The organism is Rhodovulum bhavnagarense, from assembly GCF_004343505.1.
In the GTDB taxonomy this organism is placed as follows: Bacteria; Pseudomonadota; Alphaproteobacteria; order Rhodobacterales; family Rhodobacteraceae; genus Rhodovulum; species Rhodovulum bhavnagarense.
The window spans coordinates 54,012-284,697 of sequence record NZ_SLXU01000002.1 but is presented as its reverse complement, the minus strand read 5'-3'; the positions used below and the strand labels follow the sequence as shown (position 1 = coordinate 284,697).

Genomic DNA, 230,686 nt, shown 5'->3' with positions numbered 1-230,686 from the left:
GCGGCAGGGCGATGGCGTCGCGCGCCCGATCGAAGGCGCCATGCGCCTCGGTCGCGGCTTCGCCGTATTCCTCGGGATGGACATTGGGCCGTCCGCCGGTGAACAGAAAGCCATCGAAACTGTCCAGCAGTTCCGGCACCGAGACGAAGCGCGGATCGGCCGGGATCAGCAGCGGCATGGCGCCGGCCACCTCGGCCACGGCCTCGGAATTCATCGTGCCGCCCGCATGGGCCGGGTATTCGTCGTTGATCAGGTAGCTGTTGCCGATGATGCCGACCCGGGGGCGCGCCATGGAATCCTCATTGCTTGGGTTCACCTGACGATATAGGTCGATTTCCCCCCGAGGAACAGCCGCGCCCCGCCCGGCGGCACCGGTCTGAACAGAAACGCACGTTTTCCCAGTCCCGCGCCCATTTCTTACGCCATGTGAAAGGCCGGCCGCAGGCGGCACAGGTCTTTGTCGGCAGATCGCCCTTGCGGCGCATCTTCGCCATGGGTCAAAGATCCAGCTGCAATTGCCTTGCGTCGCCCCGGCGCGGGCGCGGGCGCGGCGCACGGTCGTTGACGAAGCGGCCCGCACGGTCCTTGCGCGAGGCATGGCGCGCCACCACCTGCGCGGCCTCCGCGCCAAAGCCCGCCTGCCCCCGCACCGCCCAGACCGCCTGCCGCGCCGCCCGCGCGGCGGCCGTGACATCGACGACGGGCGCAGGATAGCGGCGGCCCAGAAGGCGCGGCGCGCCCTCCCAGCGCCAGGGTTCCTGCAGGAAGGCATCCGGCACCTCGGCCAGTTCGGGCAGCCAGCGCCGCGTGAAGGCGCCGGTGGGGTCCTGGTCATGGCCTTGTTTCACCGGGTTGTAGATCCGGATCGTGTTCATCCCCGTGGTGCCCGACTGCATCTGCACCTGCGGCCAGTGGATGCCCGGTTCGTAATCGGTGAACATCCGCGCCAGATGCGGCCCTGTCGCGCGCCAATCCAGCCACAGGTGATAGGAGGCGACCGCCATCAGCATCGACCGCATGCGGAAATTCAGCCAGCCGGTATGGATCAACGACCGCATGCAGGCATCGACGAAGGGCAGACCGGTTTCGCCCTTCTGCCAGGCGGCCAGCCGGTCCGCGTCGGGTGCGCGCGGGCGCAGCCCCTCATAGGCGGAATGCAGGCAGCGGTGTTCAAGGCTGGGCTCATCCTCCAGCTTCTGCATGAAATGGTCGCGCCAGGCCAGGCGCGAGGTAAAGCTTTTCAGGCTGCCGGCCCAGCCGTCGCGCGCCCCCCCGACCTCGGCCCGGCGCGCGGCGGTGGCCTGCTCCACCTCGCGCAGGGACACCGTGCCCAGGGCGATATGGGGCGAGAGGCGGGAACAGGCCGACGCACCGGCCAGCGGCGAGGACATCGCGCGGCGATAGTCCTGCCCCCGCGCGGTCAGGAAACTGTCGAGACAGTCCAGCGCCGCCGCCCGCCCGCCCCGCTGCCGCCCCGGGCAGGGATCGAAGGCCAGCCCCAGATCGCGCGCCTCGGGGATCGCGCCGGGCGCGATGCCCTCCAGCCCGCGCAGGGCTGGCGGCACGGGGACCGGGTCAGCCCGCATGAACCGGTCACGCCGCCCCGCCCAGCCATCCCGCCCCTTCAGCCGCCGCACCACGCCCGATTGCGGCAGTTCCTGCCAGACGATGCCGCGCCCCCGCGCCCAGGCCGCCACCGCCAGGTCCCGGTCATAGGTCCAGCCATTGCCGGTTTCCTCATGGCTGATCAGGTGGGTGACGGGCCAGCGGTCGGCGAGCCGGTCCAGCACCGCCACGGCCGTGCCGATCTCGACCTGCAGGGGCGCGCCCAGCGCGGCCAGATCCGCCGACAGCGCCTGCAGGCTCTCGGCGGTAAAGCGCCATTGCCGCGCCGAGGTATCGGGCAGCGCCCAATAGTCCGGCTCCACGATGTAAAGCGGCAGCACCGTGCCCGCGCCCTCGGCCGCACGGGCCAGGGCCGGGTGATCGACCACCCGCAGATCGCGCTTGAACCAGAGAATCGTCACATCCATGGCGAGAACATAAATCGAACATCGGACTCCGCCAAGGCGCGTGCTTGCACCTCGCGCCGGACAAGGTAGGTCTAGGGGCGCAGAAAAGGAGTGCCCGATGAAAGACGCCGCACCGCAGCCCGTCCGGTTGAGCGACTACACGCCCCCTGCCTTCCTCGTGGACAAGGTGGAGCTGACATTCCACCTGCACCCCACGGCAACCCGCGTGCTGTCGAAAATCGCCTTCCGCCCCAACCCGGCGGCCGTGGAGAGGCGCTTTTTCCTGCATGGCGAAGGGCTTGACCTGGTTTCCGCGCAGATCGACGGCACCCCCGTGACGCCCGACATCACGCCCGAGGGCCTGACCTGCACCGTGCCCGACGCCCCCTTCACCTGGCAGGCAGAGGTCCGGATCTCGCCCGAAACCAACACCGCGCTGGAAGGACTCTACATGTCGAACGGCATGTACTGCACCCAGTGCGAGGCCGAGGGCTTTCGCAAGATCACCTATTACCCCGACCGCCCCGACGTGATGGCCCCGTTCACCGTCCGCATCGAGGGCGACCTGCCGGTGCTGCTGTCCAACGGCAACCCGGCGGCGCAAGGTGCGGGCTGGGCGGAATGGCACGATCCCTGGCCCAAGCCCGCCTATCTGTTCGCCCTGGTCGCGGGCGAGCTGGTCGCAACCTCGGGGCGGTTCACCACCTGCGAGGGGCGCGCGGTGGATCTGAACATCTGGGTCCGCCCCGCCGATCAGGGCAAGGCGGATTACGCGCTGGACGCGCTGATCCGCTCGATGAAATGGGACGAACGGGTTTACGGGCGCGCCTATGACCTGGACGTGTTCAACATCGTGGCCGTGGACGATTTCAACATGGGCGCGATGGAAAACAAGGGGCTGAACATCTTCAACGCGCGCTACGTTCTGGCCAGCCCGGAAACCGCGACCGACCGCGATTACGAGAATATCGAACGGATCATCGCGCATGAATATTTCCACAACTGGACCGGCAACCGCATCACCTGCCGCGACTGGTTCCAGCTGTGCCTGAAAGAGGGGCTGACGGTGTTCCGCGACCAGCAATTCGCGGGCGACGCGCGGTCCCACGCGGTCAAGCGCATCGAGGACGTGATCGCGCTGCGCGCGCGCCAGTTCCGCGAGGATGGCGGCCCGCTGGCGCACCCGGTGCGGCCCGAAAGCTATACCGAGATCAACAACTTCTACACCGCGACCGTCTACGAGAAGGGCGCCGAGGTGATCGGCATGCTGCGCCGCCTGGTGGGGCCCGAGGGCTATGACAAGGCGCTCGCCCTCTATTTCGACCGGCACGATGGCGAGGCCGCCACGATCGAGGACTGGCTCAAGGTGTTCGAGGACGCCACGGGCCGCGACCTGACCCAGTTCAAGCGCTGGTATTCGCAGGCCGGAACGCCCCGGCTGCACGTGACGGACGACTTCAAGGACGGCACCTATACCCTTCATGTCGAACAGGAAACGCCGCCCACGCCCGGCCAGCCCGAGAAGCACCCGCAGGTGATCCCGCTGGCGGTGGGGCTGTTGTCGCCGAACGGCGACGAGGTGGTGCCGACCACCGTGCTGGAACTGACCGAAGAGGCGCAGAACTTCGCCTTCGAGGGGCTGGGGGCAAGGCCGGTCCCGTCGCTCCTGCGCGGCTTCTCCGCCCCGGTGATCCTGGACCGCGAGACCTCGGCCGAGGAACGCGCCTTCCTGCTCGCGCACGACACCGACCCGTTCAACAAGTGGGAGGCGGGGCGCGCGCTGGCCCGCGACGTGCTGGTGGCGATGCTCGCCGAGAACGCGGCCCCGGCGCCGGCCTACCTGGACGCGCTGGCCGCGATGGCCCGGGACGAGGCGCTGGACCCGGCCTTCCGCGCGCTGGCGCTGCGCCTGCCGGGCGAGGACCAGTTGGCCGAGGACCTCCATTCCCGCGGGCAAACGCCCGACCCGCTGGCGATCCATGCCGCGCGGGAACGCCTGAAAACGGCGGTGGCGGCGCATCTGGGCGCGCTCTGGCCCCAACTCTACGACCAGATGACCTGCCCCGGAGCCTATTCCCCGGGCGCGGCCGATGCCGGGCGCCGCGCGCTGCGGCTGACCGCGCTGGCGTATCTGGCGCGGCTGGATCGGGGCGCCCGCGCCCGCACCCATTTCGCCGCGGCCGACAACATGACCGACGAGATCGGCGCGCTCTCCGCCCTGCTGGAGATCGGCGCAGGCAGGGACGAATTGGACCGTTTCGCCCGCCGCTGGCGCGACGACCGGCTGGTGATGGACAAGTGGTTCGCGCTGCAGGTCAGCCTGGCCCACCCCGAGACGGCCGTGGACACCGCCCGCCGCCTGACCGAACATCCCGATTTCAACTGGAAGAACCCCAACCGGTTCCGCGCGGTGATCGGCGGGCTGACGATGAACGCGGCGGGGTTCCACGATGGATCGGGCGCGGGCTACCGCCTGGTGGCCGACTGGCTGATCCGGCTGGACGCTGTCAACCCGCAGACCGCAGCGCGGATGTCGACAGCTTTCGAGACATGGCCGCGACTGGATCGCGCCCGACAAGCCTTGATCCGGGCCGAACTGAACCGCATCGCCGCGCGCGAAGGACTCAGCCGCGACATGGCCGAAATGGTCGGGCGCTTGCTCTCCGTCGGCGGATCGTTGCCATGACGACGAAGGGCTTTGACGCTGAAGCCCCGAATCGGCTTTGCTGTCACACGAACGTCATTGTGATATGGTGACAGGGCGTATGCAGGACAGGATTGATCCCCTCATCGAAGAGCGTGCGCCCTGGCTCTTCCGGAACCAGCCGGGCACGGCGGTCGTGCGCAAACTCCTCACCGATCTTTTGGGCTATCCGCGCACGCTGGCACTTGGCAACGTGCTACAACATCATCCCGCCCCCGTCATCATGGACGAGATGGCCCGCCTCTTGGCCAGGGACGTGCAAGCCACGGGCCTGGACCACATACCCCGCATGGGTCCCGCCCTGATCGTGGCCAACCATCCCACCGGCATCGCCGACGGCATCATGCTCTGGAGCCTGCTGCGAGACCGGCGGCCCGATCTCTTCTTCTATGCCAATAGCGACATCCTGCGGGTTCTGCCCCAGATGGGCGAAATAATCGCGCCCGTCGAATGGCGCGAAGACAAACGCAGCCATGCCAAGACGCGCGAAACCATGGCTTATACCCGTCAGGCCATCGATGCTGGCCGACTGGGCGTGATATTCCCCTCCGGGCGATTGGCCAAGCGGCGTGGCCTGTCGCTGCATGAACGCCCCTGGATGGCCTCGGCGTCGATGATCGCGCGCAAGTTTGACCTGCCGGTAATCCCGGTGAACCTGCGTGCGCGGAACTCCGTCTTGTTTTATCTCTTTGACCTGCTCCACCCGACGCTGCGCGACATCACCTTGTTTCACGAGACACTCAACAAGGACCGCCAGCCCTACCGCATGACCATCGGCAAACCGATCGCCGCCTCGGCTCTGCCCGCGAAGTCCGAAGACGGAATCGCCATGCTGCGCGCTGCAACGCTGTCCCTGGGCGGGCCGCACGCACCGCGTGTCAGCCTGTTGCAGAATTCCCGTCGCCCGGGCTGGGCACGGTCCGCCGCGTTGGGCTGAATCACGGGCGACGCGCCGTTGGCGCAGACAGGGCCATGGGTATTTTTGCCAAGAAGAACGGCAAGGGCGCGTCCATTGTCTTCTTCTTGGTCAAAATACCCGAATCCCTGCCAAGACACCCCGCGCGCCGGTCGGTGGTTTTTTTTGCGTGGCATGGGCCCGGCCGGCCCGACCCGATCGGACGCAAACCATGCGCGCATGGGGTGCTGCCTCTTGCCCCGCCTTCGCGGCTGGCCTAGAACGCAGCCAACCCCCGCAAAGGAGCCGCGACCGATGCTCGACCTCGCATACGAGTGCCCCAAACCCAAGGTGATCTCCGGCGCCAAGGCCGACTGGGAACTGGTGATCGGGCTGGAGGTGCATGCCCAGGTCGCCAGCAACGCCAAGCTGTTCTCGGGCGCCTCGACCGCCTTCGGCGCCGAGCCTAATTCGAATGTCGCGTTCGTCGACGCCGCCATGCCCGGGATGTTGCCGGTGGTTAACGAGTTCTGCGTGGCGCAGGCGGTGCGCACCGGGCTGGGGCTGAAGGCCGCGATCAACCTGGTCTCCGCCTTCGACCGCAAGAACTATTTCTACCCCGACCTGCCGCAGGGCTATCAGATCAGCCAGCTTTACCACCCCATCGTCGGCGAGGGCGAGGTGATCGTCGACATGGCACCCGGCGTGGCGCGCCGCGTGCGGATCGAGCGCATTCACCTGGAACAGGACGCGGGCAAGTCGATCCATGACATGGACCCGCACATGTCCTTCGTCGATCTCAACCGTACCGGCGTCGCGCTGATGGAAATCGTCAGCCGCCCCGATATCCGCGGCCCCGAAGAGGCCGCCGCCTATGTCGGCAAGCTGCGCCAGATCATGCGGTACTTGGGCACCTGCGATGGCAACATGCAGAACGGCAACCTGCGCGCCGATGTGAACGTGTCGATCTGCGAACCCGGCGCCTATGAGAAATACCGCGAGACCGGCGACCATTCGGTGCTGGGAACCCGCTGTGAAATCAAGAACATGAACTCGATGCGCTTCATCCAGGCCGCGATCGAGTACGAGGCGCGGCGCCAGATCGCCATCGTCGAGGATGGCGGCAAGGTGGTGCAGGAGACGCGGTTGTACGACCCCGACAAGGGCGAGACGCGGTCGATGCGGTCGAAGGAAGAGGCGCATGACTACCTCTATTTCCCCTGCCCCGACCTATTGCCCCTGGAGATCGAGCAAGGGTGGGTGGACGAGATCGCCGCATCGCTGCCCGAATTGCCCGACGAAAAAAAGGCGCGCTTCGTCAAGGATTTCGGCCTGACCGACTATGACGCGGGCGTGCTGACGGCGGATGTGGACTCGGCCGCCTATTTTGAAGCCGTGGCAGAGGGCCGCGACGGCAAGATGGCCGCAAACTGGGTCATCAACGAGTTGTTCGGCCGCCTCAAGAAGGAAGAACATGATATCACTGCAAGCCCGGTCAGCCCCGCGCAGCTGGGCGCCATCATCGACCTGATCGCGGCGGGAGAGATTTCCGGCAAGATCGCCAAGGACCTGTTCGAAATCGTCTACACCGAGGGCGGCGACCCGGCCGAGATCGTCGAAGCGCGTGGCATGAAGCAGGTCACCGATACCGGCGCGATCGAGGCCGCGGTGGACGAGATCATCGCCGCCAACCCCGCGCAGGTGGAAAAGGCCAAGCAGAACCCGAAACTCGCAGGATGGTTCGTCGGCCAGGTGATGAAGGCAACGGGCGGCAAGGCAAACCCCCAGGCGGTAAACGAGATCGTGGCCAGGAAGCTGGGGTGACAGGCGTGGCGCATCACGAGTACCGCGTGCTGCCGGCCCCTACCCGTGGACTGCGCGCGCGTGGGGTGAAGGGGGCCGAGGACCGGTTTGCCCACGCGCTGTCATCGCTTATGAACGACATGGCGCGCGAGGGCTGGGAATACCTGCGCGCGGAAACCCTGCCCTGCGAGGAACGCCAAGGGTTGACCGGCAAAACCACCGTGTTCCGCAACCTGCTGGTTTTCCGACGACTGCGCAATGATCCTGATGATGATGCCACCCTCCTGACAGAAGCCACGACCGCCAGGCGCGGGCCGCGCGATCCCGAGGACATGGCCGAGATCGCCGCACAATCGTTGCACCCCGAACTGGGCACCGATGCGCCAGGGCTCGCCGGCGAGGGGCGCTAGGCCTCGATGTTCAGGGCAAGGGCATGGATCCGGCTCATCAGGTCCTTGCCCAGCGCGGTATGCACGGCGCGGTGACGGGCGAGACGCGACAGGCCCGACAGGGCGGGTGCTGCGATGGTTACACGAAAATGCGTCTCTCCCCCCTCGTGCCAGCCGGCATGGCCGCGGTGACGCTCGCTTTCATCGAGCACGCGGAGCACCGTGGGCGCGAAAGCGGTTTGCAGGCGGCTATGGATTTCGTCTTTCAATGGCATTTTCCCGGACTTCCCCCTTCATTCCCGAACACAAACCACTAAACTCTCTTGTCCGAGTCGCAAAGGTGGCAGGCCATGACGAAAAACGATCCCTTCGGATTCGACATTTCCGTTTCGGCGGACAAGAAACGGCGCACGCGCGGACGGCGGGGCATGTCGGGGGCGTTCGAGACCTCGACCCGCGTCTGCGAACATCCCGGCTGCAAGGAGGCCGGGCAGTACCGCGCCCCGAAATCGCCCGACCACCTGGATGAGTATCTTTGGTTCTGCAAGGACCATGTACGCGAATATAACCTCAAATGGAACTTTTTCAGCGGTGCAACCGATGAAGAGCTCGAGGCCCAGTTCGACAAGGACCGCGTCTGGGGCCGCGAAACCAAGCCATTCGGCAACAAGGACGAACAACGCGCCTGGTCACGGCTTGGCGTGGACGACCCTCACCAAGTGCTCGGCCAGAACGCCACTCGCAATCCCGGCCGCGCGGCGGGCACGCGCCGCCTGCCGCCGACAGAGCGCAAGGCGCTGGAGATTCTCGAGGCGCAGGACAACTGGACCAAGGCCGAGATCCGCAAGCAATACAAATCGCTGGTCAAGGATCTGCACCCGGATATGAACGGCGGGAACCGCGCCGACGAGGACCGGCTACAAGAGGTCGTCTGGGCCTGGGAACAGGTCAAGGATAGCCGCAGCTTCAGGTGACAAGGGACGCGGCCAGCCGGACGAATGGCTGCGTTGCCTGCCTTGGCGTCGAGTCTGCATGATGCCTTGTCAGCAATAACCGTGGCGGTAAGGCGGCCATGTGCACAAACGCAGACAGGCCAGCGCGATGGCGTGAAAGGGAATGCCCCGCCCGCCGACAATATGGCGGACGGAGCACCGCATTCGCGTCCCCGTCACCGGGCGCGCATGCGGATGTCGCCGAACCGGACTCGTTACACCTGACACAGGCTACCCCGGCGACATGTCCCTCATATCCTCATCCCCAGCCGCGAACCGACGCATTTTCGCGTCGGCCACATGCACGGCTGAACCGGTCATAGGCTGACGAGCCCGGCCTGTCACCGCACCAAATGGTTGCTGGGGAAAGATCGCAGGAAAGTGTTGAAAAACGGTTTCACCCTGCCCGGCATCACGCATCACCAACCGGGCATCCTTGCCCGCCTGCCTCTTGCGCGCCCGCGCGATATGTTCCACTACCAAGTCAGATCGCACCGTCCCACCCCAGGACGGCCCGCACCGACCGCCACGGCAGGAAAGAAACGGACGCAGCATGACAAGCGTAGCCAAACCCACCGAAGATATCTCGGTGCGCGAGGTCTTTGGAATCGATACCGACATGGTCGTGAAGGGTTTCGAGGAGCGCACGGACCGGGTGCCCGACCTTGACCCCACCTACAAGTTCGACCCCGACACGACGCTGGCGATCCTGGCGGGTTTTGCCCACAACCGCCGCGTGATGATCCAAGGCTATCACGGCACCGGAAAATCCACCCATATCGAGCAGGTGGCCGCCCGGCTGAACTGGCAATGCGTGCGGGTGAACCTCGACAGCCATATCAGCCGGATCGACCTGATCGGCAAGGATGCCATCAAGCTGCGCGACGGCAAGCAGGTGACCGAGTTCCAGGAAGGAATCCTGCCCTGGGCATTGCGCAACCCGGCTGCAATCGTGTTCGACGAATACGATGCGGGCCGCGCCGACGTGATGTTCGTGATCCAGCGGGTTCTCGAAGTGGATGGCAAGCTGACGCTGCTGGACCAGAACGAGGTGATCACCCCGCACCCGTCCTTCCGGCTGTTCGCCACCGCCAACACGGTGGGCCTGGGCGACACGACGGGCCTCTATCACGGCACGCAGCAGATCAACCAGGGCCAGATGGACCGCTGGTCGCTGGTGGCCACGCTGAACTATCTCAGTCATGACGCGGAAAGCGCAATCGTGTTGGGCAAATGCCCGCATTACAATACCGAGAAGGGGCGCAAGACCATCGGCCACATGGTGACGGTGGCCGACCTGACGCGGACGGCCTTCATGAATGGCGACCTGTCCACGGTGATGAGTCCGCGCACGGTGATCGCCTGGGCGCAGAATGCAGAGATTTTCCGCGACGTGGGCTATGCCTTCCGCGTGACGTTTCTGAACAAGTGCGATGAACTGGAGCGCCAGACAGTCGCTGAATTCTACCAGCGTCTTTTCGACGAGGACCTGCCCGAAAGCGCGGCCCGTGTAAGCCTGGGCTGACAGGGAACCGATTTTTCTACGAAAAATCGGGCCTCCGGCGGGGGTATTTGGACCAAGAAGAAGGACAGGGCGCGAGGGGCGCCGGGCGGCATGAGCAAGACGACCGACAATCCGGCCGATCCGTTCAAGAAGGCGTTGGCCGAGGCCACCAGGGTCATGGCCGACGACCCCGATCTGGGGGTCAGCTACTCGGTCGATCCGCCGGGCCTGGCCGGAGACGCCATGCGGCTGCCGCAGGTCAGCCGCCGGATGAGCCGCGACGAGGTACTGCTGGCCCGCGGCACCGCGGATGCCTTTGCGTTGCGCCGCAAGTATCATGACGCGGAGACCCATGCGCGCTATCGCCCTTCGGGTCAGATGGCGCGCGATCTGTATGAGGCCATGGAAATGGCCCGCTGCGAGGCGGTGGGCGCGCGGGTCATGCCTGGCACAGCCACCAATATCGACGCGATGATCGCGGCGGAGGCCACGCGCAAGGGCTATGCCCAGGCCCGCGAGGCAAGCGAGGTGCCGCTGGCGGTGGCGGCGGGCTACATGGTGCGCCAGATGGCAACGGGACGCCCCCTGCCCGGTGGAGCGTCGAATGTTCTGGGGCTATGGCGCGCGTTCATCGAAACCCAAGCCGCGGGAACGCTGAGCGGTCTTGACGCGGCGCTAGAGGACCAGGCCGCCTTTGCCCGGCTTGCCCGGCGCGTAATTTCCGATCTTGGCTACGCCGATCAGCTGGGCGACGACCCCGATGGCGCAGATGACGACGCCCCGGAGGATAGCGCCGAAACCGATGGCGAACCGCCCGAAAGCCATGGCGAGCAGGAACAGCCCGATAGCGACGAGGCCGATGCCAGCCCCGAACAGTCCCAGCAGGACACCCAGGAGGCGGCCCAGGCCCATGTCAGCCCCGATGACATGGCAGAGAGCGAGATGGGCGAGGAGGCCGAACTGCCCGAGGGCGAAGCCCCGTCCGAGCCCCCGGCCCCGTCCTTTTCCGAGGCTGACCCCGATTACAAGGTGTTCACGCCTGCCTTTGACGAGGAAATTCACGCCGAGGACCTGGCCGAGCCGATCGAGCTGGAACGGTTGCGTGCCTACCTTGACCAGCAGCTTGAGCCGTTGAAGGGCGCCGTGGGACGGCTGGCCAACAAGTTGCAGCGCCGCTTACAGGCCCAGCAGAACCGCAGTTGGGAATTCGACCGCGAGGAGGGGATCCTGGATGCCGGGCGGCTGGCGCGCGTGGTAGCGAACCCCACAACGCCGCTGTCCTTCAAGGTCGAGAAGGATACCGAGTTCCGCGACACGGTGGTCACGCTGCTGCTGGACAATTCGGGGTCGATGCGGGGACGGCCGATCTCGATCGCGGCGATCTGTGCCGACGTTCTGGCCCGCACGCTGGAACGTTGCGACGTAAAGGTCGAGATCCTGGGCTTTACCACGCGGGCCTGGAAGGGGGGACAGAGCCGCGAGAAATGGCTGGCCGAGGGGCGGCCGCAGATGCCGGGACGGCTGAACGATCTGCGCCACATCATCTACAAGGCCGCCGATGCGCCTTGGCGGCGTGCGAGAGAAAATCTCGGGCTGATGATGAAAGAGGGCCTGCTGAAGGAGAATATCGACGGCGAGGCGCTGGAATGGGCGCATCGGCGGATGATGGTGCGCCCCGAGGCACGCAAGATCCTGATGGTGATCTCGGACGGGGCGCCTGTCGACGATTCCACCGTATCGGTGAACCCTGACAAGTTCCTGGAGCAGCATCTGCGCGACGTGATCGAGATGGTCGAGCGCCGCAAACAGGTCGAGTTGCTGGCCATCGGCATTGGCCATGACGTCACGCGCTATTACCAGCGCGCCGTCACGATCAGCGATGTCGAGCAACTGGCGGGTGCCATGACCGAGCAGTTGGCAGCGCTCTTTGACACCGACCCGCGGGCGCGCGCGCGGATGATCGGCATCCGAAAGGCGATCTAGATGTTCCAGGGATTCGACAGCCCCACCCGGCCCGAGGACGGCCAGCCCCGACTGGCCGCGCTGCGCGCGGTGATGGCCCGCGAGGGACTTGCCGGTTTTCTCGTGCCACGTGCCGACGCGCATCAAGGCGAATATGTCGCCCCGCGGGATGCAAGGCTGGCATGGCTGACCGGGTTTACCGGATCGGCCGGCTTTGCCTGCGTGCTGATGGACAAGGCAGGCGTTTTCGTTGACGGGCGTTACCGGGTGCAGGCCAGGGCCCAGATCGACGGCGCCGTCTTTGCCCCGGTCGACTGGCCAGAGGTCAGGCTGGCCGACTGGCTGCGTGAAAACCTGGGGAGTGGGACGGTAGGGCTTGATCCTTGGCTGCATACGCCGCGCGAAATCGAAACGCTGGAGGGCGCACTGGCGGACAGCGGGATTGTCCTGCGCGAGGTGGACAACCTGGTGGACCGCATCTGGTCGGACCAGCCGGCGCCCCCCTTGGGCGAAATCATCCCCTATCCCGAGACATTGGCGGGCGAGACCCACGGCGCCAAGCGCGCCCGGATTGCCAAGATCCTGTGCGCGGCGGGCCAGCAGGCGGCGGTGCTGACTTTACCCGATTCCATCGCGTGGCTGTTGAACATTCGCGGCAGCGACATCCCACGCAACCCGGTGCCGCATGGATTTGCGGTGCTGCACCGTGACGGGCGCGTGACCCTGTTCGTCGACCCCGCCAAGGTGACGGAAACGCTTCGTGCCCACCTGGGCGGCGAGGTCACGCTGCGCCCGGTCGAAGCGTTGGCGCCGGGGTTGAAAAGCCTTGTCGGGCCGGTGCGGGTCGATCCCGGCTCTGCCCCGCTGTGGATTTTGCGGCAATTGCAGGAAGGCGGAATCGAAATCGCGCAGGCAGAAGATCCCTGTATCCTGCCCAAGGCGCGCAAGTCGCAGGCCGAACTTGACGGAACCCGCGCGGCCCATCTGCGCGACGGGGCGGCGATGGTGGAATTCCTCGCCTGGCTGGACCGCGAGGCGCCATCAGGCAGGCTGAGCGAAATCGACGTGGTGCGCGCGCTCGAAGGCTTCCGCCACGCCACCGGCCATTTGCGCGATATTAGTTTCGACACGATCGCCGGGGCAGGCCCGAACGGGGCCATCGTGCATTACCGTGTGACCGAGGCCACGAACCGCCCGGTGCGTCCAGGAGAGCTGTTGCTGGTGGATTCCGGTGGGCAATACCTGGACGGCACCACCGACATCACCCGCACCATGGCCGTGGGCGAGCCCCCGCAAGAGGCGCGCGCGCCCTTTACCAGGGTACTGAAAGGGATGATCGCGATTTCGCGCGCGCGATTTCCCAAGGGGCTTTCCGGCCGCGATCTGGACGCGCTGGCGCGCTATCCGCTGTGGCTGGCAGGGCAGGATTACGACCATGGCACCGGTCATGGGGTCGGGGTTTATCTATGCGTCCACGAGGGGCCACAGCGGCTGTCGCGCCTGTCGGGCGTAGTGCTGGAACCGGGCATGATCGTGTCGAACGAGCCGGGCTATTACCGCGAAGGCGCCTTCGGCATCCGCATCGAGAACCTTGTCGTGGTTCGCGAGGCAGCGCCGCTGGAGGGAGCCGATGATCGCGCGATGCTGGATTTCGAAACGCTGAGCTGGGTGCCCATCGACCGCCGGCTGATCGCGCCTGCTCTATTGTCAAAGGATGAGCGGGACTGGCTGAACGCCTATCATGCCGAGGTCGCGCAACGGATCGGACCGCTGGTCAGCGACGCGGCACGCGACTGGCTGGTCGGAGCGACCGCGCCGATCTGACTGGACCGATCTGACCGCACCGATCTGGCTGGCCCGGCTGGACAATATTATTACGTTCATGTCACACAGCGGCGTCATTTCTGTCGCAAATATCCGTCGAGGGAGACGCCGATGACCGACACGCTCGTCATTAACAAGGCCGAAGGCGCCTGGGTTGTCCGTGCCGGCGGCGCGGTGATCGCCGAAAGCCGCAACGCCTTGGAACTCAGCGAACGGGGCGGGTCGCCCGTGGTCTATTTTCCGCGCGAAGACGTGGGGATGGCGTTCCTAGACCCCTCGGACAGCCGTACCACCTGTCCGTTGAAAGGCGAGGCGCATTATTTCACGCTGCACACCAAGAGTGGCGAAATTCCCGATGCGGCCTGGTCTTATGAACAGCCCCTGCCCGGTGTCGAACGGATCGCGGGGCATGTCGCCTTTCATGGCGACAAGGTGACGGTCGAACTTCTCTGACCGGCTGTCCCATCAGGTGCGACAGGGCGGCGACGGGGCGCTCTCAGGAATGTTCCTCGGCCGCGGTCATGGCCAGTGCGCGCGTATAGGCACGTAGTGCATCGACGTGGAATAGTGCCCCCAGAAGCTGCGGTTCGCCGCCCGGTCCGGCCACCGCGACGGGGATGAATCCATGTCCCCATCTGTCAAAGACCGGCAAAGCCTCTTCCAGCGTTGCCTCGGGGCTCAGCATCACGCCCTGGGCGATCAAGTCGTAACAGGCCTCGCGCGAGGCGGCATTTGGGCTGTCCTTGCCGCGCATCAGGACAGCCGCGGAATAGACCGATAACAGGTAGGCCTGCGGTCCGGCGGCCAGATGACGGCCGCGCCGTTCCAGTTGGGTCAGAAAAAAGGACCGGTCCACGAGCCGGCTGGCCAGGGCTGTCGACATCGACACGGCCACCATCACCGCCAATCCGGTCTGCCAGTCGCCGGTCAGTTCGAACACGATCAGGGTGGTCGAAATCGGCGCGCCCAGAACCGCGGCCGCCACCGCACCCATTCCGGCCAAGGCATAAAGCGTCTCTGCCCCCGAGGCATAAGGAAAAATCGCGGTTGCCACGATCCCGAAGGCCAACCCGGTCAGCGCGCCCACCATCAACGAGGGCGAGAACATGCCCCCCCCCATCCGCCCGGCCATGGTCAGTGCAAGCGCCACGCATTTCAGGACACAAAACACGATCGCCTCGTGCAACAAGAGGCTGCCCGTCAGCGCAGCCGAGGTCGTTTCATAACCGACGCCGATGATATGCGGGAAAAAGACCGCCATCGCCCCAAGCCCAAGACCCGCCACCGCCGGGCGCATCCAGCGCGGCATGGCCGTGCGCCTTTGCACCGCACCCGCCACATCCTCGGCCCAGAAGATGCCCCGCATCAAGATCACCGCGACGATCCCGCATACCAGCCCCAACAACAGGAAAGCGGGCAGTTCTGCGTAGAAATCGAGCCGTCCCTCGGGCAATGAGAATTCCGTCACACCCCCGAATTGCAAACGGTTGATAACCGTGCCCGACACCGCCGCGATGGTGATCGGCGCAAAGGCGTGCACGGCGAAATGGCGCAGCACTACCTCAAGCGCGAACAGCGCCCCGGCAATCGGCGCGTTGAACGAGGCCGCGACCGCGCCCGCAACCGCGCATCCCAAAAGATCGCGCCCGGTGATCCCGTCGGCCTTGATCCGGTCCGACACCCACGAGGACATCACGGCGGCCAAATGCACCACCGGCCCCTCGCGGCCCGACGACCCCCCCGATGACAAGGTGATCAACGAAGCCAGGGCCGAGGCAAGCCCGGCTTTCTGTTCCACCCGCCCCTCGGCCAGCGCCGCGCCCTCGATCACGTCGGCAACGGATCGCACACGCCCGTCATCGGTAAACTTGTGCAAGATCACCCCGACCGCCAGCCCTCCCAACACCGGAAGCAGCACGATCCAGTACCAGTCCAGCGTTTCGGCATAGGAATGCAGGCGATTGGGATCGTCCACACCGTAAAGCGCGCCTTGCAACGCGTCGATCCCCATACGGAATCCCAACGCTGCGAATCCTGCCGCGATCCCGATCGCCAACGCGATGAACCAGAACTGGACCTGGCTGGGCCCGCGCATCTTGAGGATGCCCCATGCCATGCGCAAACGGACATAGAGGCGGTCCATCGCCTCGATCAACTGGCGTTTCGTGCGGGAATTCACACCGGTCGCGCCTCTTTCGGGTGGGCGATGCGCAACGGGCTTTCCCCGGCCGCCCGTCTCGCCTAGGGTGCCCGGCGGTACAAGATATGCCAGGAGGTGCCGGATGTCCGTCCCCGAAGCCCTGACCGCGCTTGAAAAAATCTTAGGGGATCGTCTGAGCCGGTCCAAGTCCGATCTGGATCTGCATGGCCGGAACGAGACTTATTTTCCATACGCTCCCCCCGATGCGGTCGCCTATCCCCTCACCACCCGGGAAGTGGCACAGATGGCGCAGATCTGTTCTGCACATGGGTGCCCGCTGACGGGCTGGGGCGCGGGAACGTCGCTCGAGGGACATGCGCTGGCCATAAGGGGCGGGATCAGCGTGGATTTCAGCCGGATGAACCGGGTTCTTGAGGTCAATCCGCAAGACATGGACTGCGTGGTCCAGCCGGGACTGACCCGCGAGGAGCTGAACCGCGAATTGCGCGCCACGGGGCTGTTCTTTCCGGTTGATCCGGGGGCGAATGCCTCGCTGGGCGGGATGGCCTCGACACGGGCCTCGGGCACGACCGCGGTGCGTTATGGCACGATGCGCGACAACGTACTGGGCCTGGAGGTGGTTCTGGCCGACGGCCGCGTGATCCGCACCGGCACGCGGGCGCGCAAATCGGCCGCGGGCTATGACCTGACGGGGCTGTTCGTGGGCGCCGAAGGCACGCTTGGGCTGATCACGGAGTTGACGCTGAAATTGCGTGGCCAACCCGAGGCGGTCTCGGCTGCCGTCTGCGCCTTTGACGAGATCGGCCCGGCAGTGGAGACCGTGATCGAGACGATCCAGATGGGCATTCCCATGGCACGGATCGAATTCGTCGATGCGGCGACGGCGGCGGCGGTCAATGCCTATGCGGGCGCGTCCTTTCCCGAACTGCCGCACCTGATGGTGGAATTCCACGGTTCCGAGGCCGGCGTGGCCGAGCAAGCCGAAACCTTTGGTGCAATCGTGGCCGATCATGGCGGCAAGGGCTTTGACTGGTCCTCGCGGCCAGAGGAGCGAAGCGCGCTCTGGACCATCCGGCACAACGCCTATTATGCCTGCCTCGCCTCGCGCAAGGGCGCCACCGCCATGGTGACAGACCTGTGCGTGCCGATTTCCCGGCTCGCCGAGGCAGTGGAGGAAACCCGCGCCGATATCGCCGCGGCCACCATTCCGGGCCCGATCCTGGGGCATGTAGGCGATGGCAATTTCCACGCGATCCTACTGGTCGAGCCGGACAATGCCGCCGAGTTGGAAGAAGCCAAGCGGCTGTCGCACCGGATGGTGGAGCGTGCATTGAGGATGGGCGGCACCGCGACCGGCGAGCACGGCATCGGCATGGGCAAGCTGGACTATATGCAAGACGAGCATGGCGACGCCTGGGACGTGATGGGGCAGATCAAGCGGGCGCTGGACCCCGGGGGTGTGATGAATCCGGGCAAGATGGTACGCGGGGCCTGAGAATCGCGCACAAGGATTTCGCGAAATCCTTGTCCGTCGCGTGCCGCGCCGGGTTTGGGTATTTGGACCAAGAAGAAGAGATCAGCCAGCAAGCAGGGTTCGGGCGGCGGCGCGGGCCTCGTCGGTGATGGTGTCGCCAGAGAGCATTCGGGCGATCTCGTCCACCCGCGCGGCCAAGTCCAGGGGGATTACGGTTGACAGCGTGACACCGTCGCTGACCTGTTTTTCCACCCGCCAGTGATGCGCCCCGCGCGCGGCAACCTGCGGGGAATGGGTGACGACCAGGACCTGTGCGCTCGTTGCAAGCTGCGCCAGCCTGCGGCCAACCGCATCCGCCGTGGCCCCGCCCACGCCACGGTCGATTTCATCGAAGATCAGTGTCAGCGGGCTTGCACCCCGCGCGAGGCAGACCTTGAGCGCCAGCAGGAAGCGCGACAATTCGCCCCCCGACGCGATCTTGTCGAGCGGTCCGGCAGGTGCGCCGGGGTTGGTAGCGACCGTGAAGGCGACGGCATCCATTCCATCGGGGCCCGGTTCGGCCGGCAGGATCCGCGTGGCGAAGCTGGCCCTTTCCATCTTGAGGGGGGCGAGTTCCCCGGCCATGGCGGCATCCAGACGCAAAGCGGCATCGCGGCGGGCCGCCGACAGGGCCTGGGCGGCATCAAGATAGGCGGCATCGGCGTCTGCGCGGGCCTTTTGCAAATCGGCCAGGTCATGGGCACCCGCATCCAGCGCATCGAGCCGCGCATGCAGGTCATCTGCCAGCGCGGACAGGTCGTCGGACAGCACCCCGTGCTTGCGCGCCATGGCGCGGATCGCGAACAGGCGTTCTTCGGTCGCCTCCAGCGCGCCGGGATCGACCTCGATCGCCTCAAGGCAAGTCTCTATCGCATCGGTTGCCTCGCCCAGTTCCGCCAGCGCACGTCCCAGTGCGGCAACCGCCTCGTCCAGCCGCCCGGCTGTACCATCCGCCGCGCCTTCAAGCCAGCACAGCGCATCCCCCATTCGTCCCTCGGCCCCTTCGCCATGACCCAGCGCGGCATGGGCGCGCGCGATATCCTCGCGCACCCTGTCGGCGGCCTGCATCTCGCGCCGCCTTGCGTCGAGCACGGCCTCTTCGCCGGCTTCGGGGGCGAGCCGGTCCAGTTCGCCAACCGCGTGGCGCAGGAAATCCTCTTCGGCGCGCAACGCGGCCAGCCGTGTTTCGGCCTCGGCAAGGGCCTTGTCAGCGGCGGCGCGGGCGCGCCAGGCGATGCGCGTGGCCGCCAGCGCGGCATCATGATCCCCGAAGGCATCCAGCAGAGCCCGGTGGGCGCGCGGGTTCAACAGACCGCGGTCATCCTGTTGACCATGCAGCTCGACAAGGCAATCTGACAGCGCACGCAACACCTCGCCCCCGGCGCGGCGGTCATTGACCCAGGCCGTCTTGCGCCCCTCTCGGGTATTGACCCGCCGCAGGATCAATTCGTCGCCCGCCGGCAGGCCTGCCTCTTGCAGCACGGCATGGGCGGGGTGGTGCGGCGGCAGTTCGAACACCGCCACCACCTCGCCTTGGGCGGCACCGACGCGAACCAGTTCGGCCCGGCCTCGCCAGCCCAGCACGAAGCCCAGGGCATCAAGCAGGATCGATTTGCCGGCACCCGTTTCGCCGGTCAGCACGTTCAGTCCCGGTTGGAAGGATAGCTCCAGCCGGTCGATGATCAGCATGTCCCGGATATCGAGACTGCGCAGCATCCGCGTTCGCCCCCCGGTTCAGATCAAAGCCACTCGCCCTTGATCATCTGGCGATACACCGTACTGAGCCAGCCCGTGCCCCCGGCCTCGGGCGCAAGCCCCTGCCCCTTGAGCAGGTTGAACCCATCCTCGTACCATTCGGAGCCTTGGAAATTGTGTCCCAGAATGGCCGCCGCGGTCTGCGCCTCTTGCTCCAGGCCGAGCGACAGGTAGGATTCGATCAGCCGGAACAGCGCCTCGGCGGTATGGGTGGTGGTCTGGAAATCCTCGACAACGACGCGGAAACGGTTGACCGCGGCGGTGTAATGACCGCGCTTGAGATAATAGCGCCCGACCTCCATTTCCTTGGCGGCAAGATGATCGAAGGCGAGATCGAATTTGAGTATCCCCGAGCGGGCATATTCGCTGTCGGGATAGCGCTCGATCAGGGTGCGCAACGCCTGCAATGCCTGGAAGGTCAGGCCCTGGTCGCGCCCCACCAGGTCGATCTGGTCGTAATAACTGAGGGCCAGCAGGTATTGCGCGTAGGCCGCATCCTCGTCGGCGGGGTAGAAATCGATATAGCGCTGCGCGGCGGCGCGCGCGTTCTCATAGTCGCGCGCGGCATGATAGGAATAGGCCTGCATGATCAAGGCACGCTTGGCCCAATCGGAATAGGGATAAAGCCGCTCGACCTCGCCGAAAGTCAGCGCCGCATCGCCGGGTTTTCGTTTGGTTTCAAGCTCGTACTCGGCCTTGTTGTAGATCTGGGCGGCGGTCAGGGATTCCAGCGGCGGCGGACGGCTGGACCCGATCGAGCCGCAGCTCGCGACAAGCACCAGCGCCGAAACCGCCCCGATCAGTCGAATCCGCGTGCTGCCTGTTGCCATATGCCCCAACCCCGTCTTCGCACCGGCCCGCGTGCGGCGAACCTTGCGGTGTCCTAGCACAGAAATTTCGGGTGCAAAACGCCTTAACGCCCGGCCCGGTCAGGCCACGGCACGCAGATCGGCAGGGCTGAGGCCGGTGCCGGGCAGATGCCGGGCCTGCGCAGGGCTGCATGTTTCCATACGGAACGCCCCGGGCGTTGCAAAGAGTGTGCGCAAAAGCCGGTTGGTCAGCGCATGACCCGCGCGGTGGCCCTCGTACCGACCAAGGATCGGGGCGCCGGCCAGCGCCAGGTCGCCCAGCGCATCCAGCATCTTGTGGCGGACGGGTTCATCGTCATGGCGCAGCCCCCCCGGGCTGAGCACCTGCGCGCCCTCCACGACCACGGCATTCTCAAGCGTGCCACCCAGCGCAAGGCCCTTGGCGCGCATTGCCTCGACATCGGCACTGCGGCAGAAGGTGCGGCTGTCGCTGAGTTCACGCACGAAGGCCCCGTTGGCCATGTTCATCCGCTTGTGCTGGCGGCCGATGGCCGCATCGGGAAAGTCGATATGAAAGTCGATCTCGAAAGCGTCAGAGGGACTGAGACGGGCGCGGGCCGCGCCTTGGGACACCTCGACAGGCTTGAGGATACGCAAGGCGCGCAAGGGCGCGTTCTGGGGGCGCAGGCCACGAGACAGGAACGCCTTGACAAAGGGCGCGGCGCTGCCGTCGAGGATCGGGACCTCGGGGCCGTCGATCTCGATCAGGGCGTTGTGAATACCGCAACCGGCCAGCGCGGCCATCACGTGTTCGACCGTCGCCACGCTTGCAGGGCCGTTTTCAAGAAGGGTGCAGAGCGGGGTTTGAACGACGACATCCCAGCGCGCCGGGATCAGGGCCTGGACACCATCAAGATCGGTTCGACGAAACCAGATACCGTATTCGGCCGCGGCGGGATGAACCGACATGCGCACCGGCCGGCCCGAATGAAGGCCCTGACCGGTGAAACGCGCCGTGGATTTCAGCGTGGTCTGCAAAAAGCACCTGCTCGTTTTCTCCGGATGTTCTGCGATCCGGCGCTTTTGATCTAAATGTCGCAGACCCTTTGAACAACTCAAAGATTGCAACGGCCTGAAACATGGGGCCGGATCGCGTCGGCGACAATCCGCCCACGGCACAACTCCCCGTTTCAGAATGAATATTTTTCCTGCCTGGAAATGAAAAGGGGGCGCGCACGCCCCCCCGATCACGTCCTGGAGTTTCACGACGATTCAGTTCGCCTGACGCCGCAGGAAAGCAGGGATCTCGATACGTTCCTGATCGGGATCGAGATCGTCCTCGTGATGCTGCACAACCGGCCCGCGACCAGAAAGCGGTGGTTGCTGACGCAAGGGTTGCGCACCACGATCAGGCGCCTCGGCATGACCCGACATCCGGTTGATGAGCGAGCCGATGCCGAAACGGGCCTTGTCGGCCGACCTGTCATCGGCCATCGCCGCGGGCCGGGCGGCCGTCTTGGGCGATTTCTGAACCGCTGCACGCAGACGTTCAAGCGCCTCGGGCGACGGCGTCCCAGGCGCGCGCGGACGCGGGGCGACAAAGGTATCGGGCTCCGGCATCGGCTCGACTGCCTCGACCGGCTGATAGGCGGGCGGCGGCAGATCGTCGACGGCATCCACATCATCGGCGTCTGGCGCGCCGGCTGCGGCAGGGTCGAAACCTGAAAACAGAGAGGGCTCTTCGACGGTGGGTTCGGCCGCTACGGGCTGGGTTTCGACCGCGGGCTCATCGTACTCTTCGACGGCGGTCGAATGGCGTGTGAGCGGCTCGCGCATCGGACGACGGGCAATCGGCGCCTCTTGCGTGGAAACGCAGGCGTCGATGCCGGTCGCGACGACAGAGACGCGCATCGCGCCCTCCATCTCGGGATCAAGCGTCGAGCCGACGATGATGTTGGCATCGGGATCGACCACGTCGCGGATGCGGTTCGCGGCCTCGTCCAGTTCGAACAGCGTCAGGTCATAGCCACCCGTTACGTTGATCAGAACACCGCGCGCACCGTGCAGGCTGATCTCGTCCAGCAGCGGGTTGGCAATCGCCTTTTCGGCGGCCTGGATCGCACGGTCTTCGCCGCTGGCCTCGCCGGTGCCCATCATCGCCTTGCCCATCTCGTCCATCACCGCGCGGACATCGGCAAAGTCCAGGTTTATCAGACCCGGATGCACCATCAGGTCGGTCACGCCCTTGACGCCCTGATACAACACGTCGTCGGCCATCGCGAAGGCGTCGGTAAAGGTCGTCTTTTCATTGGCGATGCGAAACAGGTTCTGGTTCGGAATGATGATGAGGGTATCGACCACCTTTTGCAGGGCCTCGACGCCCGCCTCGGCCTGGCGCATGCGCTTTGCCCCCTCGAACTGGAAGGGCTTGGTCACCACGCCCACGGTCAGAACCCCCAACTCGCGCGCGGCCTGCGCGATGATCGGCGCGGCGCCCGTGCCAGTGCCCCCGCCCATACCCGCGGTGATGAAACACATGTGAGAGCCGGCCAGGTGATCAACGATTTCCTCGATCGTTTCCTCGGCGGCGGCGGCGCCGACCTGCGGACGGGCGCCCGCGCCCAACCCCTCGGTCACCTTCACGCCGATCTGGATGCGGGCCTGCGCGTTGGATTGCTGCAACGCCTGTGCATCGGTGTTGGCTACGACGAACTCGACGCCCTCAAGCCGCTTGTCGATCATGTTGTTGACGGCATTCCCACCAGCGCCGCCCACGCCGAATACCGTGATCCGGGGCTTGAGTTCGTCATGCTCTGGCATCGTGAGGTTCAATGTCATTGATCTGTCCGCCTGCTGTCCGGTTGAGGCCCGTCGGCCGTTATTCCCCAAATTTTCGGCCATTCTACGCAACGGCCCGGGGATCGTCACGAAAAAAACGTCGTATTACCACATAATATGCCACTCTGGGGCAGCCCGTTCGCGGGATTTTGCCGATGACGCGACATATTGGGGTTACCAGTTCTCCTTGAACCAGCGCACCGCCCTTTTGAGCGACCGCGCCGGATAGCGTTCCGTGGCGATATCGAAGTCCCACCACTCGTCCTGCGGATGCGCCGCAAACAGGCACAGCCCAACCGCCGCGGCAAATCCCGGCCCCGTGGCCGATTGCGGCAACCCTTGGACACGCAGCGGACGGCCGAGCCGCACCTGCTGGCCCAGAATGCGCGCTGCCAGCCCGTCAAGGCCGGGGATCTGGCTGCCCGCCCCGGTCAGCACGATCTGGCGCGAGGGCAGATGCTCGAACCCCGCCGCGTCCAGGCGGGCGCGCACGTCTTCGAAGATCTCCTCCACCCGCGGCCGCATGATGCCGATCAGTTCGGCGCGGCTGACGGTGCGGCTATCACGTTCGAAATCGCCGCTATCACCCCCCAGGCCGATCATCTCGCGATCATCCATGCCGGTGGCGACGACCCCGCCATAAAGCGCCTTGATCCGCTCGGCCGTGGCCAGCGGAACCTGAAGCCCCTTGGAAATGTCCAGGCTGACATGGTCGCCGCCAAGTCGCACGCTATCGGCATAGATCATGTGCTTCTTGATGAAGATCGACAGGCCTGTTGCCCCGCCTCCCATGTCGATGCAGGCCGCGCCCAGTTCCTGCTCGTCCTCCACGAGACTGGAAATGCCCGCGACATAGGCCGAAGAGGCAAGCCCCGCCAGTTCGAGATCGCAGCGCTTGATGCAATGCACCAGGTTCTGAACGGCGCTTTCATCGACTGTCAGCAGATGCATGTCACAGGCCAGCCGGTTGCCGATCTGTCCGCGCGGATCGCTGAGGCCAGAGCGATGATCGAGGGCGAAGTTCACCGGCTGTGCGTGCAAAACCTCGCGCCCCGCCCCAATCGGCGGCATTTCGCACGCGGCCAGCACGCGCGCGACATCGGTCTCGCCGACCTGGCCCTCATCCAGATCGATGGCCCCGTCCAACCCGTAAGAGCGCGGATTGGCCCCCGAGAAACAGGCGATGACGTGATCGACCCGGACCCGCGCCATTTTCTGCGCGGCCTGAACGGCGGTGCGGATCGCCCGCTCGGCCTCGTTCATGGCATGGATGTCACCGAACCTGATCCCGCGCGAGCGCGTGGTCGCCGCCCCGATCACGCGAAAGCGAGACTGGCCGGCCAGCGCCGCCACACCCTCGCCACCGGCGGGTGCCGCACCATCAAAGCGCAGGACAAGACAGGCGATCTTGGAACTGCCCACGTCCAGAATGGCGATCACGCCACGCTCCATCGCCTGCTGCCGCATGCGCCGCATCGCCCGCTGCGATTGGTAGAGATCGGTCATCCCTCGTTTGCTCCTGCCTGAAGTCTTCTTATGCGTTGCAATTCATCCACCGCGCCGGGGGCCAGCCGCAGCGTCGGCCGCGCCGGGTTGCGCATGTCCACCGCCCGCACATCGCGCGCCAGCATGTCGGAAACCTGGTCCAGCGCAATCACCCGTTCCAGTGTTTCCAGCGCGCCCCGTTCAGGCAGAAGGATACGCTGGTCACGGTCCAACACCACGTCCCAGCGCCGCTCGCCCATCCGCACCAGTCCGCGCAGCCGGTCGCGCACAGGCCCGGCCACCGCGATCAGCGCCATCGCCTCGGGCACGGCGCGATCGGCCCCCGCGCCAGCGATCAGCGGCAGGTCAGGGCGCGCAATCCGTCGCGCCAGCGGCGCCACCCGGTTGCCCGACCGATCCAGCAGTTCCAATCCGTTGTCGCTGCGCCAGATCACGGCGGGCACACGCTGAACAACCGTCAATTCGAGGATACCGCCCGGGCGAACATGCAGATCGGCCGAGCGCACAGCATCCAGCCCGATCACTGTCTCGCGCATCGCCTCAAGGTCCAGATCGAACGAGGATACCGGGAAATCAAGCGGCAGAACCTCGCGGATGTCCTCGTCCAATTCGGGCGAGGCGCCGTCGATCGCCATCAGCTTGACCATGAATTCCGGCCGCGTGGCGATCTCGTGGCGCAGTGTGGCAAGCTGTCCGGCAAAGGCCTCGCGACGATCGGCATCTGTCAACCACAAGCCGGGCAAGGCGGCGATCAGCAAAACCGGCCCGCCCCGCAACAACGCCTTGCGGAACAACGGCGTCAACCAAAGCCGCTCGAACCGGTAGGCCAGACGCGAGGGCGCGGGATCACGGGCGGGCGGCGTCAGCGCGCGCATGAGGCATCCTCCACGATCCAGCGACAAAGCGCGCCGAAAGAGATCCCGCAACTTGCCGCTTGCTCGGGCGATAGAGAGGTCGGGGTCATTCCCGGCTGGGTATTGGTTTCCAACAGGATCAGCCCGTCCAGCCCCCGCGCTTCATCCCAACGAAAATCGGTGCGGCTCAGCCCCCGGCAGCCAAGCGCCCGGTGCGCGCGCAGCGCATACGCGAGGCAGGCCTCGAATATCTCGGACGGGATATCGGCGGGCACCACGTGACGCGAACCACCCTCGGCGTATTTTGCGTGATAATCATACCAGCCATCGGTCAGGATATCGGTCACCGTAAGCGCCCGGTCTCCCATCACCGTTGCAGTCAGCTCACGCCCGGGCGCATAGGCCTCGACCATTACTATGTCCGGCATCTGCCCGCCCAGTCGCGGCGGGGTGTCGACCTCGGACCGGACAATATGGATACCCACCGACGAGCCCTCGTTGTTGGGCTTGACCACGTAGGGCGGCGCCATCACATGTGCGGCCTCGACCTCGGTCCTGCGGGCGATGACACTCTCGACCACGGGCAGGCCCGCGGCGCGAAAGGCCTGTTTCGATCGCTGTTTGTCCATCGCCAGCGCCGAGGCCAGAACGCCCGAATGGGTATAGGGCAGGCGCAGCCATTCCAGCATCCCCTGCACACACCCATCTTCGCCCCACCGCCCATGCAGCGCATTGAACACCACGTCGGGCGCACAGGCAGACAGACGCTCGGAAAGATCGCGCCCGGCGTCGATTTCCACGACCTCATAGCCTTCGCCCCTGAGTGCGGCCGCGCAAGCACGCCCCGACACGAGCGAAACTTCGCGCTCTGCCGAAGGACCGCCCATCAGTACCGCAATTCTAGGGGCTGTCCTGCTCGACTCGCCCGCCACTATCTAGCCTCTTGTCGGGGCGTCTCGTGGCCCCTTTTACAAACCGCCTTGCGGGGCCGGTTTACCGACCCTCATGATTTCCCAGTCTAGCCGTATTCCGGTCTCTTGAAAAACTTTTTTTCGGACCTCATCGCCGAGGCCCTCAAGATCGGCGGCGGTGGCCCCCCCGGTATTGATAAGAAAATTCGAGTGCTTCTCCGAAATCTGCGCCCCGCCGCGGCGCGCCCCGCGCATCCCCGCCCGGTCGATCAGGGTCCAGGCTTTCAGATCCTGCGTATCGTCCGCATGGCCGGTCGAACTAACACCTGCCGGGTTGCGAAAGGTCGAGCCGGCCGAGCGTGCGCGCGTGGGCTGTGTCGCGTCACGCCGTTCAATCTGGTCGGCCATTGCAGCCTCAAGCATCTCCGGATCACCCAAACTGCCCTGAAAGCTTGCCTCGACGATCACGGTATCAGGGGCGAGCATGGTCTCGCGATAACCAAAGCCCAGGTCATCGGCGCCCAGCCGCACCACCCGGCCCTCTCGCGTTACAGCGCGCGCCTCTACGAAGACATCCGCGACATAGCGCCCGTAACACCCCGCATTCATGCGCACCGCGCCACCAATCATGCCCGGTATGGTACGCAGAAAGGTCAGGTCCACCCCGGCCGCCGCGGCGCGCCGGGCGACATGGGCATCAAGCGCCGCCGCCCCAGCCGTAACGCGATCGCCGGCGACCACGATCCCGTTGAACCCACGTCCCAACCGGATCACCACGCCGCCCATTCCTCCATCGCGCACGATCAGGTTAGAGCCCGCGCCGATGGGAAAGACCGGCACATCGGGCGACAGTGCCTTTAGGAACGCGGCCAGGTCGTCGAGATCGGCGGGCTGAAAAAGCCACTCCGCCGGCCCGCCGACGCGTAGCCAGGTCAGGTCGCTCAGCGGCTTGTTCCGTGTCAGACTGCCGCGAACTGCAGGCATTTGGGCCATTTCTGGTATCCGTTCCATGCCCCAGCGCATAGAGCAGGATCGGCAGGACCGCAACGCCACTCCTGAAACGGGCCGGACCGACACAAGGGATCAGCGCGACGCATTCTTGGCTGGATACCCGCCCACCTATCCGCGCCTGGCCGGCGGCTACCGACAAGCCGAGGGCGATGGCCCGTTCACACCAGCCCCGCCAAGGACAGCGCCAGCGCCCCGAGCGCGGTCAGTAGACCGAGCCACGGCACCCAGGGACCAACGCGAAAAGCGGCCTCTGGCGCGCGCTGCTTTAGCCGGATCAACGAGAGATTGACCAGCGCGAACACCACCAACAACACCCCCGATGTCATCCCAGCCAGCACCGCCACCGGCAGCGCCAGCGCCGCCGCCAGGACCCCCGCACCGACAAGCACCGTCGCCTTGAACGGGGTGCCGAACCGTGGATGGGCGTGGTGGAAAATCGCCAGCCATCCTGTATGCCGACCAAGGCCGAACAGCACGCGGGCAGCCATCACTATCTGCGCCAGAACACCGTTCAGCGCCGCGAATACCGCGATCATCGACAGAAAGGCCGGGTCGCCCCCCGTTCCGCGTGCCCATACCAGGGCCAGCGGCCGTTCGGTCGAGGCCAGTTCGGCGGCGGGAACCGCGCGCACCGCCGCGACGGCCACACCCACGTAAACCAGCGAAGTAATCACGAGCGACAACAGGATCGCGCGCGGCAGGGTGCGGACGGGATTATCGACCTCTTCGGCCATGTTGACGATGTCCTCGAACCCGATGAAGGCAAAAAACGCCAGCAGCGCAGCCAGCGCGAGGCCCGTAAAGGGCATATCGGGTGGCGCGGACCAGTCCGCCACCGGCACGGCCTGCATTCCCGCGTAGATCACCAGGACAAGCCCCGCCAGTTCGACCACGGTAAAGACGGCAGCAAGCAAGAGACTTTCCAGAACGCCAAGCACTGCAACCAGCACGAGCCCAGCCCCCAACATCAAGAGCGCAGGTGTGAACGGAACCGGCAGCACCGAAACCAGATATCCGGTCCCGCCCCGCAGAACGGCCGCCGCCGATACCAGCCCAGCCAGCACGATGGCCAACCCCACCGCGACCGAAAGCCAGCGCAGTCCGAGCCCCTGTTGAACAAAGGCGGCCTCGCCCGCGGCCTCGGGGATGCGGGTGGACAGTTCGGCATAAGACAATGCCGAGGGCACGGCGATCAGCCCGGCCACAAGGAAACCCAAGGGTGCCCAGACCCCGGCGGCACCGGCCACGGCGCCAACCATCACGTAGATGCCGGCGCCGACCATCACCCCCACGCCATAGGCGGTGAGCAATCCAAGGCCGATCCGCCGCTTCAGCGCCTCGGCCATGACCACCTAGCCCCCCAGCCGCCTTGGCAGGTTGTTGGCCCATGTGCTGATCGTACCCGCGCCGAGGCAAACCACCATGTCCCCCGGCCCTGCCTGTTCGCGCACCAGCCGTTCGAGATCGTCCTCGCATAACAGTGCGCGGGCGTGACGGTGACCATGGCGGATCAGCCCCGCCACCAAATCGTCACGGCTGATGCCGGGGATCGGATCTTCGCCGGCGGCATAGACCTCGGCAATGGCAACGACATCTGCATCGTTGAAACAGGTGCAGAAATCGTCGAACAGCGAATGCAGACGGGAATAGCGGTGCGGCTGATGCACGGCGATGACACGGCCCCGCGTGGCCTGCCGCGCGGCACGCAGGACAGCGGCGATTTCCACGGGGTGATGGCCGTAATCGTCGATGATGGTGATGCCACCCACCTCGCCCACGCGGGTAAAGCGGCGGTTCACCCCCCTGAAGCCGGCAAGTGCAGCACGGATCTGGCCTGTCTTCATGCCCAGATGACGGGCCACGGCAACCGCCGCCAATGCATTGCTGACATTGTGATCGCCCGGCATCGGCAGGATGCACCCCTCGATCACCTTTTCCTCGGCCTGCAAGGCCACGTCGAAATGGGCACTACCGTTTTCGTAACGCAGGTTGATCGCGCGCACATCGGCCTGCGCGTTAAAACCGAAGGTCACCACCTTGCGGTCGGTGACACGGCCCACCAGCGCCTGGACCTCGGGGTGATCGGTGCAACAGACAGCCAGACCATAGAAGGGGATATTCGAGACGAATTCGTAAAACCCCTGGCGCAGCGCATCGAAACTTCCCCAATGTTCCATGTGCTCGGGGTCGATATTGGTGACGATGGCAACCGTTGCGGGCAAACGGTTGAAGGTGCCGTCGGATTCGTCGGCCTCCACCACCATCCATTCGCCCTCGCCCATCCGCGCATTTGAACCGTAGGCGTGGATGATGCCGCCATTGATGACCGTGGGATCGAGCCCCCCCGCATCTAGCAGGGTCGCCACCATGGTGGTCGTGGTGGTCTTGCCATGGGTGCCCGCAACCGCGACATTGGATTTCAGGCGCATCAGCTCTGCCAGCATCTCGGCCCGGCGCACCACGGGCAGCCCGGCCAGACGGGCCGCATCGAGTTCGGGGTTGCCTTGCTTGATCGCTGACGAGATCACCACCACCTCGGCGCCTCGCAGGTTCTCTGCACTCTGGCCGACAAAAATCGTCGCGCCAAGCCCCGCCAGCCGCTCGGTTATCGGGCTGGCCTTGAGGTCGGACCCCTGGACCGTATAGCCCAGATTGAGAAGCACCTCGGCAATTCCCGACATGCCGATACCGCCAATGCCCACGAAATGGATCGGCCCCACATCGGTCGGAAGTTTTGTCGCCGCGTTCATCCCTCGCCCCCTTGCCCCGCCAGCGCCTCGACGATCTGGGCCAATGCCTCGGCGGCATGCGGTTTACCATAGGACAAGGCCGCCCGCGCCATGCGCACCGCCCCCTCGGGCTGCGCCAGGACCGTTGCGATCTGGTCCGAAAGCCGGGCTGCATCAAGGCTGGATTCCGGCAGAAGGATCGCCGCGCCCGCATCGACCAGGCCGCGCGCGTTCGCACTCTGGTGGTCCTGCGTGGCATGGGGGAACGGGATCAGGATCGCGGGACGCCCGATCACCGATATATCGGCGATCGACGAGGCCCCCGCACGCGAAATGACAAGCTGCGCCTCGGCAAGGCGCGCCGGGATATCGTCGAAAAAGGGACGCACGTCAGCCTCCACCCCAGCCTGGGCATAGGCCGCGATGACGCGCGCGACATCCTCGGCGCGGGCCTGGTGCGACAGGCGCAGGCGGCGGCGCATCGCGTCGGGCAGGGCCGCAACAGCGGCAGGAACGCTGTCCGAAAGTGACCGCGCACCCTGGCTGCCGCCGATGGCGACCAGGCTCATCGGGTAGTCGCCCGGCGGGATATAAGGGGCGCCCGCGCGCTCCAGAACCGCGGCACGAACCGGGTTGCCGGTATGGATACCCTCGACCCCTTCGGGCAGGTCCGCGGGCCAGGTGCCACAGGCAACCGCGTGAACCTTGCGGGCCAACAGCCGGTTCACCCGGCCCAGAACCCCGTTTTGTTCATGAATCATCCGCGGCAGGCCCAGCACGATCGCCGCGCTCAGCGCCGGAAAGGACGGATAGCCGCCGAAACCCGCCACCACCGAGGGTCGGTCCGCGCGCATCCGCAAGATCTCGGCCGCCACGCCCACGCCCAGCCGGAACGGGGCAAGGGCACGGCTCAGCCCTCCCCCGCGCGCCGGGCTTTCGGCGGCGACCCGCCGGATGATGACCTCTGGCGGAAAGCCCCCCGCGTAGCGCGCACCGCGCGCATCGGTCGACAAGGTCACCCGCCAGCCCCGCGCCAGCATGGTTTCCGCCAGAGCCTGCGCCGGGAACATGTGTCCACCGGTGCCGCCTGCGGCAATGACCAGGTGCGGCGCGCTCATCGCCGCCCCCTGCGGCGCAGGATATCGCCGATCTCACCTTGTGGCCGGGTCCGGGTAAAGGCCATCAGAGCCCCCACCGCGATGCCGCCCGCGATGATCGACGAGCCGCCATAGCTCACGAAAGGAAGGGTCATACCCTTGGCCGGCAACAGTTTCACCGCCACGCCCATGTTGATCAAGGCCTGCACCCCGAACATGCAGACCAGCCCGGTACCGGCGAGCCGAATAAAGCTGTCGCGTTCACGCATGAGCCGGTAAAGCGAACGCAGAACGATCATCGCGTAAAGCATGATGATGGCCAGTACCAGGATCAGGCCGTATTCCTCTGCCGCAACCGCGATGATGAAATCGGTATGCGCATCGGGCAACGACCATTTTACTTGCCCCTCACCGACGCCGACCCCGAAAAAGCCGCCCTCCTGGATCGCGTTCACCGCATAGCCGAGCTGGGTTCGCGGATCGATCTCGGGGCTGAGAAACCCGTCGATGCGGCGCGCGAAATGTTCAGAGTTCTGATAGGCGACCATGCCTGCGACAATCACCCCGCCCGCCAGTGCCACCAGCAGGATCAGCGAGGCGCCCGCCACGAAATACATCACCCCCCACGCAAAAAGGACCAGCGCAGCCTGCCCGAAATCGGGTTGCATCGCAAGGAATCCAACCACCACCAGCGCCACCGCCAACGACAATGCCCGTCCGGGCGGCCCGTTCACATCCTGCGCCGCAGACATAAGCCAGGCAGCAAGGATCACGAAGGCCGGTTTCAGGAATTCCGAGGGCTGGACACTGGCAAAACCAAGCGAGTACCAACGCACCGCGCCCTTGCCGAAATCGGTACCCAGAAAGGGCAACATCAATAGTGCGACGAACGCCGCAACAAACCCCAGCACACCGAGCCGGCGCACCAGGTCGGGCGACATCATCGAAACCAGCAGCATCACGCCCAGCGCCATCGCGCCAAAGATCGCCTGCCGCTCGACGTAATGAAAGGCATCGAACCCGTTCTTGGCCGCCAGCGGGGGCGAGGCCGCAAGCCCCAGCAACAACCCGATCCCGAACAGCATCAGGACACAGGACATCGTCCACTTGTCGACCGTCCGCCACCAGCGTGGCAGGACAGGATCACCGGCCCGGATGGGCACGGTCCCGTAGACCATTTCCGTCATGCTCTCACCGCTCGACTGTCTCAGTTGCGCCCGTTTTCCGGGTCTGGGCAGCAGTGTAACGCCAAAGCGGTCCCGGCGCCAGCAGGGAAAGGCCGGCGCCGGAACGCGGGTTCAGATCACCACGACATCAAGCGGCGGAAACCCGTTGAATCCTACCGAGGCATAGCTGGCCGTGTAGGCCCCCGCGTTGCGGATGATGATCCGGTCGCCGGCCTTCAGACCCAGCGGCAGGTTTACCGGCCGCTTTTCATACAGCACATCGGCGCTGTCACAGGAGGGCCCAGCCAGGATGCACGGCCCCGAAGGCTCGTGCTCGCGCCCGGTCAGGAACTGGTAGCGGATCGCCTCGTCCATGGTCTCGGCCAACCCCGAGAACTTGCCGATATCGAGATAGACCCAGCGATAGGCATCGCTATCGCATTTGCGCGCCACCAGCATGACCTCGGCCGCAATCGCGCCCGCCTCGGCCACCATGCCGCGACCCGGCTCGGCCATCACCCTGGGAACGCGGCCGAAATAGTCCTTGATCAGCCCCATCACCTGTGCCCCGTAAATGCCGGGTGCCTCGACCGGCTCGCCGTAAAAGGCCGGGAAACCGCCGCCGATGTTCAACAACTCCAACCCATGCCCCGCGGCCCGCGCCGCATGCCAGACCTGCGCCACCTCGTCCAGCACCGGCGCCCACATCGCGGCGCGCCGGGTCTGGCTGCCCACGTGAAAAGACAGCCCCACCGCGCGCAAACCAAGTCGCGCAGCGCGCGCAAGAAGCGGTTCGACCTTGGCGGGCGCACAGCCGAACTTGCGGCTCAGCGGCCAATCGGCCTCTGTCGCGCCGACCAGGACGCGGATATAGACCTCTGTGCCCGGCGCATGCGCGGCCAGCTTGTCCAACTCTTCTTCGGCATCGGCAGCAAACAACGTCAGACCCGCGCCATGGGCAAAGGCGATATCGCGCGCCCGCTTGATCGTGTTGCCGAAGGAAATATCGCTCGGGGCCGCACCCGCGGAAAGGCAAAGCTCGATCTCCGCGCGCGAGGCAGCGTCGAACCTGCATCCCTCGGCGGCAAGTCGGGCGATGATCTCGGGCGCGGGATTTGCCTTGACCGCGTAATGGATGGCCGCGCGTCCCAGACCGTCACGCAGCGCGCGGAACCGCGCGGCGATCGCGTCGGCATCGATCACCAGCGTGGGGCGGTCGAACTGGCGATTGTGGATATGCGCTTCTGCGCGGGTGGTCGCAAAAAAGGGAAAATGGCCGAAATCTTCGGCGGACGTAGCGTACATGGTCATCTCCAATAGACCGTCTGGGCAAGAATGCCCGGCTCCAAGGGAGACGTTACCGTCGCTGCGTAACCCGTCCGGCCAGAGGCGCGTGCGTTGGCGTCTGTGCGCGCGCAGTTAGGGCCATGCCCGAGTCGGCGCAAGACCCAATGCGCGCAGAGAGGGAAAAACCTCTTCGCTTTGCCCGAATGCCGCACCCTTTGCCAGCCCGCGCGCCCTGCTGCCTTCTTCTTGGCCCAAATACCCATGCCCAGACCGGCCAAGGGCGCGCGCGCCGGAACTTGCGGGCGCGGTGGTCACGCCCGGCCCGCCCGCTCCACCTCCGCGATGAAATCGGCTCCGCGGGCCTCGAAATTGTCGTATTGGTCAAAGCTGGCCGCCGCAGGTGCAAGCAGAACCACTTCGCCCGGCTGGGCCTCGGCGCTGGCGCGGGCCACGGCTACCGCCATCGTGGTGCAGACCTCGTGGGGGACATCGCGCAGATGCAGGGCAAAGGATGCCGCCTCGCGACCGATGACATAGGCCTTGGCGACATGGCCGAGATGAGGCCGTATCGGCGCGAGCCCACCTTGTTTTTCCAGCCCGCCGCAAATCCAGCGGACCCGCGGAAAGGCCGCGAGCGCCATCGCGGCGCTGGCCGCGTTGGTGGCCTTGGAATCGTTGACGAACCGCACGCCGTCACGCTCGGCCACCAATTGACTGCGATGGGGCAATCCGCGAAAGCCGTTAAATGCCGCCTCGATCTGTTTCGGCGCGATACCGAGACATCGGGCGGCGGCATAGGCCGCGCAGGCATTCTGGTGGTTATGCGCGCCGGGCAGCGCCGCGATGGGGCGCAGATCGATACTGGCCACCTGTCGGCCCTTGCGCCACTCCGACAAGAACCCCTTTCGGGCAAAGACCGACCAGCCGGGCCCCGCCAGCTTGCCCGCGGCCGAAATGCGGATCAAGCGGTCATCGGCAGGGCTTTCGGCCATCTGGTTCGCCAGGAAACGGCCCTCGTCCTCGTCCACGCCGATGATCGCGCGATCCGGGCCACCCTCGGCGAACAGCCGGCGCTTTGCCGCGAAATATCCCCCCTGCCCTCCATGCCGGTCCAGGTGGTCGGGCGAAAGGTTGGTCAGGACCGCGATATCGGGGGTCAGCGCGCGGGCAAGCTCGGTCTGATAGCTGGAAAGTTCCAGCACCACCACCGCGCCATCGCCCGGCGGGTCGATATCGAGAACGCCGCGCCCGATATTGCCGGCCAGCTGCACCGCCCGCCCCGAGACACCGATCACATGCGCGATCAGCGCGGCGGTGGTGGACTTGCCGTTAGACCCTGTGACCGCGATCACGCGGGGCAGACTGTCGAACCGGTCCCAATCCCGCGTCGCCAGAGAACGGAAGAACAGGCCGATATCGTTGTCCACCGGCACCCCGGCGGCCCAGGCGGCCGCGATGATCGGGTTGGGCGCGGGATAAAGATGGGGAATGCCGGGGCTGACGACCAGCATCGCGACCTGGTCAAGCGCACCCGGGGCGGACAGGTCGCGAACCGTGAAACCCTCGGCCGTGGCACGCTCGCGCGCGTCTGCGTTGTCGTCCCAAGCCCAGACCTCGGCACCGCCTGCACGCAGGCTTCGCGCGGCTGAAAGACCAGACCGCCCCAACCCCAGAACCGCCACGCAGGCCCCGTCAAATCCGCATACCTGAATCATGCCCGCCCCTCTCGATGGATAGCGACGACGATGGACGCGGGGCACGTGCGATGCAAGCCGGCCCGCGCAGGGGCGCGGGCCGGGCGCTTACAGCATGTAGTGCCAGCTCAGCATCATCAGGGGCACGAAGGCCGCAAGAAAGACAAAGACCTGTGCCGTGATACGATTGCCGCCCATACGACGCGCTGCCCCGGTCACGACCGGGTAGAGCAGGACAAGTGAAATCGCGAGCGGGAATATCTTGGTAAAGATCGGCGCGCAATTCTGCGGCTGGGCAAAGTTCGCCTCGCAATAGGGAACGATCTGACCGGAAAACATCACCGCCTCCAGCATGAGGAAGGCGGCAAAGGCCCAGATGGCGTAAGGCGGTATACCGTTCCAGTGGTTCAACCTGACCTGCGGGGTAACCGCGTGAAGATCCGGCGTCCCCCAGGACGATGCCTCGCGGCGCGGCGCCTCTGGCCCGTTTGCACTGTCGCTGACAAGTTTCATCTGCATGTCCTTTGTCTCCGGTTTCCCGTCAACGGACCTTGAGCGTTGCCAGTCCGATCAGGGCGAGGATGAGACTGATGATCCAGAACCGAATCACGATCTGGGCTTCGGCCCATCCTTTCTTCTCGAAATGGTGATGGATCGGAGCCATGAGGAACACGCGTTTTTTTGTCGCTTTGTAATATGCAACCTGGATGATGACCGACAGAGCCTCGACCACGAAAAGGCCGCCGACGATCGCCAGGACGATTTCATGCTTGGTCGCCACCGCGATCGCGCCCAGCGCACCGCCCAGCGCAAGCGACCCCGTGTCGCCCATGAACACAGCCGCAGGCGGGGCGTTATACCACAGGAATCCCAGCCCGCCGCCGATCAGCGCGGCGGTAAAGATCAGGATTTCGCCAGTTCCCGGCACGTAATGCACGTCGAGATACTCGGTGAAATCCACCCGGCCCACCGCGTAGGCAATCACGCCCAGCGCACCCGCGGCGATCATCACCGGCATGATCGCCAGCCCGTCAAGCCCGTCGGTCAGGTTCACCGCGTTGGCCGATCCCACGATCACCAGCATGGCAAAGGGCACGAAGAAGAAACCCAGATTGATCAGCGTGTCCTTGAAAACCGGCAAAGCCAGTTGATAGCTCAGGCCATCTGGGTGGAGCTGCGCCGCCCAGACCCCGGCAATCGCCGCGATCAGCAGGCCAAGGCCGAACCGCAAGCGACCGGGCACGCCCTTTGCATTGTTGCGCGACACCTTGGCATAATCATCGGCAAAGCCGATGGCGCCAAACGAGAGCGTAACGAAAAGCAGCATCCAGATATAGGCGGTATCCAGCCGCGCCCAGAGCAGCGTGGAAAAGATCAGCGCCCCCAAGATCAGCACCCCCCCCATCGTGGGTGTGCCCGTCTTGGTCTCAAGGTGGCTCTGCGGTCCGTCCTCGCGAATGGGCTGACCATTTTTCTGTTTTTTCTTCAGAAGGTTGATCAGAGGTCGACCGAACAAGAAACTAAAGATCAGCGCCGTCAGAAAGGCGCCACCCGCCCGGAAGGTGATATAGCGGAACAGATTGAACGCCCCGCCCCCATCAGAAAGGTCGGCCAGCCAGTACAGCATTATTCGGGCTCCTCCTGCGGTGCGGGGACCGCTTGTCCCAATTTCCGAAGAGCGTCAACCACCATCGAGACCCGGCTGCCCTTTGATCCCTTGACCAGGACCACGTCGCCAGCATCGATCATGTGATGAATCTTGCGCGCCAGCGGCTCGGCCTCGTCGAACCACTGGCCGCGCTTTTTCAACGGCAAGGCAAAATAAAGCGCACGCATCCGGGGCCCGACGCAATGGACGAGATCGACCTTTGTCATCGCGGGCAAGTCGGCCAGCCCGGCATGCAATGCCTGTTCCTGGGGACCGAGTTCCAACATGTCGCCCAGGATGGCAATGCGCCTGCCGCGCGCGATACGCCCGACCCCGTCCTGTGGACGGGCGGCGGCCAGCACCTCCAGCGCACAAGCGATCGAGGCTGGATTGGCGTTGAAGGCATCGTCGATCACCTCGACCGCAAGCTGGTCCTCGACCATGTCCAGCGCGATGCGCAGCCGCTCTCCCCGGCCTGCCGGCGGCACCCAGGCGGCCAGGTCACAGGCGGCCACCGCACCATCCATGCCCAGGCTTTCGGCCACGGCCAGCACGCCCAGGGCGTTCATCGCGAAATGGCGCCCGGCACTCTGGATCTTGAATAACAGCTCCCGCACCGGGCCGCGGGCTTGAACGACCATGGAATTTTCATGAAATTCAACACCTTTCAGCCTGAAGGTGCATTCTTTTGCATGACCAAAGGTCAAGATATCACCGGCCTCTGCCCGGGCCGCCTCGGCCAGGATCGGGCTGACATCCAGATCACCGGGATAGATCGCCGTCCCCCCCGGCACCAACCCGGTAAAAATCGCGCCTTTCTCGCGCGCGATGCCCGCCAAGTCGTCAAAGGCCGCCAGGTGTGCGGGCGCAATCGTGGTAATGAGTGCCACGTCGGGGCGCACCAACCGGGCCAAGGGCGCAATCTCGCCGGGATGGTTCATGCCGATCTCGACCACCGCGAAGGCGGCATCGCGCGGTAGGCGGGCCAGCGTCAGGGGCACGCCCCAATGGTTGTTGAAACTGGCCTCGGCGGCATGCACGCGGCCCTGCCCGGCCAGTACGTGGCGCAGCATTTCCTTGGTCGATGTCTTGCCCGCCGACCCGGTGACCGCCACCACTTTTGCCCGTGAGCGTTCCCGCCCGGCCCGGCCAAGAGCCTGCAAGGCATCCAGAACATCCGCGACGATCAAGAGCGGGGCATCGGGTGCCACCCCGCCGGGAACATGCGAGACAAGCGCCGCCGCCGCGCCCTTGCCAAGCGCCTCGGCGACGAAATCATGTCCGTCGCGGCGATCTGTCAGCGCGACGAACAGATCCCCCGGCGCCAAGGCGCGCGTATCGATGGAAACACCGTCTGCTTGCCAGTCGCAGGTGACGCGCCCCCCGGTGGCGGCGGCAGCCTCTGCCGCGGTCCAGAGCGCGCTCATGTCATTCGCCCGTCCAGCGCGGCCACCGCAACGCTGGCCTGTTCACGGTCATCAAAGGGAAACACGTCATCGCCCACGATCTGGCCGGTCTCGTGCCCCTTGCCCGCAATGAGCAGCGCATCGCCCGCCGACAGGGTGTCGACCGCCCTCAAGATGGCCTCGGCCCGGTCACCGACCTCTATCGCAGAAGGACAACCTTGCAGGATTTCTGCACGGATCATGGCCGGTTTCTCGGATCTTGGGTTATCGTCTGTCACATATACAACATCGGCATGTTGGGCGGCCGCCTGCCCCATCAGCGGGCGCTTGCCCCGATCGCGATCACCACCCGCCCCGAACACAACCACGATCCGCCCCATCACATGGGGCCGCAACGAGGCCAGTGCCGAGGCCAGCGCGCCGGGTTTGTGCGAGTAATCGACAAAAACCGTCGCGCCATTGTCGCGGGTTGCGGCCAGTTCCATCCGGCCGCGTACCGTTTTCAGGCCGCAGAACAAGGGAAAGACCTGATCGGGCGGCTCGCCCGACGCGATCACCAGGCCCGCCGCGGCCAGCACGTTTTCGGCCTGGAAACCGCCGATCAGGTCAAGCCGGGTCAGGTGTACCGCCTCGCCCCAGGCGAAACGCAGCATCTGGCCGGTCGCGTCATAACGTTGATCGAGAATGCGAAGATCGGCGCCGGGGGCCCGACCAACGGTCAGAACCTCTTGACCCCGCGCTTCTGCCAGCGCACGCATCTGCACGCCCCGCGCCTCGTCGATATTGATTACCGCCACCCCGTCAGGCGGCAGAACCCGCTCGAAAAGCGCTGCTTTGGCGGCGAAATATGCCTCGAAATCCGCATGGTAATCCAGGTGATCCTGGCTGAAATTGGTAAAGGCCGCAGCCTTCAGCGTCACCCCGTCCAGCCGCCGCTGGTCCAGCCCGTGACTGGAAGCCTCCATCGCCGCGTGGCTGACGCCTGCCGCTGCCATCTCGGACAGCATGCGGTGCAGCGTCACTGGCTCGGGCGTGGTGTGGGCCAGCGGGGCGGACCACGCCCCCTGAACGCCCATCGTTCCCAGGCTGCACGCCGAAAAGCCCAGCATATCCCATATTTGGCGGGTAAAGCTGGCCACCGATGTCTTTCCCGACGTGCCAGTGACAGCGACCACGGTTTCGGGTTGAGCCCCGAAAAACAGCGCCGCGGCGCCAGCCAGGGCCTGGCGCGGGTCCTCGGTCACCACCAGCGCGGCACCGGACTGCGCCAGCGCGCCGGCGGCCTGACGGGCCCCTTTGCGATCCGTCAGAATGGCGGCGGCCCCCAACCTCAGCGCATGACCGACAAAGTCGGCCCCGTGAACCTGGCTGCCCGGAAGGGCCGCGAAAAGGTGACCCGGTTTAACCATGCGGCTGTCCACCGAAAGGCCGGTAATCACGGGGTCCGCGCCGCCACCGGCCGTCAAACCAAGGGCCGAAAGCGTCTTTGCCTGATCCGTCATTCCACCCTGCCCCGCCTAGTTCGCGGTCAGTGTTACCCCGAAGCCGGGGGCTGGTTCAATCTCGGGCTGCAACCCCAATAGCGGCGCGGCGCGCCTCACGATTTCGGCGGCAACCGGCACCGCGGTCCATCCCGCGGTGCGTCGCGGTTCGGGACCCATCCGATCTTCGGGTTCGTCTAGGGTAACGATCAGGACGTATTTCGGATCCTCGGCGGGAAAGATGCTGGCAAATGTCGCGATCACGCGGTCATTGTAATAGCCGCCTGTGGGCTTTGGCTTGTCCGCTGTTCCGGTCTTGCCGCCCACGGGATACCCATCGACACGGGCGAAACTGGCGGTTCCCTCGGTCACGACCGCGCGCAACATATCGCGCATCCGCTCGGCGGTACGTTCGGAAAGAACCCTTTCACCGGGCGTGCCCGCCCCCGCCAGCAGGGTCGGCGACACCTTGCGCCCGCCATTTGCGATCGCGGCATAGGCCACGGCGAGGTGCAGGGGCGTGGCCGACAGGCCATGACCATAAGAGATCGTCATCGTCGACAATTCGGACCAGTTCGCCGGGATCAGCGGCTTGCCGCCGCTCGCCTCGACCATCTCAAGCGGCGTGTGTTCAAGAAACCCGAGCCGGTCGAGAAAGACGCGCTGACGTTCTGCACCGATCTGCATGGCGATCCGCGCGGTGCCGATATTGGAACTCTTGACAAGAATATCGGTAACGGAAAGCTGTGGGCCGTAATCGTGGAAATCGCGGATGCGGAACTTGCCCCACACCAGGGGCCCCTTGGTGTCGATGATGGTCTCGGGGCTGACCAGCCCCTCTTCCAACGCCTGGGCCAGCGTCAGGGTCTTGAAGGTCGAGCCCAGTTCATAAACGCCCTGCACCGCTCGGTTGAAAAGCGGGCTGTCAGACGCATCGCCCTGAACCAGCGGGGCAGGCCGGTCGTTCGGGTCGAAATCTGGCAAAGATACCAGCGAGACCACCTCGCCCGTCCCGGCCTCCATCAAAATCGCAGCGGCACCCTTGGCGTTCATGATCTTCATACCGCCCGATAGCACCTGTTCGACCACGGCCTGCACGGACAGGTCGAGTGACAGGCGCAGCGGCGCGCCGCCATTGGCCGGGTCGCGCAACCATGCGTCGAATGTCCTTTCGACGCCCGCGACCCCGACCACCTCGGCCGAGCGCACGCCCTCGCGCCCGAAGCTGGCCCCCCCCAGAACATGGGCGGCCAGCGGTCCGTTTGGATAAAGCCGCATCTCGCGGGGGCCAAACATCAGCCCCGGATCGCCGATATCATGCACCTGTTGCATTTGTTCGGGGCTGATCTTCTTTTTGATCCACAGGAATTTGCGGCTGCCGGTAAAATCCTCCAGCAACTCTTCACCGTCCAGATCGGGAAAGATCGCGGCCAGTTCGCGGGCAGCGCGGGCAGGATCGACCATGATCGGCGGCTGCGCATAAAGCGAATGGGTCACCATGTTGGTGGCCAGGATGTTGCCATTGCGATCGGTGATGTCGGCACGCTGGGCCAAGATGGCCGGCCCCTCGGCAAGGGCGACGCGCGGCTCTGCGGGATCGGAGGCGGCGAGACTGCCCATCCTGACCCCGACAGTTGCGAAAGCCGCGATGAAAATGACCCCCAGCACCAGCAGCCGCCCCTCGGCCCGTGCCCGGTCACGGTCGCGCATCTGTTCATGGCGCAGGCGCAGGTTTTCACGTTCGATCGCGTCGGGACTTTCACCCCTTGCGCGGGCATCGAGGATACGGGCAAGCGGGCGCAGCGGGGTACGGATCATTGCGCGCCCTCCGCCGAGGCCGGGACGGCAAGCACGCCACGCAACGCAATCGGTTGCGACAGGACGGGCAGTTCGGGAGCCGGATAAGCGACCTGGTCTATGGCGCCAAAGCGCGCGGCCTCGATCGGAACAAGCCCAAGGCGATCGAAATTCATCGCGGCCAGATCGCTAAGACGGTCGGGCCGATTGAGATAGGCCCATTCCGCGTTCAGCACCGCAAGACGTTCACGCAAATGCCCGATCTCGCGGTTCAGCCCCGCAACCTCGTCGAGCGCCTGCTGGGTCGCGTAGTTTTCACGATAAGCCCAGAATGCGAGCCCCATCACCGCGAGAGAGGTGACGATATAAACCAGGCTGCGCATCTCAGCATGCTCCTTCCATGATCGCGGGCAGGCCCAGCCTCGCGCGGTCGACCGGACCGGCCGGGGCATCGGTTCTTTCCGCCACGCGCAGCTTGGCCGAACGGGCGCGCGGATTGGCGGCCAGTTCGGGCGCGTCGGGGCCCACGGCGCGACGGGTGACAAGGCGGAAACGCGGCGCGTCCTGTTCAATCTCGGGGGCATAACGGCTACCGCCTCCGCCCGCGCCGCTGCGTTCTTGCAGGAATTTCTTGACGATCCGATCTTCCAGGGAATGGAAGGTCACCACCGCCAGGCGGCCACCGGGTTTCAGCGCCCTCTCTGCCGCCTCAAGCCCGGCCACCAACTCGCCCAATTCGTCGTTCACCGCTATACGCAGCGCCTGGAAGCTGCGGGTTGCCGGATGAGATTGGCCAGGCTTTGGACGGGGCAGGCAGCGGGCGACGATTTCCGCCAACTGTCCGGTGGTCACGATGGGGGCGACTTCGCGGGCGGCCACGATGGCGCGTGAGATACGGCGCGCGGCCCGTTCCTCGCCATAGTGATAGAGGATATCCGCGATCCGGGCATCGCTGGCATTGTTCACCAGATCAGCGGCCGAGGGCCCCTCTTGGCCCATGCGCATGTCCAGTGGACCGTCACGCAGAAAGGAAAAGCCGCGTTCGGCCTGGTCAAGCTGCATCGAGGACACGCCAAGATCAAGCACGATCCCGTCGAGCGGCTGATCGGCATAACGATCAAGCTGCGAGAACGTACCCTCGACCAATGTCAGCCGCTCGCCGAACTCTGCCGCCCAATCCTGGGCAAGCCGGAACACGCTAGGATCGCGATCGACCCCGATCACCCGCTGGGCACCAGCCTGCAAAAGGCCACGCGCATACCCACCCGCCCCGAAAGTGCCATCCAGCCAAACCCCAGTAACGGGCGAAACCGCCTCAAGCAGGGGGCGCAGCAGAACCGGAATGTGGGGCGGATCGTCGGGCCCTTGGCGGTCCGCGGCGATCATGGATCAGGCCCCCCTTGGCTGGTCAAGCAGCGAGAGGGGATCGAAATCCTCGGGCTGAGACTCCAACCAGGCCTCGGTCTTGGCCACTTCTTCGGCCTCGTAGGTCTCGGGGCTCCAGATCTGGAACGTGTCGCCCGAGGCGATGAAAAAGGCCCAATCGTCCAACCCGATCTTTTCACGCAATTTTTGCGGCAGGACCAGGCGACCGTCATTATCGACCTCGGTCGGAAAGGACTGGCCATGAAATAGCCGTTCCAGCATCCGCCGCTCGATCGAACCGCGCGGCAAGCCGGCAATCTTGCCATCGACCTCGTCGATGGCCTCGATCGTGTAGCATTCAAGGTATTTCCGACGGTGGTCGCCGTAAACGATCACCAATTGCGGGCGCAAGCCATCGGTCCAGTCTGGATCGCACGCTTCCAGCACGCGGCGGAAGTTGGCCGGGATCGAAACCCGCCCCTTGCCATCCACCTTGTGGCGGCTTTCGCCTCTGAACCTGCGCGCCACCTGCCCCGATGCTCCTTCGTTTCGCCCGCCGCTTGCGAAAACGGCGGATTGAGCTGCTGCCACTGCCCAATCCGCCGCCCTCGTCCCACTCTGGGGTGTCCGGCTGCGCGTGCCACCTGGGGGGATGTCTGCTCGCCCACGCGCCGGATCTCTCTTGTGTCGATGAAAGCGGGTGCCTGTATGAAACCTGACTTTGCCTATCGGGGTCTTGGCGCCCCTGCCGTCTGCCCGTCCTCATCGGATGGATAAGGGATGACATGGGAATTCATGGAAATCAACTGATTTTCAAGGACACGAGCCATAAGGCGCCGTGGAGGATGGATCGCAAAGATCAGATTCCTATCGAATTTACCGCAGCCAAACACTTTAAATTGACGCGTCTAGGGCATCTTCCACAACATGTAGCAACAACAAGAGCGCAAAAGTGAAGTCCCTCGAATTCCCGGACACTACCTGAATCCGACATCAACGGGCATGTATCACGAGGTCAGCAGGGCGATTTTCGCGGTCTTTCCAGCAAAAACCCGCTTGTTCGCAGCAGGGTGATTCGCAGGGCACGAGCCGCCATAACGGCCCGACCCATGAATTCCCGTAAGATCCTCAAGCCATCCCGCCGCCCACCAGGCGCGTGGCAAGCTGGTCATAGGCCACGGCCACCGGCCCCTCGTCCAGGGCAACCGGACGGCCCGCATCCCCCGCCCGCCGCACCTCAAGCGCCAGAGGCAACGCCCCAAGGAAAGGCACCCCCAGCTTTTCGGCCTCGGCGGCAACGCCGCCATGACCAAAAATATGCGCCTCATGACCGCAATTGGGGCAGACATAAGTGGACATGTTCTCGATCAGACCCAATAGCGGCGTCTTGAGCTTGTCGAACATGTCGATCGCCTTGCGCGCATCCAGCAGCGCCACGTCCTGCGGGGTCGACACGACGATGGCCCCGGTCAGGTGGGTGCGCTGGCACAAGGTCAACTGGATATCACCCGTGCCAGGCGGCAGATCGACGATCAGCACATCCAGTTCGCCCCAGTTCACCTGCCCCAGCAATTGTTGAAGTGCGCCCATCAACATCGGTCCGCGCCAAATCACCGCCTGACCCTCGTCCATCATCAGCCCGATCGAGATCATCTTGACCCCGTGGGCAATGACCGGATCAAGCCGCTTGCCATCGGGCGATGCCGCACGGCGTGTCACCCCCATCATCCGCGGCTGCGACGGGCCATAAATATCGGCATCCAGCAGGCCCACCCGGCGCCCCTGCCGTGCCAGGGCAACGGCAAGATTGCTGGCCACCGTTGATTTGCCGACCCCGCCCTTGCCAGAGGCCACGGCAAGGATGCGGTCAATACCGGCGGGATTTTCCGGGCCTTTCTGCGGCGTCGGATGCTGACCTATCTTGAGACCCTTGGCCGGGGCTGTGCGGGGCGCGGGGCCATGGGCTGTCAGGACGACCGACACCGCCACCACCCCCTCAAGAGCCTCGACCGCTGACTGCGCGGCGGCGCGCACCGGTTCCAGAGCGGCGGCTTGCCCGGCATTGGCCGCCTCGATCACGAAACGCACCGTGCCACCCTCGACATTGAGCGCGCGCACCATGTCACGCGAAACCAGGTCGCCTCCATCGGGCAGATTGATTCGGCGGAGAGCGGCAAGAACGGAATCGCGGGTGACGGGCATGGGGACCTCCTGTCGGTCTGTTGCGGCTCTCATTTACTTGGGCGACATGGAAAAAAGGGCAAGCATGATTCACCTTTGCCCGGATGTGCGGCAGTTAATCCGTAAATGCCGAATTTTATGTCAGGATAACTTATGCATTTTCTGCATGGCGGCATTTCACCCCCAAACCATTGTGCATGCGCAGCATCGCGTTATGTTGGGTTCAACAGGCGGGCAACGCATCCGACAGATGAATGGTCCGCTTCGGTTTGAGGTTTGGAAACCCCTCCTCCTCCCTGGGTTTCCTCATCTCGCGGCGGCACCTACCTCCTCCCAGGTGCCGCCGCTTTTTTGTCACGGGGCGACCACCGTCCCTTTTCCGATCGGTGACCGACCTCCTCCCTCAGGTCACCGACAGCAAGAGCGGCGTTGCCTCCTCCCGGGTAACGCCGCTCTTTTCGTTCGGACTGCGTGGATTTTTTCAGAGCGCGACCAGGGCTGCCTCAGACCGCCACCGCCACCTGCCGTGGCGCCAGGAGCATCCGCGCCTCGCAGACCCGCAGGATCGGGCGGGCGGCCTCTGACGGCATGTCGCTGCCCGGCCCGAGGTCAATCTCGGGGAAATGGGCAAGAATCTCGTTCCACGCTTCGGCATTCAGCGCGCGCCGGGCAACATCGCCCAGCAACAGGCTTTCGCACGGCACACCTTCGGCCATGACGATTTCGTGCCGTTCGAACAGGATGTGAACATATCGGACCACCGGCCTTTCGCAAATGCGCGCGCCCGAATGCCCCGCCATGGCATAGGCGCGGGCGGGAATCAGAACCTCCTCCGCGGCAAACATCAACTCGGCCCCGGACGAACGATGCATGACGCGATGTTGCTGAGACAGCACAAGCGGCCGATCATTGCCCAGCGCGCCAGCCGGAAACACCACCGGGGCCATGCGCCCAACACCGCGCATCACGGCCTGCCCCACCCAAAGAACCATCTGAGGCCCATGATCCAGTGTGTCGACCATAGTGCCCGGCGTCAGGCTGGCCGCACGAACCGGGCCACGCGGCGTGTCGATCCTCGTCTCGCCCTCGAAACAGATGATCGGGGCGGCATAGGCCGTCGTCACATCGGTATCATATGTGTAAAAGGCAGAGCTTTTCCCGGAATTGAAATTGTCCCAATACCACTGTTCCAGGTCAAAACCGGGCGTCCAGACGACCTGCACCGCGGTGCCGCTTTCATCCTGCCCCTCGAACACCACCGCATGCCCGCCGTCCGACAACGCATCCGATCGCACCACCACCGCATCCGCCAGCGTGACCCCACCCTCCATACCGCCATAGGACAGGTCATAACGATCACCGACATCGAACAGGAACGGGTCGCTATCCCCCTCGTTGGCGGTGATCAGCAGATCCTTGGTGGCGTCAGGCGGATAATCGACGGTCGACGTGCCAGACCCGCCGATATCGCTGCCAACATTCGCCCCGGTCGAGGCGGCAAATTCATTATCGACAGCCTGGAAGGCAACGGACATTGAGATTCTCCTCTTTGCCCATCTCTTGCAAGCCGTGTGCCAAAGAGGAGGTTAAGCGCGGCCAGCGCCTCGCCCCTCATGTTCAGAAAATTCTTCGCAACCTCATACGGCCCAGGCGTCGTGGCCCGCTCTGCCGGGGCACGTTCAGAACGGCACGTCGTCCGCCCGCTCGGCGGCCACGATGAACCGCGCGACCACCTTTTTTGCACCCGCCTTGTCAAAAGAGATATCCAGCTTGTCCCCCTCGATACCGGTCACCGTGCCATAACCGAATTTCTGGTGAAAAACCCGCGCCCCGGTCTCGAAGGCCGCCACAGCCTCGGCATCGATGACCATGTGCCGGCTCTCGCGTGGCTGCGCCATGGGGCGCGTGGTATTGTGCGCCTGCAACCGCTTCCACCCCGGGGAATTGTAGACATCCGCCCCTGTCGCAGCCTCTTCGATACCGCCCCGCGCGGGCGCCGCCGCCCCGTAACCGCCACCATAAAGCCCCGGCGGCGTCAGCACCTCGACATGGGCCTCGGGCAGTTCGTCGATGAAGCGCGAGGGAAGTTGCGACTGCCATTGCCCGTAGACGCGGCGGTTGGCGGCAAAGGAGATGGTGCAGACCTCCTCGGCCCGGGTCAGGCCGACATAGGCCAGCCTGCGCTCCTCCTCCACCCCCTTGAGCCCGCTTTCATCCATCGCCCGCTGGCTGGGGAACAGCCCGTCCTCCCACCCGGGCAGGAAGACGACGGGAAATTCCAGCCCCTTGGCGGCGTGCAGCGTCATTATGGTGATCTTGGCGCCACACTCCTCGGTCTCGTTGTCCATAATCAGGGCGACATGTTCGAGAAACCCTTGCAGGTTCTCGAATTCTTCCAGTGCCTTGACCAATTCCTTGAGGTTCTCCAGCCGCCCGGGGGCCTCAGGCGTCTTGTCGTTCTGCCAATGGGCGGTATAGCCCGACTCGTCGAGGATGATCTCGGCCAGTTCGACATGGCTCTGGCGCGCCTCCAGAACCGCGCCGTGCCAGCGGCCCAGCCCCTCCAGCAACCGGCGCAGCTCGGTCGCGCCCTTGCCGGTCAATCCCTTGCTCTCCAGCAGCAAACGCGCGCCCTCGACCAGCGGCACGCCGTTCGTGCGCGCCATGGTCTGGATCTTCTGCTGCGCCTTGTCGCCCAGCCCCCGCTTGGGCGTGTTCACGATCCGCTCGAAGGCGAGATCGTCATCGGGGCTGACGGCGAGGCGGAAATAAGCCATCGCGTCGCGAATCTCCATCCGCTCGTAAAACCGCGGCCCGCCGATCACGCGATACGGCAACCCGATGGTCAGGAACCGGTCCTCGAAGGCGCGCATCTGGTGCGACGCACGCACCAGAATCGCCATGTCGTCCAGGCTGTAGGGCCGCAGACCTCGGCTGCCGCGCGCCATCGCCTCGGCCTCCTCGCCGATCCAGCGCGCCTCTTCCTCGCCGTCCCAATGGCCGATCAGGCGAACCTTTTCGCCCTCCTCCGCCTCGGTCCACAGCGTCTTGCCCAGCCGGCCCTTGTTGGCCGCGATCACCCCCGAGGCCGCAGCCAGGATATGTGGGGTTGATCGGTAGTTCTGTTCCAGCCGGATCACCTGCGCGCCCGGGAAATCCTTTTCAAAACGCAGGATGTTGCCCACCTCGGCGCCGCGCCAGCCATAGATCGACTGATCGTCATCGCCCACGCAGCAGATATTGTGATGCCCCCCGGCCAGCAGCCGCAGCCACAGGTACTGGGCCACGTTGGTATCCTGGTACTCGTCGACCAGGATATAGCGGAACCAGCGGCGATACTGGTCCAGCACGTCCCCGTGGGCCTGAAAGATCGTGACCATGTGCAGCAGCAGATCGCCGAAATCGACGGCGTTCAGGGTCTTCAGCCGCTCCTGATAGGCCGCATACAGCTCGACGCCCCGGTTGTTGAACGCGGACGCCTCGGCCGCGGGCACGTTCCCGGGCGTCCAGGCCCGGTTCTTCCAGTGGTCGATGATCCCGGCCAATTGCCGCGCGGGCCAGCGCTTCTCGTCGATCTGCGCCGCCACGATCAACTGTTTCAACAGCCGGATCTGGTCGTCCGTATCCAGGATGGTGAAATTCGACTTCAGCCCGGCCAGTTCCGCATGCCGGCGCAACAACTTCACGCAGATCGCATGGAAGGTGCCCAGCCAGGGCATCCCCTCCACCGCATGGCCCATCGACGCGCCCACGCGGTCTTTCATCTCGCGCGCCGCCTTGTTGGTAAAGGTGACGGCCAGGATCTCGTTCGGCCGGGCGGCGCCGGTGTTCAAAAGATGCGCAATCCGTGCGGTCACGGCGCGGGTCTTGCCGGTGCCCGCACCCGCCAGCATCAGAACGGGCCCCTCCAGCGCCTCTACCGCCTGACGCTGTGCCGGGTTCAACCCATCAAGATAGGGCGCGGGCCGCGCGGCCATGGCGCGGGCAGAGAGCGGCAGCCGGGCGGCAGCCTCGAAGGCATCGGTGTCGTCGATCGGACTCATGACACGCATCCTAGCGCGGCGCGGCGCTGAGTTAAAGAATTGTTCGCAAAATGTTCCAAAAGACTCTACCCTGCCGTCCCCTTCTTCTTGGCCCAAATACCCCGGGGGTCCGGGGGCGGCGCCCCCGGCCTTGTGCGCCTTCTGCCATCGGCCACTTGCACCCCGCGAGGGCGCTCGTATACCTGTGTGAACCTTGAACGACACGAGCGCCGCCCCGCGCAGGCCTCGCCGGACAGACCCCAAGGAGGGCCAGCCCTTGACCGAATTCAAGAAGATCCTCATCGCCAACCGCGGAGAAATCGCCATCCGCATCATGCGTGCGGCCAATGAACTGGGCAAACGCACCGTCGCCGTCTACGCCGAAGAGGACAAGCTGGGCCTGCACCGCTTCAAGGCGGACGAGGCCTACAAGATCGGCGAGGGGCTGGGCCCGGTGCAGGCCTATCTCTCGATCGAGGAGATCATTCGCGTCGCCAAGATGTCCGGCGCGGACGCGGTGCACCCGGGCTATGGCCTGCTGTCGGAAAACCCCGAATTCGTCGAGGCCTGCGAAGCGGCCGGCATCGCCTTTATCGGGCCGAAGGCGGAAACCATGCGCGCCCTTGGCGACAAGGCGTCGGCCCGCAAGGTCGCGATCGCCGCCGGCGTGCCCGTCATCCCCGCCACCGAGGTGCTGGGCGACGACATGGAGGCCATCGCCAGGGAGGCCGCAGAGATCGGCTATCCGCTGATGCTCAAGGCGTCCTGGGGCGGCGGCGGGCGCGGCATGCGCCCGATCAACGGCCCTGACGAGCTGGAAGACAAGGTGCGCGAGGGCCGGCGCGAGGCCGAGGCCGCCTTCGGCAACGGCGAAGGCTATCTCGAAAAGATGATCCTGCGCGCCCGTCACGTCGAGGTGCAGATCCTCGGCGACCAGCAGGGCAACATCTATCACCTGTGGGAACGCGACTGTTCGGTGCAGCGCCGCAACCAGAAGGTCGTGGAACGCGCCCCCGCCCCCTACCTCTCGCCCGCCCAGCGCGAACACCTGTGCAATCTCGGCAAGAAGATCGCCGAAGAGGTGAACTACGAATGCGCGGGCACCGTCGAGTTCCTGATGGATATGGAGACGGGCGAGTTCTACTTCATCGAGGTGAACCCCCGGGTGCAGGTGGAACACACCGTCACCGAAGAGGTGACCGGCATCGACATCGTGCGCGCGCAGATCCTGGTGGCCGAGGGCAAATCGCTGGTCGAGGCCACGGGCGTCGCCAGCCAGTATGACGTGGAATTGCGCGGCCACGCCCTGCAATGCCGGATCACGACCGAGGATCCGCTGAACAACTTCATCCCCGATTACGGCCGGATCACCGCCTATCGGGGCGCGACGGGCATGGGCATCCGGCTGGACGGCGGCACCGCCTATTCCGGCGCGGTCATCACCCGCTACTACGATTCGCTCCTGGAAAAGGTCACCGCCTGGGCGCCCACGCCCGAGGCCGCGATCGCCCGGATGGACCGGGCCTTGCGCGAATTCCGCATCCGGGGCGTCAGCACGAATATCGCCTTCGTCGAGAACCTGCTCAAGCACCCGACCTTCCTGAAGAACGAGTACCACACCAAGTTCATCGACCAGACGCCGGAACTGTTCCAGTTCGCCAAGCGGCGCGACCGGGCGACCCGCCTGCTGACCTATATCGCCGATGTCACCGTCAACGGCCACCCCGAGACCGAGGGCCGCACCCGCCCGCCCGCCGACCTGAAAACGCCCCGCCCGCCCGAAACCCGGCGCGAGTCCTTCGTCCCCGGCACCCGCCAGATCCTGGATGAATTCGGCCCGCAGGCGGTGGCCGACTGGCTGGCGGACCAGAAACAGCTTCTGCTGACCGACACCACGATGCGCGACGGGCACCAGTCGCTCTTGGCCACGCGGATGCGGTCCATCGACATGATCCGGGTGGCACCCGCCTATGCCCATAACCTGCCGCAGCTCTTCTCGGTCGAATGCTGGGGCGGCGCGACCTTCGACGTGGCCTACCGGTTCCTGCAGGAATGCCCCTGGCAACGCCTGCGCGACATCCGCGCGCGGATGCCCAACCTGATGACGCAGATGCTGCTGCGCGGGTCGAACGGGGTGGGCTATACCAACTATCCCGACAACGTGGTGCAGGGCTTCGTGCGTCAGGCCGCCGAAACCGGCGTCGACCTGTTCCGCGTGTTCGACAGCCTGAACTGGGTCGAGAACATGCGCGTGGCGATGGACGCGGTGATCGAGACCGGCAAGGTCTGTGAGGGCGCGATCTGCTATACCGGCGACATCCTGGACCCCGACCGCGCGAAATACGACCTGAAATACTATGTCGAGATGGGCAAGGCGCTGCGGGACGCGGGCGCCCATATCCTGGGGCTCAAGGACATGGCGGGGCTGTTGAAACCCGCCTCGGCCAGCATGCTGTTCAAGGCCCTGAAGGAAGAGGTCGGCTTGCCGATCCACTTCCACACCCATGACACCAGCGGGATTTCGGGCGCCACGATCCTGGCCGCGGCCGAGGCCGGGGTGGACGCCGTCGATGCCGCGATGGACGCCTTCTCGGGCGGCACCTCGCAGCCCTGCCTGGGGTCCATCGTCGAGGCCTTGCGCAACACACCGCGCGATACCGGGCTCGACATCGAGGCGGTGCGCGAGATCTCGGACTACTGGGGACAGGTGCGCACGCAATACGCCGCCTTCGAATCCGGCCTCATGGCGCCCGCCTCCGAGGTCTACCTGCACGAGATGCCGGGCGGCCAGTTCACCAACCTCAAGGCGCAGGCGCGGTCCCTGGGGCTGGAAGACCGCTGGCCCGAGGTCGCCAAGACCTATGCCGATGTGAACCAGATGTTCGGCGACATCGTCAAGGTGACGCCCAGCTCCAAGGTCGTGGGCGACATGGCCCTGATGATGGTCAGCCAAGGCCTGACGCGGGCCGATGTCGAGAACCCGGCGCGCGACGTGGCCTTCCCCGATTCCGTCATCGACATGCTGCGCGGCAATCTCGGCCAGCCGCCCGGCGGCTTCCCCGAGGCCATCGTGCGCAAGGTGCTGAAAGATGAAAAGCCCCTGATCGAGCGGCCCGGCGCCAAGGTGCCGCCCGCCGACCTGGACAAGCTGCGCGCCGAGTTGTCGGCGCAGTTCGAGGACCTGAAATTCGACAACGAGGATCTGAACGGATACCTGATGTATCCAAAGGTCTTTACCGACTACACCGCGCGCCACCAGCAATACGGCCCCGTGCGCACCCTGCCCACGCGCACCTTCTTCTACGGGATGGAACCAGGCGAGGAGATCACGGCGGAAATCGACCCCGGCAAGACGCTGGAAATCCGCCTGCAAGCCTTGGGCGAAACCACCGAGGATGGCGAGGCCAAGGTCTTCTTCGAGCTGAACGGCCAGCCCCGCGTGATCCGCGTGCCCGACCGCAAGGCCAAGGCAACGGTCGCAAGGCGGCCCAAGGCAGAACTGGGCAACCCCTCCCATGTTGGTGCCCCCATGCCCGGCGCCGTGGCCTCGGTTGCGATAACCGCCGGCCAGACCGTCCAGGAGGGCGACCTTCTCTTGACCATCGAGGCCATGAAAATGGAAACGGGCCTGCATGCCGAACGCGCCGGTACCGTCAAGGCCGTGCATGTCACGCCCGGCGCCCAGATCGACGCCAAGGACCTCCTTGTCGAATTCGAGTAACCCCCGCGCGGGCGGCTCTCGCGCCGTCCCGCCCCTTCACCGGGAGCCGCCATGGCCAGCGTCACCGCCCTCTATGCCGGTCTGATCGCCCTGCTCTACCTCTACCTGTCACTGCGCGTGATCCAGCGCCGGGGATCGACAAGGATATTCATTGGCGATGGCGGCGATGTCGAGCTCTCGAGGCGGATACGGGTCCATGCCAACCTTAACGAATACGCGCCTCTCGCGCTCGTGCTGTTGCTGCTGGCCGAATTGCAGGGCGCGCCGGTTTGGGCGCTTCACCTCCTCGGCGCCATGCTGCTGCTGGGGCGGCTGGGTCATGCCTGGGGAATGTCGCGCACGCCCCAGTCCCCCATCGGCCGGGGCGGCGGAACCGCGCTGAGCTGGGCAATGATCGGTCTGACCGCAGCAGGCCTGGTGGGGCATGCGGCGCTCTGAACCGCCCCTCCTTCTTCTTGGTAAAAATACCCCTCTCCTCGCCCGCCGCCCCATGCTGCGGCCGGGCGGGATAGGGGTGTTTTTTTCTGCCCGACGCGCAATTTTCCGCTTGCAGCCCCCGGCCCGAGTTTATACATCACGCCTCACCCAATGGATGCGGGCGTAGCTCAGGGGTAGAGCATTACCTTGCCAAGGTAAGGGTCGTGAGTTCGAATCTCATCGCCCGCTCCAAAAAATCACATAAATCATTCTTTTTCCTCTTGTTTCGGCATGGTGTCGCGCGCCAATCCTCCCCCAGGCGCAACTGTGGGCCCCGCGTGCAATTTTCCGCTTGCAGCCCCCGGCCCGAGTTTATACATCACGCCTCACCCAATGGACGCGGGCGTAGCTCAGGGGTAGAGCATTACCTTGCCAAGGTAAGGGTCGTGAGTTCGAATCTCATCGCCCGCTCCAATTTTCAGAAATGCACACAGGTCTTGTCAGGCCCGGCCCTCGCAAGGCAGCGACGGGCACGACAAAATGCCCCGATTCGCAAAATCGGGGCACCAATGTCCTGACCAAGTCCGGTCCGGGGGCGGTTCGGGCTTGGGCCGTCCTGTTCAGGTGTTGAACAGGAAATGCATCACATCACCGTCCTGCACCACGTATCCCTTGCCCTCGGCGCGCATCTTGCCCGCGTCCTTGGCCCCCTGCTCGCCTCCGCAGGCGATGAAATCATCATAGGCGATGGTTTCGGCCCGGATGAAGCCGCGTTCGAAATCGCCATGGATGACGCCGGCGGCCTTTGGCGCGGATGTGCCCTCGGGAATGGTCCAGGCACGCGCCTCTTTCGGGCCAACGGTAAAATAGGTCTGCAACCCCAACAGCTTGTGCCCCGCCTTGATGAGGCGATCCAGGCCCGCCTCTTCCAGCCCGAGTTCGGACAGGAACATCTCGGCCTCTTCGGCATCGAGCTGGCTGATCTCTTCCTCGATCTTGGCGGAAATCACGACGCTTGCAGCGCCCTGCGCCGCCGCCATCTCGGCAACCGCAGCCGACAGCGCGTTGCCCTGCGCCGCCTCGTCCTCGGCCACGTTGCAGACATAGAGCACGCGCTTGGCCGTCAAGAGTTGCAGCATCGCCCAGGCCTTGGCGTCGTCCTCGTCCACCTCGACGGTGCGGGCAGGCTGACTGTTTTCCAGGGCGGTCAGTGCAGCCTTCAACAGGCGTTCCTGCTGGATGGCCTCCTTGTCGCCGCCGCGCACCTTGCGGACCAACCCTTGCAGGCGCTTCTCGATGCTTTCCATGTCAGCCAGCATCAGCTCGGTCTCGATCACCTCGGCATCCGCGACAGGGTCGACGCGCCCCTCCACATGGGTGACGTCGCCATCTTCGAAACAGCGCAGGACGTGGGCGATGGCGTCGCATTCGCGGATATTGGCCAGGAACTGGTTGCCCAGCCCCTCACCCTTGGACGCGCCCTTCACCAGCCCCGCGATATCGACGAAGGTCATCCGCGTGGGGATGATCGCCTTGGACCCGGCGATCTCGGCCAGCTTGTCCAGCCGCGGGTCGGGAACAGCCACCTCGCCCACGTTGGGCTCGATCGTGCAGAAAGGGAAGTTCGCCGCCTGCGCCGCCGCGGTACGGGTCAGCGCATTGAAAAGCGTCGATTTGCCCACGTTCGGCAGGCCGACGATGCCGGTCTTGAAACCCATGTCCCTCTCCTTGGCTGGTCCGCGCGCATGTAGGGGGCGGGCGGGCGCGGCGTCAAGGCAGGGCAGTGCGCAAACCGCCCATTGATTTTCCCGCCCCGCTGCCGCAAACCGCCATGAACCACAGCCGGGAGGTCGTCATGACGCGCATCGATGCCAAGTTCGCAGAGCTGAAAGCAGCCAATCGCAAGGCCTTCGTGGCTTATGTCATGGCCGGCGATCCCGATTACGAGACCTCGCTTGAGGTGGTGAAGGGCCTGCCCGGCGCAGGCGTGGACATCATCGAACTGGGCATTCCCTTCACCGACCCCATGGCTGACGGCCTGACAATCCAGCTGGCCGGGCAGCGCGCGCTGGAGGCGGGCCAGACCCTGGAAAAGACCCTGGCCATGGCGCGTGCTTTTCGCGAAACCGACGACACCACGCCCATCGTGATGATGGGCTATTACAACCCGATCTATAACCGGGGTGTGGACCGGTTCCTTGCCGACGCGCAAGAGGCCGGCATCGACGGGCTGATCGTGGTGGACCTGCCCCCCGAAGAGGATGACGAATTGTGCATCCCCGCGCAAAAGGCCGGGCTGAACTTTATCCGCCTAGCCACACCCACGACCGACGATGCACGCCTGCCCAAGGTGCTTCAGAATACCAGCGGATTTGTCTACTATGTCTCGATCACCGGCATCACCGGCGCAGCCGAGGCCAGCGCAGCGGATGTCGCCCCCGAGGTCGCGCGGATCAAGGCACAGACCGATCTACCGGTGATCGTGGGCTTTGGCATCAAGACACCCGAGGCGGCCGAGGCCATCGCGGGCGTGGCAGACGGGGCCGTGGTCGGCTCTGCCATCGTCAAGCTGATCGAGGAGGGCCGTCCCGTGCCCGATATCCTCGCACATGTTCGCGGGCTTGCAGAGGGCGCGCACCGCGCCCAGGCGGTCACGCCTTGAGGCGATAGCCGGTTCGCAGCCAGCGCCAGCACAGCGCCAGCACAACCCCGGTGCTGGCCGTGCAGACCGCCAGCCCAAGCCAGGGCGAACTATCGGATCGCCCGATCACGCCATAGCGCATACCGTCGATCAGGTAAAAGACCGGGTTCACATGCGTGACGACCTGCATGGCGATCGGCAGCCGCTCGATGGAATAGAACGTGCCTGACAGAAAGCTCAGGGGCGTGACGATGAAATTGGTGATCGCCGCCATCTGGTCGAACTTGTTGGCCAGGATCGCGGCCAGAATTCCAAGGCCCGACAGGAAGGTCGAGCCGAGCAGCACGAAAAGCAGCGCCCAAAGCGGATGCGCCACGCCCATTCCCAGGATCGCCACCATCAGCACGCCAATGGCCAGCGCCACCAATAGGCCGCGCACCACCCCGCCAATGGTATAACCCACAAGCAGCTCTGCCGCCGAAAGCGGCGGCATCAGCGTATCCACGATATTTCCCTGGATCTTGGAAATCAGGATCGAGGACGATGTATTGGCAAAAGCGTTCTGGATCACCGTCATCATCAGGATACCCGGAGCAAGGAACTGGATGAACGGCACCCCCATCACCTCGCCCCGCGCAGGTCCGATGGCCAGCGCGAACACGCCGAGAAACAGGCCCGCCGTGACCAGCGGCGCGGCCAATGTCTGGGTCCACACCGCCATGAAGCGCTGGATCTCGCGCATGCTCAGCGTGTAAAGACCCAGCCAGTTGACCCGGCCGAAACGGCGTCGGCCCATCACGCTTGCATTCATTGTTAACGCCCCCATCTTCGGCCTTCGGCTTGTAACCCGGAAACACCCCGGATTAGAATAGGCCGACAAAGGAATTCTCCAATCCGGCGGGTCCGGGCGGCCACCGCAGCCGCCCTCACCCGCCCCGCCGACAGCCAAGGAAACATCCATGTCCTGGACCGAAGAACGCGTTGAAACGCTGAAAAAAATGTGGGCAGAAGGCCAGTCGGCCAGCCAGATCGCCAAGGAACTGGGCGGTGTGACCCGAAACGCGGTGATCGGCAAGGTTCACCGGCTGGGCCTGTCTAACCGCGCGGGCAGCGCGGCAGCCAAACCCGCGGCCAAGGAAAAACCCGCCGCCAAGCCCGAACCCGCGGCCCGTCCAGCGCCAGAGGCCGCACAGCATCGTGCCACACCCGCGCCCGAGGCGGCAACCGAACCCTCCGAAATCAGGCGCGAGCCCGCACCTGCCCCCGCGCTGCGCAAACCCGTGGTTCCCGCGGGCCAGCCCCTGCCGCCCCAGCCCTCGGCCAATGAAATCAGCCCCGAGACGCTGGCATCGGCCCGCGAGGTTGAAAAGAACGCCAAGAAACTGACCTTGATGGAACTGACCGAACGGACCTGCAAATGGCCCATCGGCGACCCAGCGACCGAGGATTTCTGGTTCTGCGGCCTGCCGACACAGCAGGGCAAGCCCTATTGCGAAACTCATGTCAGCGTCGCCTTCCAGCCGATGAGCGCGAGGCGAGACCGCAAACGCTAGCCCTGCGGGCGATCGGCCCACGAGCTTGCGAAACGGGTGATCCGATCTTTTCGGTCGGTCGACCCGGCGGTGCCGCGTGACCTGCAATGGCCATGGCGGCTTGTTCTTTCGCCTGCGCGACGCGCGCCCTATATGGAACGGCATGACAACGAACCCGCCCGACCTGCGCCCCGATATCGCCCCACGCCCCCGGATCGAAGGTGCCGCCCGCCCCGGCCAGCCGACCATCGGCATGGTGTCCCTTGGCTGTCCCAAGGCGCTGGTCGACAGCGAACGCATCCTGACGCGGCTGCGCGCCGAGGGTTACGCGATCAGCCCCGATTACGCGGGCGCCGACGCGGTGATCGTGAACACCTGCGGGTTCCTCGATTCCGCCAAGGCCGAAAGCCTGGAGGCGATCGGCGAGGCGCTGGCCGAAAACGGGCGGGTGATCGTGACGGGCTGCCTGGGGGCGGAGCCGGGCTATATCACCGGGGCGCATCCCACGGTTCTGGCCGTCACGGGGCCGCATCAATACGAACAGGTGCTGGACGCGGTGCATGCCGCCGTGCCGCCCGACCCCGACCCGTTCGTGGATTTGCTGCCCGCCTCGGGGGTGAAGCTGACACCGCGCCATTACAGCTACCTCAAGATTTCCGAGGGCTGTAACCACAAGTGCCGGTTCTGCATCATTCCCGACATGCGCGGGCGGCTGGCCTCGCGCCCCGCCCATGCCGTGCTGCGCGAGGCCGAGCGGCTGGTCGAGGCGGGGGTGCGGGAATTGCTGGTGATCAGCCAGGATACCTCGGCCTATGGCGTCGACCTGAAACATGCCGAGGACCGGGGGCACCGGGCGCATATAACGGACCTGGCGCGCGACCTGGGGGGTCTGGGGGCGTGGGTGCGGCTGCATTACGTCTATCCCTACCCGCATGTGCGCGAGCTGATCCCGCTGATGGCCGAGGGGCTGATCCTGCCCTACCTGGACATCCCGTTCCAGCATGCCCACCCCGAGACGTTGAAACGGATGGCGCGGCCCGCGGCGGCGGCGAAAACGCTGGACGAGATCGCGGCGTGGCGGGCGCTGTGCCCCGAGATCGCGCTGCGCTCGACCTTTATCGTGGGCTATCCGGGCGAGACGGAAGCGGAATTCCAGACCCTGCTGGACTGGCTGGACGAGGCGCAATTGGACCGGGTGGGGTGTTTTCAATATGAAAACGTCGCCGGTGCCCGGTCGAACGCTCTGCCCGACCATGTGCCGGACGACGTGAAACAGGACCGCTGGGACCGGTTCATGGAAAAGGCGCAGGCCATTTCCGAGGCGAAGCTGGCAGCCAAGGTGGGCCAGCGGATGCAGGTGATCGTCGACGAGGTGGACGAAGACGGCGTGGCCACCTGCCGGACGAAGGCCGACGCGCCCGAAATCGACGGCTGCCTGTTCATCGACGCGGGCGCGGGGGGACTGGCGCCCGGTGATATCGTGACGGTCGAGGTGGACGAGGCGGGGGAATACGATCTGTGGGGCGCGCTTAAGGCGTGACTTGGCGGCCCCGCCTGCCCCCTGGACGGGTGGCCCTGCCTAGCGAGGCTTTTCCATGATAAAAAGATAGCCTGTCGAAATCGTCCAAAGACCCAGCGTCAACACAAGAATGATCATCCGCAGGATGATTATGGCAAGGTTTGGATTGTCGGGGATGACCTCGGCGACATTCCATCCTTCGCTGTTGTATTTCTGGACCGTCGTTTCGACCTTTCCGCGCGCGCTGCCGAACAATAGCCCGATGAGCCCACCCGAGAAACTGACCCTCACGACCGAATTGATTTTCTGCATCTTTACTGAACCGACATATAACAACCAAAGCGATATATAAAACACAAGCCGCACTTATGACGTGCAAACTTGCGCGGCATTCCGGCACAGCCGCCCATGGTTGTTGCAACCGCCTATTGCAGGCACGCGGAACCGTCATCGCGCGAGGCCATGCCACAGGTTCAGGTTCTCTTGATCCTGTCCTTCTCGGCCTTTGAATAATTGCTGAAATGCCCCTCTGCCGCCGCCTGTTTGCGGGCAGAGGCAAATAGCGTTTCTATCTTGCCGGTGGCGGCCACGCGCGAAAGCTGGCGCAGGGGGTCGGTCGCGCCGCATTCAGGGCAAAGGGGCGCGGCCTCGTTCATCCCGGCGAGAACCTCGAAACCGGCCTCGCAGGAAAGGCATTTATAGGCATAGATCGGCATCCGGTCTCCTTGCGAAAAGGGTATGCTTGTCCTCGATCCGACCTGCGCCGGTTCTGCCATGCGCGCAAGCCTGCGTTCTCGACATCGCCGCCTGCGCCAACTCACCGACCGAAAGCGGCGCGAGATTGGGCGCCGCCGCCTGCGACACAGGCAATCGCATATCGGAGCAGGACACGCTAGGCTGGTGCGATGCGCCCGGATCCGCGGGCGACAAGATCCGATCACAGGAGGCGCCGATGCTTCATCTCACCACTACCTGTCCCGACATCGATGCCGCGCGGCGCTTGGCCCATGCCGCGCTGAACATGCGCCTGGCCGCCTGCGTGAATATCCTGCCGGGCGTGATCAGCCTGTTTCACTGGAAAAGTGGCATAGAGGAAGCGGACGAGGTGCAGATCACCTTCAAGACCACCGAGGCCTGCCGCGCCGATCTGATCGCGTTGATCGAATCGGAACACCCCTACGACCTGCCTGTCATAACCTGGGAAGAGGTCGAAACCACAGAGGATGCTGCCGCCTGGCTGGGCGAGGAAACCGGCTAAGGCACCACAGACACGGGCAACGCCGGGGCCGGATACCCACCCTCCCCCGACGCGGGACCGGGCCGATTACCCGGTCACTTGCCGTGAGCCCACCACCATCGACGACCCGGATCGCCCGCGCGCGGGATTCATGCCGGTTCCTTCAGCCGTTCCAGGCCGGGCTTGATCGCACACCACCCCGGCGCCCTCTCGGCCCCCGCGGTCTGTTTCCCCATCCAGGCCATGCATTGTTCGGATCGGTCGCAATGACAGCATTTCGCCACCATCTCGGCATATTCGCCGCGCCCCATGCGCCCATCGCGCAGGGCGTCGTTGACGTTGACCCCTATGGTGCGCGCCATACCCTGGGTCAGCCAGAAATGGTGTGAGAGTTTGCCGTGATCTTCCATCTGTCTCAGGCAGAGGCCAGGCGCGCGCGCATCGCCTCCAGAAGCTCCTTGTTGCGGCAGTAACCGGGTGTTGTGTCACTTTCACCGGGCCTGTTGCCCTGCAACCAGCCCTTGCAGTGGTCGGGGTCGGTACAGCCCAGGCAGCGGTTCACGGTTGCCTGCATGTCCTCGGGCGTCCAGCGGCCGGCCATCGTCTCTTCGGTCAGGTCGACGCCCAGAACCTCGGCCATCTGTTCGACCAGGCTGGCATGCTCGTCATACCGGTTACGGCCAGACATAGCGTTTCTCCCTATCCTGCGTTATGGACATTTAGCAGCGGCGGCACCGCGCCTGCCTTGATGCGTATCAAATCGCTTCAGACCTCAGCGCGGGCGCTTCACAAGCGCGGCGCAGGCGGTTAGCCTGATCGCATGTTCAGCATCGAGCACGAGTTTGACGCCACCGTGATTACCCTCGTGGACGAGGGCCCGAACCATTTGCAGGAGGACGTGACCGTCACGGCCTTCGAGGATTGCGTGACCGTCGAACAGTTCGACCCACGCACCGAGCAGGTGCAAAAGATTACCCTGTCACTGGCGCAACTGCACGAATTGGCCGCGGCGCTGGACCTGCCCGAGGGTGTGTATCGTATCCGCCCGCCAATCGAGTAACGCGCGGGAGCTTGGCGCAACCCTCGCTCCCCTCGTGTGACCCGCACTAGGGGCAGACGCGAAAAACCTTGTCGCGCGCTGTTTGCCCACGGATCAGCGCCAGGCGCGATTTTGGCACACCAATCGCCTTGGCCAACAGCTTGGCAACCGCGGCATTGGCCTTGCCAGCTTCGGGCACGATCGTGACATAGACGCGAATCCGGCCATCCTCGGCCACCACGCGGTTGCGCGAGGCCTTGGGGGTGACGCGCACCGCGATCTCGGTGCCGGGGGCGGAAAGGTGCGATAGCTCGGTCATGGCACAGGTGCTGTGCGATCCGTGCGCGCGCGTCAAGACTTGACCCCCAAGCGCCCCGCACCAAGATCACACCAAAAGGAGATGCCCCCTTGCCCCTACCCACGAAACGCCCGGCGGTTATCGACTTTCTGCGGACGCGCCGGTCATGCCCGGTGCGCACGCTTGCCGCCCCTGCCCCCGGCCACGACATGCTGCGGGAATTGCTGATCGCCGCCGCGCGCAGCCCCGATCACGGCAAACTGGAACCGTGGCGTTTCGTGGTGTTGGAACGCGCGGCCCTTGATCGGCTGGCGGGGCTGGTGCGGGTCAGGGGGGCGGCCCTTGGCAAGGACGCGGCCGCCATCGACAAGGCCGCACAAGCCTTTGCAGACAGTCCCTTGGCCGTTGTGGTCATCGCGGTGGCAAAACCCAATGACAAGGTCCCACCGGTCGAACAGCTTTATTCCGCTGGCGCGGTCTGCCTTGCACTGGTCAATGCCGCGCTGGCCTCTGGCTGGGGCGCCGTATGGTTGTCGGGCTGGGCCGTCCATGACCGGGATTTCGTCGATCGGGGGCTGGCCCTGGGCGCGCATGAACAGGTTGCGGGCATCATCCATATCGGCACCGCAACCACCGCCCCGCCCGAACGCCCGCGCCCCGATATCGAGGCGATCACGCAATGGAGAACGGAATGATCCTGTCGGCTTTTCGTAAAACGCTGGGTCAGATCGGCGACCGTGCATTCCGGCGTGTTCTTTTCGTCGGGCTGGGGCTGACGGCGCTGTTACTGGCACTGGTCTATGCGCTCGTCTTTTTCCTTGTGGGCTGGCTCTTGCCCGACACGTTGTCATTGCCATGGATCGGGCAGGTCACCTGGGTGGACGAGCTTTTGTCCGGGGCCTCGTTGCTGTTGATGATGGTGCTGTCGGTCTTCCTCATGGTGCCCGTGGCATCTGCGTTTATCGGTATCTTTCTGGATGACGTGGCCGAGGCGGTCGAAAGGCGGCACTATCCCGGCCTGCCTCGCGTGGCGCCGGTTCCGGTTCTCGACCAGCTCCGCGATGCGGCCGGGTTTCTCGCGGTCGTGATCGGCGTGAACCTCGTGACGCTGGTTTTGTATTTCATCGTCGGACCCTTTGCGCCGCTCCTGTTCTGGGCAGTGAACGGGGCCTTGCTGGGACGGGAATACTTCCAGATGGCCGCGATGCGGCGGGTGGGACGCAAGCAGGCCACGGCACTGCGCAGGCGCCACAGGCTGACTGTCTTCGTGGCCGGAGCGCTGATGGCGGTGCCACTCTCTCTACCGCTGGTGAATCTGGTTATCCCGATCCTGGGCGCGGCGGTCTTTACCCATCTCTACCACGCGCTTGCCGCGCGCGAGAGCGCGACAAGCTGACGGCGACTCAGACCTGTTCCAGTTCGATCAGGCAGCCGTTGAAATCCTTGGGGTGCAGGAACAGCACCGGCTTTCCATGCGCGCCGATCTTCGGCTCGCCTGTGCCCAGCACGCGCGCGCCCTGATCTTTCAGCCGGTCGCGGGCTGCAAGGATATCGTCCACCTCGTAGCATAGATGGTGAATGCCACCCGAGGGGTTCTTGTCGAGGAAACCCTTGATCGGGCTATCCTCGCCCAGCGGATAAAGAAGCTCGATCTTGGTATTCGGCAATTCGATGAAAATCACGGTGACGCCGTGATCGGGCTCGTCCTGCGGAGCGCCGACCTTGGCACCCAGGGTGGTGGCATATTGCGCCGCGGCGGCGTCAAGGTCCGGAACGGCGATGGCGACATGGTTCAGGCGGCCGATCATGGCAATCTCCCTTGGCATATGATCCAGCGGTTATCGGGCCTGCCGCGATGCGGCGCAACCCCCGGCGCGGACCGGGGTGGCACGCTCTGACACATGGTGGCGCGGGGGACTGCCCCCCGCACCTCAATCCTCTTGCGGGACCACCCTCAGCCGCAACTCGCGCAGCTGGTCGTTGGTCGGCAGCGTGGGGGCGCCCATCATCAGGTCTTCGGCGCGCTGGTTCATCGGGAACATGATGACCTCGCGGATGTTCACCTGGTCGGCCAGCAGCATCACGATGCGGTCGATGCCCGCCGCGCAACCGCCGTGGGGCGGCGCGCCGAAGCGGAAGGCGTTGACCAGGCTGGGAAAACGGGCGCGCACCTCGTCCTCGGTGTAGCCCGCCAGACTGAATGCCTTGAACATGGTATCCAGCCGGTGGTTGCGGATCGCGCCCGAGATCAGTTCATAGCCGTTGCAGGCCAGGTCATACTGGTAGCCCAGCACCTGAAGGGGATCGCCCTCCAGCGCCTCCATGCCGCCCTGGGGCATCGAGAACGGGTTGTGGCTGAAGTCGATGGCGCCAGTTTCGTCGTCCTTTTCGTACATCGGGAAATCGACGATCCAGCAAAAGGCGAAGCGGTCCTTTTCGGTCAGGCCCAGTTCCTCGCCGATGACGTTGCGGGCACGCCCCGCGACGGATTCGAAGGCGGCAGGCTTGCCGCCGAGGAAGAACGCGGCGTCGCCCTTGCCAAGGCCAAGTTGCTGGCGGATCGCCTCGGTCCGTTCGGGGCCGATGTTTTTCGCGAGCGGGCCGGCGGCCTCCATCCCGTTTTCGCCGTCGCGCCAGAAGATGTAGCCCATGCCCGGCAGCCCCTCTTTCTGGGCGAAGCTGTTCATCCGGTCGCAGAACTTGCGCGAGCCGCCGGTGGGGGCGGGAATGGCGCGGATCTCGGTGCCGTCCTGTTCCAGGAGCTTGGCGAAGATGGCGAAGCCCGAGCCGCGGAAATGGTCGGACACGTCCTGCATCTTGATCGGGTTGCGCAGGTCCGGCTTGTCGGTGCCATACCAGCGCATCGCGTCGGCGTATTTGATCTGCGGCCAGTGCTTGTCGACCTTGTGGCCGCCGCCGAATTCCTCGAACACGCCTTCGATCACCGGCTGGATCGTGTCGAACACGTCCTGCTGGGTGGCAAAGCTCATCTCCATGTCGAGCTGGTAGAAATCGGTGGGCGAGCGGTCGGCGCGGGGGTCTTCGTCGCGGAAGCAGGGCGCGATCTGGAAGTACCGGTCAAAGCCAGAAACCATGATCAGCTGCTTGAAGATCTGGGGGGCCTGGGGCAGCGCGTAGAAGCGGCCCGGATGCAGGCGCGAGGGCACGAGGAAGTCGCGCGCGCCCTCGGGCGACGAGGCGGTGATGATCGGGGTCTGGTATTCGCGGAACCCCTTGTCCCACATCCGGCGGCGGATGCTGGACACCACGTCGGAGCGCAGTTTCATGTTGTCCTGCATCGCCTCGCGGCGCAGGTCGAGATAGCGATAGCGCAGGCGCGTTTCCTCGGGGTATTCCTGGTCGCCGAAGACCATCAGCGGCAGTTCCTCGGCCGCGCCCAGAACCTCGATCTCGCGCACGAACACCTCGATCTCGCCGGTGGGGAGTTTCGGGTTGATCAGGCTTTCATCGCGCGCCTTCACCTCGCCGTCGATGCGGATGCACCATTCGCTTCGCACCTTTTCGACCTCGGCAAAGGCGGGGCTGTCTGGATCGGCCAGAACCTGCGTCATGCCGTAATGGTCGCGCAGGTCGATGAACAGGATGCCGCCGTGATCGCGCACGCGATGCACCCAGCCCGACAGGCGGACGGTTTCGCCAACATGGGATTTGTTCAGCTCGGCGCAGGTATGGCTGCGAAAGGCGTGCATCGGGGCGGTCCTCTGGCGCTTGGGATGGGTCCGCGCCGATACACCCTTGATGCGCCCCGGTGTCAAGGGAGGGGCTCTGGACGAATTCGAGAGAATCCCGATTCCCGGTTATTCTGCCACGGCTCAGGCCACGCCAATACACCAAGGCGCCCGGTTACCGCGTCATGGCACGGCCCGGTGCGCGCGATCCTCTCGGGTTAAACGGCGGGCAACCATGGGTGCGACGCGGCAGATGGATGCGGATGCCAAACCACATCCACAACCATCGAACCAACCGCCCGCCTCGCGACGCGAAACGCTAATCGCGACCGATTTCAAACCGGCAGAGCCCCCCGCCGCTGGCCGTGCAACAGGTTTCGCGCGTGCGCAGCCGCTTGTCGACCAACGTCTGGAACAGTCGATCGAACACCGCCTCATGCCAGCCGCAAATCGGATGGGGGGCGCTTTCGCCCCGAATCAATGGATTATCCGTCAATTCGAAGACAAGAGGGCGCGTCGACACGACGCGAAACGCACCCGATCCGGCAAAGGTCCAACTATTCTTTTCGATGGCCTTGGCCAGGATGGGGGCCGCCATCGCGGACGGCAACAGCTTCAGCACCCGCTGCGCGAGCGCTGGGATACGGTGGGCAAGGATGTAGTCCCCGGTCCGCGCGCCCGCTTCCCGCAGAAGGTCGGGCGCGCGGCCGGGCAGGCGGGCGCGCAGGGCACGGTGCATGGCAGCGGCTGGTCCCTCGTCCATAAGGCCAGCGTCCGACGGGGGTTCGTTCAGCCCCGCCGCCTGCATCAGATCATCGCGCAACGCCGCTCCGCCCGCCGCCTCCAGCACAGGGAGAAGCTGGAGAACGGCATTCGGTCCGATCCGGCCCGCATGGCCGGAAAGGGTGTCTTTCATCAGGCATCTTCCATCTGCTGATCGCCACCGCCGCAAACCTTGGCCGCGGCCGCCTGCTTGGCTGCGTTATTGTCAGCGTCGGCCGGCATCTTGAAGCTGTTATCCTTGGACTGCCGCTTGGCCGCGGCCTGTGCGGCCTTGTCGGCATTCGACACCCAATCGTCGATCTGTGCCTGGGCAGGCTGGCGGGTCATGTCGAAATCGAACTTGACCTTGTCCTTGGATTGCGGCCCCCAGTAATTGTTCTTGCCCAGATCGTAGAACGAGCGCTGCACGCCGGCCTTGAGGAACGCCTTGAGGCAGCCCAGCAGGTAGCGCCGGCGGAACCCGGTACCGCGCCACGGGTAGTGGAACAGCGCCTTGCGCATGTAGAACCGGCGGTAGTTGTTCATCACCCGGTCCAGAAGCTCGGCACGGTCCATCGCCTCGGGCTTCATGATCGGGTTCACGAAGTTGTAGCGGCTGTAGTCGAACACCTCGACCTTGTTGTGCAGCTCCTGGAAGAGCGGCGTGAACGGCCAGGGGGTATACATCGCCCAGTTGGCCAGATCCGGCTGCCAGTCCCAGCAGAGCTGGAAGGTCTCTTCCAGCGTCTCGGGGGTTTCGTTATCGAGCCCCACGATGAACTGCGCCTCGGTCAGGATGTCGGCCTCGCGCAGAAGCTGGATCGCCCGCTTGTTGTCCTCGACGCGGGTTTCCTTGTTGAACTGGTCGAGCTTCAACTGCGCCGCGGCCTCGGTGCCGAGCGAGATGTGGACCAGGCCCGCCTTGCGGTAGAACGAGAGGTATTCCTCGTCGCGCAGGATGTCGGTCACGCGGGTGTTGATGCCCCATTTCACCTTGTCGGGCAGGCCGCGGTCGATCAGTTCCTGGCAGAAGGCGATGAACTTCTTGCGGTTGATGGTCGGTTCCTCGTCGGCGAGGATGAAGAAGCCGACGCCATGGTTGTTCACCAGGTCCTCGATCTCGTCGACGACCAGCTTCGGGTCGCGGATGCGGTAGTCGCGCCAAAATTTCCACTGCGAGCAGAACGAGCAGGTGAACGGGCAGCCGCGGGCCATGTTGGGGATGGCCACCTTGCAGTTCAACGGGATGTAGATGTATTTTTCCCAGTCGAGGATCGTCCAGTCGGGCTTGAGCGCGTCGATGTTCTTGATCGTCGGCGCGGCCGCGGTGGCAACGATTTCCTCGCCATCCAGGAAGGCCAGCCCCTTGATGTCGCGGCGGCATTCCGGCCAGCGCTTGTCACGGATCGCGTTCATCAGCTCGACGACGATCTCTTCGCCTTCGCCGCGCACGATCACGTCAACCCAGGGCGCCTCGGAAAGGACCTGCTTGAACATGAAGGTCGCGTGGATGCCGCCGAGAACCCGCACCGCGTTCGGCACTTCTTCCCTGGCGATTTCCAGCAGGCGTTCGGCGGCATAGATCGACGGCGTGATCGAGGTGGTGGCGACCACGTCGGGCTGAAGCTCTTTCAGCTTCGCGCGCACGTCATCCTCGGTCAGGTTGTGCGTCATCGCGTCGATGAACGTGATGTCGTCATATCCGGCCAGACGCAACGACCCGGTCAGGTAGGCCACCCATGCCGGCGGCCAGTTGCCCGCGATCTCGGCGCCGCCAGACTTGTAGTTGGGATGGATGAAGCAAATTCGCATGGATCGACTCCCCGTGTTTCGTCGCGGACCATGACATATCGCCTGTCAATCTGAATTGACACATGTCAAATCGGTGTCAGGTTCTTGAACGGATCGGCCGGTCAGGCAAACCGCGAAACCGCCCACCGCCTTCGCGCAGGCCCTTGCACCTGAACCGTGCTTGTCTATAACGCCCAACAATTTGCCAATCCGGGGGGCGGACCATGCCGAAGAGAACCGATATCAAGTCCATCATGATCATCGGCGCAGGGCCCATCGTGATCGGGCAGGCCTGCGAGTTCGACTACTCCGGCGCACAGGCCTGCAAGGCGCTGCGCGAAGAGGGCTACCGGGTGATCCTGGTCAACTCGAACCCGGCCACGATCATGACCGATCCGGGTCTGGCTGACGCCACCTATATCGAGCCGATCACCCCAGAGGTGGTCGCCCGCATCATCGAAAAGGAACGCCCCGACGCTCTGTTGCCCACGATGGGCGGGCAGACGGGCCTGAACACCTCGCTGAAGCTGGCCGATATGGGCGTTCTGCACAAATACGGGGTAGAACTGATCGGGGCGAACCGGGCCGCGATCGAGATGGCCGAGGATCGCAAGCTGTTTCGCGAGGCGATGGACCGGATCGGCCTTGAAAATCCGAAGGCCGTGATCGCCAATACCATGGATGAATGCATGGCGGCGCTGGAACATGTGGGCCTGCCCGCGATCATCCGCCCCGCCTTTACGCTGGGCGGCACTGGTGGCGGCGTGGCCTATAACCGCGAAGAGTTCGAGCATTACTGCAAGACCGGGCTGGATGCCTCGCCTGTCAACCAGATCCTGATCGACGAAAGCCTGCTGGGCTGGAAGGAATTCGAGATGGAGGTTGTCCGCGACCGCGCGGATAACGCGATCATCGTCTGCGCCATCGAGAACGTCGACCCGATGGGGGTGCATACGGGCGATTCCATCACCGTGGCCCCTGCCCTGACGCTGACCGACAAGGAATACCAGATCATGCGCAACGGCTCTATCGCCGTGTTGCGCGAGATCGGGGTCGAAACCGGCGGGTCGAACGTGCAATGGGCGGTTAACCCGGCGGATGGACGCATGGTCGTGATCGAGATGAACCCGCGGGTATCGCGATCCTCGGCGCTGGCGTCCAAGGCGACGGGGTTTCCGATTGCCAAGATCGCGGCGAAACTGGCGGTGGGCTATACGCTGGATGAGCTGGACAACGACATCACCAAGGTGACGCCGGCCAGCTTCGAGCCGACGATCGACTACGTCGTGACGAAAATCCCGCGCTTTGCCTTCGAGAAATTCCCCGGCGCCAAGGCCGAACTGACCACCGCGATGAAATCGGTGGGCGAGTCGATGGCCATCGGCCGGACGGTCCACGAGTCGTTGCAAAAGGCGCTGGCCTCTCTGGAAACAGGCCTGACGGGCTTTGACGAGATCGAGATCGAGGGTGCGCCAGATCATGCCCAGATCGTTGCCGCGCTATCGAAACAAACGCCCGACCGGCTTCGTATAATCGCCCAGGCGATGCGCCACGGGCTGACCGATGACGACATCCAGGCCGTCACTCATTTCGATCCGTGGTTCCTGGCGCGCATCCGCGAAATCGTCGAAGCCGAGGACGAGATACGCAAGGCTGGCCTGCCGGTGACCGAAGAGGGGCTCAGGCGGCTCAAGATGATGGGCTTTACAGATGCCCGCCTTGCCCAGCTTACTGGCCGGGACGAGGCACAGGTGCGCCGCGCGCGCCAGAACCTGGGCGTGACGGCGGTGTTCAAACGTATCGATACTTGCGCGGCCGAATTCGAGGCACAGACGCCCTACATGTATTCGACCTACGAAACCCCGGTAATGGGCGAGGTCGAATGCGAGGCCCGCCCCTCGACCCGGAAAAAGGTAGTGATCCTGGGCGGTGGCCCTAACCGGATCGGCCAGGGGATCGAGTTCGACTATTGCTGTTGCCATGCCTGCTATGCCCTGACCGATGCGGGCTACGAAACGGTGATGATCAACTGCAACCCCGAGACAGTGTCGACCGATTACGACACCTCGGACCGGCTGTATTTCGAGCCCCTGACCTTTGAACATGTCATGGAAATCCTGCGGGTCGAGCAATCGCAGGGCAGCCTGCACGGCGTGATCGTCCAGTTCGGCGGGCAAACGCCGTTGAAACTGGCCAACGCGCTGGAGGCCGAGGGCATCCCGATCCTGGGCACCACGCCGGATGCGATCGACCTGGCCGAAGACCGCGAGCGGTTCCAGGCGCTGGTCAACAAGCTGGGACTGAAACAGCCCAGGAACGCGATTGCCGCCTCTGACAAGGCCGCGCTGGCCGCCGCCGAAGAGATCGGCTATCCGCTGGTGATCCGCCCCTCCTACGTGCTGGGCGGGCGCGCGATGGAAATCGTGCGCGATACGGCCCACCTTGAACGTTACATCTCCGAGGCGGTCGTGGTCTCGGGCAAGTCGCCGGTTCTACTGGACAGCTACTTGTCGGGGGCGACGGAAATCGATGTCGACGCGCTGTGCGACGGAACGGACGTCCACGTGGCCGGCATCATGCAGCATATCGAGGAGGCAGGCGTTCATTCCGGCGACAGCGCCTGTTCGCTGCCGCCTTACTCGCTGGGCGCCGAGATCATCGCGGCCCTCAAGGAGCAAACCCGTGCGCTGGCCCTCGAACTGGGCGTCGTGGGCCTGATGAACGTCCAATTCGCGGTCAAGGACGGCGAAATCTACCTGATCGAGGTGAACCCGCGCGCCAGCCGCACCGTGCCCTTCGTGGCCAAGGCGGTGAATTCGCCAATCGCCTCGATTGCCGCACGCGTCATGGCGGGCGAGAAACTGGCCGAATTCGACCTTGTAGATCCCCAGATCGAGGGTTTCGCGGTGAAAGAGGCTGTTCTGCCTTTCGCCCGCTTCCCCGGCGTCGACACGCTTCTCGGCCCCGAGATGCGCTCGACCGGCGAGGTGATGGGCTATGACCGGACCTTCCCCCGTGCCTTCCTCAAGGCACAGATGGGCGCAGGCAGCGACCTGCCGCACGAGGGAACCGTCTTCTTCTCGATCAAGGATAGCGACAAGACCCCCCAGATGGTCGAAACGGCCCAAGTGCTGACCCTGCTGGGCTTTAGAGTGCTGGCCACCCGCGGCACGGCAAGGTTCCTGGCTGAAAACGGGATCGAGGCCGAATTGGTCAACAAGGCCTACGAGGGCGGCCGAACCATCGTGGACGTGATGAAGGACGGCTTGGTGCAACTGGTGATGAACACCACCGAGGGTGCGCAGGCCGTGGCCGACTCGCGCTCGATGCGCAACGTGGCGCTGATGGACAAGATCCCCTATTTCACCACGGCCGCCGCCTGTCATGCCGCGGCGCTGGCGATGAAATCGCGCGAAGAAGGCGAGATCGAGGTCGAAAGCCTGCAAGGCTAACCGCGCTTGCACATGCCGCCGGCAAGCACGCCAGCCGGCGGTCAAGCGCCTTGCAAAGACCACTTGCCAGGATGCCCCCGCGGGATGGGAACGAGACGCGCTTGATCGATTGCGCAGCCTCGCATCCCGTTATCGCGGCACTCATCAACATATTTCGCGCAGGCCTCACGCTCGGTCACCGCCCTACCGCTGGCACCCCATGTCGCGGGCGCTGTTCGCATCGCCCTCGTCGCAGCGCAGGTCAAGTGCGTCGACAAAGACGCGTGCGCCCTTGTGCTGAATGGGTAACCTACCTGGCAGGATCGAGCCGCATATCGGAGCAATGTTCGACCATGCACCAGATGTTCGAAGCGCCCTGCACCTTGGCGGTAGGGGCGAAGGGGCGCCCTCGCACATACAACTCAAACAATTGATAAGATAACATAACTTTAAAAAGCTTGGCGGAAGGGGTGGGATTCGAACCCACGGATGCTTGCACATCGGCGGTTTTCAAGACCGCTGCAATCGACCACTCTGCCACCCTTCCGAGACAGGAATTCCGGGGCGGCGCGGTCGGCCGCCTTGCCCCCTTACCTGCGGGGCTTCAGGCATAGGCGAATGCATTCGATTCTGAAAGCCGGACTACGCCGATTTTTGCCGCGTTGACCGGGGGCAGGCTTTTCTTGGCGATGGCCTGTCGCTATCATGATGCGGCGTGCGGCCTGAGGCACGGCCAGACACGGATAGCGACGCGGGACCAGCCGCGCGGCAAGGGGGCAAGGCATGCACGGAAACCGGTACGGACATCTTGCGATATTGCTTGGGTGCATATCGCTCTTGACGGCCTGCCAGGACAGCGAGGGCTTCGCCTTTCTAAAACGGCCGCAATCCGAGGAAACCGCCCCGCGCCCAAGCACGGCCACGCGGCTGGTGGAACGCGACATCGAGGCTCCCGAGGTCTTTCAGGTGACCGAGTCGGGGCTTTGGGACGGGCGACCCTCGCTGGGCGGCGTCTGGATCGCCTTTCCCGACGTGACCGACCCCGAGCGGGTGATCATCCGTAACAGCAAGAACGGCAAATTCGTGATCGGCGCGCTGTTCCGGCGAGAGCGGGACAATCCCGGTCCCCGGCTTCAGGTCTCGTCCGATGCCGCGGCGGCGCTGGGGATGCTGGCTGGCGCCCCGACAGAGTTGAACGTGACCGCCTTGCGCCGCGAGGAAATTCCCGAGCCCGGCCAGGACATGCCGCCCACCCCGGCCGGGGACATCAAGACCGCCGCCCCCACCAACGAGATCAACAGCGAACCGTTGGCCGCGGCCGCCGCCGCGATCGACAAGGCCGAGGCCCGACAGGCCGCTGCGCCCCCCCCTGCCCCGGTCTCGCCCCCTGCGACGCCGCAGACCCAGTCCAAGACACTTGACAAACCCTATATCCAGATCGGCATTTTCAGCGTCGAGGCGAATGCGAACCGCACCGCCGAGACGCTGCGCAAGGCCGGGATCGTTCCGACGATCTATGATCAGGAAAGCAGTGGAAAACGGTTCTGGCGGGTCGTGGCCGGGCCGGCCTCCGCATCGAGTGACCGGGCCCAGCTTTTGGACAAGCTCAAGGGCCTGGGCTATTCCGACGCCTATTTCGTGACCAACTGAACCGTTCCGCCGCCCACAGACAGGAGGCATAGATGCGTTACCCCATCCGCCTGGCCAGTGCCGCGCTGACCGTGTTCGCGCTGTCACTGCCCGCCTGTGCCGCGTTCGAGACCCGCGCCGGGTCGGCCTATGTGTTCGATCACACGACCGGCACGGTGCTTTTGGAAAAGAACGCCGAACAGCCGATGCCCCCTGCCTCGATGTCCAAGCTGATGACTCTGAACATGCTGTTCGAGGCCTTGCGCGACGGGCGGGTAACACTCGAGACGCGGTTCTCGGTCTCGGCGCGCGCCAAGGCGATGGGCGGCTCGACCATGTTCCTGAACGAGCGCGACCGCCCCACGGTCGAGGAATTGATCCAGGGCATCATCGTGATGTCGGGCAATGACGCCTGCGTGGTTGTGGCCGAGGGGCTGGCGGGCACCGAGGAGGCCTTTGCCCGCCTGATGACCGAACGCGCACAGGCCCTGGGCATGGAAAACTCCACCTTCGCCAATGCCAGCGGCTGGCCGCACCCCAACCAGCGGATGAGCATGCGCGACCTGGCTCTGCTCGCCCAGCGCTTGATCGACGAATTCCCCGAATATTACGGCTATTTCAGTGAAAAGGAATTCGCCTTTGACGGGCGTGCGCCGCAAAACCGGTTCAACCGCAACCCCCTGCTGGGCCTCGGGATCGGTGCGGACGGGCTGAAAACGGGCCACACGGCCGAGGCGGGCTACGGGCTTGTCGGGTCTGCGCGTCAGGGCGGACGCCGCGTGACATTCGTGATCTCCGGGCTAGACAGCGAGGATCAGCGTACCGAAGAGGGCGAAAGGATCATCAATTGGGCCTTCCGCCAGTTCGTACAGCGCGAGGTCTTGCGCAAGGGCGACCGGCTGGCCGAGGCCGATGTCTGGCTGGGCGAGATCGAGCAGGTGGGACTCGTGGTCCCCGAGTCAGTCGAGATGCTGATACCTGCCGTCGTGCAAGAGGACGTCGAGGCCGAGCTTTCCTTTCACTCACCCGTCATTGCCCCGATTTCCGAGGGACAAGAACTGGGCGAACTGATCATCCGGCGCCCCGATCTTGCGCCGATCCGCGTGCCGCTGGTGGCCGAACGCACGGTGGCTCGCGGCGGGTTCGTGCCGCGGCTACGCACGGCTGCACAAGTCCTGATCCGCCGCTTCGGACCCGAGGGCGTCGGCCTCTGACATGGCAAGGCCCGCACGGTTCATCACCTTCGAGGGCATCGACGGCTCGGGCAAATCCACCCAGGCCCGCCGATTGGCGGACAGTTTGCGCCGCGCGGGCCATGACGTCGTCTTGACGCGCGAACCGGGCGGCAGCCCCGGTGCCGAGGATATTCGTCGCCTGGTGCTGGAGGGTGACCCTGACCGCTGGTCGGCGGAGACCGAGCTTTTGTTGTTTACCGCCGCGCGCCGCGATCACCTCGAAAAAACCATCCAGCCGGCGCTTGCCGCGGACAAGATCGTGATCTGTGACCGCTTTGCCGACTCTACCCGCGTCTACCAGGGGATTACCCGCGGCCGGCTGCGCGCCAAGGTCGACCAGTTGCACAGCCTGATGATCGGGTGCGAACCGGACCTTACCGTGATCCTGGACATGGACCCGGCAATCGGGCTTGCCCGCGCCAAGGGCCGAGGCGGCACGGAAGAACGGTTCGAAGATTTCGGCGAGGACATGCAGGTGCGGATGCGCGCGGGCTTTCTGGCGCTGGTCGATGAATTCCCCCAGCGCTGCCGGGTGGTCGATGCCATGCGCCCCCCCGACACCATCGCCGCCGACATCGCCGCCCTGATCGAGGGGTGCTAAGATGATGGATACCGACCTGCCCGAACCCGACCGGGTCGAGGGTGCCCCGCACCCGCGCGAAACGCCCCGGCTGATCGGGCAAGAGGCGGCAGAGGCCGCGTTTCTGGATGCTTTTACAGGCGGGCGGATGCATCACGGATGGCTCTTGACCGGGCCGCGCGGGGTCGGCAAGGCGACATTGGCTTGGGAAATCGCGCGCTTCTTGCTGTCACGGCCCGCCGCGCCAGAGGTGACGGAGCTGTTGCGCGACATTCCCCCGCCCCTCGACCGGCTGGATATCGCCCCCGAACATCCCGTCGCCCGGCGTCTTGCCGCGTTATCAGATCCTGGCCTTTTCCTGCTGCGCAGGGCCTGGGACGACGAGAAAAAGCGGCTAAAGACCGTGATCACCGTGGACGAGGTGCGCAAGCTGCATGTTTTTTTCAACCTGTCCGCGATAGAGGGTGGTCGGCGCGTGGTGATCGTGGATGCCGTCGACGAGATGAACCCGAACGCGGCCAACGCCCTGCTCAAACTGCTGGAGGAACCGCCCGCCCGCGCGACCCTGTTGCTGATCAGCCACCAGCCCGCGCGACTCTTGCCGACCATACGCTCGCGCTGCCGCGAGTTACGGTTGGGCGCGCTGGCCCCCCGGGCCATGGCACAGGCGCTGGAACAGGCCGGTCATGCACCCGGTGCCGGGGCGGCTGCGCTGACGGAACTTTCAGGCGGATCGGTGGGCGAGGCAGTCCGGCTGATCCAGCTTGATGGGCTGGCGCTTTACAGCGAACTCGTGGGGCTGATGGCAGGTTTGCCGCGGATGGACCGACCCCGCGTCATCGCCCTGGCCCAATCGGTCACCGGCAAGGGCGGGGCTGGCAAGGGCGGGGGCGAGGCACGGTTGGACCTCGCGCTGCGGCTGATCGAGCTTTTGCTGGCCCGGCTGGCCCGCACGGGCGCTACCGGCCAGCCCCCGACCGAGGCGGCAGAGGGCGAGGCGGCGATGCTGTCCCGTTTGTCTCCTGGTCCCCATGCCGCGCTAGGCTGGGCGCAGGCCGCACAGGAACTGACAGCGCGTGCCAGGCAGGGCAAGGCAGTCAATCTTGACCCGGCCAGCCTCATCCTTGATACCGTGCTCAGGATTGATGAAATCGCCGGCCGTCTGGCCGCTTGAGCACGCCGCCATGACCGACACCACGCCCCAGATCACCGACAGCCACTGCCACCTCGACTTTCCCGATTTTGCCACCGGGCTGGACCAGGTCGTCGATCGTGCCCTGCGGGCGGGCGTGACGCGAATGGTAACGATCTGCACCCGCTTGGGACAAGCGCAACAGGTGCGCGACATCGCCGAGACTTACGCGCCGGTTTTCTGGGCGGCGGGCACCCATCCGATGAGCGCCGCCGAGGCCCCCCTTACCTCGGCCGCAGAGCTGATCGCCCTGGCCCGCCATCCCAAATTCGTGGGCATCGGCGAAACCGGGCTTGACTATCACTACACCGCAGACACGGCGCAGTTGCAGGCCGAAAGCCTGCGTATCCACATCGCCGCAGCGCGCGAAACCGGCCTACCGCTGATCATCCATTCCCGCGCCGCCGACGAGGACATGGCGCGCATCCTGACCGAGGAATATCGCGCCGGGGCCTATAGCTGTGTCATGCATTGTTTCAGTTCGGGTGCGAAACTGGCCAAGGTCGCGCTCGACCTGGGGTTTTACCTGTCCATGTCGGGTATCGCGGCCTTTCCGAAATCGAAAGAGCTGCGCGCGATCTTCGCCGCGGCCCCCATAGAGCGGATTCTCGTGGAAACCGATGCGCCCTACCTCGCTCCGCCCCCCCATCGCGGCAAGCGGAACGAGCCTGCCTATGCCGTCCATACCGCCCGTGCAGGCGCCGAGATTCATGGCATGGACTATGCCGCCTTTGCTGCGCAGACCCAGGCCAATTTCGACCGGCTATTCTGGAAAGCCGCCCACTGGCAGGAGGCCGCGTGACCAGCGCGATCCGCTTTACCATCTTGGGGTGCGGGTCGTCCGGCGGTGTGCCGCGACTGGGCGGGCACTGGGGCAATTGCGACCCCGACAACCCCAAGAATACCCGCCTGCGCTGTTCGATGCTGGTCGAACGCGAAGGGCCGGAAGGCACGACGCGGCTATTGATCGACACGACCCCGGATTTGCGCGCGCAACTGCTGACGGCCCGCGTCGGAGAGGTCGACGCGGTGATCTACACCCATTCCCACGCGGATCATGTGCATGGCATCGACGACCTGCGCCAGATCGTGTTCAACACCAGAACCCGCTTGCCTGTCTGGGCCGACGGGGCCACGCAGGACGCGCTATATTCCCGTTTTGGCTATGCCTTTACACAACCAGAGGGCTCCCCCTATCCACCGATCCTGGAAATGCACACGATCGACGGGCCTGTTTCGGTCGACGGGCCGGGCGGGCGTATCACCGCGATGCCGTTTCGCGTCAACCACGGCGCGATAGACGCCTTGGGGTTCCGCATCGCGGGCCTGGCCTACATGCCCGATGTCGCCGAGATATACGAAGAAAGCTGGCCCGCTCTTGAGGGGCTTGAGATCCTGGTGATCGACGCGCTGCGCTATAGCCCGCACCCCACCCACCTGCACCTTGAAAAATCGCTGGAGTGGATCGCGCGGCTGGCACCCCGGCGCGCGGTGCTGACCAACATGCATATCGACCTCGACTATGACACCGTCGCGGCCGAAACCCCCGATCACGTCACCCCCGCCCATGACGGGATGGTTCTGAGCCTGCCACTGTGATGCAGGCGCTGATCGAGGTCATCCTGCCGGTCTTTCTGGTCCTCGGCTTTGGCTATGTCGCGGTCTGGCGCGGGTTGTTTTCCGATGCGGGCGTGGATGGGTTGATGAAATTCACCCAGAATTTCGCCATCCCCTGCCTGCTGTTCAGGGCGGTTTCGACACTCGACCTGGGACAAAGCTTTGAATGGCGGATGCTCCTGAGCTTTTATACCGGGGCGCTGGCAGGGTTTGGCATCGGCCTGTTGGGGGCCCGCCTGCTGTTCAAGCGTAGCTGGGAAGACAGCGTCGCCATCGGTTTTGTCGGGCTGTTTTCCAATTCGCTGCTGCTGGGCCTGCCGATCACCGAGCGCGCCTATGGCGCGGATGCACTGCAAGCCAATTACGCCATCATCGCGATGCACTCGCCCTTTTGCTACGGTGTCGGGCTGACGGCGATGGAAATCGCGCGCAACCGCGGCGGCGGTATCAGGCGTACCGCCGCCGCGATTGGGCGGGCGATGTTTCGTAACGCACTGGTGATCGGCATCATGCTGGGGCTGGCCGTGAACCTGTCGGGCCTGATCCTGCCGGGGCCCGTGACAGAGGCGCTTGACCTGATGGTACGCGCCGCCCTGCCTGCGGCGCTGTTCGGGTTGGGGGGCGTCCTGTTCCGCTACCGGCCCGAGGGCGACCTGCGCACGATCGCCTTTGCGGTCACGCTCTCCCTGGTGGTGCATCCCACGGTGGTCTGGCTGATGGGCAAAGGGCTGGCGGTCGAAACCGGCCAGTTCCGTTCGGCCGTCGTGACAGCCGCGATGGCCCCAGGCGTGAACGCCTATATCTTTGCCAACATGTATGGCGCAGCGCGCCGGGTCGCGGCATCTTCGGTGTTGATCGGGACGGCGCTATCGATCCTGACCGCCTGGCTTTGGCTTGCCGTGCTGCCCTGACGGGCACGAAACACCGGGATCGGTCTTTCGCGGCAACCTTGCTCAGCCGGGGCTCATCCCGCGCAGCCGCTCGGAGCGGCGGCGCAGGATCTCGACCGTGGTCAACAGCGCAATCGAAATCACCACCAGGATAGTGGCCACCGCCAGGATCGTCGGGCTGATCTGTTCGCGCAGGCCGGTAAACATCTGCCAGGGCAGCGTCTGCTGGTTGGCCGAGCCCACGAACAGCACCACCACCACCTCGTCAAACGAGGTGATGAAGGCGAAAAGCCCTCCCGAGATCACACCCGGCAGGATCAGCGGCATCTGCACCTTGAAAAAGGTCGTCACCGGATTTGCCCCAAGACTGGCCGAGGCGCGGGTCAGCGACCGGTCAAATCCCACCAATGTCGCCGTCACCGTGATGATGACAAAGGGAATGCCCAGCGCGGCATGGGCCAGCACGACCCCCAGGTAGGTGCCCTGCAACCCGATGCGCGAGTAAAAGAAATACATCCCCGCGGCCGAGATGATCAGCGGCACGATCATCGGCGAAATCAGGATCGCCATGATCGCGCGGCGGAACGGGACGTGATCCTGGCTGAGGCCGATTGCTGCCAGGGTGCCCAGGGACACCGAGATCAGCGTGGCCGCCGGTGCGATCTTGACCGAGTTCGCCAGGGCCTGCTGCCAGGACGGATTGGTAAAGAAGTCGCGGTAATGTTTCAGCGAGTAGGCATCCGCCTCGAAAGCAAGCATTCCCGGCGTGAAGGTAAAGAAGTTCTCTGCGTTGAAGCTGAGCGGGATGATCACAAGGATCGGCGCGATCAGGAAAAAGAAGATCAGCCCGCAGATCACGAAGAAGGCATAATGCCAAACCTTCTGGCCCAGCGTGGCATAGGGAGGGAGGTCCATCTGTGACATGTTTTTACCCCAGGCTCACGTTGTCTATGCCCACGAGCCGATCGTAGAGCCAGTAGAGGATCAGCACCACCGCCAGCAGGATCGTGCCAAGCGCGGCCGCGAGACCCCAGTTGAGCGAGCTGGAGATGTGGTAGGCGATCCGGTTCGAGATGAAGGTGCCCGTCGTCCCCCCCACCAGTTCCGGCGTGATGTAATAGCCGATTGCGAGGATGAAGACGAGGATGCAGCCCGCGCCGATACCCGGCACAGATTGCGGGAAATAGACCCGCCAGAAGGCCGTCCAGTTTGACGCCCCCAGCGATTTCGCCGCGCGCACATAGGAGGGCGGGATTGTCTTCATCACCGAGTAAAGCGGCAAGATCATGAACGGCAAAAGGATATGCGTCATCGCAACGATGGTGCCGAACTGGTTGTTGATCATCACCAGGCGCGCGTCATCGGCCACGATACCCGCCCAGACCAGAACATCGTTGATAACCCCTTGTTGTTGCAGCAACACCTTCCACGCCGAGGTGCGCACCAACAAGGATGTCCAGAACGGCAACAGAACAAGGATCAGCAGCACGTTCGAGGTGCGCATCGGCAAGTTCGACAGCAGGTAGGCAATCGGATAGCCCAGCAGGACACAAGATCCCATGATCACGAGACTCATGAAAAGCGTGCGTTCGAACAGCAGGATATAGAGTTGCTGGTTCTCGGGTTTCGCGCTGATGCCGTCGGGGGTTTTTTGCAGGTCGACCGCGCTGAGGAAATAGCCCGGCGTATATTCGGGCAAGAACGTCTTGACCGTTTTCCAGACCTCGGGATCGGCCCAGTCATCCTCGACATCGGTATAAAGGCTGCGCAGCGGCACCGCTTCGAAACGCGTCACCTCTTTGGCGGTCGTCTCCACGAGGGCACTCTCTGCCAGGCCGAGAGAGGCGACATCGATCCCCCCACCTTGCGCCAGGTCGCGATATAGCGCCAGGTAAACAGGCGCCCAGGGCTCTTCCCCGGAGGGGTCGTCATTGTTTTCGACCTGCGCGATCCGGGCAAATTGGGCGTAGGCATCCGAGGTTTCCGGCAGCACTTGGGCGATGCCGTCTTTCAGTCGGAAAAGCGGCGCCCCGGCCTCATTGTCGCCGCCAGCGGCTTTCCACGCCGCATACTCGTCGATCCATTCGGGATCGCCCAGCAGCGTCACCCAGGTTTCGCCCTTCTCCCAGGCGGGGTCGAGGTCGACAAACTGGTCGCGGTAGATTTCTCCGAAATCGTCGACCCGGCGACCGGTCTTGCGAAACAGCGACGAAATGCCGGTCATCTCGTAATTCAGACGGGTGCCGAGACGGGTATGATCCTTGCGTTCCGCGGCGGCCACAAGGTCGTAGGTAAAGGCCGCGAGAATATCGTCGGGCGGCATGTCGCCCCCCGTGCTGTCCCAATCTTCCAGCGCCTGCGCCGTTCGCGGCAGCGTTTGGGAAACGATCTGGTTCTCAACCGAGCGGAACAGCATGTCCGCAATCGGCGCGATGAAGGTGATCAGGACAAAAAGCAAAAGCGGCGCGATCAGCATAAGCGCGCGCAGTTTCTGTGCCCGCAGCGCCCGCTTGAGGCTTTGTTTCAGCGGCCGGCCGTCGGCGGCCAGCATCGGGCCTGTATCGGTTGCCTCGCTCATCGCGTCCCCGTTTTCCTGCCTTTAAGGGTGATGCCTGCATCCCGACCATCCGGGTCGGGGACATGGCTCCGGGCATCGCACCGAAAGGCCATCAAGACCGTTTCCGTCATGCACGCCGCGATCAGGCCCTTGGGCATCCTGCATCTCCGTGATCGGTCATCGGGGCGGCGGCGCGGTGTGCCGCCGCCGCCCCGGCCCTCAAGCCGCGCGCCGGGTCCGGCGCACGAAAGATGGGCTTACTGCGCGAGCCAGGCCTGGAACTTCGCGTCCAGGTCATCGCGATAATCGGCCCACCATTCGAAGTTCTGCACAAAGGCGTTTTTCGAGTTCTCGGGGTTGGTCGGCATATGCGGCCCCATCTCGATACCCAGTTCGGCATGGGTCGAAACCAGCGGCTGCGACGAGTCGCGTGCAGGACCGTAAGAAATGTATTTCGCCTGATCGGCCAGACGCTGGGTATCGGTGGCAAAATGCAGGAAATGCATCACCCGGTTCAGCTTGTCCTCGGCGAGACCGGCGGGCACGATCCAGCCGTCGATGTCGAAGGACTGGGTGTCCCACATCATCGAGACCGGCTGGTTCTGTTCGACGATCACGCTGAACAGCCGGCCGTTATAGGTCGAGCCGAATGCGACCTCGCCATCGGCCAAAAGCTGGGGCGTGTCCGCACCCGCGGTCCACCAGATCGTCTGATCCTTGATCGTATCGAGCTTGGCCAGCGCGCGGTCTTGGCCCTCGGGGGTTTCGAGGGCGTCGTAGACATCGTCGATCGCTACACCGTCACACAACAGAGCCCATTCCATGTTGTTATGCGGACGGCGTTCCAGGCTGCGCTTGCCGGGGAATGCCTCCAGGTCGAACACGTCGCAAATATCGTCGGGGGTGTTGCCGTTCCACGCCTCCACGTCGTTGCGATAGCCGAAGGTGTAGGAATAGACGATCTGAGGGATGAAACAGTCGCTGACGATCATCTCGCCGAAATCGTCGCTGGCGGGCGTGCCGTCAGGCGCAGCGGCCAGCATTTCGTCATGCTCGACCTCCATCGCGAGGCCCTCGTCACATAGCCGCATGGAGTCGGCCGCAGTCACGTCGACCAAATCCCAGGTCAGGTTGCCCGCCTCGTTCTGAGCCCGCAGCTTGGCCACCGCCTCGCCCGAGCTTTCATCCCAGGTAAAAGTCACACCCGTGACTGCGGCATAGGGCTCGGCATAGGCCTTGATCTGGCTGTTCTGGTAGGCGCCCCCCCAGGATACCACGGTCAGGCTGTCGGCACAGTTCTCGCAAGGCGGCAGATCCTGCGCAAACAGGGTTCCGGCCGGCAGCGCGACAAGCGCGGTCGCGGAAAGCAGTCGTTTCATCATCCTGTCAGTCTCCCAGTTGGTTGGTCCCGGGTTTCTTGGACGAAGGCCCCGCACACCCCGGGCGCGGCAAGGCCCGTTGCATGTCATGGCGCGTCGAGCGCCCGACAATCCTGCGGCATCCAGCCGATCTCGATATGTTCGCCCGGTTTAAGCCGCCGCTGATCCGGGGCATTACGGGTCTTTATGACGAAATCCTCATTTCCCGCCACGCGTAGTCGGGTGCGGTAGATGTCGCCCATATAGATGAACTCCAGAACCTCGGCGTGCACCAGATGCGCATCGGGCGACAGCCTGTCCTTGCTGATCTCAACCCGCTCCGGGCGTATCGAGACAAGCGTGCGGTCACCGGGCTTGGAAACGTTCACCGGCTTCGCGTCGATCAGCTCGCCATCATCAAGTTCGACCAGGGCAACATCATCCTTGATCTCTTTCACGGTGCCCAGCAACGTATTGTTTTCACCGATAAACTGGGCGACGAAGCTGTTCTCGGGCTGTTCGTAAAGGATATCGGGCGCGGCAAGCTGCTGAATACGCCCGTCGTCGAACACCGCGACGCGGTCGGACATGGTCAGCGCCTCGGTCTGGTCATGGGTGACGTAGACCGTGGTGATGCCCAGGTTATGGGCAAGCCTCGTGATCTCGAACTGCATGTGCTCGCGCAACTGCTTGTCCAGCGCGCCCAGCGGTTCGTCCATCAGCACGAGTTCCGGTTCGAAGACCAATGCGCGGGCCAGCGCAATACGCTGTTGCTGGCCACCCGAAAGCTGTGCCGGACGGCGCCCGCCAAATGCCCCCATCTGTACCATTTCAAGCGCGCGTCTGACCTTTTCCTCGCGGGCCGATTTGCCGATATTGCGAACCTCAAGGGGAAAAGCCAGGTTCTCTGCCACCGTCATGTGCGGGAACAGCGCGTAATTCTGGAACACCATCCCGATGCCACGCTTGTGCGGTGGGATGTTGTTGATCGGCTCGCCGTCAAGCAGGATGTCACCGTGGGTGGCTGTCTCGAACCCCGCCAGCATCATCAGGCAGGTCGTCTTGCCCGAGCCTGAGGGGCCGAGCATCGTCAAGAACTCGCCCTTGCCGATCGACAGGTTGAGATCCTTCACGACAAGCGTTTCGCCATCGTAACTTTTCTGAACGCGGTCAAAGACCACGAACGCATCGTTCGCAGCAGAATTCAAGCGATACCCCCTGTTGCATCGCCGCGCCTGTCGGCGCGCCCGGTGTCGTTGTTGTCGACCCTTTGGGCCCTTTCGTTTGACGGTAGCATGTGAAACGAGAGTTGCAACGTAGAAGTTTCTACAGCCTGAAGCCGATTTTTTTGATTACTTTTCAATAGCAAAGCCCAATAAACCCCTACATCTTCGCAGGATGGACGAAAACGCAGGTCATCCCCGCTTGACCAGAAACAAGTCGCCCAACGGGCCGCGCGGCACCGCGTTTGCACAAAATTTCAGCGCGTATTTTCCGGGTGGGACAAGGTTTCATCTGCGCTCGGCCAGCCCCGCGCAGGGTGCCACGCCCTGCCCTAGGAGGGATCGCGCCAGCGGTTCACGATCGGATAGCGGCGGTCCAGCCAGAACGCGCGCCGGGTCAGCCGCGCGCCGGGCGCGGATTGAAAACGCTTGTATTCGCTCAGATAGACCAGATGCTCGACCCGCTGCACGGTCTCGCGATCAAGGCCCTGCGCCACCAGGTCTGCCACCGATTTCTCGTCGTCGATCAGCCCCGTCAGGATCGCGTCAAGCACCGGATAGGGCGGCAGGCTGTCCTCGTCCTTCTGATCCGCACGCAATTCAGCACTTGGGGGCTTGTCGATCACGCGGGGGGGAATGACCTCGCCCGCGGGACCCTTCATCCAGTCGCGGTGGTTTTCGTTGCGCCAGCGGCAGGTCTGGAACACGCGGGTCTTGTAGAGATCCTTGATCGGGTTGTAGCCGCCCGCCATGTCGCCGTAGATCGTGGCGTAGCCAACGGCCACCTCGGACTTGTTGCCGGTCGTCAAGAGCATCTCGCCGAACTTGTTGGACAGCGCCATAAGGATCAGCCCGCGCAGTCGGGACTGGACGTTCTCCTCGGTAAGATCGGGCTGCGTTCCCGCGAAAAGCGGCGCCAGCGCCTGCGTGACGGCGGCGCGCGGCCCGTCGATCGGCACCTCGTCCAGACGGCAGCCCAGCGCGCGGGCCACCGCGGCGGCATCCTCCAGCGAGGCAGGCGAGGTGTATTCCGAGGGCAGCATCACGCAGCGCACGTTCTCCGGCCCGATCGCGTCGGCGGCGATGGCGGCCACCAGCGCGCTGTCGATCCCACCCGACAGCCCCAGCAGAACGCGCGAAAAGCCGCTTTTCGCCAGGTAATCGCCAAGGGCAGTCACCATTACGCGGTAATCCTGCTCCCATTCGTCGGGATGAACGGCGCGCAGGCCGTCTTGCGCGCGCCAGCCTTCGGAGGTGTGGGCAAAATCGACATGCGCCAACCCCTCGTCAAAGCCCGGCATCTGCACCGCCAGAACCCCGCCCGGATTCAGCACGAAAGAGGCCCCGTCGAACACCTGGTCATCCTGTCCGCCAACAAGGTTGAGATAGACCAGCGGCAGGCCCGTCTCGACCACGCGCGAGACCATTTGCGCGATACGCAGATCCTGCTTGCCCCGGTGATAGGGCGACCCGTTGGGCACAAGCAGGATCTCGGCCCCGGTCTCGGCCAGCGCCTCGGGCACGTCCTCGGCCCAAGCATCCTCGCAGATCGGGGCACCAATGCGCAGCGGCCCCACGGAAAACGGACCGCTGATCGGCCCGCCGTCATAAACACGCATCTCGTCAAAGACCTCGGAATTGGGCAGACGATGCTTGAAGATGCGGGCCGTAACCTCGCCGTTCTGGCAGATGTAATAGGCGTTATAAAGCTTTCCATGCGCGGCAAACGGCGCCCCGATCCCCAGCGCCGGCCCCTGCGCGCAGTCGCGCGCAAGCTGTTCCACATGCGCCATCGCATCCGCCAGGAAGGCGGGCTTTCGCACGAGATCCTGCACCTGGTAGCCTGTGAGGAACATCTCGGGAAAGGCGATCATATCGGCCCCCGCGCGCCGCGCCTCTTGCCAGGCGGCTCGGGCCTTGGCGGCGTTCGTGCCCAGCGCCCCGGCGACGGGGTTCAACTGGGCCAGTGTCAGGCGAAAACTCTGTGCCATGCGCGCACCCGTTTGTGTTCCCGCGCCTCTTAGCAGACTGACAGGCAAGTGAAAGCCGATTGGCGGCAAAAAGCGTTGTCAGCGCCCGGAGCCTCAACTAGGGTCTTCACGCTTTCGGACAGACCGCTAGGGCAGAGCCAGGGGGGCAGAATTGCACAAGGCAGGCAAGGCAGCATCACGCGCGGCGCTGGTTGCGCTGCTCGTGCTCGGGGGGGGCGCGCAGGCCCAGGATGCGAACGGGGTGATAACGCGTCAATACGATGATGGCGGCATCTACGAGGGCACCTTCAAGGATGGCAAGCAACACGGCACCGGCACCTACCGGCTGCCCAACGGGTATGAGTATACCGGCCAGTGGGTCGACGGGCGCATCGAGGGCGAGGGCATGGCCCGGCTGGTCAACGGCTCGGTCTACGAGGGCGAATTCCTTGACGGCAAGCCACATGGCCTTGGCAAGATCACCTTTGCCGATGGCGGCACCTACGAGGGCGAGTGGGAGGACGGCAAGATCACCGGCACCGGGGTCGCGGTCTATGCCAACGGGGTGAGATATGAAGGCGAGTTCCGCAACGCCATCCATCACGGCGTCGGCACCATGACCAGCCCCAACGGCTATGTCTATGACGGCACCTGGGTCAGCGGCGTGAAAGAGGGCAAGGGCACCATCACCTATCCCGGCGGCCGCGTCTACGAGGGCACCATGAAGAACGGCCAGCGCGCGGGCACCGGCACGCTGACCACACCCGAGGGGCTGATCTATGTCGGCGACTGGGCCGATGGCGAGATGAACGGCCAAGGGCGCCTGACCCAGCCCAATGGCGATATCTACGAGGGCGATTTCGTGGATGGCGAACGCCAGGGCAAGGGCCGGGTCACCTATGCCAACGGCGATGTCTACGACGGCAGCTACGATGCCGACAAGCGCCACGGCATCGGCACCTTCATCGGCGCGGACGGCTATCGCTACGAGGGCGAGTGGGTCGCTGGCAAGATCGAGGGCGACGGCACCCTGACCTATCCCGACGGCACCGTCTATGTCGGGAGTTTCGTCAACGACCTGCCCGAAGGCGCAGGCAAGGTCGTCTATCCCGACGGCTCGACCTACGAGGGCGGATGGGTCGCCGGCGTGATCGAGGGCGAAGGGCGCGCCACATTCCCCGATGGCCTGGTCTACGAGGGCAGTTTCAGGGATGCCGCCTATGACGGACAGGGGACGATGACCTACCAGAGCGGTTATTCCTACACCGGCGACTGGCAAGGGGGAATGCGCCATGGCGAGGGGACCGCGACCTATGCCGACGGGTCGGTCTACACGGGCGGTTTCGTCAAGGGCCAGCGCGAGGGACAGGGCACCATCACCATGCCAGACGGGTTTTCCTATGCTGGCGGCTGGAAGGCCGGCAAGTTCGATGGCCATGGCCGCGCGACCTATGCCAATGGCGACGTCTACGAAGGCAGCTTTGCCATGGGCACACGCGAAGGCGACGGCGTGATGCGCTATGCCACCGGCGATGAAGAAAGCGGAACCTGGAAGAACGGCGTGCTGACCACCGGCGCCGCCGACGCGGTCGAGGATACCGCCGCCCCGGCGCAGTAGGCCCTGCTCAGACCCCGACCTCGGGGCCGGTGCAGACCAGCGGCTCGCGGCTTTGTTCGACCTCGATCAACTCGGTCGAAACCGGGTCGTTCTCATAGCGCGCCGTCAGGCCAGAGGCGTCCTGGTAAAAGCTCCAGCACTGGGGGTTTTGCGGGTCGTGGTCATAGCGAAAACAGATCAGCCCCGCCGCCTCGTACCATGTGCCCTCGACGCATTCGCCGTCGAGGAAAGTCCAGATCACCCGCCGCCCGTCGAGATATTGCTCGGCCCCATAGGCTTGTCCACCGGTGGCGTAGAGCAGCGTCTTTCCGGTGACATAGGCATCGAACTGGGCCGCGCTCATCGGTTCGGCGGCGGACGCGGGCAGCGCGGCCATCAATGTGAGGACGAAAAGGATCGGGCGCATGGAGACTCCGGGTCGGAAACGCGGCCCCGAGTCTGCCAGACCGGGCGCGTCTTGGCCAGTCGCCTGCGCGGCTGCGGCGCGGGGCGGCATGGCGCGCACCGCCGCGCCCCATCATCATGCTGCCAGCAAGATATGGGTTTAACGGCGCGGCACCGGCCCCTTCCATATCGGCGCGATTGCGCATAGGTCAGGACAGGGTCAGGGCCGTGGCCCGGCAGGAGGCGACATGGCGTTTTTCAGCAAGCTCAGGAACAAATTGCGCAAGTCCTCGTCGAAGATCGAGGAGGGGCTAGAGGCCATCGTGAACGAGGGCGGCACCCAAGAAGATATCGATGGCGCCGCGCCAGAACCCGCAAGTGAACCAACCCCGGACCTCGCGCCGAGCCCCGGCGCCGAAACCCTGGTGCTGGGCGCGGCCGATGCAGTGCCCGACAGGATGCCGGCGCCCCCGGCCCCGCTGGCCGATGACGACAGACCCGCCGGGATCGATCCCGCACCGGTAGTCACGCAAGAGCCCTTGCCAGATCTGCCCGCGCCGAGTGACCCTTGCCCAGCACCGGAACCCACGCCCGTTCCACCCGCGGAACCGGAACCGGTGCCCCACCCCGAGCCCTTGCCCGAACCCGAGCCAACGCCAGAACCCGAGCCAGAGCCCCAGCCTGCGCCAGAGCCAGGCCCGGCCCCGACCCCCGAGCCCCTGCCCGGCCCTGCGCCCACAGAACAGCCACCCGCCCCCGCATGGACCCCGGAAGAGCCACCGACAGAAATCCCGCCTTCTGGCCCGGCGGAACTGCCTACGCCATCCGTCCCGATCGAGACCCTGACCGGTCTAGACAAGAACGAACGCGGCCCCGATATGCCGCGCAAGGGACTTTTAGGCCGAATGCTGGGCCGCACCGACCCCAAGCCGGACACCAGGGCAGAACCGCGTGCGCCGGCCGCGTTCGCACCTGATGACCTGTCCGCGCCGACTTCTGCCGATGCCGGGCCGGCCTCTTTACCCGAACAATCAGCATCCGTGGAACCGGCCAGTCCGGCGCCCCTGTCGATTGAGCGTGCCGAAGGCCCTCTTGATGCGATCAAGGCAAGTGCCGGGATGCAGGAAACCGGCGCAGATCAACGCGGGGGGTTGTTGTCGCGCGTGCTGGGCGGGGGCAAGCGCACCGTCATACGCCGCGAATTGGATGACGACATGCTCGAAAGCCTCGAAGAGCTTTTGATCACTGCCGATATGGGCGTCGATACCGCCATGCGCGTGACCGCCAACATGGCCGAGGGCAGGTTCGGCAAGCGGCTGTCGGTCGACGAGATCAAGGATATCCTGGCCCACGAGATCGCGCAGATCATGGAACCTGTCGCGCGTCCGATGCCGCTTTATCCTCGCAAACCCCAGGTGGTGCTGGTGGTGGGGGTGAACGGTTCGGGCAAGACCACCACGATCGGCAAACTGGCCAGCCAGTTCCGCGATGCCGGGAAATCGGTGATTATCGCTGCTGGCGATACCTTTCGCGCCGCTGCCGTGGAACAATTGCAGGTCTGGGGAGATCGCGCCGGCGTGCCGGTGATGACCGCGCCCGAGGGGTCCGATCCGGCCAGCCTTGCCTTTGATGCGATGGCCCGGGCCGAGGCCGAGGGCACCGACCTGTTGATGATCGACACGGCAGGGCGGTTGCAGAACCGCGCCGACCTCATGGCAGAGCTGGAAAAGATCGTGCGCGTGATCCGCAAGCGCGACGAGAGCGCGCCGCATAACACGCTTTTGGTTCTGGACGCGACAACCGGACAGAACGCGCTGTCTCAGGTCGAGACGTTCCAGAAGATGTCCGACGTGTCCGGCTTGGTGATGACCAAGCTTGACGGTACTGCCAAGGGCGGCGTTCTGGTTGCACTGGCCGACCGCTTCGGCCTGCCGATCCATGCCATCGGCGTGGGTGAAAGGATCGAGGATCTTGCCCCCTTCGACCCCGAAGATTTCGCAAGGGCGCTGGCAGGCATCGATGCATAAACGGATCTGCGCAGATGGTTGAATGGCTGACCGGAATCGAAGGCACCGAGGCAGGCCACCGGTTGGCAATGATGCTGGCCCTGGCGGCCGCCTTTCTGCACGCCGTTTTCGGGGCGCTGCAAAAGGGACGGCACGACCCGTGGTTGAGCCGCGGCGCGATCGACTTTTCCTATGGCGCGATGGCCGCGCCGATCGCCCTTTTCGTGGTTCCCTGGCCCGAACCGCATATGTGGCCGATCTTTGGCGTCGTTTTCGTGATCCATCTCGGATACAAGATCGCGCAAGGCTATACCTATACCAAGGGGGCCTATACGGTCGTCTACCCGGTTGTGCGCGGCACCGGGCCCTTGTTCACGGTGATCGGCGCCTACCTGCTGTTCGGCGAAACCTTCACCCCGGTCCAGTTGCTGGGGGTCGGCGTGTTGTTGGCCGGGATCTTCGGGCTGGCTGCGTACAACCTGGTCCACTGGCAGCTTGACCGCGACACGCTGAAACCGGCCCTGGCACTGGCGGTTCTGACAGGCGGGTTCGTCGCGCTTTATACCACCTACGACGCCTATGGCATTCGCGCCACGGCAAACCCTTTTACCTTCCTTGCCTGGTTCTTCTTCATCGACGGGCTGACGGTCATGCCCTGGATCGCGCTTGCCCGCTGGGCGAACATGGCGCATCGTCCGGCTCCCGGACCATTGATGCTGAGGGGGCTTGCCGGTGGGATCGTGGCCTATTTCAGTTTTGGCGCGGTGATGATGGCCACCCGTCTGGACAAGGTCGGCGAGGCCGCCGTGTTGCGCGAGACATCGACCGTCTTTGCCGCGCTGATCGGCTGGCTGGTGCTGCGTGAAAAAGTTGGGCCTAGGCGGCTTGCGCTGATGGCCTTGATCGCGGCCGGTGCTGTAATCGTTGAAATGGGAGGCCGGTAGGATGGCAGAGCGTCGCAAGATCAATCCTGCGCTCAAATCGGCGCTCGAACTGGGGCCTATCTTGGCCTTTTTCATCGCCTATATCCGGCTGCGCGAGCAGAGTTTCACCATCGCGGGCACGCAATACGATGGATTCGTTCTCGCCACGGCGGGCTTCATTCCCCTGATCCTGCTGACGACCGGTATTCTATGGGCGCTAACGCGGCATGTCTCGAAGATGCAGATCGCAACGGCGGTGCTGGTGGTGGTGTTCGGCGGGCTGACCGTCTGGCTGAACGACGAACGCTTCTTCAAGATGAAGCCCACGGTGATCTACGTTCTTTTTGCTGGCATCCTTGGCGCAGGGCTTTTGCGGGGGCGGTCCTACCTGCAATACGTCATGGAAGAAATGGTACCGCTGGCGCGCGAGGGCTGGATGATCCTGACCCGGCGGCTGGCGATCTTCTTTGCCGGGCTTGCCGTTCTGAACGAGGTGATCTGGCGGACCATGTCTACCGACATGTGGGTCAATTTCAAGACCTTCGGCCTGACCATCGCGATTTTTGGATTCTTCATGGCGCAAGGCGCCCTGTTTCGAACATACGGCGCGGAACAAGAGACCGACGACTGAACCGGCCGTCGGGGGACGGGCATGAACGAGAGGATGACAGACCGGGAAACCGCGCTGAAAGGGCGGATCGCGCTAGGTCTCATGGGGCTTTCGGCGGGAATCGCGGCGTGGCTCGTGATCGAGGTTCTGCCTGACCGGATGGCCGATGCGCCCCGGTTTTATCTCTTTCTTGCCAGCCTGGCGGCCGCCTTTTTCACGGCCGCGCTGGCGCTGACAGGCCCGCTGTCATCGGCGCGCGCGCTAGTCGCCTCTTTCGTGCTGGCATTGCCGCTATCAGGGCTGATGACATGGGCAAGCCTGCGCTTTGGCGAGGTCGGGGAATATCTTGAAAGCGGGCATCCACAGGTTGCGTTTGCCCTGTTATGGTTCGTCCCGCTGCCCTTCGTGATCTCGCGGCTTGGACCATCGCGGCGCTGGAGCGATTACGACATCCTCTTTAACCAGTCATGGATGATCGTGGTCCGCTTTGCCGCCGCGTGGCTGTTCGTGGGTCTGGTCTGGGGGGTGCTCTTCCTGTCAAACGCCCTTCTGGAATTGGTCGGGCTGGACGTCATCGAACGATTGATCGAACGGCAAGAGGCGCCCTTTCTGCTGAGCGGTCTGACGCTGGGAGTTGCCCTGGCCGTGGTGGGCGAGTTGTCGGATTACGTTTCGCCCTACCTCGTGCTGCGGCTTCTTCGGTTGGTGTTGCCGGTGGTTCTGGTGGTGGTGGGCGTGTTCCTGGCCGCGCTGCCGTTCCAGGGGCTGTCGAACCTCTTTGGCGATTTCTCCGCCGCGGCGATCCTGATGTCGATCGCCATCGGCGCGGCAGGCCTGGTCTCAGTCGTGCTGGACTCGGATGAGTCGCGCCGCGTGCAAGGCGGAACGATGTGCTGGGCCTGTCGGGCGATGGCGGTGCTTTTGCCGGCGCTTGCCATACTGGCCGGCATTGCCGTCCGGGAACGGGTAGGACAATACGGGCTGTCGCCGGACAGGGTGATCGCCATGGCGGTCGGGGTGGTCGTGCTGGGCTACGGGCTTGCCTATGCTGGGGCGGTTCTGGCCGGGCAAGGCTGGGCGGAACGCATCCGCCGGGCCAATATCGGTATGGCCGTCTTTGCAATGGCAATCGCGGCGGCCTTTTTCACGCCGGTTTTGAATCCCCAGGCCATGGCCGCGAACAGCCAGGTCGCGCGCTTTGCCAGCGGCCAGGTCGGCCCCGAGGCGATGGATCTATGGTCGCTGGCGCATGAATGGGGCAAGCCCGGACAGGCGGCCATCGCGCGTTTGGCGACGATGCGCTCGCACCCCGAGGCAGAGGCCATGACAAGACGACTGAACGCGCTGGAGAGCGCCGACAGCCGCCATACCTTTGAATTCCAGGGCGCCCCCGACGATGCTGCCATGTTGAAGTCGGATCTCGCCCGGCGGCTGCCGGTGCTGCCAGAGGGCGCCGTGCTGCCGGCGGGATTGCTCGACAGCCTGCGGCTTTGGGAATTGCAACAGATCAGCCGGGCCTGCGATTACAAAACCGCCGCGGGCTATCCCGGCTGCGTGGCGATGCTGGCTGACCTGTCCGGCGCACGGCCGGGCGACGAGGTCTTGATCATGGCCCACGGCGCGACCGGCGGCGCGCTGGTCAGGGCCTATTTTCTCGACGCCGGGGGGCAGGGCTATACCATGCGCAGCCCCGATTACATCGAGGGCGGCGATTTTCACCGCGATGCCGACAATGCAATAGACGCGTTGCGCTCGGGGGCTTTCGCGATCCGACCGATGCAGTTGAACGCACTGGAGGTGGAGGGGCGGCGGCTTTTCTTTGGCCGCTGAGATTTGCGATCTGTTAGGGATCTTGCGCCTAGGGTGATGGTCAACCAGTGGCCAAACACCTTGGAGGGCCCATGCACGGGCTGATCAACCGCGCGCTACAAAATTTCCTGCGCGACACTTACGGGTCCGATAGCTGGGCCACCATTGCCGCCGCCGCACAGGTCGAGGGCGGCGGATTCGAGGCCATGCTGCCCTATCCAGAGGACGTTACCGATCGGGTGATCGCGGCCGCTGCTGCGCATCTGACCACGCCGCCCACGATGATTCTCGAGGACCTGGGAACCTATCTCGTCTCTGACCCGGGGATGGAGGCCTTGCGCCGACTGTTGCGTTTTGGCGGCGCGACCTTTCTGGAATTTCTCTATTCTCTGGACGACCTGCCCGATCGTATCCGGCTGGCCGTGCCGGATCTTGCCCTGCCCCGACTTGAACTGGTCGAGGACGGGCGCAACAGGTTTCTGTTGCGATGCAACGACGGATGGCCAGGATTTTGTTGCATGATGCTGGGTATCCTGCGGGCCATGGCCGACGATTACGGCGCACTGGTGATGCTGGAATCCAGCCCCGGGACCGGCCAGGCGCCCACGCTCAGGGTTCGACTTCTGGATATGCGTTTCGCAGAGGGGCGGCGATTTTCGCTTCGCGGGTCGGCATGATGACCGAGCCCGAAACCATGAGGCTGCGCGACCGCGTGATAGGCCTGTCTGGGTCCGCGCTGGACCGTCTGATGCCGATGCACCTTTGGGTCGGCGCGGGGGGCATGATCGTGCGGGCGGGCCCGACGCTGATGCACATGGCCGGGGGCGACCCCGCCGGAAAGAGGCTTGACCAGGTTATCAACGTGCGCCACCCCAGCCGGGTCAAGACGCTTGACCAGTTGTTACGCCTGCATGGCGTACCTCTCAAGCTGTGCCTCGACGCCGCCCCCGATCTGTCGCTCAAGGGCATGGCGGTGGCCCTGCCCGGCGGCGGCGGAGCCTTCGTCAACCTCTCGGCCGGGGTTTCGCTGGTCGAGGCGGTGAACCGCTTTGACCTGACGCTGGGGGATTTCGCCGCGACCGACCTTGCCGCAGAACAGCTTTACCTGCTTGAGGCCAAGGCGGCGGTGACCGGTGAATTGACGCGCCTTGCCAACCGCTTGAACGGCGCCCGCGCCAGCGCCGAGGCGCGCGCGGCCACCGATACGCTGACAGGTCTGGCAAACCGACGCGGGCTGGATGCAATGCTGGCCCGACAGGTCGATTCTGGCCGACCCTTCGCGCTGATGCATATAGACCTGGACCACTTCAAGGCGGTCAACGACACCCATGGCCATGCTGCCGGCGACGCGGTTCTATGCGAGGCCGCCGCGGTTCTGCGCGGGCAATGCCGGGCACGGGACATGGTGGCGCGCGTCGGCGGGGACGAGTTCGTGATGGTCTTTGACGACTTGCTTGATCCGCGGATGCTGCGCCGCATCGGTCAGCGTCTGATAGAACGGCTGGAAGAACCGATCCGCGTGGGCGCGACCACTTGCCGTATCTCGGCCAGCGTGGGTATCGCACTGTCAAACGCATACACCCAGCCAGATCCTGTCCGGCTTCTGCATGAGGCCGATCTTGCGCTCTATTCGTCGAAGCGCGGCGGGCGGGCGCGGGTCAGCCTGGCACGCTAGCGCGCCAGCCCTCCCCGGCCAATCCGCCGGATCGCCACGTAGAACAGCGGTACGAACAGAACACCCAGGATGGTCGCGGCCAGCGTCCCGCCCAGCACGCCAGAGCCGATCGCGGTACGCCCCCCCGCCCCCGCACCCGAGCTCAGCACCAGCGGCAGAACACCGAGGGAAAACGCCATCGAGGTCATGATGATCGGGCGGAACCGTTGCCGAGCAGCGGTGCGGACCGCATCATAAAGGCTGTCGCCGGCCTCTTGCCGATCACGGGCGAATTCGACGATCAGGATCGCGTTCTTGCCGGTCAGGCCGATCACTGTCAGGATCGCCACCTGGAAGAAAACGCCGTTCTCGAACTGCCCCAGCCACGCGCCCAGCAAGGCCCCGAGCACGCCGATCGGCATCGCGAGCATCACCGCGAAGGGGATTGCCCAGCTTTCGTAAAGAGCGGCCAGACACAGGAACACCGCCGCCAGAGACAGCGCGTAAAGCAAGGGCGCCTGGTTGCCCGAATCGCGTTCTTCCAGTGACAGGCCGGTCCAACTGACGTCGAAACCCGGCGGCAACTGCCCGGCAAGCCGCTCGATCTCGGCCATGGCCTCGCCGGTGGATACACCCGCCGCAGGGCTGCCCTGCAACTGCATTGCCGGCACACCGTTATAGCGGGTCAAGCCCTGCGGACCGAATTGCCAGCTTGCGCTGGCAAAGTTGGAAAACGGCACCATCCCGCCACTGGCATTGCGCACCCGCCACAGCTCGATATCCTCGGGGGTGGCGCGGGCCTCTGCCTCGCCCTGGACATAGACGCGCTTGATCCGGCCGCGGTCCACGAAATCGTTCACGTAACGACCTGCCCAGGCGATGGACAAGAGCTGACCTATATCGGTGGCCGAGAGCCCCATGGCACCCGCCGCCCGCCAATCGAGGTCAAGATTGAACTGCGCGGCATCCTCAAGACCGTTGGGCCGGATCGACGCGATCAGCGGGCTTTGCGCGGCCATACCCAGTAACTGGTTGCGCGCGGCAAGCAGGTCCTCGTGGTTCTGCCCGGCCCTTGCCTGAAGATAGAAATCGAAACCCGACACGTTGCCAAGCGATATCACAGAGGGCGGCACGATGGGGAAAACCATCGCATCCTCGATCTGGCTGAACGCGCCAAAGGCCCTGCCCGCAACCGCCTGCACGTCTTGGCCCGGCTCGGCGCGCTCGTCCCAGTCCTTGAGCTGGACAAAGGCGATGCCCATATTCTGTCCCTGCCCGGCGAAACTGAATCCTACCACGCCCAGCATTGATTTCACGTTGGGTTCGTTCTCGAGGAAATGGTTCTCGACCTGCTGAACTACCCCAAGCGTGCGTTCCGCGGTGGCGCCGGTGGGGGCCTGGATCAGGGTGAACAGGATGCCCTGGTCTTCGTCCGGCAGGAACCCGGTCGGCGTCTTGACGAACAACCAGCCCATCGCCACAGCCATCAGCACATAGATCATGCCGATCCGCAGCGGCCGTTTCACGATCCACCCGACCGAGGCGCCATAGCCCCCCGTCAGCTTGTCAAAGGCGATGTTGAACCAACCAAACGGACCACGTCGCACATGTACCGCATCGCGTGCGCGCAACAGCGTAGCGCACAGCGCGGGCGTCAGCGTCAGCGCCACCAGAACCGATAGCGCCATGGCCGAAACGATAGTGACCGAGAACTGCTGATATATCACGCCGGTCGAACCGGGGAAAAACGCCATCGGCACGAACACCGCCGACAACACCAGCGCGATGCCGATCAGCGCCCCGGTGATCTGGCCCATCGACTTGCGCGTTGCCTCGCGCGGGGAAAGGCCCTCTTCCTCCATGATGCGTTCGACGTTTTCCACCACCACGATGGCGTCATCCACCAGCAGGCCGATGGCCAGCACCATGGCCAGCATGGTCAGCGTGTTGATGGAAAAGCCCAGGGCCGCCATCACCCCGAAGGTGCCCAGCAGCACGATCGGCACCGCCAGGGTCGGGATCAGGGTTGCCCGCAGGTTCTGCAGGAACAGCAGCATCACCAGGAACACCAGAAGGATCGCCTCGAACAGGGTCTTGACCACCTCCTTGATCGAGATTTCCACGAAGGGGGTGGTGTCGTAGGGAATGACGTAATCGACGTTTTCGGGGAAGAAGGCGGAAACTTCCTCCAACCGTTCCTTGACCAGGGTGGCCGTATCCAGCGCATTGGCCCCCGGCGCCAGACGGATCGCCATGCCCGCGGCAGGGTCGCGGTTGAACCGCGCTATGGTGGAATAGTTCTCGGCCCCGATCTCGACGCGGGCGACATCCTTCAAGAGGACAAGCCCGCCATCGGTTTCGGCCCGCAGCACGATCTGTTCGAAATCCTCCGGCGTGGAAAGCAGCGATTGCGCCGTGATCGTAGCATTCAGCATCTGCCCATCGGGGGCAGGCAGCGCCCCGAAGGAGCCCGCGGAAATCTGCGCGTTCTCGGCCGATACCGCGGCCACGACATCCGAGGGCGTCAACTCGAACGCGGCCAGTTTCGCAGGATCAAGCCAGATGCGCATCGCATATTGCGCGCCGAAAACCTGGACCTCGCCGACGCCCTCGATCCGGCTGAACTCGTCCACCAGGTTCGAGACCATGTAGTCGGACAGGTCCACCTGTTCCAGCGCGCCGTCGCGCGAGATCAGCGCGATCACCATCAGGAACCCGGCAGAGGACTTGCGCACGCTCACGCCCTGCCGCTGTACCGTTTCGGGCAAAAGTGGCGTTGCCTGCGCCAGCTTGTTCTGCACCTGGACCTGCGCGATATCGGGATCGGTCCCGGTCTCGAAAGTCAGCGTGATCTGTGCCCGCCCCGACGAGGTGGACGAGGACGAGATATAACGCATCCCGTCCAGGCCAGTCATCTGCTGTTCGATGACCTGGGTCACGGTATTGGCCACTGTCTCGGCCGAGGCACCGGGATAGCTGGCGGTCACGCTGACAGAGGGCGGCGCGATCTCGGGATATTGGGCCACCGGCAGGGTAAAGATGGACAACAATCCCACGCCCATGATCAGGATAGAGATCACCCAAGCGAAAACCGGACGGTCTATGAAGAAACGGGCCATGGCGGGTGCTCCGGGTGGTTAGTTTTGCGGCTCGGCGCCGCGTTCCCGCGGGGCGACCGTGGCGCCGGGGGCGACTTTTTGCAGCCCCTCGACGATCAGCCGGTCGCCATCGGCCAGGCCGGAACGCACGATCCAATCGTTACCGAGATCGCGGATGACATCCAGCACGCGCATCTCGACCGTGTTCTGGGGCGTAACCACCATCGCCGTGGGCCGCCCGCGCCGGTCGCGGCTAACCGCCGATTGCGGGGCCAGGATCACGTTCTCGGCCACGCCCTGAGGCAGTTCGACCTGAACATACATCCCCGGCAAAAGGAACTTGTCGGGATTGGGAAAGGTCATGCGCAGTACCACCACCCCGGTCAGCGGATCGACCTGGGGTTCGGCTGCGGTCAACAGGCCGGTATGGTCGTACCCACCGCGATCAGGCAGGCGCAACGTTACGCTACGGTCGGCATCGCCCAACTGGGCGTCCATATGCCCGCGCCGCCAACTTACCAGTTCCGCCGCCGACATGGTCACGTCCACATAGACCGGGTCCAGCGTGCGTATCACCGCCAATGGCTCGGCCTGGCCCGCGGTCACAAGCGCGCCGCGCGTGGTCAGCGACCGGCCTACGCGGCCCGATAGCGGCGCCCTGACCGTTGTGCGATCAAGGTCGATCTCGGCGGCCAAAAGACCCGCCTGGGCAACCTGCACCCCCGCGGCGGCCGCCTCGCGCGCGGCCAGCGCGTCATCCAGCGCCTGCTGGCTGGTCACGTTGCGATCCATCAGCGTTTGTAACCGATCGGCCTCTTTGCGGGCGGCGTTCAGCGTGGCCTGTGCCTGTGCAACGGCGGCGCGCGCGGCGGCAACCCCGGCTTCGTAGGTGGCCGCGTCTATCCGGTAAAGCGCATCCCCCAGGGCAACCTCAGCCCCTTCCTCGAACAGACGTTCCTTGATGATGCCGGCGACCTGGGGGCGAACCTCTGCGACGCCAGAGGCGACGACGCGACCGGGCAAGGTGGCGGTCAGCGTCACGTCCTGCGCGTCAAGCGTAACCACGGTCACGGACTGTGGCGGACGGTCGGGCCCACCACCCTGCTGGGCCTGCGCAGGCGGAACAAGCAGGGCGAGTGAAAGGCCCAAGAGGGCAGCGAAGACCCAAACGGAACGGGGCATGGCGGGGCTCCTGGTCGGCGCAATATAAAAGGGGTGGATTTGCGCAGGACATAGATTTATGAAACGATACCGTTTCGCTATTCCATACCGCCAAGCCGCGCAAGCTTAATCTCGCAGTCGGCACGCAGGCGTTCATCTGAGAGGTAGCCCTTCGCCATGGGCCGTCCACTTTCCCGCCGAGGCCGTCCGCCGCAAATGACCGCCGCCCAGCGCGAGGCGCTTATTCTGGATGCCGCCGAGCAGGTGCTGTTGGCGCGCGGCCTGCAAGGTCTGACGATGGAGCGTGTGGCTCAATGCGCGGGAATGTCAAAGCGCACACTCTACGAACATTTTCTCGGGCGCGAGCCATTGATGGCCGCCCTGGTCACGCGGCTACGCGGCGCGGTGATCCAGCCGCTTACCCCGGCACAGACCGCGCGCCCGCTGGCCGAGCGGTTGCACCTTTTGCTGGACCCGCAGGCCGAAACAGAGACCTGCGCCACCGCCCTTGAAGTGCTGCGCGCCGTGGTTGCCGAGGCACCCCAGCATCCCGAACTCGCCGCGCGGTTCCTCGAGGACGGGCCGCGCGCGGTGCGCCGCATGATCCGCGACGAGCTGGACCGCGCTGTGGCAAGGGGCGAGATCGGGCTGACCGATACACAGGCCGCCGCCGCGCTGTTGCACGGCATGGCGCTGACCTGCCCGCTCGAAGCATTTCTTGCGACGGACGCGCCCGCTGCCGACGCTGCCGCCCGCTCTGCACATGTCGCCCGCGCGATCGCAGTTTTCCTGCGGGGTGCCGGCGCGCTCTGACCGGGGCGGAATTGCCGGTTTCCTCGGGGCGTGATTTCCTTTAACTAGGCGGCGAATTTTAGCCGGATCAGCGCCGTCCGGTCTAGGGCTAGCGCGCCTGCCCAGCGATACAAACCCACGCCGCACGCCGGACGGCATCTGCGGTCCCTGACGATCGGGGAGACCATGAAAGCACTCTACGCCTATCGCGACCAGTGGACGGGCAATATCCGCGGCGACATCCTTGCGGGCCTTGTCGTGGCGCTGGCGCTGATCCCCGAGGCCATCGCCTTCTCGATCATCGCGGGCGTGGACCCCAAGGTGGGGCTTTACGCCTCGTTTTCCATAGCGGTGATCGTGGCGATCACCGGCGGGCGGCCCGGCATGATCTCTGCGGCCACCGCGGCGACCGCGGTCTTGATGGTGACGCTGGTCAAGGAACACGGGCTTCAATACCTGCTGGCGGCAACGGTGCTGGCGGGGCTGATCCAGATCGGCGCGGGGTTGGCGCGGCTGGGCCACCTGATGCGCTTCGTGTCGCGATCGGTCATCACCGGCTTTGTCAACGCGCTGGCGATCCTGATCTTCCTGGCGCAGGTACCCGAACTGACCGGCGTGACATGGGTAACCTATGCGATGGTCGCGGCGGGGCTGGCGATCATCTACCTGTTCCCGATGATGACGACCGCGATCCCCTCGCCGCTGGTCACCATCGTCGTGCTGACCGCGGTCACGATGGTGCTGGGACTGGATGTGCGCACGGTCAGCGACATGGGGGCGCTGCCCGATACGCTGCCGGTGTTCCTGATCCCCGACATCCCTCTGAACCTCGAAACCTTGCAGATCATCCTGCCTTATTCCATCGGGGTCGCCGCTGTCGGTCTCTTGGAAAGCCTGATGACCCAGACCATCATCGACGACCTGACCGACACGCCCAGCGACCGCAACCAGGAATGCATCGGCCAGGGGATCGCGAATACCTGCACCGGCTTCATCGGGGGCATGGCAGGCTGTGCGATGATCGGACAATCCATCATAAACGTCAAATCCGGCGGGCGCGGGCGGCTGTCGACCTTTACCGCCGGCGCGATGCTGTTGTTCCTGATCGTGGTGCTGGGCGATCTGGTGGGCCAGATCCCGATGCCCGCGCTGGTGGCGATCATGATCATGGTCTCGATCGGCACCTTCTCCTGGTCGTCGATCCGCAACCTGCGCGAACATCCCCGCTCGTCCTCGATCGTGATGCTGGCGACGGTGTTCTTCGTGGTCTACACCCACAACCTGGCCATCGGGGTGCTGGTGGGGGTGCTGCTGTCGGGTATCTTCTTCTCTGCCAAGATTGCACAGCTGTTCCGTGTAACCTCGGAAATCTCGTCCGACGGGCGCGAACGCACCTACGTTGTGGAAGGCCAGTTGTTCTTTGCCTCAACCGAGGATTTCATGAAATCCTTCGACTTCAAGGAGGCGCTTGAGCGCGTCACCATCGATGTCAGCCGTGCCCATATCTGGGACGTTTCGTCCGTTGCGGCGCTGGACATGGCCGTGCTCAAGTTCCGCCGCGAGGGCGCCACCGTCGAGATAACGGGCATGAACCAGGCGTCTGAAACCATCGTCGACAAGCTTGCCATGCATGACAAGCCCGGCGCGATGGATGACCTGATGGGACATTGAGGGGGTGGAGATGTCTGGAATACTGATGGCGCTGGTCGACGGCTCGGCCTATTCCGAAAGCGTCTGTCGCCATGCCGCCTGGATCGCCGGGCGCACCGGCGCGCAGGTCAAGCTCTACCACGTCCTCGACCCGCGCCGGGCACAAGGCAGACGCGACCTGTCGGGCTCTATCCGGCTGGGCGCGCGCACCAAGCTGATGGAACAGCTCAGCGACCTTGACGAACAGCACGCCAAGCTGGCCCAGGCCCAGGGCCGCGCGATCCTTGAGGATGCAAAGACCCTGATCGAGGCAGAGGGCGTGAGCGATGTCATCACCCGGCTGCGCCACGACGACATCGTTGCCACGGTCGAGGCCAAGGAGGCCGTCGCCGACATGATCCTGATCGGCAAGCGGGGCGAGGCGGCGGGCCTGGAAAGTCCGCATCTTGGATCCAATTTCGAGCGGATCGTGCGCGCCAGCCACAAGCCGGTCTTCGTCGCCAACCGCGCCTTTGCCCCGATCCGGCGGGTTCTGATCGCCTATGACGGCGGCGTGTCCTCGATGAAGGCAGTGGATTACGTCGCCCGCGACCCGCTGTTTTCCGGGCTGGAGGTGGTGGTTGCCTCGGTCGGGCAGGAAAACGCCGAATTGCGCAAGGCGCTGGACAATGCCCGCGCAACGCTCAAGGCCGGAGGGCACGAGGCCGAGGCAAGGGTTCTCAAGGGCAGCCCCGACAAGGCACTGGGCGATCTGATCAAGGGCGGCGGCATCGACCTTCTGGTGATGGGCGCCTATGGCCATTCGCGCATCCGCACCATGGTCATCGGCTCGACCACGACCGAGATGATCCGCACCTGCAAGGTGCCTGTCGTGCTGATGCGCTGAGGCCGCGCGCGGATGCTTGGCGGGCGGTCCGAGGCCAGTTATCAAGACGGCCCGAACCGACGCAGGAGCCCCGCCTTGAGCACCGCCGAAACCCGCATCGCCCGCATTATCGCCGCCGAAATCAACGCCACCCCCGCCCAGGTCGCAGCGGCGGCGCGGCTGCTGGACGAGGGCGCGACAGTTCCCTTCGTCGCCCGCTACCGCAAGGAGGTGACGGGCGGGCTGGACGACACGCAACTGCGCCTTCTGTCAGACCGGCTCGCCTATCTGCGCGAGATGGAGGCACGGCGCGACACGATCCTGAAATCCATCAAGGAACAGGGCAAGCTGACCGACGACCTGGCCCGCGCCATAGCCGGCGCCGAAACCAAGGCAACGCTCGAAGACATCTACCTGCCGTTCAAGCCCAAGCGCCGGACCAAGGCGATGATTGCCCGCGAAAACGGGCTGGAACCCCTGTTGCGGGCAATCCTTTCGGACCGGAACGCAAATCCCGAAACGCTGGCGGCGGGCTACTTGTCCGAGGCTGTCGCCGACACAAAGGCCGCACTGGCCGGTGCGCGTGATATCCTGGCCGAAGAATTATCCGAAAATGCCACGCTTCTGGGCCGGTTGCGCGATTTCATGCGCGCCGAGGCGTTCATCGCGGCCCGTGTCCTGCCCGGCAAAGAAGAGCCGGGCGCCAAGTTTTCCGACTATTTCGACCACCGCGAGAAATGGGCCACGATCCCCGCCCACCGGGCACTGGCGATCCTGCGCGCTTCGAAAGAGGAAATCGTCACGATCGAGATCGCCCCCGATCCCGAAACCGGCGCCACCCGCGCGACCGGCATGATCGCTGCCGCGATCGGCATCGCGGGCGAGGGTCCCGGCGACGACTGGCTGCGCGAGGCCGCCGGCTGGACATGGCGGGTCAAGCTCAGCCTTGCGATGTACATGGACCTTTTGGGTGAATTGCGCCGTCGCGCCCATGACGAGGCGATCGGCGTCTTTGCCCGAAACCTGCGCGACCTGTTGCTGGCCGCACCGGCGGGCGCGCGGCCCACACTGGGGCTGGACCCAGGCATCCGCACTGGTGTCAAGGCGGCGGTTGTAGATGCGACCGGCAAGCTGGTCGAGACCTCCACGCTCTATCCCTTTCAGCCCCGCAACGACCTTCAGGGCAGCGAGGCCAAGCTGATCGAGATGATCCGCCGCCACGGAGTTGGGTTGATCGCCATCGGCAACGGTACCGCCAGCCGCGAGACCGAGCGGATGGTGGGCGACATCCTGCGCCTGTTGCCCGCAGATGTGCCCAAACCCACCAAGGTCGTCGTGTCAGAGGCCGGGGCCTCTGTCTATTCGGCCTCGGAACTGGCCGCGCGCGAATTCCCCGATCTCGATGTTTCACTGCGGGGCGCGGTGTCGATTGCACGGCGGCTGCAGGATCCGCTGGCCGAACTGGTCAAGATCGAGCCGAAATCCATCGGCGTCGGCCAGTATCAGCACGATGTCGACCAGCGTCGCCTGGCACAGGCGCTGGAGGCGGTGGTCGAGGACGCGGTGAACGCGGTAGGGGTGGATCTGAACACCGCCTCGGCGCCTCTTTTGTCCCATGTGGCGGGGCTGGGCCCGCGCCTGGCCGAGGCCATCGTCGCCCATCGCGACGCCAACGGCCCCTTTGTCTCGCGCAAGGCGCTGCTCAAGGTGGCCGGGCTGGGCCCCAAGGCGTTCGAACAGGCGGCGGGTTTTTTGCGCATCCGCGACGGGGCCGAACCGCTGGACGCCTCGGCCGTCCACCCCGAGGCCTACGGCCTGGCCCGCCGGATCGTCTCCGCCTGCGGACGCGACCTGCGCCAGATCATGGGCGATGGGGCCGCGTTGAAGGCGCTGCGCGCCGAGGATTTCGTCGACGACACATTCGGCCTGCCCACGGTGCGCGACATCCTGGCGGAGCTGGAAAAACCCGGCCGCGACCCGCGCCCCAGCTTCAAGACCGCGGCCTTTGCCGAGGGGGTGGAGGACATCAAGGATCTGAAACCCGGCATGATGCTTGAGGGCACGGTGACAAATGTCGCTGCCTTTGGCGCCTTCGTCGATATCGGCGTGCATCAGGACGGGCTGGTTCATGTCAGCCAGCTTGCCGACCGGTTCGTGAAAGACCCGCATTCCGTGGTCAAGGCCGGTGACGTGGTCAAGGTGCGGGTAGTCGAAATCGATATCGCGCGCAAACGTATCGGCTTGTCGATGCGTCGGCCGGACACCCCCGCAAAACCGGGCACCGGCCCGGCCAGGCGATCGGGCAAACCTGCCCAGGACAAGGGCGCGCGTACCCAAAAGGGTGACAACGGGGCGCTTGGCGCGGCACTCAGGGCCGCGATGACGCGAAAAGATTGACCCGCGGCAGGCGGCCGTCATTCCCTGCCCCGGCAGGATCGGGATGTCATGGTGATGTCACGAAACGAGACGAGACAGGCACCAAAACAGGCCGCCCCTGCCGCGGGGACGGCGCCCCGCATGGACGGGACGGGACCGCGGGCACGGTCAAGAAAAAGGGCAACACGATAATGACGACGACCTTCGAACAGGCCTTCGCGGCCTACCAGGATGCGCGTGACAGGCTCCCGGTGCCCGGTCCTGCCCCCATCCCTCGCCGAGCCGACACGCTGGTCGATCTCGCCGATCTGTTCGACGTTTTCCTGCTGGACGCCTTTGGCGTCCTGAATATCGGTGAGACAGCCATTCCGAACGCCCCCGAGCGCGTCACGGCCCTGCAAGCCGCGGGCAAACGGGTAATGGTGGTCTCGAACGCGGCGGGCTATCCGCACCACATGCTCATGCAGAAATACGCGCGCCTTGGCTATGACTTTGCCCCTCGCGATGTCATCACGAGCCGCAAGACCCTGCTTTCGGCCCTGCGCGGTGAGGAACGGCGCCATTGGGGGGTGATGGCCACGCCCGGTCTGGGTCGCTCAGACCTCGATGGGATCGGGTTGAGCTTCCTCGCCGATGACCCCGCCGCCTACCAGCGGGCCGAGGGTTTCATGCTGTTGGGGGCCGGAGCATGGACCGAGCAGAGGCAGGCGTTGCTTGAGGATGCGCTGCGCGCCGAACCGCGCGAGGTCTGGGTGGGCAACCCCGATATCGTGGCGCCGCGCGAACAGGGCTTTTCGCTGGAACCCGGCCATTTCGCCCACCGTCTTGCCGAAACCCTGGGAATCGCGCCAAGGTTCTTTGGCAAGCCCTTCGGCAATATCTTCGACATGGCCCTTGCAGCCCTTGGCGACGGGGTGCAGCGCGAACGTATCTTGATGGTGGGCGACAGCCTGCATACCGACATCCTGGGCGCCCGGACCGCCGGCATCGCCTCGGCGCTGGTGTGCGAGTATGGCTTTTTCGCCGGCGCGGATGCGGATGCCGCGATCTCGGCCTCGGGGATCGTTCCAGATTTCATCCTGCGGCGACCATGAAGATGACGGGCGTGGCCGACGGTCAGCCTCGCCAGGGCCCGGATTGATTCCGCGAACCGCGTCGCGCCCCCCTATCCCCGGGCATAGCTGTCCTCGTAGCGCACGATATCGTCCTCACCGAGATAGGCGCCGGTCTGCACCTCGATCAGGACGATCGGCACCTTGCCGGGGTTTTCAAGGCGGTGAACCGTGCCAAGCGGGATGTAGACCGATTCATTCTCGGTCAAAAGTCGAACCTCTCGGTCAACCGTGACCCGTGCCGTCCCCGACACCACCACCCAGTGTTCGGCACGGTGAACATGGCTTTGCAACGACAGCGCCGCACCGGGCTTGACCACGATCCGCTTGACCTGGAACCGCTCCGACAGTGCCAGCGTCTCGAAATGCCCCCAGGGCCGGTGATCGCGACGGAACGCGGTGGCTTGGCGCAGGCCCTCGGATTTCAGATGCTCGACAATCGTGCGCACCTCTTGCGACCGGGCCCGGTCAACCACGACCACCGCATCCTCGGTCGCAACCGCGATCACGTTCCGAAGCCCAAGCCCCACAAGATGCACCGCCCCCGTTTCAGATCGCAGCAGGCTGTCATCGCAATCGATGGCCGTCGCCGCGCCATGCGTCGCAACCCCGCGCGCATCGCGGGCGCTGTCATTCAGAACAGCCTCCCAGCTGCCAAGGTCGGACCAGCCCCCGCGCAGCGGCACAACCGACAGGTTTTCCGCCCGCTCCATCACCGCGTAATCGATCGAGATTTCCGCGCATCCCTCCCAGGGACCGGGCGCCAGGCGCAGAAAACCGAGATCGGGCACCGCGCCCTCGACCGCCGCGCCGACCGGCGCCGTCAGATCGGGCGCATGGCGCGCATAGGCCACCAAAAGATCGCGCGCCCGGAACAGGAAGATACCCGCGTTCCAAAGGTGACGGCCATCGGCGATCATGCGCTCGGCGTCGGCCTCGGCGGGTTTCTCGACAAAAGCCTCAAGCCGCATTGCCTCGACCGCCTCACCCGGCGCGCGGGGCAGTCGCAGGTAGCCATAGCCGGTCTCGGCCCGGTCGGGCACCACCCCGAAGGTGACCAGATCGCCCCGCATCGCGGCCTCGGCTCCCGCCGCGACCGCGGCGTGAAAGGCCTCTGTCTGCCCCATCACGTGATCGGAAGGCACCACCAGGAGGATCGCACCCGGATCTGCCGCCGCAACGTGCAGGGCGGCGGCAAGGACCGCGGGCGCGGTGCTGCGCCCCGACGGCTCGATCAGGATCGCACCGGGATCAATGCCCAGCGCCATCAACTGTTCGGCCACGATGAAACGGAAATCGCTGCCGGTCACTGCGACGGGCGGGCGGAACGCGATCCCCTCGGCCGTGCCGCTGACCCGACGCGCCGACGCCTGAAATAGCGTATCCCCCCCAAAGATCGACTGGAACTGTTTGGGATAGGCCTTGCGCGACAGTGGCCAGAGCCGCGTGCCCGAGCCGCCGCACAGGATGATCGGCGTAATCTGGTGGGTCATCTGGGTCATCGCGGGCTCCTTGCCATCGATGCCGGGATTGCATCCGGCCCGTGTCATGCCTTGTCCATCTCGCACCGCAACAGATCGAGCCCGCGCGCCAACAGCCCGGCGCTGGCCTCTGCACTCTCGGTCTCGACGTAAAGGCGTAATTCCGGCGCATTGCCCGAGGGGCGCACATGCACGATCCGCCCATCGCTGCACAGCATCCGCACCCCGTCGGTCAGATCCAGTTCCGCCTCGGCCAGCCCCAGCCGCGCCAGCACCCCAGCCCGCGCGGCGCCATCGCGGGCCAGCGCCCCGGTATAACGCGCCATCGCCTCCGGCCTCGCATCCTGAAGCCGGTCAGCGGCGGTAAAGCGGGCCGGTTCGCGCGCCACCCGCACCGAGAGCGGGTCCTCGCCCGCGGCCAGCAGAACGCACAGGATGGGCAGGAAGCTGTCGCGTGTCGGCAGGGCCGGGATCACCCCCGCCGGCAGGCGGGCATCAAAGCCCAGCAAGACACCGCCATTGGCCTCGAAACCGATCACGCGCCCGCCCTGCGCCTGCATCGCCGCGATCACGTAAGGCGACCCGATGCGGGTGCGAATGACCCGGCCAAGGCCCTTTTGCTCCAGCCCCGAATTCGACGACACCGGGGTGACCACGGTCTCGGCGCCCAGCATCTGTGCCGTGATCTGGCCAAGCAGGTCGCCGGGGATGACCGCGCCGGTTTCATCGGTGACCAGCGGGCGGTCGCCATCGCCATCGGCCGACACGATCGCATCCAGCCCCAGCCCGCGCGCCCAGCCCCGCAGTCGGGCCCGCATATCGGCATCAACCGCCTCGGTATCCAGCGCGACAAAGCTGTCGGCGCGGCCCAGTTCCACCACCTCGGCGCCCAGCGCCGCCAGCATCCGCACCAGCAGGTCGCGCGCAACGCTGCTATGGGAAAAGACGCCCAGCCTGCGCCGCGCCAGCGCCCCGGGAGGACAGGCCGCGATGAATCGTTTGACAAACCGCGCACCGGCCTGTCGATCCTCGCTGATCCCCCCCGGCGCCGCCGCGGCCAGGCGCCGGCCCAGCCCGGCCACGATCGCGGCCTCGTCGGCCTTGGTGATCTCGCCCCCGAGCGTATAGAATTTCAGGCCGTTGCGATCGGCGGGGATATGGCTGCCGGTGACCATCACCGCCCCCGCCCCTCGCGCCGCGTCAACCAGTGCCGGCGTGGGAACAGCCCCCGCCATCACCACGCCCTGCCCCGCCGCCCGGACCGTGCGCGCCACCACCTCGGCCAGCGCCGGAGAGGACGGGCGCAGGTCATACCCCACGAAAACCCGCCCCCCGGTCTCGCAACAGCCCAGGAAGGCCCGGACATGATCAGCAACGAGATCCTCGGTTAATGCGCTGACAAGGCCGCGCAAACCGCTGGTGCCAAACCGGGGAGACATCGCAGAAAGGACGGACATCGAAAAAACCTCAAGCCTGTTCAAGACGGGGCATTCCATTGCAATATGACCGCCCGAGCCTGTGCCAAACCAGATTGCCCTTGCAACCCTGCGGCGACAATAACCTGTCCACACGCGGCAGATGGCTCCCTTTCATGCCCGGTCTCTGCGTCGCAGCCGCGCATCGCGCCTTGTCGACGGCGTGCGGTTCTGGTTTTGATGATGGGCGCGGGCCGGCCGGGAACGGCCCAATAACAGCCCCGAACGGGCACGCGAAACACCGGAGGAAACCGATGAAAGTTGAAAAGCTGGGCCGAGCCGCCCTTGCCGCGATGGTCGCGGGCGCGATGATGGTCGGGGCGGCCTCGGCCGAGACGCTGCGCCTGTCGCATAATGTGGGCGACACGACGACGTGGCACCAGGGCGCCGAAAAGTTCAACGAGCTTATCGCCGAGGCAACCGGCGGCGAAATCGATGTGCGCGTGTTCCCCAATGCCCAGCTTGCGGGCGGCGACCAGATGAAACAGGCCGAGATGATCGGCCGCGGCGCGCTGGATCTGGTGCTGACCTCGGCGATCAACGTCACGCCGCTGGTGCCCGAAATGGCGGTGTTCTCACTGCCCTATCTCTATGCGTCCTATGACCAGGTCGACGCGACCACCCAGGGCGAACCCGGCCAGATGATGGCCGATATCCTTCTGGACAAGGGCATCGTCGTCTTGGCCTGGGGCGAGAACGGCTTTCGCGAGGTCACCAACAACGTCCGCCCGATCACCTCGCCCGAGGACATGAAGGGCCTGAACATGCGCGTCGCGGGGCCGATGTATATCGACGTGATGAACGCGCTGGGCGCCAACCCGCAGCAGATGCAATGGTCGGAAACCCTGACCGCGCTGCAACAGGGCGTGGTCGACGGGCAGGAAAACCCGATCGGCGCGGTCATCATCCCGCAGCAGGTCTACGAGATGCAGAAATACATCACGACCTGGCACTATTCCTACGACCCGATCTTCCTCGGCATCTCCAAGGCCAAGTGGGACAGCTATGACGCGGAAACGCGGGAAAAACTGCGCACCGCCGCCCAAGAGGCCATGGCCTACCAGCGCCAGATCACGCGCGAGGGCACCGCGAACGGCATCGCCTTCCTGACCGAGAAGGGGATGGAGGTCTACGAACCCACCCCCGAGGAACTTCAGGCCTTCCGCGAAGCGACCAAGCCCGCCTTCGACGAATGGGCGGCCAAGGTCGGCCCCGAGATCGTGGCGGCGTTCCAGTCCGCCATCGCCGCGGCGCAGTAACGCCCGCCATCGAACAGGCCCGCGCATCCCGCGCGGGCCTGTTTCCTGCGCGCCACAGCGAGGCTCTTCCCATGCGTTTCCTTCTGGACGAGGCGGAAAAGATCGTCTGCGCCGTGCTGTTCCTGGGCATGACGGCGATCGGGTTCGCCAACGTGGTGGTGCGCTATGGCACCAACTATTCGCTGGCCGCCACCGAGGAACTCTTGACCAACGGGTTCCTGCTGCTGACCGTCTTCGGCGCCGCCATCGCCGCGCGCCGGGGCGAACATCTGGCGGTGACGCTGGTCCACGACCTGTTGCCGCGCCCCCTGCGCACGCCGCTTTTCGTGCTGGCCACGGCGCTGTCGGTGCTGCTTCTGGCGCTGTCGGCTTGGTTTTCCTGGGTCACGCTGACCAACCAGCTGTCCAGCGGCATCCGGTCCTACGCGCTGGGGCTGCCGGCGTGGTATTATCAGGCGGCGGTGCCCTTCGGCTTTGCGCTGATCCTGGTCCGCTACCTGCAACACGCCTGGGTCACCTTGCGCACCCCCGGCGGCCCGTCCGGCGATTTGCCCCATGTCTGACCTGATCCCCGGCCTTGGCGCGGGCACCGAGATGGTGATCCTGTTCTTCCTCCTGCTGGCCTGCCGGGTGCCGGTGGCGTTCTCGCTGGGCCTGTCTGCGATCTATGCGATGTGGCAGATCGGCTTTGGCCTCGATCTGGCCGGTGACCTGATTTCCGCGGGCGTCACCAGGTTCTCGCTGCTGGCCATCCCGTTCTTCATCCTCGCTGGCACGCTGATGGGCACGCTGGGCATCGCGGAACGGATGATCCGGTTCTTCCGCGTTCTGATCGGGACGCTGCCGGGCGGCATGGGGGTTGTCGGCACGGTGGTCTGCCTGTTCTGGGGCGCGGTCAGCGGGTCGGGCCCGGCCTCGGTCGCGGCCATCGGCCCGATGATCGTCAAGGGCATGGAGGAGGACGGCTATGACCGCGCCTATGCCGCGGGGCTGGTCTGCACGGGTGCGGCGCTGTCCATCGTCATCCCGCCCTCCATCGGTCTAGTGATCTATGGCGTGATCGCCGAAACCTCGATCTCGCAGCTGTTCATCGCGGCGATCCTGCCGGGCCTGTTCATGGGGCTGACCATGCTGGCCACGTTGCCCTTCGCGCGGCGCGGCGGGGCCGAGCATGGCCGGGCCGGGCTCGACGCGCTCAGCCCCGCGCCTCATGCCGGGCTGCCCTATGGCCGCCGCCTCTGGCTGGCCTTCCGCGAGGCGTTCTGGGGCCTGCTCACGCCGATGGTGATCCTCGGCGGGATCTATTCCGGCATCTTCACGCCCACCGAGGCGGCACTGGTCGCCACCGTCTATGCGCTGGGGGTGGGGGCGCTGGCCTATCGCACGCTGACGCTGCGCGGCCTTTACGAGGCGCTGGCCGATGCGGCCGCGTCGTCGGCGGTGGTGATGCTGGTGGTGGCCTATGCCGGCCTGTTCGGCTGGGTGGTCACGGTCGAGGACCTGGTCGGCACCTATTCCCAGGCGCTTCTGGGCCTCAGCGAAAACCAGTGGGTGATCCTGCTGGTCATCATGCTGGTGCTGCTGGTCGCGGGCATGTTCATGGACGCGATCACGGTGATGTTCATCTCGCTGCCGATCTTCCTGCCGGTGATGCGCGAAATGGGCTGGGACCCGGTGTGGTTCGGCGTGGTGGTGATGGTCAACCTCGCCATCGGGCTGTTCACGCCGCCGGTGGGCATCAACCTTTACGTGGCGGCCAACGTCACACGCCTGTCGATCGAGCGCATCGCGCGCGGCGCGTTCCCGTTCCTGGTGGCAAGCGTGCTGGGCCTTGGCGTCATCGCCGCCGTGCCGGCGCTGTCGCTTTTGCTGACGGACCTTCTGCGTTAGGGCGCCTGTGTCGGCTCAGGTCTGTGCGGCGCGCGCGCGCGGGGCGACGAACACCGTCGCGCAGACCAGCATCGTTATCGCCGCCAGCACGAAGGGCGCACCGGGCAGAACGACCCCCGCGCTCTCGCCGGTAAACAGGGCAAAGATCTGCGTCATGACCAGCGGAGAGAGGATCATCGCGACCGAGCGCAGCGAACTGACCGCGCCCTGCAATTCGCCCTGCCGATCGTCGCCCGCGGCCTTTGACATGATGCCAAGCAGACCCGGCGTAACCACCGCGCCCAGCGCGATCAACGGCGTCATCAAAAGCACCGCCAGCGAGTTACCAACGAAACCGATAACGAGGAAGGCCACAAAATTATAGGTCAGCCCGAACCACACCATGTTGCGCTCGCCCAGAACCCGCAGATAGACCCGGATCAGCCCGCCTTGCACCACCGCGACCCCGATCCCGAACAGCGCCAGCGAGACGCCGATCGTGCCAGCGGACCAGCCAAACCGGTATTGCGTGAAATAGGCCCAGATCGCGGGATAGATGAACATCGCGAACTCATATAGGAAGAACAGCAACATCAAGGGGCGAACGCCGGGCAAACGCCCCATCGACCGAAACGCCCCCAACGGATTGGCGCGGCGCCACTCGAAGGGGCGGCGGATACGGTCGGTCACGGTTTCGGGCAGCACGAAATATCCAAGGACGAGGTTCGCCATGGCCAGCGCCGCGGCGGCCCAGAACGGCGCGCGCGGGCCCAGTTCCCCCAGGAACCCGCCGATCAGCGGCCCGATCACAAAGCCGATCCCAAAGGACGCGCCAACCATCCCAAAGCGCGCGGCCTTGTCTTCGGGGCGCGAGATATCTGCGATGAACGCGCTGGCCGTGGCTTGGGTCGAGGCGGTCACTCCACCCACGATCCGAGCCGCCAATAGCAGCCAGATCGACCCCGCCAGCGCCATCACGACGTAATCCAGCGCCATGGTGGCCAGCGACAGCAACAACACCGGGCGCCGCCCATAACGGTCGGACAGGTTCCCCAGCAACGGCCCGCACAGGAATTGCATCACCGCGAAACAAGTCATCAAGATGCCGCCCCAGGCCGCGGCCCGAGAGACATCCACGCCCTCGATATCGTGGATCAGGTCCGGCATGACCGGCAAGATCAGCCCGATACCGATCGCATCCAGCACCAGGGTAACGAGGATAAAGATGATCGGAAGTCGGTTATGCGGTTCTTTCATGGGGTGATCCCGATGCGGTGGTGCCAAAGGCTTAGACCGCCCTTGGCCCGGCATCAAACCCCTTTCACACCTCAGCCGGGACGCAACCCCAGCATATCGCGTGCCTGGGCCCAGGTGGCGACGGGACGTTCGTGTTTCTGGCATATCTCGACCGCGCGCCGGACCAGCGCCGCGTTCGAGGGCGCCAGGGTTTCACGATCCCAGCGCACGTTATCCTCCAGCCCGGTGCGGGTATGACCGCCCGCGGCGATGGCCCATTCGTTCACCTCGACCTGGTGGCGGCCGATCCCGGCGCCGCACCATTCCGCATCCGGCGCGATCCGTTTCAATGTCTCGACATAGAAGTCGAAGCTGGGCTTGTCCGCGGGCATCGCGTTCTTGACCCCCATCACGAACTGAACATAGAGGGGCTTGGTCAAACGCCCGTCCTCGCTCAGCTTGACCGCCTGGAAAATGTGGCTCAGGTCAAACGCCTCGATCTCGGGCTTGATGTCGTATTTCTGCATTTCCGAGGCCAGCCAATCCACCAGTTCGGGCGGGTTCTCGTAGACTCGTGTCGGAAAATTGTTGGACCCTACAGAGAGCGAGGCCATGTCGGGCCGCAACGGCAGCATCCCCCCGCGCGCCGCCCCCGCACCAGACCGGCCCCCGGTGGACAATTGCACGATCATGCCGGGGCAATGTTTGTGAATCCCCTCCATCAGCCGGGCAAAACGGTCGGGATCAGAGGTGGGTGTGCCGTCCTCTTCCCGCACATGGCAATGCGCGATAGAGGCCCCGGCCTCGAAGCTTTCATGCACGCTTTCGACCTGTTCGGCGATGGTGATCGGAACCGCCGGGTTGTCCTGCTTGCGAGGGACGGACCCGGTGATGGCGACACAGATGATGCAGGGTTTGGTCATGGTTTCTCGGCAATCCTTGTCAGCAGCTCTGCCAGCCCAACGGGGTCGGCAAAAAAGGGCGAATGTCCGGTGGCCAGGTCATGGACATGATCGGCAGGCCAGTCTCGTGTCATGTCGGCCTGCGCCTCGGGCGGGATGATCCGGTCGCCGGTACAGCGGATGTAGTGGCGCGGCACGCTGTCCGGTACGGCAAGGGCCGGCGCCATGCCCGGCGCAATGGGCTGCGCGGACAGATGATCGCGGGCATAATCCGCGGTGCCCGGCGGGCAGTCGTGGTAGAAAAGCTCCTCCAGCGTCTCGTCCGCGAAACTGGTGGTCAGGCGATCCGGGCTGCGGCGCATCGCGCCCATCAGCGCCTCACAGCCGTAACGCGCGCGCAGGTCGCGGGCGCTGTCGCCCGGCCGCGGCGCCCAGGCGCACAGATAGACCAGCGCGGCCACCTTTTCGGGGGCCGCAGCCGCGGCGGCGGTGATCGTGACGCCACCCAGGGAATGGCCCACCAGGATCGTCCGTCCATGCAGCGCGCCCAGCACCGCATCGCGGTAGCTGTCCAGCGTCACCGCGTCCAGGGGCGTGCCGTCCAGACCCGCGCCGGGCAGGTCGATGGCGCGCGCGGCATGGCCCGCAGCGGCCAGGGGCGGCAGCACATCGCGCCAGCACCACGCCCCGTGGTTGGACCCGTGGATCAACAGGAATTCGGTGATCGGTCCCTCAGACATGAGCGATATCCTTTAGAAAGCCGTTCAGCACCTCGGCGTATTCACCCGGTTTCTCGACGCAAGGCAGATGCCCCGCCCCCCGGACCAGGTGAAAGCGCGATCCCTTCACCAGCTCGGCGGTTTCGCGCACCAGGTCGGGCGGGGTCGACCCGTCCTCGGACCCCGCGATCGCCAGCGTGGGCAAGGTCAAACCCGCGGTCGGCGTATAGAAATCGGTACCCGAGATCGCAGCACAGCAACCCAGGTAGCCTTCTGCCGGCTGGCGGGTCAGCATGTTGCGCCAGAGCACGCAATCGGGGCTTTCGCGGAAGGGGCGGGAGAACCAGCGCTCCATCGTGGCGTCGGCCAAGGCCTCGATCCCGCCTTCGCGGACGGCGGCCATGCGGGCGGCCCAGACCTCCTTGGCGCCGATCTTGGCGGCGGTATTCGAGATCACCATCGCGCGCACCAGGTCCAGCCGCTTGACCGCCAATCCCTGCGCGATCATGCCGCCGATTGAAAGACCAACGAAAACGCAATCGCGCACGCCCAGGTAATCCAGCAATCGTTCGGCATCGCGAACAAGGGTGCCCATGGAATAGGGACCGGCCGGGCAGGACGACAGCCCATGACCCCGCTTGTCGTAACGGATGATCCTCAGACCGCCGACCAAAAGCGGCACAAGATCATCCCACAGCCGCAGGTCTGTACCCAGTGAATTGGCAAAAACCACCGCCGGGCCATCCGGATCGCCCTCGTCGCGGTAATGCAGCGCAACGTCGCCCAGACCGGCAATTCTCATTGGCGACCCTCCGGCGCTGCACGCATGCGCATATGCGCCATGACCTGCCCGTGATCCGAGGCCAGCTTGTTATAGGGCGCCTCGGGATGCGAGCCATCGGTTATGTGGTCGTTGAAAACGCTGAAATAATCCATCTCGGCGATGCGTCCGGGCCAATCGGGATGGAAGTGACGCGACATCAGGATGGTGTCAAGCGACTCGAACACGCCGCCGAAGGACGCCGTGTAGACCATGTCACGCAAACTTTTGCGGACAAACAGCTTTTCGGCAGAATGCAGGCGCACCCTCTCTATGCTCTCCCTGATCTGTGCGGCCTCGACCGGGCTATAGCGGTCGGCCTCATCGCGGGCGTCATGGCGGCGCATCCACTCGTAGTTCACGAAGGGCATCTCGCCCTCGATGATTTCCAGCGTGACAGAGTGTTCATTGTCGTTCAGATCGCCCAGCACCATCACCGGGCGGCCCTGATCCAACTCGTCCAGCACCAGCTTGCGCAGCACCCAGGCCTCGGCCATCCGGCGCACCGACGCGCGCAAAAAACCCATCGCGCGGCCCGGAGCGTCGTAGTTCAACAGGTCCACCTCGGGTGAGAAACGCGCACCGTGGGGACGGACGAATTCACCCAGCTTGGATTTCAGGTGGGTATTGAACACCGTGACGACATGCTCGCCCAAGGGAATGCGCACCTTCAGGATTGGGCGCGACAGCCGCTTGATCTGATAGCTGCCCGCCTCGCCCCCGCCAAGGTGATGAAAGGGAATGTCGATCGGCGGGTCGAGCAGCTGGATCGCCTGGGGGTCGTCAACGAACCCGAAACGCGACAGGATCGCAACCCCCGGCCGCCGTTCACCCGGCCCGCTATCGGACAGGTTGGGCGCAAAGGCGAGCGCAGCATCGCCATAGGGATCATATTCGAGCTTGCGAAAGATAGCCTTGCGGCCAATGCCCTTCCGTCCCTCCGGGATAGAGGCGGCATTCGAGGCCAGCCCCCGTTCGTCAGCGCCCGCGATCACCTTTTGCAACGGTTCGGCCTCGAAAATCTCCTGGAACCCGACAATGTCGGGATTCATGCGGGTCAGTTGTTCGGCCAACCAGTCTTCTTTCCAAGCATATTCTTCGGAACTATATTGTTCGAAAAGATAATATTCCTGCTTGGCGCCAATCAGGTTCTTCACGTTGAATGTTGCAATCGTGAAAGTTTTCATGCGTCCTCCCCATAGCGATCAAGCGCCATTCGAAACAGGTCGGGGTCAACATTCCCGCCCGAGGCCACGGCGATCACCGCCTCACCGGCCACGGCCGCGGGGTGATAGAGCGCGGCCGCCAAAGCCACCGCGCCGCCCGGTTCCAGAACGATCTTGAGCCGCAGAAAGGCCGCCGCCATCGCCCGCAGGGCCTCCTCTTCTGTCACGACAAGGCCGGGTCCACCTAGCCGATGCATGATTGGAAAGGTGACCTCTCCGGGACTGGGCGTGATGATCGCATCGCAGATCGAGCCTGCCAGCCGCGCATTCCGCTCGATCCGGCCGGAGGCCAGCGAGCGGGCGGTGTCGTCGAACCCCTCCGGTTCCACCGGCCGCGCGATCAGCCCCGGCGCACGGGCCGCAAGCGCCAGCGCGATGCCCGAGGTCAGCCCGCCGCCGCCGCAGGGGATCAGCACATCGGCCTCGCTCACGCCCTCCTGGGCCGCCTGCACGGCGATTTCCAACCCGCATGTCCCCTGCCCCGCGATCACCTGCGGTTCGTCAAAGGGCTTGATCAGGGTCAGGCCGCGTTCCTCGGCCAGCCGGGCGCCAAGCGCATCGCGATCCTCGCTTGCGCGATCATACAGCACCACCTCGGCGCCCAGCGCACGGGTATTTGCGATCTTGAGCCGCGGCGCGTCCGAGGGCATCACGATCACCGAGGGCACTCCGTGCAGGGCCGCGGCACGGGCCACGCCCTGGGCATGGTTTCCCGAGGAAAACGCGATCACGCCGCGGGCGCGGATGTCATCGGGCAGGGCCGAAACCGCCGCCCAGCCGCCGCGGAACTTGAAACTGCCGGTCTGTTGCAGGCATTCGGGTTTGACCAGGACGCGCCGCCCTGCAAGCTCGTCCAGAAAGGGCGAGGACAATAACGGCGTCACCCGCGCATGGCCCGCCAGCCGCGCCGCGGCGGCCTCGATCATCTCGATGTTCATTGCACCAGCTCCAGAAACAGCCCCAGCGCCGTGACCGCCTCGGGCTCGTCCAGAAAGGGCACATGCCCACGACCAGGCACCTCGGCATAGATCATGTCGGGACGACGGCGGCACATCTCCGCGGCGGTCGCGGCCGACAGGATGTCGGAATTTTCTCCCCGGATCAGCGCCACCGGCAAATCCTTCAGCGCCTCGAACAGCGGCCACAGGTCGGGTATGGCATCCGCTGCCGACGCCTCGGCCACCGCGTGCCGTAACCGGGGATCATAGCGCAGCGCCAACCCCTCGGGCGTTTCCATCCACAGCCGCCTTGCATGATCGCGCCACTGGGTCCACGACACACCGACAAAGCGCCCCGCCATGCCAACCGACAGCTTGTCAGCCGCATCGTCGTAATCGGCATAGCCGGGCAGTTTGCCGAGGTAATCCATGATGTAAGCCAGCCCGCGCGGCTCGATCATCGGGCCGATATCGTTCAGGCAGACACCACTCAACCGGTCTCTGTGACCGGCCGCCAGCGTCATGGCAACCAACCCCCCGCGCGAGGTGCCCAGGATCGCCGCCCGCGCGATCCCCAGATGATCCAGAAGCGCCAGCGCATCGCGCCCCTCGCGGATCAGGTTGTAATTCATGAAATCGTGATCGTGGTCGGAACCGCCCCGCCCCCGCATGTCCAGCCGCAGGATGCGCGCAAGACCGGCGAACCGGTCCACCACCGGTTCGAAATCATCCATGTTCCGGGTAAGCCCCGCAAGGCATAACAGCACCGGGCCCTGCCCGCAGTCGTCATAGGCCAGCATTACCCCGTCATCGGCGGCAAAACGCGGCATCAGCCCGCCTCTGCAAGCGCTGGAATGCCGGTCAGATCACCCATGATATGGGCCGGGCGCCATGGCATCCGGTCCACCGGCGCCCCCGCGCGGTTGACCCAGGCGGTCGTGAACCCATAGCCGGTCGCCGCCGCCGCGTCCCAGCCATTTGACGACACGAACAGGACCTGCGATCTTTCTACGAGAAATCTTTTCCCCACGAGATCGTAGACCGAGGAGTGCGGTTTGTAGATTCCGACATCCTCGACCGAGAGAACATCGTCCAACAGATCGCCGATCGCCGCCGAGGCCACCGCTTCGGACAGCATGGCGGGCGATCCGTTCGACAGGATCGCCGTGGCTTTGCCCGATTGCTTCAGCGCCGAAAGAACGTCATGCACTTCGGGAAAGGCAGACAATTCGCGGTAAAGCGCCAGAAGCCGTGCGCGCAATCCCTCCGCACAGGTCAGCCCCGCGGCCTCCATCGCCCAATCCAGCCCGTCCTGGGTTACCTGCCAGAAATCGGCATGGGCCCCGGCAATGGCCCTGAGCCAGGTATATTCAAGTTGCTTGCGCCGCCAATCCTCGGCCAGGCGCGGCCAGACGTCGTTCAGCGCGCCGTTGCCAGGCTCGGCCGCGGCTTGGCGGGCGGCGGCCGTCACATCGAACAACGTCCCATAGGCATCGAAAACGCAAGTCGTGATCGGCATCTTGTCCTCCAGCCTTGAGACTGGCACAGCGGCGCAGGCGGGGAAAGGCCCCATCGCCCGTCGCCCCCGCGATCCCCGCGCGGCGCCAAAGGACTGGCCGGTTCGCCGGTCCGGGGTTTACATCGCGCCCAACCTCTTTAGGCTTGTCCCACACCCAGAGCACCTGCGCGCCGCGCGGCCTCTGCAAATTCATCCCACAAGCAGAAGAGAGACCGATGACCCAGGTCAAACCGGGCGACAAGGTTCGCATACACTATACCGGCACGCTGGCAGACGGCACCACCTTTGACAGTTCGCAGGGGCGCGAGCCGCTGGAATTCACCGTCGGCTCGGGCGAGATCATCCCGGGCCTGGACAAGGCGCTTCCGGGCATGAGCGCGGGCGACAGGAAAACCGTCGAGATCCCCTGCGCCGAGGCTTATGGCGTGCATGACCCCGATGCCTGCCAGGCAATCCCGCGCGCCCAGGTGCCAGACGATATTCCGCTTGATCCGGGCACCCGGCTGCAACTTCAATCCCCCGATGGTCAGGTGATGCCCGTGGTGGTCACCAAGGTAACCGAGGAACAGGTCGTTCTGGATGCCAATCATCCATTGGCGGGCAAGGATCTGACCTTCGCGATCGAACTGGTCTCGATCGGCTGATACTGGCGGCAGGGCGCGCGCCGTGTCGTCGGGCCGACCCGCCCGGACCTGGCATGGCGCGCATCTTTTCCATCGCGTTGATCAAGCCTGCCTGTCCACGGTGACATGCTGGATGCGCACCCGGACAGGTTTGCCCATTTCAGCTATGCAGGTGAGGGGTGCCGCACCAGCCGGTGCGCCGATCCGTGCGATGGGCCTTGAACCCGGCAGACGAGACGACAAGTCTAGGGCCTGACAAGGATGCCGCCCATGCCCTATTCCACCGACCCCCCCGCGCTGAACGCCCCCGCCCCGCCCATCCGCGAGCGAGAAAAACTCGAGGGCGGCAAGCGCTTCGTGATGCAGACCGCGTTTCAGCCCGCGGGCGACCAGCCCACGGCGATAGCAGAGCTGTCCGAAGGGGTCGGCGCGGGCGAACGCGACCAGGTGCTGTTGGGCGCGACCGGCACCGGCAAGACCTTCACCATGGCCAAGGTGATCGAGGAAACCCAGCGCCCCGCCATCATCCTAGCCCCCAACAAGACGCTCGCCGCGCAACTCTACGGCGAGTTCAAGGGCTTCTTCCCGGACAACGCGGTCGAGTACTTCGTCAGCTATTACGACTACTACCAGCCCGAGGCCTATGTGCCGCGCTCGGACACCTACATAGAAAAGGAATCCCAGATCAACGAACAGATCGACCGGATGCGCCACTCGGCCACCCGGGCGCTGTTGGAACGGGACGACGTGATCATCGTGGCCTCGGTGTCGTGCATCTACGGCATCGGCTCGGTCGAAACCTACGGCGCGATGACCCAGGACCTGATCACCGGGCAGGATTACGACCAGCGCAAGGTGATCGCCGATCTGGTGGCCCAGCAATACCGGCGCAACGACCAGGCGTTTCAGCGGGGCAGTTTCCGGGTGCGCGGCGACGGGCTGGAAATCTGGCCCGCCCACCTGGAGGACCGCGCCTGGCGCCTGTCCTTCTTCGGTGAAGAATTGGAGGGCATTACCGAGTTCGACCCGCTGACGGGCCAGAAGACCGACACGTTCGAGCGGATCCGCGTCTACGCCAATTCGCATTACGTGACGCCGAAACCCACCATGCAACAGGCGGTTCAGTCGATCAAGAAGGAGCTGCGCCAGCGGCTGGACCAGCTTGTCGGCGAGGGCAAGCTCTTGGAGGCCCAGCGCCTGGAACAGCGCACCAATTTCGACATCGAGATGCTGGAGGCCACCGGCGTCTGCAACGGGATCGAGAACTATTCGCGCTACCTCACCGGCCGCGCGCCGGGCGAACCGCCCCCCACCCTGTTCGAATTCATCCCCGACAACGCCATCGTCTTTGCCGATGAATCCCACGTCACCGTGCCCCAGATCGGCGGCATGTACCGCGGCGACTACCGGCGGAAATTCACCTTGGCCGAGCACGGGTTCCGCCTGCCGTCATGCATGGACAACCGCCCCCTCAAGTTCGAGGAATGGGACGCCATGCGGCCGCAGTCGATCTTCGTCTCGGCCACCCCCGCCGCGTGGGAGCTGGAACAGACCGGCGGCGTCTTCACCGAACAGGTGATCCGGCCAACGGGCCTCTTGGACCCGCCGGTGGAAATCCGCCCCGTGGAAATGCAGGTAGACGACCTGCTGGACGAGGTGCGCCGGGTGTCTGCCGCGGGCTACCGCACGCTCTGCACCGTGCTGACGAAACGCATGGCCGAGGATCTGACCGAATACCTGCACGAACAGGGCATCCGCGTGCGCTACATGCATTCGGACATCGACACGATCGAACGGATCGAGATCCTGCGCGACCTGCGGCTGGGCGCCTTCGACGTGCTGATCGGCATCAACCTGCTGCGCGAGGGGCTGGATATACCCGAATGCGGGCTGGTCGCGATCCTGGACGCGGACAAAGAGGGCTTCCTGCGGTCCGAAACCTCGCTGATCCAGACCATCGGCCGGGCGGCGCGCAACGCCGAGGGCAAGGTCATCATGTATGCCGACCGGATCACCGGCAGCATGGAACGCGCCATGCGCGAAACCGAACGCCGCCGCGAGAAACAGATCGCCTATAACGAGGAACACGGAATCACGCCCGAAACCGTCCGCAAGAATGTCGACGACATCCTTGCCGGACTCTACCAGGGCGACACGGACATGGCGCGCGTCACGGCGCAGATCGACAAGCCGATGCACGGCGCCAACCTGGAGGCCCATCTGGACGGACTGCGCGCCGAGATGCGCAAGGCCGCCGAGAACCTGGAATTCGAGGAAGCCGCGCGCCTGCGCGACGAGATCAAGCGGCTGGAGGCCGTGGACCTGGCCATAGCCGACGACCCACTGGCAAGGCAATCGGCAGTCGAGGACGCGGTAGAGGCCGCCAAGGGGGCCAAGGGACGGTCGACGGCGGGGCGGGCCGGACAAAGAGGCGGGAAACGGGGAAGGCGGTGAAAGCCGGGCCCGATGCCGGAACGCGCCTCTCCCGGGATCGGCGCCTCATTTCGTCAAGGCAGCTCTGGCCCATATGCCAAAGCCATATCCGAACGGGACGCGGCGGCGCATTGCGTCCTGGAATGAAGTGGCGCGGCAATGCCCCGGACCCGACGGCGCCTGGACAAGGCAGGCATTCAAGGACATTCCCGTCAAGACCTGCCCGATTGCAAAAACCTGTGGTCTAAAATCGTCCGCGTTTTCCACTGCCATGGCCGGTCACAACCCAAGAGTGCATTTCGAAGTTCCGATTCGCACCGATTCGCGCTATGCTGGCCTTGTCCAACAGAGGGATGGGGCCATGAAACGCCCAACACTCAGACCGTCACCCGACGAGGTGTTCGACCATGGGCATCTTGCACTGAACGAGGCCGAATACGAAAAGGCGGTCGAGGCTTACCAAACCTTCCTGCAATGGCTGGAACTGCAAGAGGCAAAACAGGTTGCCCAACGCCCGGCCATCGCACCCGCAAGGCGGGGCTATGACGATCCGCTTTTCGACGCGATCGCCAAGTCCAGCCCCGCGGCCGCAAGCCATGTCGCCGCCATTCGCGCGGCGCGCGACGATGCGGCGGCGGCAGAGTTCGTCGCAGCATTGCAAAAGCGCGCCGGGCGCCCCTGAAACACGGTCGGGCGCCGCCCGCAGGCGCCCCCCCCGAAACGGCGAATGGGGTGGTGTGAGCGCGATATCCGGCTTGTGCCCATCCCGCGCCTGGGCCGCTAGGCGGGGCCATCGCAGGCGCCCGCTGCCATGATCCGCCCGTTGTTGACCCGCCGAGATCGCGGCAGAGCCATCTTCGGCTGTGCGGGACGCGCAGACGCCGCCCTCTTTCGCGCCCCCCTCTTTTCCCCCGCCCCCCTTTGGGCTAGACACGCGCGCAACCCGATACCCCTGCACAGGCGTCCGTTCCGATGAAATTCACCCTTTCCTGGCTGAAGGACCACCTCGATACCGAGGCGAGCCTCGACGAGATCCTCGACGCGCTGACCGATCTGGGCCTTGAGGTCGAAGGCGTGGAAAACCCCGCCGACAAGCTCGGCAGCTTCACCATCGCCAAGGTGAAAAGCGCGCAGCAGCACCCCGATGCCGACCGCCTGCGCGTCTGCATGGTGGACACCGACGAAGGCGAGAAACAGATCGTCTGCGGCGCCCCCAACGCGCGCGAGGGGATCACCGTGGTCCTGGCGAAACCCGGCGATTACGTGCCCGGCATCGACGTGACCCTCTCGGTGGGCAAGATCCGCGGCGTGGAAAGCCATGGCATGATGGCCTCGGAACGCGAGCTGGAGCTGTCGGACGAACATGACGGCATCATCGAACTGCCCTCGGGCGAGGTCGGGCAGAAATTCATCGACTGGCTCGCGGAACACGACCCCGCCAAGGTCGATCCGGTGATCGAGATCGCGATCACCCCCAACCGCCCCGACGCGCTGGGGGTGCATGGCATCGCCCGCGACCTCGCCGCGCGGGGTCTGGGCACGCTGAAACCGGTGCAGGTCACGCCCGTCGCGGGCCAGTTCCCCTGCCCGATCCCCGTCAGCATCGACCCCGAAACGCAAGAGCGCGCCTGCCCGGTGTTTTACGGCCGGGTGATCCGCGGCGTAAAGAACGGCCCCTCGCCCCAGTGGTTGCAAGACCGCCTGCGCGCCATCGGTTTGCGCCCGATCTCGGCGCTGGTCGATATCACCAACTTCTTTACCTTCGACATGAACCGCCCGCTGCACGTCTTCGACGCGGACAAGGTCGCGGGCGGGCTGCGGGTGCATGCAGCACAGGGGCGCGAGCGGTTCCTTGCCCTCGACGAAAAGGAATACGTCCTGCAGCCCGGCATGACCGCGATCTCGGTGGGCGACACGGTCGAAAGCCTTGCCGGCGTGATGGGCGGCGAGGTTTCGGGCTGCTCTGAGCAGACGGTGAACGTGTTCCTGGAGGCCGCCTATTTCGACCCGATCCGCACCGCGATGACCGGCCGCGCGCTCAAGATCAATTCCGATGCGCGCTATCGGTTCGAGCGGGGGATCGACCCTGACTGGACGCCCCAGGGCATCGAGGCCGCGACGCAGATGATCCTGGACCTGTGCGGCGGGGAGCCGTCCGAAGTGGTCGTCGCGGGCGAAATCCCCGACACGTCGCGCGCCTACAAGCTGGACACCGCGCGGGTCGAGAGCCTGGTCGGCATGGAAATCCCCGCCGAGGAACAGCGCGCGACCCTGACCGCGCTGGGCTTCCGGCTGGAGGGCGATGTGGCCCATGTGCCGTCCTGGCGTCCCGACGTTCTGGGCGAGGCCGACCTGGTGGAAGAGGTCGCGCGCGTGGCCTCGCTGACGAAACTGGAGGGCAAGCGCCTGGCCCGCGCCCATGTGGGGGTGCCCGCCGGTATCCTGACGCCGATGCAAAAACGCGAGGCGATGGCGCGGCGCACCTGCGCGGCGCTGGGCTACAACGAATGCGTCACCTATTCCTTCATCGATGCCGACAGCGCCGCGCTGTTCGGGGGCGGGACCGATGCGATGGCGCTGGAGAACCCGATCTCCAGCGAGATGAGCCATATGCGGCCCGACCTGCTGCCGGGCCTGTTGCAGGCAGCGGCCCGCAACCAGGCGCGCGGATTCATGGACCTGTCGCTGTTCGAGGTCGGCCCCGCCTTTCACGGCGCCGAACCGGAAGAACAGCATATCCAGGTCGCGGGCCTGCTGGTGGGCGGCGTGGCGCCGCGCGATCCCTTTGGCTCGCGCCGGGCGGTCGATGTCTATGACGCCAAGGCCGATGTCGAGGCGGTGCTGGCCGCCATCGGCGCGCCCGCCAAGGCGCAGATCCTGCGCGAGGCGCCGGAGTGGTGGCATCCCGGCCGGTCGGGCCGGATCTGCCTTGGGCCGAAAAAGGTGATGGCCGTGTTCGGCGAGCTTCACCCCAAGGTGCTGAAGGCGATGGACGTCAAGGGCCCCGCCATGGCCTTCACCGTCTACCTGGAAGAACCGCCGATGCCGCGCAAGAAGGGCGCGACGCGGGCCGCGCTGGCAGCCTCTGACCTGCAGGCGGTGGAACGCGATTTCGCCTTCGTGCTGGATGCCGGGGTCGAGGCGATCAACGTGGTCAACGCCGCGACAGGCGCCGACAAGGCCCTGATCGAAGAGGTCCGCGTGTTCGACGAGTTCATCGGCGGCAGCCTGGGCGAGGGCAAGAAATCGCTGGCCATCACCGTGCGGATGCAACCCGTGGACAAGACCCTGACCGAGGACGAGATCGAGGCCGTGGGCCGCAAGATCGTCGACAAGGTCGGGAAAGCCACCGGCGGCACCCTGCGCGGCTGACCGGGGAACGGTCCGGGCGGAGAGGCTGGGGGGCGCCGCCCCCCAGACCCCCCGGGGTATTTCCCCCAAGAAGAAGCAGACGCAGCGCGCACGGGGCTTGGAGAGGCACCCCAAGGGCGGCATAATGTGCCAGCGTCGGGAACAGGGAGAGGCGGAATGTTCGATAACCGGGAAGAGGCCGGGCGTCGGCTGGCCGAGAAAGTCGCGGCCCTGGAACCGGAGAATGCCCTGGTACTGGCCTTGCCGCGTGGCGGCGTACCGGTGGCAGTGCCGGTGGCCCGTGCCCTGGGCGCACCGCTGGACCTGGCGCTGGTGCGCAAGATCGCCATGCCGGGCAATCCGGAACTGGCCGCGGGCGCCGTGGTCGATGGCGGAGCGCGCGAGGTGGTTTTCAATGCGGAGTTGTTGGACCATGCCGGGCTGGTCCAGGCCGATTTCACCGATGCCGTGGCAGAGAAGCTGGCCGAGATCGAGACCCGGCGCAGTCTTTACCTGGCAGGGTGCAGGCCGGAGAGAATTGCCGGTCGCACGGTGATCGTGGTCGATGACGGGATGGCCACCGGCGCGACCGCCCGGGCCGTTTTGCAAGCCTTGCGCAAGCGCGGGCCGGTCGAGGTCTGGCTGGCCGTGCCCGTTGGCCCGCAAGACCTGATCTGGCAGATGCGAGGGATGACAGACCGGCTGATCTTCCTTGAGGCGCCGCGAGATTTCCGCGCGGTCGGCATGTATTACCGCGATTTCGACCAGGTCAGCGACGAGGAAGTGGTGCAGTTGCTGCGCCAGTTCCGGAACGGGCAGGATCTCGAGGACGGCAGGCCCGGCTGAGGCGATTTGGGTGCTGGCCGTGGCCGCGACATGGTCTAGGCTGGCGGCCATGGAATTCGATCATGTCATCATCGGTGGCGGGTCGGCCGGCTGTGTTCTGGCCGCGCGTCTGAGCGAGGATCCGCATGTCTCGGTCTGCCTGATCGAGGCAGGCGGGGGCGGCGACGACATCTTCATCCGGGCGCCCGCGCTGATCCCGGCGATGATCTCGGGACGGCCCCGGATCAACAACTACGCCTTCCTTACCACCCCGCAGCCGGGGCTGAACGGGCGGCGCGGGTTTCAGCCACGCGGGCGGGCGCTGGGCGGGTCCAGCGCGATCAATGCCATGCTGTATGTCCGGGGCCACCCGCGCGACTATGACGAATGGGCCGATCTGGGGGCCGAGGGCTGGTCCTGGGCCGACGTGCGCCCGTGGTTCCTGCAGCTGGAGGGCAATGGGCGCGGTGGCGACGACTGGCATGGCGGCGGCGGTCCCGTGCAGATCAGCGACCAAAGCGCGCCGCGCCGGATTTCCCGCGCCTTCGTCGAGGCCTGTGCCGAGGCCCAGATCCCCCGCAACGACGATTTCAACGGGCCGGAACAGGCGGGCGCGGGGCTGTTCCAGGTCAAGCAGTTCCGGCAAGGTCAGCGCAAGGGCGAACGGTGTTCGGCCGCGGCCGCCTATCTGTTCCCGGCGCTGGGACGGGCGAACCTGACGGTGCTGACCCGAACGCGCGCCGAACGGGTGCTGATCGAGGCGGGCCGCGCCGCGGGCGTTCTGGTCCGGCGAAACGGCCGTCGCCGCAAGATCGCGGCGCGGGGCGAGGTGATCCTGTCGGGCGGCGCCTTCAACTCGCCCCAAATGCTGTTGCTTTCGGGCATCGGGCCAGAGGACGAACTGGCCGCCCATGGGATCGCGCCGGTGCATGTGCTGCCCGGTGTGGGGCAGAACCTGCAGGATCACCTGAACTACACGATCCTGCACCGCTCGCGGCGCCGCGACGTGGTGGGGCTGAACCCGCGCGGGCTGGTCCGGCTGGGCCGGGCGGCCGGAAAATGGCGCAAGACCGGCGAGGGGCTGTTCGCCACCCCCTATGCCGAGGCCGGGGCCTTCGTGCATTCGCGGCCGGGGCTGGACCGGCCCGACCTGCAACTGCATTTCGTGATCGGGATCGAGGACGACCACATGCGCCGGCTGCACCTGGCCGACGGCTATAGCTGCCATGTCTGCGCGCTGCGGCCCCAAAGCCGGGGAAGCGTGGGGCTGGTCAGCCGCAACCCCGCCGATCCCCCGCGGATCGACCCGGCGTTCCTGTCCCATCCCGAGGATCTGGCCACGCTGATGCGCGGCGCCAGGATCATGGAGCGGGTTCTGGGCGCGCAGGCGCTGGCGCCCTGGCGGGGCGGACGGCTGTATCCCCATGACGGCAGCGATGCGGCGCTTGCCGCCGATATCCGCGCACGTGCCGATTCGATCTATCACCCGGTGGGCACCTGCAGGATGGGCCGCGACGAGATGGCGGTGGTGGACCCCCAGCTGCGCGTGCGCGGTCTGCAAGGGCTGCGCGTGGTGGACGCCTCGGTCATGCCGCGGGTGATCGGCGGCAATACCGGCGCGCCCGCCATGATGATCGGCGAACGCGCGGCGGCGATGATCGCAGGGGCCGGCGGCGATGGTGGGGCCAAGGCGATCCCTTAGGGGTGGCCCCCCGTCGGCCCATGCGGTTTGCGGGGGGGGCACCCGGTCGGTGCGCGCTCAGTCCCGCGGCGGCTGGACAAGGCCGCGCGCCACCGCATCGCGGGCAAGAAAGCGGTCCAGATAGGCGGGCAGGTTGGCGAAATCGTCCCAGCCCACGATCTCGCGCGCCTGATAGCCCACCAGCACCGCACGCAGCCAGGGCGCAATCGCGATATCGGCGATGGAATAGTCGCCACAGACCCAGTCGCGCCCCTCAAGCCGTTTGTCCAGAACGCCCATCAGCCGTTTTGCCTCGGTCACGTAACGGGTGCGCGGGATCGGATCGGCCACGTCCTTGCCGCCGAATTTCACGAAGAACCCCATCTGCCCGAACATCGGCCCGATGCCGCCCATCTGGAACATCAACCATTGCAGCACCTCGGCCCGTGCGCGCGGATCGGCTGGCAGCAACATTCCCGTCTTCTCGGCCAGGTAGATCAGGATCGCGCCGCTTTCGAACAGGCCGACAGGTGCGCCGTCCGGCCCGTCGGGATCAATGATCGCGGGGATCTTGCCGTTGGGGTTGAGCGAGGTGAAGGCGTCGGAAAACTGGTCGCCCGTGTTGATGTCCACCTTGTGCGCCTCATAGGGCAGGCCGGTTTCCTCCAGCATGATGGATACTTTCACGCCGTTGGGCGTGGGAAAGGAATAAAGCTGGATCGCGGCGGGATTGCGCGGCGGCCAGTGCCGCGTGATCGGAAAATCAGTCAGATCGGTCATCGGGGCCTCCTTTGTCCGGCCCCGTGATAGCGGTTTGAGCGCAAGATGGAAGGGGGGCGCCGAAGGCACCCGCACCGGGTATTTTGACCAAGAAGAAGCAGGCAGCGGCAGCGCGCTGCACCGGCGCGGTACGGTCAATGCCGTGTCAGGTCATCCGCGGCGAGCGCGCCTCGATGCCCTGCGCGCGGCCTACCGCGTCATTCGTCAGCAGGCCGGCATGGGTATTGAGACCGGCCAGAAGGTGCGGGTCATCGGTGCAGGCCTGGCGCCAGCCCTTGTCCGCCAGAGCCAGCATGTAGGGCATCGTCGCATTGCCCAGCGCGATTGTCGCGGTGCGCGGCACGGCCCCGGGCATGTTGGCGACGCAGTAGTGCACGATGCCGTCCACGGCGAAGATCGGATCTTCGTGGGTGGTGGGGTGCGAGGTTTCGAAGCATCCGCCCTGGTCGATGGCGACATCCAGCAGCACCGCGCCGGATTTCATCCTGGCAAGGTCCGCGCGGTGCACCAGCCTGGGTGTTTCGGCGCCGGGGATCAGCACCGCCCCCACCACCAGATCGGCCTGGTCCAGCAGCCGCGCCAGCGCGCCGCCCGAGGAATAGACCGTGCGGATGCGTCCGCCGAACACGTCGTCGAGATAGCGCAGGCGTGGCAGTGACCGGTCCAGCACGGTGACGTCCGCGCCCATGCCCGCCGCAACCCGCGCCGCGTGGGTTCCCACGACCCCGCCGCCGATCACCACCACCTCGGCCGGGCCGACGCCGGGCACGCCGCCCATCAGCGTGCCGCGCCCGCCGTTCGCCTTCTGCAAGGCCCAGGCGCCCATCTGCGGGGCCAGACGCCCGGCGACCTCGGACATCGGCGCCAAGAGCGGCAGGCCGCCCGCCGCATCGGTCACGGTTTCATAGGCAATGGCGGTCACGCCGCAGGCCAGCAGGTCGCGGGTCTGGTCGGGGTCGGGGGCAAGATGCAGGTAGGTGAAAAGAACCTGACCCTCGCGCAGATGCGCGCGCTCTGCGGCCTGCGGTTCCTTGACCTTCACGATCAGATCGGACCGGGCGAAGATTTCCTCGGCCGTATCCACGACCGCCGCCCCCGCGGCGGTGTAATCGGCATCGGTGAATCCCGCACCCAGCCCGGCGTCGGTCTGGATCAGAACCTCGTGGCCATGGTCCACCGCCTCGCGCGCGGCGTTGGGGGTGAGGCCGACGCGATATTCCTGTGGCTTGATTTCTGTCGGGCATCCGATGCGCATGCGGTTCTCCCTTTCCCGTGATGACAGGATGCCGCAGGGCGCGAACAAAAGCTTTGAAAAGCGCCGCTTGCACCGGCGGGCCAGAGGTGAAATCTTGCGTCAAACCCGCATTCGACCGAAAGTTCTTGCGTGCGCTTGCAGCTTGACAATACCGACCGCCGCCTGCTGACTGTTCTACAGAAACAGGGTCGCATTTCCAATGCGGAGCTCAGCGAGCGGGTGAACCTTTCGCCCTCGGCCTGCCACCGGCGCGTGCAGCGGCTGGAGGCCTCGGGCCTGATCCGCGATTACGTCGCGTTGCTGGATGCGCGCAAGCTGGGCCGCCCGACCACCGTCTTTGTCGAAATCACCCTGTCGGGCCAGAGCGACGATATACTCGAAGCCTTTGAAAAGGCCGTTGCGCGCGTGCCCGATGTGCTGGAATGCCACCTGATGGCAGGCAGCGCGGATTACATCCTGAAGGTCGTGGCCGAGGACAGCGAGGATTTCGCCCGCATCCACCGCCAGCACCTCACGCGCCTGCCGGGCGTGGCGCGGATGCAGTCCTCTTTCGCGCTGCGGACGGTGTTCAAGACCACCGCCTTGCCGTTATAGCACGACCACACCGCCAAGGAGCGCAGCATGGACGATCTGGACACCCGCAAGGCCATCATCGCGGCCTGCCTCAAGATGAATACCGTCGGCCTGAACCAGGGCACGTCGGGCAATATCAGCGTGCGGGTGGGCGATGACATCCTGATCACCCCCAGTTCCATCCCCTACGAGGATCTGGTGCCCGAGGACATCGTGCGCCTGGACATGGACGGCACGCCGCACGGGGGGCGCAAACCCTCCAGCGAGTGGCGCTTTCACCTCGACATCCTGCGCGCCCGGCCCGAGTTGGGCGCGGTGGTCCATGCCCACGCCCCCTACTGCACGACCCTGGCGATCATGCACATGGAGATCCCGGCGGTGCATTACATGGTTGCCGCCGCGGGGGGCGAGAACATCCGCTGCGCGCCCTATGCCACCTTCGGCACCCAGGAGCTGTCGGACCGGATCATCGAGGCGCTGGAGGGGCGCAAGGCCTGCCTGATGGCCCATCACGGGATGCTGGCCGCCGAGGCGAGCCTGGACAAGGCGATGTGGCTGGCCGTGGAGGTCGAGGCGCTGGCGCGGCAATATCACGGCGCGCTCTTGATCGGCGATCCGCCGCTTTTGAACGAGAATCAATTGGCCGAAGCAGTTGCGCAGTTCACCCGCGGCTACGGCCAGGCATAGCGCGACTCGCGCCGGGGCCGAGACGCCCCGCAGCACGGCACGAATACGCCCGAGCACACACCGAAGAGATGAGTATATACCCAAAGGCGCCGAGACGCATCCATTTGGGCATATGCCCTGCGCCATAATAGCAACTTTCAGTTGCCCTATTGCCACAGGTAATCGATGCTGGTCTGCAAGGCTCTGGTTTAACGCCCAAAAACACAAAGAATGGTGTGGTTGTTCTCACGCTGGAGACCTTGATGAGTATCGTTTTTCACAGCCGCGACGGCCGGTCCTGCTTGGGGCTGCGTATGCTTTTCGGCCGCAAGCAGGTCATATGCGATACTGGGGGACGTCGATTTCTTTTCGAGATCGAGGATCCCGATGCCTCCGAGGGCCTTGTGGCAGAGGCCCTGCGCGCCGCGGTCGACAGCCGCAATCCCGCCAATCGCGTGCTGGGTGAATTGCTGGCTCGGCGGATTCCCACCCGCCCGCAGGCCGAAGGCTGAACAGCCCTTCTGGAATCGGTATCGACGCACTACCCTGTTGAAAAACGAGCAGAACGGCCCTCCTGCAAGGATGGGTCGGGAAATACTTTCAAGAAACGGGTAGAACGCAGATGATGCAGGTGATCATTCACAGCGTCGCGGTGGTCGGGCTGACCGGCGATCCGGACAGGTTGGGTCTGGGTCCGGGCGATCCGCTGAGATTGCAGACCGAGACGGATGGCAAGATCGCAGTCCTTGCCCGTGCGCGCCCGGTGCCGTTTCGCGCCTTCAGGCGGCCACGCTGGGTGCGGCTGGGTCATCTGGGCCCGACGGCGACCGGGCTGGTCGCACCGATCCTGGGGCGGGGCGACCAGCCGCGGGTACGCATCGTCAACGTCACCTCGACACGTCTGGGCGGGCCCGATATCCGGTTGTCGGTCTGGGCCCATACCGAGCCGCCGCAACCGGCCGCCCCAACCCCACGCATCTTTTCCAAGAGCCGTATCCGCGAGCGCCCCTAGAAAGCGGACGCCTTGCCGCGCCCTGCATGGGCTGTGCCCCGGCGCCTGCCGCGCTAGATAGACGCGGCAGGAAAGGGCCGGGCAATGCTGCTGAATATCGAGAATGTCGAGAAGTCCCATGTCAGCGGTGGCAGCCGTGTCGCCGTGCTGCGCGGGGTCAGCCTGTCGCTTGAGGCGGGCGAGACGGTGGCGCTTACGGGCGAATCCGGTTCGGGCAAGAGCACCTGCCTGCACCTGTGCGCGGGTCTTGACCGGCCAGATGCCGGGAGGATCGTGGTTGTCGGCTGCGATCTTGCGCGGGCAGATGACGCGACCCTGGCCGGGCTGCGCCGTGGAACGGTCGGGTTGATCTTTCAACAGTTCAACCTGATCCCCTCGCTTACGGTTCGCGCCAACCTCGCCTTCCAGGCGCGGCTGTCGGGACGCGATGACCCGGACTGGTGCGGCGAACTGGCCATGCGACTGGGGCTTGAGGGCTTGCATGACCGCTATCCCGAACAGCTATCTGGTGGTCAGCAACAGCGCGTCGCGATCGGACGCGCGCTTGCCGCCCGCCCTGCACTGATCCTGGCCGACGAACCCACCGGCAATCTCGACGAGGCCACGGGCGATGCCGTTCTCGACCTGATGCTGGAGCTTGTCGCGGAAAGCGGGGCGGGGTTGTTGATGGTCACCCATTCGCCGCGCCTGGCCGGGCGACTGGGCCGACGGGTGCGATTGACGGGCGGCCGGCTGGCGTGATGCGGCGCGTCGCCCTTTCCGCGCTGTTGGCGCATTGGCGGCGGCACCCGCTGCAACTGGCGACGCTGTTGCTGGGGCTGGCACTGGCCACGGCCTTGTGGTCGGGGGTGCAGGCCATCAACGCCGAGGCGCGTGCAAGTTACGCGCGCGCGGCGGGCGTTCTGGGACAGGACCGGCTGGAAAGCCTGGTGCCCGCGCGGGGCCTGCCCCATCTCGACCAGGATATCTTTGTCAGCCTGCGCCGCGCCGGCTGGCAGGTATCGCCGCTGCTGGAGGGGCAATGGTCGCGCGCAGGCATCTCGGTACAGATCGTGGGGCTCGATCCCTTTACGGCGCCGCGGAGTGCCCTGCCCGGCATGATACTGGACGAAACCCGCATCACCGACTTTCTCGCCCCGCCCGGCCTTGCCTATGGCGCCCCCGAAACCGTGGCGGCGCTGACGGGCGTGGTGGGCCTGCCACCGCTGGCGGCCGCCGAAGGCATGGCGCCGGGACTTCTGTTCACCGATATCGGCATCGCGCAGTCGCTGTTGCGGGCCGAGGGGCGGCTTTCGCGGCTTCTGATCCTGCCAGACCAGCCGCGTAGCCGCCCGGAACTGGCCGCGATCGCCCCCGGACTGGAACGTCGCGCGCCCATCGAACAGGCCGATTCCGCGCAACTGACCGGCAGTTTCCACCTGAACCTGACCGCCTTCGGCTTGCTGTCCTTCGCCGTGGGGTTGTTCATTGTGCATTCCGCGATCGGCCTCGCGTTCGAGCAGCGTCGGCCGATGTTCCGCACCTTGCGCGCGCTGGGCCTGCCGCTGCGCGACCTCGTGGTGGTGCTGGCGGGCGAGGTAGTGCTGTTGGCGCTGGTTGCCGGGCTTGTGGGCATCGCGCTGGGCTACCTGATCGCCGCGGCCCTGTTACCAGATGTCGCCGCCACCCTGCGTGGGCTTTACGGGGCCACCGTGTCGGGCAGCCTGTCGCTCAGACCAGAATGGTGGCTGGGCGGGCTTGGCATGGCACTGGCTGGCGCAGCCATCGCGGCGGGACAAAGCCTTTGGCGACTCTGGCGCCTTCCGCTCTTGGCACCTGCACAGCCCACCGCCTGGGCACGTGCCTCGACGCGGGCGCTCGCCCGCCAAGGCATCGCGGCGGGTGGCCTGGCCTTGGTCGCGGTTCTGGCGGCGGTTCACGGGCAGGGGATCGCGGGCGGCTTCATCCTGTTGGGCGCGTTACTGATCTCGGCGGCGCTCGCGCTGCCGGGGATTCTGGCGCTGATGCTGGCGGGCGGCGCCAGGTTGGCACGCGGCGCGCTGGCGCAATGGTTCTGGGCCGACACGCGGCAGCAACTGCCGGGGCTGTCGCTGGCCCTGATGGCGCTGTTGCTGGCGCTGTCGGCCAATATCGGCGTGGGCACCATGGTGGCCAGTTTCCGCCTGACCTTTACCGATTGGCTGGACCAGCGCCTGCCCTCGGAACTTTATGTCACCGCGCGCGACCAAGAAGAGGCACGGCGCCTGCGCGACTGGCTGGCGCCACGCATCGACGCGCTGTTGCCGATCTGGAAGGTAGAGGGCACCATCCTGGGCGGGCCGGTAGAAATCTACGGCGTTGCCGATCACCGCACCTATCCAGACAACTGGCCGCTGATCCTGGGCGAGGCCGATACCTGGCAAGTGCTTGCCCGCGGCCAGGGCATGATCGTGAACGAACAGCTCTGGCGACGCGCAGATCTTGCGCTGGGCGATACGGTCCCGCTTCCGGGTGGGGCAGTGCGCGCCCTCGTCGGGGTCTATGCCGATTACGGCAATCCTAAGGGACAGGTCATCCTCGGGCTCGACGACCTGACCGCGCTTTATCCCGATGTCGATCGGCGCCGTTACGCGATCCGCACCGACCCGGCCGCCGTGCCCGAGCTCAAGACCGCGCTGACCGAGGAATTCGGCCTGCCGTCTGACAGCATGATCGACCAGGGACGGGTCAAGGAAATCTCGCTGATGGTCTTCGAACGGACCTTCCTGGTAACTGGTGCGCTGAACGTGCTGACAATGGCTGTCGCAGGGTTCGCGATGTTCACCAGCCTGCTGACGCTGTCCACCATGCGCCTGCCGCAACTTGCCCCGGTCTGGGCGCTGGGTCTTACGCGGAGGCGGCTGGCGCGGCTGGAACTGATCCGGGCGATGTTGCTGGCGGGGCTGACGCTGCTGGTTGCGGTGCCGGTTGGGCTGATCCTGGCCTGGGTTCTTTTGGCGGTGATCAATGTCGCGGCCTTCGGATGGAAATTGCCGATGCATCTCTTTCCCGCCGACTGGCTGTGGCTGGGCTTGCTGGCACTGGCCGCGGCGGGGCTGGCGGCGGCCTGGCCCGCCTGGCGGCTGGCCCGTCTGGCCCCAAGCGACCTGTTGAAGGTGTTTGCCGATGAACGCTAGGGTTGCAGTCCTGTGCGCGGCGCTGGCCTCTGCGCTGCCGTTGTGCGCGCTGGCACAGGGCTTTGCGGGGATGGCGCGCGATGCCGAGGGCTATGGCCTGCCGCAACGCGGCCAACGGCTCGCTTTTCCCATCGATCATGGCGCACATCCAGATTTCCGTATCGAATGGTGGTATCTGACCGCCAATCTTGAGGCCCCCGACGGCACCCCTTATGGCATCCAGTGGACATTGTTCCGCAACGCACTGGCACCGGGCAATCCGGGCACGGGCTGGTCTTCATCGCAGGCATGGATGGGACATGCGGCGCTGACCGATGAAACGGCGCATCGCGGCGCCATGCGGATTGCGCGCGGCGGCATCGGGCAGGCCGGGGTGACGACCGCCCCCTTTGCCGCCTGGATAGACGAATGGCGCATGCAGGGCATCGCGCCCCCCGGTGAGGACCCCCTATCGGCGCTCAGCCTGACCGCGCAGGGGGCAGATTTCGGCTATGATCTGCAACTTGCCGCCGAGGGGCCGCTGGTCTTGCATGGCGAGGAGGGGTTTTCGGTCAAGGCCGAGAGCGGGCAGGCCAGTTACTATTATTCCCAACCCTTCTATCGCGTTACCGGCCGGCTCGACCTGCCCGACGGCGCGGTGGCGGTGACCGGCCAGGCCTGGCTGGATCGCGAATGGTCCAGCCAGCCATTGGCCGAGGACCAGAACGGGTGGGACTGGTTCTCGTTGCATTTCGAGGACGGGTCCAAGCTTATGGCATTCCAGTTGCGCGGCGAGGGCACAGCGTTTCGCTCTGGGACATGGATCGCCGCGGACGGCAGCGCCACGCCGCTTTCAGACGACGCGCTGGCGCTGAGGCCGCTTTCGGAAACGCAAGTGGCGGGCCGCCGCATTCCAACGCGCTGGCGTCTTGCGCTGCCCGCGCATGGCGTGGATATCACCATCACGGCGCTACGCGGCGATGCGTGGATGGACACGATGGTACCCTATTGGGAAGGCCCGGTCCGGGTCAACGGCACCCATGCGGGGACAGGCTATCTGGAGATGACCGGTTATGAATGATTTCAATACCTTGCCTGGCGTTCTGGACCTCGTCTGGCAAAGGCTTTCAGACGGCATCCTCGATCGCCACGCAGCAGCCCGTACGCCCGTTCTGGCCACTCGGGGCGCGGCAGGCGCCGAGGCACGGATGGTCGTGCTGCGCGCCGCCGACCGGACGGCGGGTCATGTCGACATCCATTCCGATCTGCGCGCGGCCAAGGTGGCCGAACTGCGCGCCGAACCGCACGCCGCGCTTTTGGTCTGGGATGGGTTGGCTTTGCTGCAAATCCGTCTGCGCGCCCGGTTCGAGGTGCTCTCGGGCCCGGCGGTCGAGCCCGATTGGCAGGCAAGCGCGCCCTCATCGCGCACGCTTTACGGCGGCTCGCCCGCACCGGGCGCCCCCCTGCCTCACCCCTCGGACCATGCACCCGGCCCCGACCGCGCGGCATTTGCCGTGCTGCGCGGTTGGCTGACCGAGATCGAAACCCTGCACCTGCGTCCCGATCACCACCGCCGAGCGCTGTTTCGCGCTGCCGATGGCTGGGCCGGCAGTTGGCGCGCGCCCTGACCCCTGCGCCCCGCCCCGCGCGGCACCCATGCAACACGGCCCACGCCAGCCGCACAAAACCAAAGGCCACACCATGCACCGCACAGCACCGCCCCTCCGCGACCTCGTCCTGATCGGGGGCGGGCATGCACATGCGCTGGTTTTGCGGATGTGGGGTCGAAAACCGGTGCCGGGCATAAGGCTCAGGGTAATCAACCCCGGCCCGACCGCCCCCTATTCGGGCATGCTGCCGGGGATGGTTGCAGGTCATTACACCCGTGACCAGCTTGAAATCGCGATGGCTCCGCTGGCCCGTCACGCGGGCGCAGAGGTTATCCTGGGCCGGGCCGAGGGGATCGACCGCACGCGCCATGTCATCCACGTCGCAGGGCATGGCGAAGTGTCTTACGACCTGGCATCGCTGGATATCGGCATCACCTCAGATCTGCCGGACATGCCCGGCTTTGCCGACCATGCAGTGCCCGCCAAGCCGCTGGGCGCCTTTGCCGAGGCATGGGAAGGTTTCGTCGCCCGCGCCCTCGGCGCGCAGGGTGTCCCCCGCATCGCGGTGATAGGTGCGGGCGTGGCCGGGGTGGAACTGACCCTTGCCGCGCATCACCGGCTGGCCCAGGCCGGACGGGTGCCGGAAATCACGCTGCTGGATGCAGCCCCCGACATCCTGCGCGACGTAAGGGCCGGCGCGCGAGCGGCACTGATGGACCAGGTCGCGGCGCGGGGCGTGGCGCTGCGCACCGGCGCGCGGATCGTCCGGGTCGCACCAGGCGGCGTGATGCTGGCGGGCGGCGAAGCGATCCACGCGGACCTCGTCATCGGGGCTGCCGGCACGCGTCCACAGGGCTGGCTGACCGAAACCGGGCTCGACCTGGTCAAGGGCTTTGTCAGCGTGGACAGGTTCCTGCGCGCGACAAACGATCCCGCCATCTATGCCGCGGGCGATTGCGCGCACCTGTCCCACGCCCCGCGTCCCAAGGCCGGCGTCTATGCCGTGCGCGAGGCGCCGATCCTATACCATAATCTCAGGGCGGAACTGACCGGCGGTCGGCGCCGCCCCTACCAGCCGCAGCGCGATTACCTCAAGCTGATCTCGATGGGCGGCAAGCGCGCCGCCGCCGACCGTCTGCCCCTGCGGATCGAGGGTGCCTGGGTCTGGCGCTGGAAAGACAGGATCGACCGCGGCTTCATGCGGCAGTTTCACGAACTGCCCTGAGGGGCCCACGCCGCGCGAAGAGCCTCGACCGCCGCAATCACCCGCGGCAGGGCAGCGGCAAGCGCCGCCTCGTCCAGCGCCTGAAGCTCGACATATTCGCAGGACCGATCCTCGAAACGCGCGCGTTGGTTGGCGTAGCGGGGATCGTAGTGGGATTCCATCAACCCGCCTGCCAGGGCCTCGAATGCGCCCTCTTGCGCCATCGCGCGCCAATGCTCGATCCGCTCGCGCGGGTGCTGGCCTGACAGGGCGTCGATGGTGGCCAGCAAGCGCGCAGGATCATCGGTCAGGTCACGATAGCGCCGCGCAAGGTAGCGCGCCCGCGCGGCCAACGGCGCACCGAGCACCACGCGGGGGGCGGTTTTCATAGCCTCCCATAGCGCCGGGGGCAGGTTGACCGCGCCGATCCGGGAAGATTCTGCCTCGACCACCACCGGCCGGGTCGGGTCCAGACCCAGCCGCGCGAGCGCCAGGCGCGTCTCGAAACCCTTCTGCGCTGGCTGCCCCCCGGCCATCGCCCCGAAAAGCGAACCACGATGGTTTGCCAGCCCCTCAAGATCGATCACCTGCAGACCCGCAGTTGCCAGAAGCGCCAGCATGTCAGTCTTGGCCGTGCCTGTATTGCCATCGAGGATCACCACGGGCGCGGGCCATGGCGCACCATACAGCGCATCACTGACCAGCCGCCGATAGCTGCGCCAGCCCCCATCGACCGTCTCGGCCTGCCAGCCAATCTGGCGCAGCATCAGCGCGACCGAACCCGAACGTTGTCCCCCACGCCAGCAGTAAAGCAGCGGCTTCCAGCTTTTCGGGCGGTCGGACAGCACGGTTTCCAAGTGGCTGGCCACGTTGCGCGCGACCAGCGCGGCACCGATGCGGCGGGCGCGAAACGGGCTTTCGCGGGTATAGATCGTGCCAACGCGGGCACGTTCCTCGTTCGACAGCGCGGGCAGGGACATCGCACCGGGAATATGATCCTCGGCATATTCGGCCGGGGAACGCACATCGATGATGTCGTCGAAATCGAGCGAGGCAAGATCGGAAAGCGAGGTCAACGTCACGGGCATGGCGCCTGTCTACGCCCAAGTTCGGGCAGGCGGAAGGGGCTATCGCCCCCTCTGCCCGCGCACCGACACGCGGCTTGGCCCGGCGACAGACGACAGCCGCCTGCCCGCTCAGGCGTCCGGGCCGAAGCCCTGGCGCCCGATGCAGACATAGGCCTCGAACCCGGCACGCCGGGCCTCGCTGGGCGGATAGATGTTGCGCAGGTCGGCCATGCGGGGCGCCGACATCTTTCGGGCCAGGCGCTTGAGATCGAGGCCGCGGAACTCGTTCCACTCGGTCAGGATGATCAGCGCCTCGGCATTCTGCGCGGCCTTGTAGGCATCCTCGGTCCAGACCACGCCGGGCAACAGCGCTTCGCCCTCGCGCCGTCCCTGCGGGTCGACCACGCGAACCTTTGCCCCACGCCCCACCAGCGCGGGCACGATGGTCAGGCTGGGCGCATCGCGCATGTCGTCGGTATTGGGCTTGAACGTCACGCCCAGCACCGCGATCGTCTTGCCGTTGACCGACCCGCCGCACAGGTCGATCACCTTGTCGATCATGCGCCGTTTCACGGCGTCGTTGACCTCCATCACCGTTTCGGTGATCCGCATCGGGCAGGCATGTTCCTGACCGATCCGCGCCAGTGCCGAGGTGTCCTTGGGAAAGCACGACCCACCATAGCCCGGCCCCGCATGCAGGAACTTGTTGCCGATCCGGCCGTCAAGCCCCATCCCCTTGGCCACCGCCTTGATGTCGGCACCGGTCTTTTCACACAGCATCGCCATCTCGTTGATGAAGGTGATCTTGGCCGCGAGAAAGGCATTGGCGCCGTACTTGATCATCTCGGCCGATTCCAGGTCGGTATAGACGACAGGGCATTCGCGCAGGAAAAGCGGCCGGTAGATATCGGCCATCACCTCGCGGGCGCGGTCGGTCTGGATGCCGACCACCACACGGTCGGGGCGCATGAAATCGTCGATCGCCGCGCCCTCGCGCAGGAATTCGGGGTTCGAGGCCACGTCGAAAACCGCCTCCGGGTTGGCCTTGGCGATGGTCTGCTTGACCTTGCGGTTGGTCCCCACGGGCACGGTCGATTTCGTCACCACCACCGTGTAGCCCGTCATCGCCCGCGCGATTTCTTCGGCGGCGGACATCACGTAGGTCAGATCGGCATGGCCGTCGCCGCGCCGCGTGGGCGTGCCCACCGCGATGAACACCGCATCCGCCCCATCCACGGCCGCGGCAAGATCGCCGGTAAAGGTCAGACGACCGGCCTCCACGTTGCGCGCCATGACCTCGTCGAGGCCGGGCTCGTAAATCGGCACCTCGCCGCGCTCCAGCATCTCGATCTTGCGCGGGTCCTTGTCCACGCAGACAACGTCATGCCCGAAATCCGAAAAACAAACGCCAGAGACCAGACCAACATAGCCCGTCCCGATCATCGCAATCTTCATGATACCGCTCCAACGGAAAACTGTCTTCAGCCGGATGCGACAGCCGGGACCGCCAAGTCAAGCCAAAGAGGCCCCCGCTTCGTGAAGCTTCCGCGACAGCCCCCCCGGGCACCCGATTTTTCGCAGAAAAATCGCCCTGCGTCCCACCGCGGGCTATTCGCGCGCGCGCAACACGCGGGCCGGACGGGCCGCAAGCGGCCGCCAGGCAAAAGCCAGCCCCGCCCCCAGCGTCGCCAGCGCGCCCCCCGCGACGATGGCGATCGCCGAAACCGGCTCGAACTCGTAACCGCCCATCATCACGAATTCCATCACGGCCCAGCCGGCAACACCGCCCGCCAGGATCGCCACCGCGCCCGCCGCAGCCCCCAGCAGGGCCGAGCGCAGGGCGAAATAGGCCAGCACCTGGCCGCGCACCGCGCCCACGGTTTTCAGAACCGCCGCCTCGTACACGCGCGCCCGCTCGCCCGCCGCCGCCGCGCCGATCAGCACGATCAGCCCGGTCACCAGCGTGGCCGCCGCGCCATAGGCGATGGCGGCGGCCAGCCCGTCCAGAACCTCGGCCACCCGGTCGATGGCATCGCGCACCCGGATTGCGGTGATGTTGGGATAGGCGCTGGCCAGGTCGCGCAGGATCGCGGCCTCGGCCTCGGGCGCGGCATAGATCGTGGCGATATGGGTGTGCGGCGCGCCTTGCAGGGCGCCGGGGTTCATGGAGATCACGAAACCGATCCCGGCGGTCGAAAAATCCACGTCCCGGAAACTGGTGACCTTGGCGGTGATGTCGCGGCCCAGGATGTTGACGGTCACGTCGTCGCCCAGCTTCAGGCCGATCTCCTCGGCCTCCTCGTCGGAAAAGCTCATCACCGCGGGGCCGTCGTAATCGGCAGGCCACCATTCGCCGCCGTTGACGATGGTCCCCTCTGGCGGCGCGGCGGCATAGGTCACGCCCCGGTCGCCGGTGACCACCCAGTGATCGCCGGCCACCTCGCGCGCGGGCTGGCCGTTGATCCGGGTGATGATGCCGCGCAGCATCGGCGCGGTCTGCACCTTGGACACGCCCGGATCGCCCTCCAGCCGGTCCAATACGCCGTCGAGCTGATGCGGCTGGATATCCACCACGAAATAGGAGGGCGCGACCTCGGGCAGTTCCTGGCTGATCGCGCTGCGCAGGTTGGCGTCGATCTGGCCCACCGCGGCCAGGATCGACAGCCCCAGCCCCAGCGACAGCACCACCGAGGTCGTCTCGCCCGCGGGTCCGCCCACGGCGCCCAGCGCCAGCCGCAGCGCCGTGCGCCCGCGCACGAAGCGCGCCCGTGCGGCGCGGCGCGCGCCCCAGCGCAGCGCGGCTGCCGCCAGAACCAGCAGCCCCAGCGCGGCCAGGATGCCGAAGGCCGACCACAGCGCCAGCGAGGGCACGCCGGAAAACCACGCCGCCACCCCGATCAGGGTCACCGCCAGCCCGACGATAGCCACCAGATAGCGCCAGTGCGGCCAGGCCCGCGTCCGCCCCACCGCATCGCGGAACAGGGCACCCGCGCGGACCTCCTCGGTCCGGGCCAGGGGCCAGAGGGTAAAGACCAGCGCCGTCAGCACGCCGTACAGCGCCGCCTCCGCCAGCGGTCCGGGGGCGATCCCGATCTCGGCGGGCACCGGCAATTGCGCCTGGATCAGCGGCGCAAAGACCAGCGGCAGCGCCGCGCCCAGCACCAGGCCGATCACGATACCCAGCACCGCCAGCGCCCCGATCTGGATCAGGTAGGCGGCAAAGATCGTGCGACTTTCCGCGCCCAGGGTCTTCAGCGTGGCGATCACCGCGGTCTTGCCGTCGAGATATGCGCGCACCGCGGCCGATACGCCCACGCCGCCCACGGCCAGCCCCGCCAGCCCCACCAGCACCAGGAACGAGCCCAGCCGCTCGACGAAGCGGGTCATGCCGGGCGCCCCGTTGCGCGCATCGCGCCAGCGCATCCCGTTATCGGCAAAGCGGTCCTCGGCCGCCTCTTCCAGCCCGGCGAAATCGGTACCCTCGGGCAGGTCCAGCCGGTATTTCGTCTCGAACAGCGTCCCCGGTTCCAGCAGGCCCGAGCCCTCCAGCGCCTGTGTGCGGACCAGCAGGCGCGGACCCAGGCCGAACCCGTCCCCTGCCCCGTCCGGTTCACGGGTCAGAACGGCACGGAATTCATAGGTGCCCGTGCCCAGGCGAAAACTGTCGCCGGGGCGCAGGCCCAGCCGGTCGGCCAGCACCCGTTCCATCACCGCGCCATTGCCCGCCAGCGCCGCGTCCAGCGGCATCGGCGGGTCCAGCGCAACCTGTCCGAACAGCGGATAGGCGGCGTCCACGCCCTTGACCTGGGTCAGGCCGCGTTCGGTGACGCCGTCGCGGTCGACCACCACCATCGAGCGGAAATCGACGATTTCCGACACGGTTCCGGCGGTGCGCTCCATCCACGCCCGCTCTTCCGGCTCGGCATAGCGGTAGGTGAAGGACATCTCGGCATCGCCGCCCAGCAGCACAGCGCCTTCGCGCTGCAGACCGGCGGTGATGCTTTCGCGGACCGAGCCCACGGCGGCGATCGCCGCCACGCCCAGCGCAAGGCAGGCGAGAAAGACGTAAAAGCCCCGCAGGCCCCCGCGCAACTCGCGGCGGGCGATGCGGGCGGCGACCGGCAAGGTCATTCCGCGGCCCTCCGCCCCTCTTGCCCGGCAACACGGCCATCGGCCAGCCGCACGATCCGATCACAGCGCGCGGCCAGATCCGCCGCATGGGTGACCAGGACCAGCGTCGCCCCGTGCCGGTCGCGCAGCCCGAACAAAAGATCCATGATCGCCGCCCCGTTGGCCCCGTCGAGGTTGCCGGTCGGTTCATCGGCCAGCAGGATATGCGGGCGGGGGGCTGCGGCGCGGGCCAGCGCCACGCGCTGCTGTTCGCCCCCCGACATCTGGCTGGGATAATGGTCCAGCCGCGCGCCCAGACCCACACTGCGCAACTCTTCCTCGGCGCGATCAAACGCGTCGCGGTGGCCCGCCAGTTCCAGCGGGGTCGCGACATTTTCAAGCGCGGTCATCGTCGGGATCAGGTGGAAAGACTGGAACACCACGCCCATATGATCCCTGCGGAACCGGGCAAGCTGGTCCTCGTTCATCGCGGTCAGGTCATGGCCCAGCGCCGTGACGGTGCCGCCGGTGGCGCGCTCCAGCCCGCCCATCAGCATCAGGAGAGACGACTTGCCCGACCCAGACGGCCCGACCAGCCCCAGCGTTTCGCCCCTGGCCACCTGCAGGGTGATGCCGTGCAGGATTTCCACCGGGCCGGCATTGCCGGCGAGCGTCAGGGTCACATCGTCGAGAGAGAGAATCGAGTCGGTCATGGGGCGCCTGTTCCGTCGTGCCATTGCCTCTGGATATGGGGTGCGGGCGGGCGCGCTCAACCTCACATTGGCGTTGGGGCTGATACTGACGGCCGGAACGGCCCTGGCCGGGCAGGTCACCATCGCGGCCCTGGGCGACAGCCTGACCCAGGGCTACGGCCTGCCGCAGGAGGACGGCTTCGTGCCGCAACTGGAAAGCTGGCTGCGCGATCAGGGCGCCGAGGTACGGGTGCTGAACGCGGGCGTTTCCGGCGACACCAGCGCCGGGGGGCTGTCGCGGGTGGACTGGACGCTGACGCCTGATGTGGACGCGATGATCGTGGCGCTGGGCGGCAACGACCTGCTGCGCGGGATCGACCCGGCCGCCACCCGCGCGAATATCGAGGGTATCCTGAGGGCCGCGCAGGATCGCGGCGTGGCGGTGCTGCTTGTGGGCATGCAGGCGCCGGGCAATTACGGCCCGGACTACAAGGCCGCCTTCGACGCGATCTTTCCCGAACTGGCCGCGCAATACAGGGCGCTACACTTCGAAAGTTTCCTGAAACCGCTGGCCGACCTGCCCGATCGCGGCACGGCGCTGCGCGAACTGATGCAGGGCGACGGTATCCACCCCTCGGCCACGGGCGTCGCGCTGATCGTGCAGGCCATCGGACCCGCCGTGCTGGACCTGATCGACAGGACACAGTGACCCCCTGCCCCCTAGGCGCACCGGGGAGAACCGGTTAAGGCTGGGCCGATCCACCCCACGGAACCGCCCATGACCACGCCCGATTTCTGCCTGACCGATACCGCCTGCCGGCACATGGTCCGGGCCGTGCCCACTGCCCGGCCCGATACCCCCGTTGCCGATGTGATCGCCACCCTGCGCGGGCAGGCTTTCGACTGCGCCGACACGGTCTTCGTCACCGATGCGGGCGGGCGGCTGGAAGGGATCGTGCGAATCAACGACCTGTTCGCCCGCCATGCCGACCGGATCGTCGAGATCATGGAACCCGAACACGAGGCGGTGACCGACCAGGCCGACCAGGAGGAAATCGCCCAACTGGCGATCAGTCTGAACATGATCGCCGTGCCGGTGGTCGATGACGTCGGCCGCCTGATCGGGGCGGTCCCGCCCGAGGCGCTGTTCCGGATCCTGCGCGCCGAACACATGGAGGATCTGCAACGCCTCGCCGGAATCGGCCCCCATGCCGCCGGCCCCGAGGCGGCACTGGATGCGCCCCTGCGCGACCGCTATGCCCGGCGGCTGCCCTGGCTGGTGCTGGGACTGCTGGCCTCGACGCTGGTCACGCTGGTCATGGTCCGGTTCGAAGAGGCGTTGCAGGCGAATGTCGCGGTCGCCTTCTTCGTGCCCGCGCTGGTCTATATCGCGGGCGCGATCGGGGCACAGGCGGTTTCGGTCTCGGTCAGGGGGCTGTCGACACAGGATGTGTCGATCGCGGCCCTGATGCGTGGCGAGGTGGTGATCGGGCTGGGCATCGGGCTGACGCTGGGGGTGCTGTCCGCCGCGGGGGTCTTTGCCATGTTCCGCGACGGGATGCTGGCGCTGGCCGTGGGGATCGCGGTGCTGGCGGGCGGGGCCGTTTCCGCCGTGGTGGGCTTTGCCCTGCCCTGGGCGTTCAAGCGTCTGGGATCGGACCCGGCCATGGGCAGCGGCCCGGTCTGCACCGTGATCCAGGATGCGGCCAGCCTGTCGATCTATTTCGCCGTTGTCACGGCGCTGATGCTTTAGGGGAACGCGATGGACCTGATCGACGAATTCGAGATACTCTTGGGCAAGGCCAATGTGCTGACCGGGGCCGATACCGCCCCCTATTCCACCGACTGGACCGGGAAATACACGGCCACGCCGCTCGCCGTGCTGCGTCCGGCCGATCGCGACCAGGTGGCCGCGATCATGCGGCTGGCCCATGCGACGCGCACGCCCGTCGTGCCGGTGGCGGGGCGCACAGGGCTGGCGGGGGGCGCGCTGGCCGAGGGCGCAGTGATGGTCTCGGTCGAACGGATGAACACCATTCGCGCCATAAACCCTACCGCGCGCACCGCCACGGTTGAGGCCGGCGTGATCCTGTCGCGTCTGCACGACGCCGCGGCCGAACAGGGCCTGAGCTTTCCCATGACTTTCGGCGCGCGCGACTCGGCGATGATCGGCGGGCTCTTGTCGACCAATGCGGGCGGGTCCAACGTGCTGCGCCACGGGACGACACGCGCGCTATGCCTGGGGCTGGAGGCTGTTCTGCCCGATGGTCGTGTGCTGGATGTGATGGGGGCCCTGCACAAGGATAATACCGGCTACGCCTTGCGCGACCTGATGATCGGGGCCGAGGGAACGCTGGGCATCATCACGGCCGCCGTCCTGAAACTGGTCCCGCAACCGCGCGCCCATGCCACGGCAATGGTAGCCCTGCCCGACCTGGACGCTGCGCTGGAGCTGCTGAACACCCTGCAAGAGACGAGCGGAGGTGCGGTCGAGGCGTTCGAATACATGCCCGACACCTATTTCCGCCGCCTTGCATTCTGCCACCCGGAGCTGCGTCCGCCGTTCAAGCAGACCTACGCGGTCGCCGTGCTGATCGAACTGGGTGCAACCGCCCCCCGCGACGCCGCAACCGACCCCGAAGGAAGGCTCCCGATGACGAGCCTGCTCGAAGAGGCACTGGCCAGGCAGATGGAAACAGGCAAGGTGATCGACGCCGTCGTCGCCCAATCCGGTGCACAGCGCGCCGAGATGTGGCAACGCCGCGAACTGGCCGCCGAGATCACCTTTTCGCGCCAACCGGCGGTGGATAACGACATCGCCCTGCCACTGGACCATGTCGGAACCTTCCTGGCCCGGATGGAAACCCGCCTACCCGAGATAGATGCCGGGGCCGAAACGATCACCGTCGGCCACCTGGGCGACGGTAACCTGCACTACGTCGTCTGGCCCACCTTGTGCGGCGATGCGATAAAGGAAGCGATCCGCGAAGCGGTCGAGGATGAAGTCGCCGCACTTGGCGGCAGCTTTTCGGCCGAGCACGGGATCGGGCTGTCGAAGCTGTCGACCATGGAACGGCGCAAGGACAAGGTGGCACTCGACGTGATGCGGGCGATAAAGACAGCCTTGGACCCCGACGATATCATGAACCCGGCAAAGCTCTTGCCGCCGACGGGATAACCCGCGATCCGATCACGCCTGGAGCAGGGTCGGAGACCGGGCTGGGGGCTCTGCCCCCGTCCTTCGGACTCCCCCGGGGTATTTTTCCAAGAAGAAGGCATATGCCAGCTTCTTCTTGGCGCAAATATCCTGGGGGTCCGGGGGCAAAGCCCCCGGTCGGTTGTTCCCCGACAGGTTTACAGCCGGCAGCCTAGGGTTCGATCCAGTCGAAAAAACCTTCCCCCGCCTGCTCGCGCAGTTTGAGGCCCAAATTGTGGCCCATTTCAGCGGCATCTTCGATCGGTGCGCGGTCATCGCCCTTGATGCTTTCACTGCCATCGGGGCGCAGAATTTCGCCGCGCAACCAGATCTGTCCGCCCTCGTGCTGTGCGAGACCGCCGATCGGCGTTTCGCAGGAGCCGTCCAGCGCCCCGAGGAATGCACGCTCGGCGGCCATCTGTTCGCCGGTTTCGCGGTGATGCAGCGCCTCCAGCAGATGGGCGGTCAGCGGGTCTTCGACGCGCCGTTCGATCCCGATGGCCCCCTGGGCCACGGCGGGCAGCATTTCCTCGGGCTCGATGGTCGAGCGCGCCACGTCGGCCATGTCCAGCCGGTTCAGGCCAGCCATTGCAAGGAAGGTCGCATCGGCAACGCCATCCCCGAGCTTTTTCAGCCGGGTTTGCACGTTACCGCGAAACTCAACGACTTTCAGGTCGGGGCGTTTGTTCAACAACTGTGCCCGGCGCCGCAAGGAAGACGATCCCACCACGGCCCCCTCATCCAGGTCAGCGAGCGCGGCGAACTTGTGCGAGATGAAAGCATCGCGAAAATCCTCGCGCGGCAGGAATGTATCGAGAACCAGGCCCTGAGGCTGTTCCACTGCCATGTCCTTGGTCGAGTGCACCGCGATGTCGATGCGCCCCTCGAGCATCGCGTCCTCGATTTCCTTGGTGAACAGACCCTTGCCGCCGATCTCTTTAAGCGCGCGGTCGAGCACCCGGTCGGCGATGGTGTTGATCACCACGATTTCGAAGGCATCCTCGGGCAGATCGAACGCCGCCATCAGCATCGATCGCGTCTGGTGCGCCTGCGCCAGTGCCAGCGGCGAGCCACGGGTTCCGATCTTGAGGGGTGAAGCGGGGGAAGGAAGTGTGATAGCCATGCGTCAAACCTCTATTCGCGTCACGTCGTCCTGACAACTCGGCCCGACTTGACATGCTGACGCAAGCAGGGGACGACAGGCGGAACTCTTAAACGGGGAATACGATGGCGGAAACCAAAAAACTTCTGAAATCTCTGGCTGGTGAAACACAGGACGTGCCGCCGGTCTGGCTGATGCGCCAGGCGGGGCGCTACCTGCCCGAGTACCGGGCCACGCGCGCCGAGGCCGGCGATTTCCTGTCGCTTTGCTATAATTCGGAACTGGCCGCCGAGGTGACGCTGCAACCGATCCGCCGCTACGCGTTCGACGCGGCAATCCTGTTTGCCGACATCCTGCTGCTACCCCAGGCGCTCGGGGCCGATCTGTGGTTCGAGACCGGTGAAGGGCCGCGGATGTCCACGATCACCGGACCGGACGGGCTGAAGGCACTGAAGGGCAAGGACGATATCCACGACCACATGGCCCCGGTCTACGAAACCGTGCGCATCCTGTCGCGCGAATTGCCGTCCGAGACCACGCTGATCGGCTTTGCCGGCGCGCCTTGGACGGTGGCCACCTACATGATCGCGGGCCGCGGCACCAAGGACCAGGGCCCGGCCCATGCCCTGAAAGCCGAGGATCGCGCCACCTTCGAGGCGCTGATCGAGCTTCTGACCGACGCCACCATCGAATACCTGTCCAAGCAGGTCGAGGCCGGCGCCGAGGTGATCAAGATCTTCGACAGCTGGGGCGGCTCGCTGAAGGGCGCGGATTTCGACAAATACGCGCTGGAACCTGCGAAAAAGATCATCGCCGAGCTGAAGGCGCGCCACCCGGGCCTGCCCTGCATCGCCTTCCCGCGCGAGGCGGGCGAGCGGTATATCGGCTTCGCCAAGGCGACCGGGGCGGATTGCGTTGCGCTGGACAACTCCGTCGATGCCGCCTGGGCGGCTGAAAACGTGCAATGCGACGGCTGCGTGCAGGGCAACATGGCGCCCTCGCTGATGGTCACTGGCGGGCAAGAGTTGATCGACGAGACCAAGCGGATCAAGGAGGCGTTTTCCAAGGGCCCGCATATCTTCAACCTCGGCCACGGGATCACGCCGGATGCCGATCCGGAAAACGTGACGATCATGCTGGAGGCGCTGCGCGGCTGAGACATGCGCCGGGCCGCCTGTCGCCCCGGATGACTGCTCAAATGCCGTCGCGGCGAGATAACCGCGGCGGCACATCGTGGTTTCGAGAGGGCAAGGTATCCCGGGACTGGTGGTAGGGACAAACCGCATCCGGGCGATCATCGAAGCCGCGCTGAAAGATACCATAATGCCCCGGCCGCTTGAACGATTGCGGCAATCGGACCCTTGCACGCGCGATGTGCTTGGGCGAAACCCGGCCGGGCGAACTTTGCCGAAAGGACCCCGCGATGCCGCAGATCAACAGCGTCAAGGATTACATCCGCACCATCGTCGATTTCCCCCACGAGGGGATCATGTTCCGCGATGTGACCACGCTCTTTGCCGATCCGCGCGGGTTTCGCATGGCCATAGACCAGCTTTTGCACCCTTATGCTGGCGCCCAGATCGACAAGGTTGTGGGGCTCGAGGCGCGCGGGTTCATACTGGGCGGCGCGATCGCGCACCAATTGTCCAAGGGATTCGTGCCGATCCGCAAGAAGGGCAAGTTGCCTGCGGCCACGATCGCAGAGGAATACAAGCTGGAATACGGCGAGGCGGTGGTCGAGATCCACGATGACGCGCTGCAACCCGGTGAAAAGGTGTTGATCGTCGACGACCTGTTGGCGACGGGCGGCACCTGCGAGGCTGGAATCAAGCTATGCGAACGGCTGGGCGCGGAAGTGATCGGTTGCGCCTTCATTGTCGACCTGCCCGACCTGGGCGGCCGCCGGCGCTTGCAGGCGATGGGCATGGATGTGCATGCACTTTGCGAATACGCTGGCGCCTGAGGCGAGCTTGCGACATGGGTATTTGAACCAAGAAGAAGACAGGACGCGGTCCCTTGTCCTTCTTCTTGGTTCAAATACCCATGGTCCGGACAGGGCCAGCGCCGCGTTCCTCAGGCAGGCGCGCGCAGGATCACACCGGGATTCATGATGCCGATCGGGTCAAGCGCCGACTTGATCGCGCGCATTGCCGCCAGTTTCGCCGGGTCGCAGTAGCATTCGATATCCTCCACCTTCAGTCGGCCCACGCCGTGCTCGGCGCTTACAGAGCCTCCGAGATCGTTCACCAGGTCATGCACGCAGCGTTTGACAGCGGCGCGCTTGTTCTCGTGGTCTGCGCGAGTCTCGCCCGGGGGCGGGAAGACATTGTAATGCAGGTTGCCATCGCCCACATGGCCAAAGCAGTTGATTCGAAATTCGCCGATCTCTGCCAGCGCCGGACCTGCGCGGGCAATCATTTCGGGGATTGCCGACAGGGGCACGGAAATATCGTGCGACGAGATCGCACCGATCCGGCGGTTGGCCAGTGGAATGCTTTCGCGCAAGGCCCAGAACTCTGCCCGTTGCGCCTGCGATCGAGCAATCAGCCCATCGCCGACAAGCCCGGCCGCATCAGCCTCGACGAAAAGCTCTTCCAATGCCGCCCCGGGGTCTTGTCCGGCACCCAGCCCAAGGTCGATCAGCACGGACCAATCCGGCGGATCGGGCCAGGGCTGGCGGATACCGGGCATGGTCTGGGCCAGGAAATCGAGGCCCATCCGGTGCATCAGTTCAAAGGCCGACACACCCTCGCCCAGTCTGGCCTGGGCGAGCGCAAGAAGTTCGAGCGCCGCAGCGGGGTCGCGCACCGCCAACAGCGCGGCCGCCTCCTGTGCCGGCCGCGGCACAAGTTTCAGGGCGGCGGCGGTAATGATGCCCAGCGTCCCTTCTGCCCCGACCAGCAGGTGACGCAGATCGTAGCCGGTATTATCCTTTCTCAGACGCTTCAGCCCATTGAGGATCGAGCCATCGGGCAGCACGGCCTCGATCCCGAGGCAGAGGTCGCGCGCATTGCCGTAGCGCAGCACGTTCACTCCGCCGGCATTGGTCGATAACAGCCCCCCGATCCGCGCGGAGCCTTCCGAGGCCAGCGAGAGCGGGAACAGCCGTCCGGCAGCCTCGGCTGCGGCCTGCACTTCGGCAAGGACCGCGCCGGCCTCGACCACCAGCACGTTTTCCCTTTCATAGAGCGCGCGGACCGCGCGCATCCGTTCGAGGCTGAGGATCACCGGTGCGGGGCCTTTGGCCATGATCTGTCCGCCCACCAGCCCGGTTCCGCCACCGAAGGGGACGATACCGATCCGGGCGGTTGCGCAGGCGCGCACGATTTCGGCGACCTCGTCCGTCGTGGAGGGCACCAGAAGCGCACCACCCTGCCCATGATAGCGCCCGCGCGGCTCCTCCAGGTAGGCCGGGGACAGTTCACGGAAGCTGGACGCGGGAAGACGCGTGTGAAGATCTGCGATGAAGGCTTCTGTCACGGGGCTCAGCATGGGCGATCCTTTCGCGTCGGATGAACCACGCTGCGCCCCGTTGCGCAAGTCTGCTACCCCGGATCGCTGATCGGGCGGGGATCCAGTACCATGACGGTGGGGCGGGAGGGAAGGCTGCGCAGCGAAACCTCAAGCGATGGGGAAGCGGGCCGCTCCACCGCGAAGACCTCTGAAATCCCGGCGAGAAAGCGTTCGAGCGAGCTGGGGCCGAACCAGTGCATCGGGATCACGACCGACGAGCGCAACCGGGTCAGGACGCGGATCATGGTTTCCAAGTCGAGCGTGAGGCCGCCATCGACAGGCGCCATCACCACGTCGAGCCGACCCAACGCGGCGTATTGCTGCGCGGTCGGTTCGTGATGCAGGTGGCCCAGATGCCCGATGCACAGGCCTGCAACTTCGAAAACGAAGATGGAGTTGCCATTCTCGCGCGTTCCGGCCCGGTCGATCCCGCCGCGCAGATCGGTGGGCACATTGCGCACCAGCATGTCGCCAAGTTCAAGGAAATGGTCTGCCGGGGCGCCGGAACGGTCAGGCCAGCCACGAAGGACATGTGGAATGGCGGGATCGGGAAAGGCAGTGAAATGGGTCTCGTGCGCATTGTTCATCGTCACCAGGTCGGGCAGGCGCGCGGATGGTCCAAGAAACCCGGTGTAATCGGTTGCCGCGACCAAACCTCCGGGCGTTTCGATGACGAAAGTGGCGTGGCCGACATAGCCGATGCGCACGGTATGGTCAGGCAGTGGCCCCCCGAAGGCGGCAAGCTGGACATGGGCGATGCCCGGCGCGGCCTCGGCCAGGGCGATGCAATGGCTTGGGCGGCGTTCCTGCGCCAGGGCGGGCAATGCCGCGAACAGGGCCAACAGGCATGCAAGCAGACGGATCATCGGCGGGCACCTCCTGGGGGGAACCTAATGCAGAAACGCGCGCTGTCACGGATTTGAAATCGCCTGTCCCCCTGAACGACATCGCGACGCGCAGGGTGCCCGACCGATCCGCACCGCCGCAAGGGGTGCCCCTGTCCCCCGGCTTCTAGCCAACCTCGGTCCGGCCGCGCCGATCGCCGCGCAGATTGGAGTAGAGGACATGGTTGCGCCAGCGCCCGTTGATCTGGAGATAGCTCTGTGCGACGCCCTCGTACTTGAAGCCGCATTTTTCCAGCACCCCGCGCGAGGCGGCGTTTTCCGGCAGGCAGGCGGCCTCGATCCGGCTGAGATCGCGCATGACAAAGGCATGATGGACCACCGCCTCGATCGCCTCGCGCATGTAACCCTGCCGCGCGAAGGGCTGACCGATCCAGTAGCCCAGCGTTCCCGATTGCGCCGGACCCCGCCGTATATTGTCCAGAGTGATCGCCCCCAACAGCACGTTATCACAGCGCCGGACCAGGAACAGGGGCAAGGCCGAGCCGGACCCGATGGCGCGTTGCGACCAGTAAACCCGGTTGGTAAACGCCTTGCGGCCGAGGTGATCGCGCGCCCAGGCCGGTTCCCAGGGGATCAGAAATGACGCGCTGGAGGCGCGCAACGCCGCCCAATCGTTGAAATCGCCATGAGCAGGCGGGCGCAGGGTCATCCGCTCGGTCTCGATTCGGACCTTGCGTTTGAGACCCAGCATCAGGCGGCAAGCCTGCCTTGCAACTTATCCAGCGTCGGCGCCTCCGCGACCGGGCCGTAAAGCGCCAGCGCCGGGCGGGCATGAGCGGCCAACTGGGCGGCAAACTCTCGCACGTCGCCGGTGGTGACCGCGTCGATATGGGCAATGGTTTCCTCAAGGCCGGGGACCCGGTCCCAGATCGACACGAGCCGCGCCAGCCGCTCGGCCCGGTTCGAAGGGCTTTCCAGGCCCATCAACAGCCCTGCCTTCATTTGCGCACGGGCGCGCGCGACCTCGGCCGGGGTCATGTCCTGTGCGCTTCGGGCAAGCTCTTCCATGGTCAGTTCTGCCAGTTCGCCAAGCTGCTCGCCGCTGGTGCCGGCATAGACGGTGACAAGGCCCGTGTCGGCATAAGACCCTGCCTGGGCAAAGACAGTATAGCAAAGCCCCCGCTTTTCCCGCAATTCCTGGAACAATCGCGAGGACATGCCGCCCCCCATGGCAGTAGCATAGATCTGGGCTGTGTAGACGGCAGGATCGCGATAGCCTGGACATTCGAAACCCAGCGCCATGTGGGCCTGTTCCAACGGCTTGACGACCCGATGCTCGCCCCCGACAAAACGCGCCGGTTCGACCGTGCCGGCCGGGGCGGGTTCGAGCTGGCCGAACAGCCCCTCGGCAAGGCGCACGATTTCGTCGTGATCGACCGCGCCCGCAGCGGACAGGATCATCTTCTCGGGCGTGTAATGACGCCGCACAAATGCAAAGAAATCGTCGCGGGCAAAGCCGCTGACCCGCTCGGCGGGGCCGAGAATCGGTCGCCCCAGCGGCTGGTCGGGATAGGCGACTTCTTGCATCCAGTCGAAGATCACGTCGTCGGGCGTATCCGCCACCTGCCCGATCTCTTGCAATATGACGCCGCGCTCGACCTCGATTTCGTCAGGGGCGAATTGCGGATTGAGAAGGATATCTGCCAGCACATCCAGCGCCAACGGCACATCGGCCTCAAGCACGCGGGCGTAATAGGCGGTCATCTCGCGCGAGGTATAGGCATTGATATAGCCGCCCACATCCTCGATCGCCTCGGCAATCTGAAGCGTGCTGCGCTTTTGGGTTCCCTTGAAGGCCATGTGTTCGAGGAAATGCGCGATCCCGTTCTCCGCGGGGGATTCGTTTCGTGCGCCCGCACCCACCCAGATACCCAGGGCGGCCGACTTCAGCCCCGGCATGGACTCGGTCACGATCCGCAGACCATTCGAGAGCCTGTGCAACTCTATGCTCACGCGCGGCGCCTTTCCTCGATCAGGGCTTTCAGGGCGGCAAGGTCGTTTTCCACCGCGCTGACCCGTTCGGGGCGATCGAACAGATCGGCCATACGCGACGGCAGGGCGGGGCGGATGCCGGTTGCGGCTTCGACGGCATCGGGGAACTTGGCGGGATGCGCCGTGGCCAGCGTGATCATCGGTGCGGCACTTGCGGGCTGGTCCTGCGCCACCTTAACGCCCACGGCGGAATGCGGGCAAAGCACCTCGCCCGTGGCCGCGAAAAGGGCGCGAATCGTGGCACGCGTCTCATCCTCGGACGCGCGGCCAGAGCCATAGGTTTCGCGCAAGGTCTCCAGCGCGCCCTGGCTGATGGTGAACCCGCCCTGCGATTTCAGCGCGTCCATCTGCTGGGCCACGGCGGCCCCGTCGCGGCCATAGGCCTCGAACAGGGCACGTTCGAAATTCGACGACACCTGGATATCCATCGACGGGCTGATCGTGGGCGTCACCCCGTGGGTTTCATAGGCCCCGCCGGTCAGCGCCCGATGCAAGATGTCGTTCTGGTTGGTGGCGATAACCAGCTTTTCGATGGGCAGGCCCATGCGCCGGGCGATGTAACCGGCAAAGATATCGCCGAAATTACCTGTGGGCACGGCGAACCTGACCGCGCGATGCGGCGCGCCGAGCGACACAGCGGAGGTGAAGTAATAGACCACCTGCGCCAGCACCCGCGCCCAGTTGATCGAGTTGACGGCCGACAGCCCCACCCGGTCGCGGAAGGCGAAATCGTTGAACATGTCCTTCACCCGGGCCTGGCAATCGTCGAAATCGCCTTTCACGGCCAGCGCATGCACGTTGTCCTCGGTCGGCGTGGTCATCTGTCGGCGCTGCACATCGCTGACCCGCCCCTCGGGGAACAGGATGAAGACATCGACATTATCGAGCCCCCGAAACGCCTCGATCGCCGCGGACCCGGTATCGCCTGAGGTCGCGCCCACGATCGTGATCCGTTTGCCCGAGCGTTCCAGAGATGCCTGGAACAACTGCCCGATCAACTGCATCGCAAAGTCTTTAAAGGCCAGCGTGGGCCCGTGGAACAACTCAAGCAGGAAGTGGTTGGACCCAAGCTGGACCAACGGCGCGCGCGCAGGGTGGTCAAAGCCCGCATAGGCGCGTTCGATGATCGCCTCCAGCGCGTCGTCGCCAAAGGCCGACCCCAGAAAGGGACGCATCACGCGCAGCGCCGCCTCTTCGTAGGGCAACCCCGCCAACGCGGCGATCTCGCGGGCCGGGCAATGCGGCACGGTCTCGGGCACGTAAAGCCCCCCGTCGCGCGCAAGGCCCGTCAGCATCGCCTCTTCGAATGTCAAAACCGGGGCCTGTCCCCGCGTGGAAACGTAGCGCATGTGCCTGCCTATCCGTAAGACACCCGCCTGATACGCCAGACCATGGGCGGTGTCACCCCAAGACAGGTCAAACATCACGAAGAGAGGACGAACATCCGGGTGGGACGGTCCGGCCCCGCGGGAGCGCGCGGCGCCGGACGATCTGGCGAGACAACCCGATATCGGGGCCTCCCCGGTTCCCAGCAGGGGATTTTTCCTGCGTTCGCCGGCGGGATGGGAATAAATCCCTGCCCCACCGTTGTTTCCACGACTAAAGTTAAACATATTGAGCAGGACAGCGCAAGAAAAACCTGCGGCAATCTGCCGCTTTTGATCCAGATCAAGGACGCCCGAGCGGAGTTTCCCATGCAGCACCCTTCCTTCCGCCCCTTCGACACGATGCTCGACCGTGACCGCGCGCTTGCGCTGCTGCGCAGGGCGACCGACGGGGCCGAGGATGGCGAGTTGTTCCTGGAACGCCGCCGGTCCGAGGCGCTGAGCTTTGACGACGGGCGGGTGCGCACGGCCAGCTATGACGCCTCCGAAGGGTTCGGGCTGCGCGCGGTGAGCGGCGAGGCCGCGGGATATGCCCATTCCACCGAGATATCCGAACCTGCCCTGAAACGGGCGAGCGAAACCGCCCGCCTCGCGGTGGACGCGGGCGGCGGCAGGCTGGCCGATGGCCCGGCGCCCAGCAATCGCCGCCTCTATACCGATGCAGACCCGATGGCCGATGCCACGTTCGGCGCGAAGCTGGACACCCTGCGCGAGATAGACGCCTTTGCCCGCGCATTGGATCCGCGCGTGGTGCAGGTGACGGCGACACTGGCGGCATCGTTGCAAGAGGTTGTCATCCTGCGCCCCGATGGCACGCTGTTGGCCGATACCCGCCCCATGACGCGGCTCAATGTTGGCATCATCGTCGAAGAGAATGGCCGCCGTGAATCCGGCAGCCACGGGGGGGGCGGCCGCGAGGGCCTGACCGGCCTCATCGACCGCGCCAACTGGCAGGCCAGCGCCCGCGAGGCGTTGCGCATCGCGTTGGTTAACCTGGACGCCGAGGCCGCCCCCGCGGGCGTGATGGATGTCGTCCTTGGCCCCGGCTGGCCCGGCATCCTGCTGCACGAGGCCGTGGGGCACGGGCTGGAGGGCGATTTCAATAGAAAGGGCAGCTCGGCCTTTGCCGGGTTGATGGGAAAGCAGGTGGCCGCGCGCGGCGTGACGGTGGTGGATGACGGCACCATCCCGGATCGGCGCGGATCAATCAGCGTCGATGACGAGGGCACCGCCTCGAACCGGACGGTGCTGATCGAGGACGGAGTGCTTGTCGGCTATATGCAAGACCGTCAGAACGCCCGGCTGATGGGGGTTGCGCCCACCGGCAACGGGCGGCGCGAAAGTTTCGCCCACCCGCCGATGCCGCGCATGACCAATACCTGCATGCTGTCTGGTACGGACGACCCCGCCGCGCTGGTGGCCGACCTGTCGGACGGGATCTACGCGGTGGGCTTTGGCGGCGGGCAGGTGGACATCACAAATGGCAAGTTCGTTTTTTCCTGCACCGAGGCCTACCGCGTCAGGAACGGCATCATCGGCGCACCGGTCAAGGGTGCCACGTTGATCGGCGACGGACCGACGGCGATGCAACGGATCCGCGGCATCGGCAATGACATGGCACTGGACCCCGGAATCGGCACTTGCGGAAAAGCCGGGCAATGGGTGCCGGTGGGCGTGGGCCAGCCGACGCTGTTGATCGGCGGGCTGACCATCGGCGGCGCGGCGGCATGATGGCAGGAGACATGGGTATTTCGACCAAGAAGAAGGGAAGGCCGGGCGCATCGGCCAGACATGGCAGAAATTTTCCCGCGGCGTTCACCTTGCATTAACCTTACAACGGTCAGAGTGGGGCCACGGATGAGCGGAGCTGCCAGACGTGGAGAATATGTCTTCCTGCCCCCCCCTCGCACCACCCCCCCGGGAAGATGCCCTGGTTTCGTGGCTTCGTCTCATCCGGTCGCGCCGTGTCGGCCCGGCCACCTTTCACCGGCTCATGGGCGATCATGGCAGCGCCGAGGCCGCGCTCGAGGCGCTGCCCAGGCTCGCCCGCGATGCCGGCGTGAGCGATTACATGGCATGCTCCGCCGACCTGGCGCACCGTGAACTGGAATGCGGCCGCCGCCTGGGCGCGGTGCCGCTGATCCATGGCGGGCCCGGCTATCCCGGTGCGCTGATGGACCTGCCCGATGCGCCTCCCTTTCTGTGGGCTCTAGGGCGGGTGGGCCTGACCGGGCGCCCGATGGTCGCGCTGGTCGGCGCGCGCAATGCCTCGTCGCTGGGCACGCGGATGGCCCGGCGGATGGCCGAGGGGCTGAGCGCGGCGGGATTTTCCGTCGTCTCGGGATTGGCGCGCGGCATCGATCGCGCCGCGCACATGGCAGCACTTGAGAGAGGGACGGTGGCAGTGCAGGCCGGGGGCATCGACGTGCCCTATCCTGCCGAGAACACGCAGCTTTGCCACGAGATCGGCGAGAAGGGGCTGAGGCTGAGCGAGAACCCCGTCGGCCTGCAGCCGCAGGCCCGCCATTTTCCCCAGCGCAACCGGATCATATCGGGGCTTGCGCTGGCGGTCGTGGTGGTTGAGGCAGCGGCCCGTTCGGGCAGCCTGATCACGGCGAAAAACGCCTTGGACCAAGGACGCGAGGTGCTGGCCGTGCCGGGTCATCCGCTGGATGCGCGGGCCGCGGGCTGCAACATGCTGATCCGTGACGGTGCCGTGCTGGTACGCGGGCCCGACGATGTGCTGGAGATCCTGTCCGGCACCGCGGCGCCGGCCTTGCCCGGCATGGCCGAGGTCGTGACCCCACCTGTATCCCGGCCACATGTGCCCGACACGCCAGCACCGCGCCTGCGCGCAACCGAGATTCGCCGCATGCCGGGCAGTGCCAGCCCCGACGCCCATTCCAAAACGGCCAGCCTGCACCGCCAGATCCTTGATCGGCTGGGGCCCTCGCCGCTGGCGGAGGACCAGTTGATCCGCGATATCGGTTTGCCGCCCGGACATGTGGCGCCCGCACTGGTCACGCTGGAACTGGACGGGCGCATCGAGCGGGCGCCGGGCGGTTTCCTGTCCCGCCGCATCTGAGGCCGCAGCGCCGTTTCGTGCCGCCCTTGCAACGGGTGCAGGGCGCGGCGCGCCCGTGCGATCCGACGCGCCGTTCCCTGGCCCCTGCCCCGGACCGCCGACCCCAACCGGCCCCGTGACCGGCGCATTGACAATTTGCATCACTCCGCCACATGGTCCGCCGCCAAGGTCATATGCCGCGAGTCGAAAGGAATTTCATGCCCGTCGTTGTTGTCGAATCCCCGGCCAAAGCCAAGACGATCAACAAGTATCTTGGGGATGACTACACGGTCCTGGCATCCTATGGCCACGTGCGCGATCTGCCACCCAAGGACGGGTCGGTCGATCCCGAGCATGATTTCGAAATGAAATGGGAGATCGCGAGCGACAGCCGCAAACATGTCAAGGCGATCGCCGACGCCCTGAAAGAGGACAACGCGCTGATCCTCGCCACCGACCCCGACCGCGAGGGCGAGGCGATTTCCTGGCATCTTGAGGAAGCCCTGCGCAGCCGCAAGGCGATCAAGAAGGACACCGCCGTCAGCCGCGTGGTGTTCAACGCGATCACCAAGTCCGCCGTGACCGAGGCGATGAAGAACCCCCGCCAGGTCGACGAACCGCTGGTGCATGCCTACCTGGCGCGGCGCGCGCTGGATTACCTGGTGGGCTTCAACCTGTCGCCGGTGCTGTGGCGGAAACTGCCCGGTGCGAAATCCGCGGGGCGCGTGCAATCGGTCTGCCTTCGGCTGATCGTCGAGCGCGAGATGGAGATCGAGGCCTTCCGCGCCCGCGAATACTGGTCGGTCAAGGCCATCTTCGCCACCCCCCGCGGCCAGACCTACGAGGCCCGGCTGACCGTTCTGGGCGGCAAGAAGCTGGACAAGTTCGACATCGCCACAGACACCGCCGCCGAGCTGGCCGTGCAGGCGATCACCAGCCGCGAGTTCACCGTCGAGGCCGTCGAGGCCAAGCCCGCCAGCCGCAACCCCGCCCCGCCCTTCATGACCTCGACCCTCCAGCAAGAGGCCAGCCGCAAGTTCGGCTTCGGCGCGCGCCAGACCATGCAGGCGGCGCAACGGCTCTACGAGGCGGGGCATATCACCTACATGCGGACCGACGGCATCGACATGGCCCCCGAGGCGGTGATGGCCGCCCGCGACGCGATCAAGGACCGCTACGGCGCCGATTACGTCCCGAAATCGCCGCGGATGTACAAGAACAAGGCCAAGAACGCCCAAGAGGCCCACGAATGCATCCGGCCCACCGACATGACCCGCGACGCGGCCAGCCTGCGGGTGAGCGATGCCGACCAGAAGAAACTGTATGACCTGATCTGGAAACGCACGCTGGCCAGCCAGATGGAGGCCGCGCGGCTGGAACGCACCACTGTCGACGTCACCAGCGGCGACAAACAGGTCAGCCTGCGCGCCACCGGCCAGGTCGTTCTGTTCGACGGCTTCCTCAAGGTCTACGAAGAGGGGCGCGACGATGTCGTGGTCGACGACGAGGACAAGCGCCTGCCCCAGATCGCGCAGGGCGAGCCCGCCAAACGCCAAAGCGTCACCCCCGAACAGCATTTCACCCAGCCGCCCCCCCGCTATACCGAGGCCACGCTGGTCAAACGGATGGAGGAACTCGGCATCGGCCGGCCCTCCACCTATGCGTCCATCGTCACCACGATCCAGGACCGCGGCTATGTGCGCAAGGACAAGAACCGCCTGATCCCCGAGGACAAGGGCCGGCTGGTGACCGCCTTCCTGTCCAACTACTTCCAGAAATACGTGGGCTATGAATTCACCGCGAACCTGGAGGACGAGCTTGACGACGTGTCCGCCGGCAGCCGCGACTATCACGACGTGCTGGCCCGCTTCTGGCGCGATTTCTCTGCGGCCCTCGCCGAAACCGCCGACCTGCGTATTTCCGAGGTTCTGGACAAGATCGACGAGGTTCTCGCCCCCCACCTCTATCCCGCGCGCGAGGATGGTGGCGACCCCCGCGTCTGCCCCAAATGCGGGCTGGGGCGGCTGAACCTGAAGACCGCGCGCTCGGGGGGGGCCTTTATCGGCTGCACCAACTATCCCGAATGCCGCTATACCCGCCCGCTGTCGGCCCCCAATGGCGACGACCCTGCCGCCGAACTGGACGGCAAGGTTCTGGGCCATGACGACGGCGAGGAAATCACCCTGAGAAATGGTCGTTTCGGCCCCTATGTGCAAAAGGGCGAACCGACCGAGGACCAGCCGAAACCGCCCCGTGCCAGCCTGCCCAAGGGCTGGGCGGCCGAGACGATCGACCTGGAAAAGGCGCTGATGCTGCTGTCGCTCCCGCGCGAGATCGGCGCCCACCCCGAGGATGGCGAACTGGTCGAGGCGGGCATCGGCCGCTATGGCCCCTACGTCAAGCACGGCCGCGTCTATGCCAACCTGCCCGACGTGGAAGAGGTGTTCACCGTCGGCATGAACCGCGCGGTCGAGGTGCTGGCCCAGAAAAAGACCCGCGGCCGGGGGGCCTCTGCCGCCAAGCCCCTGCGCGAACTGGGCGAACACCCGGAAAAGGGCGGCGCCGTCAACGTGATGGAGGGCCGCTATGGCCCCTACATCAAGTGGGACAAGGTCAACGCCACCCTGCCAAAGGACGTGGACCCCGCGGATGTGACCATAGGCATGGCCGTGCAACTGATCGCGGAAAAGGCCGCCAAGAAGGGCGGCAAGAAGGCCGCCGCCAAGAAGCCGGCGGCGAAAAAGACCGCGACGAAAAAGACCCCGGCCAAGAAGACCGCCACGCGCAAGACCGCCGCCAAGAAAGAGGATTGATCGACGGGGCCGGCGTGACGGCCGGCCCTGCGGTTCATTGACTTGCCCCTGCCCCTTCGCCACAACTTGCGCCAATGGTTCGAATGGGGAGTGTTCCATGAACAAGGTATACGACAGCGCCGCGGAGGCCCTGGACGGGCTGCTTTTCGACGGCATGTTCATCGCCGCGGGCGGTTTCGGCCTGTGCGGCATTCCGGAGTTGCTGATCGAGGCGATCAAGGACGCGGGGACCAGGGACCTGACCTTCGCCTCGAACAACGCGGGCGTCGACGATTTCGGCATCGGCATCCTGCTGCAGACCCGCCAGGTGAAAAAGATGATCTCGTCCTATGTGGGCGAGAATGCCGAGTTCATGCGCCAGTACCTGTCGGGTGAGCTTGAGCTGGAATTCAACCCCCAGGGCACGCTCGCCGAACGGATGCGCGCCGGCGGCTGCGGCATCCCCGGTTTCTACACGAAAACCGGCGTGGGCACCCAGATCGCCGAGGGCAAGGAACACAAGGAGTTCGACGGCGAAACCTACATCCTGGAACGCGGGATCGTGGCGGACCTGTCCATCGTCAAGGCATGGAAGGCCGACACCACCGGCAACCTGGTGTTCCGCAAGACCGCCCGCAACTTCAACCCGCCCGCCGCGATGTGCGGCAAGGTCTGCGTCGCCGAGGTGGAGGAGATCGTCGAACCCGGTCAGCTTGACCCCGACAAGATCCACCTGCCCGGCATCTACGTGCACCGCCTGATCAAGGGCGACCACGAGAAGCGCATCGAACAGCGCACCACGCGCGCCGCGTAAGGGACCCCGCCATGGCACGTTCCGGCACGTTTTTCGAAGAGGTCGAGACCCTCGGCGAAGAGGCGGCCGGATACCTGCACGTGGCGCAGCGGGTGGCCGATGCCCATTTCGGCCCCGACGTGACGAAAGAAATTCCACTCCTGGTGACGCAGACGGCACAGCTCATGGCAAGCCTCGCGGCCAGAACCGAACGGGAGAACGACTGATGCCCTGGGACCGCAACCAGATGGCGGCGCGCGCCGCGCAGGAACTGAAGGACGGGATGTATGTGAACCTCGGGATCGGCATCCCGACGCTGGTCGCGAACTACATCCCCGAGGGCGTGCACGTCACGCTGCAATCGGAAAACGGGATGCTGGGCCTTGGCCCCTTTCCGCTGGAGGGTGAGGAAGACCCCGACCTGATCAACGCCGGCAAGCAGACCATCACCGAACTGGCCCACTCGGCCTATTTCGACAGCGCGCAAAGCTTTGGCATGATCCGCGGCGGCAAGATCGCGATGGCGATCCTGGGCGCGATGGAAGTGTCGGAAAACGGCGATCTGGCGAACTGGATGATCCCCGGCAAGCTGGTCAAGGGGATGGGCGGCGCGATGGACCTTGTCGCGGGCGTCAAGCGCGTGGTGATCGTGATGGACCACACCAACAAGCATGGCGACAGCAAGCTGCTGAAGGAATGCACCCTGCCGCTGACCGGGACCGGCGTGGTCAGCCGGATCATCACCAATCTGGGCGTGCTCGACGTGGTCGAGGGCGGTCTGAAGATCGTGGAATGCGCCGAGGGCGTGACCGAGGACGAGATCCGCGCCGCGACCGAGGCGACCATCGTCAACTGACCGGCGGAATGCCGGGAACCGGGCCGTGTGGGGGCAGGCCCCGCGCGGCCCCTTGCCGTTAAGGGCGCGGGCGGCCGCAGCGGTAACGTTCTGACCGAACCGGGGTCACCTAGCCGTCCGATTCTGCCGCTATCGCCGGGGTGCCATGTCGATGACCCTTCCGCCCTCCCCCGCCCCGGCCGCCGCGCCGCGCCGCTGGCGCGATCTGGCGCTGCTGGGGGGGCTCATGGCGCTGGTCGTCGCGGGCCTGATCGGGTTGGCTGCCGCAACGGGTTGGGCGGAAACGCGCGCGCAGTTGCTGCGCCTTGGCCCGGTGCAGGTCGCGGCGCTGTTGGGGTTTTCACTGGTCAACTACCTGATGCGGGGGCTGCGCTGGCACCTGTTCGCCCGCCGCATCGGCCTGCCGCCGGGGCTGGTGCGCGACATGCGGCATTTCCTGGGCGGTTTCCTGATGAGTGCGACACCGGGCCGGGTGGGCGAGTTGGTGCGCATCCGCTGGATCCGGCGGGAAACCGGCGTGCCGCTGGACCGCTCGGCACCGCTGTTCCTGGTGGACCGGGCCGCCGATCTGGTGGCGATGGCGCTGATCCTGGCCGGGGCGCTGGCGCTGTCGGCCAGCGGGATCGCGGGGGCGCTGCCGCTGGCGGGGCTGGCGTTGGGCACGGCGGTGGTCGCCACCCGTCCGCGGCTGCTGGCAGGGCTGGTAACGCTGGCCTATCGGGCGCTGGGCTGCTGCCCGCGCCTGTTCGTGCGGGCCCGCGGCATGGCGCGCGCCTTGCGCCATTTCTCTCATTCGGGCACGCTTGCCGCAGCGGTCGGGCTGGGCGTGGTCGGCTGGATGGCCGAGGGCGTGGCCTTTTACATGCTGCTGATCTGGCTGGGGGCGGATATAGCCCTGTCCACGGCAACGGCGATCTTCGTTTTCGCAACGCTGGCGGGCGGGCTGACCGGGGCGCCCGGCGGGCTGGGCGGGGCCGAGGCTGCGATGATCGCGCTCTTGACGCTGGAGGGGTTACCACCCGAAACATCCATAGCGGCCACCGCTGTGATCCGGGTCACCACGCTGTGGTTCGCGATCGGTTTGGGCGCGATGGTCTTTCCCATCGCCGAACGGATGTCGAAAAGGACCAGGCATGCAATGGAAAATCGCTGAATATGCCGGCTGGGGCCGGGTCGTCAGGGCCCGTGGCACGCTGGCCCGCCCCGAGAATCTGCCCGCGCTCGCAACGGCGCTGGCAGGGCGCGGCCCGGCTATCGGCAACCGCCGTTCCTACGGCGACGGGCCGCTCAACGATGGCGGCGCGGCAATAGAAATGACGCGGATGGACCGGCTATTGGCCTTCGACCCCGAAACCGGCGTCCTGGAGGTCGAGGCAGGCGCAACCATTGCCGAGCTGCTGCGCGTCTTTGCCCCGCGCGGCTGGATGCCCGCGGTCATGCCGGGCACCGGATTTGCCACGGTGGGGGGCTGCATCGCCAATGACGTGCATGGCAAGAATCATCATAACGCGGGCAGCTTTGGTCAGCATGTGCTGGGCCTCAGGCTGATGACCGACCAAGGCCCGCGAGAGGTGCGCCCCGAAGCCGAGCCCGCGTTGTTCCGCGCCACCATGGGAGGCCAGGGTCAAACCGGCGCGATCCTGTCGGCAAAACTGCAACTTCAGCCCGTCCCGGGCCAGCGGATGCGGGTAAAGGAAACCCGTATCCGCGACTTCGACAGTTTTCTTGCCGCTTTCGACAGTTCACAGGCCGAATATACCGTGGGCTGGATCGACGCGACCAAGCGCGGCAAACGGCTGGGCCGCGGCATCCTGGAAGAGGGTACACTGGCCGAGGGCGGCCGCCCCGGTCCGCGGCGCCGCGCGATCACTGTGCCGCTGGACGCGCCGCGGCTGGCCCTGTCCTGGCCCGTGGTCAAGCTGTTCAACGCTTTCTATATCTCGCGCATTCCCGACACCTCCCGCAAACGCACTCGCCCGCTGGAAGAGTTCTTTTTCCCTCTCGACCGCATCTACGACTGGAACCGCCTTTACGGCAAACGCGGCTTTCACCAGTTCCAGTGCGTGGTGCCGCTGGACAAGGGGCCCGAATTGAAGGCGATCCTGGAGACCATCGCCAAGGCCGGCATCGCCTCGCCGTTGGCTGTACTGAAAAAGATGGGTCCGGGGCGGGCCGGCCACCTGTCTTTCCCGATGGCGGGCTACACGCTTGCCGTCGATTTTCCGGCCCGCAAGAAGGTGCCCGCGATCTTTGCCAAGCTGGAACAGCAGGTGCTGGATGCGGGCGGACGGCTTTACTTTGCCAAGGACGCGCTTGCCCATCCCGACAACATCGCGGCGATGTATCCCGAACTGTCCGCCTGGCGGGCCGAGATCGCCAAGACCGACCCTGACGGCCGTCTTGCGACCGACCTGGTTCGGCGGCTGAACCTGAGGACCGTAGCATGAGTGAAACCTGGATCATCCTCGGCGCGTCCTCATCGATGGCGCGCGCCTTTACCCGCAAATTGGCCGAGCGCGGCGACGGCGTGATCCTTGCCGGACGCAACCCCGCCGAGTTGGAACGTGATGCCGCCGACGCCCGCGTGCGCGGGGCCGCGCTGGCCGAAACTGTCGCCTTCGACGCGCGCGACCCGGCAAGTTTCGACCCCATCCTGGACAGGCTCACCGCGCAGGAGGGTACGTTGTCGGCGGCGGTTTTTGTCGGATCGATGCCGCCGCAAGCCGACATCGACGCCGATCCCTCGCTGATCGCGGGCGTTGCCACGGACAGTTTCACCGGACCGGCGGAATTCCTGCATCGGCTTGCCCCGATGATCGAGGCCCGCGGCGCGGGCACCGTGGTCGGCGTCACCTCGGTCGCGGGCGACCGAGGGCGAATCGGCAATTATGTCTACGGCGCGGCCAAGGCAGGGTTTGCCACCTATCTTTCGGGGCTGCGCAATCGCCTGGCGCGATCGGGCGGGCATGTCGTGACGGTGAAACCCGGCTTTACCGACACCGCCATGACGTGGGGAATGAAGGGAATGTTCCTGGTCGCGGCGCCCGAAAAGGTCGCCAACGACATCCTGAACGCAGTCGATAAAAGGCGAAACGTGATCTATACGCCGCTATTGTGGATGGCGATCATGGCAATTATCCGCGCCATCCCCGAACCGATCTTCAAAAAGCTGTCGATCTGAGCCCTGGCCGGGCTCAGAATCCGACCCAGCGTTGCCACAGACCGGAACTGTACATCATCAGCGAGAGCGTCAAGAAGATCAGCCCAAGCCCGGCCCTGTCACGCAATGCAAAGACGATCGGATCGTAATCCTGCTGTCCGCGATAACCCAGCCGCACCATCCGCATCAGCCATGCTGCAATCGGCAACAGCGCCAGCCACAACATCCAGCGCGCCGGGTAAAGGGCCTCTGCCTGCGAGGTGAAACTGTAGCTGAAAAAGATCACCAGCGCACCCACGGTGCCCAGGCCCGCAACGTTTAGCAGATCGTCGCGATCCGCACGCCCGTACCCACGACCGGGCAGCCGCCCATCGCTTGGGGCCAGCGCCAGTTCCGTCATCCGCTTGACGCAGCCCAGCGTCAGGAAGACCGGAAAGACAAAAACCAGCATCAGGAACGACGCCTCGCCACCGCTAGCCGCCGCCCCGGCCACAACGCGCAGGGTGTAAAGCGAGGCAAGCGTCGCGACATCCACCCAACGCATCCGCTTGAGCCTGAGCGAATAGGCCAGCGACAGGGCCATATAGACCGCGATCACGGCCACGAAGGGCGGCCCCAGCGCCCCGCCGATCCCCAGCGCGACCAAAGCCAGGGCAACAGTTGCCACCATGCCGATCCGGATCGGCACCGCACCGGACGCGAACGGGCGATTACATTTCGTCGGATGCAGGCGGTCGGCCTCGAGATCAAGCAGGTCGTTGACGATATAGATGCTGGACGCCGCCGCCGAAAAAGCCGCGATCCCGGCCAGCACCAGCGCCAGAGTACCCAGCCTGAAATCATGTGCGGCCAGCATCGGCAGGAACAACAGCCCGTTCTTGACCCATTGATGCGGCCGCAACGCCCGTAACAGGTCACGCAGATGCCATCGGCCGTCGACCTCGCGCACCTCGTGACCGGCGGCACGCAGGGCCGTGGCCGCACCCCGGACCGGCCCAACAACCAGCGCCTGATCGGCGACCGCCCAGACCGCGCGATCGGCAGCACTGTCGCCGGCATAATCGAAGCCGCGCTCACCATAGGCCCGAACCAGGGCCTGCGCCTTGGTCTCTGCCTTGAGGTTGGTCCGCCCGTCCGATCCAAAGCCGTGCGGGCCAAAGCCGTAATGCGCGGTCAGTTGTCCGACCAAGGCGGCATCCGACGCCGAGGCCAGGACCACCTCGCGCCCATCCTCGCGCGCGGCCAGCGCCTCGGCCGCGATCTCATTGCGCAGCGGAAGCAGATCGACCCGCGGAGGCGCAATCTCCGCCAGCGCACGCTTGAGCGCCGCACGGTCCTTGAGGTTGCGAAAGGTCGCCGCCAGAGTAGCCAGCGGCGCGCGGTGCAACCCGCCCCAAAAGCACTCAAGCAAAAGATCGGTGCGCAGAAACGTGCCGTCCACATCCAGCACCAGCGGCCTGTTCCCGGTCATCTATCCTTTCTCCATCCGCTGGAAGATGCAGCCATCGCTGATCAGGACGGGCGGGACCTGGCACAGGTTGCGCGCCACCGTCCAGGCGGCCAGGACGCGCGGTACATAGCTACGCGTTTCTGCAAAGGGCGGCACGCCCGCATGGTCGCGCACGGCGCCCTCACCGGCATTATAGGCCGCCAGCACAAGGATGGGATCGCCCGCGTAACGCGCGATCAGGTGATCCAGGAACGCCACCCCGCCGCGGATGTTCGCTCCGGCCTCCAGTGCCTGATCGACCCCGAAGCGGTCGGCGGTGGCGGGCATGAGTTGCATCAACCCCTGTGCGCCCGCGTTGCTTACGGCATCGGCGCGGCCCGCACTTTCGACCCCGATGACCGCCAGTGCCAGCGCGGGCGATACCCGAGTACCCGCCGTGGCCATGAGTATATCGACGCCATGGGTCTGCGCGATGCGCTCCAGCAGGTGCAGGCGCGGCGCGCTGACCGCCTCGTTGACGGGTGCTGTCGCCAAGGCGGCGACAGCCTGCGACAGCCGGCCCGGGCCGCTATCGGCAAGCGCTGGCGAAACCGCCCCCCAGAACCAGGCGGCGGATTCGTCCGGCTGGACAGGCCGTGTCCCCGGTTCGTCGGCGGCAGGGGGCAGTTGCGGCGCGGCCGGGGCGATCTGAACCGTGATCAGGCGGCCCGCGCCGGGTGCGGGCGGCTTGACCCGCCGAAAGGTGAAATCCGATGTCGCTGACGGCTCGGCCCCGGCGCAGGGCGTCAGCGCGAGGGCCGCCCCGAAACCTATCGCCGCCGCCAAGCGTCGCATCATTGCCTTCCTGCCTCTGCGCCCGTTTTCGCGTTGGCGTCAGTCTCGCAAGAATCCCGCTTGATGGCTACTCTCAAGGGGGGCGAACGCGGCCTGGCGCATCGGCCCGCACGCGGCCCATGCGTGATCGAGAGCCCGAAGTGTAAAATTTTTACAATTATTTTCATTGGCTTGACCCAAAAGTATTATCTTTTTTAACCCCTTCGAAAAATGCCTAGCCTCAGTCAAACTCTCGCCCCATTCCGCTGGCCATATACACCCATGCCAAGGCGGTGATCGGGCCAAGACAGAGGCCGGCCCAAGACGGTCCCGACAAGGCAAACCGAAACAGAGCGAGCATCCTACTGGAGGGACGAACAATGAAACTTTTCAACCTGATCAAAAACTTCCGCGACGACGAATCCGGCGCCGTGACCGTGGACTGGGTCGTGCTGACCGCCGCTATCGTCGGCCTTGGCCTGGCCGTGCTGACCACCGTGGGTGGTGGCGTGGAAACCCTGGCCGGCAAGATCCAAACCAACCTCAACACTGCCACCGTCACGGATTGGACGGCGAACTAACCTCGCCCTCACCGATGATATTTGGCCGCGTCCTTCCAGGGCGCGGCCTTTTCCGTTCTCGGCGCATCCAGCCGGCCCGGCCCGCAACCGATCCCGAAAACACCCGGTTGGGGGCACATCGGCACCCCGCGCGCGCCGCAATTGCCCACCATCCTGTGAAAATGGCCACCTGCGCATCACTGCCGCGCCATGAACAGACGTAACGAGTGCTCGTGCTTTGGAGAAAGACATGAAAACAGATCGCATCGCGACCTTCATCCGCCAGGAAGATGGCAATACCTCGCTGGACTGGGTGGTTTTGAGCGCAGGGGTCATCGGGCTGGGTGTGCTGGTGATGTCGACCTTCGGCACCTCGACCGACGGGTTGGGCGATGACATTTCATCAAAGATGGCCGGGATCGGGGCCGGCACGAACTAGTCTGCGCGACTGGCGGTTGTTCCGGCGATTTGTTCCCGGATCGGAAAAAATCCCGACAGGCGCCGTGGTGTTACCACGCAATTGCCGTAATCGACGGGCATCCTCGATCCGAAGGTAAGTACATGCGGCGCCGCCCCTAAATCTGGCGGGCGGCCTGAGAGGAAAGGATCGGGCCATGCGGATGATCTTTGGGCTTGTATTGGTGGCCGGGCTGGGGCTGGCGGGGTTCGCGGTTTACATGGCGCAGGGCTATATCCAGCAATATGAACAGGCGCTGGCACAGGAACGCGCAAATACCGCGCCCCAGATCGAGCTGGTCCCGGTTCTGGTGGCCAAGACCCCCCTGCGCTATGGTGAACAACTGACCGCCGACAAGATGGCGCTTGCGCCCTGGCCCAAGAAATGGCTGCCCGAGGGCACCTTCCAGGACGAAAAGACAATGTTCCCAGAGGGCGCCCCCGCCTATCGCAGCGTGCTGCGCGCGGTCGAGGCGGGCGAGCCGCTGCTTGCCGTGAAACTGACAGAGCCGGGTGCAGATGCGGGACTGACCGCGCGGCTGGGCAAGGGCATGCGCGCCTTTGCGATCCGGGTCGACGTGGCCTCGGGCGTTTCGGGATTCCTGAGGCCGGGCGACACGGTCGATGTCTACTGGACCGGCGATGTCGATCGCAAACAGGTCACCCGCCTGATCCAAAGCGGTGTGGCACTGATCGCCGTGGACCAGATCGCCGACAACGATACCACCCGGCCCCTGATCGCGCGCACCGTCACGGTCGAGGCCACGCCGCAGCAGGTCGCTGCCCTCGCGCAGGCACAATCCACCGGGCGCTTGTCGCTGTCGCTGGTCGCCTCGGACGAAGAAGCAATTTCCGAAGTGGTGGAAATCGACCAGAAACGACTTTTGGGGATCGTCGATGACGAGGTGCCCGAACTGGTCGAAACACAAAAGGAAGTCTGCACCATCCGCACCCGCCGGGGCGCCGAGGTGGTGGAAATCCCGATCCCCTGCACGAATTGACGCGCGCCCACTTCCGCGACAGGGCGGCCGGCCCGGCAGTGACCTGTTGCGGTTTTTCTACATAAACGCCCCGCGCCAATGCATTGATTCTTGAAAAATTTCCGGTTTTCGAACATGGTCTTGAAAATTGGGCGCGAAAGACCCTGCATCGAGGCGTGATCGGAAAGGCAGGATCACATGAAAATCAAAGGGCTAGTTACAGCCGTGCTGATCGGGGCCGCCGCGGTCGCAGGGATCGCGGGCATGGCCCAATCGCAGACCTTGCGCGCGCTGGGCGGGGGCACGTCGGGAAAGCTGACCGTTCCGATGAACCGTGCCGTCGTGGTGGAAAGCGATGAGGTTTTCGCCGAATTGTCGATTTCAAACCCGCAGATCGCGGATATCTCGACGCTGTCTGATCGCACGATCTATGTGCTGGGCAAGTCGCCGGGCCGCACGACGCTGACACTGTTGGCGCCCGATGGCCGATTGCTGACCAATGTCGAGGTGCGGGTAACGCCCGATCTGAGCGAACTCAAGGAACGCCTTGGCGAGGTTCTGCCAGGCGAGCCGATCGAGGTGCGCTCTGCCAATGACGGTCTGGTGCTGTCAGGCACCGTCACCTCGTCCCATGTCGTGGACCGCGCCATCGACCTTGCGTCGCGCTATGCGCCGGGCAAGGTATCCAACCTGTTATCTGTGGGTGGCAGCGAACAGGTGATGCTGAAGGTCCGCTTTGCCGAAATGAACCGCTCGGTTTCAAAGAGCCTCGGCACCAATTTCCGCGCCGGAGCGACAATCGACGGCGGCGACACAACGGTGATCGCGGATTCCATGACGACCTCCGGCACCGGCACGGGGCTTTTGTCGATCAATGGCGGCCTCGGCGCGATGCAGTTCGACGTTCTGCTAGAAGCATTGGAAACCAAGGGATTCGTGCGCACGCTGGCTGAACCCAACCTGACTGCATTGTCGGGCCAGGAGGCGAAATTCCTGGCGGGGGGCGAGTATCCGGTGCCGATCGCCAACGACGAGGGCAATATTACCGTCGAGTTCAAACCGTTCGGGATCTCGCTGAACTTCACCCCGCGGGTGATCGGCAAGACCATCAACCTCAAGATGGGCGCCGAGGTCAGCGGCATCGATCCGACCGTTTCCTATACCAATGGCGGGTTCTCGATCAGCGGGTTCTCGACCCGGTCCACTTCGACCACGGTAGAGTTGCGCGACGGGGAAAGTTTCGCGGTGGCGGGCCTGCTCAAGGATGATTTTACCAGTCTCAACGGCCAGGTGCCGTGGCTGGGCGACATCCCGATCCTGGGCGCCCTGTTTCGCAGTGCCGAATATCAGCGCGAACAAAGCGAACTGGTAATCATCGTGACCGCCCATCTCGTCAGCCCCACGCGGGGCGAGGCGCTGGCACTTCCGACCGACCGGATTCGGCCGCCCAGCGAACGAGAGTTGTTCCTGTTCGGCAAGGTCGACGGCAAATCCCTGCCGCAAAATGGTGCCGCCGGCGAGGTTGCGCGCCAGGATTTCACCGGCTCTTACGGCTATGTGATGGAGTAAACGATGCGCGCGCCTGTCCTCGTGATGTCTCTCGGCGCGATTACCGCGCTGTCGGCCTGTTCGCCCGGCGCGATGGTCGACTTCAACCGGCCAGCCGGCGAATTTCTCGGTCAGGGCGATTTCGGCAATGCCACGATGAACAACACCCAGGTGATGAATGGCGACCGCAGCGCGGTCCTCAACCTGTCGCGCCGCTTTGCCGCCGAAGTGCCCAGCACGATCAACTTTGCCTTCGACAGCGCCGTTCTGGACGGCCAGGCCCGCGCCGTTCTGAGCCGCCAGGCGGAATGGATCCGTGCCTACCCGCTGGTCAAGTTCCGCGTCTACGGCCATACGGACATGGTGGGCAGTACCGCCTATAACCGCGCACTGGGCATGCGCCGTGCGCGGGCGGCGGTCGATTTCATGGTTTCGCAGGGGATTTCGCGCAACCGGCTTGAGGCCATGGTTTCCTTTGGCGAAACCCAGCCTCTGATTGTCACCGAGGGGCGCGAACGGCGTAACCGGCGCACCGTGACCGAGGTATCGGGGTTCCTCAGGCCCGTGCCCCTGGTCCATGATGGCAAATATGCGCAGCGCGTTTACGAGGAATTCCTGCAAAGCGCGACCGAACCCGGCATCCACGCCGACGCTGCGCAAACCAGCGACTGACCGCGATCGCCCACGTCCGGGCGCCCGCGATAATCCAACAATTACGGTTTTTGAGCCGTAATGTTGCCCAGTTTGAACTCCAGTCTGTTTCCCAAGGAATAAATCGCGCGCCCACGAGTCGCGTGAGGGTCCGTCGGGCAGGCATCGCCCATTCCCCGGCCGACCCAACAATTGGGGAAGAGAGAGCGATGACGAGTATGGCCGCGTTGGAATCAGAGCCCGCCCAGATCACCGCATGCACTGTGTCGCGGGACATCCAGAATTTCGACCTTCTGATCGAGGATATGGAATCCGAGCTCGGTGAGGGCTGGGGCGATCTCGCGTTCGAGGATGCCACGACCTATTTCGGCCAGCCCGACGGTTCCTTGCTGAATTTCGTGGCAGTCGCGGTCGATCAAGAGGATGAGGACAATATCGCCTTTATCGGCCAGGTCATACGGAGTGCCAAGAGCCACGGTATCAAGGTCGTCGTCATCGCTGAAGAACTGAGCCCGATCGCGCTGCACCAGCTCATGCGGCACGGGGCCGACGATTTCGTTCCCTACCCGCTGCCCGATGGGGCGTTGCACGAGGCCATCGCCAGGCTTGGCACCCCTGCTCCCGAACCCGTATCCGCGCGCGCCCCGGCCGCCCCCAAGGTGACATCGAACCATCGCGATGGGGTGGTTTTACCGGTGCATGGTCTTGCTGGCGGCGTCGGGGCCTCGAATTTTGCGGTGAACATGGCCTGGGAACTGACCAGGCTGGCCGCAAAGACGGACAAGCGGATCTGCCTGCTGGATCTCGATCTGCAATTCGGCTCGGTCTCGACCTTCCTGGACCTGCCGCGCAAGGAGGCGGTTGTCGAGCTTCTGACCGACATAGCCGCGATGGATTGCGAGAGCTTCATGCAGGCATTGCAGGCCTATAACAAGGACTTGCACGTCCTGACCGCGCCGTCCGACATCCTGCCGCTGGATATCGTCACCTCCGAAGATGTGGAGGCGCTGGTGGAAATGGCTCGGTCCCAGTTCGATTTCGTGGTCATCGACATGCCCACGACCCTGGTGCAATGGACCGAAACGGTCCTGAACAAGGCGCATGTCTATTTCGCATTGCTCGAACTCGACATGCGCTCGGCGCAAAACACGCTGCGGCTGTTACGTGCGCTGAAATCCGAAGACCTGCCCCATCAAAAGTTACGCTTCATCCTGAACCGCGCGCCCAAGTTCACCGACCTTGCGGGCAAGAGCCGCGTCAAGCGGCTGGCCGAAAGCCTGGATATAGACCTGGACATGCTGTTGCCCGATGGCGGCAAGGTTATCGCCCAGGCCGGCGACCACGGGCTGCCGCTGGCCGAAACCGCGGCCAAGACACCGCTGCGCAAGGAAATCCAGAAGCTTGCCAAATCGCTTTACGATCTGAACGAGGCAGCCGAAGCCTCTGGCACCGCCTGATCAGGACCGGGGAGAAACACCGATGTTCTCGCGCTACAAGAAGGCCGACCATTCCGCCGCCCGTCTCGCGCATGTCGCCACGCCGCCCCAACAGGTCCGCCCCGCGACAACCAACAGCGCCCCGGCCAAGCCACGCACCGCCCCGGCCCGCGCGATGCCCGAGGACAAGGAACGCAAGAGACGCGAAAAGCTGGGCGAGCTCAAGGTCGAATTGCACAAGCGCCTGTTGGAAAACCTCAACCTCGCCGCATTGGAACACGCCGCCGAGGCCGATCTGCGCGCCGAGATCCAGGACATCGCCGCCGAGGCACTAGAGGAAATGAGCGTGGTCCTCAACAAGGAGGACCGTCGACAACTGCACCAGGAACTCTATGACGAGGTCAAGGGGCTCGGCCCGCTAGAGCCGCTCTTGCAGGACGAAACCATCAACGACATCCTGGTCAATGGGCCCAAGCAGATCTTCGTCGAACGCGCGGGCAAGCTGACACTGACCGACATCACCTTCAAGGACGAACGCCACCTTTTGCGGATCATCGACAAGATCGTTTCCGCCGTGGGCCGGCGCGTCGATGAATCGAACCCCTATGTCGACGCGCGCCTGGCTGACGGGTCGCGATTCAACGCGATGGTGCCGCCGATCGCGGTGGATGGCAGCCTGGTTTCGATCCGGAAATTCAAGAAGGACAAGCTGGGCGTTGACGATCTTGTCCGCTTCGGCGCCTTCACCGAGGAAATGGCAGCCTATCTACAGGCCGCCGTGGCCTGCCGCCTCAACGTGATCGTGTCGGGCGGGACGGGGTCGGGCAAGACGACCACATTGAACGCGCTGTCCAGCTTCATCGACAATTCCGAACGCATCCTGACGATCGAAGATACTGCCGAACTGCAGCTGCAGCAGACCCATGTGGGCCGGATGGAAAGCCGCCCCGCCAATGTCGAGGGCCGCGGCGCGGTGACCCAGCGCGACTGTCTGAGGAACGCCCTGCGGATGCGCCCCGACCGCATCATCGTCGGCGAAACCCGCGGCGAAGAGGTCATCGACATGTTGCAGGCGATGAACACCGGCCATGACGGCTCGATGACCACGATCCACGCCAACAACGCCCGTGACGCCGTTTCGCGCCTTGAGAACATGATCGCGATGGCAGGGATCGAGATGCCACTCAAAGCGGTTCGCAGCCAGATCGCAAGCGCTGTGAACCTGATCGTGCAGGCCAGCCGCCTGCAGGACGGGTCGCGCCGGATGGTCTCGATCACCGAACTGACCGGCATGGAGGGCGACGTGATCTCGATGCAGGAGGTGTTCCGCTACGAACGCCTCGGGCTGCAACCCGACGGCAAGATCATCGGCCGATTCACCGCCACCGGCGTGCGCAGCCACTATTCGGAACGCTTCCGCCAGTGGGGCTATGATCTGCCAGCCAGCCTTTTTGAACCGAATATGGGGGCATAAGCCATGCAAATCAGTGCCGAACCCCTTATCTACGGGCTGATTTTCGTTTCTGTCCTTGTTCTGGTCGAGGGTCTGTACCTGACCGTCTTTGGCAGATCGATCAGCCTTAACAGCAAGCTCAACCGCCGGCTGGAAATGCTGGAAAAAGGCGGCAATCGCGAAGAGGTTCTGGAACAGCTCCGCAAGGAGATGAGCCAGCACGTGAACGCGCGCGGCATCCCGCTTTACTCGATGCTGTCGGACAAGGCGCAAAAAGCCAATATCGCCTTTTCGCCGAAACAACTGATCATGATCATGGTGCTGCTGTCGGGGGTGGCTTTCATGGGGCTTACCATGGGCACCGAGGCGGCCCTGCCCGTGCGTGCGCTGGTGGCGGTGGTGATGGGGGTTGGCGGGGTCTATGTGTGGATCAACAACAAGGCCAAGAAACGCCTCGCCCTGATCGAGGAACAGCTTCCCGACGCGGTAGAACTCATGGTCCGATCGCTCAAGGTGGGGCATCCTTTCATCTCGGCGATCAACATCGTGGCGCGCGAGGTAGCCGATCCGCTTGGCTCGGAGTTCGGCATCATCGCGGACGAGGCCGCCTACGGGCGCGATGTGTCAGAGGCGCTGAAAGATCTTGCCGAACGCATGGACATGCAGGATCTACGCTTTCTCGCCGTGGCAGTGACGATCCAGCAGCAATCCGGCGGGAACCTTGCCGAAATCCTCGCGGGGCTCGCCGCTGTCATCCGCGCGCGGTTCAAACTGTTCCGCCGGGTCAAGGCGATCACCGCAGAGGCGAAATGGTCGGGGATGTTCCTGTCGGGCTTCCCGATCGCGGCAATCCTGATGATTTCGGTTCTCAAGCCCGACTATTACGACAGCGTCAAGCAAACCGCCTTTTTCATCCCGGCCGCCCTCGCCGTCGGCGTGTTCCTCGTCACCAACGTGATTTTCATGCGCATGATGGTCAACATCAAGGTCTAGGGAGGCCACTATGGCAATGCTCGATACGATCCAGGCAATTCTGGTCGAAAGGCTCGGCCCGCTCGGCCCGATCTATGCGGTGGGATTTCTCGCGGTGACATTGCTGGCGCTGGCGCTGCCCTCGCTTTTGAAAAAACGCGCCGATCCGCTGGACCGGCTGCGCGAAGAAAACCTCGCACGCCAGCGCGCCAGCGCCGAGACAGGCCTGCCCCGGCTGCGCTACAACTCGCGGGCCGACAAGCTGGACAAGTATTCCACATTCCTCGAACCCCAGAACGAAGAGGAATTCAGTGCCATTCGGCTCAAGCTGATGCGCGCCGGCTACCGCTCGCGATCATCGGTGCGCATGTATCATTTCGCGCAGTTCGCGTTGGGGATCGCGCTTTTGGTGGCGGGGGTGCTCTATGCCATCGTCGGCAACTCCACCGGCGGGATGTCCTCCACGCAGATGATCCTGTCGATCATCGTTCCCGGGGCGATTGGCTATTACCTGCCGAAATACTGGGTACAGCGCCGATTGCAAACCCGGCAAGGAGAAATCACCAACGGCTTTCCCGATAGCCTGGACATGATGCTGGTCTGCGTCGAGGCGGGCCAGTCGCTGGACCAGGCCATCATCCGCGTCGCCGCCGAGATCCGTGCGGGCTTTCCCGACCTGGCTGACGAGTACGAAATGGTCGCCCACGAGTTGAAGGCAGGCAAGGACAAGATCCAGGTTCTCAAGGATATGGGCGAACGCTGCGGCGTGCCCGATGTCGCCTCTTTCGTGACCGTGCTGATCCAGTCGGCCAGCTTTGGCACCTCCATCTCGGAGGCACTACGCGTTTATGCGGGCGAAATGCGCGACAAACGCGTGATGCGGGCCGAAGAAAAGGCGAATGTCTTGCCTACCAAGCTGACACTGGGCACGATGATGTTCACGGTTCCGCCGCTGATGATCATCCTGATTGGCCCCTCGGTGTATGGCATTTACGAAACTCTCCAAAAGGGGGCGTTCTAGCCTCTCAATGGCACTGTTAGCGGCTGCGCTGTCTTTTCTGGCGGCCTGCCAGAACGGCCTGGGTGGGCCGGGAAACGGCCGCCACGGTCCCCCGCCTCCGCCCGGCACGCCCGAGGTGACCGAGGCCGTGGATGGCTTGATCGTCGGTCATCGTTTGATGGCGGCGGGAGAATTCGAACTGGCGCTCAAGGCCTATTATCGCGCGGCGGCCGAACAAGGGCTGACGGCCGATGTCCTGTCCGCCATCGGATCGGCAAACCTGCATCTGGGACGGCTGGGACAGGCCGAGGCACAGTTGCGCCGGGCGATCGACGTCGACGAGACATTCGTGCCCGCCTGGAACAATCTCGGCGTGGTCCTGATGGAGAGCGGACAAACCGGAGAGGCACGCCGGGTATTCCGCACCGCCTATGCGCTGGACAGTGGCGAATCGGACGAAATCCGCGAAAATCTGCGCCGCGCTATCGCAAAAACCGAGAATTCGGCCTATGATCCGCCGCAAAACAACGATTTTGTGTTGGTGAGGCGGGGCAGTGGAAAATACCTGCTGCTGTCCACCCCCTGAGGCAGAGCAGCAGAGGACGCAGGAAAATGCGCCATGTCTTTCTTGTATCGGTCTGCGCCATTGCGGCGCTGGCAGTACCTGGCTGTACGACAAATGGCGAGGCCGAGGTAGAGCGCGCCGTGCAGGACGTGCTGGCCAGCGACGAAAGCAGTCTCAACGAAATCATGATGAACGTGGCAGACCCCAATGAGGCGGTCCGCCATTTCTCGGCCGTGGCCAAGGAACGGCCAGACGATATCGCGCCCAAACGGGGCCTTGCGCGCGCGTTGATCCGCGCCAAGCGCAATACCGAGGGCGCACTGGCCTGGGCAAAGGTCGTCGATCACCCCGATGCCACCGATGACGACCGGGTTGACCATGCCGACGCACTGATCCGCAACGGCGACTGGAAAAAGGCCGAAAAGATCCTGGACGCAATCCCGCCCACGTTCGAAACCTATAAACGCTACCGGCTGGAAGCGATGGTCGCCGACAGCAACAAGGAATGGGAAAAAGCCGACAGTTTCTACGAAACCGCGGTCGAACTGACGACAAGGCCCTCGGGCGTGCTGAACAACTGGGGCTATTCAAAACTGTCGCGCGGGGATTATACCGGCGCTGAGAGGCTATTCGTCGAGGCGATCACCTATGACGCCACGCTGTTCACCGCCAAGAACAACCTCGTCCTCGCCCGCGGCGCCCAACGCAACTATCAACTACCCATCGTGGAGATGACTCAGGCAGAAAAGGCACAGCTTTTTCATACACTTGCCCTCACCGCGATCAAGCAGGGCGATGTCGAGATCGGCCGCGGCCTGCTGAAAGAGGCGATCGACGCCAATCCCCAGCATTTCGAGGCCGCCGAGCGGGCGCTGCGGGCGCTCGACAGCAACGTGGTAAACTGATCCGATGCAGCTTCTCGATCCGACCGCCCTGTGGTTCCTGCCCTTCGCCCTACCCATCGGGCTATGGGTGGCGTTCAGCGACCTCAAGACCATGCGCATCCCAAATAAGTCGGTCTATGCGCTGGTCGCCGTCTTTGCCGTGGTGGGCCTTGCCGTTCTGCCGCTGGAAATCTGGGCTTGGCGCTGGGCACATCTGTTGGTGATCCTGATCATGGGCTTTGTTCTGAACATGGCGGGCGTGATCGGCGCGGGCGATGCCAAGTTCGCCGCGGCGATGGCACCGTTCGTCGCGCTTTCGGATGTCATGATGGCGCTGATGCTGTTGTCGCTGATACTGATCGCGGCTTTGCTGACGCATCGCATCCTGCGCCGCATCCCCGCGATGCGCCGTATCGCACCCGACTGGGCCTCGTGGGAGGCGCGCGATTTCCCGATGGGCCTCGCGCTAGGGCCGACGCTTGTTGCCTATCTCGCGATTTCGGGATGGGCCGGCGCGTAACACCGCCAGGGCACAGCATCGCGGACAAGCGGCACGGTCATGGCGCGCGGCCGTATCTCGGCGGGGATGGCGGCCGCGCCGTGGCACGCAGGATCGAATGTGCCTGTTTCACCACCGATCTTGTCCTCCCCGGCCTTTGTGCCCAAGGGCCGCTGCACGAAACGCTGTACGAAACGGCATGAATCCTCGGATTGTCCGAAATCTCCGGCCTCTCGCCCCAGATTTGCCAGAAATACCGGCCAGCATGCGAGACGAACGGAACAATTTCAGGTCACATCATGAACATGCAGACCTCGGGGGTGATCGCCCCGCCCGCCCCGCGCTCGCTGGACGAGATGCGCCTGCCGATCGTGATGATGCGGGATATCCTTCTGAAAACCGTCTTTCGCAAGAATATCGACGTGGTGACGCAAATCGCGCGCGCGATCTGCCTGCCGGTTCCGGTGACGCAGGAACTGGTCGACCTCGCCCGGACGCAAAAGCTGTTGGAGGCGACGGGCACCCTGCATGCCAATTCCGGCGGCGAGATGGGCTATCAGTTGACCGAGGCGGGCAAGGCCCGTGCCCTGGATGCGCTTGGCCAGTCGGAATATTACGGCGCCATGCCGGTACCGCTGGCGGTTTATGCCGAGCAGGTAAAGCGCCAGTCGATCCGCAACATCCAGATCACACGCGACCAGCTGACCGACGCGATGGGTCACCTCATCTTGCCCGATGATCTTCTTGGTCACCTTGGCCCCGCGGTCAGTTCCGGCCGCTCGATCCTGATGTATGGCCCACCCGGCAACGGCAAATCCTCGATCTCGAACGGTATTCGCGATGCTTTGGGCGACCGGATCTACGTGCCCCGCGCCATCGAATATGCCGGCCAGGTCATCACCGTCTACGACCCGATCGTGCATTCCGCCGCAGAGGAACTGGTCGACGATCCCCGGACCCTGCGGCGCAGCACGAATCGCTTTGACTCGCGCTACGTGCTTTGTGAACGGCCCACCGTAATCACCGGGGGCGAACTGTCGCTGTCGATGCTGGATCTTGTCTACAACCCGACCGCGCGCACGTACCAGGCGCCGCTGCAACTGAAATCAAGCGGTGGCGTCTTCATCGTTGACGACCTTGGCCGACAAGAGGAACCGCCGCAGGCCCTTGTCAACCGCTGGATCGTGCCGCTGGAGGAAGGCCGCGACATCCTCGCCCTGCAATCGGGCGAGAAATTCGAGGTGCCTTTCGACACGCTGGTGATCTTTTCGACCAACTTTCACCCCAACGACATCTTCGACCGCGCCGCGCTGCGCCGGATATTTTTCAAGATCAAGATCGACGGCCCCTGCCAGAGAGACTTCCTCAAGATCTTCGCGATGGTCGCCCGCAAGAAAAAAATGCCGCTGGACGAACAAACGCTGATCTATCTTCTGAACGAGAAATACCCGACCATCGGCAATGTCTACGCGAATTATCAGCCGGTCTTTCTGATCGACCAGATGATCGCGATCTGTGAGTTCGAGGGCATCCCCCACCAGATGACACCCGAGTTGATCGACCGGGCCTGGGCCAACATGTTCGTGCGGGACGAGGCCATCGTTCATTGATCGCCAGGCTTTGGCAAAGTTCGCCGCGCCGCTAGATAAGGGGCATGACCGCCCCGCCCTCTGCCCTGCCCCCTGTCATCGCCGACTGGTTCGCCGCCCGCGACTGGTCGGTCCATCCCCACCAGCACGCCATGCTGGAGCGCGCCGCCGTACCGGCGCTTTTGCTGATCGCGCCCACGGGCGGGGGCAAGACGCTTGCCGGATTCCTGCCAACGCTTGCCGAACTCGGCGCGAATCCGGCGCCGGGCTTGCACACGCTCTACATTTCGCCCCTCAAGGCCCTGGCGGCGGACATCCGCCGCAACCTGGCCACGCCGATCGCCGAGATGGGGCTGAATATCCGGGTCGAGGATCGCACTGGCGACACCTCACAGACACGGCGCCGCCGTCAACGTGCCGATCCGCCCCATATCCTGCTGACCACGCCCGAAAGCCTGGCCTTGCTCTTGTCCTACGAGGACGCGCCGCGCATCTTTGCCGGGCTCGAACGAGTGATCGTTGACGAAACCCATGCGCTGGCCGAGTCGAGGCGCGGGGATCAGTTGATGCTGGGGCTCGCGCGGCTGTCGGCCCTATGTCCCGGCCTGCGCCGGGTTGGCCTGTCGGCCACGGTCGAGGACCCGCCGGCGCTGGCGCATTTTCTTGCGCCGCACCCAGATCCTTGCGCGGTGCTGATCGCGGATTCCGGCCCGGCCCCTGACATAACGATGCTCGACACCCCGACGCCCCCACCTTGGGCTGGTGGCGGCGGGCGCCACGCGATCCCGGCGATTCTGGATCAGATCGCGCGCCATCGCACGACGCTGATCTTTCACAACACCCGCGCCCAGGCGGAACTGTTCTTTCGCGACCTGTGGCTCGCCAATGCCGACAACCTGCCCATCGCGATCCACCATGGCAGCCTGTCGCGCGAGGCGCGCGAAAAGGTGGAAAACACGATGGTCACGGGGGGATTGCGCGCGGTGGTCTGCACCGGCTCGCTGGATCTTGGCATCGACTGGGGCGATGTAGACCTTGTGATCCAGGTGGGCGCCCCCAAGAACGTCAAGCGCCTGGTGCAACGGATCGGGCGGGCCAACCATCGCTATAACGCCCCCTCAAGGGCGCTTCTGGTGCCCGCCAACCGGTTCGAGGTGGTCGAATGCCTGGCCGCGCTTGAGGCCGTGCGCGAGGGTGACCTCGATGGCGAACCGCGCGGTCCCGGCGCCCGCGACGTGCTGTGCCAGCATATACTGGCCACCGCCGCGGCGGGCCCGTTCAACGCCGACACCTTGTTTGCCGAGGTCACGCGCGCCGGTCCCTATACCGCGCTCTCTCGCCCGCAATTTGATGCATGCTTGGAATTCGCGGCAACGGGGGGCTATGCCCTGCGCACCTATGACCGCTGGCAGCGGCTGATGCAGGACGCCGACGGGCGCTGGCGGCTGCGCGACCCGCGCATCGCACAAACCATCCGCATGAATCTGGGCACAATCGTCGATGCCGAAACGCTAAAGGTACGTCTTAAACCCAGCCGCGGAGGCGCACCGCTGGGAGAAGTCGAGGAAGCCTTTGCCGCCACGCTGACGCATGGCGACACGTTTCTGATCGGTGGCCAGGTCGTCCGCTACGAGGGTTTGCGCGAGATGGTCGTCGAGGTCACCCGCAGCCCGGCGCGCGAACCGAGGATTGCGGTTTTCACAGGCACCAGGTTTGCCACCTCCACCCGGCTGGCGGATCGCATTCTTGCACTGTTTCGCGAGGGCGATTTTTCGGCCCTGCCTTCCCATACCGCCGATTGGCTGGCTTTGCAGGGCCGCGTTTCGCGCCTGCCGACGCCCGAGCGGCTACTGGTCGAAACCTTTCCCAGGGATGGACGGCATCACCTGTGCGTCTACGGTTTTGCCGGGCGCAACGCGCAACGGACCCTGGGCCTTTTATTGAGCCAACGAATGGAGGATGCAGGGCTGGCCCCACTGGGCTTCGTTGCCACGGATTATGCCACGTTGATCTGGGGGCTGGAGGAGATTACCGCGCCTGCGAACTTGTTGGAATCGAATGCTCTTACGGCCGCTTTCGAGGGCTGGCTGGCCCGAAACGCGGTCATGAAGCGCACATTTCGAACATCCGCCGTCATCGCCGGGCTGATCGAACGCAACCAGCCCGGCAAGCGCAAATCCGGGCGCCAAGCCACGTTTTCCTCGGACATCCTCTATGACACGCTGATGAAATACGACCCCGGCCATGTCATGCTGGACATCACCCGCGAAGAGGCGATGAAAGGCCTTGTCGATTTCGGCCGGATCGAGGCGATGCTGGCGCGGGTGCAAGGACGCATCGACCATATCGCCTGTCCACGCGCGACCCCGCTGGCCGCGCCACTCTTCCTCGAGGCCGGGCGCATCCCCCTCAAGGGCATGGCAGAGCAGCGGCTGATCGACGAGGCGGCCGCGCGACTGATGGAAGAGGCGGGGCTGGGCCAAGCGCATGCACACCACGCCGAAAAAGGGGTTTAACAAGGCATGAACGGCCATCGATTCACATTGGCGGGGGCAGAGCTGTGCGTGATGCCCTCCGGCGCGCTATGGTGGGCCACAGAGCGCATCCTGACCGTGTCCGACCTCCACCTGGGCAAGTCAGAGCGGGTGGCCCGGCGCGGCGGCCCCCTTTTGCCGCCCTATGACACGGACGAAACCCTGGCCCGGCTGGAAAACGATATCGCCGCCACGGATCCCGCCCGCGTGATCTGCCTGGGCGACAGTTTCGATGACGATCTTGCCGCTCGCACCCTGCCCGACATGGCCAGGGCGCGCCTGCTGTCGCTTATGGCCGGGCGAGGATGGGTCTGGATCACCGGAAACCACGATCCGGGCCCCAACGGTCTGAACGGCGCACAGCTTGCGCAGACGGCCCTTGGCCCGCTGACCTTTCGCCATGTTGCAAGGCCGGATTCGGCGCCGGGCGAGGTGTCAGGCCACTATCATCCCAAGGCGCGGCTGACACTGGCCGGCCGGCGCATCACCCGGCGCTGCCTGCTGACCGACGGGCACCGCGCGATCCTGCCAGCCTTTGGCGCCTATACCGGGGGTCTGGCAATGGACGCGCCGGAACTCGATGCGCTGATGCAGCCAGGGGCCGTGGCGGTTCTGATCGGGCCGCGGCCATCCCCGGTTCCGATGCGCCCCGCAGGCCGCTTGCGCAATACAGGCCGGGGCAGCTAGCCTTGGTTCAGGCGACCAAAAGAGGCACAGGTGCATTTCGAAACCCGCAACCCCGACTATGCCCGCACGGTGAAAGAGAGTTTCGCCGCGCAAGGCATGATGAAAAGCCTGAATGCAGAGCTCGTGGCGCTGGATCCCGGCATGGCCGAGATTGCCGCACCGCTGAACCCTGCATTTGCCCAGCAACAGGGCCACGCCCATGCCGGGCTGACCTTTTCGCTGGCCGATACCGCGGCGGGCTATGCCGCGCTCAGCCTTTTGCCCCCCGGTCACGAGGTTCTGAGCAGCGAGATGAAGCTGCACCTGCTCGCGCCCGGGCGCGGCCAGCGGCTGGTGGCGCGTGGCGCGGTGATCAAGCCGGGCCGCCGGTTGGTGATCGTGCGGGCCGATGTCTTTGCCGAGGATGGCGCGGCACGCATCCATACCGCGACGCTCCTGGGAACGATCGTCCCGGTTGCGGTCTAGGCTGTCAGGCCCTCGGGCTCTGCCAGGCCATGCGCCCGGCAACAGGCCGTCACGGTATTGGCCAGAAGACAGGCGATGGTCATCGGGCCGACACCGCCAGGAACGGGCGTGATTGCGCCGGCCACCTGCACGGCGCTGTCGAAATCGACATCTCCCACCAACCGCGTCTTGCCCTCGCCACGTTCGGGGGCCGGAACGCGGTTGATGCCCACGTCGATCACCGTGGCGCCCGGCTTTATCCAGTCGCCCGGAATCATTCGCGCCCGTCCCACCGCGGCCACCAGGATATCGGCGCGGGCGCAGACCTGCGCGAGATCGCGGGTACGGGAATGGGCAATGGTAACGGTACAATTCTCACCCAGCAGCAGATGCGCCATCGGCTTGCCCACGATATTGGACCGGCCCACCACGACCGCGTCCAGCCCGGACAGCTCGCCCAGGTGATCGCGCAACATCATCAAGCATCCAAGCGGCGTGCAGGGCACCATTGCCTTTTGTCCGGTCGCCAGCAGGCCAACATTCGAAATGTGAAAGCCATCGACATCCTTGGCCGGGTCGATCGCGTTGATGACCTTGGCCGCATCGATGTGATCCGGCAGTGGCAACTGAATCAGGATACCATGCACCGCAGGCGCACCGTTCAACCTCTCGATCAGCGCCAACAGCTCTGCCTCGCCGGTCTCGGCCGGCAGGCGATGTTCGAAAGATGCCATTCCGGCCTCTTGCGTCTGCGCCCCCTTGTTACGAACGTAAACCTGGCTGGCAGGATCGTCACCGACCAGAACCACGGCCAGACCTGGAACAAGGCCATGTTCGCCATGCAGGCGGCGCACATGGCCCGCCACCTTGTCGCGGATGGTTGCGGCAAAGGCCTTGCCGTCGATCAGTGTTGCGCTCATGCCCGGTCCTCCTTGATGCCCATTGCCGCCTCTTCGTGCTGGATCGCCCATTCCACCATGTCGCGCCACAGCCGCTCGGCAAGATCCGGGTCCAGCCCTGCGGCCCGTGCATTGGCCCGCGCATTGGCCAAGACCTCATCTACCCTTGCCCCGATCCGGGCGGGCAAACCCGCGGCCTGTTTCAACTCGGCTGCCCGATCGATGAAACGCGCGCGGCATGCCAGCAGGGCCACCAGTTCCCGGTCAAGCGCGTCGATCCCCGCGCGCAGCTCCACCATGCTGTGACAGTCCCGCGGATCCTGCATCTGATCGCCCTTCGCGTTCCACCCTCTTGGCCCCGGCTTAACGCGGGGCGCGCGCACCTGCAATGCGGCTCAGAACAGCCCCTCGATCTGTCCCTCGGCGTTCAGCCCGATAGTCTCTGCCGCAGGGCGGCGCGGAAGACCCGGCATGGTCATGATCTCGCCGCAGATCACGACGATGAACCCCGCGCCCGCGGCCAACCTGACCTCGCGCACCGGAACGTAATGGCCCTCGGGCGCCCCACGCAAGGCGGGGTCGGTCGAAAAGGAATATTGCGTCTTGGCCATGCAGATCGGCAAATGGCCATGACCCGCCTCTTCCCAGGCATGCAACTGGTCGCGGATCTTCTTGTCGGCAGTCACCCCCTCGGCCCGGTAGATGCGCTTGGCAATTGTCTCGATCTTTTCGAACAGGCCCATTGCATCGGGATAAAGCGGGACAAACCCGGTCCGGTCCGCCGCCGCCACCTCGGCCACCCGTGCCGCCAGTGCGCTCGTCCCCGCGCCCCCCTCGGCCCAATGGGTGCAGGCAAAGGCCTCGCTGCCTTGTGCGCGCACGAATGCCTCGACCGCCTCCATCTCGGCCTTTCTATCGCCTGAAAACCGGTTGATCGCCACCAGGACAGGCACCCCGAAGGATTTCATGTTCTCGATATGGCGCCCGAGATTCGCACAGCCCCTTTCGACCGCGGCAACATCCTCGGCGCCAAGGGCGTCCTTGCCCAGGCCGCCATTCATTTTCAGCGCACGGATCGTGGCCACCACCACCACCGCCGCCGGTGACAGCCCGGCCTTGCGACACTTGATATTCATGAATTTCTCGGCGCCAAGGTCAGCCCCGAACCCGGCCTCCGTCACGACGAAATCGGCCAGCCGCAACGCCGTTGTCGTCGCCATGACAGAGTTGCAGCCATGGGCGATATTGGCAAACGGCCCGCCATGGACAAAGGCAGGCGTGTGTTCCAGTGTCTGCACCAGGTTGGGTTGCAAAGCCTCCTTCAAAAGAACCGTCATGGCGCCGTCCGCCTTCAACGCACGCGCGGTCACCGGAACCTTCTCGCCGGTATAGCCGATGATGATATCGCCCAGCCGCCGCTGCAAATCGTCCAGGTCGGTGGCGAGGCACAGGATCGCCATAACCTCTGAAGCGACCGTGATGTCGAACCCTGTTTCACGCGGAACACCGTTGGCCAGCCCACCCAAACCGCAGACGAGGTCGCGCAAGGCGCGGTCGTTCATGTCCATCGCGCGGCGCCAGGTGATGCGGCGCTGATCCAGGCCCAGTTCGTTACCCCAGTGGATATGGTTGTCGATCATGGCGGCCAGCAAGTTATGCGCCGCGGTGATTGCGTGGAAATCCCCGGTAAAATGCAGGTTCATGTCTTCCATCGGCACGACCTGCGCACGACCGCCCCCCGCTGCCCCGCCCTTCATTCCGAAACACGGGCCCAGCGATGCCTCGCGAATACAGATCGCCGCCTTGTGGCCGAGCCTGCGCAACCCGTCACCCAGCCCAACCGTGGTCGTCGTCTTGCCCTCGCCCGCAGGGGTGGGATTGATCGCCGTCACCAAAACCAGCCGCCCCATCGGCCGCTTGGACAGCCCCTCGATAAAATCCGCGCTGACCTTGGCCTTGTCATGGCCATAGGGCACCAACGCGGCCTCGGGAATGCCCAGTTCCGCGCCGATCTCGCGTATTGGCCGTTTTTTCGCCGCACGGGCGATCTCGATATCGCTGGGATGGCTCATCGTACCTTTTCCCCCTTGGCCCGCCTGACCGACAGCTCGCAGGTACGGGTCCCTTTCGGCATCTCGCGCGTTCGTGGCGGATCATGCCGCGGGCGCGCTCTTCTTCTTGGTTAAAATACCCATACGCGGCCCGGAACGGGCCGCACGGCAAGACATGTGCCGCCAGACACGCAATTCAATTCACAAAAGGAAACCGCCGCAACCGGGAAACGGCGCGGCGGTATCGGAACCGACCTGGAATCAGGCCGAGGGTTCAGGTTCCATCCCCGGCTTTGGGCGCGGCTTGGTCTTGGGAATGGCCGTCAACGAGGGCGTGTCGCCGCCAGGGGTCGGACGGTCCTCGTCATCGCCACGATTAAGCGGCTCGCCATTTATCACCTTCATGATCTCGGGCCCGGTCAGCGTTTCGTATTCCAAAAGCCCCTGTGCCAACCGTTCCAGGTCGTCGCGCTTCTCGGTCAGGATACGCTTGGCGGTCTCGTAGCCCTGGTCGACCAGTTCCTTGACCTTGTCGTCAATCACCTTTTGCGTCGCGGCCGAATGGTTGGTCCCGCCGCCATAGGCACCCAGGTACGATTCCTGTTCGTTGGCGTAATCGACATAGCCCAGTTCCGCGTCGGCGAACCCGAACTGCGTGACCATCGCCCGGGCGATCCGGCTGACCTGCTGGATGTCGCTTGCGGCGCCGCTGGTCACGTTCTCCTTGCCGAAGACCAATTCTTCGGCCACGCGCCCGCCCATCGCCATGGCGATCTTGGACGTGTATTTGGTGTAGCTGACCGACAGCTGGTCGCGTTCCGGCAGCGACAGCACCAGGCCCAGCGCCCGGCCGCGCGGGATGATCGTCGCCTTGTGGATCGGGTCGTGCTGCGGCACGTTCAGGCCGACGATCGCGTGACCGGCCTCGTGATAGGCGGTCAGCTTTTTCTCGTCCTCGGACATAACCATGGACCGCCGCTCGGCGCCCATCATAACCTTGTCCTTGGCGTTCTCGAAATCCTCCATCGTGACGAAACGCCGGCCGACGCGGGCGGCCATCAGGGCGGCCTCGTTCACCAGGTTGGCCAGGTCGGCGCCGGAAAAGCCGGGTGTGCCGCGCGCGATGATGCGCAGGTCCACGTCGGGGCCCAGCGGCACCTTGCGGGCATGCACGCCCAGGATCTTTTCGCGGCCCTTGATGTCGGGGTTGGGCACCTGCACCTGCCGGTCGAACCGGCCGGGGCGCAACAGCGCAGGGTCCAGAACGTCGGGCCGGTTGGTGGCCGCGACGATGATGATACCCTCGTTGGCCTCGAACCCGTCCATTTCCACCAGAAGCTGGTTCAGCGTCTGTTCGCGTTCGTCATTGCCGCCGCCATAGCCCACGCCACGCGACCGACCGACCGCGTCGATCTCGTCGATGAAGACGATGCAGGGCGCGTTCTTCTTGGCCTGTTCGAACATGTCACGCACGCGGGACGCACCAACACCCACGAACATTTCCACGAAGTCGGACCCCGAGATGGTGAAGAACGGCACGCCCGCCTCGCCTGCGATCGCGCGCGCCAGCAGCGTCTTGCCGGTGCCCGGAGGGCCGACCAGCAGCGCGCCTTTCGGGATCTTGCCGCCGAGACGCGAGAATTTCTGCGGGTTGCGCAGGAACTCGACGATCTCTTCCAGTTCCTCCTTGGCCTCGTCGATGCCGGCCACGTCGTCAAAGGTCACGCGGCCATGTTTCTCGGTCAAGAGCTTTGCCTTGGACTTGCCAAAGCCCATCGCGCCGCCCTTGCCGCCGCCCTGCATCCGGTTCATCAGGAAGATCCAGATACCGATCAGGATAATGAAGGGCAAAAGCGTACCAATATACGCAAGGATGCCATTCTGTTCCTGCGGTTCTGCCCGCAGATCGACGTTTTCCTGAATGAGCCGATCAGCGATATCCGCGCCATTTGGCACGATCGTGGTGACCACGGTGCCATCTGTCTGACGGATGGTTGCCCGCTCGCCATCCAGTGTCACGCTCGACACCGCGCCATCGTCGACGCTTTGCAGGAATTCAGAATAGCTGATAGACCGCGAGGCCATGGTGGACTGGCCGCCGCTGAACAGGTTGAACAAGGCCAGGATCAGCAGGAAAAGCACAACCCAAAAGGCGATTTGTCTCGCGTTGCCCACAACGTTCTCCTTGAATTTCGCTCAGACCTGCGCCGGGCGCCTGTCCGTTGCCCTAAGATAGAGATTAAGGGGCAGGGTTCAATGCGATACTAGGCTATCGGCAAAGCCCGTGCCGGTTCGTGCCGTCCAGCCCGCTCCTAGTCCGGCCAGCGGCGCAGCAACCAGCGTCTCACCGCGCCACACGCCAGGCGAGGCGATCAGCGAGGCCCGTGGCAAGCCCGCATCCCGCCATCCCGGACAGGCCGAAAGTCCGTTCTCGCCCAGTGCACGCAGGGTTTCGTCGCCCTCTGCCGGCCCCTGCACCCACCAGCGCCCATCCCAAGGCAAACCGGGCAGCGCGCTGATATCGGCCACGGCGGCTGGTTCACGGGCGATCCGCAACCTGTTGCGCTCGCGCGTGATCAAGCATCCGTGAAGCGTCACTCTCGGGGCGCGTTGCAACGTTGTCATCGCCTCTGCCAGGGCATCGGCCCGCGGCGCGTATGGGGCCGACGCCACCCAGCGGATCGCGGCGACCAGCAGGCGACGGGCAATTTCGGCCGGGGCCTGTTGCAAACCGGGGCACGACAGGATCACGTCGCCCCGATCCTCTTGCGCGATACGCGCGGCGGTGTCGGCGGCACAGACCTGCAAGGCCACACGCGCCTCGGCCATGCGGGTGGCCGTCGCCGCCAGCGCACCGGCATCCAGCCCCAGCGGCGCAAGCCCGGCCAGCACCTGGCGCGCGCGGATACGGGCGAAACGGGTATCCTCGTTGCTCGGGTCCTCGATCCAGCCTTGTTCGCGCGCGTGCAGGAAGGCCCGCAGATCGGCGCGCGAAACGTCCAGGAAAGGGCGCAACCAATCGATCCCGTTCGCGCGCCGCACCGGCGCCATCGCCGACAGCCCGTCAACCCCGGCCCCCCGTGCCAAGCGCATCAGCACTGTTTCGGCCTGGTCGTCGCGGGTATGGCCAAGCGCAACACGCCCGATTCCCCGCGCCCGCGCCCAATCGGCAATCAGGCCGAACCGGGCCTGCCGCGCGGCATCCTGCAAGTTTCCCTGTCCGCGCCAACCGCGCCATGTCAGCGTGTCGTGACCAACCCCCAGCCGCGCACAGATACCCGCAACAAAGCGGGCCTCGTCTGCCGCCTCGGGGCGCAGGCCATGATCGACGGTCACCGCCCGCAACGACCGCCCCCCCGCCTCGGCCAGAGCGATCAGCAACGCGAGGGAGTCCCCCCCGCCCGACACTGCGACCCCAAGCGGCGCGGGGCCGGGGCATCCCCGCGCAAGCACCGACGCAAGGTCGTCTATTGGCACCCGATCGAGTCCATGGCGGTGGCAGCTTCCTGTGCGGGGGCGGTCCCGGCAAAGCGCGTTACGACCTCGCCCAGCGTGACACAGGCCTCGCGTTGCTGTCCGAGTTCATCCAGCGACACCCCCAGCCCCAACAACGCCTCGGCGGCACGGAGGCCTTCGGGACTGCCGGAAAAACTTTCGAGATAGGCACGTGCCGCGGCCAAGGTCTCCCCCAGCGCGGCATGGGCCTCACCGCGCAGGAAATGCGCCTCGCCCGATAGCGGGCTGCCGGGGTAATCGCGGGTAAAGGCGGCGAACCGGTCGGCGGCACTGGCATGTTCACCCGCGGCAAGCGCGGCGCGGGCTGCGTCGAAATCAGCCTGCTCGCCCACGGCCAGTTCAGGTATTGCCCCCGATACGACCGCAGGCGCGGTGGCCGGGGCGGGCAATGCCAGGTCGACCCCGCCCAGTGTCGTGGCCTCGCCCAGCTTGCTGACATCGCCACCCTCAAGTTCGACAAGGCGGAATTCCAGGTCGCCGATGCGGCGTGTGCCATCTGCCACGATACTCTGGATACGGTATTCCATCTGCTCGGTGCGGGCCGTCAGGCGCTGCAACTCCTGTTCGATGGCATCGAGCCGTTGCAAGGTGGGTCCGCCCGCCGCCGGAATGCTGGCCGAACCCGTGGTCGACAACTCGCGCTTGAGACGCTGCACCTCGACGAACAACACCGAAAGCTGCTGACGGATATCGGCCAGGGTTTCGTCGCGCGGCTGGACCGTTGACGAGGGCGATGACTGGGCGGGCGCGGGGCTGGCCGCCCCCAGAGCCAGAATGACGGGCAAGATCAGCGCGAGACTGCGCATCGCCGCCCCCTCAGCTTCCGATACCGGCGGTGACGACGGTGACGGCCCGACGGTTCTGGGCATAGCAGGCCTCGGCAGAACAGATTTCGATAGGACGTTCCTTGCCGTAGGTCACCGTGCGCAGACGCGCGGGCGATACCCCGCGCGAGACCAGGAATTCCTGCACCGCGCTGGCGCGGCGGGCGCCCAGCGCAAGGTTGTATTCGCGCGTTCCCTGTTCGTCGGCATGGCCCTCGATCACAGCCTGGTAATCGGGGTTCTTCATCAGCCACTCGGCCTGCGCCTGCAAGATCACCCGCGCCCCCTCGGACACGGTGCTTTCATCAACGGCAAACAGTACTCGGTCGCCCACGCTCTGTTGGAAATAGGCCACCGAGGTCGGGTCGGAAACCGACCCCGCCGCGCCGCCACCGGCGCCCGCCCCCAAACCGCCGGGCGTGTTCCAGGCCGCGCCACCGGGATTGCTACAGGCCGACACGGCCAGCGCGGAAATCAGCAGGAGGGTCTTGGTCATAGGGGTCATGGGTTTTTCCTTTGCATCGGGTCAAGACCGATCGGGGGCATCCTATCAGTCGTGGATCTGTTTGAAAACGCGCGCCTCAAGGCAAGAGCGGCGACCATGCCGGGTCAGAGGCCGCGCCCTGCAAGGCCACACCGCGCAGGTTTCGTCCCGAGATATCGACACTGTAAAGTGCGGGCACGCCTTGGGTCCCGGCGGTTTCACGCGTGAACATGATCACGCGCCCGTTGGGCGACCAGGTCGGACCCTCGTCAAGGAAAGAAGATGTCAAAAGACGCTCTTCCGAGCCATCGGTGCGCATGACGCCGATATGGAATCGCCCCTTGTTCTGCTTGGTAAAGGCAATCAGGTCACCACGCGGCGACCAGACGGGCGTGCCATAGCGGCCCTGACCGAAGGAAATTCGCCGCGGCTCACCGCCGCCGTCGGGCATGACGTAAAGTTGCTGACTACCGGAACGGTCGCTTTCGAACACGATCTGGCTGCCATCAGGCGAAAAACTGGGCGCAGTCTCGATCGAGGGCGCAGAGGTCAGGCGCCTGCGCTGCCCGCTGGCAAGGTCGAGGGTATAGATGTCGGTATTGCCCGCCTGCGAGATGGAAAATACCACCCGCCGCCCGTCAGGCGCAAAGCGTGGTGCGAAGGTCATCGAACCGGGCTGCTCGTCCAGCGCCCGGCGTCCGCCGGTGGCGATATCCATCAGGTAGACACGCGGGAACCCGCTTTCATAACTGGTGTAAAGAACCCGCCCCCCGTCGGGAGAAAACCGTGGCGCAAGCACCAGCGATGAGGCGTCCGTCAGGAACTGCACGTTCGCGCCGTCATAATCCATGATCGCCAGGCGTTTCTGGCGGGCATTCTTGGGCCCGCGCTCGGCCACGAACACGACGCGGCTATCGAAATAACCTGACTCTCCGGTGATACGGCCATAGACTTGGTCGGCCACCTTATGCGCCACCCTGCGCCAGCTTTCCACGGGGCCGCCAAATTGCAGCCCCTCACCCAGAGGGGCTTCTGACACCACATCGAACAGGCGGAACTTGACCGTCAGCCGCCCGTTGCCATCCAGCGCCACCGCGCCGGTTATCAACGCCTGCGCATTGATTGCCTTCCAGTCTGCATATTGCACCGGGCTGGCAAAGCTGGTGACCCGCGTCAGGTGCGCCTCTTGCGGGATCTCGCGAAACAACCCGGTACCAGCCAGGTCATCCGCGATCACGCGCGCGATATCGGCCGCATGGCGCGAGGCCTCTGCACTCTCGGCAACGAAGGCCGGCACGGCAAAGGGCAACGGTTCGATCACACCTTGGTCGATCACGATCCTGAGGGGCCCGCCTTGCGCCTGCACAGGGGGGGGCGCGATGCCCACACAAAGAACCAGGGCGATCAACAGGGTCAGGATACGCATATTCATCTGGTCCTCATCTTCTCGGGATCGAATGTGATCTCGATATCACGCCATTGATCGTATTTCTCCGGTGGCAAGGGAAATCCGCTCGCCCCGCAGCGGATGATCGCGCTCCGGGCGCTATCATAAACTCGTTGCGCGGCCGCCTGCGACCCGCCGGACCACGACAAGAGCCGGAGTGTATCGGCACGCGGACGGCCATCCTGCTGCATCTGAAGACCCACGACAATTGTCGTCATCAAGGCCTCGCTGGACAGTGCCCCCACGTTCCAGCATCGCGAAACCGCAAGCCGCAGCGCGTCGCGCTCGCCGGCATTGAGAGTCGGGCCGCCGCGGGCAATCCCGGTGCCTGCAAGCTGCGCCGGGGTCGGGGGCTGAACGGGCGCGGCGATCGCATCGGCGACGGCCTGTGCCACGGCATCGGCCAAGGCATCGGCCTGCGCATCCGAGGGCGGCATCACCTCGGCGGGTGCCGCATCCGCGGCTTGCAACGCCACCGAACGGGACGGACGCGCCAGCGGCCGGGGCGAACGGGCAATCCCCTGCCCGGCCTCTGGCTGCTGTTCGGCCTCTGTGACGATCTCGGTCGTCGCCTCTTGGGGCGCCGCGGGCGGCGTCTCGACAACTTCGCCCGTGGCCAAAGGATCAGGACGCAGCATGGGCTGCGGCGGCAGATCGGCAATCGCCACATCCTCGGGGGCGGGTGGCGCAGGCGTGGGGGCGACACGCGGCGCCTGGCGCGGCGGCGCGCGATCGGCCTCGGGGGCCTCTGGCGCGTCGCTGGCCTCCGGCAAGTCCGGCTGGGGCACGCTTTCGGCAATGTCGGCCTCAGACAACGGCTGAACTCCGCTGGTATCAGGCGCTGTATCGGGCATGGTTGGCTCTTGGGGGGCCGGCGGCGCGGGCCGGTCTGGCCGGTTCTCGGGCGGCGGCGCGGGTCGCGGCGAGGCTGGAAGCGCGGGGCTTTGCGGCGGTGCCACCTCATCGACGGGGGCGGGCGCAGTGGCCTCGCGCGTCAGCGCGGCGAACTCGGCGGCCGAAATCAGGCTGACCTCGCTGACCTCGACAGGCGCAGGGCGCGGGGCCGAAAACAGGCCCGCCAGCATCACCCAGGCGATCAGCACCAGGTGCGCCGCGCCCGAAATATAGATGCCGGTTCTCATGCCGCGCCTATTCGTCCCGGCCATCCAGTGTCGGCCCGCCGGTTTCCGTCACCAGCCCGATATCGCGGAAACCCGCACCGTTGAGCGCTCCCATCACCTGGACCACGCGCTCATAAGCAATGGCCCCGTCGGCACGCAGATAGACCTTGTCATCCTCGCGCTCGGCCATCACCGCATGCAGCTTGGCAACAAGACCATCGCTCGCGATCTGCTCGTTTTGCAACATGATGCGCCCATCGGCGGTCAGGGTAATCGTCAGGGGCGTCTCTTGCGCCGCCGGAAGGGCCTGGGCGGCGGTCCGCGGCAATTCCACCGGCACGCCCGCCGTCAATAGCGGCGCCGCGACCATGAAAATGATCAACAGCACCAGCATAACGTCGACAAAGGGCGTCACGTTGATCTCGGACATCGCGGCGGGATGACGGCCATGGCGCCGCGACCTGCGTCCGCCCTGCGATCCCTTGCGGGGGCTCATCGAGGCGCCCATCGCTCAACCGTCCAACTGGCGCGACAATATGGTGGAAAACTCGTCTGCGAAACTTTCGTACCCCCCCACGAGCCGGTCGCTGTCTGCCGACAGCTTGTTGTAGAAGATCACCGCCGGGATCGCCGCCAGCAGCCCCAGCGCCGTCGCGACAAGCGCCTCGGCAATGCCGGGCGCCACCACGGCAAGATTGGTGTTCTGTTGCAGCGCGATCTGTTCAAAGGCGTGCTTGATGCCCCAGACCGTGCCGAACAACCCGACGAAAGGCGCCGTCGAGCCCACGGTCGCAAGAAAGGAAAGCCCCCCGTTCAGAACCTCCGCCTCCTTGGCGATGGCCACGTCCATCGACCGGTCGATCCGCGCCGCGGCCCCGGCAATCAGGGCGCCATCCTGGCGGTGACTGCGCCGCCATTCCATCATGCCCGCGGCGAAAATCTTTTCGGTCGCGCCGCTCGGTTCTGCCCCCAGCGTCTCGAACAGCTCATCCAGCGGTTCGCCCGACCAGAAAGCGCGGTCAAATTCGGCCGAAGCCGCGCGCGCCTTGCGATACAGGATCACTTTCTGGATGATGATCGCCCAGGCCCAGAACGAGGCCGCAATGAGCAAAAGCATCACGATCTTGACGGTAAAAGTCGCGCGCAGGAACAAGGCCAGCAGCGAGAAGTCAATCTCCTGCGCCATCGCAAGGGTTTCGGTTTCCATACTGTCTGCTCGTTGTTGCGGCCGTGAAATTCGGCTCTGATTACCGCGAAGCTTACAGGCTTTTCACGACAAATGCCAACACAAGGGCGTCAGGGCCACCCTCTCTCCGGGCTTCAGGCCAGCTTTCGGCGGAACTCTGCCGGCAGGCGCGTGGGCTTTCCTCCCCGGCCCAGGGCAACAATGGTCACACGCGCCACGAAAAGAGGCTGCGCGCCGCGCAACACCTCCTGCCAAAGGATCAGCCGCGCCGGCGTCACGGCCTCGACCTGCGTCACGACCCTCAGCAGGTCATCGAATTTGGCCGGCCCCAGATAGTCGGCCTCGACCCTGCGCACGGCAAATACGATCCCTTCCTGCGCCTTCAGCCGAATCTGGTCCACGCCTAGCCCGCGCACCCATTCGCTGCGCGCGCGTTCGATGAATTTCAGGTAGTTCGCATAATAGACGATGCCCGCAAGGTCGGTATCCTCGTAATAAACCCTAAGCTCGAATTCCTGGCTCACCCTTCCGTTCCCATCCTCGCGGCCAGCCGCAGCGCATGGGCCACGTCCCGCGACATGGCCGGCATCACCGGATCATACCCTACACGGATGACGTCCGCGATCTCTGGCCGCAACACCAGTCGCCCATCGGGCGCAGGCACCAGCGGACCATCGCTCATGAAAGCCCGCTCCGACCATAGCAGGATCACCCGCACAGCCTGGTCCAACGCGACCGCCTCGGCAGGCAGCGCCGACAAGGTCGCATCCATCCGCACGAACACGAACGCCGCCTTGATCGCGCCCGCGGCATCGTATCGGAAAAGCCGGTACTGGTTCGCCCCCGCCGTCTTCAGCCGGTCCACCAACGAACCGAGATCGGGCAGCAGCCGGTCGAGATCGGGCGTCTCGGCCAGCTCCGACCAGTCGCGCAGGAAAAACAGCATCAGGTTGACGCCCAGTTCCGGGTCGCTTTCGGCCATCTCGTGACCGGCCAAAGCCACCACCGCCTCGCAGGCGCCCTTGACCGTGGCCAGCGTCACATCGTCCACACCAAAGACCACCGGCGCGATCGGCCGTCCCCAGCGCGCGAAAAGATAGTTCCCGTCGGCGCGGGTAAACAGCGCCTCGACCCCCTGCGGTGTCATCTCCTGCCCTTCTTCTTGGCCCAAATACCCAAAATTCCGTCCGCGCCACGAGGATGAGACAGGATCGGCGCGCCTTCGCGACCACTCGCGCATGCCGGATCGCGGTCGACCGTCGCCCCCACCGGTGGCGGTGGGGGCACGGCCATCTCAGCCCCGCCCGGTCAAGAGCGGCGCGGTCATCGCAACCGCGTAATCGCGGGCCCGCGCGAGGGCGGGATCATAGCTTTCGCGCACGCGCACCACGTCCGGATGCGCGGCGGCCAGCTCGTCCTGGACCTCGTTCCAGGCATCGCGTAGCGCGGCAATCACATCCGTCGGGAAATTGCGGAACGCAACGCCCTGCGCCTTCAGTTCGTCCAGCGCGCGGGCATTGAAATAATCGAACTGCGCCTGCGCCTCCAGCGCGGCGGCCAGCGATGCGGTTTCGCAGATGGCTTGCAAATCGGGGGACAATTCGGTCCAGGCATCCCGGTTGAACACCACCGCCAGCCCTGCGCCCGGCTCGTTGAACGCAGGCAGGTAGCACAGTTGCGATATCTTTTGCAGGCCAAAGGCCTGGTCCAGCATCGGCCCCACCCATTCGGCGGCATCGATGGCGCCCGATTGCAGCGCCTGGAAGATTTCGGGCGGCGGCATCAGCACCGCGTTCACGCCCAGCTTGCGGTAGATCTCTCCGCCCAGCCCCGCGATGCGCATGTTCAGGCCCCGCAGGTCGGCCACCGACTCGACGGGCTTCTTGAACCAGCCGCCCGACTGGGTGTTGGAATTGCCCGAGTAGATCGGTTTCAGGTTCCGCTGAGCGTAGATGTCGTCCCAGATCTCCTGCCCGCCGCCCCAGCGCAGCCAGGCGTAATGCTCGTTCGAGGTCATGCCGAAGGGCACCCCGGTGAACCAGTGCAGCGCGGGGTTCTTGCCCGCCGCGTAATAGGTCGGCCCGTGCCCCACGGGCGCCTTGCCCTGCTGCACCGCATCCTCGACCCCGAAGGCCGGCACCAGCTCGCCCGCGCCGTAAACATCGAAACTCAGCCGCCCGTCCGACATCGCCGCGACCCGCGCGGCAAAGGTGGTCACGTTGGTGCCCACGCCCGGCGCCATCTTGGGAAACGCGGTCGGCAGCTTCCAGGTGATCTTGCCCTGCGCGATGGCGGGCGTGGCAAGCGCACCGGCGGCAGTCACGCCCGCGCCTGTCTTGAGGAAGGTTCTGCGATGCATTTTCGGTCCCTTTCGTATCGGGTCTCAACGGAAAATCATGTCGGGCAGCCATGTCGCCAGCCCCGGCACGGCGATCAGAACGCCAAGGGCGGCCAACTGCAAGAGGACAAAGGGCACGACGCCCCGGTAGGTATCGACGGTCGAGATATCGGCCGGCGCAACAGAACGGAAATAGAACAGCGCAAAACCAAAAGGCGGCGTCAGGAACGAAGTTTGCAGGTTCATCGCGATCAGCACGGCGAACCAGACCGGCGAGATATCGGTGCCCAGGATCGGCGGGCCCAGCAGCGGCACGACGATATAGATGATCTCCACCGCCTCCAGGATAAAGCCCAGCACGAAGATCAGCGCCATCACCAGCGCGATGGCGGTCATTCCGCCCCCCGGCAGGCCAGCCATCAAGTCCGCCACCATGCGGTCCCCGCCAAAGCCCCGGAACACCAGCGCCAACAGAGAGGCCGCGACCACGATGCCGAAGACCATGCCCGAGATGCGGATCGTCTCTTCCATCGCGCCGGGCAGCAGCCCCGCGCGCCAGGTCCGCCAGCCCGCGGCCAGCGTGCCCAGCCCGATCAGCCCGCCCGCGCCCAGCGCGACCAGGCCCGCGATACTGCCCGCGCCTGCGCGGCCCAGCCCGGCCAGCCCCATGGCCACAAGCACCAGCGCAGCAAATGCGCCTGCCGCAATCGCCCAACGGCCCGCGCGCCCGCCCGTGGTGCCGTAGCCTGCCAGGAACAGCGCGCCGATGGCGCCCAGCCCCGCGGCCTCGGTCGTGGTGGCAACCCCGGCCAGGATCGAGCCCAGCACCGCCAGGATCAGCAGGATCGGCGGCAGGAAGGTGAAGACGATTTCGCCCAACGGGACCGGATCGCGCGGCGCGGGCGCGGCGCTGCGGGCCGGTTTCAGCCGGATCGCCAGATAGGCGGCGTAGAACCCCACCAGCATCAGCCCCGGCACCAGCGCGCCCGCGAACAGATCGCCCACCGAGACCGGATCGGGCGCGAAATTGCCCGCCGCCTGCTGTGCCTCCATGTAGACATTGCCGATCTGGTCGCCCAGTAGCACCAGGATGATCGAGGGCGGGATCACCTGCCCCAGCGTTCCGCTGGCACAGACCAGCCCGGCCGCCAGCCGCTTGTCCACCCCCGCCGCGCGCATCGCGGGCAGGCTGATCAGAACCAGCATCACCACCGTTGCCCCGATGATCCCCGTAGAGGCCGCGATCAGCGTGGAAAAGGCCAGAACGCTCAACCCCATGCCCCGGGCCGAGCCGCCCGTCAGCCGGCCCAGCACGCCCAGCATGCGCTCGGCCAGCCGGGCGCGTTCCAAGAGCACCCCCATCAGCACAAAGAGCGGCACCGCCATCAGCAGCCGGTTGGACATCACGCCCCAGACCCGGCCGGGAAAGAAGTTCAGGAAATCCAGATCGAACACGCCCAGTGCCGCACCGATCAGCGCGGTCACCATCGGCACACCCGCAATCGCCAGCATCGCCGGAATACCGCTGAGGATGCCCGCGAACAGCCCGGCCAGCATCGCCAGCAGGAACCCGGCCTCGACCGTCATGCGCTGTCCTTTCCGGGTGCGGGGCGCAGCACCTGCGCCAGCCCTTGCAGGATGGTCAGCGCTGCCGCCACGGGCAGCGCGGTCTTGACCAGGAAAAGGCCACCCAGCCCCCCGGTCTCGACCGATCCTTCGCGGATCGACCATGCATAGACCAGATCGGGCCAGAACGCCCGGATCAGCAACCCGAAGACCGGGATCAGGAAGATCACCAGCGCCACCGCATCGGCGGCGCGCAGATAGGCGCGCGACAGGCGTTCGGACACGACCTCGACCCGGACATGGCCGCCCCGGGCGAGCGTCACCGGGATCGACAGCGCCATCAGAACCGCAAAGGCATAGGCGGCGGCGTCCTGCAACTCTACAAATCCGGTGCCGAACCCGTAGCGCAACACCACGACAACCAGAACAGCTCCCGCCAGGAACAATCCCGCCGACACACAAAGTGCAAGCGCAAGCCGGTCAAGCCAGCGGCAAAAGCCCAGGTAGGCGGATATGAGAGCGGAGAGGCGCATTCGGGAGGGGAGTGCCACAGCGCCGCGCGCACCGCAATTGCCGTTTCGGTCACCCCCCGGCCGAAATCGGGCTTGGTCGCGAACATGATAGCCCGGCGCGGCGCTGCCGCCGATCGCACCGATCTTGGCGAAGATCCCGATTTCAAGTTTCGGGGTCCTCGGCCGTCAGGGTCAGCGGCGCGGCGGGAACGACCAGGTCGCCTGTAGATAGCGGCGTTCTGGGGCGGGCCAGGGCATAGCGCGTCACCCATATCAGCCGATGCTCGGCCCGCGTGATGGCGACATAGGCCAGCCGTTTCCACAGCGGCTGGCCCGCCTCTACCCGGCCCATCCGCGCGGCGGAGTACAGATCCGGGGCAAAGACCTGCACCGTATCCCATTGCGAGCCTTGCGCCTTGTGGATCGTCACCGCCGCACCATGCAGGAAGGTCGCGCCCATATGCGCGGCATAGGGGATGAAGGGTTCCTCTTCCTCGGGCATCTCGATCTTGACGATGGAGGCCGCCGAAAGCTGCGGCTCTTCCGCCCCGATCACGTGCAGGCGGGAAAAGCCGGGCTTGCGGCCGGGGCCGAGATAGATCACCTGCGCACCCTTGATCAGGCCGCGCGCCTCAAGATCCAGCCGTTTCTTGCGGTGTTTGAGCGGCAGCTCGATCCCGTCGCAGATCAGCGGCTCGCCCGGCAGCAGATCGTCGGCCGGCGCCCCGTGGGCCGCGCGGAAGGCGTGGATCAGCCGAATTCGGGTCGCGTTGCGCCAGACCAGAACGGGCGAGCGCGCCATCAGGTCGGAATCGACCCGACGGCCGATCTGCACCCGATCGTCCTGCGCGGCCTTCTGTTCCACCAACCGCTCGAAATCCTCGAAGCCCAGGTCGGGATCGGCCAGGGCGTGGGCCAGGTCCAGGATCGGGTTGTCATCAGCCTGCCGGTGGATGCGGTGCAGGTGCATCGTCTGGCTATCATCCAGACCATCGAACACCATCTTGCCCGACTGGTTGACCGGGGCAAGCTGGGCAGGATCCCCAAACAGGACCAGAGTCGGGAAAATCTCGCGCAAATCCTCGAACTGTCGCGCGTCCAGCATCGAGGCCTCGTCGACAAACCCGATATCCAGGGGGTTCTCGCGCCGCTTCCAGCCCAGGATGAAATCGCTGCCACGCAGCCCCGCCGCCGCCAATGCCCCAGGAACCGAATTGTTGCCCTGATAAAAGGCATGCGCCCGGTCCAGCGCAGCCTCGGTCAGGCCCTCGATCTCGGGGCGGTCGCCCTCGCCGGTCAGCCACTCGGCGATCTTTTCGTATTCGGGATCGTAGACGGGGGTATAGATGATGCGGTGAATGGTGGTCGCGGGCACGCCGCGCTGGCGCAGAACGCTTGCCGCCTTGTTCGTGGGCGCAAGGATCGCCAGCGTGCGCTGGTCGCGCTTCCTGCGCCCTTCGTAATCGCCCGATACCGTCTTGACCCCGGCCTCGCCCAGCGCCTTGACCAGTTCGGCCAGCAGCATCGTCTTGCCGGACCCCGCCTTGCCGGTCACCGCCAGCAGGCCCGCCTTGCCCTCGACGCGCGGGGTTAGGCGGCCAGCATCAAGATCGACGCCCATGCCGCGCAACAACTCGGTCACGCGGTCATGGGCCTCGGCCTGATCGTCGGAAAATGTCAGCGCGGGCAGGGTCATGGGCGGACCCTAGCGCCCTGCCCCGCGCAGCGCCAGCCTCAGACTGTCGGTCCGGCCTCCAGCACGTCCTCGAAGGTGCGCAGCCCGGTGCGCGGCGCCTGCACCAGCACCGCCATGTTGCCCGGCTTGTGCTCGTTGCGCAGCATCTTCAGGTGCGCCTGCGGGATCTCCGCCCAGGGGAAGACCTCGGACATACAGGGATCAAGGCGCCGCTGGCACATCAGCCGGTTGGCGGCCGCGGCCTGTTTCAGGTGGGCAAAGTGGCTGCCCTGCACGCGCTTCTGGTGCATCCAGACATAGCGTGCGTCCATCGTCAGGTTGAACCCGGACGTGCCCGCGCAGATCACCACCATGCCGCCGCGTTTAACCACGAAGGTCGACACCGGGAAGGTCGCCTCGCCCGGGTGCTCGAACACCATGTCGACATTGTTGCCCTTGCCGGTGATGTCCCAGATCGCCTTGCCGAACTTGCGCGCCTCGGCGAACCATTCCTTGTATTCGGGCGTGTTGACCTTGGGCAGTTGCCCCCAGCACTTGAAGTCCTTGCGGTTGATGACGCCCTTGGCGCCCAGGTCCATGACGAAATCCCGCTTGGATTCGTCCGAGATCACGCCGATGGCATTCGCCCCCGCGGTGTTGATCAGCTGGATCGCGAAAGACCCAAGCCCGCCCGAGGCCCCCCAGACCAGAACGTTCTGCCCCGGCTTCAGTTCATGCGGATGGTGGCCGAACAGCATCCGGTAGGCGGTGGCCAGCGTCAGCGTGTAGCAGGCCGATTCTTCCCAGCTCAGATGCTTGGGCCGGGGCAGCAATTGCTGCGCCTGCACGCGGGTGAACTGCGCGAACGACCCGTCCGGGGTTTCATAGCCCCAGATCCGCTGGCTGGGGCTGAACATCGGGTCGCCGCCGTTGCATTCCTCGTCGTCGCCGTCGTCCTGGTTGCAGTGGATCACGACCTCGTCGCCCACCTTCCAGTTCTTCACCGCCGAGCCCACGGCCCAGATGATGCCCGACGCGTCCGAACCGGCAATGTGATAGGGCGCACCGTGGCCGTCGAACGGCGACACCGGGATGCCCAGACCAGCCCAGATGCCGTTGTAGTTCACGCCCGCGGCCATCACGAGAACCAGCACCTCGTGGCTGTCGATCTCGGGCGTTTCCACGACCTCGACCTGGAACGACTTGTCCGGCTCGCCGTGGCGTTCCCGCCGGATCGCCCACGCATACATCCTGGAGGGAACATACCCCAGCGGGGGCATTTCACCGATCTCGTAAAGGTCTTTCTCTGGCGCCTCGTAAGGAACGACAGACGGGTTGGTGTCGAGTGCCATCGGGGCCTCCTTGCTGGTCGTTACGCTTCGCCGCAGCGCAGAATCGCCCGGCTTTCCTGTCAGATAAAAGTGCGCACGTAATTTTGCAATTCAATTTGGTCATAATTGGTAATTTTATGACTCTTCCATGGCGCAACTCGCCGCGATGCAGCGAATTGACAGCCGTATAATATTTTCCGTATGACGCCGTGAGCGAAATTTTATTGCCACCCCGAATCCCGAGGCGTGCCATGACCGAAATCCATAAAGACCGCCCCTGGCTGTTCCGCACCTATGCGGGCCATTCCACCGCCAAGGCGTCCAACGCGCTCTATCGCGGCAACCTCGCCAAGGGCCAGACCGGACTTTCCGTGGCCTTCGACCTGCCGACGCAAACGGGCTATGACAGCGACCATGAACTGGCGCGCGGCGAGGTCGGTAAGGTCGGCGTCCCGGTCAGCCACCTGGGCGACATGCGCACGCTCTTCGACGGCATCCCGCTGGAACAGATGAACACCTCGATGACGATCAACGCGCCGGCTCCGTGGCTATTGGCGCTCTACATCGCCGTGGCCGAGGAACAGGGCGCCGACATCTCGAAACTGCAGGGCACCGTCCAGAACGACATCATCAAGGAATACCTCTCGCGCGGCACCTATATCTGTCCGCCGAAACCATCGCTGCGGATGATCACCGATGTCGCGGCCTATACCCGCGCACACCTGCCAAAATGGAACCCGATGAACGTGTGTTCCTACCACCTGCAAGAGGCCGGCGCGACGCCGGAACAAGAACTCGCCTTCGCGTTGGCGACCGCCACGGCGGTGCTGGACGACCTCAAGGGCAAGGTCGACCCGGCCGATTTCCCCGCGATGGTGGGACGTATCTCGTTCTTCGTGAATGCGGGCATCCGGTTCGTCACCGAGATGTGCAAGATGCGCGCCTTCGTGGAACTCTGGGACGAAATCTGCCAGGATCGCTATGGCGTCGAGGATCCCAAATTCCGCCGCTTCCGCTACGGGGTACAGGTCAATTCCCTCGGCCTGACCGAACAGCAACCCGAAAACAACGTCTACCGCATCCTGATCGAGGCCCTGGCAGTGACGCTGTCGAAAAACGCGCGCGCGCGCGCCGTGCAGCTCCCCGCGTGGAACGAGGCGCTCGGCCTGCCGCGCCCCTGGGACCAGCAATGGTCGCTGAGAATGCAACAGATCCTGGCCTATGAAACCGATCTCCTGGAATATGGCGATCTCTTCGACGGCAACCCGGCGGTGACCGCCAAGGTCGAGGCGCTGAAAGAAGGCGCGCGCGCGGAACTGACCCAGATCGACGCGATGGGCGGCGCGGTGGCGGCGATCGAATACATGAAATCGCGCCTGGTCGACAGCAACAGCGAGCGCATCATGCGCGTCGAGACCGGTCAGACCACAGTGGTCGGCGTGAACCGCTGGACCGAGGGTGAAGCCTCGCCCCTGACCGCCGGGGAAGACGCGATCATGGTGGTCGACCCTCAGGTCGAGGCCGAACAGATCGCCCGCCTGAACGAGTGGCGCAACACTCGCGACGAAGACGCGGTACAACAGGCTCTCCGGGCCCTGCGCGAGACCGCGGCAAACGGCGCAAACATCATGCCGCCCTCGATCGCGGCCGCCCGCGCCGGGGCCACGACGGGCGAATGGGGCGACGTGATGCGCGCCGTCTTCGGCCAGTATCGCGGACCCACGGGCGTGTCACGCAGCCCCTCGAACCGCACCGAGGGCCTAGACGAGATCCGCGCCGAGGTCGACGCCCTGACCGGGCGGCTGGGCCGCAAGCCCAAATTGCTGGTCGGCAAGCCTGGGCTGGACGGCCATTCCAACGGCGCCGAGCAGATCGCCGCCCGCGCCCGCGACTGCGGCATGGACATCACCTATGAAGGCATCCGCCTGACCCCCGCCGAAATCGTCGAGGCGGCCAAGACCGAAAACGTGCATATCGTGGGCCTGTCGATCCTGTCGGGCAGCCACCTCCCCCTGCTTGAGGCGCTGATGCGGCTGATGAAGGAAAACGACCTGATGCATGTCCCGGTCGTGGTCGGCGGCATCATCCCCGACGATGACGCCGCGCGCCTGCGCGCGATGGGCGTGGCCAAGGTCTACACGCCCAAGGATTTCGAACTGAACCGGATCATGTTCGACATCGTCGGCCTGATCGACCCTGCCCCGGTTGCCGCGCAATAGGACATATACCCTTCTTCTTGGCGCAAATACCCCGGGGGGGTGCGGGGGGCAGGCCCCCCGCGTCGCACGCACCACCACGGGCGCGATGAAACTGTTGCGGTGCGCTGGATGCCCTTGGCCTCGCCCCGGTGTCATGCCAGTCTGCGAGCATGATCCAACGAGGTGCCCATGACCATCCATATTGGTGCCAAACTCGGCGAGATCGCCGAAACCGTGCTGATGCCCGGCGATCCGATGCGGGCGAAATGGGCGGCCGAAACCTTCCTGGCCGACGCGGTCTGCGTTAACCGCGTCCGGGGCATGCTGGGCTATACCGGCACCTGGAACGGGCACCGCGTGACGATCCAGGGCAGCGGCATGGGCATGCCGTCGCTGTCGATCTACGCCAACGAACTGATCCGGGACTTTGGGGCGAAAACGGTGATCCGCATCGGCTCGGCCGGGGCGATGCAGGACCATGTCCAGTTGCGCGACATCGTCCTGGCGATGACGGCCTCGACGCTCTCAACGCCCTCCAGGGGCGTCTTCAGGGAGCTGAACTTCGCCCCCTGCGCGGATTTCGCCCTGCTCTCGGCCGCCCACCGCGCGGCCATGGCCAAGGGGGTGCGCGCGCATGTGGGCGGGATCTATTCCTCGGATGTCTTCTACGACGAGCGTCCCGACCTCGACGAACAGATGATCCGCCACGGCGTGCTGGCCGTCGAGATGGAAGCGGCCGAACTCTACATCCTTGCCGCCCGGTACGGGGCGCGGGCGCTGGCGGTGCTGACCGTATCGGACCACCTGCCGACCGGGCGCGCGCTGAGCCCGGAGGACCGGGAGACGAGCTTCGGCGCGATGGTCGAAATCGCGCTGGAGGCCGCGTTCGCATAACCCCTGGCGTCGGCCCCTTGGCCGAGGGTGCACCTTGGGTATTTTTCCCAAGAAGAAGATAGGCTCACAGCCCATGGGAGCGGTCGTAGCCATTTGGCGGCGGCGGCTGCCATTCTGCCAGGGCCGCCTGGTCCGGGGCGAGGCAATCCATCCTGAGCGGGTGGCAGACGGCCGTGTCCGTGCTGTTGGAGGCGCAATCGCCCCAGGGGCAGGCCGAGAGCGCGGCCAGCAGGTCGATTTCGGCGAAAAGCTCGATGCTGTCGCCGGGGCGCACCGGGCTCGCCTTGGTGAAATACCGGTGGGTGTCGCGGGTGAAGCCGGTACACATGAAGACGTTGAAGACGTCATGGACATGGGGTTCGGCCCGATCCGGGGGCAGCCCGGTTTCGGCGGCCAGCGCGCGCACCAGGTTGGAGTGGCAGCAATGATGGTAAGGCCCGCCGTTCAGAAGCGTGTCGGTATAGGGATCGCAGCGCGTGCCGATCACGTCATGCACCCCCGCCCCGTCCGCGTCGAAGCCGTACCAGTCCAGGCTGTCATGCAGGATCGTGGCCATCGGCCGCAAATGGGGAAAGGCGGACCAGAGCCGGTGGCCCGTGGTCAGGTGGGTGCCGTGCAAGGCACGCGTCTTGCCCGAGTAGAAGCGTTCGGACAGGTCGGCGGCGTTCCACAGGTTCAGATCGCCCACCTGCGGCCCTTCGATGCAGGTGATCCGCAGGATGTGGCCGGCCGGGATGCGCAGGCAGCGGGCCTCGCGCGGGGGGACGGTGACGGTTTCACGGGGCATCAGCCCCGCGCGCAGGCGGGCGGTCCAGACCGCGTCGGGCGCGGGCAGGTGGTCGGGCGGATAGCACACAACCGGGCGGGCGGCCCGGCGGGCATCTGCATCGGGGGGCGCATTGTTCATCCCCCCATCAGAGCGCTAAACGGGCCGTGCGGCAAGTGCCGCGGCAGCCCGGATCGCGTGCTCAGCTTGCGGCGCAGTATTCGTAGTATTCCACGGACTCACGCTGGCCGGGCACGAACACATGCGCGGGCGCGTAATAGGCGTAGGACTCTTCGAGGATCTTCAAGGCTTCTTTCGCACCGACATGGCGCGGTTTGGCAGTACGGGGCATGTAACCCTCCATCCGGGTTCGGTTGCTCCTCCCGCTCCGAAAGATACGCCCCTTGGCGCGGTGGCGCACCTGCCGTTGCGCGAAACTCGGCATGTGCTGGGTGCAAGGGTCGCCGGCAAGGAAAAACGGCCGACCCATGGGGGACCGGCCGTTCGAGGATCGGGTTTCCCGCGGCGGTCAGATCGCGCGGTCGACCATCATCTTCTTGATCGAAGCGATGGCCTTGGCCGGGTTCAGACCCTTGGGACAGGTCTTGGTGCAGTTCATGATCGTGTGGCAGCGATACAATTTGAACGGATCTTCCAGCTGGTCCAGCCGCTCGCCCGTGGCCTCGTCGCGACTGTCGATGATCCAGCGATAGGCGTGCAACAAGGCGGCGGGACCGAGATACTTGTCGCCGTTCCACCAATAGGACGGACAGGCGGTCGAGCAGCTGGCGCACATGATGCATTCGTAGAGACCGTCCAGCTTTTTCCGGTCCTCGGGCGACTGGCGCCATTCCTTGACCGGCTCGTTACTTTCGGTTTCCAGCCAGGGCATAATACTGGCGTGCTGGGCATAGAAATGCGTCAGGTCCGGGATCAGATCCTTGACCACGGGCATGTGCGGCAGCGGATAGATCTTCACCGTGCCCTTGATTTCGTCCATCCCCCGGGTACAGGCCAGCGTGTTGGTTCCGTCGATATTCATCGCGCAGGACCCGCAGATCCCCTCGCGGCAGGAACGGCGGAAGGTCAGGGTCGGGTCGATCTCGTTCTTGATCTTGATCAGCGCGTCCAGGACCATCGGCCCGCACTTGTCCAGATCAACGAAATAAGTGTCGACGCGGGGGTTTTCGCCACTGTCCGGGTCCCAGCGGTAGATCTGGAACTTGCGCAGATTGGTGGCGCCGTCCGGTTTCGGCCAGGTCTTGCCGGTCTTGATGACCGAATCCTTGGGGAGCGTGAGTTCAACCATTCCCTAGCCTCCTCAGTAGACCCGCGCCTTGGGCGCGATCTTGGCGACGTCGATCCCGCCATCCTCGGCGGTACTCAGCGGGTCCAGGTGCACGGGGCGATAGGACAGCGTGACCTTGTCGCCCTCCACATGGGACAGCGTGTGCTTGCGCCAGTTGGCATCGTCGCGATCCGGGTAATCCTCGTGCGCGTGCGCCCCGCGGCTTTCCTTGCGGGCCTCGGCGCTGACCACGGTGGCCAGCGCGTTGGGCATCAGGTTGGTCAGCTCAAGCGTTTCCATCAGGTCCGAGTTCCAGATCAGGGACCGGTCGGTGACCTTGAGATCGCCCAACTTGCCGGCGATGGCGGTCATGTTCTGCACCCCGTCGGCCAGGGTCTTTTCGGTGCGGAAGACGGCGGCATCGGCCTGCATGGTCTTCTGCATCTCCAGCCGCAGTTCGGCGGTGGGCGTGTGGCCAGCCGCGTAGCGCAGCCCGTCGAAGCGCGAGAGCGCCGCGTCGATCGACGCCTGGTTCGGCGCCGGCACGGCGGTCGAGGGATCGACCACGTCCTTGGCGCGGATCGCCGCGGCGCGGCCGAACACCACCAGGTCGATCAGCGAGTTCGATCCCAGCCGGTTGGCGCCATGCACCGAGGCACAGCCCGCCTCGCCCACGGCCATCAGGCCCGGCGTCACACGGTCGGGGTTGTCGGCGGTCGGGTTCAGAACCTCGCCCCAGTAGTTCGTGGGGATGCCGCCCATGTTGTAATGCACGGTCGGCAGAACCGGGATCGGTTCCTTGGTGACATCCACGCCGGCAAAGATCTTGGCGCTTTCCGAAATCCCCGGCAGGCGCTCGGCCAGGGTTTCGGGCGGCAGGTGGCTGAGGTTCAGGTGGATGTGATCCTTGTGCTCGCCCACGCCGCGGCCCTCGCGGATTTCCATGGTCATGCAGCGGCTGACCACGTCGCGCGAGGCGAGATCCTTGTAGGTGGGGGCGTAGCGTTCCATGAACCGCTCGCCTTCGGAGTTGGTCAGGTAGCCGCCCTCGCCGCGCGCGCCCTCGGTGATCAGACAGCCCGCGCCGTAGATGCCGGTGGGGTGGAATTGCACGAATTCCATGTCCTGCAGCGGCAGGCCCGCACGGGCCACCATGCCGCCCCCGTCGCCGGTGCAGGTATGGGCAGAGGTCGCGCTGAAATAGGCACGGCCATAGCCGCCGGTCGCCAGCACCACCATCTTGGAGGCGAAGACATGGATCGAGCCATCATCCAGCTTCCACGCCACCACGCCCTGGCAGACGCCATCCTCGGACATGATCAGGTCGATGGCGAAGTATTCGATGAAGAACTCGGCCTTCTGCTTCAGCGACTGGCCATACAGCGTGTGCAGGATCGCGTGGCCGGTGCGGTCCGCGGCGGCACAGGTGCGCTGTACCGGCGGGCCTTCGCCGAATTCGGTGGTGTGACCGCCGAACGGGCGCTGGTAGATCTTTCCCTGTTCGGTGCGGGAAAACGGCACGCCGTAATGTTCCAGCTCGTAAACCGCCTTGGGCGCCTCGCGGGCGAGGTATTCCATCGCGTCGGTATCGCCCAGCCAGTCCGAGCCCTTGACGGTGTCGTACATGTGCCACTGCCAGTGGTCGGGGCCCATGTTGCCCAGGGACGCGGCGATGCCGCCCTGGGCCGCGACCGTGTGGCTGCGGGTCGGGAACACCTTGGTGATGCAGGCGGTGCGCAGCCCCTGCTCGGCCATGCCCAGCGTGGCGCGCAGGCCCGCGCCGCCGGCGCCGACCACAACCACGTCATATTCGTGCGTTTCGTATTCGTAAGCGGCCATGTGCCCGTCTCTCCGTGAAATCTCAGATCGCGATGCGGACGATCGCGTAAAGGCCGGCCGCCATGGCCGTGTAGCTGATGCACATCATCGCGATCAGCAGGATCTTGCGGGTCAAGCCGCGGGCGTAATCCTCGATCATGGTCTGGGCCCCCCGGCGGAAATGCATCCAGCCCACCCAAAGTGTCAGCAGGACAACCACCGCAGGAAAGGGGCGCGAAAAAGTCGCGACCACCTCGTCATGCGGGTTACCCAGCGACGAGCCGACAAGGAACACGAAAACCGGGATCAGCCCGACAAGGGCGACCGAACTCACGATCATGTACCAATGATGTTCGGTGCCGGTATGCGCCGCGCCAAGGCCCACGGCGCGCTTGCGGTCGGTAATATAACGCATCGCTTTCCCCTCAGACGATGATGACGGTAAGAACGGTCAGGATCGCAGAGCCCGCGATGATCGCCATGCCCAGCCTTTCCGCGACGCGAAGCTCAAGGCCGCGCCCGCTGTCCCAGATCAGGTGACGTATTCCGGCCAGCGAATGATACCACAGCGCCCAGACTGACAGCGTCATGACGATATCCCCGACCAACGAGGTCAGCACCCAGTCGGCGCGGGCAAAGGCATCCGGCCCCTTGGCCGCGGCAATGAACCACCACACGATGAGAATGGAACCGAGAATCAGCGCATTGCCGGTGATCCGGGTGAAGATCGAGGTCACCGAGGTCAACTGCGGGCGGTAGATCTGAAGATGCGGGGAAAGCGGACGGTTGCCGCGATTGACGTCAGCCATTTTGTCCCTCTCGTTCTGGGGCGCGATCTTGGACCGATGTGATAACAAGTTTCGCGCCGGAGTCACGGGTCAGGCCGATATTCTGGCCTGATTTTCTGCCGCAAGAGCATAAAAATGAGAATTTGCGATCACAAAAATATCAATCGTGATCACAAATTCCCGCTCAAGCTGTCAAAGCGGTATCAGTGCCCAGTAATCGAGATCAAGAAGGACATCGGGCAGGTATTTCCCGTCATCGCCCTTCAGCGCCCCCGGCTGCGCTCCGGCCTTGACCGCCACCAGCCGCAGCCGCAGCGCGCCGACGCCGGGTGCGCCCGTCTCGGCCTTGTCCAGCACCTCGGACCACGCCTTGACGGTGTCGCCCGAGAAACAGGGGTTGGCGTGGGCGCCGCCGTTCAGGCCAACGATCATCTGCGCGTTGGCCAGCCCGTTGAACGACAGCGCGCGCGCCATGCTGATGACATGGCCGCCATAGATCAGCCGCTTGCCATCCTCGCGGAAGGTGGCGTCGAAATGCACCTTGGCGGTGTTCTGCCACAGCCGCGTGGCCTGCATGTGCTCGGCCTCTTCGATGGTCACGCCATCGACATGGTCGATGACCTCGCCCACCTCGTAGTCGCCCCAGCGATGCGGCTCTCCGGCCAGGGTGAAATCGTAGCCGGTGAAGTTCAGCACCGCGGGCACGACCAGATCCTCGGCCGCGACCGTTTTGGACAGGTCGGGAATGACCGTCTCGGGCGCGGGGGCGTCGAGGTCGCGCTTGCGCACCATGACCCAGCGCACGTAGTCCAGCACCACCTCGTCCTTCTGGTTCAGCCCGCTGGTGCGGACCCAGACCACGCCGGACTTGCCGTTGGAATTCTGCTTCAGCCCGATCACCTCGGATTGCGACCGCAGCGTATCGCCGGGCCAGACCGGGCGGTGCCAGCGCCCCTCGGCATAGCCCAGGTTCGCCACCGCGTTCAGCGAGATGTCCGGCACCGTCTTGCCGAACACCGTATGGAACGCGATCAAATCGTCCAGCGGCGCCGACGGCAGCCCGCAGGCCTGCGCGAAGGCATCCGAGGAATACAGCGCATGTCGCGCCGGGTAGAGCGCGTGATAAAGCGCGCGTTCGCCGCCCGACAGCGTGCGCGGCACCGCGTGGTCGATCACCTGCCCTACCGAATAATCCTCGAAGAACCAGCCCGGGTTGGTCTTGGCCATACTCACAAATCCCCCAGTTTCACGTCAGGGGCATAGGCCCCCTCGACATCCTTCACCACCGCCTGTGCGCAACGCATCTGCCCGGTGACCGGGTCATGGGCATAGGCGGGGGAGCCGTACAGCTCCCACCCCTTGTCCAGGGCCTCGGTCACCTTGTGGCAGAACGCGGCGGTATCGACCTCGGTCAGCAGCCGGTAGGCGCGCATCAGCCGCTCACCGGCAGCGGCCAGACGCCGGCCCTGATATGCAGACCGATGATGATCAGGTACAGAACGATCCCGATCCCCAACAGCCGCAGATCACCCTTGAGCGAGCCGCCCGAATAGCGCGTGACCGCCTTGTCCTGCTTGTTGATCAGCACGATTTCGGCAATCGCCCAAAGGCCCAGACCGCCGAAAAGCAGGATCGAGGCCAGATCGCCGTTGACCAGCAGGTGCGCGACCACCCAGGTCAGGAAACCGTAAAGCTGCGGGTGACGGAACCAGCTGCGCGCGTGGCTCTTGGACTTGCCGACACCGAAGAAGATGACCGCCAGCAGCATCAGCGTGTTGTTCAGGTGTACCGTCCAGTCTGGCGTGGTGTAGAGGATCGGCGCCTCATTGCCGCGATAGCCCATCACCATCAGGACGACGGATGCCACCAGCGGCACGGCGAACAGGATCTTGGACCATTGGCCCATCGCGCTGTCCAGGCTGGCCCGAAGGTCAGGGAACACCCGTTTGAAGAGATGGGCAAAGCTCCACAGCAGAACACCCAGGATCAGATACATCATGTCGAAGCCTCCAGTTGCGCAATCGCCGCCGCCTTGGCCAGCGTTTCCCGTGCGGTAACGATATGCAGATTTTCGACAATGCGGCCATCCACCACGGCAACGCCCTGCCCCTCTTTCTCGGCCTCCTCGAAGGCGGCGATCTGGCGGCGCGCCAGGTCGATTTCCGCGTCAGAGGGGGCGAAGGCGGCGTTGGCAATGGCGACCTGGGCGGGGTGGATCAGGGTCTTGCCCTCAAAGCCCAGATCGCGGCCCTGCTCGCATTCCGCCTTCAGCCCATCCTCGTCCTTGAAGGCGTTGTAGACCCCGTCAACCGCCACAACCCCATGGGCGCGTGCGGCCAGCAGGCAATGGGTGAGGCTGGTCATAAGCGGCAGGCGGTCGGCGCGATAGCGGCAGCACAATTCCTTGGCAAGGTCGTTGGTGCCCATCACGAACCCCTCCAGCCGCGGATGGGCGGCCAGCGCATCGGCGTTCAGGATGCCGCGCGGGGTTTCCATCATCGCCCAGAGCGGCATGCCCGGCAGCATCTCTGAAAGTTCGTCCAGTTGGGCAACCTTTTCCACCTTGGGCAACAGCACCGCGTCGGCCCCGGCAAAGGCCATCGCCTGCACGTCCTTGCGGCCCCATTCGGTATCCAGCCCGTTGACCCGCACGATCTTGAAGCGCGCGCCATATCCGCCTGCCTTGAGCGTCTGGGCCAGGAGTTGCCGAGCCGCGGGCTTTTCCTCGACGGCAACGGCATCTTCCAGGTCAAAGATGATCGCGTCCACAGGCAAGGTTTTTGCCTTTTCAAGGGCGCGCTCTTTCGAGCCGGGAATGTACAGGACAGAACGAAACGGGCGGGCGCGTGGGTCCATTGATTCTAACCTCGGGTCATTTTGTTGCGCAAACGATCACAGCCGGGACACAATGCGCAACCCCAATTATGCCGCGATGCAGAATTCCCGCCCACCGCCGGATCAGCCCCCGGACCGGCCGGGAATCAGTTCGGTTCACCCCGTGCCCGACGGTCTGCACCCCGCCCACGCAAACGCGACAAAGGCGCATGGCCGGGACAAATATCAGAGGAAAAACGGCGCCGGAACGCATCATGCACAGGCCCCGGCAACCGCCTGAAGACAGGCGCGCATGCGGCGCAAGCGGCCTTGGGCAAGCCCGCGCACCAGCCAACGCCGCGTTGCGGCGCCCTTGCGCGAGGGACTGCAAAGGACTACCCATCGCGCCGCAACCAACAAGACTAGGGGACAAACAGACATGGCCAGACCCAAGATCGCCCTTATCGGCGCGGGACAGATCGGCGGCACGCTCGCCCATCTCGCCGCGATCAAGGAACTTGGCGACGTCGTGCTTTTCGACATCGCCGATGGCGTGCCGCAAGGCAAGGCGCTGGACATCGCCGAATCCGGCCCGTCCGAGGGCTTTGACGCGGCGCTGAAGGGCACCACCGATTACGCCGATATCGCGGGCGCCGATGTCTGCATCGTCACCGCCGGTGTGCCGCGCAAACCGGGGATGAGCCGCGACGACCTGCTGGGCATCAACCTCAAGGTCATGAAATCGGTGGGCGAAGGCATCCGCGACAATGCGCCGAACGCCTTTGTCATCTGCATCACCAACCCGCTGGACGCGATGGTCTGGGCGCTGCAGCAATATTCGGGTTTGCCCGCAGAAAAAGTCGTCGGCATGGCCGGCGTTCTGGACAGCGCGCGTTTCCGCCACTTCCTGAGCGTGGAATTCGACGTCAGCATGAAGGACGTCACTGCCTTCGTGCTGGGCGGGCATGGCGACACGATGGTGCCGCTGACCCGCTATTCCACCGTGGGCGGCATCCCGCTGCCCGACCTGGTGGACATGGGCTGGACCACGCAGGAAAAGCTGGACGCGATCGTGCAGCGCACCCGTGACGGCGGCGCCGAGATCGTGGGCCTCTTGAAAACCGGCTCGGCCTATTACGCGCCGGCCACCAGTGCGATCGAGATGGCCGAGGCCTATCTCAAGGATCAGAAGCGCCTGCTGCCTTGCGCGGCCTGGGTCGATGGCGCGCTGGGGCTGAAGGGCCTGTATGTGGGCGTGCCCACCATCATCGGCGCGAACGGGATCGAAAAGGTCGTGGACATCAAGCTCAACAAGGACGAGCAGGTTATGTTCGACAAGTCGGTCGACGCGGTGAAGGGGCTGGTCGAGGCCTGCAAGGGCATTGACGAGTCGCTCGGCTGAGCCCGAAAGAACATTACGTTGTGATCACACCTTTAAAAGGTGTGATCACAAATGACGAAAACAGCACGAAATCCCGGTAATTTCAGTAGAAAGGCGTTTCGTCGCACGTCTGTCCTGTGTTTATAAACCGTGAGCCGAACCAGCACGGGACAGTTTGATGAATATCCACGAGTATCAGGCGAAGGCACTTTTGCGCAGCTATGGCGCCCCGGTCTCAGAAGGCCATGTCGTCACCCGGGCCGAAGAAGCCAAGACCATCGCGGGCGAACTGGATGGTCCCCTGTGGGTCGTCAAGGCACAGATTCACGCCGGCGGCCGTGGCAAGGGCCGGTTTCTTGAGGCCGAAGCGGGCGAAAAGGGCGGTGTGCGCATTGCCAAATCCGTAGGCGAGGCCGCCGAAGAGGCCCGCAAGATGCTGGGCCGCACGCTGGTGACCCATCAGACCGGCCCCGCCGGCAAGCAGGTCGGTCGCGTCTATATCGAAGACGGATCCGATATCGCGCGCGAATTGTATCTCGCATTGCTGGTGGACCGCCAATCCTCGCGCATCGCCTTTGTCTGTTCGACCGAGGGCGGTATGGATATCGAAGAGGTCGCTGCAAATACTCCCGACCGCATCTTGTCGTTCAGCGTCGACCCCGTGACCGGCTATCAGCCCTGGCATGGTCGCCGCATCGCGTTCGCGCTGGGGCTGGAAGGCCAGCAGGTCAAGCAATGCGTCCGCCTGATGGGCCAGCTCTACAAGTGCTTCATCGAGAAAGACTGCGAGATGCTGGAAATCAACCCGCTGATCGTGACGCAGGCGGGCGACCTGAAATGCCTGGATGCCAAGATGGGGTTCGATTCCAACGCGCTGTATCGGCACGACGACATCCTCGCGCTCCGCGACGAGACCGAGGAAGATCCCAAGGAATTGCAGGCCAGCAAATACGACCTGAACTACATCGCGCTGGATGGCGAGATCGGCTGCATGGTCAACGGCGCCGGCCTGGCCATGGCCACGATGGACATCATCAAGCTGTATGGGTCCGAACCGGCCAACTTCCTGGACGTGGGCGGCGGCGCCACCAGGGAAAAGGTGACAGAGGCGTTCAAGATCATCACGAGCGATCCCAACGTCAAAGGTATCCTCGTCAACATCTTCGGCGGCATCATGCGCTGCGACGTGATCGCCGAGGGCGTGGTCGCCGCGGTGAAAGAGGTCGGACTGCAAGTGCCGCTGGTGGTGCGGCTGGAAGGCACCAATGTCGAGAAGGGCAAGGACATCATCAACAATTCCGGCCTGGACGTGATCGCGGCGGACAACCTGTCCGATGCGGCGGAAAAGATTGTAAAAGCAGTGAAGGGGTAAGGGTCATGGCAGTTCTCGTAGACGAAAACACCAAGGTCATCTGCCAAGGCTTTACCGGCTCTCAGGGCACCTTCCACTCAGAACAGGCCATCGCCTACGGCACGCAGATGGTCGGCGGTGTGACACCGGGCAAGGGCGGGCAGACGCATCTGGACCTGCCGGTCTTCAACTCTTGCCACGAGGCGGTGGCGAAAACTGGGGCGAATGCCAGCGTGATCTACGTGCCCCCGCCGTTTGCCGCGGATTCCATCCTTGAGGCCATAGACGCGGAAATCCCGCTGATCGTCTGCATCACCGAGGGCATCCCGGTGATGGACATGATGACGGTGAAACGGGCGCTTGCCGACAGCGATTGCGTGCTGATCGGCCCCAACTGTCCGGGCGTCATCACGCCCGAGGCCTGCAAGATCGGCATCATGCCCGGCCATATCCACAAGCGCGGCAGCGTCGGGGTCGTCTCCCGCTCGGGCACGCTGACCTATGAGGCGGTCAAGCAGACCACCGATGTGGGTCTGGGCCAATCCACCTGCGTGGGCATCGGCGGCGACCCGATCAAGGGGACCGAACATATCGACGTGCTGGAATGGTTCCTGGCCGATGACGAAACCCACTCGATCATCATGATCGGTGAAATCGGCGGCTCGGCCGAAGAGGAGGCCGCCCAGTTCATCAAGGACGAGGCGAAACGCGGCCGATCGAAACCCATCGCAGGCTTTATCGCGGGGCGCACCGCGCCTCCGGGCCGGCGCATGGGCCACGCGGGTGCCATCGTCGCCGGCGGCAAGGGCGGCGCCGAGGACAAGATCGAGGCGATGAAATCCGCCGGGATCGTTGTCGCGGACAGCCCGGCCGCACTGGGCGAGGCAGTGCTGAAGGCGATCGGCTAGGCAAACCCGGCCGCCGGGAGAGGAACAATGGGCTTTGCTGAGGCCACCAGGACCTGTTTCAGGAAATACGTCACGTTTTCGGGGCGTGCGGCGCGTCCCGAATTCTGGTGGTTCGTTCTGTTCCTGTCCTTCGGCAGCCTTGTTGCCGGGGCGCTGGACGGGCTTTTTCTTGGCAGGGACGTGCGCGGCACGGGCACCGGTCCGCTCGGCGCTGTTTTCGGGCTTGGCACTCTCGCGCCGGGGCTGGCGGCGGGCTGGCGGCGGATGCATGACACCGGACGCTCCGGGCTGTTCCTGTTTTACCCGCTGATCGTAATGATCGGCATCGGTAGTTTTACCGGCATCGCCGCCGGGTTTGCCGGAACCGGGCCCGAGCCGATGGTCAGCACATTGACCGGGCTGGCAGGGTTGGCCCTGCTTTTCGCAATGCTGATCCTGATGATTTCTCCGCTGCTGGTGCTGTGGTGGCTGACCCGCCCCTCCGAGCCCGGCCCGAACCAGTACGGTCCCAACCCGCATGAGGTAGTGCAATGACCGATCAAGGCACGAACGCGCTCTTTCACGACACCAGCTTTCTGCAAGGCCATAACGCGGAATATGTCGAACAGCTTTACGCCCGTTACGCCAACGACCCAGCTTCGGTCGACGAGGGCTGGCAACGTTTCTTTGCCGAAATGGGCGATGACGAGGTTTCCGTCAAGCGCGAGGCTGCCGGACCAAGCTGGGCGCGTCGCGACTGGCCGCCCGCGCCTGCCGACGATCTGACGGCGGCGCTGGACGGTCAATGGCCCGGACTGCCGCCCGCCCAGGAAATCAAGGTCACCGAGGAAAAGCTGCGCGAGAAGGCCCAGGAGGTTGGCGTCGAGCCCACGGATGACGAGATCAAGCGCGCGGTGCTTGATTCAATCCGCGCCCTGATGCTGATCCGGGCGTACCGTATCCGCGGCCACCTGGTCGCCGATCTTGACCCGCTGGGTCTGTCAAACCCCACGCCCCACCCCGAACTTGACCCCGGATCATACGGTTTCACCGAAGCCGACATGGACCGGCCCATTTTCATCGACAACGTCCTGGGGCTTCAGCTTGCCTCGATGCGCGAGATACTCGCCATCGTCAAACGCACCTATTGTGGCACTTTCGCCCTGCAATACATGCACATTTCCGACCCGGAACAATCGGCCTGGCTGAAGGAACGGATCGAGGGCCTGGGCAAGGAGATCAAGTTCACCCGCGAGGGTCGGCGCGCCATCCTGAACAAGCTGGTCGAGGCCGAGGGCTTTGAAAAGTTCCTGCATGTGAAATACATGGGCACCAAGCGGTTCGGCCTTGACGGGGGCGAGGCGCTGATCCCCGCGATGGAACAGATCATCAAGCGCGGCGGCGCGCTGGGGGTCAAGGAGATCGTGATCGGCATGCCCCATCGCGGGCGGCTGTCAGTGCTGGCCAACGTGATGGGCAAGCCCTATCGCGCGATCTTTCACGAATTCCAGGGCGGAAGTTTCAAACCCGAGGACGTGGATGGCTCGGGCGACGTAAAATACCATCTCGGCGCATCAAGCGACCGCGAATTCGACGGTAATTCGGTTCACCTGTCGCTGACCGCCAATCCCAGCCATCTAGAGGCCGCCAACCCCGTGGTCCTGGGCAAGACGCGCGCCAAGCAGGCACAGCGCAACGACCACGCACGCAGCACCGTTCTGCCGGTCCTGCTGCATGGCGATGCGGCCTTTGCCGGTCAGGGCGTGGTGGCCGAATGTTTCGGGATGTCGGGGCTGGTGGGCCACCGTACCGGGGGCACGATCCATATCGTGGTGAATAACCAGATCGGGTTCACCACTGCACCGCATTTCAGCCGGTCCTCGCCCTATCCAACCGATATCGCGCTGATGGTCGAGGCGCCGATCTTCCACGTCAATGGCGACGACCCCGAGGCGGTGGTGCATGCCGCCAAGGTCGCCACAGAATTTCGCCAGAAATTCGGGCGCGACGTGGTGATCGACATGTTCTGCTATCGTCGTTTCGGCCATAACGAGGGGGATGAACCGATGTTCACCAACCCCCTGATGTATCAGAAGATAAAGAAGCACAAGACGACCCTGCAACTCTACACCGAACGCCTGGTTGCCGACGGGTTGATCCCCGAGGGCGAGATCGAGGACATGAAGGCCGCGTTCCAGTCGCACCTGAACGAGGAATTCGATGCCGGAAAAGACTACAAGCCCAACAAGGCCGACTGGTTGGACGGCCGCTGGAGCCATATAAAGCGCGGCGGCGGCGATGAATACCAGCGAGGCGATACCGCCATTTCCGAAGAGACGATGCAGGCGATCGGGGCGGCACTGACCAACGTGCCCGATGGCTTCAACATGCACAAGACCGTGGGCCGCCTGCTGGACACCAAGAAGGAAATGTTCGCCTCTGGCAAGGGGTTCGACTGGGCAACGGCCGAGGCGCTGGCCTTTGGCGGTCTCTTGACCGAGGGCTACCCGGTGCGCCTGGCCGGCCAGGACAGCGCGCGCGGCACCTTCAGCCAGCGCCATTCCGCGATCATCAACCAGGATACCGAGGAGCGGTATTATCCGCTGAACCACATCCGCAAGGGCCAGGCCAGCTACGAGGTCATCGACTCGATGCTGTCGGAATACGCGGTACTGGGTTTCGAATACGGCTATTCCCTGGCCGAACCCAACGCACTGGTGATGTGGGAGGCCCAGTTCGGCGATTTCGCCAACGGCGCCCAGATCATGTTCGACCAGTTCATTTCTTCCGGCGAACGCAAATGGTTGCGGATGTCGGGCCTCGTGGTCCTGCTGCCGCACGGGTTCGAGGGGCAAGGGCCAGAACACTCATCGGCCCGGCTGGAACGGTTCCTGCAACTCTCGGCCGAGGATAACTGGATCGTCGCCAACTGCTCGACCCCGGCCAATTATTTCCACATCCTGCGCCGCCAGCTGCACCGCGATTTTCGCAAGCCGCTGATCCTGATGACGCCGAAATCACTGCTGCGCCATCGCTTGGCGGTCAGCGAGGCAAGGGCATTCCTGACCGGTTCATCATTTCACAGGGTGCTGTGGGATGACGCGGAAACCCATCGCGCCTCGGATCTGACCCTCAAGCCGGATGCAGAGATCAAGCGCGTCGTACTCTGTTCTGGCAAGGTCTATTACGACCTGCTTGAGGAACGCGATGCGCGCGGCATCGACGATGTCTACCTGTTGCGTATCGAACAGTTCTATCCTTTCCCGGCGCTCAGCCTGGTCAAGGAGTTGCAACGTTTCCGCGAGGCCGAGATCGTCTGGTGCCAGGAAGAACCCAGGAACCAGGGGGCCTGGACCTTCATCGAACCGAACCTCGAATGGGTACTCACCCGGATCGACGCGAAACACCGTCGGCCCGTCTACGCGGGCCGCCCCGCCGCCGCCTCGCCCGCCACGGGCCTGGCCAGCCAGCACAAGGCACAGCAAGCCGCGCTCGTGAACGACGCGCTGACAATCGAAGGGTAAGTCCATGTCCACCGAAGTCCGAGTCCCCACCCTGGGCGAAAGCGTCACCGAGGCCACGATTGCCACCTGGTTCAAGCAGCCGGGCGATGCGGTCGCGGCCGACGAAATGCTGTGCGAGCTGGAAACCGACAAGGTGACAGTCGAGGTACCCGCCCCCGCGGCCGGCACCTTGGCCGAAATCGTCGCGGCCGAGGGCGAAACCGTCTCGGTCGACGCGCTGCTGGCCACCATCACCGAAGGCGCCGCGGCCCCGGCGGACACCCCCAAGGCCGACCAGCCCGCCGCCACCGCAGCCGCCCCTGCCGATGCGGGCGGCGACACGATCGACATCATGGTCCCCACCCTGGGCGAAAGCGTGTCCGAGGCGACAGTGTCGTCGTGGTTCAAGCAGCCCGGCGACGCGGTCGAGCGTGACGAGATGCTGTGCGAGCTGGAAACCGACAAGGTGTCGGTCGAGGTGCCGGCGCCTACCTCGGGCACTATGGGCGAAATCCTCGCCGGCGAGGGCGAAACCGTGCAGGCCGGCGGCAAGCTGGCCGTGATGACCGCGGGCGCGGGCGGCGCCCCCGCCCCGAAACCCCAGGCCCCGGACGCCGCCCCCGCCAAGGGCGACGGCAAGGATGTCGAACACGCCCCCTCGGCGAAAAAGATGATGGCCGAAAAGGGCCTCTCGCCCGCGGATGTCCAGGGCACCGGCCGCGATGGCCGCATCATGAAAGAGGACGTGCAGCGCGCGGCGCAGGCCCCGAAACCGGCCCCCCGCGCGCCCGAACCGCCGAAACCGGCCCCCGCCCCGGATGCCGCCCGCGGCCCGGTCCCGGCCGAGGACGCCGCGCGCGAGGAACGGGTCAAGATGACCCGCCTGCGCCAGACCATCGCGCGCCGCCTCAAGGACGCGCAGAACAGCGCCGCCATGCTGACCACCTATAACGAGATCGACATGTCCGGCGTCATGGCGCTGCGCCGCGAATACAAGGACCTCTTCGAGAAGAAGCACGGCGTGAAACTGGGCTTCATGTCCTTCTTCACCAAGGCGTGCTGCCACGCCCTGTCAGAGGTGCCCGAGGTGAACGCCGAAATCGACGGCACCGATATCGTGTACAAGAACTTCGTCCATATGGGCATCGCGGTGGGCACGCCGAACGGCCTGGTCGTCCCGGTGCTGCGCGACGCCCATTCCATGGGCTTTGCCGAGATCGAAAAGAAAATCGCAGAAATGGGCACCCGCGCCCGCGACGGCAAGCTGTCCATGGCCGAAATGCAGGGCGGCACCTTCACCATCTCCAACGGCGGCGTCTACGGCTCGCTGATGTCCTCGCCGATCCTGAACCCGCCGCAATCGGGCATCCTGGGCATGCACAAGATCCAGGACCGCCCCGTGGTGGTGGGTGGCCAGATCGTGATCCGCCCGATGATGTATCTGGCGCTCAGCTACGACCACCGGATCGTCGACGGCAAGGGCGCCGTGACCTTCCTGGTGCGCGTGAAAGAGGCGCTGGAGGATCCGCGGCGGCTATTGATGGATCTGTGATGCGTCTGCGCAACGTCCCCATGGACCTGCTGCTCAGCAACGTGGCCGTTCCCGGTTTTCGCCCCGCGCAAGATCCGCCCCGCGACAGCATCCGCCGCATCCAGAGACGCCTCGCACTCTCGGTGGCGGTGCTCGTGGCCGCGAATGCGATCCTCGGCCTGACCGAAAGCCGCATGGCCTTCCCGGGGGCAGCGCTTGCAATCGCGGCCGTCTATGCCCTCTGGGACGACGTGACCTATGCCGTGTTCTATGTGGCCAGGATGCGGGGACGCGCCCGCTTCTACCTCTCCGCGCTACTCGCCGTCACGGTCGTCCTGGCCCTTGCCGGCGTCCTGACCGCCACGATTGGCGCCCTCTTGCTGCTCCTTATTCAGGTTCCGCTCATCTGGACCCTGGGTTTCGCCCTCCGCGACCCGGCCCAGATCGCCCGGACGGATGACAGCATCCGGCACTTTCTTAGGACTTACAAACCATGACCCCCGAACTCTACGCCCTCGCCCTCGCCATCCTCGTTCAGGCCGTGCAATTCGCCCTGCTGGCGATCCCCGCCAATATGGAACTGGGCACGAAATACACCCTCTCGCCCCGGGACGAACCGCCCACGGACCAGCTCTCGCGCCAGACCGCCCGCGCCCAGCGGGCGCTGAACAACCATTTCGAGGGGCTGATCCTGTTCACCGCGGCGGTGGTCCTGATCACCGTCTCCGAGCAGTCCACATGGTTCACAGCCCTCTGCGCCTGGATCTACCTCGCCGCGCGCATCGCCTACGTGCCCGCCTATACCCGCGGCTGGGTGCCCGCCCGCTCGCTGATCTGGACCACCGGCTTCGCCGCCACGATCCTGATGACCCTGGCCGCTCTCCTGTGACTTCTTCTTGGCCGAAATACCCTCGGGGGGAGTCGCGCCAGCGGCGCGGCGGGGGGCAGACAGCCCCCCCCTCCCCGATTAACACCCCACGACATGCCCCGATAGGAGGCCTCCATGGCAAATTATGACGTCATCATCATCGGTTCCGGCCCCGGCGGCTATGTCTGCGCGATCCGCTGCGCACAGCTCGGCCTGAAAACCGCCTGTGTCGAGGGGCGCGATACGCTCGGCGGCACCTGCCTGAACGTGGGCTGCATCCCCTCCAAGGCACTGCTGCACGCCAGCCACCAGTTGCACGAGGCCGAACACAACTTTGCCAAGATGGGGCTGAAGGGCAAATCTCCCTCGGTCGACTGGGCGCAGATGCAGAGCTACAAGGACGAGGTGATCGGCCAGAACACCAAGGGCATCGAGTTCCTGTTCAAGAAGAACAAGGTCGACTGGATCAAGGGCTGGGCCCGCATCCCCGAACCCGGCGCGGTCGAGGTGGGCGAGGAAACCCATACCGCGAAACACATCATCATCGCCTCGGGCTCGGCCCCGGCCACGATCCCCGGGGTGGAGATCGACGAAAACACCGTCGTCTCCTCCACCGGCGCGCTGTCCCTGCCGAAAGTCCCCAGGAAACTGGCGGTGATCGGCGCCGGCGTGATCGGGCTGGAACTGGGCTCGGTCTATGCGCGCCTGGGCGCCGAGGTCACGGTACTGGAATATCTCGACCAGATCACCCCGGGCATGGATACCGAGGTGGCGCGCAGCTTCCGCGCGCTCTTGAAAAAGCAGGGGCTGGACATCATCACCGGCGCCGCCGTCCAGGGCACCGAGGCGCTGAAGACCAAGGCCAAGGTCGCCTATACCCTGCGCAAGGATGACAGCGAACACCAGCTGGACGCCGATGTGGTGCTGGTCGCCACCGGGCGCAAACCCTTCACCGACGGGCTGGGCCTGGACGGGCTGGGCGTCGAGATGACCCAGCGCGGCCAGATCGCCACGGATGCCCGGTACAAGACCTCCGTTGACGGGATCTATGCCATCGGCGACGTGATCGAGGGCCCGATGCTGGCCCACAAGGCCGAGGACGAGGGCATGGCCCTGGCCGAGATCCTGGCCGGCCAGGCGGGCCATGTGAATTACGGCGTGATCCCGGGCGTGATCTACACCCATCCCGAGGTCGCAAGCGTCGGCAAGACCGAGGACAGCCTGAAAGAGGCGGGCCGCGCCTACAAGGTCGGCAAGTTCTCCTTCATGGGCAACGGTCGGGCCAAGGCGAATTTCGCCGCCGACGGTTTCGTCAAGATCCTCGCCGATGCCGAGACCGACCGCATCCTGGGCGCCCATATCATCGGCCCCGCCGCGGGCGAGCTGATCCACGAGATCTGCGTGGCGATGGAATTCGGCGCCGCGGCCGAGGATCTGGCCCGCACCTGCCACGCCCACCCGACCTATTCAGAGGCGGTCCGCGAGGCGGCGCTGGCCTGCGGCGACGGCCCGATCCACAGTTGACGGCGCGGCCGAAGGATTTTCAGCACAGACCTCGCGCGCCTCGGCACCTGCCGCCAGCGGTGGCATTTGGGTATTTTGACCAAGAAGAAGGGCCGGGGGTGAGGCGCTCAGGTGGCCAGCATCCTGAGGCCTTGGGTGACATCTGTTCGCACAGCCAGCCGCAGCGCGGGTTCATCCCCGGCCCTGAGCGCGGCAAGGATCATGCGGTGGTGCTGGGGTGGTTCGGACCGGCGCAAACGGCCGTAAAGCGCCCGCATCGTGGGGCCAAGTTGGAGCCAGACGGTTTCAGCCATGGCCAGCATGGCGGGGGCTTGTGCCCGCAGGTAGAGTGCGCGGTGAAATTCCAGGTTCAGCCGAATATAGGCGACCGCATCGCCACGGCCCATGACCTCGCCGATCTCGGTATTGATCTTCTGCATCCGGTCGATCAGCGCCATATGGGCGCGCGGCAGCGCGCGGCTGGCCAGTTCCGGCTCCAGCAGGGCGCGCAGCGCGGCCAGCTCTTCGATCCGTTCGTTCGACAGTTCCGGCGTGGCCACCCGGCCCGAGGCGGAAAGCGTCAACGCCCCCTCGGCCACGAGGCGGCGCACGGCCTCGCGCGCGGGGGTCATGGAGAGACCGAACTGGCGCGCGATGCCACGCAGGGTCAGCGCGGCGCCCGGCGTCAATTCGCCGTGCATGATCTGGGTGCGAAGCGCGCGGTAAAGCCGCTCATGCGCGGCGCTGCCGCCTTCGCCTGGACGGGTCTGGATCAGCATGGTGCGAGTGTGATCACATAAGTCGCCCGCGTCAATCGACGAAGCGCACTCGGTGCAGCGACGCACCATTCGCGCGCAGCCATGCGCGCGGCGCCTCGTAATCCGGCATCAGCCGGCCCAGAACGGCCCAGAAGGCCGCGGAATGATTCATCTCTGCCAAGTGGGCCACCTCGTGGGCGGCGACGTAATCGAGCACCTGCGGCGGGGCCATGATCAGCCGCCACGAAAACATCAGATCACCCCGCGACGAGCAGGAGCCCCAGCGCGATCGCGTGTCGCGCAATGTCAACCGGCCATAGCCCCGGCCGAGGGCTGCGGCATAGCCATCAGCGGCGGCCGCGAGATCGGCCCGCGCGCGGGTCTTGAGAAAAGCCATGACCTGCGGGCCGGCATGCGCGTCCGGACCGGGCACCGCCAGGCCGATCTCTGTAAGCTGCACCCTGCGCCCGCGCCCTGGCACCACCGGCAGCGCGCGTCCCCGGTACGGCACCTCGCCGCCCAGTCGCACCCGGAGTTCGTCGGGCCTGGCGGCCAGATGACCGCGAATCCAGTTTTCCTTTTCGCGCAGGAATGCCAGCCCCTCGGCCAGGGGCGCGCTGCTGGGCAGGGTCAGCGTCACGCGGCCGTCAAGCTGCGAGATTCGTAGCGAATAGCGCCGTGCCCGCGCCGATCGGCGCAGGATCACCTCTAGCGGCGGTGTTCCGGGCAGGCGGGTTCTCTGCATCGCGTCCTCTCGTCATGCGCGCGGGCACCGGGGCAAAAGGGCTTTGACACACAAGGGGACTTGTGGCACGTGGCTGCAACCGCAAAAAGACGTGACCCGAGAGGAACTCCATGCCAAAGGAAGAATGGGGCGTAAAGCGTGTCTGCCCGCACTGCTCGACCCGCTTCTATGACCTGCAGCGCGACCCGATGACCTGCCCCTCTTGCGGGCAAAGTTTTTCGGCAGATAGCCTGCTGCCGGGCAAGGGCCGCCAGATGATCACCGAGAAAGCCACGGTTGCCAAGGCGGCGCCGGCCGTGCTGGACAACGACGATGACGTGATCGACGATGATGACGGCAACGATGTCGACTTGGATGACGACATCCTGGACGATGATGACGACGATAACGTGTCGCTCGACGACATTGCCGACGTGTCCTCTGACGACGACGAGAACTGACCGGAATCAAGGAAAACGGCGGGGCATTTTTTCGCTTGCACTCCCCCCGCCGCTTTCATAGATACAACCGGGCGAGCCGGAAGGCACGCACCACATGGGGCCATAGCTCAGTTGGGAGAGCGCTTGCATGGCATGCAAGAGGTCAGGGGTTCGACTCCCCTTGGCTCCACCAAACCTCTGTAACACATGTTAAATATAGCCCTTGGGTAATCCGGGCAGTTGTCTCGTGCGTCAGTACTCCTCGTGCCGATCGGCAGAGCGCTCAGCGCCTTGGCGTTGACATGCCAAAGACCGATGCGCCATCGCGGCTGGCAAGGGGCGCGGAAATCGAGATCAAGAGGTGAAGCGGGACGCCGGGGCGGTAGCACGCCCCCGGCGCCTGCTATACTTGGCCCGACTCTTGGCCCGGCCTGCTCACCTTGCGAATTTCTTATATTTCACCCGCTTCGGTTCCACCGAATCAGGTCCGAGGCGCCGGATCTTGTCTTCCTCGTAGGCCTCGAAATTGCCCTCGAACCATTCGACATGAGCCTCGCCCTCAAACGCAAGGATGTGAGTGCAAAGGCGGTCGAGAAAGAAGCGGTCGTGGCTGATGATGACAGCGCAGCCGGCGAAATCCTCAAGTGCCGCTTCCAGCGCCTGCAGGGTTTCCACGTCCAGGTCGTTGGTGGGCTCGTCCAGCAGCAGCACGTTGCCGCCGGATTTCAACAGCTTGGCCATGTGGACGCGGTTGCGTTCCCCGCCCGACAGAAGCCCCACCTTTTTCTGCTGATCGCCGCCCTTGAAGTTGAAAGAGGAGCAATAAGCGCGGGAGTTCACCTCGGCATCGCCCAGCACCACGATATCCAGCCCGTCCGAGATTTCCTCCCACACGGTCTTGTTTGCATCCAGCGCGTCGCGGGACTGGTCGACATAGCTCAGTTTCACAGTGTCGCCGAACTCGATCTTGCCCTCGTCGGGCTGTTCCTGCCCGGTCAACATGCGGAACAGCGTGGACTTGCCCGCGCCGTTCGGGCCGATCACGCCGACGATGCCGCCGGGCGGAAGCGCAAAGGACAGATCCTCGATCAACAGCCGGTCGCCATAGCCTTTGCGCAGCCCCTCTACCTCGATCACCTTGCCGCCCAGGCGCGGGCCGTTTGGGATGATGATCTGGGCGCGCGAGAGTTTCTCGCGTTCCGACTGGCTGGCCATTTCCTCGTAGGCCTGGATCCGGGCCTTGGATTTCGCCTGGCGGGCCTTTTGGCCGGCGCGAATCCAGTCGAGTTCGCGTTCGAGTTGTTTCTGTTTCGCCTTGTCCTCGCGCGCCTCTTGCGCCAGGCGTTTCGATTTCTGTTCCAGCCAGGAGGAGTAATTGCCTTCGTAGGGAATGCCGCGACCGCGGTCGAGTTCGAGAATCCAGCCCGTGATGTCGTCCAGGAAATAGCGGTCATGGGTGACGATCAGGATCGTGCCCTTGTACTCGATCAGGTGCTTTTGCAGCCAGGCGATGGTTTCTGCATCCAGGTGGTTGGTCGGTTCATCCAGCAGCAGCATGTCGGGGGCCTCGAGCAAGAGCTTGCACAACGCCACCCGGCGGCGTTCGCCGCCCGAGAGGGTTTCGACCGGCGCATCGTCGGGGGGGCAGCGCAGGGCCTCCATCGCGACGTCGATCTGGCTGTCGAGATCCCAGAGGTTTTCCGCGTCGATCTGATCCTGAAGGGTGGTCATCTCCTCCATCAACTCGTCGGAATAGTTCTCGGCCACCTCCATCGCGATCTCGTTGAAGCGGTCGATCTTGGCCTTCTTCTCGGCCACGCCCAGCATGACGTTTTCGCGCACGCTCAGGTTCGGATCGAGTTCGGGTTCCTGCGGCAGGTACCCGACCTTGGCACCCTTGGCCGCCCAAGCCTCGCCGGTGAAGTCCTTGTCCCAGCCGGCCATGATACGCAAAAGCGTGGACTTGCCCGCGCCGTTGACACCCACCACGCCGATCTTGACCCCGGGCAGAAAACTGAGGCGGATGTTTTCAAAGCATTTCTTGCCGCCGGGATAGGTCTTGGACACGCCATCCATGTGGTAGACATACTGATACGAAGCCATCGGAAACCGCCTTTGGGCTGTGTGGAGAGGTTTGACGCCTGACATAGCTGTTCCCGGGGGGAAGGGCAATCGCGAGGCAGCAGGCAGGGGGCGCTGCCCCCGCCGCCCGTTCCGGGCGACTCCCCCGGGGTATTGAGGCCAAGAAGAAGGGCGTGGCATGCGCAACCGGTTCGGGCTGGACAAGGGCCATGTGCAACAGGTTAACGTGCGCAGCGGTTGGCTGCAGAATGCGAGGGGGGCGATGCGAACCGGGTTTCCCAAGGCGCGGCCGGGCATGCGCGTCGGCCTTTTGGGCGGGTCTTTCGATCCGGCCCACGAGGGGCATGCCCATATCACGCGGCAGGCGCTTCGCAGGTTCGGGCTGGACCGGGTCTGGTGGCTGGTCAGCCCGGGTAACCCGCTCAAGGCACATGGCCCCGCCCCGATGGCCCAGAGACTGGCCGCGGCCGAGGCGGTGATGCATCACCCCCGCGTTGTCATCACCGATATCGAGTCGCGGATCGGCACGCGCCATACGGCGGCGACATTGGCCAGGCTGATGGCGCTGTATCCCGGTGTGCGGTTCGTCTGGCTGATGGGAGCAGACAACCTGACCGGGTTTCATCGCTGGGAGAATTGGGAATGGATCCTCGACAACGTCCCGGTCGGAATACTGGCCCGGCCCGGACAGGGGGTGGCGG

Annotated in this window: 203 protein-coding genes, 4 tRNA genes and 1 pseudogene (2 of these 208 only partly in view); 103 read left to right on the top strand and 105 right to left on the bottom strand. The window is 65.2% G+C overall.

Translation table 11 applies throughout. The annotated features are described in order from the left end of the window. The 3 genes in view from EV663_RS04935 to EV663_RS04925 are tightly spaced (at most 7 nt apart) and all read right to left on the bottom strand, a layout consistent with a single transcriptional unit that may run on beyond the window. On the bottom strand, window positions 1–292 hold the start of the coding sequence (locus tag EV663_RS04935) for a gamma-glutamyl-gamma-aminobutyrate hydrolase family protein (protein WP_132950671.1). The gene continues 485 nt to the left of window position 1, outside the view; the window shows 292 of its 777 coding nt (coding positions 1–292); the start codon lies at window positions 290–292; its stop codon lies off the left edge, out of view. 7 nt (window positions 293–299) lie between these two features. After that, window positions 300–494 carry a DUF2256 domain-containing protein gene (locus EV663_RS04930; RefSeq protein WP_132950670.1) on the bottom strand — a complete coding sequence of 65 codons (195 nt, stop codon included), beginning with the start codon at window positions 492–494 and terminating at the stop codon, window positions 300–302. A gap of 3 nt (window positions 495–497) precedes the next feature. Beyond that, window positions 498–2,033 carry an FAD-binding domain-containing protein gene (locus EV663_RS04925; protein WP_132950669.1) on the bottom strand — a complete coding sequence of 512 codons (1,536 nt, stop codon included), beginning with the start codon at window positions 2,031–2,033 and terminating at the stop codon, window positions 498–500. 97 nt (window positions 2,034–2,130) lie between these two features. Here EV663_RS04925 and pepN point away from each other — a divergent pair, with 97 nt between their 5' ends. The 4 genes from pepN to EV663_RS15725 all read left to right on the top strand — a co-directional run bounded on the left by pepN (window position 2,131) and on the right by EV663_RS15725 (window position 7,824). After that, window positions 2,131–4,698 carry an aminopeptidase N gene (pepN, locus tag EV663_RS04920; protein ID WP_132950668.1) on the top strand — a complete coding sequence of 856 codons (2,568 nt, stop codon included), beginning with the start codon at window positions 2,131–2,133 and terminating at the stop codon, window positions 4,696–4,698. Window positions 4,699–4,777: 79 nt separating this feature from the next. Next, entirely contained in the window at window positions 4,778–5,653 is an 876-nt protein-coding gene (locus EV663_RS04915; protein ID WP_132950667.1) for a 1-acyl-sn-glycerol-3-phosphate acyltransferase, read from the top strand. 273 nt (window positions 5,654–5,926) lie between these two features. After that, a complete protein-coding gene (gene gatB / locus EV663_RS04910; RefSeq protein ID WP_132950666.1) occupies window positions 5,927–7,435 on the top strand; it encodes an Asp-tRNA(Asn)/Glu-tRNA(Gln) amidotransferase subunit GatB in 1,509 nt (502 codons plus the stop codon). Further along, on the top strand, window positions 7,432–7,824 hold the full coding sequence (locus EV663_RS15725; protein ID WP_207904397.1) for a DUF4177 domain-containing protein: 393 nt from the start codon (window positions 7,432–7,434) through the stop codon (window positions 7,822–7,824). The genes gatB and EV663_RS15725 overlap by 4 nt, the downstream gene beginning before the upstream one ends. Here the strand turns inward: EV663_RS15725 and EV663_RS04900 are convergent. Further along, window positions 7,821–8,078 (bottom strand): BolA family protein, encoded by a 258-nt coding sequence (locus tag EV663_RS04900; RefSeq protein ID WP_132950665.1) that lies wholly within the window; start codon window positions 8,076–8,078, stop codon window positions 7,821–7,823. The genes EV663_RS15725 and EV663_RS04900 overlap by 4 nt on opposite strands. A 75-nt stretch (window positions 8,079–8,153) precedes the next feature. On the opposite strand from EV663_RS04900, the gene EV663_RS04895 reads away from it, so the two are divergent. The 5 genes from EV663_RS04895 (at window position 8,154) to EV663_RS04875 (ending at window position 14,538) form a co-directional block, all read left to right on the top strand. Then, window positions 8,154–8,777: a DnaJ domain-containing protein gene (locus EV663_RS04895; protein ID WP_132950664.1), complete on the top strand. Its 624-nt coding sequence runs from the start codon at window positions 8,154–8,156 to the stop codon at window positions 8,775–8,777. Window positions 8,778–9,348: 571 nt separating this feature from the next. Beyond that, a complete protein-coding gene (cobS, locus tag EV663_RS04890; RefSeq protein WP_132950663.1) occupies window positions 9,349–10,320 on the top strand; it encodes a cobaltochelatase subunit CobS in 972 nt (323 codons plus the stop codon). 90 nt (window positions 10,321–10,410) lie between these two features. Beyond that, window positions 10,411–12,282 carry a cobaltochelatase subunit CobT gene (gene cobT / locus EV663_RS04885; RefSeq protein ID WP_132950662.1) on the top strand — a complete coding sequence of 624 codons (1,872 nt, stop codon included), beginning with the start codon at window positions 10,411–10,413 and terminating at the stop codon, window positions 12,280–12,282. Then, window positions 12,283–14,085 (top strand): aminopeptidase P family protein, encoded by a 1,803-nt coding sequence (locus EV663_RS04880; RefSeq protein WP_132950661.1) that lies wholly within the window; start codon window positions 12,283–12,285, stop codon window positions 14,083–14,085. 111 nt (window positions 14,086–14,196) lie between these two features. After that, window positions 14,197–14,538, top strand: coding sequence for a DUF427 domain-containing protein (locus tag EV663_RS04875; protein ID WP_132950660.1), 342 nt, complete (start codon window positions 14,197–14,199; stop codon window positions 14,536–14,538). Window positions 14,539–14,581: 43 nt separating this feature from the next. On the opposite strand, the gene EV663_RS04870 is transcribed toward EV663_RS04875, so the two are convergent. Next, a complete protein-coding gene (locus EV663_RS04870) occupies window positions 14,582–16,228 on the bottom strand; it encodes a chloride channel protein (protein WP_132950697.1) in 1,647 nt (548 codons plus the stop codon). Between the two features lie 139 nt (window positions 16,229–16,367). Here EV663_RS04870 and EV663_RS04865 point away from each other — a divergent pair, with 139 nt between their 5' ends. Next, window positions 16,368–17,741, top strand: a complete 1,374-nt coding sequence (locus EV663_RS04865; protein WP_132950659.1) for an FAD-binding oxidoreductase — start codon at window positions 16,368–16,370, stop codon at window positions 17,739–17,741. 81 nt (window positions 17,742–17,822) lie between these two features. On the opposite strand, the gene recN is transcribed toward EV663_RS04865, so the two are convergent. The 25 genes from recN to EV663_RS04735 all read right to left on the bottom strand — a co-directional run bounded on the left by recN (window position 17,823) and on the right by EV663_RS04735 (window position 49,337). Then, a complete protein-coding gene (gene recN / locus EV663_RS04860; protein ID WP_132950658.1) occupies window positions 17,823–19,475 on the bottom strand; it encodes a DNA repair protein RecN in 1,653 nt (550 codons plus the stop codon). A gap of 23 nt (window positions 19,476–19,498) precedes the next feature. Beyond that, window positions 19,499–20,344, bottom strand: coding sequence for an outer membrane protein assembly factor BamD (locus EV663_RS04855; RefSeq protein WP_132950657.1), 846 nt, complete (start codon window positions 20,342–20,344; stop codon window positions 19,499–19,501). Window positions 20,345–20,443: 99 nt separating this feature from the next. Beyond that, window positions 20,444–21,361 carry a UDP-3-O-acyl-N-acetylglucosamine deacetylase gene (lpxC, locus tag EV663_RS04850; RefSeq protein ID WP_132950656.1) on the bottom strand — a complete coding sequence of 306 codons (918 nt, stop codon included), beginning with the start codon at window positions 21,359–21,361 and terminating at the stop codon, window positions 20,444–20,446. Window positions 21,362–21,595: 234 nt separating this feature from the next. Further along, window positions 21,596–23,161 (bottom strand): cell division protein FtsZ, encoded by a 1,566-nt coding sequence (gene ftsZ / locus EV663_RS04845; RefSeq protein WP_132950655.1) that lies wholly within the window; start codon window positions 23,159–23,161, stop codon window positions 21,596–21,598. Between the two features lie 174 nt (window positions 23,162–23,335). After that, a complete protein-coding gene (gene ftsA, locus EV663_RS04840; protein ID WP_132950654.1) occupies window positions 23,336–24,667 on the bottom strand; it encodes a cell division protein FtsA in 1,332 nt (443 codons plus the stop codon). Next, entirely contained in the window at window positions 24,664–25,542 is an 879-nt protein-coding gene (locus EV663_RS04835) for a cell division protein FtsQ/DivIB (protein WP_132950653.1), read from the bottom strand. The genes ftsA and EV663_RS04835 overlap by 4 nt, the downstream gene beginning before the upstream one ends. Continuing rightward, window positions 25,530–26,408 (bottom strand): D-alanine--D-alanine ligase, encoded by an 879-nt coding sequence (locus EV663_RS04830; protein WP_243697868.1) that lies wholly within the window; start codon window positions 26,406–26,408, stop codon window positions 25,530–25,532. The genes EV663_RS04835 and EV663_RS04830 overlap by 13 nt, the downstream gene beginning before the upstream one ends. Window positions 26,409–26,489: 81 nt before the next feature. Continuing rightward, window positions 26,490–27,425 (bottom strand): UDP-N-acetylmuramate dehydrogenase, encoded by a 936-nt coding sequence (murB, locus tag EV663_RS04825; RefSeq protein ID WP_132950652.1) that lies wholly within the window; start codon window positions 27,423–27,425, stop codon window positions 26,490–26,492. Window positions 27,426–27,601: 176 nt separating this feature from the next. After that, window positions 27,602–28,789, bottom strand: coding sequence for an APC family permease (locus tag EV663_RS04820; protein WP_132950651.1), 1,188 nt, complete (start codon window positions 28,787–28,789; stop codon window positions 27,602–27,604). A gap of 6 nt (window positions 28,790–28,795) precedes the next feature. Then, window positions 28,796–30,193, bottom strand: a complete 1,398-nt coding sequence (gene murC / locus EV663_RS04815) for a UDP-N-acetylmuramate--L-alanine ligase (RefSeq protein WP_132950650.1) — start codon at window positions 30,191–30,193, stop codon at window positions 28,796–28,798. Next, the gene (locus EV663_RS04810) at window positions 30,190–31,290 is read right to left on the bottom strand and encodes a UDP-N-acetylglucosamine--N-acetylmuramyl-(pentapeptide) pyrophosphoryl-undecaprenol N-acetylglucosamine transferase (protein ID WP_132950649.1); all 1,101 of its coding nucleotides are present in this window, start codon (window positions 31,288–31,290) and stop codon (window positions 30,190–30,192) included. The genes murC and EV663_RS04810 overlap by 4 nt, the downstream gene beginning before the upstream one ends. Then, window positions 31,287–32,456, bottom strand: a complete 1,170-nt coding sequence (gene ftsW / locus EV663_RS04805) for a putative lipid II flippase FtsW (protein ID WP_132950648.1) — start codon at window positions 32,454–32,456, stop codon at window positions 31,287–31,289. Before ftsW ends, EV663_RS04810 begins: the two co-directional genes overlap by 4 nt. Before the next feature lie 111 nt (window positions 32,457–32,567). Then, entirely contained in the window at window positions 32,568–33,746 is a 1,179-nt protein-coding gene (locus EV663_RS04800) for a type III PLP-dependent enzyme (RefSeq protein ID WP_165910129.1), read from the bottom strand. Window positions 33,747–34,033: 287 nt separating this feature from the next. Beyond that, on the bottom strand, window positions 34,034–35,437 hold the full coding sequence (murD, locus tag EV663_RS04795) for a UDP-N-acetylmuramoyl-L-alanine--D-glutamate ligase (RefSeq protein WP_132950646.1): 1,404 nt from the start codon (window positions 35,435–35,437) through the stop codon (window positions 34,034–34,036). A gap of 87 nt (window positions 35,438–35,524) precedes the next feature. Next, complete coding sequence (locus tag EV663_RS04790) at window positions 35,525–35,929, bottom strand: hypothetical protein (RefSeq protein WP_132950645.1); 405 nt, start codon at window positions 35,927–35,929, stop codon at window positions 35,525–35,527. A 28-nt stretch (window positions 35,930–35,957) separates the two neighbouring features. Further along, window positions 35,958–37,043, bottom strand: a complete 1,086-nt coding sequence (mraY, locus tag EV663_RS04785) for a phospho-N-acetylmuramoyl-pentapeptide-transferase (RefSeq protein ID WP_132950644.1) — start codon at window positions 37,041–37,043, stop codon at window positions 35,958–35,960. Continuing rightward, window positions 37,043–38,491, bottom strand: coding sequence for a UDP-N-acetylmuramoyl-tripeptide--D-alanyl-D-alanine ligase (locus EV663_RS04780; protein WP_132950643.1), 1,449 nt, complete (start codon window positions 38,489–38,491; stop codon window positions 37,043–37,045). Before EV663_RS04780 ends, mraY begins: the two co-directional genes overlap by 1 nt. Beyond that, window positions 38,488–39,972: a UDP-N-acetylmuramoyl-L-alanyl-D-glutamate--2,6-diaminopimelate ligase gene (locus EV663_RS04775; protein ID WP_132950642.1), complete on the bottom strand. Its 1,485-nt coding sequence runs from the start codon at window positions 39,970–39,972 to the stop codon at window positions 38,488–38,490. Before EV663_RS04775 ends, EV663_RS04780 begins: the two co-directional genes overlap by 4 nt. Before the next feature lie 15 nt (window positions 39,973–39,987). Beyond that, window positions 39,988–41,769 (bottom strand): peptidoglycan D,D-transpeptidase FtsI family protein, encoded by a 1,782-nt coding sequence (locus EV663_RS04770; RefSeq protein ID WP_132950641.1) that lies wholly within the window; start codon window positions 41,767–41,769, stop codon window positions 39,988–39,990. Next, on the bottom strand, window positions 41,766–42,131 hold the full coding sequence (ftsL, locus tag EV663_RS04765; RefSeq protein ID WP_132950640.1) for a cell division protein FtsL: 366 nt from the start codon (window positions 42,129–42,131) through the stop codon (window positions 41,766–41,768). The genes EV663_RS04770 and ftsL overlap by 4 nt, the downstream gene beginning before the upstream one ends. Before the next feature lies 1 nt (window position 42,132). Continuing rightward, a complete protein-coding gene (gene rsmH, locus EV663_RS04760) occupies window positions 42,133–43,134 on the bottom strand; it encodes a 16S rRNA (cytosine(1402)-N(4))-methyltransferase RsmH (protein ID WP_132950639.1) in 1,002 nt (333 codons plus the stop codon). Between the two features lie 3 nt (window positions 43,135–43,137). After that, complete coding sequence (mraZ, locus tag EV663_RS04755; protein WP_132950638.1) at window positions 43,138–43,641, bottom strand: division/cell wall cluster transcriptional repressor MraZ; 504 nt, start codon at window positions 43,639–43,641, stop codon at window positions 43,138–43,140. A gap of 600 nt (window positions 43,642–44,241) precedes the next feature. Beyond that, window positions 44,242–45,315: an Mrp/NBP35 family ATP-binding protein gene (locus tag EV663_RS04745; RefSeq protein ID WP_132950636.1), complete on the bottom strand. Its 1,074-nt coding sequence runs from the start codon at window positions 45,313–45,315 to the stop codon at window positions 44,242–44,244. Window positions 45,316–45,797: 482 nt separating this feature from the next. After that, window positions 45,798–46,829: a Hint domain-containing protein gene (locus EV663_RS04740; RefSeq protein WP_132950635.1), complete on the bottom strand. Its 1,032-nt coding sequence runs from the start codon at window positions 46,827–46,829 to the stop codon at window positions 45,798–45,800. A 144-nt stretch (window positions 46,830–46,973) separates the two neighbouring features. Next, window positions 46,974–49,337 carry an ATP-dependent helicase gene (locus EV663_RS04735; RefSeq protein WP_132950634.1) on the bottom strand — a complete coding sequence of 788 codons (2,364 nt, stop codon included), beginning with the start codon at window positions 49,335–49,337 and terminating at the stop codon, window positions 46,974–46,976. 256 nt (window positions 49,338–49,593) lie between these two features. Between EV663_RS04735 and EV663_RS04730 the strand changes: the two genes are divergently transcribed. The 4 genes from EV663_RS04730 to EV663_RS04715 all read left to right on the top strand — a co-directional run bounded on the left by EV663_RS04730 (window position 49,594) and on the right by EV663_RS04715 (window position 53,928). Continuing rightward, window positions 49,594–53,037 carry a pyruvate carboxylase gene (locus tag EV663_RS04730; protein ID WP_132950633.1) on the top strand — a complete coding sequence of 1,148 codons (3,444 nt, stop codon included), beginning with the start codon at window positions 49,594–49,596 and terminating at the stop codon, window positions 53,035–53,037. 51 nt (window positions 53,038–53,088) lie between these two features. Next, window positions 53,089–53,475 carry an MAPEG family protein gene (locus tag EV663_RS04725; protein ID WP_132950632.1) on the top strand — a complete coding sequence of 129 codons (387 nt, stop codon included), beginning with the start codon at window positions 53,089–53,091 and terminating at the stop codon, window positions 53,473–53,475. A gap of 156 nt (window positions 53,476–53,631) precedes the next feature. Then, window positions 53,632–53,706 (top strand) — tRNA-Gly (locus EV663_RS04720). A 147-nt stretch (window positions 53,707–53,853) separates the two neighbouring features. After that, window positions 53,854–53,928 (top strand) — tRNA-Gly (locus EV663_RS04715). Window positions 53,929–54,074: 146 nt separating this feature from the next. On the opposite strand, the gene ychF is transcribed toward EV663_RS04715, so the two are convergent. After that, the gene (gene ychF, locus EV663_RS04710; protein WP_132950631.1) at window positions 54,075–55,172 is read right to left on the bottom strand and encodes a redox-regulated ATPase YchF; all 1,098 of its coding nucleotides are present in this window, start codon (window positions 55,170–55,172) and stop codon (window positions 54,075–54,077) included. A 137-nt stretch (window positions 55,173–55,309) separates the two neighbouring features. Here ychF and trpA point away from each other — a divergent pair, with 137 nt between their 5' ends. After that, window positions 55,310–56,116 (top strand): tryptophan synthase subunit alpha, encoded by an 807-nt coding sequence (trpA, locus tag EV663_RS04705; protein WP_132950630.1) that lies wholly within the window; start codon window positions 55,310–55,312, stop codon window positions 56,114–56,116. Here the strand turns inward: trpA and EV663_RS04700 are convergent. After that, window positions 56,106–56,906 carry an ABC transporter permease gene (locus tag EV663_RS04700; RefSeq protein ID WP_243697867.1) on the bottom strand — a complete coding sequence of 267 codons (801 nt, stop codon included), beginning with the start codon at window positions 56,904–56,906 and terminating at the stop codon, window positions 56,106–56,108. The genes trpA and EV663_RS04700 overlap by 11 nt on opposite strands. A 148-nt stretch (window positions 56,907–57,054) precedes the next feature. On the opposite strand from EV663_RS04700, the gene EV663_RS04695 reads away from it, so the two are divergent. Then, window positions 57,055–57,648: a GcrA family cell cycle regulator gene (locus tag EV663_RS04695; RefSeq protein ID WP_132950629.1), complete on the top strand. Its 594-nt coding sequence runs from the start codon at window positions 57,055–57,057 to the stop codon at window positions 57,646–57,648. Window positions 57,649–57,790: 142 nt separating this feature from the next. Beyond that, window positions 57,791–59,167, top strand: coding sequence for a 30S ribosomal protein S12 methylthiotransferase RimO (gene rimO / locus EV663_RS04690; RefSeq protein WP_132950628.1), 1,377 nt, complete (start codon window positions 57,791–57,793; stop codon window positions 59,165–59,167). Window positions 59,168–59,206: 39 nt separating this feature from the next. On the opposite strand, the gene EV663_RS04685 is transcribed toward rimO, so the two are convergent. Together EV663_RS04685 and EV663_RS04680 are read right to left on the bottom strand one after the other, a co-directional pair. Continuing rightward, window positions 59,207–59,458, bottom strand: coding sequence for a hypothetical protein (locus EV663_RS04685; RefSeq protein ID WP_132950627.1), 252 nt, complete (start codon window positions 59,456–59,458; stop codon window positions 59,207–59,209). A gap of 161 nt (window positions 59,459–59,619) precedes the next feature. Next, window positions 59,620–59,862, bottom strand: a complete 243-nt coding sequence (locus tag EV663_RS04680) for an FmdB family zinc ribbon protein (protein WP_132950626.1) — start codon at window positions 59,860–59,862, stop codon at window positions 59,620–59,622. A gap of 236 nt (window positions 59,863–60,098) precedes the next feature. On the opposite strand from EV663_RS04680, the gene cutA reads away from it, so the two are divergent. After that, on the top strand, window positions 60,099–60,404 hold the full coding sequence (gene cutA, locus EV663_RS04675; RefSeq protein WP_132950625.1) for a divalent-cation tolerance protein CutA: 306 nt from the start codon (window positions 60,099–60,101) through the stop codon (window positions 60,402–60,404). 128 nt (window positions 60,405–60,532) lie between these two features. Here the strand turns inward: cutA and EV663_RS04670 are convergent, their stop codons facing one another. Together EV663_RS04670 and EV663_RS04665 are read right to left on the bottom strand one after the other, a co-directional pair. Next, a complete protein-coding gene (locus EV663_RS04670; protein ID WP_132950624.1) occupies window positions 60,533–60,793 on the bottom strand; it encodes a DUF6455 family protein in 261 nt (86 codons plus the stop codon). A gap of 5 nt (window positions 60,794–60,798) precedes the next feature. Beyond that, window positions 60,799–61,071 (bottom strand): DUF6455 family protein, encoded by a 273-nt coding sequence (locus EV663_RS04665; RefSeq protein ID WP_132950623.1) that lies wholly within the window; start codon window positions 61,069–61,071, stop codon window positions 60,799–60,801. Window positions 61,072–61,203: 132 nt separating this feature from the next. Between EV663_RS04665 and EV663_RS04660 the strand changes: the two genes are divergently transcribed. Then, on the top strand, window positions 61,204–61,443 hold the full coding sequence (locus EV663_RS04660; protein ID WP_132950622.1) for a hypothetical protein: 240 nt from the start codon (window positions 61,204–61,206) through the stop codon (window positions 61,441–61,443). A 46-nt stretch (window positions 61,444–61,489) separates the two neighbouring features. Here EV663_RS04660 and EV663_RS04655 read toward each other — a convergent pair whose 3' ends face one another. Then, window positions 61,490–61,741 carry a DUF167 domain-containing protein gene (locus tag EV663_RS04655; protein WP_132950621.1) on the bottom strand — a complete coding sequence of 84 codons (252 nt, stop codon included), beginning with the start codon at window positions 61,739–61,741 and terminating at the stop codon, window positions 61,490–61,492. Between the two features lie 89 nt (window positions 61,742–61,830). Between EV663_RS04655 and EV663_RS04650 the strand changes: the two genes are divergently transcribed. Further along, the gene (locus tag EV663_RS04650; protein WP_132950620.1) at window positions 61,831–62,415 is read left to right on the top strand and encodes a nitroreductase family protein; all 585 of its coding nucleotides are present in this window, start codon (window positions 61,831–61,833) and stop codon (window positions 62,413–62,415) included. After that, window positions 62,412–63,116 carry an EI24 domain-containing protein gene (locus EV663_RS04645; RefSeq protein ID WP_132950619.1) on the top strand — a complete coding sequence of 235 codons (705 nt, stop codon included), beginning with the start codon at window positions 62,412–62,414 and terminating at the stop codon, window positions 63,114–63,116. The genes EV663_RS04650 and EV663_RS04645 overlap by 4 nt, the downstream gene beginning before the upstream one ends. Before the next feature lie 7 nt (window positions 63,117–63,123). Here EV663_RS04645 and mce read toward each other — a convergent pair whose 3' ends face one another. The 4 genes from mce to bchE all read right to left on the bottom strand — a co-directional run bounded on the left by mce (window position 63,124) and on the right by bchE (window position 67,983). Continuing rightward, window positions 63,124–63,528 carry a methylmalonyl-CoA epimerase gene (gene mce, locus EV663_RS04640; protein ID WP_132950618.1) on the bottom strand — a complete coding sequence of 135 codons (405 nt, stop codon included), beginning with the start codon at window positions 63,526–63,528 and terminating at the stop codon, window positions 63,124–63,126. A gap of 123 nt (window positions 63,529–63,651) precedes the next feature. After that, complete coding sequence (gene aspS / locus EV663_RS04635; protein WP_132950617.1) at window positions 63,652–65,430, bottom strand: aspartate--tRNA ligase; 1,779 nt, start codon at window positions 65,428–65,430, stop codon at window positions 63,652–63,654. Window positions 65,431–65,728: 298 nt separating this feature from the next. Then, window positions 65,729–66,325 (bottom strand): bacteriochlorophyll 4-vinyl reductase, encoded by a 597-nt coding sequence (gene bchJ / locus EV663_RS04630; RefSeq protein WP_132950616.1) that lies wholly within the window; start codon window positions 66,323–66,325, stop codon window positions 65,729–65,731. Further along, window positions 66,325–67,983, bottom strand: coding sequence for a magnesium-protoporphyrin IX monomethyl ester anaerobic oxidative cyclase (gene bchE, locus EV663_RS04625; RefSeq protein ID WP_132950615.1), 1,659 nt, complete (start codon window positions 67,981–67,983; stop codon window positions 66,325–66,327). The genes bchJ and bchE overlap by 1 nt, the downstream gene beginning before the upstream one ends. A gap of 203 nt (window positions 67,984–68,186) precedes the next feature. On the opposite strand from bchE, the gene carB reads away from it, so the two are divergent. After that, complete coding sequence (gene carB / locus EV663_RS04620) at window positions 68,187–71,414, top strand: carbamoyl-phosphate synthase large subunit (RefSeq protein ID WP_132950614.1); 3,228 nt, start codon at window positions 68,187–68,189, stop codon at window positions 71,412–71,414. Between the two features lie 438 nt (window positions 71,415–71,852). Here carB and EV663_RS04615 read toward each other — a convergent pair. Further along, window positions 71,853–71,940 (bottom strand) — tRNA-Ser (locus tag EV663_RS04615). A 236-nt stretch (window positions 71,941–72,176) separates the two neighbouring features. Between EV663_RS04615 and EV663_RS04610 the strand changes: the two genes are divergently transcribed. The 7 genes from EV663_RS04610 to EV663_RS04580 are packed head-to-tail and all read left to right on the top strand — an operon-like array spanning window position 72,177 to window position 78,557. Further along, the gene (locus tag EV663_RS04610) at window positions 72,177–73,043 is read left to right on the top strand and encodes an SPOR domain-containing protein (protein WP_132950613.1); all 867 of its coding nucleotides are present in this window, start codon (window positions 72,177–72,179) and stop codon (window positions 73,041–73,043) included. Window positions 73,044–73,075: 32 nt separating this feature from the next. Next, a complete protein-coding gene (locus tag EV663_RS04605) occupies window positions 73,076–74,236 on the top strand; it encodes a D-alanyl-D-alanine carboxypeptidase family protein (protein WP_132950612.1) in 1,161 nt (386 codons plus the stop codon). 1 nt (window position 74,237) lies between these two features. After that, window positions 74,238–74,858: a dTMP kinase gene (tmk, locus tag EV663_RS04600; RefSeq protein WP_132950611.1), complete on the top strand. Its 621-nt coding sequence runs from the start codon at window positions 74,238–74,240 to the stop codon at window positions 74,856–74,858. A 1-nt stretch (window position 74,859) separates the two neighbouring features. Then, window positions 74,860–76,011 (top strand): DNA polymerase III subunit delta', encoded by a 1,152-nt coding sequence (locus EV663_RS04595; protein WP_132950610.1) that lies wholly within the window; start codon window positions 74,860–74,862, stop codon window positions 76,009–76,011. Between the two features lie 10 nt (window positions 76,012–76,021). Then, entirely contained in the window at window positions 76,022–76,831 is an 810-nt protein-coding gene (locus EV663_RS04590) for a TatD family hydrolase (RefSeq protein ID WP_132950694.1), read from the top strand. Beyond that, the gene (locus EV663_RS04585; protein ID WP_132950609.1) at window positions 76,828–77,628 is read left to right on the top strand and encodes an MBL fold metallo-hydrolase; all 801 of its coding nucleotides are present in this window, start codon (window positions 76,828–76,830) and stop codon (window positions 77,626–77,628) included. Before EV663_RS04590 ends, EV663_RS04585 begins: the two co-directional genes overlap by 4 nt. Further along, the gene (locus EV663_RS04580; RefSeq protein WP_132950608.1) at window positions 77,628–78,557 is read left to right on the top strand and encodes an AEC family transporter; all 930 of its coding nucleotides are present in this window, start codon (window positions 77,628–77,630) and stop codon (window positions 78,555–78,557) included. Before EV663_RS04585 ends, EV663_RS04580 begins: the two co-directional genes overlap by 1 nt. Before the next feature lie 42 nt (window positions 78,558–78,599). Here the strand turns inward: EV663_RS04580 and EV663_RS04575 are convergent. The 5 genes and pseudogenes from EV663_RS04575 to EV663_RS04555 form a co-directional block, all read right to left on the bottom strand. Further along, window positions 78,600–79,454 (bottom strand): annotated as a pseudogene (locus EV663_RS04575) (ABC transporter permease); the annotation flags it as partial. A 10-nt stretch (window positions 79,455–79,464) separates the two neighbouring features. After that, window positions 79,465–81,114 (bottom strand): ABC transporter permease, encoded by a 1,650-nt coding sequence (locus tag EV663_RS04570; protein ID WP_132950607.1) that lies wholly within the window; start codon window positions 81,112–81,114, stop codon window positions 79,465–79,467. Window positions 81,115–81,350: 236 nt separating this feature from the next. Beyond that, a complete protein-coding gene (locus EV663_RS04565; protein ID WP_425057114.1) occupies window positions 81,351–82,475 on the bottom strand; it encodes an extracellular solute-binding protein in 1,125 nt (374 codons plus the stop codon). Between the two features lie 83 nt (window positions 82,476–82,558). After that, window positions 82,559–83,659 (bottom strand): ABC transporter ATP-binding protein, encoded by a 1,101-nt coding sequence (locus EV663_RS04560; RefSeq protein ID WP_132950605.1) that lies wholly within the window; start codon window positions 83,657–83,659, stop codon window positions 82,559–82,561. 347 nt (window positions 83,660–84,006) lie between these two features. Further along, window positions 84,007–85,665 (bottom strand): NAD+ synthase, encoded by a 1,659-nt coding sequence (locus EV663_RS04555; protein WP_132950604.1) that lies wholly within the window; start codon window positions 85,663–85,665, stop codon window positions 84,007–84,009. Between the two features lie 151 nt (window positions 85,666–85,816). Here EV663_RS04555 and EV663_RS04550 point away from each other — a divergent pair, with 151 nt between their 5' ends. Continuing rightward, window positions 85,817–87,262: an MORN repeat-containing protein gene (locus EV663_RS04550; RefSeq protein WP_132950603.1), complete on the top strand. Its 1,446-nt coding sequence runs from the start codon at window positions 85,817–85,819 to the stop codon at window positions 87,260–87,262. A 7-nt stretch (window positions 87,263–87,269) separates the two neighbouring features. Here EV663_RS04550 and EV663_RS04545 read toward each other — a convergent pair whose 3' ends face one another. Beyond that, on the bottom strand, window positions 87,270–87,668 hold the full coding sequence (locus tag EV663_RS04545) for a hypothetical protein (RefSeq protein ID WP_132950602.1): 399 nt from the start codon (window positions 87,666–87,668) through the stop codon (window positions 87,270–87,272). Between the two features lie 226 nt (window positions 87,669–87,894). Here EV663_RS04545 and ftsY point away from each other — a divergent pair, with 226 nt between their 5' ends. The 6 genes from ftsY (at window position 87,895) to EV663_RS04515 (ending at window position 94,669) form a co-directional block, all read left to right on the top strand. Continuing rightward, on the top strand, window positions 87,895–89,673 hold the full coding sequence (gene ftsY, locus EV663_RS04540; RefSeq protein WP_132950601.1) for a signal recognition particle-docking protein FtsY: 1,779 nt from the start codon (window positions 87,895–87,897) through the stop codon (window positions 89,671–89,673). 14 nt (window positions 89,674–89,687) lie between these two features. Beyond that, a complete protein-coding gene (locus EV663_RS04535) occupies window positions 89,688–90,596 on the top strand; it encodes an EamA family transporter (protein WP_132950600.1) in 909 nt (302 codons plus the stop codon). Between the two features lies 1 nt (window position 90,597). Further along, window positions 90,598–91,206, top strand: a complete 609-nt coding sequence (locus tag EV663_RS04530; protein ID WP_132950599.1) for an inner membrane-spanning protein YciB — start codon at window positions 90,598–90,600, stop codon at window positions 91,204–91,206. Between the two features lie 33 nt (window positions 91,207–91,239). Then, window positions 91,240–93,015 (top strand): DUF4153 domain-containing protein, encoded by a 1,776-nt coding sequence (locus tag EV663_RS04525; protein WP_165910127.1) that lies wholly within the window; start codon window positions 91,240–91,242, stop codon window positions 93,013–93,015. Window positions 93,016–93,086: 71 nt separating this feature from the next. Continuing rightward, window positions 93,087–93,671, top strand: a complete 585-nt coding sequence (locus EV663_RS04520; protein WP_132950597.1) for a heme NO-binding domain-containing protein — start codon at window positions 93,087–93,089, stop codon at window positions 93,669–93,671. Next, window positions 93,671–94,669, top strand: a complete 999-nt coding sequence (locus EV663_RS04515) for a GGDEF domain-containing protein (RefSeq protein ID WP_165910126.1) — start codon at window positions 93,671–93,673, stop codon at window positions 94,667–94,669. Before EV663_RS04520 ends, EV663_RS04515 begins: the two co-directional genes overlap by 1 nt. On the opposite strand, the gene EV663_RS04510 is transcribed toward EV663_RS04515, so the two are convergent. After that, the gene (locus tag EV663_RS04510; RefSeq protein ID WP_132950595.1) at window positions 94,666–97,767 is read right to left on the bottom strand and encodes an efflux RND transporter permease subunit; all 3,102 of its coding nucleotides are present in this window, start codon (window positions 97,765–97,767) and stop codon (window positions 94,666–94,668) included. The genes EV663_RS04515 and EV663_RS04510 overlap by 4 nt on opposite strands. Before the next feature lie 18 nt (window positions 97,768–97,785). Then, window positions 97,786–98,928 (bottom strand): efflux RND transporter periplasmic adaptor subunit, encoded by a 1,143-nt coding sequence (locus EV663_RS04505; RefSeq protein ID WP_132950594.1) that lies wholly within the window; start codon window positions 98,926–98,928, stop codon window positions 97,786–97,788. 195 nt (window positions 98,929–99,123) lie between these two features. Between EV663_RS04505 and EV663_RS04500 the strand changes: the two genes are divergently transcribed. The 5 genes from EV663_RS04500 (at window position 99,124) to EV663_RS04480 (ending at window position 105,684) form a co-directional block, all read left to right on the top strand. Continuing rightward, window positions 99,124–99,720 (top strand): TetR/AcrR family transcriptional regulator, encoded by a 597-nt coding sequence (locus tag EV663_RS04500; RefSeq protein ID WP_165910125.1) that lies wholly within the window; start codon window positions 99,124–99,126, stop codon window positions 99,718–99,720. Between the two features lie 165 nt (window positions 99,721–99,885). Then, window positions 99,886–101,370: a SulP family inorganic anion transporter gene (locus EV663_RS04495; RefSeq protein ID WP_132950592.1), complete on the top strand. Its 1,485-nt coding sequence runs from the start codon at window positions 99,886–99,888 to the stop codon at window positions 101,368–101,370. Between the two features lie 10 nt (window positions 101,371–101,380). After that, the gene (locus EV663_RS04490) at window positions 101,381–102,235 is read left to right on the top strand and encodes a universal stress protein (protein ID WP_132950591.1); all 855 of its coding nucleotides are present in this window, start codon (window positions 101,381–101,383) and stop codon (window positions 102,233–102,235) included. A gap of 75 nt (window positions 102,236–102,310) precedes the next feature. Further along, entirely contained in the window at window positions 102,311–104,611 is a 2,301-nt protein-coding gene (locus EV663_RS04485) for a Tex family protein (RefSeq protein ID WP_243697865.1), read from the top strand. Window positions 104,612–104,781: 170 nt separating this feature from the next. Beyond that, a complete protein-coding gene (locus tag EV663_RS04480) occupies window positions 104,782–105,684 on the top strand; it encodes an HAD-IIA family hydrolase (protein WP_132950589.1) in 903 nt (300 codons plus the stop codon). Between the two features lie 71 nt (window positions 105,685–105,755). On the opposite strand, the gene EV663_RS04475 is transcribed toward EV663_RS04480, so the two are convergent. Then, a complete protein-coding gene (locus tag EV663_RS04475) occupies window positions 105,756–107,204 on the bottom strand; it encodes a mannose-1-phosphate guanylyltransferase/mannose-6-phosphate isomerase (RefSeq protein ID WP_132950588.1) in 1,449 nt (482 codons plus the stop codon). 44 nt (window positions 107,205–107,248) lie between these two features. Further along, complete coding sequence (locus EV663_RS04470; protein ID WP_341799030.1) at window positions 107,249–108,640, bottom strand: phosphohexomutase domain-containing protein; 1,392 nt, start codon at window positions 108,638–108,640, stop codon at window positions 107,249–107,251. A gap of 272 nt (window positions 108,641–108,912) precedes the next feature. Here EV663_RS04470 and EV663_RS04465 point away from each other — a divergent pair, with 272 nt between their 5' ends. The 3 genes from EV663_RS04465 to EV663_RS04455 all read left to right on the top strand — a co-directional run bounded on the left by EV663_RS04465 (window position 108,913) and on the right by EV663_RS04455 (window position 111,807). Then, window positions 108,913–109,917 carry a DctP family TRAP transporter solute-binding subunit gene (locus EV663_RS04465; protein ID WP_132950587.1) on the top strand — a complete coding sequence of 335 codons (1,005 nt, stop codon included), beginning with the start codon at window positions 108,913–108,915 and terminating at the stop codon, window positions 109,915–109,917. 71 nt (window positions 109,918–109,988) lie between these two features. After that, window positions 109,989–110,480, top strand: coding sequence for a TRAP transporter small permease (locus EV663_RS04460; RefSeq protein ID WP_132460325.1), 492 nt, complete (start codon window positions 109,989–109,991; stop codon window positions 110,478–110,480). Then, the gene (locus EV663_RS04455; RefSeq protein ID WP_132950586.1) at window positions 110,473–111,807 is read left to right on the top strand and encodes a TRAP transporter large permease; all 1,335 of its coding nucleotides are present in this window, start codon (window positions 110,473–110,475) and stop codon (window positions 111,805–111,807) included. Before EV663_RS04460 ends, EV663_RS04455 begins: the two co-directional genes overlap by 8 nt. 15 nt (window positions 111,808–111,822) lie before the next feature. Here EV663_RS04455 and EV663_RS04450 read toward each other — a convergent pair whose 3' ends face one another. Genes EV663_RS04450 through EV663_RS04415 form a run of 8 tightly spaced genes read right to left on the bottom strand, consistent with a single transcriptional unit; the run spans window position 111,823 to window position 119,146 of the window. After that, window positions 111,823–113,097: an MFS transporter gene (locus EV663_RS04450; RefSeq protein ID WP_132950585.1), complete on the bottom strand. Its 1,275-nt coding sequence runs from the start codon at window positions 113,095–113,097 to the stop codon at window positions 111,823–111,825. A 17-nt stretch (window positions 113,098–113,114) separates the two neighbouring features. Then, complete coding sequence (locus EV663_RS04445; RefSeq protein WP_132950584.1) at window positions 113,115–113,945, bottom strand: 3-oxoadipate:acetyl-CoA acetyltransferase; 831 nt, start codon at window positions 113,943–113,945, stop codon at window positions 113,115–113,117. Beyond that, window positions 113,942–114,664 carry an alpha/beta fold hydrolase gene (locus EV663_RS04440; RefSeq protein ID WP_243697863.1) on the bottom strand — a complete coding sequence of 241 codons (723 nt, stop codon included), beginning with the start codon at window positions 114,662–114,664 and terminating at the stop codon, window positions 113,942–113,944. The genes EV663_RS04445 and EV663_RS04440 overlap by 4 nt, the downstream gene beginning before the upstream one ends. Further along, a complete protein-coding gene (gene pcaD / locus EV663_RS04435) occupies window positions 114,657–115,445 on the bottom strand; it encodes a 3-oxoadipate enol-lactonase (protein WP_132950583.1) in 789 nt (262 codons plus the stop codon). The genes EV663_RS04440 and pcaD overlap by 8 nt, the downstream gene beginning before the upstream one ends. Beyond that, the gene (locus tag EV663_RS04430) at window positions 115,442–116,650 is read right to left on the bottom strand and encodes an endonuclease/exonuclease/phosphatase family protein (RefSeq protein WP_132950582.1); all 1,209 of its coding nucleotides are present in this window, start codon (window positions 116,648–116,650) and stop codon (window positions 115,442–115,444) included. The genes pcaD and EV663_RS04430 overlap by 4 nt, the downstream gene beginning before the upstream one ends. Further along, window positions 116,647–117,627, bottom strand: a complete 981-nt coding sequence (locus tag EV663_RS04425; RefSeq protein ID WP_132950581.1) for a threonine ammonia-lyase — start codon at window positions 117,625–117,627, stop codon at window positions 116,647–116,649. The genes EV663_RS04430 and EV663_RS04425 overlap by 4 nt, the downstream gene beginning before the upstream one ends. Next, window positions 117,624–118,457, bottom strand: a complete 834-nt coding sequence (locus EV663_RS04420) for an alpha/beta fold hydrolase (RefSeq protein ID WP_132950580.1) — start codon at window positions 118,455–118,457, stop codon at window positions 117,624–117,626. Before EV663_RS04420 ends, EV663_RS04425 begins: the two co-directional genes overlap by 4 nt. After that, the gene (locus EV663_RS04415) at window positions 118,457–119,146 is read right to left on the bottom strand and encodes a haloacid dehalogenase type II (protein WP_132950579.1); all 690 of its coding nucleotides are present in this window, start codon (window positions 119,144–119,146) and stop codon (window positions 118,457–118,459) included. The genes EV663_RS04420 and EV663_RS04415 overlap by 1 nt, the downstream gene beginning before the upstream one ends. 215 nt (window positions 119,147–119,361) lie before the next feature. Here EV663_RS04415 and EV663_RS04410 point away from each other — a divergent pair, with 215 nt between their 5' ends. The 6 genes from EV663_RS04410 (at window position 119,362) to EV663_RS04385 (ending at window position 128,080) form a co-directional block, all read left to right on the top strand. Further along, a complete protein-coding gene (locus EV663_RS04410) occupies window positions 119,362–119,790 on the top strand; it encodes an FKBP-type peptidyl-prolyl cis-trans isomerase (RefSeq protein ID WP_132950578.1) in 429 nt (142 codons plus the stop codon). Window positions 119,791–120,039: 249 nt separating this feature from the next. After that, window positions 120,040–122,223 carry an excinuclease ABC subunit UvrB gene (gene uvrB, locus EV663_RS04405; protein ID WP_132950577.1) on the top strand — a complete coding sequence of 728 codons (2,184 nt, stop codon included), beginning with the start codon at window positions 120,040–120,042 and terminating at the stop codon, window positions 122,221–122,223. A gap of 340 nt (window positions 122,224–122,563) precedes the next feature. After that, window positions 122,564–122,884, top strand: coding sequence for a hypothetical protein (locus EV663_RS04400; protein WP_132950576.1), 321 nt, complete (start codon window positions 122,564–122,566; stop codon window positions 122,882–122,884). 290 nt (window positions 122,885–123,174) lie between these two features. Then, complete coding sequence (gene pheT, locus EV663_RS04395) at window positions 123,175–125,574, top strand: phenylalanine--tRNA ligase subunit beta (RefSeq protein WP_132950575.1); 2,400 nt, start codon at window positions 123,175–123,177, stop codon at window positions 125,572–125,574. A 156-nt stretch (window positions 125,575–125,730) separates the two neighbouring features. Next, window positions 125,731–126,399 (top strand): phosphoribosyltransferase, encoded by a 669-nt coding sequence (locus tag EV663_RS04390; RefSeq protein WP_132950574.1) that lies wholly within the window; start codon window positions 125,731–125,733, stop codon window positions 126,397–126,399. 49 nt (window positions 126,400–126,448) lie between these two features. After that, window positions 126,449–128,080: a GMC family oxidoreductase gene (locus EV663_RS04385; protein WP_132950573.1), complete on the top strand. Its 1,632-nt coding sequence runs from the start codon at window positions 126,449–126,451 to the stop codon at window positions 128,078–128,080. 57 nt (window positions 128,081–128,137) lie between these two features. Here the strand turns inward: EV663_RS04385 and EV663_RS04380 are convergent, their stop codons facing one another. Both EV663_RS04380 and ald read right to left on the bottom strand, forming a co-directional pair. Then, the gene (locus tag EV663_RS04380) at window positions 128,138–128,839 is read right to left on the bottom strand and encodes a glutathione S-transferase N-terminal domain-containing protein (protein WP_132950572.1); all 702 of its coding nucleotides are present in this window, start codon (window positions 128,837–128,839) and stop codon (window positions 128,138–128,140) included. Between the two features lie 145 nt (window positions 128,840–128,984). Next, window positions 128,985–130,094, bottom strand: coding sequence for an alanine dehydrogenase (gene ald / locus EV663_RS04375; RefSeq protein WP_132950571.1), 1,110 nt, complete (start codon window positions 130,092–130,094; stop codon window positions 128,985–128,987). Between the two features lie 135 nt (window positions 130,095–130,229). Between ald and EV663_RS04370 the strand changes: the two genes are divergently transcribed. From EV663_RS04370 to EV663_RS04330, 9 genes are all read left to right on the top strand, one after another. Next, window positions 130,230–130,688 carry an Lrp/AsnC family transcriptional regulator gene (locus EV663_RS04370; RefSeq protein ID WP_132950690.1) on the top strand — a complete coding sequence of 153 codons (459 nt, stop codon included), beginning with the start codon at window positions 130,230–130,232 and terminating at the stop codon, window positions 130,686–130,688. 27 nt (window positions 130,689–130,715) lie between these two features. Further along, on the top strand, window positions 130,716–131,354 hold the full coding sequence (locus EV663_RS04365; RefSeq protein ID WP_132950570.1) for a class II aldolase/adducin family protein: 639 nt from the start codon (window positions 130,716–130,718) through the stop codon (window positions 131,352–131,354). A 242-nt stretch (window positions 131,355–131,596) separates the two neighbouring features. Next, window positions 131,597–131,845, top strand: a complete 249-nt coding sequence (locus EV663_RS04360) for a hypothetical protein (RefSeq protein ID WP_132950569.1) — start codon at window positions 131,597–131,599, stop codon at window positions 131,843–131,845. 110 nt (window positions 131,846–131,955) lie between these two features. Next, window positions 131,956–132,345, top strand: a complete 390-nt coding sequence (locus EV663_RS04355; RefSeq protein WP_132950568.1) for a hypothetical protein — start codon at window positions 131,956–131,958, stop codon at window positions 132,343–132,345. An 84-nt stretch (window positions 132,346–132,429) separates the two neighbouring features. Next, window positions 132,430–133,086, top strand: coding sequence for an ABC transporter ATP-binding protein (locus EV663_RS04350; RefSeq protein WP_132950567.1), 657 nt, complete (start codon window positions 132,430–132,432; stop codon window positions 133,084–133,086). Next, window positions 133,086–135,500: an ABC transporter permease gene (locus EV663_RS04345; protein ID WP_132950566.1), complete on the top strand. Its 2,415-nt coding sequence runs from the start codon at window positions 133,086–133,088 to the stop codon at window positions 135,498–135,500. The genes EV663_RS04350 and EV663_RS04345 overlap by 1 nt, the downstream gene beginning before the upstream one ends. After that, window positions 135,490–136,560, top strand: a complete 1,071-nt coding sequence (locus tag EV663_RS04340; RefSeq protein ID WP_132950565.1) for a lipocalin-like domain-containing protein — start codon at window positions 135,490–135,492, stop codon at window positions 136,558–136,560. Before EV663_RS04345 ends, EV663_RS04340 begins: the two co-directional genes overlap by 11 nt. After that, window positions 136,553–137,107 carry a pyridoxamine 5'-phosphate oxidase family protein gene (locus EV663_RS04335; protein WP_132950564.1) on the top strand — a complete coding sequence of 185 codons (555 nt, stop codon included), beginning with the start codon at window positions 136,553–136,555 and terminating at the stop codon, window positions 137,105–137,107. The genes EV663_RS04340 and EV663_RS04335 overlap by 8 nt, the downstream gene beginning before the upstream one ends. A gap of 73 nt (window positions 137,108–137,180) precedes the next feature. Further along, window positions 137,181–138,314, top strand: a complete 1,134-nt coding sequence (locus EV663_RS04330) for an FAD-dependent oxidoreductase (RefSeq protein ID WP_165910124.1) — start codon at window positions 137,181–137,183, stop codon at window positions 138,312–138,314. On the opposite strand, the gene mnmH is transcribed toward EV663_RS04330, so the two are convergent. From mnmH to EV663_RS04310, 4 genes are all read right to left on the bottom strand, one after another. Next, on the bottom strand, window positions 138,299–139,381 hold the full coding sequence (mnmH, locus tag EV663_RS04325) for a tRNA 2-selenouridine(34) synthase MnmH (protein WP_132950562.1): 1,083 nt from the start codon (window positions 139,379–139,381) through the stop codon (window positions 138,299–138,301). The two genes, EV663_RS04330 and mnmH, sit on opposite strands and share 16 nt — an antisense overlap. Before the next feature lie 108 nt (window positions 139,382–139,489). Beyond that, window positions 139,490–140,815 (bottom strand): UDP-glucose dehydrogenase family protein, encoded by a 1,326-nt coding sequence (locus EV663_RS04320; RefSeq protein WP_132950561.1) that lies wholly within the window; start codon window positions 140,813–140,815, stop codon window positions 139,490–139,492. 153 nt (window positions 140,816–140,968) lie between these two features. Further along, the gene (locus EV663_RS04315) at window positions 140,969–143,491 is read right to left on the bottom strand and encodes an ABC transporter permease (RefSeq protein WP_132950560.1); all 2,523 of its coding nucleotides are present in this window, start codon (window positions 143,489–143,491) and stop codon (window positions 140,969–140,971) included. Continuing rightward, window positions 143,488–144,183 (bottom strand): ABC transporter ATP-binding protein, encoded by a 696-nt coding sequence (locus tag EV663_RS04310; protein ID WP_132950559.1) that lies wholly within the window; start codon window positions 144,181–144,183, stop codon window positions 143,488–143,490. The genes EV663_RS04315 and EV663_RS04310 overlap by 4 nt, the downstream gene beginning before the upstream one ends. Between EV663_RS04310 and EV663_RS04305 the strand changes: the two genes are divergently transcribed. From EV663_RS04305 to EV663_RS04295, 3 genes are all read left to right on the top strand, one after another. Then, window positions 144,182–144,871, top strand: a complete 690-nt coding sequence (locus EV663_RS04305) for an arylesterase (RefSeq protein WP_132950558.1) — start codon at window positions 144,182–144,184, stop codon at window positions 144,869–144,871. The genes EV663_RS04310 and EV663_RS04305 overlap by 2 nt on opposite strands. 69 nt (window positions 144,872–144,940) lie before the next feature. Further along, on the top strand, window positions 144,941–145,915 hold the full coding sequence (locus tag EV663_RS04300) for a magnesium transporter (protein ID WP_132950557.1): 975 nt from the start codon (window positions 144,941–144,943) through the stop codon (window positions 145,913–145,915). A 9-nt stretch (window positions 145,916–145,924) separates the two neighbouring features. Then, window positions 145,925–147,340: an FAD-binding oxidoreductase gene (locus EV663_RS04295; protein WP_132950556.1), complete on the top strand. Its 1,416-nt coding sequence runs from the start codon at window positions 145,925–145,927 to the stop codon at window positions 147,338–147,340. Between the two features lie 190 nt (window positions 147,341–147,530). On the opposite strand, the gene hemC is transcribed toward EV663_RS04295, so the two are convergent. Continuing rightward, window positions 147,531–148,481: a hydroxymethylbilane synthase gene (gene hemC / locus EV663_RS04290; RefSeq protein ID WP_132950555.1), complete on the bottom strand. Its 951-nt coding sequence runs from the start codon at window positions 148,479–148,481 to the stop codon at window positions 147,531–147,533. A gap of 104 nt (window positions 148,482–148,585) precedes the next feature. On the opposite strand from hemC, the gene hemE reads away from it, so the two are divergent. Together hemE and EV663_RS04280 are read left to right on the top strand one after the other, a co-directional pair. After that, the gene (gene hemE, locus EV663_RS04285; protein WP_132950554.1) at window positions 148,586–149,617 is read left to right on the top strand and encodes a uroporphyrinogen decarboxylase; all 1,032 of its coding nucleotides are present in this window, start codon (window positions 148,586–148,588) and stop codon (window positions 149,615–149,617) included. Between the two features lie 266 nt (window positions 149,618–149,883). Then, on the top strand, window positions 149,884–150,423 hold the full coding sequence (locus tag EV663_RS04280; protein ID WP_132950553.1) for an adenine phosphoribosyltransferase: 540 nt from the start codon (window positions 149,884–149,886) through the stop codon (window positions 150,421–150,423). 110 nt (window positions 150,424–150,533) lie between these two features. Here EV663_RS04280 and EV663_RS04275 read toward each other — a convergent pair whose 3' ends face one another. The 5 genes from EV663_RS04275 to thrC all read right to left on the bottom strand — a co-directional run bounded on the left by EV663_RS04275 (window position 150,534) and on the right by thrC (window position 156,219). Further along, window positions 150,534–151,952 (bottom strand): FAD-binding oxidoreductase, encoded by a 1,419-nt coding sequence (locus EV663_RS04275; protein ID WP_132950552.1) that lies wholly within the window; start codon window positions 151,950–151,952, stop codon window positions 150,534–150,536. A gap of 53 nt (window positions 151,953–152,005) precedes the next feature. Continuing rightward, window positions 152,006–152,839 (bottom strand): MBL fold metallo-hydrolase, encoded by an 834-nt coding sequence (locus EV663_RS04270; protein ID WP_132950551.1) that lies wholly within the window; start codon window positions 152,837–152,839, stop codon window positions 152,006–152,008. A gap of 145 nt (window positions 152,840–152,984) precedes the next feature. After that, window positions 152,985–153,569, bottom strand: a complete 585-nt coding sequence (locus EV663_RS04265; protein ID WP_132950550.1) for a GNAT family N-acetyltransferase — start codon at window positions 153,567–153,569, stop codon at window positions 152,985–152,987. Continuing rightward, on the bottom strand, window positions 153,569–154,831 hold the full coding sequence (locus EV663_RS04260; RefSeq protein WP_132950549.1) for a M16 family metallopeptidase: 1,263 nt from the start codon (window positions 154,829–154,831) through the stop codon (window positions 153,569–153,571). Before EV663_RS04260 ends, EV663_RS04265 begins: the two co-directional genes overlap by 1 nt. After that, window positions 154,828–156,219 carry a threonine synthase gene (thrC, locus tag EV663_RS04255; RefSeq protein ID WP_132950548.1) on the bottom strand — a complete coding sequence of 464 codons (1,392 nt, stop codon included), beginning with the start codon at window positions 156,217–156,219 and terminating at the stop codon, window positions 154,828–154,830. The genes EV663_RS04260 and thrC overlap by 4 nt, the downstream gene beginning before the upstream one ends. Before the next feature lie 345 nt (window positions 156,220–156,564). On the opposite strand from thrC, the gene tldD reads away from it, so the two are divergent. From tldD to EV663_RS04210, 9 genes are all read left to right on the top strand, one after another. Next, window positions 156,565–157,986 carry a metalloprotease TldD gene (gene tldD, locus EV663_RS04250; RefSeq protein WP_132950547.1) on the top strand — a complete coding sequence of 474 codons (1,422 nt, stop codon included), beginning with the start codon at window positions 156,565–156,567 and terminating at the stop codon, window positions 157,984–157,986. Window positions 157,987–158,140: 154 nt separating this feature from the next. Next, window positions 158,141–159,340: a DNA-processing protein DprA gene (gene dprA, locus EV663_RS04245; protein WP_132950689.1), complete on the top strand. Its 1,200-nt coding sequence runs from the start codon at window positions 158,141–158,143 to the stop codon at window positions 159,338–159,340. A 197-nt stretch (window positions 159,341–159,537) separates the two neighbouring features. Next, a complete protein-coding gene (gene topA / locus EV663_RS04240; protein ID WP_132950546.1) occupies window positions 159,538–162,132 on the top strand; it encodes a type I DNA topoisomerase in 2,595 nt (864 codons plus the stop codon). Between the two features lie 97 nt (window positions 162,133–162,229). Next, the gene (locus EV663_RS04235) at window positions 162,230–162,925 is read left to right on the top strand and encodes a CoA transferase subunit A (RefSeq protein ID WP_132950545.1); all 696 of its coding nucleotides are present in this window, start codon (window positions 162,230–162,232) and stop codon (window positions 162,923–162,925) included. Between the two features lie 11 nt (window positions 162,926–162,936). Beyond that, entirely contained in the window at window positions 162,937–163,131 is a 195-nt protein-coding gene (locus tag EV663_RS04230; RefSeq protein ID WP_132950544.1) for a hypothetical protein, read from the top strand. After that, window positions 163,131–163,760: a CoA transferase subunit B gene (locus tag EV663_RS04225; protein ID WP_132950543.1), complete on the top strand. Its 630-nt coding sequence runs from the start codon at window positions 163,131–163,133 to the stop codon at window positions 163,758–163,760. Before EV663_RS04230 ends, EV663_RS04225 begins: the two co-directional genes overlap by 1 nt. Window positions 163,761–163,911: 151 nt before the next feature. Beyond that, window positions 163,912–164,913, top strand: a complete 1,002-nt coding sequence (locus EV663_RS04220) for a lysylphosphatidylglycerol synthase transmembrane domain-containing protein (protein ID WP_341799029.1) — start codon at window positions 163,912–163,914, stop codon at window positions 164,911–164,913. Next, window positions 164,894–166,207, top strand: coding sequence for an FAD-binding oxidoreductase (locus tag EV663_RS04215; RefSeq protein ID WP_132950541.1), 1,314 nt, complete (start codon window positions 164,894–164,896; stop codon window positions 166,205–166,207). Before EV663_RS04220 ends, EV663_RS04215 begins: the two co-directional genes overlap by 20 nt. After that, entirely contained in the window at window positions 166,204–166,941 is a 738-nt protein-coding gene (locus EV663_RS04210; protein WP_132950540.1) for an SDR family NAD(P)-dependent oxidoreductase, read from the top strand. Before EV663_RS04215 ends, EV663_RS04210 begins: the two co-directional genes overlap by 4 nt. Window positions 166,942–166,954: 13 nt before the next feature. Here EV663_RS04210 and EV663_RS04205 read toward each other — a convergent pair whose 3' ends face one another. Together EV663_RS04205 and EV663_RS04200 are read right to left on the bottom strand one after the other, a co-directional pair. Next, a complete protein-coding gene (locus tag EV663_RS04205) occupies window positions 166,955–168,391 on the bottom strand; it encodes a UbiA family prenyltransferase (RefSeq protein WP_132950539.1) in 1,437 nt (478 codons plus the stop codon). Next, window positions 168,392–169,204, bottom strand: a complete 813-nt coding sequence (locus EV663_RS04200) for a lytic transglycosylase domain-containing protein (protein WP_132950538.1) — start codon at window positions 169,202–169,204, stop codon at window positions 168,392–168,394. It abuts the gene before it with no gap. 359 nt (window positions 169,205–169,563) lie between these two features. Between EV663_RS04200 and EV663_RS04195 the strand changes: the two genes are divergently transcribed. The 16 genes from EV663_RS04195 to EV663_RS04120 all read left to right on the top strand — a co-directional run bounded on the left by EV663_RS04195 (window position 169,564) and on the right by EV663_RS04120 (window position 185,462). Further along, a complete protein-coding gene (locus EV663_RS04195) occupies window positions 169,564–169,764 on the top strand; it encodes a pilus assembly protein (protein ID WP_132950537.1) in 201 nt (66 codons plus the stop codon). Between the two features lie 229 nt (window positions 169,765–169,993). Further along, a complete protein-coding gene (locus EV663_RS04190; RefSeq protein ID WP_132950536.1) occupies window positions 169,994–170,182 on the top strand; it encodes a Flp family type IVb pilin in 189 nt (62 codons plus the stop codon). Between the two features lie 175 nt (window positions 170,183–170,357). After that, entirely contained in the window at window positions 170,358–171,200 is an 843-nt protein-coding gene (cpaB, locus tag EV663_RS04185) for a Flp pilus assembly protein CpaB (RefSeq protein ID WP_132950535.1), read from the top strand. Between the two features lie 177 nt (window positions 171,201–171,377). Next, entirely contained in the window at window positions 171,378–172,748 is a 1,371-nt protein-coding gene (locus tag EV663_RS04180) for a type II and III secretion system protein family protein (RefSeq protein WP_132950534.1), read from the top strand. Between the two features lie 3 nt (window positions 172,749–172,751). Beyond that, a complete protein-coding gene (locus EV663_RS04175) occupies window positions 172,752–173,399 on the top strand; it encodes an OmpA family protein (protein WP_132950533.1) in 648 nt (215 codons plus the stop codon). A gap of 188 nt (window positions 173,400–173,587) precedes the next feature. Further along, entirely contained in the window at window positions 173,588–174,835 is a 1,248-nt protein-coding gene (locus tag EV663_RS04170) for a CpaE/TadZ family protein (protein ID WP_132950532.1), read from the top strand. Between the two features lie 22 nt (window positions 174,836–174,857). Next, window positions 174,858–176,288: a TadA family conjugal transfer-associated ATPase gene (locus EV663_RS04165; protein WP_132950531.1), complete on the top strand. Its 1,431-nt coding sequence runs from the start codon at window positions 174,858–174,860 to the stop codon at window positions 176,286–176,288. A 3-nt stretch (window positions 176,289–176,291) separates the two neighbouring features. Further along, window positions 176,292–177,260 (top strand): type II secretion system F family protein, encoded by a 969-nt coding sequence (locus EV663_RS04160; RefSeq protein ID WP_132950530.1) that lies wholly within the window; start codon window positions 176,292–176,294, stop codon window positions 177,258–177,260. Window positions 177,261–177,270: 10 nt separating this feature from the next. After that, on the top strand, window positions 177,271–178,260 hold the full coding sequence (locus EV663_RS04155; RefSeq protein WP_132950529.1) for a type II secretion system F family protein: 990 nt from the start codon (window positions 177,271–177,273) through the stop codon (window positions 178,258–178,260). Between the two features lie 7 nt (window positions 178,261–178,267). Further along, window positions 178,268–178,825, top strand: coding sequence for a tetratricopeptide repeat protein (locus tag EV663_RS04150; protein WP_132950528.1), 558 nt, complete (start codon window positions 178,268–178,270; stop codon window positions 178,823–178,825). A 26-nt stretch (window positions 178,826–178,851) separates the two neighbouring features. Further along, window positions 178,852–179,709: a tetratricopeptide repeat protein gene (locus tag EV663_RS04145; RefSeq protein WP_132950527.1), complete on the top strand. Its 858-nt coding sequence runs from the start codon at window positions 178,852–178,854 to the stop codon at window positions 179,707–179,709. A gap of 4 nt (window positions 179,710–179,713) precedes the next feature. Then, on the top strand, window positions 179,714–180,208 hold the full coding sequence (locus EV663_RS04140) for an A24 family peptidase (RefSeq protein ID WP_132950526.1): 495 nt from the start codon (window positions 179,714–179,716) through the stop codon (window positions 180,206–180,208). Window positions 180,209–180,486: 278 nt separating this feature from the next. After that, on the top strand, window positions 180,487–181,797 hold the full coding sequence (locus EV663_RS04135) for a P-loop NTPase family protein (protein ID WP_132950525.1): 1,311 nt from the start codon (window positions 180,487–180,489) through the stop codon (window positions 181,795–181,797). Between the two features lie 44 nt (window positions 181,798–181,841). Continuing rightward, window positions 181,842–184,292 (top strand): ligase-associated DNA damage response DEXH box helicase, encoded by a 2,451-nt coding sequence (locus EV663_RS04130; RefSeq protein WP_132950524.1) that lies wholly within the window; start codon window positions 181,842–181,844, stop codon window positions 184,290–184,292. A gap of 6 nt (window positions 184,293–184,298) precedes the next feature. Continuing rightward, window positions 184,299–184,997 (top strand): ligase-associated DNA damage response endonuclease PdeM, encoded by a 699-nt coding sequence (pdeM, locus tag EV663_RS04125; RefSeq protein ID WP_132950523.1) that lies wholly within the window; start codon window positions 184,299–184,301, stop codon window positions 184,995–184,997. Between the two features lie 30 nt (window positions 184,998–185,027). Next, entirely contained in the window at window positions 185,028–185,462 is a 435-nt protein-coding gene (locus tag EV663_RS04120) for a PaaI family thioesterase (RefSeq protein ID WP_243697861.1), read from the top strand. On the opposite strand, the gene folD is transcribed toward EV663_RS04120, so the two are convergent. The 18 genes from folD to ccrA form a co-directional block, all read right to left on the bottom strand. Then, the gene (gene folD, locus EV663_RS04115; RefSeq protein WP_132950522.1) at window positions 185,459–186,361 is read right to left on the bottom strand and encodes a bifunctional methylenetetrahydrofolate dehydrogenase/methenyltetrahydrofolate cyclohydrolase FolD; all 903 of its coding nucleotides are present in this window, start codon (window positions 186,359–186,361) and stop codon (window positions 185,459–185,461) included. The two genes, EV663_RS04120 and folD, sit on opposite strands and share 4 nt — an antisense overlap. Then, a complete protein-coding gene (locus EV663_RS04110) occupies window positions 186,358–186,666 on the bottom strand; it encodes a chorismate mutase (protein WP_132950521.1) in 309 nt (102 codons plus the stop codon). Before EV663_RS04110 ends, folD begins: the two co-directional genes overlap by 4 nt. Window positions 186,667–186,735: 69 nt before the next feature. Beyond that, entirely contained in the window at window positions 186,736–188,412 is a 1,677-nt protein-coding gene (locus EV663_RS04105) for a formate--tetrahydrofolate ligase (RefSeq protein WP_132950520.1), read from the bottom strand. Window positions 188,413–188,652: 240 nt separating this feature from the next. Continuing rightward, a complete protein-coding gene (gene ftsH / locus EV663_RS04100; RefSeq protein ID WP_132950519.1) occupies window positions 188,653–190,566 on the bottom strand; it encodes an ATP-dependent zinc metalloprotease FtsH in 1,914 nt (637 codons plus the stop codon). Window positions 190,567–190,644: 78 nt separating this feature from the next. Beyond that, a complete protein-coding gene (tilS, locus tag EV663_RS04095; RefSeq protein ID WP_132950687.1) occupies window positions 190,645–191,862 on the bottom strand; it encodes a tRNA lysidine(34) synthetase TilS in 1,218 nt (405 codons plus the stop codon). Then, on the bottom strand, window positions 191,859–192,713 hold the full coding sequence (ybgF, locus tag EV663_RS04090) for a tol-pal system protein YbgF (protein ID WP_132950518.1): 855 nt from the start codon (window positions 192,711–192,713) through the stop codon (window positions 191,859–191,861). Before ybgF ends, tilS begins: the two co-directional genes overlap by 4 nt. Before the next feature lie 10 nt (window positions 192,714–192,723). Continuing rightward, complete coding sequence (pal, locus tag EV663_RS04085) at window positions 192,724–193,236, bottom strand: peptidoglycan-associated lipoprotein Pal (protein WP_132950517.1); 513 nt, start codon at window positions 193,234–193,236, stop codon at window positions 192,724–192,726. A 76-nt stretch (window positions 193,237–193,312) separates the two neighbouring features. Continuing rightward, window positions 193,313–194,641 (bottom strand): Tol-Pal system beta propeller repeat protein TolB, encoded by a 1,329-nt coding sequence (gene tolB / locus EV663_RS04080; protein ID WP_425057115.1) that lies wholly within the window; start codon window positions 194,639–194,641, stop codon window positions 193,313–193,315. A gap of 2 nt (window positions 194,642–194,643) precedes the next feature. After that, a complete protein-coding gene (locus EV663_RS04075) occupies window positions 194,644–195,804 on the bottom strand; it encodes a hypothetical protein (protein ID WP_132950515.1) in 1,161 nt (386 codons plus the stop codon). 7 nt (window positions 195,805–195,811) lie between these two features. Continuing rightward, window positions 195,812–196,291, bottom strand: coding sequence for a protein TolR (gene tolR / locus EV663_RS04070; RefSeq protein WP_132950514.1), 480 nt, complete (start codon window positions 196,289–196,291; stop codon window positions 195,812–195,814). A 3-nt stretch (window positions 196,292–196,294) separates the two neighbouring features. Further along, the gene (tolQ, locus tag EV663_RS04065) at window positions 196,295–196,990 is read right to left on the bottom strand and encodes a protein TolQ (protein ID WP_132950513.1); all 696 of its coding nucleotides are present in this window, start codon (window positions 196,988–196,990) and stop codon (window positions 196,295–196,297) included. A gap of 113 nt (window positions 196,991–197,103) precedes the next feature. Continuing rightward, window positions 197,104–197,493, bottom strand: a complete 390-nt coding sequence (ybgC, locus tag EV663_RS04060) for a tol-pal system-associated acyl-CoA thioesterase (protein ID WP_132950512.1) — start codon at window positions 197,491–197,493, stop codon at window positions 197,104–197,106. Continuing rightward, the gene (locus tag EV663_RS04055; protein WP_132950511.1) at window positions 197,490–198,116 is read right to left on the bottom strand and encodes a hypothetical protein; all 627 of its coding nucleotides are present in this window, start codon (window positions 198,114–198,116) and stop codon (window positions 197,490–197,492) included. The genes ybgC and EV663_RS04055 overlap by 4 nt, the downstream gene beginning before the upstream one ends. Before the next feature lie 147 nt (window positions 198,117–198,263). Then, window positions 198,264–199,328, bottom strand: a complete 1,065-nt coding sequence (locus EV663_RS04050; protein ID WP_132950510.1) for a TRAP transporter substrate-binding protein — start codon at window positions 199,326–199,328, stop codon at window positions 198,264–198,266. A 24-nt stretch (window positions 199,329–199,352) separates the two neighbouring features. Then, a complete protein-coding gene (locus EV663_RS04045) occupies window positions 199,353–200,894 on the bottom strand; it encodes a TRAP transporter large permease (protein WP_132950509.1) in 1,542 nt (513 codons plus the stop codon). Beyond that, on the bottom strand, window positions 200,891–201,406 hold the full coding sequence (locus EV663_RS04040; RefSeq protein ID WP_132950508.1) for a TRAP transporter small permease subunit: 516 nt from the start codon (window positions 201,404–201,406) through the stop codon (window positions 200,891–200,893). The genes EV663_RS04045 and EV663_RS04040 overlap by 4 nt, the downstream gene beginning before the upstream one ends. Before the next feature lie 142 nt (window positions 201,407–201,548). Continuing rightward, window positions 201,549–203,081, bottom strand: coding sequence for an ATP-dependent DNA helicase (locus tag EV663_RS04035; RefSeq protein ID WP_132950507.1), 1,533 nt, complete (start codon window positions 203,079–203,081; stop codon window positions 201,549–201,551). A 38-nt stretch (window positions 203,082–203,119) separates the two neighbouring features. Continuing rightward, on the bottom strand, window positions 203,120–204,412 hold the full coding sequence (ccrA, locus tag EV663_RS04030) for a crotonyl-CoA carboxylase/reductase (RefSeq protein ID WP_132950506.1): 1,293 nt from the start codon (window positions 204,410–204,412) through the stop codon (window positions 203,120–203,122). A 230-nt stretch (window positions 204,413–204,642) separates the two neighbouring features. Here ccrA and EV663_RS04025 point away from each other — a divergent pair, with 230 nt between their 5' ends. Beyond that, on the top strand, window positions 204,643–206,610 hold the full coding sequence (locus tag EV663_RS04025; RefSeq protein ID WP_132950505.1) for a protein meaA: 1,968 nt from the start codon (window positions 204,643–204,645) through the stop codon (window positions 206,608–206,610). Window positions 206,611–206,778: 168 nt separating this feature from the next. Next, complete coding sequence (gene deoD, locus EV663_RS04020; protein ID WP_132950504.1) at window positions 206,779–207,483, top strand: purine-nucleoside phosphorylase; 705 nt, start codon at window positions 206,779–206,781, stop codon at window positions 207,481–207,483. 64 nt (window positions 207,484–207,547) lie between these two features. Here deoD and EV663_RS04015 read toward each other — a convergent pair whose 3' ends face one another. From EV663_RS04015 to EV663_RS03975, 10 genes are all read right to left on the bottom strand, one after another. Further along, entirely contained in the window at window positions 207,548–208,390 is an 843-nt protein-coding gene (locus tag EV663_RS04015) for an urea carboxylase-associated family protein (protein WP_132950503.1), read from the bottom strand. Between the two features lie 61 nt (window positions 208,391–208,451). Next, window positions 208,452–208,601: a hypothetical protein gene (locus EV663_RS15570; RefSeq protein WP_165910123.1), complete on the bottom strand. Its 150-nt coding sequence runs from the start codon at window positions 208,599–208,601 to the stop codon at window positions 208,452–208,454. Window positions 208,602–208,778: 177 nt separating this feature from the next. After that, on the bottom strand, window positions 208,779–209,558 hold the full coding sequence (locus EV663_RS04010) for a succinate dehydrogenase iron-sulfur subunit (protein ID WP_132950502.1): 780 nt from the start codon (window positions 209,556–209,558) through the stop codon (window positions 208,779–208,781). Window positions 209,559–209,570: 12 nt separating this feature from the next. Further along, window positions 209,571–211,376: a succinate dehydrogenase flavoprotein subunit gene (sdhA, locus tag EV663_RS04005; RefSeq protein WP_132950501.1), complete on the bottom strand. Its 1,806-nt coding sequence runs from the start codon at window positions 211,374–211,376 to the stop codon at window positions 209,571–209,573. A 22-nt stretch (window positions 211,377–211,398) separates the two neighbouring features. Continuing rightward, window positions 211,399–211,770, bottom strand: coding sequence for a succinate dehydrogenase, hydrophobic membrane anchor protein (sdhD, locus tag EV663_RS04000; protein ID WP_132950500.1), 372 nt, complete (start codon window positions 211,768–211,770; stop codon window positions 211,399–211,401). Between the two features lie 10 nt (window positions 211,771–211,780). Then, entirely contained in the window at window positions 211,781–212,164 is a 384-nt protein-coding gene (gene sdhC, locus EV663_RS03995) for a succinate dehydrogenase, cytochrome b556 subunit (RefSeq protein ID WP_132950499.1), read from the bottom strand. Window positions 212,165–212,335: 171 nt separating this feature from the next. Then, window positions 212,336–213,370: a MaoC family dehydratase gene (locus EV663_RS03990; protein WP_132950498.1), complete on the bottom strand. Its 1,035-nt coding sequence runs from the start codon at window positions 213,368–213,370 to the stop codon at window positions 212,336–212,338. Window positions 213,371–213,372: 2 nt separating this feature from the next. Beyond that, window positions 213,373–213,576 carry a DUF1737 domain-containing protein gene (locus tag EV663_RS03985; protein ID WP_132950497.1) on the bottom strand — a complete coding sequence of 68 codons (204 nt, stop codon included), beginning with the start codon at window positions 213,574–213,576 and terminating at the stop codon, window positions 213,373–213,375. Next, window positions 213,576–214,142: an NnrU family protein gene (locus tag EV663_RS03980; RefSeq protein WP_132950496.1), complete on the bottom strand. Its 567-nt coding sequence runs from the start codon at window positions 214,140–214,142 to the stop codon at window positions 213,576–213,578. The genes EV663_RS03985 and EV663_RS03980 overlap by 1 nt, the downstream gene beginning before the upstream one ends. After that, entirely contained in the window at window positions 214,139–214,999 is an 861-nt protein-coding gene (locus tag EV663_RS03975; RefSeq protein ID WP_132950495.1) for an HpcH/HpaI aldolase/citrate lyase family protein, read from the bottom strand. The genes EV663_RS03980 and EV663_RS03975 overlap by 4 nt, the downstream gene beginning before the upstream one ends. Window positions 215,000–215,396: 397 nt before the next feature. Here EV663_RS03975 and mdh point away from each other — a divergent pair, with 397 nt between their 5' ends. The 9 genes from mdh to lpdA all read left to right on the top strand — a co-directional run bounded on the left by mdh (window position 215,397) and on the right by lpdA (window position 226,002). Continuing rightward, window positions 215,397–216,359 carry a malate dehydrogenase gene (mdh, locus tag EV663_RS03970; protein WP_132950494.1) on the top strand — a complete coding sequence of 321 codons (963 nt, stop codon included), beginning with the start codon at window positions 215,397–215,399 and terminating at the stop codon, window positions 216,357–216,359. A 157-nt stretch (window positions 216,360–216,516) separates the two neighbouring features. Next, window positions 216,517–217,710 carry an ADP-forming succinate--CoA ligase subunit beta gene (gene sucC / locus EV663_RS03965; protein ID WP_132950493.1) on the top strand — a complete coding sequence of 398 codons (1,194 nt, stop codon included), beginning with the start codon at window positions 216,517–216,519 and terminating at the stop codon, window positions 217,708–217,710. Between the two features lie 5 nt (window positions 217,711–217,715). Continuing rightward, on the top strand, window positions 217,716–218,597 hold the full coding sequence (sucD, locus tag EV663_RS03960; protein WP_132950492.1) for a succinate--CoA ligase subunit alpha: 882 nt from the start codon (window positions 217,716–217,718) through the stop codon (window positions 218,595–218,597). Between the two features lie 27 nt (window positions 218,598–218,624). Next, window positions 218,625–219,131 carry a DUF805 domain-containing protein gene (locus EV663_RS03955; protein ID WP_132950491.1) on the top strand — a complete coding sequence of 169 codons (507 nt, stop codon included), beginning with the start codon at window positions 218,625–218,627 and terminating at the stop codon, window positions 219,129–219,131. Beyond that, window positions 219,128–222,100: a 2-oxoglutarate dehydrogenase E1 component gene (locus tag EV663_RS03950; RefSeq protein ID WP_132950490.1), complete on the top strand. Its 2,973-nt coding sequence runs from the start codon at window positions 219,128–219,130 to the stop codon at window positions 222,098–222,100. Before EV663_RS03955 ends, EV663_RS03950 begins: the two co-directional genes overlap by 4 nt. A gap of 4 nt (window positions 222,101–222,104) precedes the next feature. Beyond that, entirely contained in the window at window positions 222,105–223,631 is a 1,527-nt protein-coding gene (gene odhB / locus EV663_RS03945; protein ID WP_132950489.1) for a 2-oxoglutarate dehydrogenase complex dihydrolipoyllysine-residue succinyltransferase, read from the top strand. Further along, window positions 223,631–224,107 (top strand): hypothetical protein, encoded by a 477-nt coding sequence (locus EV663_RS03940; RefSeq protein ID WP_132950488.1) that lies wholly within the window; start codon window positions 223,631–223,633, stop codon window positions 224,105–224,107. The genes odhB and EV663_RS03940 overlap by 1 nt, the downstream gene beginning before the upstream one ends. Then, complete coding sequence (locus tag EV663_RS03935; RefSeq protein WP_132950487.1) at window positions 224,104–224,499, top strand: MAPEG family protein; 396 nt, start codon at window positions 224,104–224,106, stop codon at window positions 224,497–224,499. The genes EV663_RS03940 and EV663_RS03935 overlap by 4 nt, the downstream gene beginning before the upstream one ends. 114 nt (window positions 224,500–224,613) lie before the next feature. After that, a complete protein-coding gene (gene lpdA, locus EV663_RS03930; RefSeq protein WP_132950486.1) occupies window positions 224,614–226,002 on the top strand; it encodes a dihydrolipoyl dehydrogenase in 1,389 nt (462 codons plus the stop codon). Window positions 226,003–226,109: 107 nt separating this feature from the next. Here the strand turns inward: lpdA and EV663_RS03925 are convergent, their stop codons facing one another. Then, window positions 226,110–226,760 carry a GntR family transcriptional regulator gene (locus tag EV663_RS03925; protein ID WP_132950485.1) on the bottom strand — a complete coding sequence of 217 codons (651 nt, stop codon included), beginning with the start codon at window positions 226,758–226,760 and terminating at the stop codon, window positions 226,110–226,112. A gap of 31 nt (window positions 226,761–226,791) precedes the next feature. Then, the gene (locus EV663_RS03920) at window positions 226,792–227,484 is read right to left on the bottom strand and encodes a M48 family metallopeptidase (RefSeq protein WP_132950484.1); all 693 of its coding nucleotides are present in this window, start codon (window positions 227,482–227,484) and stop codon (window positions 226,792–226,794) included. A gap of 110 nt (window positions 227,485–227,594) precedes the next feature. Here EV663_RS03920 and EV663_RS03915 point away from each other — a divergent pair, with 110 nt between their 5' ends. Together EV663_RS03915 and EV663_RS03910 are read left to right on the top strand one after the other, a co-directional pair. After that, window positions 227,595–227,924 carry an FYDLN acid domain-containing protein gene (locus EV663_RS03915; protein ID WP_132950483.1) on the top strand — a complete coding sequence of 110 codons (330 nt, stop codon included), beginning with the start codon at window positions 227,595–227,597 and terminating at the stop codon, window positions 227,922–227,924. Between the two features lie 96 nt (window positions 227,925–228,020). Further along, window positions 228,021–228,096 (top strand) — tRNA-Ala (locus EV663_RS03910). Between the two features lie 242 nt (window positions 228,097–228,338). Here the strand turns inward: EV663_RS03910 and ettA are convergent. Beyond that, window positions 228,339–230,006, bottom strand: a complete 1,668-nt coding sequence (gene ettA / locus EV663_RS03905; protein WP_132950482.1) for an energy-dependent translational throttle protein EttA — start codon at window positions 230,004–230,006, stop codon at window positions 228,339–228,341. A 241-nt stretch (window positions 230,007–230,247) separates the two neighbouring features. On the opposite strand from ettA, the gene EV663_RS03900 reads away from it, so the two are divergent. Beyond that, window positions 230,248–230,686, top strand: partial view of a nicotinate-nucleotide adenylyltransferase gene (locus EV663_RS03900; protein ID WP_132950686.1) — the 5' portion only. The gene runs 158 nt beyond the window's last position; the window shows 439 of its 597 coding nt (coding positions 1–439); it begins with the start codon at window positions 230,248–230,250; its stop codon lies off the right edge, out of view.

Excerpts from the sequence above, each read along its gene's own strand:
- EV663_RS04580 (WP_132950608.1), top strand. The coding sequence starts at position 77,628 with ATGCAGGCGCTGATCGAGGTCATCCTGCCGGTCTTTCTGGTCCTCGGC.
- pepN (WP_132950668.1), top strand. The coding sequence starts at position 2,131 with ATGAAAGACGCCGCACCGCAGCCCGTCCGGTTGAGCGACTACACGCCC.
- EV663_RS04315 (WP_132950560.1), bottom strand. The coding sequence starts at position 143,491 with ATGACCTTGCCGGTCGCCGCCCGCATCGCCCGCCGCGAGTTGCGCGGG.
- EV663_RS04055 (WP_132950511.1), bottom strand. The coding sequence starts at position 198,116 with ATGACACCGCAGGGGGTCGAGGCGCTGTTTACCCGCGCCGACGGGAAC.
- murD (WP_132950646.1), bottom strand. The coding sequence starts at position 35,437 with ATGATTCAGGTATGCGGATTTGACGGGGCCTGCGTGGCGGTTCTGGGG.
- EV663_RS04870 (WP_132950697.1), bottom strand. The coding sequence starts at position 16,228 with ATGGACCGCCTCTATGTCCGTTTGCGCATGGCATGGGGCATCCTCAAG.
- EV663_RS04865 (WP_132950659.1), top strand. The coding sequence starts at position 16,368 with ATGTCCGTCCCCGAAGCCCTGACCGCGCTTGAAAAAATCTTAGGGGAT.
- EV663_RS04300 (WP_132950557.1), top strand. The coding sequence starts at position 144,941 with ATGACCACGCCCGATTTCTGCCTGACCGATACCGCCTGCCGGCACATG.
- EV663_RS04530 (WP_132950599.1), top strand. The coding sequence starts at position 90,598 with ATGGCAGAGCGTCGCAAGATCAATCCTGCGCTCAAATCGGCGCTCGAA.
- ftsA (WP_132950654.1), bottom strand. The coding sequence starts at position 24,667 with ATGACCGATCTCTACCAATCGCAGCGGGCGATGCGGCGCATGCGGCAG.
- EV663_RS04220 (WP_341799029.1), top strand. The coding sequence starts at position 163,912 with ATGACCCTTCCGCCCTCCCCCGCCCCGGCCGCCGCGCCGCGCCGCTGG.
- EV663_RS04430 (WP_132950582.1), bottom strand. The coding sequence starts at position 116,650 with ATGAAAACTTTCACGATTGCAACATTCAACGTGAAGAACCTGATTGGC.
- EV663_RS03950 (WP_132950490.1), top strand. The coding sequence starts at position 219,128 with ATGACCGATCAAGGCACGAACGCGCTCTTTCACGACACCAGCTTTCTG.
- EV663_RS04365 (WP_132950570.1), top strand. The coding sequence starts at position 130,716 with ATGGACGATCTGGACACCCGCAAGGCCATCATCGCGGCCTGCCTCAAG.
- EV663_RS04215 (WP_132950541.1), top strand. The coding sequence starts at position 164,894 with ATGCAATGGAAAATCGCTGAATATGCCGGCTGGGGCCGGGTCGTCAGG.
- pal (WP_132950517.1), bottom strand. The coding sequence starts at position 193,236 with ATGACCCCTATGACCAAGACCCTCCTGCTGATTTCCGCGCTGGCCGTG.
- EV663_RS04170 (WP_132950532.1), top strand. The coding sequence starts at position 173,588 with ATGACGAGTATGGCCGCGTTGGAATCAGAGCCCGCCCAGATCACCGCA.
- EV663_RS04800 (WP_165910129.1), bottom strand. The coding sequence starts at position 33,746 with ATGACCATGTACGCTACGTCCGCCGAAGATTTCGGCCATTTTCCCTTT.
- EV663_RS04900 (WP_132950665.1), bottom strand. The coding sequence starts at position 8,078 with ATGCCATTGAAAGACGAAATCCATAGCCGCCTGCAAACCGCTTTCGCG.
- EV663_RS04075 (WP_132950515.1), bottom strand. The coding sequence starts at position 195,804 with ATGAGAACCGGCATCTATATTTCGGGCGCGGCGCACCTGGTGCTGATC.
- bchJ (WP_132950616.1), bottom strand. The coding sequence starts at position 66,325 with ATGAAAGACACCCTTTCCGGCCATGCGGGCCGGATCGGACCGAATGCC.
- EV663_RS04335 (WP_132950564.1), top strand. The coding sequence starts at position 136,553 with ATGAATGATTTCAATACCTTGCCTGGCGTTCTGGACCTCGTCTGGCAA.
- EV663_RS04160 (WP_132950530.1), top strand. The coding sequence starts at position 176,292 with ATGCAAATCAGTGCCGAACCCCTTATCTACGGGCTGATTTTCGTTTCT.
- EV663_RS04145 (WP_132950527.1), top strand. The coding sequence starts at position 178,852 with ATGCGCCATGTCTTTCTTGTATCGGTCTGCGCCATTGCGGCGCTGGCA.
- lpdA (WP_132950486.1), top strand. The coding sequence starts at position 224,614 with ATGGCAAATTATGACGTCATCATCATCGGTTCCGGCCCCGGCGGCTAT.
- EV663_RS04150 (WP_132950528.1), top strand. The coding sequence starts at position 178,268 with ATGGCACTGTTAGCGGCTGCGCTGTCTTTTCTGGCGGCCTGCCAGAAC.
- EV663_RS04385 (WP_132950573.1), top strand. The coding sequence starts at position 126,449 with ATGGAATTCGATCATGTCATCATCGGTGGCGGGTCGGCCGGCTGTGTT.
- EV663_RS15570 (WP_165910123.1), bottom strand. The coding sequence starts at position 208,601 with ATGCCCCGTACTGCCAAACCGCGCCATGTCGGTGCGAAAGAAGCCTTG.
- gatB (WP_132950666.1), top strand. The coding sequence starts at position 5,927 with ATGCTCGACCTCGCATACGAGTGCCCCAAACCCAAGGTGATCTCCGGC.
- thrC (WP_132950548.1), bottom strand. The coding sequence starts at position 156,219 with ATGCGCTACGTTTCCACGCGGGGACAGGCCCCGGTTTTGACATTCGAA.
- EV663_RS04195 (WP_132950537.1), top strand. The coding sequence starts at position 169,564 with ATGAAACTTTTCAACCTGATCAAAAACTTCCGCGACGACGAATCCGGC.
- EV663_RS04010 (WP_132950502.1), bottom strand. The coding sequence starts at position 209,558 with ATGGTTGAACTCACGCTCCCCAAGGATTCGGTCATCAAGACCGGCAAG.
- EV663_RS04025 (WP_132950505.1), top strand. The coding sequence starts at position 204,643 with ATGACCGAAATCCATAAAGACCGCCCCTGGCTGTTCCGCACCTATGCG.
- EV663_RS04735 (WP_132950634.1), bottom strand. The coding sequence starts at position 49,337 with ATGAGTCCGATCGACGACACCGATGCCTTCGAGGCTGCCGCCCGGCTG.
- EV663_RS04555 (WP_132950604.1), bottom strand. The coding sequence starts at position 85,665 with ATGGCACAGAGTTTTCGCCTGACACTGGCCCAGTTGAACCCCGTCGCC.
- EV663_RS04225 (WP_132950543.1), top strand. The coding sequence starts at position 163,131 with ATGCCCTGGGACCGCAACCAGATGGCGGCGCGCGCCGCGCAGGAACTG.
- EV663_RS04875 (WP_132950660.1), top strand. The coding sequence starts at position 14,197 with ATGACCGACACGCTCGTCATTAACAAGGCCGAAGGCGCCTGGGTTGTC.
- EV663_RS04380 (WP_132950572.1), bottom strand. The coding sequence starts at position 128,839 with ATGACCGATCTGACTGATTTTCCGATCACGCGGCACTGGCCGCCGCGC.
- EV663_RS04565 (WP_425057114.1), bottom strand. The coding sequence starts at position 82,475 with ATGATGAAACGACTGCTTTCCGCGACCGCGCTTGTCGCGCTGCCGGCC.
- EV663_RS03990 (WP_132950498.1), bottom strand. The coding sequence starts at position 213,370 with ATGGCCAAGACCAACCCGGGCTGGTTCTTCGAGGATTATTCGGTAGGG.
- EV663_RS04525 (WP_165910127.1), top strand. The coding sequence starts at position 91,240 with ATGACAGACCGGGAAACCGCGCTGAAAGGGCGGATCGCGCTAGGTCTC.
- EV663_RS04835 (WP_132950653.1), bottom strand. The coding sequence starts at position 25,542 with ATGCGCGCGCTGACGCCGCCCGCCCGTGATCCCGCGCCCTCGCGTCTG.
- EV663_RS04490 (WP_132950591.1), top strand. The coding sequence starts at position 101,381 with ATGTCTGGAATACTGATGGCGCTGGTCGACGGCTCGGCCTATTCCGAA.
- EV663_RS04495 (WP_132950592.1), top strand. The coding sequence starts at position 99,886 with ATGAAAGCACTCTACGCCTATCGCGACCAGTGGACGGGCAATATCCGC.
- tolR (WP_132950514.1), bottom strand. The coding sequence starts at position 196,291 with ATGGGCGCCTCGATGAGCCCCCGCAAGGGATCGCAGGGCGGACGCAGG.
- EV663_RS04045 (WP_132950509.1), bottom strand. The coding sequence starts at position 200,894 with ATGACGGTCGAGGCCGGGTTCCTGCTGGCGATGCTGGCCGGGCTGTTC.
- EV663_RS04165 (WP_132950531.1), top strand. The coding sequence starts at position 174,858 with ATGTTCTCGCGCTACAAGAAGGCCGACCATTCCGCCGCCCGTCTCGCG.
- EV663_RS04780 (WP_132950643.1), bottom strand. The coding sequence starts at position 38,491 with ATGAGCGCGCTCTGGACCGCGGCAGAGGCTGCCGCCGCCACCGGGGGG.
- EV663_RS04520 (WP_132950597.1), top strand. The coding sequence starts at position 93,087 with ATGCACGGGCTGATCAACCGCGCGCTACAAAATTTCCTGCGCGACACT.
- EV663_RS04230 (WP_132950544.1), top strand. The coding sequence starts at position 162,937 with ATGGCACGTTCCGGCACGTTTTTCGAAGAGGTCGAGACCCTCGGCGAA.
- EV663_RS03975 (WP_132950495.1), bottom strand. The coding sequence starts at position 214,999 with ATGGACCCACGCGCCCGCCCGTTTCGTTCTGTCCTGTACATTCCCGGC.
- EV663_RS04390 (WP_132950574.1), top strand. The coding sequence starts at position 125,731 with ATGTTCGATAACCGGGAAGAGGCCGGGCGTCGGCTGGCCGAGAAAGTC.
- EV663_RS04415 (WP_132950579.1), bottom strand. The coding sequence starts at position 119,146 with ATGCCGATCACGACTTGCGTTTTCGATGCCTATGGGACGTTGTTCGAT.
- EV663_RS04110 (WP_132950521.1), bottom strand. The coding sequence starts at position 186,666 with ATGCAGGATCCGCGGGACTGTCACAGCATGGTGGAGCTGCGCGCGGGG.
- mdh (WP_132950494.1), top strand. The coding sequence starts at position 215,397 with ATGGCCAGACCCAAGATCGCCCTTATCGGCGCGGGACAGATCGGCGGC.
- EV663_RS04200 (WP_132950538.1), bottom strand. The coding sequence starts at position 169,204 with ATGCGACGCTTGGCGGCGGCGATAGGTTTCGGGGCGGCCCTCGCGCTG.
- tolB (WP_425057115.1), bottom strand. The coding sequence starts at position 194,641 with ATGCGTATCCTGACCCTGTTGATCGCCCTGGTTCTTTGTGTGGGCATC.
- cutA (WP_132950625.1), top strand. The coding sequence starts at position 60,099 with ATGCTTCATCTCACCACTACCTGTCCCGACATCGATGCCGCGCGGCGC.
- EV663_RS04320 (WP_132950561.1), bottom strand. The coding sequence starts at position 140,815 with ATGAAGATTGCGATGATCGGGACGGGCTATGTTGGTCTGGTCTCTGGC.
- uvrB (WP_132950577.1), top strand. The coding sequence starts at position 120,040 with ATGCCCTATTCCACCGACCCCCCCGCGCTGAACGCCCCCGCCCCGCCC.
- EV663_RS04180 (WP_132950534.1), top strand. The coding sequence starts at position 171,378 with ATGAAAATCAAAGGGCTAGTTACAGCCGTGCTGATCGGGGCCGCCGCG.
- tmk (WP_132950611.1), top strand. The coding sequence starts at position 74,238 with ATGGCAAGGCCCGCACGGTTCATCACCTTCGAGGGCATCGACGGCTCG.
- EV663_RS04510 (WP_132950595.1), bottom strand. The coding sequence starts at position 97,767 with ATGGCCCGTTTCTTCATAGACCGTCCGGTTTTCGCTTGGGTGATCTCT.
- EV663_RS04050 (WP_132950510.1), bottom strand. The coding sequence starts at position 199,328 with ATGCATCGCAGAACCTTCCTCAAGACAGGCGCGGGCGTGACTGCCGCC.
- EV663_RS04360 (WP_132950569.1), top strand. The coding sequence starts at position 131,597 with ATGAGTATCGTTTTTCACAGCCGCGACGGCCGGTCCTGCTTGGGGCTG.
- EV663_RS04460 (WP_132460325.1), top strand. The coding sequence starts at position 109,989 with ATGCGTTTCCTTCTGGACGAGGCGGAAAAGATCGTCTGCGCCGTGCTG.
- EV663_RS04725 (WP_132950632.1), top strand. The coding sequence starts at position 53,089 with ATGGCCAGCGTCACCGCCCTCTATGCCGGTCTGATCGCCCTGCTCTAC.
- EV663_RS04535 (WP_132950600.1), top strand. The coding sequence starts at position 89,688 with ATGGTTGAATGGCTGACCGGAATCGAAGGCACCGAGGCAGGCCACCGG.
- hemE (WP_132950554.1), top strand. The coding sequence starts at position 148,586 with ATGGCGGAAACCAAAAAACTTCTGAAATCTCTGGCTGGTGAAACACAG.
- EV663_RS04670 (WP_132950624.1), bottom strand. The coding sequence starts at position 60,793 with ATGGAAGATCACGGCAAACTCTCACACCATTTCTGGCTGACCCAGGGT.
- EV663_RS04595 (WP_132950610.1), top strand. The coding sequence starts at position 74,860 with ATGATGGATACCGACCTGCCCGAACCCGACCGGGTCGAGGGTGCCCCG.
- tldD (WP_132950547.1), top strand. The coding sequence starts at position 156,565 with ATGCAGCACCCTTCCTTCCGCCCCTTCGACACGATGCTCGACCGTGAC.
- EV663_RS04745 (WP_132950636.1), bottom strand. The coding sequence starts at position 45,315 with ATGCCCGTCACCCGCGATTCCGTTCTTGCCGCTCTCCGCCGAATCAAT.
- EV663_RS04270 (WP_132950551.1), bottom strand. The coding sequence starts at position 152,839 with ATGATCCGTCTGCTTGCATGCCTGTTGGCCCTGTTCGCGGCATTGCCC.
- ftsY (WP_132950601.1), top strand. The coding sequence starts at position 87,895 with ATGGCGTTTTTCAGCAAGCTCAGGAACAAATTGCGCAAGTCCTCGTCG.
- EV663_RS04915 (WP_132950667.1), top strand. The coding sequence starts at position 4,778 with ATGCAGGACAGGATTGATCCCCTCATCGAAGAGCGTGCGCCCTGGCTC.
- trpA (WP_132950630.1), top strand. The coding sequence starts at position 55,310 with ATGACGCGCATCGATGCCAAGTTCGCAGAGCTGAAAGCAGCCAATCGC.
- EV663_RS04465 (WP_132950587.1), top strand. The coding sequence starts at position 108,913 with ATGAAAGTTGAAAAGCTGGGCCGAGCCGCCCTTGCCGCGATGGTCGCG.
- EV663_RS03980 (WP_132950496.1), bottom strand. The coding sequence starts at position 214,142 with ATGATGTATCTGATCCTGGGTGTTCTGCTGTGGAGCTTTGCCCATCTC.
- EV663_RS04610 (WP_132950613.1), top strand. The coding sequence starts at position 72,177 with ATGCACGGAAACCGGTACGGACATCTTGCGATATTGCTTGGGTGCATA.
- EV663_RS04445 (WP_132950584.1), bottom strand. The coding sequence starts at position 113,945 with ATGACCAAACCCTGCATCATCTGTGTCGCCATCACCGGGTCCGTCCCT.
- rimO (WP_132950628.1), top strand. The coding sequence starts at position 57,791 with ATGACAACGAACCCGCCCGACCTGCGCCCCGATATCGCCCCACGCCCC.
- EV663_RS03940 (WP_132950488.1), top strand. The coding sequence starts at position 223,631 with ATGCGTCTGCGCAACGTCCCCATGGACCTGCTGCTCAGCAACGTGGCC.
- EV663_RS04515 (WP_165910126.1), top strand. The coding sequence starts at position 93,671 with ATGACCGAGCCCGAAACCATGAGGCTGCGCGACCGCGTGATAGGCCTG.
- EV663_RS04400 (WP_132950576.1), top strand. The coding sequence starts at position 122,564 with ATGAAACGCCCAACACTCAGACCGTCACCCGACGAGGTGTTCGACCAT.
- rsmH (WP_132950639.1), bottom strand. The coding sequence starts at position 43,134 with ATGATCGCCGCGGACCGCCAAGGGCCCGACGATCCGCCCCACATTCCG.
- EV663_RS04605 (WP_132950612.1), top strand. The coding sequence starts at position 73,076 with ATGCGTTACCCCATCCGCCTGGCCAGTGCCGCGCTGACCGTGTTCGCG.
- EV663_RS04425 (WP_132950581.1), bottom strand. The coding sequence starts at position 117,627 with ATGAACATCGAGATGATCGAGGCCGCCGCGGCGCGGCTGGCGGGCCAT.
- EV663_RS04880 (WP_132950661.1), top strand. The coding sequence starts at position 12,283 with ATGTTCCAGGGATTCGACAGCCCCACCCGGCCCGAGGACGGCCAGCCC.
- sucC (WP_132950493.1), top strand. The coding sequence starts at position 216,517 with ATGAATATCCACGAGTATCAGGCGAAGGCACTTTTGCGCAGCTATGGC.
- EV663_RS04420 (WP_132950580.1), bottom strand. The coding sequence starts at position 118,457 with ATGCCGCGTTTTGCCGCCGATGACGGGGTAATGCTGGCCTATGACGAC.
- EV663_RS04470 (WP_341799030.1), bottom strand. The coding sequence starts at position 108,640 with ATGTCCGTCCTTTCTGCGATGTCTCCCCGGTTTGGCACCAGCGGTTTG.
- mraY (WP_132950644.1), bottom strand. The coding sequence starts at position 37,043 with ATGCTGTACTGGCTGGCCGACCTTTCTGATGGGGGCGGGGCGTTCAAT.
- ybgF (WP_132950518.1), bottom strand. The coding sequence starts at position 192,713 with ATGCGCAGTCTCGCGCTGATCTTGCCCGTCATTCTGGCTCTGGGGGCG.
- ftsZ (WP_132950655.1), bottom strand. The coding sequence starts at position 23,161 with ATGACATTGAACCTCACGATGCCAGAGCATGACGAACTCAAGCCCCGG.
- EV663_RS04205 (WP_132950539.1), bottom strand. The coding sequence starts at position 168,391 with ATGACCGGGAACAGGCCGCTGGTGCTGGATGTGGACGGCACGTTTCTG.
- EV663_RS04740 (WP_132950635.1), bottom strand. The coding sequence starts at position 46,829 with ATGTCCGTTGCCTTCCAGGCTGTCGATAATGAATTTGCCGCCTCGACC.
- EV663_RS04210 (WP_132950540.1), top strand. The coding sequence starts at position 166,204 with ATGAGTGAAACCTGGATCATCCTCGGCGCGTCCTCATCGATGGCGCGC.
- topA (WP_132950546.1), top strand. The coding sequence starts at position 159,538 with ATGCCCGTCGTTGTTGTCGAATCCCCGGCCAAAGCCAAGACGATCAAC.
- EV663_RS04350 (WP_132950567.1), top strand. The coding sequence starts at position 132,430 with ATGCTGCTGAATATCGAGAATGTCGAGAAGTCCCATGTCAGCGGTGGC.
- EV663_RS04440 (WP_243697863.1), bottom strand. The coding sequence starts at position 114,664 with ATGTCTGAGGGACCGATCACCGAATTCCTGTTGATCCACGGGTCCAAC.
- EV663_RS04330 (WP_165910124.1), top strand. The coding sequence starts at position 137,181 with ATGCACCGCACAGCACCGCCCCTCCGCGACCTCGTCCTGATCGGGGGC.
- sdhA (WP_132950501.1), bottom strand. The coding sequence starts at position 211,376 with ATGGCCGCTTACGAATACGAAACGCACGAATATGACGTGGTTGTGGTC.
- EV663_RS04895 (WP_132950664.1), top strand. The coding sequence starts at position 8,154 with ATGACGAAAAACGATCCCTTCGGATTCGACATTTCCGTTTCGGCGGAC.
- EV663_RS04155 (WP_132950529.1), top strand. The coding sequence starts at position 177,271 with ATGGCAATGCTCGATACGATCCAGGCAATTCTGGTCGAAAGGCTCGGC.
- EV663_RS04660 (WP_132950622.1), top strand. The coding sequence starts at position 61,204 with ATGTTCAGCATCGAGCACGAGTTTGACGCCACCGTGATTACCCTCGTG.
- ettA (WP_132950482.1), bottom strand. The coding sequence starts at position 230,006 with ATGGCTTCGTATCAGTATGTCTACCACATGGATGGCGTGTCCAAGACC.
- EV663_RS04345 (WP_132950566.1), top strand. The coding sequence starts at position 133,086 with ATGCGGCGCGTCGCCCTTTCCGCGCTGTTGGCGCATTGGCGGCGGCAC.
- EV663_RS04235 (WP_132950545.1), top strand. The coding sequence starts at position 162,230 with ATGAACAAGGTATACGACAGCGCCGCGGAGGCCCTGGACGGGCTGCTT.
- sdhD (WP_132950500.1), bottom strand. The coding sequence starts at position 211,770 with ATGCGTTATATTACCGACCGCAAGCGCGCCGTGGGCCTTGGCGCGGCG.
- aspS (WP_132950617.1), bottom strand. The coding sequence starts at position 65,430 with ATGCACGCCTTTCGCAGCCATACCTGCGCCGAGCTGAACAAATCCCAT.
- EV663_RS04340 (WP_132950565.1), top strand. The coding sequence starts at position 135,490 with ATGAACGCTAGGGTTGCAGTCCTGTGCGCGGCGCTGGCCTCTGCGCTG.
- EV663_RS04680 (WP_132950626.1), bottom strand. The coding sequence starts at position 59,862 with ATGCCGATCTATGCCTATAAATGCCTTTCCTGCGAGGCCGGTTTCGAG.
- ychF (WP_132950631.1), bottom strand. The coding sequence starts at position 55,172 with ATGGGTTTCAAGACCGGCATCGTCGGCCTGCCGAACGTGGGCAAATCG.
- folD (WP_132950522.1), bottom strand. The coding sequence starts at position 186,361 with ATGAGCGCAACACTGATCGACGGCAAGGCCTTTGCCGCAACCATCCGC.
- EV663_RS04695 (WP_132950629.1), top strand. The coding sequence starts at position 57,055 with ATGTCCTGGACCGAAGAACGCGTTGAAACGCTGAAAAAAATGTGGGCA.
- EV663_RS04775 (WP_132950642.1), bottom strand. The coding sequence starts at position 39,972 with ATGACGGATCAGGCAAAGACGCTTTCGGCCCTTGGTTTGACGGCCGGT.
- EV663_RS04130 (WP_132950524.1), top strand. The coding sequence starts at position 181,842 with ATGACCGCCCCGCCCTCTGCCCTGCCCCCTGTCATCGCCGACTGGTTC.
- EV663_RS04590 (WP_132950694.1), top strand. The coding sequence starts at position 76,022 with ATGACCGACACCACGCCCCAGATCACCGACAGCCACTGCCACCTCGAC.
- cobT (WP_132950662.1), top strand. The coding sequence starts at position 10,411 with ATGAGCAAGACGACCGACAATCCGGCCGATCCGTTCAAGAAGGCGTTG.
- EV663_RS04135 (WP_132950525.1), top strand. The coding sequence starts at position 180,487 with ATGAACATGCAGACCTCGGGGGTGATCGCCCCGCCCGCCCCGCGCTCG.
- EV663_RS04480 (WP_132950589.1), top strand. The coding sequence starts at position 104,782 with ATGACGACGACCTTCGAACAGGCCTTCGCGGCCTACCAGGATGCGCGT.
- EV663_RS04455 (WP_132950586.1), top strand. The coding sequence starts at position 110,473 with ATGTCTGACCTGATCCCCGGCCTTGGCGCGGGCACCGAGATGGTGATC.
- EV663_RS03935 (WP_132950487.1), top strand. The coding sequence starts at position 224,104 with ATGACCCCCGAACTCTACGCCCTCGCCCTCGCCATCCTCGTTCAGGCC.
- cobS (WP_132950663.1), top strand. The coding sequence starts at position 9,349 with ATGACAAGCGTAGCCAAACCCACCGAAGATATCTCGGTGCGCGAGGTC.
- EV663_RS04645 (WP_132950619.1), top strand. The coding sequence starts at position 62,412 with ATGATCCTGTCGGCTTTTCGTAAAACGCTGGGTCAGATCGGCGACCGT.
- murC (WP_132950650.1), bottom strand. The coding sequence starts at position 30,193 with ATGAACGCGGCGACAAAACTTCCGACCGATGTGGGGCCGATCCATTTC.
- EV663_RS04410 (WP_132950578.1), top strand. The coding sequence starts at position 119,362 with ATGACCCAGGTCAAACCGGGCGACAAGGTTCGCATACACTATACCGGC.
- pcaD (WP_132950583.1), bottom strand. The coding sequence starts at position 115,445 with ATGAGAATTGCCGGTCTGGGCGACGTTGCGCTGCATTACCGCGACGAG.
- EV663_RS04175 (WP_132950533.1), top strand. The coding sequence starts at position 172,752 with ATGCGCGCGCCTGTCCTCGTGATGTCTCTCGGCGCGATTACCGCGCTG.
- bchE (WP_132950615.1), bottom strand. The coding sequence starts at position 67,983 with ATGCGAATTTGCTTCATCCATCCCAACTACAAGTCTGGCGGCGCCGAG.
- mnmH (WP_132950562.1), bottom strand. The coding sequence starts at position 139,381 with ATGCCCGTGACGTTGACCTCGCTTTCCGATCTTGCCTCGCTCGATTTC.
- EV663_RS04685 (WP_132950627.1), bottom strand. The coding sequence starts at position 59,458 with ATGCAGAAAATCAATTCGGTCGTGAGGGTCAGTTTCTCGGGTGGGCTC.
- murB (WP_132950652.1), bottom strand. The coding sequence starts at position 27,425 with ATGGCCCAAATGCCTGCAGTTCGCGGCAGTCTGACACGGAACAAGCCG.
- EV663_RS04305 (WP_132950558.1), top strand. The coding sequence starts at position 144,182 with ATGGGGCGCCTGTTCCGTCGTGCCATTGCCTCTGGATATGGGGTGCGG.
- sucD (WP_132950492.1), top strand. The coding sequence starts at position 217,716 with ATGGCAGTTCTCGTAGACGAAAACACCAAGGTCATCTGCCAAGGCTTT.
- EV663_RS04105 (WP_132950520.1), bottom strand. The coding sequence starts at position 188,412 with ATGAGCCATCCCAGCGATATCGAGATCGCCCGTGCGGCGAAAAAACGG.
- pheT (WP_132950575.1), top strand. The coding sequence starts at position 123,175 with ATGAAATTCACCCTTTCCTGGCTGAAGGACCACCTCGATACCGAGGCG.
- EV663_RS04930 (WP_132950670.1), bottom strand. The coding sequence starts at position 494 with ATGGCGAAGATGCGCCGCAAGGGCGATCTGCCGACAAAGACCTGTGCC.
- recN (WP_132950658.1), bottom strand. The coding sequence starts at position 19,475 with ATGCTGCGCAGTCTCGATATCCGGGACATGCTGATCATCGACCGGCTG.
- EV663_RS03915 (WP_132950483.1), top strand. The coding sequence starts at position 227,595 with ATGCCAAAGGAAGAATGGGGCGTAAAGCGTGTCTGCCCGCACTGCTCG.
- EV663_RS04295 (WP_132950556.1), top strand. The coding sequence starts at position 145,925 with ATGGACCTGATCGACGAATTCGAGATACTCTTGGGCAAGGCCAATGTG.
- EV663_RS04015 (WP_132950503.1), bottom strand. The coding sequence starts at position 208,390 with ATGAACAATGCGCCCCCCGATGCAGATGCCCGCCGGGCCGCCCGCCCG.
- EV663_RS04545 (WP_132950602.1), bottom strand. The coding sequence starts at position 87,668 with ATGCGCCCGATCCTTTTCGTCCTCACATTGATGGCCGCGCTGCCCGCG.
- EV663_RS04275 (WP_132950552.1), bottom strand. The coding sequence starts at position 151,952 with ATGCTGAGCCCCGTGACAGAAGCCTTCATCGCAGATCTTCACACGCGT.
- EV663_RS04355 (WP_132950568.1), top strand. The coding sequence starts at position 131,956 with ATGATGCAGGTGATCATTCACAGCGTCGCGGTGGTCGGGCTGACCGGC.
- EV663_RS03920 (WP_132950484.1), bottom strand. The coding sequence starts at position 227,484 with ATGCAGAGAACCCGCCTGCCCGGAACACCGCCGCTAGAGGTGATCCTG.
- EV663_RS03985 (WP_132950497.1), bottom strand. The coding sequence starts at position 213,576 with ATGCGCGCCTACCGGCTGCTGACCGAGGTCGATACCGCCGCGTTCTGC.
- EV663_RS04280 (WP_132950553.1), top strand. The coding sequence starts at position 149,884 with ATGCCGCAGATCAACAGCGTCAAGGATTACATCCGCACCATCGTCGAT.
- odhB (WP_132950489.1), top strand. The coding sequence starts at position 222,105 with ATGTCCACCGAAGTCCGAGTCCCCACCCTGGGCGAAAGCGTCACCGAG.
- EV663_RS04505 (WP_132950594.1), bottom strand. The coding sequence starts at position 98,928 with ATGCCCCGTTCCGTTTGGGTCTTCGCTGCCCTCTTGGGCCTTTCACTC.
- ftsW (WP_132950648.1), bottom strand. The coding sequence starts at position 32,456 with ATGACGGAAATGGTCTACGGGACCGTGCCCATCCGGGCCGGTGATCCT.
- deoD (WP_132950504.1), top strand. The coding sequence starts at position 206,779 with ATGACCATCCATATTGGTGCCAAACTCGGCGAGATCGCCGAAACCGTG.
- EV663_RS04040 (WP_132950508.1), bottom strand. The coding sequence starts at position 201,406 with ATGCGCCTCTCCGCTCTCATATCCGCCTACCTGGGCTTTTGCCGCTGG.
- EV663_RS04790 (WP_132950645.1), bottom strand. The coding sequence starts at position 35,929 with ATGAAACTTGTCAGCGACAGTGCAAACGGGCCAGAGGCGCCGCGCCGC.
- EV663_RS04655 (WP_132950621.1), bottom strand. The coding sequence starts at position 61,741 with ATGACCGAGCTATCGCACCTTTCCGCCCCCGGCACCGAGATCGCGGTG.
- mce (WP_132950618.1), bottom strand. The coding sequence starts at position 63,528 with ATGATCGGCCGCCTGAACCATGTCGCCATCGCCGTTCCGGACCTTGAC.
- EV663_RS04310 (WP_132950559.1), bottom strand. The coding sequence starts at position 144,183 with ATGACCGACTCGATTCTCTCTCTCGACGATGTGACCCTGACGCTCGCC.
- EV663_RS04855 (WP_132950657.1), bottom strand. The coding sequence starts at position 20,344 with ATGGCAACAGGCAGCACGCGGATTCGACTGATCGGGGCGGTTTCGGCG.
- EV663_RS04810 (WP_132950649.1), bottom strand. The coding sequence starts at position 31,290 with ATGAGCGCGCCGCACCTGGTCATTGCCGCAGGCGGCACCGGTGGACAC.
- EV663_RS04190 (WP_132950536.1), top strand. The coding sequence starts at position 169,994 with ATGAAAACAGATCGCATCGCGACCTTCATCCGCCAGGAAGATGGCAAT.
- EV663_RS04450 (WP_132950585.1), bottom strand. The coding sequence starts at position 113,097 with ATGCCGGGCCAAGGGCGGTCTAAGCCTTTGGCACCACCGCATCGGGAT.
- EV663_RS04925 (WP_132950669.1), bottom strand. The coding sequence starts at position 2,033 with ATGGATGTGACGATTCTCTGGTTCAAGCGCGATCTGCGGGTGGTCGAT.
- EV663_RS04665 (WP_132950623.1), bottom strand. The coding sequence starts at position 61,071 with ATGTCTGGCCGTAACCGGTATGACGAGCATGCCAGCCTGGTCGAACAG.
- tolQ (WP_132950513.1), bottom strand. The coding sequence starts at position 196,990 with ATGGAAACCGAAACCCTTGCGATGGCGCAGGAGATTGACTTCTCGCTG.
- EV663_RS04140 (WP_132950526.1), top strand. The coding sequence starts at position 179,714 with ATGCAGCTTCTCGATCCGACCGCCCTGTGGTTCCTGCCCTTCGCCCTA.
- EV663_RS03955 (WP_132950491.1), top strand. The coding sequence starts at position 218,625 with ATGGGCTTTGCTGAGGCCACCAGGACCTGTTTCAGGAAATACGTCACG.
- EV663_RS04770 (WP_132950641.1), bottom strand. The coding sequence starts at position 41,769 with ATGATCCGTACCCCGCTGCGCCCGCTTGCCCGTATCCTCGATGCCCGC.
- sdhC (WP_132950499.1), bottom strand. The coding sequence starts at position 212,164 with ATGGCTGACGTCAATCGCGGCAACCGTCCGCTTTCCCCGCATCTTCAG.
- EV663_RS04035 (WP_132950507.1), bottom strand. The coding sequence starts at position 203,081 with ATGACCCTGCCCGCGCTGACATTTTCCGACGATCAGGCCGAGGCCCAT.
- cpaB (WP_132950535.1), top strand. The coding sequence starts at position 170,358 with ATGCGGATGATCTTTGGGCTTGTATTGGTGGCCGGGCTGGGGCTGGCG.
- EV663_RS04830 (WP_243697868.1), bottom strand. The coding sequence starts at position 26,408 with ATGGGCGGTCCTTCGGCAGAGCGCGAAGTTTCGCTCGTGTCGGGGCGT.
- dprA (WP_132950689.1), top strand. The coding sequence starts at position 158,141 with ATGTCTTCCTGCCCCCCCCTCGCACCACCCCCCCGGGAAGATGCCCTG.
- carB (WP_132950614.1), top strand. The coding sequence starts at position 68,187 with ATGCCGAAGAGAACCGATATCAAGTCCATCATGATCATCGGCGCAGGG.
- EV663_RS04700 (WP_243697867.1), bottom strand. The coding sequence starts at position 56,906 with ATGAATGCAAGCGTGATGGGCCGACGCCGTTTCGGCCGGGTCAACTGG.
- ccrA (WP_132950506.1), bottom strand. The coding sequence starts at position 204,412 with ATGGCACTCGACACCAACCCGTCTGTCGTTCCTTACGAGGCGCCAGAG.
- ald (WP_132950571.1), bottom strand. The coding sequence starts at position 130,094 with ATGCGCATCGGATGCCCGACAGAAATCAAGCCACAGGAATATCGCGTC.
- EV663_RS04265 (WP_132950550.1), bottom strand. The coding sequence starts at position 153,569 with ATGCTGGGTCTCAAACGCAAGGTCCGAATCGAGACCGAGCGGATGACC.
- hemC (WP_132950555.1), bottom strand. The coding sequence starts at position 148,481 with ATGGCTATCACACTTCCTTCCCCCGCTTCACCCCTCAAGATCGGAACC.
- EV663_RS03925 (WP_132950485.1), bottom strand. The coding sequence starts at position 226,760 with ATGCTGATCCAGACCCGTCCAGGCGAAGGCGGCAGCGCCGCGCATGAG.
- ftsL (WP_132950640.1), bottom strand. The coding sequence starts at position 42,131 with ATGCGCAGCCTGGTTTATATCGTCACCTCTCTCGCGGTGATGGGGCTC.
- pdeM (WP_132950523.1), top strand. The coding sequence starts at position 184,299 with ATGAACGGCCATCGATTCACATTGGCGGGGGCAGAGCTGTGCGTGATG.
- EV663_RS04475 (WP_132950588.1), bottom strand. The coding sequence starts at position 107,204 with ATGACCCAGATGACCCACCAGATTACGCCGATCATCCTGTGCGGCGGC.
- EV663_RS04570 (WP_132950607.1), bottom strand. The coding sequence starts at position 81,114 with ATGAGCGAGGCAACCGATACAGGCCCGATGCTGGCCGCCGACGGCCGG.
- EV663_RS04820 (WP_132950651.1), bottom strand. The coding sequence starts at position 28,789 with ATGGCCGAGGCGCTGAAGCGGCGGATCGGCCTTGGATTGCTCACCGCC.
- EV663_RS04500 (WP_165910125.1), top strand. The coding sequence starts at position 99,124 with ATGACCGCCGCCCAGCGCGAGGCGCTTATTCTGGATGCCGCCGAGCAG.